A 226078-nucleotide genomic window follows, 5' to 3' on the forward strand; every position below is an offset into this window, starting at 1 on the left:
TCGCAGTTGGCGTCGGTCGAGTTGGAACTCACTCATGGGCAAGGCTCGCGCTGGCCCGGCCACCGTGCCGGGCGAACAAGGGTTGCAGCGCCGCGACCACCGCGGCGGCATGGCTGAAGAACGGCGCGTGGCCGGCCTGGGCGATCTCGTGGCTGTCGCCGCCGCACTGGCTCGCCGACCAGGTCATCGCTTGGGGTGGCACCAGCCGGTCGCGGCGCCCGGCGATCCAGGCGCTGGGTACCGCGAGGTCGGGCAGGGCGGCGCGGCGGTCGCTGTCGTGCAGGATGCGGATGCCCTCCTGCAGCACGCGCGCGTCCGGTTCGCCGCGGGCGAACACCAGCTCGCGCAGATGGCGCAGCTCGCCGCGCGGGTCGGCGCTGCCCATCGCCTCCAGCGCCAGGAAGCGCTCGATGGTGGCGTGGTAATCGGTTTCCAGGTCACTGGCCAGTTGCTGCACCAGCGCCGGATCGCTGCCGTGCGGCCAGCCGGCGTCGCGCACGAATTTCGGTGTGGCGCACAGCATCGCCAGGCCATGCGCCTGATGCGGCAGGTCCAGCGCCGCGGTCAGCGCGATCAGCCCGCCCAGCGACCAGCCGAGCCAGAGCGCCGGCGGCGTGGCGGCGGCGATCGCGGCGGCGCAGGCGTGCGGTTCCAGCGGCAGGCCGCAGTCGCGCGAACGGCCGTGGCCGGGCAGGTCGACCACGTACATCGTGCACTGCGCTTGCAGCGCCTCGACCAGCGGCGCCAGCACGCCGCCGTGCATTGCCCAGCCGTGCAGCAGCACCAGCGGCAGCGGGCCATGGCCGGCCTTTTCGATGAAAAGACTCATGCGCGGCCCCTGTCAGACATCGCGCTTGTTGCCTTCGCTCCTTCTCCCCCTCGGGCGACCCTTGGGGAGTCCCCTTGCGGGTGAGAAGGTTGGGATGAGGGGTGGGTGCTCGCGGATAAGTCGATCGAAGCGGTCTCCGAATCAGCTCCGTCGCCGGCGTGTCCCCTCACCCCAACCCTCTCCCCGCTGGGGAGAGGAGGCAAAGGTAAAAGCTGTTTGTCTACGGCGCCGCGTCCGTCGAACACGAAGCAGCCGCCCTGCCAGTGCGCGCCGTCGGTGAGTTCCAGGTATTTCAGGATGCCGCCTTCGAGCTGGTGCACGTGTTCGATGCCCAGTTCCTGCATGTAGATCGCGGCCTTCTCGCAGCGGATGCCGCCGGTGCAGTAGGGCACCACGGTCTTACCGGCGTAGCGCGCACGGTCGGCCGCGAGCGCGCCAGGGAAGTCGGTGAAGCGGGCGATGCGATAGTCCACCGCCTGAGCAAAAGCGCCCGCGTCGGTCTCGTAATCGTTGCGGGTGTCGAGCATCACCACTTCGCGGCCGGCGTCGTCACGGCCCTGGTCCAGCCAGCGCTTGAGCGTTTTCGCATCCACGCCGGGCGCGCGGCGTTCGACGGGGCGCAGCGCTGGCATGCGCAGGGTGATGATCTCGCGCTTGAGCCGCACGCGCAGGCGGCCGAAGGGCACGGTGTCGGACAACGATTGCTTCGCTTCCAGCGCGGCAAAGCGCGCGTCCTCGCGCAGCCAGGCCATGAAGGCGTCGGTGGCCGCGCGGGTGCCGGCGAGAAACAGGTTGATGCCCTCGTGTGCCAGCAGCACGGTGCCCTTGAGCGCCAGCGTCTCGGCGCGTTCGCGCACGCGCTCGCGCAGCGCGGACAGGTCGTCCAGCGCGACGAAGCGGTAGGCGGCGATATTGACGACGTTCATGGGGGAAAAGGCACAAGACAACGCGGCATTATACGGGGCCGCTCGCGCGCGGTTCCTGCGGCAGATCAGCCAGCGCGTCGAGCAGCCGGTCCACCTGGGCCTCTTCGTGCGCCGCGGACAAGGTGATGCGCAGCCGCGCCTGGCCAGCGGGCACGGTCGGCGGGCGGATCGCGACGACCAGCAGGCCGCGCCGTTCCAGCGCCTGCGCAGCCTGCACGGCCGCCCGGGCGTCGCCCAGCCGCAACGGCTGGATCGCGCTCGCCGAGTCCATCAGCGGCAGGCCGAGCTGCGCGGCGCCGGCGCGGAAACGGGCGATCAACGCGGCAAGCTTGTGGCGCCGCCAAGTTTCGCTCTGTGCCAGCCGCACTGCTTCCAGCGCGGCGGCGGCCAGCGCCGGCGGCATCGCGGTGGTGTAGATGTACGGCCGCGCGAACTGGATCAGCCCCTCGATCAGCGCCGCCGGGCCGGCCACGAAGGCGCCGCTGCAGCCGAGCGCCTTGCCCAGCGTGGCCATCAGCAGCGGCACCTCGTGCTGGCCCAGCTTCGCCGCGCTGAGGCTGCCGGCGCCGTCGTCGCCGAGCACGCCTAGGCCGTGCGCGTCGTCGACCATCAGGGTGGCGTGCTCGCGGGCGCACTGCTGCGCCAGCGCGCGCAGCGGTGCGACGTCGCCGTCCATGCTGAACACGCCGTCGGTGGCCAGCAGCGCGGCCGCCTCGGGGCTGGCCGCCAGCTGGCGCGCGGCGGCGGCCACGTCGGCATGCGGATAGCGCTTCAGTTCCGCGCCGCTGAGCTTCGCGCCATCGAGCAGGCAGGCATGGTTGAGCTTGTCCTGCACACACACGTCGCCGCGCGAGAGCAGCGCCTGCAGCACGCCGAGGTTGGCCATGTAGCCGGTGGAAAACAGCAGCGCGCGCTCGCGCCCGGTCCATGCGGCCAGCGCTTCTTCCAGTTGCGCGTGCGTGCGGCGGTGGCCGCAGATCAGATGTGCCGAGGTGCTGCCGACGCCTTGTTCGCCCGCCGCGCGGGCGAGCGCGGCAACCAGTGACGGGTGCTGCGCCAGGCCGAGGTAATCGTTGCTGCAGAACGAGAGCAGGCGCCGGCCGCCACTGTTCAGCCACGGGCCGTCGGCGTACTCGATCACGTGCAGGCGGCGGCGCAGATTGGCGCGTTCGCGTTCGGCCGTCTGGACGGCCAGTCGCTGGAGGAGGTCGGGGCGGGGCATGGCTCAGTGCACTGCGCAGGGCGAGGAGCACCCCCTCCCGACCTCGCCCTGCGATGCAGGGGGAGGAGGCAAACGTGTGCCGCACGCCTTGCTCCCTCCCCTGCTTGCCCCAAAGGGACTTCCTGCGGCCGCAGGGGAGGGCCGGGGTGGGGCGCTGCTATGCCGCCGCACTGCAGCCGCAGCCGTGCCCGCAGCTGGCGTTTTCGCCGATGTCCGCATGCACGGTCTCCGCATTCTCGACCACCTCCATCGGATGCAGGTCGAGCCGGCGGAACAGCGCGCGGTCGGCCTCCACGTCGGGGTTGCCGGTGGTCAGCAGTTTCTCGCCGTAGAAGATCGAGCCGGCGCCGGCGAAGAAGCACAGTGCCTGCACCGCATCGTCCATCTGCTGGCGGCCGGCGGACAGGCGCACGATCGACAGCGGCATCAGGATGCGCGCCACCGCGATCGTGCGCACGAACTCGAACGGGTCCAGCGGTTCGGCGTTGGCCAGCGGCGTGCCCGGCACCGGCACCAGCTGGTTGATCGGCACCGAGTGCGGGTGCTCGGGCAGGTTGGCCAGTGCCTGCAGCAGGCCGGCGCGCTGCTCGCGCGTCTCGCCCATGCCGACGATGCCGCCGCAGCAGGTTTTCAGGCCGGCGTCGCGTACCTGTTCCAGCGTGGTGAGGCGATCCTGGTATTCGCGGGTGTGGATGATCTCGCCGTAGAACTCCGGCGCGGTGTCGAGGTTGTGGTTGTAGTAGTCGAGGCCGGCGTCCTTGAGCTGCTGCGCGTGGCCGTCGCCGAGCAGGCCCAGGGTGGCGCAGGTTTCCAGGCCCAGGTCCTTCACCGCGCGCACGATCGCGGCGACCTTGGGGATGTCGCGGTCCTTCGGCCCGCGCCACGCCGCGCCCATGCAGAAGCGGCTGGCGCCGGCGTCGCGGGCGGCCCTGGCGCGCGCCAGCACCTCGTCGACCTCAAGCAGTTTTTGCGGCAGCACGCCGGTGTCGTAACGCTGCGCCTGCGGGCAGTACGCGCAGTCCTCGGGACAACCGCCGGTCTTGATCGACAGCAGGGTCGACACCTGCACCGCGTTCGGATCGTGGTGTTCGCGATGCACGCCGTGCGCGCGATGCAGCAGGTCGTTGAACGGCAGCGCGAACAGCGCGGCGACCTCGTCGCGGCTCCAGTCGTGGCGGATGGCAGCGGGCATGGCGGGCTCCTGGGTCAGAGGCCGCGCAGTGTGGGCGGCGTACGCCGCTTCGTCAACCTTGGTACCTGTGTTTCAGGTTGACGAAGCGGCGGGTGCCCGCGTTGCTACTTGCTGCCGTCGCGCACGGCCTTTACCTGCTCCGCGGTCACCGGCTTGGCCTGGTTGCCCCAGGAGGTGCGCTCGTGGTTGGCGATGTCGGCGATGTCCGCGTCGTTGAGGGTGGCGGCGAACGGCGGCATCGCGCTGGGGTAGCTGACGCCGTCGATGGCCACGCCCTGCAGGCCGTGCAGGATCACGTCCAGATGCTTGGTGGGGTCGGCATCCAGCACCGCCGGGTTGCCCTTGAGCGGCGGGAACGCACCGGGCAGGCCCAGCCCCGTGGGCTGGTGGCAGGCGGCGCAGTAGGTCGCGTAGAGCTGCGCGCCGTGCGCGGGATCGAACGTGTACGGGCCGGTGGCGGCCGGTGGCGGCGCGGCGTTCGCATCCACCGGTGCCTTGGTGATCTGCGGCTTGGCCAGCGCCTCGCCTGGCGTGGCGATCTCCAGGATGCCCTGCGCGCCGAGCACGGCGTGCGCCATCGAGTGATCCACGAACGGATAGTGGCCCGCCTCGTCCAGGGTGAGGTCGAACACCGCGCCCTCGCCCGGCCCCACCGAGTAGGTGGAGACACCGTCGATGGCCTGCGCCGGATTGCCGCCGGGATAGACCTTGTCGAAGATCGCGCCGATCACGTGGAACGCGCTCCACAGGTTCGGACCGGCGTTCACCACATACAGGCGAACCAGGTCGCCCGGTTTGGCGGTCAGTGGATGCTGTGCGTACTGGAACGCGGCGCCGTTGAACACGACTTCATCCGGGCGGATCTGCTGCATCTTCTCGTAGCTGCCCGCCATCAGCGTGCCGGAGACCTGCTGGGTGTACCACTCGCCCTGCACCAGCACGTAGCTCTCGGCCGCCGGCGGCAGCGGCTCGGCCGGGTCGACGATGATCGCGCCGTACATGCCGTTGCCGATGTGCAGCAGCACCGGCGGCGTGCCGCAGTGGTAGAGGAAGGCGCCGGGCACCTTGGCCACGAACGAGAACTTGATCGACTCGCCCGGCATGATCTCCACGTAGTGCAGGCTCGGCGGCGTGATCGCCGAGTGGAAGTCGATCGAGTGCTGCATGGTGCCGCGGTTGGTGAGGGTGACGTTCACCGTCTGCCCCTGGCGCACGTGGATCACCGGGCCGGGCACGGTCTTGCCGAAGGTCCAGGCCTGGTACTGCACGCCGCTGGCGATCTCCACGGTGTCGTCGCTGGAGGTGATGTTCACCTCCACGCTGTCGCCCGGTTGCAGCGGCGGCAGGCGCGCATCGCGGGCCTGCTTGATCGGCTGGTTAGAGGCCAGCGACAGCGGCGTCACCGCGGCGGCGGCGGCGGCGGGGCTGGCGCTGCGCACGTTCAATGCGCTGTGCAGGCCGGCCAGCAGCAGCGCTACCAGCAGCAGCACGCCGGCTAGAGCCGGCCCCTGCACGCGCCACGACACCGGCCGCACCTGTTCCAGCGGAACCCGCGTGTTCCATTCGGAGAACCGCCGCCAGCGCGGCCAGCGGCTCTCGATCAGGTAGTCCAGGCTGTACGGGCTGGGGCCGGCGCGCAGGTTGATCACGATCAACGCGGCAAAGATCAGCACGAAGCTGATCGCCGCGCCGATGTTGTTGGCGCCCACCGAATACGGCCCGCCGAAACCCTCGGCCGTGCTCCAGATCAGCAGGCTGAAAAGGATGCCGACGACGTAGGTGATCTTGCGCGCGAAGCCCAGCAGCAGGGCCAGCGCCAGCAGCGTCTCGGCGATCCGCGTGGCCCACACGAACAAGCCCGCGTGCGGCGTGACCACCGCGATCCACATGTCGAACCACCACGCCGACCACGCCGGCTGGCCGGTGGCGGCATTGTGCAAGTAGCCGACGTAGTGGTCGGCGAAGCCGTCGGTCCAGGTCAGCGCGGCGCTCACCGCCCAGATCACGCCGAAGGCCACCCGCAGCGCGGTGCCGGCGATCGCGGGCCAGGTCGATGGAGCAGGGTGGTCGTCGTGGATCGAGCTCATGCGAATCTCCAGGTCCCCGATGGGCGAAGTGCAGGCGTGGCAGGGCGCGCCACGGTTGGTGATCGAGTGTAGACCGCAGGTGCACTGCGCGCGACCCGCGGTTGCCGCTACCATCGGTCGAGGCGGGGACGGGGGAGACCATGCACAAGACCAGTCTGCTGCAATCCTGGCCAGCGCTGCAGCGATGGCTGCTGCCGCTGCGCTGTCTGTTGTGCGGCGCGCCGGGCCACGGCGGCATGGACCTGTGCGCGGATTGCGCCGCCGAGATGCCGCGCAACCGCAACTGCTGCGCACGCTGCGCCTTGCCGCTGGCGACCGCGGCGACGTTGTGCGGCGAATGCCAGCAGCACGCGCCGCCATGGGACGCGGCATGGGCGCCGTTCCGCTACGGCTGGCCGCTGGACCGGCTGGAATCGCGCTTCAAGTTCGGCCGCGACCTCGCCGCCGGCCGCGTGTTGTCCGGCCTGTGGCAGAACGAGCCACGGGTGATCGAGCGGCCTTCGCTGCTGATTACCGTACCGCTGCATCGCAGCCGGCTGCGCCAGCGCGGCTACAACCAGGCACTGGAGCTGGCCCGGCCGCTGGCGCGTGCGCTGGGGGTGCCGCTGCGCCACGACGTGCTGCAGCGCTCGCGGCGCACTGAGGCGCAAACCGAACTGGACGCGGTCGACCGTCGCCGCAACGTGCGCGACGCGTTCGCGCTGTGTCCCGGGCTGGCGCCGCCTGCGCACGTGGCGATCCTCGACGACGTGATGACCACCGGCGCCACGCTGGCCGAATGCGCCAGCGTGCTCAAGCGCGTCGGCGTGCCGCGGGTGGATGTCTGGGCGCTGGCGCGCGCGCCCCTGAGGCGGGAGTGAGTGGAGAGGAGTGAGAAGTGAGAGAAAGCATCGTCTCGCCACGCTCACTTCTCACTCCTCTCCACTCACTCCTCGCTATTTCACCGCCAGCGCCAACACGATGCCCACCCACAAGGTCAGGCCCAGCCAGTTGTTGTGGCGAAAGGCGGCCAGGCAGGCGTCGCGCCCGCGCTTGCGGATCAGCCACAGCTGGTAGCCGAACAGGCCGACGACGGCGAGCAGGGCCAGCCAGTACGGCCAGCCCAGGCCGGCACGCTGGCCGACGAACAGCAGGGCCAGCAGCAGGGTACCCATCAGCATGCCGAGGATCGGCACATCGGCATCGCCGAACAGGATCGCGGTGGATTTCACGCCGACCTTGAGGTCGTCGTCGCGGTCGACCATCGCGTACTCGGTGTCGTAGATCACCGACCACAGGATGTTGCCGAGGAACAGCAGCCAGCCCAGCGGCGGCACCGTGTGCGTCACTGCGGCGAACGCCATCGGGATCGACCAGCCGAACGCCGCGCCCAGCACCACCTGCGGCAGGTAGGTCCAGCGCTTGGTGAACGGGTAGATCGCCGCCAGCACGGCACCGGCGAAGGCCAGCTTGATCGTCAGCGCATTGGTGAACAGCACCAGCACGAAGGCGACTGCCAGCAGCACGGCGAACACCACCAGCGCCTCGCGCGGCGTCACCCGCCCGGCGGCGATCGGTCGCCCGGCCGTGCGCGCCACCTGCGGGTCGAGCTTGCGGTCGGCGTAGTCGTTGATCGCGCAGCCGGCCGCGCGCATCGCGAACACGCCCAGGGTGAAGATGATCAGCGGCTTCCACGGCGGGAAATCGCCGGCGGCCAGCCACAGCGCCCACCAGGTCGGCCACAGCAGCAGCAACGCGCCGATCGGCCGATCCATGCGGGTCAGCACCAGGTAGTCGCGTGCCTTTTCGCGGTGGCGTGCCGGCAGTTTCCGCAGCAGCCAGTCGAGCACGCGGGTGGCGCGGGTGGAGCTGTCCGCGGGGCGCGAGACGGCGGGCCTGGCGGCGGTCTTGGTCGCCGCGGGTCGCGCGCGCGGTCGCGCGACCGGCGCGGGTGCGCCGGTCTTGCGGGGCTTGCGTTTGCGCGGAGGCGTGGCCATCGCCCGGAAGTTTAGCGTGCGTCGCGCGGGCGCAGCGCCAAGCCCGTCACTTGGCGGACGGCTCCGGCGCGGGCGAGCGTTCGAAGCTGCCGGCGAAGCCGGGGAACACCACCGGGCTCTCGTAGCCGTCGGCCGAGACGGCCGACACCCCGAAGAACCAGTCGTCGATCACCACGTCGGCCAGCACGGCCTGGTCGACATCGCCGACCGCGCGCACGTACTGCCATTGCGACGCGGTGGTGTCGCGCCAGTGCACGCGGTAGCCGGCGGCACCGGGCACCTTGTGCCAGCTCACCGTGGTGTCGGTGGCCAGCGCGCCGCTGGTTTCGACCTGCGTCGGTGGCGCCGGTGCGCGGCTCAGGCTGGCCATGGTGATCGCGTTGAGCGCGGTGACCCGCGCCAGGTAGCGGAAGTCGATGCCGTCGATGGTGTCGCCGTAGTCGATGCCGCCTTCCTTGCGCAGGTCCTGGTGCTGGCGGGTGTAGTTCTCGTGCGCCTCGCTCACCCGCACGGCCGGATAGCCGGCCTGCAGGAACGGCACCTGGTCGCCGCCGCGGCCGAAGCGGTCGGTGCGGTAGATCATGCGCACGTCGAAGTCGGGCAGGTACTGCTCGGCGAGGCGGTCGATGTAGCGCGCCAGGTTGCGCGAGGGTGAATCCACTTCGCCGCCGTGGTAGCGGCGGTAGTCTGCCTGCGCCTGGCTTTCGTTGGTCTTGGTGCCCTCGGAGAATACGCGCACGGTGGTGTTGTCGATCACGCCATTCTGGCCGTGGCTGTTGCCGACGATGTCGTTGTTGAGCTCGGCCTCGACCTTCCAGCCGTGCGCCACCGCGTAGTCGGCCAGTACCTTGCCGCCGTACAGGCCCTGCTCCTCGCCGGACAGCGCGGCGAACACCAGGGTGGCGCGGTTGTCCTGTTTCGACAGCAGCCGCGCGGCCTCGATCAGCGCGGCCACGCCGGAGGCGTCGTCGTTGGCGCCGGGGGCATCGCTGGTGGTGTTCATCACGTCGGTGACGCGCGAGTCCAGGTGGCCGGTGATCACGATGACGCGATCCGGGTCGGTGCTGCCGCGCTTGATCGCCACCACGTCCATTACCTCGGTCGGCCTGGGCGCGCGCTTGCCGGTGAACATCTGCGAGGGCGTGACGACCTCGATGCAGCCGCCGCAGTCCTTCGAGATCGCCTCGAAGCGCGACTTCACCCAGCGTCGCGCGGCACCGATGCCGCGGGTGTCGGACTTGGTGTCGGACAGGGTGTGGCGGGTGCCGAAGCCGACCAGGCGGGTGATCGTCATGCGCAGTTCGACCTGGCTCGGGGCATCGGCCAGCGCGTGCAACGACGGCTGTTCGCGTGGTACCGCGGGCAGGCTGGTCGCTGCGACAGCGGGTACGCAGGCAAGCGCGAGCAGGGCACACGGCAGGATCAGGCGGCGCATCGGCGGGTTCCTCGGCGGGGAAAACTCCGACCATACAACCTCTGCGCCGATGCGCGCCGCAAAAAAAAGGCCCGTCCGTTGCCGGGCGGGCCCGAAGCGTCATCCGGTGCTTCCGTTGTGCGCTGCGCGTCCCTGCGCGACGGGTTGCCGTTGACCGCTTACGGCGTGTAGCTGCCGGTCAGCGTGACGCCGCTGTAGCTGCGGTAGGCGCGCACCATGATGTAGTAGGTGCCCGGGGTCGGTGCCGACGCAGTGCAGCTCTCGCTGTTGCCCGAAATGTAGGGGCGGCAGTCGTAGCTGCTGGTAGTCGGCGTGGAACCGAGCTTGACGTACAGGTCGGCGTCGCCGGTGCCGCCGGCGATCTTGATGTTGAGGTTGCTGGCCCCGCTCGGCACGACCATCGTGTAGTACACGGCGTTGCCCGTGCTCGCGCTGAGACCGGATACCGGCACGCCGTTCTGCAGCACGTTGCTGCCACCGCCACCGCCGCTGCTGGTGCTCCAGGTCGCCTTGACGCTGACGCCGGAGAACGCGGTGTAGCCGTTCAGCATGACGTAGTAGGTGCCGGCCTGCGGCGAGGCCACGGTGCAGCTCTCGTTGTTGCCGGTGATGTACGGACGGCAGTCGTAGCTGGACAGGGTCGGGGCGGAACCGAACTTCGTGTACAGGTCCGCGTCGCCGGTGCCGCCGGACTCGGAGATCACCAAGTTGCTGGCGCCGGCCGGGATCACCACGGTGTAGAACAGCTGCGCACCCTGGGCGCCGGACTGGCCGGTGAGCGCCACGCCGTTCTGCAACTGGTTGCCGCCACCGCCGCTGGAGCTGACCGTCACCGATTGCGTCTTGGTGTTGGTCGCGCCGTCGTTGTCGGTCACCGTCAGCGACACGCTGTAGGTGCCGGCCGCCGCATAGGTGTGGCCGGGATTGGTCGCGGTGGAGGTGGCGCCGTCGCCGAAGTTCCACGAGCGCGAGGCGATCGAGCCGTCGCTGTCGGTGGAGCTGTCGGTGAAGTTCACGGTCAGGCCGCTGATCGAATCGCTGAAGTTGGCGACCGGCGGCACGTTGGCCGGCGGCGAACTGCCGCCGATGTCGCTGGCCGCGCCGCTGATGATCAGTTCGCCGCGACCGGTGGCCAGGTCATAGCCGGCGCTCGCCGTCTCGCCGCCGTTGTTGCCCGAGGTGATGTCGTGGAAGTCGGACGCGGGCAGCTGGTACAGCAGCGGTGCGGCGAAGCCGACGCCGGAACCCTTGATCGCGATGATCCGCGCCCACGCGCCGGCAAACAGCGGTGCCGACAGGCTGGTGCCGCCGTACTGCTGGGTGGCGCCGCTGACGATGATCTTCGCGCCCGAGTTCGGGTCGGCATCGTAGGCGATGTCCGGCAGGCCGCGCGTGCTGCCCGGGGCCACGCCGTTCTGCCAGCTCGGCTGCGGCTCGAAGGTGCTGGAGCTGCCGCCGCCGCTGGTCCACACGGTGGCGCTGTTCCAGGTGGTGGTCGACGCATTCAGCGTGGTGCCGCCCACCGCCACCACGTATTGCGAGGCGGCCGGCCAGCTCGGCGTGACGCCGCCGTCGCCGCACTCGTCCGCGCCGGAGTCGCCGGTGGAGATCGAGAAGGTCTGCCCCTGCGCCACCGCCTGCTGGAAGATCTGGTCCTGCGCCGCGGCCGAGCCGTCGCCCTGCGCGCTGGTTTCGCATTCACCCAGCGAGACGTTGATGATCTTGGTCGCGTTGGCGTTGACGATGGTGTTGAAGTCCGCCGTCAGGTCGCTGTTGGACAGCGTGGGGATGTTGTAGAAGATCAGGCTGCCGACATGGCCGCCGGCCATGCCGACGATGTCCTGGCTGTCCAGGCTCCACTCGCCCAGGCCGCTGGTGTCGCTGCTGGTGCCGTTGGTGTTGACCGTCTGCGTGGTCACCGTCGGCAGGCCGTTCTGCGAGGTGAACGTGTTGAGGTCGGTAATCGTCTGGGTGATCTTGCCCTGGGTGACGATGCCCACCGGCACGCCGGCCGCCGTGGTCACGCCGCTGCCGCCGTAGATCGAGGCGAACTCGACCGGGTTGTGGCCGGTCACTGCCTGCGTGGTGTAACCCGATTGCATCGGCTTGGCGAAGGTGTGCGCCTGGTGCACGCTCTGCAGGCCGATCACCGACAGCACCACGTCCTGCAGCGAGGCAGGGATGTGCACGTCGTCGTTGTGCATGTACGCCATGCGGCCATCCTTGGTGCGCACCTGGGCAAACGTGGTCTTGAACGCGGCACCGGCGGTATCGGCGCGGCCATCGGCCGACACCAGCATCCGGTTTGGCGAGATCTGCACGTTGGTGAAGCCGGCTGCGCGCAGCCAGGCCGCCACCCTGTTCGCCTGCGTGGCGGTGGGCGAATAGCTGGTGACGAACTGCGGCGTCGTCATCGAGCGCTGCACCATCGACAGCGGCGAGCTCTTGGCGGTGGCGATGAAGCTGTGCAGCTGGGCCGGGTTGCGCAGTTTCAGCGCCACCTCGATGTGCATCGGCTGTGCGCTGGACAGCGCGCCGCTGACCACGTCGCCCTGACGCAGCACGGTGGCGTGCTGGTTCAGCGCGACGAAAGTGGTGCCGCTGGTGATGCTGGCTGGCGTGGCGCCCAGCGCACCGGCTGCCGCGAAACTGATCGCGGCGGCCAGCAACTTGAGACGATGATGACTTGGCATGGTGACTCCCGAAGTTTTTTGAGGCAAAGCGCTGCCCTGAGACTGCCCGCGCCTCATTGGTTGATTTGCCGCGCGTGCACGGCATCCGTGATTTTTTGAAGCGGACCGACGATCCCGTACCCGCTTCGGTCGGCCCTCCCCTGGTGAGTCCTTGAGGGCCAGCTGCGGGCATGTCGCATGCCATTGACTGCAGGCCATGCGTCATTGCATGGCTGCTTGACAGGATCATTCGCCAAACTCCCCGTTGGCGAACCGCACGACGGTATGGCGCTGCGATTAATCCGGTCAATAGGACTTTTTCCGGCTCGCAGTGATTTTCGTCACAACGGTTCGAGCGTCATCGGGCGGTCCCGGATGGCGTAATTATTTGCGGTATGTTGCGCTGCGTCCGCTTGCTCGGTAGCCCGGCTGAAACGGCGCCATGAAAGGCATGGGCGGCAGCGCTGGTGATGAAGGATTCCATCAGGCAAGGTCTCCCTTCCTGGATTATTCAGCGATTTCACGTGGCCCGCGAACATAATCGCATTGTCGAATGAAATTGCGTTTTCCGCAGCGCCGCGCGGCGAAAGAACTTGCCGAATGGAGTGTTGCCGGGAAGTGCGCCCTGCGCCCCCGAACAGCATGCCGCGGTCAGTTTCGATTCAGACTGCACCGACGCGCCGGCATGCGTCGTTTGGTGACGCGTGCGACCATGGCCGGATGTCTATCCCCGCAACGCCCCGACTCGCCGTCATCGGCGGTGGCCCCGCCGGCCTGATGGCGGCGGAGACCGCGCGCGCCGCGGGCGTCGAGGTGGACCTGTACGACGCGATGGGCTCGGTCGGGCGCAAGTTTCTCCTGGCCGGCAAGGGCGGCCTCAACCTCACCCACGGCGAGGCGCCGGATCGGTTCGTGGCCCGCTATGGCGCGCGCCAGGCGGAGGTCGGCCGCTGGCTGGCCGCGTTCGATGCGCCGGCATTGCGCGCGTGGGCGGCCGAGCTTGGCGTGGCGACCTTCGTCGGCAGTTCCGGTCGCGTGTTTCCGCAGGATCTGAAGGCGGCGCCGCTGCTGCGTCGCTGGGTTCGCCGCGTGCGCGACGCGGGCGTGGGTTTCCACATGCATCATCGCTGGCTCGACTGGCAGGCGGATGGCGCGCTGCGTTTCGCCACGCCGCAAGGTGAGCGGATGATCCACGCCGGCGCGACGATCCTCGCGCTCGGCGGCGCCAGCTGGCCGCAACTGGGCTCCGACGGCGGCTGGGTGGCGCCGCTGCAACGCGCCGGCATCGACATCGCGCCGCTGCAGAGCGCGAACTGCGGTTTCGAGCTCGACTGGAGCGACCACCTGCGCAGTCGCTTCGCCGGCGCTCCGCTGAAACCGGTGGTGGCGCACTGGGTGGACCGCGACGGCACGGCCCGTTCGCGTCAGGGCGAATTCGTGCTCAGCGAATACGGCATCGAGGGCAGCCTGGTCTACGCGATCGGCGCCGAGCTGCGCGAGCAGATCGCCGCGCGCGGCGAGGCCGGCTTGATGCTGGACCTGGTGCCGGGCTACGCGCAGGCGGTGCTGGCCGAACGCCTCGCCGCACCGCGCGGCAAGCACAGCATCGGCGACTGGTTGCGCCGCCGCGCCGGGCTGGACGCGGCGAAGTGCGCGCTGGTGTTCGAGCTTGCCGACAAGGCCACGCTGGCCGATCCGCTCGCGCTGGCCGCGCAGCTGAAGGCCTTGCCGTTGCGGTTGCGCGGGCCGCGGCCGATCGCCGAGGCGATCAGCACCGCCGGCGGCGTGCGGCTTGAAGCGCTCGATGCCGGCCTGATGCTGCGCGCCCGTCCGGGCACGTTCTGCGCCGGCGAAATGCTGGACTGGGAGGCACCCACCGGCAGCTATCTGCTCACCGCCTGCTTCGCCGGCGGCCTGCTCGCCGGCCGCGCTGCCGCGCGCTGGCTGGGCCGCTGAGATCCCGCCGGCTCAACGTGCGGGCTGTTTCACCAGCTCGATCTCGAACAGCTTCGGCCAGTGCTTGCCGGTGACGAACAGGCGCTTGCCGCGTGCGTCCCAGGCGATGCCGTTGAGTACGTCGTTCATCGGCACCGGCAAGCTGTTCACGTCGAACAGGCCGGTCAGGTCGATCCAGCCGACGACATGGCCGCTGGCCGGATCGATGCGCGCGATGCGGTTGGTCAGCCAGATGTTGGCGTAGATCTCGCCGTCCACCCATTCCAGCTCATTGAGGTTGGTCACCGGCGCGCCGTCGGCGGTGACGGTGATGCTGCCCACGCGGGCCAGCGTGGCCGGGTCGAGGATGCGCAGCACCGACGACCCGTCGCTCATGTAGATGCGGCGCTCGTCGCGGGTCAGCGCCCAGCCTTCGCCGGGATAGCTGAAGCTGCGGCGCAGCTTGAAGTCGTCCAGGCCGTAGACGAAACCGGTCCCGGCCTGCCAGGTAAGCTGGATCAGCTCGCCGTTCCACGCGACGATGCCTTCGCCGAAATACTGCGCGGGCAAGTCCAGTCGCTGCAGCACCTTGCCGGTTTCCAGCTGCACCTTGCGCACGCTTGAGGCACCTTTCTCGCCGGTGCTCTCGTACAGAAAGCCGTCCTGGTAGAACAGCCCCTCGGTGTAGGCCGAGGTGTCGTGCGGATAGGCACGCACCACGCGGTAGCCATAGGTCGGGATCGCCGCACCGCAGGCGGTAGTGGCAAGCAGCAGGGCAAGCAGGGTGAGCAGGCGTCGCATGCGGGCCTCCGTGGGGTCAGTTCAGCGCGCGCACGCGGAAGTTGCGGCCCTTGATCTTGCCGGCGCGCAGGCGCTCCAGCGCCTTGTTGGCCAGCGCGCGGCTGATCGCCACGTAGGCGCGGGTGGCGAACACGTCGATCTTGCCGATGTCCCCGGCGATGAGGCCCGCGTCGCCGGTGAGCGCGCCCAGGATGTCGCCGGGGCGCAGCTTGTCCTGGCGGCCGGCGTCGATCACCAGGGTCTTCATCGGCGCCAGGTGCAGGGCCTTGCCGCGTGGCGGCGCGATCTTCAGCGGGCGCCACGGCAGCGGCGTCCCGTTCAGCGCCTCGATGTTCGCCGCCTTCGGCCGCTCGCGCGGCGTGCACAAGGTGATCGCCAGGCCCGATTCGCCCGCGCGGCCGGTGCGACCGATGCGATGGGTATGGGTTTCCGGGTCGTGCGCGACGTCGTAGCTGACCACCAGCGGCAGCGCCACGATGTCCAGCCCGCGCGCGGCCACGTCGGTGGCCACCAGCACGGCGCAGCTGTGGTTGGCGAAGCGCACCAGCACCTCGTCGCGGTCGCGCTGTTCCATGTCGCCGTGCAGGGCCAGCGCGGAGTAGCCGCGGCGGTCGAGTTCCTGCGCCACCGCGTCGACGTCGCGGCGCATGTTGCAGAACACCAGTGCCTGCCCGCCCCGCTCGCCCGCCAGCAACTGCGCCAGCGCATCGGGCTTCTGCGCCGGCTCCACTTCGTGGAAGCGCTGCTCGATCGCGGGCCTCGCGTCGGCTGGCGCATCCACCGTCACTTCAACCGGATCGTTCTGCACGCGCTGGCTCACCGCGCGGATCTCGTCCGGGTACGTGGCCGAAAACAGCAGGGTCTGATGGTGCTTCGCGATGCGCGAGATGATGTCGTCGATCGCCTCGGCAAAACCCATGTCGAGCATGCGGTCGGCCTCGTCCAGCACCAGCACCTTGATGCCGCCGCCGTGCAGGCTCTGCCGCTTCAGGTGTTCCTGCACGCGGCCAGGCGTGCCCACCACGATGTGCGGGTCGTGCGTCAGCGAGGCGAGTTGCGGACCCAGCGGCATGCCGCCGCACAGGGTCAGCAGCTTCACGTTGGGGATGTTCGCGGCCAGCTTGCGGATCGCCTTGCTGACCTGGTCGGCCAGTTCGCGGGTGGGGCAGAGCACCAGCGCCTGCAGCCGGATCGTGTCCACGTCCAGTGCCTGCAGCAGGCTCAAGCCGAATGCCGCCGTCTTGCCGCTGCCGGTCTGCGCCTGCGCGATCACGTCGCGACCTTCGAGCATCGGCGGCAGGCTCTGCGCCTGCACCGGGGTCATGTCGGTGTAGCCAAGCGCGTCGACGCTGGCGAGCAGGGCGGGTTTGAGCGGGAGGGTGCTGAAGGCGGTCATGGGCGCATGATCGCATCTTGGGCGGGGGGTTCGCTGGGCGTGTGCCGTGGGGCACGCCGCCCGGGCTTGCATCCGCAAGCCGCGTACCCGACCCTGTACGGCCCCGCCACAGCAGTCACCGCCATGGATACCGTGTTCATCGAAGACCTGCGCATCGACGCCGTCATCGGCATCTACGACTGGGAGCGCCGCGTGCGGCAGACGCTGTCGTTCGACATCGAGATGGCTTTCGACAACACGGTGCCCGCGGCCAGCGACGACATTGCGCTGACGCTCAACTACAAGGACGTGTCCAAGCGGCTGATCGGTTACGTCGGCGCATCGAGCTTCGGCCTGGTCGAGACGCTGGCCGAGCGCTGCGCGGCGATCATTCGCGAGGAGTTCGGCGTGCGTTGGGTGCGCCTGAAACTGTCCAAGCCCGGTGCGGTGCGCGGCGCGAAGGCGGTGGGTGTGTGCATCGAGCGCGGCACGCGGTCGCCATAGCGCCTGCGTCGAAAGGCCCGCCGGGGTTGTTGCGGTGCCGCCTGGCCGCCATGCTTGTCAGGATTGGCCACGTGCCTTCCGCGGTCCATGCCGCCCCGTCCTGCCCGCTGACCATGGCGCGGGCTCCGAGCCGACAGGAACGAATTGATGCAGACCTTGCAGAACTTTCTCGACCTTCCCTGGATGCGCACCGCGCTGGGCGTCATCGCGCTGCTGGCGCTGGCCTGGCTTGCCGGTCAACTGGCGCAGCGACTGCTGCTGCGCGTGGTGCGCGGCATCGCCCGGCGCACGACATGGAAATGGGATGACGCCCTGTTCCGGCGCCACACCTTCCAGTGGCTGGCGCGGATGGTGCCGGCACTGGCGATCCAGTACGGCATCATGCTGGTGCCGGGCGTATCGCCTCGTATCGAGGTGCTGGTCGGCAACCTGATGACGGCGTTGCTGGTGTTCTTCGTGGTGATGGCGATCAGTGCCGCGCTGTCGGCGCTGGAGGATCTCTACCGGGAGACCCCGCGCGGGCAGCAGCGATCGATCAAGGGCCTGGTGCAACTGGTGAAGCTCGGCCTGTTCGTCGTCGCCGGATTGATCATCATCGCCGCGGTCACCGGCAAGCACATTGGCCTGCTGCTGTCCGGGCTGGGCGCGATGTCGGCGGTGCTGATGCTGATCTTCAAGGACACCATCCTGGGCTTCGTGGCCGGCGTGCAGTTGTCGTCGAACGACATGCTGCGGGTCGGCGACTGGATCGAGATGCCGCAGCTCAATGCCGATGGCGACGTGATCGACATCGCGCTGCACACGGTCAAGGTGCGCAACTGGGACAAGACCATCACCAGCATCCCCAGCTGGCGCCTGATCAGCGACTCGTACAAGAACTGGCGCGGCATGCAGGAGACGGGCGGGCGGCGGATCAAGCGTGCGCTGTATATCGATGCGGCCAGCGTGCGCTTTCTCGACGCGGACACGCTGGGGCGGCTGGCCGAGTTGCGCCTGCTGGCCGACTACCTGCCCTCCAGGCAGCAGGAAGTGGCGCGGTGGAACGCAGCACTCGGCGAGGCCGGCGAAGTGGCCGGCAATCGTCGCCGGCTCACCAATCTGGGCACCTTCCGCGCCTATGCGCAGGCCTACCTCGACACTCATCCGGAAATCCACCACGGGCTGTTCTGCCTGGTGCGCCAGCTCGCCAGCGGCCCGCAGGGCATTCCGCTGGAGCTGTATTGCTTCACCGCCAGCGTGGCCTGGGCGGACTACGAGAACACCCAGAGCGATATCTTCGACCACCTGTTTGCGCTCCTGCCCGAGTTCGGCCTGGCGCTGTACCAGCAGCCGTCGGGGCAGGACGTGCGCGCCGCGCTGGCGTACCGGCAGGAACAGTCGCTACGCCTGGCGGCGGGTGGTTGAGACGATGGCGCGTGTCTACCTGAGTCTGGGGTCCAACCTCGAACCGCGGAAACATCTCGTCGCGGCCATCGACGCCTTGCGCGAACGCTTCGGCGAAATCACGGTGTCGCCGGCGTACCGCAGCGCGTCGGTGGGTTTCGATGGTGCCGAGTTCGTGAACCTCGCGGTGGCGCTGGATACCGACCTGACCCCGCAGGCGCTGAACGACTGGCTGCACGCGCTGGAAGATCGCCACGGTCGGCGCCGCGACGTGCCGCGTTATTCGGACCGCACGCTGGACATCGACATCGTGTTCTACGACGCGCTGGTCATCGACGGCCCCGGCCATCTGCAGATTCCGCGCAACGAGTTGCGGCACGCCTTCGTGCTGCGTCCGATCGCCGATATCGCACCGGATTTTCGCCACCCGGTCAGCGGCTTGAGCATGGCCGAGTTGTGGGCGGCGTTTCCGCGACAGCGCGAACCCTTGCAGGTGGAATCGCTGGCGGATTGAACAGGTACACTGCCGGCGGAGTGCCGGAAGGTATCGCCGGCGCAGGGCGAGCACCCATCGGGTCCACGAATGAGGGGAGCAATCATGGCCGGAAAATTCGCGCGCAGCTGGGCGTTGATGAAGGCGAGCGCGGCGGTGCTGCGCTCGGACAAGTCGCTGCTGGTATTCCCGCTGCTGTCGGGGTTGTGCACGCTGCTGGTGGCGGCCAGTTTCCTGGTGCCGGTCGCGGTCATGGCGATCGGCGGCGAGCATGCGGGGCAGGAGATCCAGGAGCGCCTGTCGGTGGGTGCCTACCTGCTGATGTTCGCGTTCTACCTGGTGCAGTACTTCGTGATCATCTTCTTCCAGACCGCGCTGACCGGCGTGGCGCTGATGCACCTGCGCGGCGAGCCGACCAGCGTGGGAGCGGGCTTCGCGCTGGCGCGCGCCAGGTTGCCGCAGATCCTCGGCTATGCCTTGATCGCCGCCACCGTCGGCCTGCTCCTGCGCATGGTGCAGGAGCGCCTGGGCCTGATCGGCCGCTTCGTGGTCGGCCTGATCGGCCTGGCCTGGACCGTGGCCACCTTCCTGGTGGTGCCGGTGCTGGCGAGCAGGGACGTCGGCCCGATCGACGCGGTCAAGCACAGCGTGGAACTGCTCAAGCGCAGCTGGGGCGAGAACCTGATCGGCCAAGGCGGCATCGGCGTGGTGTTCGGCCTGCTGATGTTGGTGGCGGTGCTGGTCGGCGCGCTGCTGGTCGGCGGCGCCATCGCCATGCATTCGATCGTGGCGGTGGTGGCGGCAGTGGTGATTGTGGTGCTCGGCTTCATCCTGCTCGGGCTGATCCAGTCCGCGCTGCAGGGCATCTACGCGGCCGCGCTCTATCGCTATGCCGAGGCGGGCGAGGCCAGCGCGGGCTTCGACCAGGCCCTGTTGCAGCAGGCCTTCGCGCCGAAGAAGAAATGACGCTGCCGATTCACTCCGCCGGCACCCCGCAGGAGCCCGCTCGCGGGCGATGCTTTTGATCGGGATTCGGGATTCCAGGGTCGGAAAAGTATCGCCCGCGGTTCCTACACCGACAGCGTGCGCCCGCCGTCCACCCGGATGATCTGGCCGGTGATGAACGGCGCGTCGCGCAGCAGCCACAGCACGGTGCCGGCCACGTCGTCGGGCGTGCCGGCGCGCTGCAGGGGCGTGCGCGCGAGCATCGCCTGCTGGTCGGCGTAGGGCTTGCCGTCGCTGGGCCACATCACCGCGCCGGGGGCCACGCCGTTGACCCGCACCGCGGGCGCGAGGTCGAGCGCCAGCGAGCGGGTCATTGCCGCCAGTGCAGCCTTGGCCATGCAGTACAGCGGGTGGTCGGCGAGCGGGCGTTCGGCATAGATGTCGACCAGGTTGACGATGCTGCCGTGCGCGTCGCGCAGCGCCGGCAGCGCGGCCTGGCTCAGGAAGAACGGCGCCTGCGCATTGGAGGCGAACAGCGTGTTCCACTGCGCCGGCGTGACGCTGCCCATCGGCGTCGGAAAGAACGCGGAGGCGTTGTTGACCAGCGCGTCGAGTCGGCCGTAATGCGCCACGACGCTCTCGACGGGTGCCGGAAGCGCGGCCAGGTCGGCGAGGTCGGCCTGCACCAGCAGCACGCTGTCGGCGCGTGATGTCCGCAGCTCGTCGGCCAGCGCGTGTGCCTCGTCCGCCGAATGGCGATAGTGCAGCGCCAGGTCGTAGCCGGCCGTGTGCAGGGTGCGCGCGATCACCGCGCCGACGCGGCGCGCGGCGCCGGTGATCAGCGCGACGGGGCGATCAGGGCGTGGCGTCATCGCGGGCATCCGGCAGCAGGTTGGGGACCAGCTTGCCGCAAAGCGGCGCGGGCGTCATCCGCGCGGCGCTTTGCGCGACAGCGTGGCGGCATCGTTGCGCGGGTCTTCATCGTCGCGCGCATCCCCGTCGAGCTGCTCCATCACGATGTCGCATTCGAACAGCGCGATCGCGGTACCGGCCACCTGCCGGGTGTCGTAGTACGCGTAGGCGCCCACGCCGAGCGCGCCGATCGCCGGCAGCCAGCGCGAGGCGCCCTTGCCCAGCGTGCGCCGGGTCAGCTTGATGCCGATCTGCCGGGCGATGCGCTCGATCACGCCGTGCGACATGCGCCGGAACACCAGTCGATCGCCCATGCGCACCACCAGGTCGCGGAATGCCTGCGCCGCGGTGTGGCGGAACAGGCACCACAGCATCTGTTCGCGCCCCAGCGTGGCGTGGCGACCGTAGGCGGCGGCGATGTCGCTGACCATCTGCGCCTGGATCTTCCAGATCGCGATCAGTTCCGGCAGCAGGGTCAGCCAGCCCAGCGGCCCCGGCGGCAAGGCCAGCGAGCCGGCGGTGACTGCGGCGCGTCGGGCGGCGCGGTCGGCCAGCCGGCGGGCCTCGGCGGCTGGCTGCGGACTGTTGCCGACGGCGCTGTCGGGCACCTCGCTGACGAAATCCAGGATCGCGCCGGTGATCCGGCCGTGGGCGGTCGGCACGACGACGGCGGGTACCTGCTTGCCGGGTTGGGTCATGCGTGGCTCCGATGGCGGACGCCGGACGCGCCCCGCGCCTTCGCAGTCTAGAGGTCGCGCGTGAAGCGCGGGCCAACCGTGCTGTGACCGGCGTGACTTTCGGCCCGGGCGCCTCTTCTGCAGATACAGGAATGTTATAACATTACAAAAACTCCCCATCTCCGGTCTTCGATGAAAGCCTCCCCGATTGCCCTGGCCCTCGCCGCCGCCCTGCTGGCGAGCGGTATCCACGCCGCCGAGCCCACCCCGACCAGCACCGGCGCGCCGGTTACCGACGACGCCACCGTGGCCGCCGAAGGCAGCGGCGGCCAGCCCCCGCTGCCGGTGCGGGAACTGGGTGAAGTGTCGGTTTCCGCCGCGCTGGACCAGGCGCGCAACGCGCTGTCGCCGGATACCGGCTCCAGCCAGTACGTGATCGACCACAAGGCCATCGTGCAACTGCCGCTGGGCGCGTCCACGCCGATGAACCAGGTGCTGCTGCAGGCGCCGGGCGTGGTGCAGGATTCCTACGGCGGCCTGCACGTGCGCGGCGACCATGCGAACCTGCAGTACCGTATCAACGGCGTGATCATCCCCGAGTCGATCGGCGGCTTCGGCCAGAGCCTCGACGCGCACATGATCGACACCGTGACGCTGCTCGATGGCGCGCTGCCGGCGCAGTACGGACTGCGCACTGCGGCGGTGGTCGATATCACCACCCGCAACGGCCACGACCTGGGCAACGGCGGCAGCGTCGGCATCACCGGCGGCAGCAACGCCACGCTGAACCCGAACGCGTCGGTGTGGGGCAGCAAGGATCGCTGGAGCTGGTTCTTCACCGGCAACTACCTGGAGAGCGACGCCGGGATCGAGAACCCCACGTCGAGCAGGAAGCCGATCCACGACCACACCAATCAAGTGAAGGGCTTCGGCGACCTCAGCTATCTGATCGACAACGACACCCGCCTGAGCTTGCTGTTCGGCGTCGCCAACAACCGCTACCAGATTCCGAACAACCCCGGGCAGATACCGGCCTTCGGCTATCTCGACACGGTCGATTTCAATTCCGCCGACCTCGACCAGCGCCAGCGCGAGACCACCCGTTTCGGCGTGCTGGCACTGCAGGGCAAGCTGGGCGCGACCGACTACCAGCTGTCGCTGGGCCAGCGTTACAGCCGCCTCGCCTACACGCCGGACCGGATCGGCGAGCTGATGTTCAACGGCGTCGCCTCCAATGTCACCCGCAGCAACCGCGCCAGCACCTTGCAGGCGGATTTCTCCACGCCGCTGGGTGGGCGCCATACCCTGCGCTACGGCATCTGGGGCAGCTTCGAGCGTGCCGTCAGCGGCAACGACGCGTGGGTGTTCCCGGCCGATGCCGATGGCGAACAGGCCGGCACCACGCCGATCAACATCCTCGACGGCAGTCGCCTCGTCGCGAAAACCTGGTCGGCCTACGTGCAGGACGAATGGAGCCTCGCCGAGAACTGGACGCTGAACGTCGGCCTGCGCGGCGACCGCTACCAACTGGTGCGCAGCGAGAGCCAGCTGAGCCCGCGCCTGGGCCTGGTCTGGCAGGCCAGCGACGGCACCACCGTGCACGCCGGCTACTCGCGCTACTTCACCCCGCCGGCGACCGAGATGATCGCGAGCTTCAACATCGCGAAGTTCGACGGCACCACCAACGCGGTGGCGGACAGCGGCAACAACACGCCGCTGGCCGAGCGTTCGGACTATTTCGACGTGGGCGTCCAGCAACGCCTCGGCGATGCCTGGACGCTGGGCGTGGATGCGTATTACCGCAAGGTGCGGCGCCTGCAGGACGAGGGCCAGTTCGGCGCCGCGCTGGTCTACTCCACCTTCAACTACGCCGAAGGACGGGTGAAGGGCGTGGAGTTCACCGCCAACTACGAACAGGGGCCGCTGTCGGCATACTTCAATGCGTCGCTCGGCAAGGCCGTCGGCAAGCGCATCATCACCAGCCAGTACAACTTCGCGCCCGACGACCTCGCCTACGTCAATAACCACTGGATCTTCTTGGACCACGACCAGAAACTCACCTCGTCCGGCGGCGTCAGCTACGCGCTGGATGACGCCACCCGCCTCGGTGCCAACTACCTGTACGGCAGCGGCCTGCGCAAGGACGGCGCGGTGCCGAACGGCGCCTCGTTGCCGGCATACTTCCAGCTCAACCTCAACGTCGCGCATGATTTCGTGATCGACGACTTCGGCCCGTTGCACGTGCAGCTGGCGCTGATCAACGCGCTGGATCGCACCTACGAGCTGCGCGACGGCAGCGGCATCGGTGTCGGCGCACCGCAGTTCGGCCCGCGCCGCGGCGTGTACCTGAGCCTGCAGAAGGATTTCTGAGGGGCGGGGAACAGGGAATCGGGAACAGGGAATCGGAACGGCAAAAGCGGAGGCGGGCTGGCGGTTGCAGACCATCCGTTATGCTTGCCGCGTTTTCATCACCGGCAAGACCGATGCCTTCCCGCCTCCCCGAACCCGGCGCCGACGAACGCGCTCATTCCGACCGCCTGATGCAATTGCTGCGCGAGCAGATCGCCTCGCACGGGCCGATGCCGTTCTCGCAGTACATGGAGCGTTGCCTGTATGCGCCGGGGCTGGGCTATTACAGCGCCGGTCGCACCAAGTTCGGCGCGGCGGGAGACTTCGTCACGGCGCCGGAACTGGGCGAGCTGTTCGCACGTTGCGTGGTGAATGCGTTGCAGCCGGTGCTGGCGATGCTGGGCGGGGAGGCCGACTTCCTCGAACTCGGTGGCGGCAGCGGTGCGTTCGCCGAGGCGGCGTTGAAGACGCTGGCAGCGGGCGACACCTTGCCGCGGCGATACTTGATCCTGGAACCCAGCGCCGACCTGCGCGAGCGCCAGCGCGAACGCCTGCAGGCGAACCTGCCGGCTGAACTCAACGCGCGCGTGGCATGGCTGGATCGCCCGCCCGAGCAGGACTGGCGCGGCGTGCTGTTCGCCAACGAGGTGATCGACGCGCTGCCGGCCACCCGTTTCGCGATGCGCGATGGCGAGGTGTTCGAGGAATACGTGGCGCTGGACGGGGAGGGGCGATTGATGCGCGTCGATCGTCCGGCCGATGCGCTGGTCGCCGGCGCGGTGCGGCACGTCGAACGCGACCTCGGCGCCGAGTTCGCCGACGGCTACCGCTCCGAACTGCTGCCGCAGTTGCCGTACTGGATACAGGCCGTGGCCGGGGCGCTGGTCGCCGGCGTGATGCTGTTCGTCGATTACGGCTACGTGCGCCGCGAGTACTACCTGGCCGAGCGCGACGACGGCACCTTGATGGCGCACTACCGCCACCACGCGCACAACGATCCGCTGTACCTGCCCGGCTTGAACGACCTCACCGCATCGGTGGATTTCACCGCGCTGGCCGAGGCCGGCAACAATGCCGGTTTCGGCGTGGCCGCGTACATGCCGCAGGCGCAATTCCTGATTGGCGCGGGCTTGCAGCAGGTGTTCGAGCAGCTGCAGCCGGCGGACGAACGCGGCCGCCTCCAGCTGGCGCAGCAGGTGAAGAAGCTGATGCTGCCCGAACAGATGGGCGAGCGCTTCCAGGCGATGCTGCTCGCGCGCGGCATGGAGGCGCTGCCGCTGCCGGCCGAGCTGCTGGCCGCCGACCAGGGCGGCCGGCTGTGAGCTAGCCCGCGACGGGTCCGGCGGTCGGCGGCGCAACGGCCGCCGACGTGGCCGGTGCCGGTGCCGATGCAGCTGGCGCGGGAACGGACGCGGCCGGCGCCGGCAATGGCTCCACCTTCGTCGAATCCTCCGGCCGCCGCCGCATCGCGCCGCTGGCGAACTGCTCGCTGGCCACCTGGTAATACGCCACTGCGTCGTCGATCAGCGATTGCCGCAGTGGCTGCACCGGCGTGGCGTCGCCGGTGGCGTAGTCGGGCTTGAGCTGCTCCAGCCGGCGCCGCGGCTCCAGGATGGTGAGCACGTCGTCTTGCAGGTAGCCGAGCTTTTCGTAGGTGCCGGGGAAGGCGTGTTCGCGTTCCGGCGGCAGCGCGAACAGGTCGTGGCCGAAGAAGCGCGTGCGATAGCTGAAATTGAGCATGCCCAGCAGCGTCGGCGGGATATCCAGCTGGCCCATCAGCCGGTGCACGCGTTCGGGCTTGAAGTGCGCCGGCGCGTAGATCCACAGCGGGATGTGGTAGCGGTTGATCGGCAGGCTGGTCTTGCCCGCGCTGGAGGCGCAGTGGTCGGCGGTGATCACGAACACGGTGTTGTCGAAGTACGGCTTCGCCCGCGCGCGCCTGATGAAGTCGCCGATCGCCCAGTCGGTGTACGCCACCGCGCCGGCGCGCGATTGGTTGGGAAACTTCACCCGGTTGTCGGGGAAGGTGTACGGCCGGTGGTTGGAGGTGGTCATCACGTGCAGGAAGAACGGCTTGCCCTCGGCGTGGATCTGGTCCATCTGGCCCAGCGCCAGGGTGTACAGATCCTCGTCTGCCACGCCCCACACGTTCTGGCCGTGGATGGTGGCGCCCTTGGGGATGTCGCGCCGGTCCACGTCGCGATAGCCGTTGTGGCCGAAGAAGTAGTTCATGTTGTCGAACTGGCCGTAACCGCCGTAGACGAAGTCCGACTGGTAGCCGCGGTCATTGAAGATGCCCGCCAGCGAGAACAGGTCCTCGTTGTCGTGCTCGCGGATCAGCGAGTCGCCCGGTGTCGGCGGCACCGACAAGGCCAGTGCCTCCAGCCCGCGCACCGTGCGCGTGCCGTTGGCGTAGAGGTTGTCGAAGAACACGCTGTGATCGACCAGCGAATCGAGATACGGGGTGAGCTGCTGCTGGTTGCCGAACGTGGCCAGGTAGTCGCCGGACAGGCTCTCCACGCTGATCAGCACCACGTTGAGATGCTTCTCCGGGCCGACGTGGCGGATTGCGCGGGTGAGATCGCGCGGGTCGTCGCTGATGAAGGTGGCGTCCGGCGTCTGCAGCAGTTCGCGCAGTCGCGCATAGGCCTGGTCGTCGGGCAGGGTGCGGTAGAACTTGGCGTAGTCCAGGTGCGAGGAGCGGAACGCGGCGAAGAACTGGTAGATGCCGTTGCCGGCCAGCTCGTCGACATAGGTGTTGCCAGTGCGATCCTTCATGCCGCCGTTGACGGCGAACACCGAGACCACCGTCAGCACCAGCCACAGCAGCACCAGCTTGCCGCGCTGCCACAGCCGGCTGCCGCTGTCGCGCGCGCGCAGGCCGCGGCGGCCGATGAAGAAAATCACCAGCGCCAGCACCACCAGCAGCGCCAGCCAGCGCCAGATCGGGTAGGACTCCCGGATGTTGCCGATCACCTCGGTGGTGTAGACCAGATAATCCACCGCGATGAAGTTGAAGCGCACGCTGAATTCGTTCCAGAACACCAGTTCGGATGCAGCGATGAACAACAGGGCGTAGACCAGCAGCAGCCCGAAGCCGTACACCACCCACTGGCCGGCGCGCGAGGTGTAGGTGAACCCCGCCAGCGGCAGCACGAACAGGAACGGCAGGATCGCCGGCCAGGTCACCTTGAGGCTGGCGTGGTAGATCAGGTGCAAGGCGCCGACGCACAGCACGCCGGCCAGCGTCACCCCCACCGCGTACAACACCCAGCGCAGCAGCGGCGGCGTGCGGCCCGAGCGGGTCGGCACCAGCCACAGCAGCAGCACCATCGGCCAGGCCAGGTAGATGAAGGTCACCAGGTCGTAGCCCAGCCCCACGCCGAACGCGTAAAGCAGGTTCAGCGGGGTATGCGGCACGTTGCTGCCGGACATCACCAGCAGCGCCACGCGGGTGACGAAGCTGATCGCCAGGTAGGTGATGCCCAACCACCACAGCGGTCGGAAGCGCTGGCGCAGCGGCGAGGGCGCGGTGAACAGGTCGGACACGGACGACTCCAGCGGGTTGGCCGATCCCCCGATCGGCAATCCGCTCTTTATACCGCGGATCAGCTTTTCGGATGCTTTGTCTTCACCGCGGCGATCGCGTCGATGCGTGCCGCCGCCATCGCCTGGCCGATCGCCGGGCCGGTCAGGCCGGCGGCGACGAAGCCGGCCGCGTCGATCGCCGCGGCGGCATCGCGGCAGGCGCGCAGGTAGTCGGCCTGCGGATACGCATCCAGCGCATGTCCCGTGCGACCGCGCTTGTCCGCCATGCAGGCAGCCAGGAACTTGTCCAGCCGTGTCGGGCGCCGCAGGGCGTCGAGCGCGGTCAGCAACTTCAACACCGTCGCGGGCTTCAGCTCGAACGCCCGGTGGGCATTCAGGTGCTCGCGGCAAACCAGCTCGGCCAGCGCGGCATGTTCGGTGGGTACCTTCAGTCGTGCGGCCAGCGCGCGCAGCGGCTTCACGCCGTGCTGCTCGTGGCCGATGTGGCGCGGCAGTTCGTGCGCCGGGGTCAGCGCCTTGCCGAGGTCATGGGTCAGCGCGCAGAAGGCGACCAGGTCGTCGCCCGGCGCCAGTTGTGCCGACTGGTCCAGCACCAGTTCCAGGTGAACGCCGCTGTCGATCTCCGGGTGGAACTCGGCGCGCTGCGGCACGCCGTACAGCGCGTCGACCTCGGGAAACAGCACCGCCAGTGCGCCGCACTCGCGCAGCACGCGCAGGAACGCCGAGGGCTGCGCCTCGCCCAGTGCCTTGCGCGTCTCCGCCCAGACCCGCTCCGGCACCAGGTGATCGATCTCGCCATCGCGCACCATCTGCTGCATCAGCGTCATCGTCTCCGGCGCCACCGTGAAACCCAGCGGGGCGAAGCGCGCCGCGAAGCGTGCCGTGCGCAACACGCGCACCGGATCTTCGGCGAAGGCCGGCGACACATGCCGCAGCACCCGTACGGCGATGTCGCGCACGCCGCCGAACGGATCGGTCAGCACGCCTTGCGCATCCTCGGCGATCGCGTTGATGGTCAGGTCGCGCCGCGCCAGATCCTGCTCCAGCGTCACGTTCGCGTCGGCCTGGAACACGAAACCGTGATAGCCGCGCCCGCTCTTGCGCTCGGTGCGCGCCAGCGCGTACTCCTCGCCCGTCTCCGGGTGCAGGAACACCGGAAAATCCCTGCCCACCGGTCGATAGCCGCGCGCCAGCAGGTCCTCGGGCAGCGCGCCGACCACCACGTAGTCGCGGTCACCCGCCGCCCGCCCCAGCAACTTGTCGCGCACCGCGCCGCCGACCAGATAGGTTTGCATGCGGGCATGATGCCATGCGGGAAGCGTTACGCCGTGCGTTGACCGTCGCAGACGAGGGGTGGAACATGCGCTCGGCGACATGGTACGGACCGTGAGTCCTTCTTGTCCGCGCTTGACCGCGCCGCCGCCATGAATGGCCGCAACAAGGGGGGCATCATGCTGGGCAGCTTCATTTCCTCCCGTCATTACGCCGAACTGCTCGCCCGAGGTCGTCAAGCCGGGCCGCGCATGCTCGAGCTCGATCCCGCGCAACTGGCACGGCACTACAATCGGCAGCCGTTTGTGTTCGCCCATGCCTTGGCCGGCAACGAATACTTCGCGCTGCCTCGCCTGTTCGACCTGTGCCGGCGCATGGATTCCCGGAAGATCCGCTACCGGATCGGCGAGATTCCCGACGACGCACACTTCGACAGTTCGTTCGATCGGTACAAGGCGGGCCTGAGTCTCGAAGACGCGATCGATCGATTCGAAGAAGAGCGTGCCTACGTCGTCATCTACAACCCCGAGCTGGACCCGGAATACCGGGTGGTCATCGAAGGCGTGCTGGCCGAAATCGCCGCGGACATCGCGTCCCTCGATCCGGAAATGACCTGGTATTCGACCTACATCTTCATTTCCACGCGCGACGCCGTCACGCCCTATCACATGGACCGGGAGATGAACTTCCTGTGCCAGATCCGCGGTACCAAGCGCGTGCAGCTGTGGAATCCGGCCGACGAGGAGGTGATGACCGACGCGCAGAAGGATCTGCTGCTCGCTCACGTCGGCGAGCGGCCACCGTTCCGGGATGCGCTCAAGAGCAAAGCGAGCACGTTCGACCTCGGCCCGGGCATGGGCGTGCATCATCCGTTCATCGCCCCGCACCGCGTGTACACCGGACGGGACCTGTCGGTGTCCTTGGCCGTCACCTACCGCACGCGTCGTTCGGACGTCCGCACGGCTGCCCACGTCTTCAATGCGAAACTGCGTCGACTTGGCTGGCGACCTCTGCCGGTCGGCCGCTCCCGCGCGCTCGATCGCTGCAAGGCAGCGGGCTTGCGTCTGTTCCGGCGTGGACGCGGCCTGATCCGGGGCAGGGGCGACGGACGGGCGTGAACGCCGCGGCGCTCAGTACGCGAACTCGCGGAACACCGGGTCCACGCTGCCGCCCCACGCGCCGTGGAACAGTTCAAGTTTGCGCTCGGCCGGGGTCTGGTTGGTGGCGACGATCTCGAGCAGCGGTTCGAGGAAGATGCTTTCGTCGGCACCGTTCTTGTTGAGGCAGGCGCGGCGCTTGAGCCCGTGAGCGGCGATCTTCAGCGCCTCCTCGGCGAGGTCACGCACCGTGCCGCCACGGAACGGCAGTTTCAGCGCGTGCTTCGGCACGCCGTCGCGCAGGGCGTGGCGCTCGGCGGTGCTGAAATCCTTGACCAGGTCCCAGGCTGCGTCCAGCGCCTGCTGGTCGTACAGCAGGCCGACCCAGAACGCGGGCAGGGCGCACAACCGGTTCCACGGGCCGCCGTCGGCGCCGCGCATCTCCAGGTACTGCTTCAGGCGCACCTCGGGGAAAGCGGTGGTGAGGTGGTCGGCGAAGTCCTTCATGGTGGCGCGCACGCCCGGCAGCGGGGGCAGTTCGCCGGCCATGAACTTCCTGAAGTCCTGCCCCGCCAAGTCGAGGTACTGGCCGTTCTGCAGGCTGAAGTACATCGGCACGCCGAGGATGTAGTCGACGTAGCGCTCGTAGCCGAAGCCGTCGGCGAAGACGAAGTCGAGCATGCCGGTGCGATCCGCATCGGTATCGGTCCAGATGTGCGAGCGATACGACAGATAGCCGTTTGGACGTCCCTCGGTGAACGGCGAGTCGGCGAACAGCGCGGTGGCGATCGGCTGCAGCGCGAGGCTGGTGCGGAATTTCTTCACCATGTCCGCTTCGGACGAGAAGTCCAGGTTCACCTGCACGGTGCAGGTGCGCGTCATCATGTCCAGGCCGAGCGAGCCGACCTTGGGCATGTACTCGCGCATGATCTTGTAGCGGCCCTTGGGCATCCACGGCATCTCGTCGCGGCGCCACTTCGGCTGGAAGCCCATGCCGAGGAAACCCACGCCCATGCTCTCGGCGACCGAGCGCACGTCCTTCAGGTGCGAGTTCACCTCGGCGCAGGTCTGGTGGATGGTCTCCAGCATGGCGCCGGACAATTCCAGTTGCCCGGCCGGCTCCAGCGTGATGGAGGCACCGTTGCGCGACAGCGCCACCGGGTTCTCGCCTTCGCGGGCGACGTCCCAGCCATAGCGGGAGGCCAGGGTCTCCAGCAACACCTTGATGCCGCGCTCGCCCTCGAAGGTGGGCGGACGCAGCGTGTCGGTGAGGAAACCGAACTTCTCGTGCTCGGTGCCGATGCGCCAGGCCTCGCGTGGCTTCTCGCCAGCCGCCAGGTAATCGGCGAGCTGCTGGCGCCCCGCGATCGGGGTGCTCTTGACGGCGCTGGGTATGGACACGGGGGAAGCCTCGCTGGGAGTGCGCACCATGTTGGGGCTGCGGCGCGGGCACAAAAGGGGGTGACGGAAAATAATTGTACGCGACGGTACAGATGGATTCTGCGCGCGTGCCCGGAAACCGCGGCCTCGTGCGGAAGTGGTGCGGGCCGGAAACAAAAGGGCCGGCATGAAGCCGGCCCTTTGCGATGCTCTGGTTGTTCCCGGCGCCGGGGGAATGCGATTCCTGCCTTCGCAGGAATGACGGCGGGAGTCTTCCTTGGATCCGGACGTTTTACCGTTTCATCGAGTTGAAGAACTCGTCGTTGGACTTGGTGTTCTTCATCTTGTCGAGCATGAACTCCATCGCGGCCAGCTCGTCCATCGGGTGCAGCAGCTTGCGCAGGATCCAGATCTTGGCCAGCAGGTCCGGGTCGATCAGCAGGTCCTCGCGGCGGGTGCCGGAGCGGTTGATGTCGATGGCCGGGTAGACGCGCTTCTCGGAGATGCGCCGGCTCAGGTGCACTTCCATGTTGCCGGTGCCCTTGAACTCCTCGTAGATCACCTCGTCCATCTTGGAGCCGGTTTCGATCAGCGCGGTGGCGATGATGGTCAGCGAGCCGCCTTCCTCGACGTTGCGCGCGGCGCCGAAGAAGCGCTTCGGGCGCTGCAGCGCGTTGGCGTCCACGCCGCCGGTGAGCACCTTGCCGGAGCTGGGCACCACGGTGTTGTAGGCGCGGGCGAGGCGGGTGATCGAGTCGAGCAGGATCACCACATCCTTCTTGTGCTCGACCAGGCGCTTGGCGCGCTCGATCACCATCTCGGCGACCTGCACGTGGCGCACGGCCGGCTCGTCGAAGGTGGAGCTGATGACTTCGGCGCGCACGGTGCGGGCGATCTCGGTGACTTCCTCCGGCCGTTCGTCGACCAGCAGGATCATCACGTGCGCTTCGGGATGGTTGTAGGTGATCGCCTGGGCGACGTTCTGCAACATCATCGTCTTGCCGGACTTGGGCTGCGACACGATCAGGCCGCGCTGGCCCTTGCCGATCGGCGCGATCAGGTCGAGGATGCGGCCGGTGATGTCCTCGCTCGACCCGTTGCCGCGCTCCAGCTTGAACGCCTTGCGCGGGAACAGCGGGGTGAGGTTCTCGAACAACATCTTGTTCTTCGATGCTTCCGGCGGGTCGCCGTTGATCGTCTCCACCCGCAGCATGGCGAAGTAGCGCTCGCCTTCCTTCGGATGCCGCACGCGGCCGGTGATGTAGTCGCCGGTGCGCAGGTTGAAGCGGCGGATCTGGCTGGGGCTGACGTAGATGTCGTCGGGGCCGGCCAGGTAGGACTCGTCGGCGGAACGCATGAAGCCGAAGCCGTCCTGCAGGATTTCCAGCACGCCCTCGGCCCAGATGCCGCCGCCGGAGCGGGCGTGCGCCTTGAGCACGTTGAAGATCACGTCCTGCTTGCGCGCGCGGGCAATGCCTTCGTGCAGGCCCAGCGATTCGGCGAACTCCAGCAGCTGCGGCGCCTTCATGCGCTTGAGCTCGGTGAGGTTGATCAGGCGGGTGTCGCTGCCCGGATCGGCGTTGTCGTCGTCCATCGGCAGGCCGTTCGGGTTCGGGCGCGGGTGGCGCTCGCCCTGCGGTCGCTGCTGGTTGTTGCGCTCGCCGCGCTCGTTGCGGCGGCGCCGGCCGCGACCGTCGCGACCTTCACGGGGGCCGTTCTGGCCCTGGTTGGAACCTTGGCCCTGGTTCTGGTTCTGGCCCTGGTTCTGGTTGGCATGGGGGTTGGCGGCGCCGGATTCCGTGTTCGCCGGGGCGTTGTTGCCCGTTGCGGCCCCGGCTTCCGTGGCGGCCGGGGCCGGTGCCGGAGTTGGAGCCGGTGCGGCGGGCGCAGGCTGTTCGCTGGCGGGCGCCTTGTCGGCTGCGCCTGCCTTGGCGCTGGTGCCGCCGTCGTCGGTGGTCGCGGCGGATTTCGCGGCGACCCGGCGCGGCGCGCGGGCGCGGGGCTCGGGCTTGCCTTCGGTCACGGTGCTGGCATCGGCGCCCCGGGTTTCGGGCGGAGTCTGGTTATCGGTATCGGACACGGGCAATCCTCGCGGGGCGCCGTTGAGTTGCAGGAGGGAGGGTGTGCGTCGCGCGGAGGCGCAAGGGGACAGGACTGTCCCGACGGACGCAGATCAATCTAGCACCCGTCGTGGGGCGGCGTAAAGCGCCGCAGGCCTGCCGGACCATGCCGGACAGGCTGCGACGGACGGGTGGCTTGCGAGAAAGTCAGATGGCCTTGTCGATCATCTGGGTCAGCTGGCCCTTGCTGACGGCGCCGATCTGGGTCGCCTCGACCTTGCCGTTCTTGAACACCATCAGGGTCGGGATGCCGCGCACGCCATAGGCTCGCGGGGTCTGCTGGTTCTGGTCGATGTTGACCTTGACCACGCGCAGCTTGCCTTCGTACTGCTGGGCCAGCTCGTCCAGCATCGGCGCGATGGCCTTGCACGGGCCGCACCATTCGGCCCAGAAATCCAGCAGCACGGGGGTTTCGGATTTGAGCACCTGCTGTTCGAAGGCGTCGTCGTTCACATGGGTAATCAGGTCGCTCACCGGGGATCTCCGTGGCTTGGGGTACGCAAAAACTGCAGGCAGGGAACAATGGGGTGGCCAGCGCCACAATACAAGGAGTGGCGTCATCGGCTACACTCGGGCGCCCATGAAGCATGGGTTGAGCTGAGAGGGAGGCGGGCCGGCACGGCCAGCGTCCATTCCAGCGCAACCCCGGGCACGATTCAAGAGCGGCCCTTGCAGGCCGCTTTCGGGCCGCCGTCAAAACCGGCGTCGCACGCCGCGGCGCGACCTTGCCGACCCCCGGGATTGCACGCTTCACTGCGCCACGCGCACCCGTCCTGCACCGTTTCGCGCCGGTTTTCGGCCGCCAAAGCGGGTGCAGCGCATTACGCCGCCCCAAGGCAAGGTTCCCAGTTACCCATATGTCACAAACCGTACTCACCGATACCTTTTTCACCAACTTCGATCTTCATCCGCTGCTGCAGCAGGGCCTCGACGACAGCGGTTTCACCCGCTGCACGCCGATCCAGGAAATGACCCTGGCGCCGGCGCTGGCCGGCCGCGACGTCGCCGGCCAGGCGCAGACCGGCACCGGCAAGACCTGTGCCTTCCTGGTCGCGCTGATGAATCGGCTGCTCACCACGCCGGCCGTGGCCGACCGCAAGGATTCGGACCCGCGCGCGCTGATCATCGCGCCGACCCGCGAGCTGGCCATCCAGATCGACAAGGATGCCCAGGCGATCGGCCGCCACACCGGCCTGAAGACCGCGCTGATCTACGGCGGCGTCGACTACGACAAGCAGCGCCAGCAGCTGAAGGACGGCTGCGACATCATCATCGCCACGCCGGGCCGCATGCTCGACTACCACAAGCAGGGCGTGTTCAGCCTCAACAGCGTCGAGGTGATGGTGATCGACGAGGCCGACCGCATGTTCGACCTCGGCTTCATCAAGGACGTGCGTTTCATCTTCCGCCGGCTGCCGCCGCGCGAGCAGCGCCAGGTGCTGCTGTTCTCCGCCACCCTGAGCCATCGCGTGCTGGAGCTGGCCTACGAGCACATGCACGAGGCCGAGAAGCTGGTGGTCGAGAGCGACCACGTCACCGCCGACAAGGTGCGCCAGGTGGTCTACTTCCCGGCCAAGGAAGAGAAGATGCCGCTGCTGCTGAACCTGATCGACCAGCACAAGCCCACGCGCAGCATCATCTTCGTCAATACCAAGGCCGCCGCCGAGCGCGTCACCGAGCGCGTCAAGCGCCACGGCTGCCGCGTCGGCGCGATCTCCGGCGACGTGCCGCAGCTGAAGCGGCAGAAGCTGCTGCAGCGCTTCCAGGAGGGCCAGCTGGACATCCTGGTGGCCACCGACGTGGCTGCGCGCGGCCTGCACATCCCGCATGTCAGCCACGTGTTCAACTACGACCTGCCGCACGAGGCCGAGGATTACGTGCACCGCATCGGCCGCACCGCGCGGCTGGGCGCCGAGGGCGACGCGATCAGCTTCGCCTGCGACCTGTACGCGATGTCGCTGCCGGACATCGAGGCCTATATCGGCCAGAGCATCCCGGTGGCGTCGATCGACCCTGCCTGGCTGGTGATGCCCAAGCCGCATGCCGTGGACGCGGAGTTCGCCGCGAACGCGGCGGCCGACAGCGCGGCGTTCGGCGACGTGGTACCGCCGCGGCCGGGCGAGAAGCCGCGCCGTACCGGTGCGGGCGGCCGCGGTGGTCGTGACGGTGAGCGTGGCGCGTCGAGGCCGCGGCGCGAACACAAGCCGGTCGTGGCGGAAGCGCCTGCCGTGGCGGTCGCCGCGGCGGCGCCTGCCGCCGAGGCTGCACCGGCCAGCGACAACACCGAGGGCACGCGCAAGCCGCGTCGCCGTCGCGGCGGACGCAATCGCCGCCGCGACGGGGCGCCGGTGGCCGGCGCCGAGGTGACCACGCCGACGCAGGCAGCGCCTTCGGGCCACCACGGCGGTCGCGGCGAACGCCGTCCGCCGCGCGAGCGCACCGCGGGCGAAGCGTCCGCCGCCGTCCACCACGCCCGCCCGTCGCGTCAGGTGGCGGTGACCTCCGGCAAGGCGGTCGAGCATGCGCGTCCGGACAAGCCCGGCCTGTTCCGCCGACTGACCCGGCTGTTCACCGGCAAGTAGCCGCGCACGCTCCGCGCAGACGACACGCATTCGGCGATGCCGGCAGCCGCACCTGGTTGCTTCGCTTCCCTTATCCTTGGGGTCGGCATGACCACATCCAGGTGCGGGGAGCGGCGGTGATCCAGTTCGATCAAGTCAGCAAACGCTACGAAGGCGGCCACGAGGCGCTGTCGCAGCTGTCCTTCGAGGTGCCCGACGGCGAGATGGCGTTCGTCACCGGCCACTCCGGCGCCGGCAAGAGCACCTTGCTCAAGCTGCTCGGGCTGATCGAGCGCCCGTCGCACGGCTCGATCAGCATGGACGGCAAGAAGCTGTCGAAGATCCGCGCCAGCGGCGTGCCGAAATGGCGCCGGCGGGTCGGCATGGTGTTCCAGGACCATCGGCTGCTGATGGACCGCACGGTGTTCGCCAACGTGGAGCTGCCGCTGGTGATCGGCGCGGTGGCGCGTGCCGAGCGCGCCCGCCGCGTGCGCGCGGCGCTGGAAAAGGTCGGCCTGCTTGCCTACGAACGGCAGCTGCCGGCCACGCTGTCTGCCGGCGAGCAGCAGCGCGTGGGCATCGCCCGCGCGATCGTGGCCCGACCGGCGCTGCTGATCGCCGACGAGCCCACCGGCAATCTCGACCCGCAGCTGGCGCTGGAGATCATGGCGCTGTTTGCCGAGTTCCAGCAGGTCGGCACCACCGTGCTGGTGGCCAGCCACGACCTGCCGCTGATCAAGCGCATGAAGAAACGCGTGATCGTGCTCGATCACGGTCGGCTGGTGGCCGACCTCGCCGCGCAGGAGGTCTTGTGAACAAGGCACCCGAGCAGCGCGCCGCGCCCGCCGACGCACCGGCGCGCAACGAACACAGCCGCGGCCGGCGCTTCGCCAGCTGGCGCGAGCACCATGGCTGGAGCGCCGCGGCGAGCCTGCGCCGTCTCGCCGCGCGCCCGCTGGGCAGCGTGCTGACGATCGCCGTGATGGGCCTGGCGCTGGCCTTGCCGCTGGCGTTCTACCTGCTGCTGGGCAACGTGCAGCGGCTGGGCGATGCGCTGGGCCAGAACCCGGCGATCAGCGTGTTCATGAAGTCCGACCAGGGCGCGCAGCAGGCGCAACTGCTGGCCAGCGACCTGGGCGCCCGTGCCGAAGTGGCGTCGGTGGCGATCAAGACGCCGCAGCAGGGCATGGACGAGCTGGCGAAGATGCAGGGTTTCTCCGGTGCGCTGCAGACGCTCGGCGACAACCCGCTGCCCTACGTGCTGCAACTGCAGCCGCGCGACGGTGCCAGCGCCGCGGCGCTGGAACAGCTGGTGGCCGACGTGCGCGCGATGCGCAGCGTCGAGCTGGTGCAGGACAGCGGCCACTGGCGCCAGCGACTGGAGGCGTTGCTGGGCGTGGGCAATCGCATCGTGCTGATCGTCGCCTCGCTGCTCGCGCTGGCGGCGCTGCTGGTGGTGGGCAACACGGTGCGGGTGGATATCGCCAGTCGCAGCGAGGAGATCGGCGTGCTGCTGCTGGTCGGCGCCGGCAAGGCGTTCGTGCGCCGGCCTTATCTGTATGCGGGGATCTGGTACGGCCTGTTCAGCGGCATCCTCGCCGCCGCGCTGGCGGTGGCGATCGAGCTGGCGCTGGCGCGGCCGGTCGCACGACTGAGCGCGGCGTACGATGGCCAGTTGCAGGTGGGCGGGTTGCCGCCCTGGCTGCTGCTGGCCGTGCCCGTGGCGGCCGCGTTGCTGGGCTGGCTCGGCGCACGCCTGGTCAGCGCCTGGCAACTGCGCACGGTGGCGTGATGGCGCGGCGCGGCGGTGACGTGAATCGCAGCCTGCGACGCCCTGCTTCGGGCATCATCGACGGATCGGGGTGCGCTCTTCGGCACGGATCGCGGATCAGTCGGGTGAGTGAGGCATGAGTACAAACATCAGCGGTCGTCTGCTGACCGAGGCACCGCGCGTGCTGGTGGTCGACGGGTCGCGCGTGGTGCGCAAGTTGATCGGGCGCGTGCTGAACGAGGAGCTGCCGGGCGTGGAGGTGGTCGGTTGCGACACCGGCGCCGAGGCCCAGCAGGTGCTCGGCGAGGGCGCCTTCGACTTCGTCACCATCGCGCTGCGCCTGCCGGACATGGACGGGCTGGAACTGGCGAAGTTCGTGCGCGAATCCGGCGCGCAGGCCTACGTGCCGATCGTGGTGGTGTCCGGCGACGTGGACGCGCGCCTGCACCGCCGCTCGCTGGGCGAGCACGTCACCGACTATTTCGACAAGGCGCTGGGTTTCCAGGCACTGGCCGAATTCATCCGCGGCTACGTCAGCCCGCAGGTCAGCGCCGAGGGCAGCGTGTTGTACGTGGAAGACAGCCGGGTGGTGGCGCTGGCCACCCGCCGCATGCTGGAGAAGATCGGCCTGACCGTGCGCCACGTGGTCAGCGTGGAGGATGCGATCGCCCTGCTGGAAACCGACCGCGCGCTGGGCTGGATCGGCGCCGACGTGGTGCTGACCGATGTCAGCCTGAAGGGCGAGCTGACCGGCGGCGACTTGCTCGAACACATCCGCACCGTGTTCGGCTACGGCAAGGGCCGCCTGCCGGTGCTGGTGATGACCGGCGACGAGAACCCGGCCAACCAGACCGCGCTGATCCGCGCCGGCGCCAACGACCTGGTCGAGAAACCGGTCGAGGAAAAATTGCTGATCACCAAGTTGCTGTTCCAGCTGCGCGTGGCGCGCCACCTGCGCGAGCGCGAGCGGGCCGACAAGGACGCATGAGCGGGCATCCGGTCAGGCTGGAGCCGTCCTGGAAGGCGCGCATCGGCGATTACCTGCAGCGGCCGGACATGCAGGTGCTGGCTGCCTTCCTGCGCGAGGAGAAAGAGGCCGGCAAGCGCATCTATCCGCCCGGGCCGGAGATATTCGCCGCGTTCGCGCACACCCCGTTCGACGCCGTGCGCGTGGTGATCCTGGGCCAGGACCCGTACCACGGCCCCGGCCAGGCGCACGGCTTGTGTTTCTCGGTGCGCCCCGGCGTGCGGGTGCCGCCGTCGCTGGAAAACATCTTCAAGGAAATCCAGCGCGATCTCGGCATTGCGCGCCCTGACCATGGCTGCCTCACGCCGTGGGCCGACCGCGGCGTGTTGCTGCTCAACAGCGTGCTGACGGTGGAAGAAGGCCGCGCCGGCGCGCACGCCAATCGCGGCTGGGAAGGCTTCACCGATGCGGCAATCGACGCCTTGAACCGCGAGCGCGAAGGGATCGTGTTCCTGCTGTGGGGCAGCTACGCCCAGCGCAAGGGGCAGCTGATCGACGCCCGCAGGCATTGCGTGCTGAAGAGCGTGCATCCGTCGCCGCTGTCGGCGCATCGTGGCTTCCTCGGCTGCGGCCATTTCTCCGCGGCCAACCGCTATCTGGAAAGCCGCGGTCAAGCACCCATCGACTGGTCGCTGCCGCCGCGGGCTTCGTTTCCCGCCGGTTGAGATGAAGACGGTCGGTGCTGGCGACCGACCAGCACGGCTCGCACGTGGGCTTTCGCGCGACAGGCGGCGTCACCCAATGGATAACCCCGGGCGACGTTGGCCGCGATGCCGGCCGCGAGCATGCAACCGGTGCCGTGCAGGCGGCGGGTAGCCACCCACGGCGCGGCGAAGCGCTGCGTGCCTTCGCCGGTAACCAGCAGATCGACCGCTTCCGGCAGCGCGGCATGGCCGCCCTTCATCAGCACCGCGTGCGGCCCGAGGGCGAGCAGGGCGCGGCCCTGCGCCGCCATGTCCGACTCGCTGCCGGCGCAGGACGTGCCCAGCAGCGTGGCGGCTTCGGCCAGGTTCGGCGTGAGGCAGTCGACCTGCGGAAGCAGGCGCGCGCGCAGCAGCTCCAGCGCTTCGGCATCGAGCAGCCGGGTGCCCGAACTGGCGTGCAGCACCGGATCGAGCACCACGAACGACGAGCGCCGGCATTGCAGGTGCTCGGCCGCGACCGCGACGATCTCCGCGTTCGCCAGCATGCCGAGCTTGACGGCACGGATATCCATCGCCTCGAACACGGACTCCAGTTGCGCCCGCACCATCGCGGCGGACATCACCTGGATGGCGCGGATGCCGTTGGCGTTCTGTGCGGTGACTGCGGTCACCACGGTGGCGCCGTCGACGCCGAAGGCCGCGAACGTCTTCAGGTCGGCCTGGATGCCGGCGCCGCCGCAGGAGTCGGAGCCGGCGATCGAGAGCACGCTGACCGGCGGCGGCATGCGTCTGCGCGTCATGATGGCAGGCCGGCGAGAGTCACCAGTGCCAGCTGACGGTAGCCGCGGGATTGCAGCTGCCGCGCGGCACGCCATGCGCGCAGACCGCTCTGGCAGCACAGCACCACCCGGCGGTCGGTGGGCGGGTGTTCGGCAGTGAACGCGGCGAGGCGTTCGGGAGTGAAGCGCAAGGCGTTCGCCAACGGCGAGGTCGGCGCCTCGTCAAGACTGCGCAGATCGATCACGACGTCGCGGGGCGTGACCTCGTCGACGTCGATGAAGCGCAGCACCTCGCCTGCGGGTTCGCCGGCGTGGTGGAAGTCGAAGCCGCCGAACGCCAGTCGGCTGGCGTCGAAACTCGTCAGTCGACCCAGCGGCGACGGCTCGATGCCCAGCAGCCACTGCAGCACGAATTGCGCCTGCAGGCTGCCAAGCAGGCCGACGACGCTGCCGAGCACGCCGGCGCTGCTGCAACTGGGCGCGCGTGCGGGCATCTCGGGGAACACCGCGCGGTAGCTGGGTGCGCCGGCACAGAAGCCGCCGACGTAGCCGGCCAGGCCGACCGCCGACGCGCTGATCAGCGGCGTGTGCTGCTGCATGCAGGCGTCGCTCAAGACGTAAGTGGTGGCGAGGCTGTCCGCGGCATCGACGACGATGTCGGCCGTGGCGACCAGCGCCGCTGCGTTGCCTGGTGTCAGCCGCTGCGGCCATGCTTCCACGGCGATGGTCGGATTCAGGCGCAGCAGGGCCGCGCGCGCCGCTTCCACCTTGCGAGCGCCGATGTCGGCCATCGTGTAGAGCGGTTGCCGGTGCAGGTTGCTCTCTTCGACGCGGTCAGGGTCGACGACGATCAGCCGGCCGATGCCGGCGGCGGCCAGGTAGTGCAACACGGGACAGCCGAGACCGCCGGCGCCGATCACCAGCACGCGTGCGGCCGCGAGTCGGGCCTGGCCGGTCGGGCCGACGTCGGGCAGGGCGATCTGGCGCGCGTAGCGATCGGTCATGCGCGCGCACCGGCGAAATCGACCCAGTCCGTTACGCGGAGGGTCGGGTCCGGATGCCGGGTCACGTCGCTGACCATGGCGACGCTGTCCGCGCCGGCATCGAAACAGCCGGCGGCGCGTTCCAGCGTGATGCCGCCGATCGCCACCAGTGGCCGCGCGCCGATCCGCCGCTTCCACTCGCCAATGCGCGGCAAACCCTGCGGCGCCCACGGCATCGCCTTGAGCGTGGTCGGATAGATCGGGCCCAGCGCGACGTAGTCCGGGGCGAGCGCCAGCGCCCGCTCCAGCTCGGCGTGATCGTGCGTGCTGATGCCGAGCTTCACGCCGCGCGCGCGGATCGCCGGCAGGTCCGCCGCGAGCAGATCCTGCTGGCCGAGGTGGATGAAGTCGGCGCCTTCGTCCAGCGCGATCTGCCAATGGTCGTTGACCACCAGTTGCACGTGTCGCGCGCGGCAGATCGCCAGCGCCGCGCGCACTTCACGACGGATCAGCTCCGGCGGCTGTTCCTTGATGCGCAACTGCAGCAGCCGGACGCCGAGCGGGGCGAGTCGACCCACCCAGTCGGCGCTGTCCACGATCGGGTAGAACGCGGGGAACGCGTTCATGCCAGCCACGCCGTGCCCGCGACCGGCGTCGAGGGCACGGCGAGATCGCGCGGCTCCATCGGCTGCGCCTCGAAGCCGGCGCGACCCGCCTCGACCGCCCGGGCGAACGCCCCGGCCATCGCCACCGGATCGCCGGCCATCGCCACCGCGGTGTTGAGCAGCACGCCGTCGACGCCCAGTTCCATCGCCTGCACCGCATGGGACGGGCGGCCGATGCCGGCGTCCACGATCAGCGGCACGTCCGGGAAATGCGCGCGCAATGCACGCAGGCCGAACCCATTGTTGAGGCCGCGGCCGCTGCCGATCGGCGCACCCCACGGCATCAGCACGCGGCAGCCGGCCTGCAGCAGGCGATCAGCCACCACCAGGTCCTCGGTGGTATACGGAAACACCTCGAAGCCGTCGGCGGCCAGTTCGGCTGCGGCCTCGACCAGGCCGAACACGTCAGGCTGCAGCATGTCGGCATCGCCGATCACTTCCAGCTTGATCCATGCGGTGTGGAAGATGTCGCGCGCCATCTTCGCGGTGGTCACCGCCTCCTTCGCCGAGTGGCAGCCGGCGGTGTTCGGCAGCACGCGCACGCCGAGGTCGCGGATCAGCGACCAGAAGCCCTGGCCGCTGCGCTGCGTGCCGGCTTCGCGACGCAGCGAGACGGTGACCACCTCGGTACCCGAGGCGTGCACCGCGTCGGCGAGGATCGCCGGCGAGGGGTAGCGTGCGCTGCCCAGCAACAGGCGCGATGCCAGTTCGACGTCGTAGAGCTTCATCGCTCAGCCGCCCTGCATCGGGGCGAGGATTTCCAGCGCATCGCCATCGGCAAGAAGCAACTCTTCGCGTGCGCCTGCCGGCACGAACACGCCGTTCACGGCGGTGGCGACGGCGGCCTGCCGATAGCCGAGCACTTCGAGCGCCTGTGCCAGGCGGGCCACCTGCAGGTCGTGGCTGACGCCATTCACGCGGATATGCATGCGGGAGTTTCCGTGGTGTGGGGGAAAATCAGCCGTGCGGCCTGTTGCGCCATGGCGGGCGCCAGCAGGAAGCCATGGCGGTAGAGTCCGTTGAGGTACACGGTGCGGCCGCGCCTGAGCACGCGCGGCAGGTTGTCGGGGAAGGCCGGGCGCACGCCCACGCCCAGTTCCAGGATCTCGGCCTCGGCGAACGCCGGGTGCAGCGCATAGGCGGTGTTGAGCACGTCCATCGCCGAACGCACCGTCATCGGATCATGGCTGCTGCTTTCCAGCAGCGTGCCGCCAAGCATGAATACGCCGTCGCCGCGCGGCACCACATACAACCCGAAACGCGGATGCAACAGGCGCACCGGGCGCGACAACTGGATGTCAGGCGAGCGCACGACGATCATTTCGCCGCGCACGCCGCGCAGATCTTCCAGCGTGTCGCGCGCCGCAAGGCCGCGGCAATCGACTATCCGGTCCGCATCGATGCGCGCGGCATCGGCGTCCACGCCGTAGCGGATCGCCACGCTCGCGGCGGTCAGTTGCGCGGCCAGTGCGGGCAGCGCACGACGCGGATCGAGGTGGGCTTCGTCGGGGAAGAACAGACCCTGGCGGAAACGCCCGGCCAACTCCGGTTCCAGCGCGCCGATGCGCTCGGCATCGATCGGTTCGAAGCGTTCGGTACGCCGGCCGAACAAGGCCAGCTCGCCGGCGTCGCGGGTGGCCGCGACGACCAACGTGCCGCGCTGCATGGTCCCGTCGAAATGGCGCTGCCACCACGCGACGGCGGGCGCGCCCAGCACCGCCACCTGCGGTTCGGCGCTGGCCTGCTCGCACCACGGCGCCAGCATGCCGCCGGCGACCCACGCGCAAGCCTCGGCGTGGTCTGGCGCGCGCTCGATGATCTCCACCCGGGCGCCGCGCCCGGCCAGCTCCACCGCCGTGACCAGGCCGGCGATGCCTGCACCGAGAATGCCGATGCGCATGGCCCCTACTCCCCGGTCGGCACGTAGAGCGTGGCGCCGCGTTCGACGAACTCGCGCGACTTGCCGTCCATGCCGGCGCGCAGCGCGGTCTCCTCCATCGCGCGCACCTCGCGGCGCAGGTCCTGGGTGATCTGCATCGAGCAGAATTTCGGCCCGCACATCGAGCAGAAATGCGCGGTCTTGTGCGCCTCCTTCGGCAGGGTGGCGTCGTGGTAGGCGCGCGCCGTGTCGGGATCGAGCGACAGGTTGAACTGGTCTTCCCAGCGGAATTCGAAGCGCGCGCGCGACAGCGCGTCGTCGCGGCGCTGCGCGGCCGGGTGGCCCTTGGCGAGGTCGGCGGCGTGCGCCGCGATCTTGTAGGTGATGACGCCGGTCTTGACGTCGTCGCGATTCGGCAGGCCGAGATGTTCCTTCGGCGTGACGTAGCAGAGCATGGCGGTGCCGAACCAGCCGATCATCGCCGCGCCGATGCCCGAGGTGATGTGGTCGTAGCCCGGTGCGATGTCGGTGGTCAGCGGGCCCAGCGTGTAGAACGGCGCCTCGGCGCAGTGCTCCAACTGCTTGTCCATGTTGAGCTTGATCTTGTGCATCGGCACGTGGCCGGGCCCTTCGATCATCACCTGACAGCCGTGTTCCCACGCGATCCGGGTCAGCTCGCCCAGGGTTTCCAGCTCGGCGAACTGGGCCGCGTCGTTGGCGTCGGCGATCGAGCCGGGGCGCAGGCCGTCGCCCAGCGAGAAGGCCACGTCGTAGCGGCGCATGATCTGGCAGATCTCGGCGAAGTGCTCGTACAGGAAACTCTCGCGGTGGTGGCTGAGGCACCAGCGCGCCATGATCGAGCCGCCGCGCGAGACGATGCCGGTGACCCGCCGCGCGGTCAGCGGCACGTGGTGCAGGCGCACGCCGGCGTGGATGGTGAAATAGTCCACGCCCTGCTCGGCCTGCTCGATCAGGGTGTCGCGGAAGACCTCCCAGTTCAGCCGGGCCGGATCGCCGCCGACTTTTTCCAGCGCCTGGTAGATCGGCACGGTGCCGATCGGCACCGGCGAGTTGCGGATGATCCACGAGCGGATGTTGTGGATGTTGCGGCCGGTGGACAGATCCATGAGGGTGTCCGCGCCCCAGCGGATCGCCCACACCAGTTTCTCGACCTCCTCGGCCACGCCGGAGGACACCGCGGAGTTGCCGATGTTCGCGTTGACCTTCACCAGGAAGTTGCGCCCGATCACCATCGGCTCCAGCTCGCCGTGGTTGATGTTGGCCGGGATGATGGCGCGCCCCGACGCGATCTCGCTGCGCACGAATTCGGGCGTGACAAAGGCGGGCAGGGCTGCGCCGAACGCCTCGCCATCGGCCAGCCGGGCGGCGGCATCTTCATGCATCTGCGCGCGCCCCAGGTTCTCGCGCTGGGCGGCGTAGATCATTTCCTCGGTGATGATGCCGGCGCGGGCGAATTCCAGCTGGGTCACCGGCTGGCCGGCTTCGCCCATGCGCAGCGTACGTTGCGCGGGACACGGCGCCACCAGCCGTTCCGCGCCGACCCCGCCGTTGTCCTCCGGGCGGGTGGCGCGTCCTTCGATGGCCGGAAAGCCGCGCGCCTCGATCCACGCGTCGCGCACCGGCGGCAGGCCCGCGGCGAGATCGATCCGTGCGTCGTCGTCGGTGTAGGGTCCGGACGGATCGTAGACGTGCAGCGCCGGCGTCAGCGGGTCCTTCAGCGCGATCTCGCGCATCGGCACGCGCAGCGACGGATGCCCGGGCGGGCTGACGTAGACCTTGCGCGAGCCGCGGATCGGGCCGGCGGTAACCGTCGAGGGTGCGGTGGCAGCGGCGGGATGGTTCATGGATCTCCTCCTTGGATGGAGATCCGGGGCGTGACGCTGCAACGGCGCACGGGCGCGCCGATTGGGGCCGCCCGTGGTGATTCCCGTTCCTACGCCGGCATGACCCGGATCAGGTTCAAGGGTCAGCTCGCGCTATCTCAGCCCCTTGCGGGGCACCCCTCGGAATGCGGCGGAGGATGGCGGCGCGGGTTGGTGGCTGTCAAGCCGGCACGGCCGGATCGCGGACACGGCGCGGAGGGTTTGTGCGGCGGCTGACACGGTGCCATGACACGTTTTGAACGGCGTGCCGGGCAAGCTGGTCTTCACTCCCGGGACGGCTGGACAGTCGTCGCAAATATATGTACCATGCAGTTCATTAAAAGCCCGGAACCAAAGGCCGGGCTTAGCACTCCAATCACCCGAGTGCTAAACTTCGACGTCTTGCAGGAGGTTCCACCCATGTCCCAAGCCCTGGTGACCGCCAACTTCCCCTTGCCCAGCGTGGTTGGCAGCCTGGATGCCTACATTTCCGCAGTGCATCGCATCCCGGTGCTCAGCGTGGAAGAGGAACAGGCGCTGTCGCGTGATTATCTGCAGCAGGACAACCTGGACGCGGCCAAGAAGCTGGTGATGTCGCACCTGCGTTTCGTGGTGCACGTGGCGCGCGGCTACTCCGGCTACGGCCTGCAGCTTGCCGACCTGATCCAGGAAGGCAACATCGGCCTGATGAAGGCGGTCAAGCGTTTCGACCCGGACATGGGCGTGCGCCTGGTCAGCTTCGCGGTGCACTGGATTCGCGCCGAGATGCACGAGTTCATCCTGAAGAACTGGCGCATCGTGAAGGTCGCCACCACCAAGGCGCAGCGCAAGCTGTTCTTCAACCTGCGCAAGAGCAAGAAGCGCCTGGGCTGGATGAACGCCGCCGAGGTAAGCACGGTGGCGAAGGATCTCGGCGTGCCCGAGGCAACCGTGCGCGAGATGGAGTCGCGGCTGTCCGGTCGGGACGTGGGTTTCGAGGCGCCGGTGGATGCCGACGACGACGCCAAGCCGGCACCCGCCGCGTTCCTGATCGACCACGGCGCCGACCCATACGAGAACGTGGCCGACGAAGACCAGGCCGACAGTCAGTTGCAGACGCTGACCGATGCGCTGGGCCACCTGGACGCCCGCTCGCGCGACATCATCCAGCGTCGCTGGCTGGACGACGAGAACAAGGCCACGCTGCAGGATCTGGCCGACGAGTACGGCGTCTCGGCCGAGCGCATCCGCCAGGTCGAAGCCAACGCGATGAAGAAGATGCGCGCGTTGTTCGCGATGTAATGTGAGTCCCTCACAAGAGCCCGCACATCCATGTGCGGACTTCCGGAACGAGCGGCGATGTTGGCCTTGCTGCGCGGAGTTCCTGCAACGGCATCGACGGCCCGGGAAACCGGGCCGTTTTGCATGGGCTCATTCGTCGTGCGGCGGCGCCGTGCCGCTGACGATGCGGGCCTGGCGCTGGTGCGTCCAGTAGGCCCAGGCCCAGTCCAGCATCACCGCCAGGCGGTTGCGGAAGCCGATCAGAAAATAGATGTGCACCAGCAGCCAGACGATCCACGCCGGCAGCCCGGACATCTGCAGCTTGCCGAACTGCGCCACCGCCGCCATGCGGCCGATGGTGGCCAGCGAGCCGGCGTCGCGGTAGCGGAATGGCGGCCGCGGGCGGTCATCGCCGCGCAGTCGCCGCGCGATCGTGGCGGCCACGTACTTGCCCATCTGCTTGGCCGCCGGCGCCACGCCGAGGACCGGCGAGCCATCCGGCCGGAGCACGCTGGCGAGATCGCCGATGACGAACACCCCGGCGTGGCCGGGCACGCCGAGATCCTCGTCGACGCGCACGCGGCCAGCCTTGTCCAGCGGCACCCCGAGCATGGCGCCCACCGTCGAGGCAGCCACGCCCGCGGCCCACAGCACGGTGCGCGCGGGCAGGCGGCGCTCGCCGAGCTTCACGCCCGCGGCGTCGATCATCGTCACCGGCACACCGGTATGTACCTCCACGCCCAGGCGTTCGAGTTGGCGGCGTGCCTTGTCCGACAGCACCGGGTCGTAGCCGGCCAGCAGCCGCGGCCCGGCTTCCACCAGCCGCACGCTGGCATTGCGCGAATCGAAGTGGCGGAACTCCCCGCGCAGCGTATGCCTCGCCAGCTCGCCCAGCGTGCCGGCCAGTTCCACGCCGGTGGAACCGCCGCCGACCACGACGAAATTCAGCCACGCCTGGCGCCGCTCCGGATCGTCTTCGCGCTCGGCCTGTTCGAACGCGAGCAACACCCGGCGGCGAATCGACTGCGCGTCGTCGAGCGTCTTCAGCGCCGGCGCGAACGGCGCCCATTCGTCGTGGCCGAAGTAGGCGTGGGTGGCGCCGGTGGCGATCACCAGCCAGTCGTAGTCGAGCCAGCGCGAGCCGCAGCCCACCCGACGGGCGGCCAGGTCGACCGCGGTCACCTCTTCCATCAGCACGGTGAGGTTGCGTTGCCGCCGCAGGATGTGCCGCAGCGGTGCGGCGATCGAGGTGGCGGAAAGGCTGGCGGTGGCCACCTGGTAAAGCAGGGGCTGGAACAGATGGTGGTTGCGGCGATCGATGAGCGTTATCTGCGCGTCTGCGCCTGCCAGCCGTCGCGCCGCGCTCAACCCGCCGAAGCCTCCGCCGAGAATCAGGATGCGGGGCTTGCCCGCATCGGCAACACGTGGATCGCTCATTGCTGCAGCATGCGCGCCGTACCGTGCACGCCGCGTCGACCGCGCAGGCGCCGGCTCACGGCTGCCGCGTCGCCGGCATGCGCAGCGCCATGCCCTTGAGCACGTTCAGCGCCTGCGCCAGCGCGTAATCGCTGGTGGCCAGCCTGGCGTCGGCGGCGCTGCCGTCGTCGTCGATGTCGGTCGCCGTGGCTGCCTTCTCGTTGGCGAGATGGTTGGGCAGATCCGCCTCGGAGCTGATCAGCACCGGCGGGTGGTCGGCCTGGCTCACCGCGAGGTCGGCCAGCGCGATGTCCGGCTTGATTCCCTCGGCCTGGATGGAGGTGCCGTTGGGCGTGTAGTAGCGCGCCGTGGTGATCTTCACCGCATGGTCGGCATCCAGCGGCAGCACGGTCTGCACCACGCCCTTGCCGAAGCTGCGCTGGCCCATGGTCAGCGCGCGGTGATTGTCTTTCAGCGCGCCGGAGACGATCTCGGCGGCCGAGGCGGTGCCGTGGTTGGTCAGCACGATCATCGGCGCGCCGTCCAGCAGGTCGCCGGGGTGGGCGCTGAAGCTCATGTTGGCGTCGGGCAGCCGCCCGCGCGTGGTCACGATGACGCCGCTGTCGAGGAAGTCGTCGCCGACGGCCACCGCCGCGGTGAGCAGGCCGCCGGGGTTGTTGCGCAGGTCCAGCACGGCGCCCTTCTGCGGGCCGTTCCTGGTGACCAGCTCGCCCAGTTTCTTCTGCAGGTCGGCGGCGGTGTCATCCTGGAACTGGCTGATGCGGATGTAGGCGTAGCCGGGTTCCAGTTCGCGCACCTTGACGCTGCTGACCGAGATCAGTTCGCGCACCAGCGGCATGTCGACCAGCTTGTCGCTGCCCTCGTGCATGATGGTGAGGGTGATCTTGCTGCCCGGCTTGCCGCGCAGCCGCTGGAACATCTCGTTGACGTTCTGCGGGTCGACCAGCTTGCCGTCGATCTTGACGATGTTGTCGCCCGGCTTGATGCCGGCGCGCGCGGCGGGCGTGTCGTCGATCGGCGAGACGATCCTGAGCCCGCCATCCACCTGCAACACCTCGATGCCCAGGCCGCTGTACTGGCCGGAGGTGTCCTCGCTGAGCTGCTGCAGGCCCTCCTTGTCGAGGTACTCGCTGTGCGGGTCGAGTCCGGCCAGCATGCCGGTGATGGCCGCCTTCATCAGGGTCTTGTTGTCGACCTTCTCGACGTAGGCCTGGCGCACCATCTGGTAGACGCGACTGAAATTGCGGATGTCCTGCAGGTCCACCGGGTCGGCCGCGGCGGTGCTGCCGGCGCGGGCCGGTTCGCCCGCGCTGGCCGCGCTGGCGGGCGTGGTCTGCGCCTGACCGGCGCCGGCGGCCAGCAGCGACAGGAAGGCCATGCAGGTGGCCGCTCTACGGTGGGAACAAGGCATGCAGTTGACTCCGCTCGACGGAAAGACGGCGCGCCGCAGCGCCGCCGAAGTATGGCAGGAGGTGGGACCGCCGGATCGCGCAACAATTCACCACGCCGTGCGGCGGTGCCTCAGCCGTGCTTGCGCAGCCAGCTGGCCGGGTCCACCGGCTGGCCATTCTTGCGCAGCTCGAAATACACGCCGGTGTTGACGCCGGTGACCGCGCTGGCGGTGCCGATCGCCTCGCCGGCCTCGACCTCGTCGCCAACGCCGTGCAGCAGGCTTTCGTTGTTGCCGTACATGCTCATCCAGCCGTTGCCGTGGTTGAGGATGAGCAGCATGCCGTAACCGCGCAGGAAGCCGGCGTAGATCACCCGCCCGCGCGCCACCGCGTGCACCTCGCTGCCGGCGGCGGCCTTGATCAGCACGCCGTTGCCGAACGGGTTGACCGCACCGCTGGCCGGCCACGGCAGCTTGCCGCGGATGTCGGCCGAGCGCGACGGCGGCGGCTGGCCGCGTTGCGGCGCGGCGGCCTCGTCGATGGCCTTCTGCAATTTGTCGAGCAGCTGGTTGAGCGATTGCGCGTTCTGTTTCATCGCGGCCAGGCGCTGCGCCTGGTCCTTGTACTTCGCGTCGGTTTCCGCGGCCAGCTTCTGCCGCGCCGCACGCTGCCGGGCCAGTTGCTTCGCCTGCTCTTCGCGCTCGGCCCTGGTCGCCTGCAGCGCCTGCTGTTGCGCGGCGATCGAGCTCTCCAGCTCCTGCAGGCGGGCCAGGTCGCCCATCAGTTTCTCCACGCGCTGCACGCGGTCGCGCTGGAAATACTGCGAGTAGACCAGCGCGCGGGCGATCTGCGCCACGTCTTCGTCGCCGAGCAGCAGGCGCAGGTCCGAGCCGTGGCCCAGGGCGTAGGTGGCGCGCAGCAGGTCGGCGATCGCGGCGCGCTGGTGCTGCAGCTCGCGTTGCAGCGTGTCGCGTTGCTGCTGCAGCTCGTCGAGCTGCTTCTGTCCCGCCGCCAGCGCGGCATCGGTCTCGCGCACGGCCCTGGCCGCGGCGGCCAGGGCGTTGGCCTGCTTCGCCAGTTCCGCGTTGACGCTGTCGCGCCTGGCCGCGGTGTCGGCCTGTTCGGCGGCCAGCGCCTCCATCTTGCGGCGCAGGTCGGCCAGCTTCTGCTTCGCGGCAGCCTGCTCGGTGCGGCTGCCGTTCTGGCCGACGGGCGAGGCGGGCGCGGCATACGCCATGCCGAGGCAGGCGACGATGAGCAGCGCGCCGAGCACGCGGCGGATCGAACGGGATGGATTGCGCATCGGCCGATTATCACCGAGCCCGCCGCATCGGGCGAGCGCGCCGGCGGCGGTGCTATGTTGGCGCGATATCCGCGGCGCCACGGAGCGGCGCCGGCAAAACGTCGAGAGAGGATGTGGTTGCATGTGCGTGATCGCCTTTGCCTGGCAAGTCCACCCGCGCTGGCGCCTGTTGCTGGCCGGCAATCGGGATGAGTTCCACCCCCGCCCCAGCGCCGCGTTGACGCGCTGGGAAGATGCGCCGATCATCGCCGGCCGTGATCTGCAGGCCGGCGGCAGCTGGCTCGGCGTGTCCGATGCGGGGTGTTGCGCGGTGGTGACCAACGTGCGTGATCCGCGCGACCCGCAGCTCGGCGCCTCGCGCGGCCTGCTGATCCGCGACTACCTGACGGGCGCCGAGGATGCCACCGCGCATGCGGAGCACCTGCTGCGCGTGGCTGCGGACTATCGCCCGTTCAACCTGCTCACCTTCGATGCGCAGGCGGCGTTCTATCTCGGCAACCGGCCGCAGCCGGAGGCGCAGGCGGTCACGCCCGGCGTGCACGGCCTGTCCAACGCCGACTTCAATACGCCGTGGCCGAAGACGCGCGCGCTGATGCAACGCCTGCAGCGCTGGATCGACGATGGCGACGACACCGACTTCGCCGCGCTGTTCGCCGCGCTGGCCGACGAGCAACTCGCGCCGGACGAGCATTTGCCGGACACCGGCGTCGGCCTCGAGCAGGAGCGCCGGCTCTCCAGTGCCTTCATCCGCGGCGCCGATTACGGCACCCGTGCCAGTACCGTGGTGGCGATCGACCATGACGGCGCCGGCGTGATCGCGGAGCGTCGCTTCGGTCCGCACGCGCGCTACCTCGGCGAAACCTTGCTGCGTTTCGGTGGCCGATTGCCGGCCTGAGCGGACAGCGTTCACCTACGCAGCCCGGCGGCGCAGCCGGCTGGGTGGGCCGCCGGGCGGCGGGCAGGCTGGTTCCCTGGTCCGGGTCGAGGGGATGGGCATGCGCAAGGGATGGCTTCTGCTGGCGGCGATCGTGCCGCTCGCCCACGGCGTGCACGCGGGTTGCCCGGACTGGCCGCCCGCGCGGGCGCAACAGGAGTTGCTGGCGCTGCACGATCGCCTCGATGGCTGGAACCACGCCTATCGCGTCGAGGGCGCCGCGCCGGTGGACGATGCGGTGTACGACCAGGCGTTGCAGCGGTTCGAGCAATGGCGCCGCTGCTTCCCCGGGCAGGCGCCGGCGGCGCTGAACCACCTGGGTGATGCCGGTGGCCGGGTCACTTCGCCGGTGGCGCAGACCGGCCTGGCCAAGCTGCCCGATGCCGCGGCCCTGGCGCAGTGGATGCGCGCGCGCGGCGACCAGGATCTGTGGGTGCAACCGAAGGCGGACGGCGTCGCGGTCACGCTGCTCTACGTCGATGGACGCCTGCGCCAGGCCAGCAGTCGCGGCGACGGTTTGCACGGCTCGGACTGGACCGGACAGGCGCGGCGGATCGCCGCGATCCCCAGGTACCTGCCGCATGCGCCGGCGCGTGTGGTGCTGCAGGGCGAGCTGGTCTGGCGCCTGCCCGGCCACGTGCAGGCCACGGACGGCGGCCTCAACGCGCGTTCGGCGGTGGCCGCGGCGATGGCGCGCGATGAGCTCGGCGATGCGGCCGCGCACATCGGCCTGTTCGTGTGGGATTGGCCCAGCGGCCCGCCCGACATGCCGGCGCGGCTGGCAGGATTGCAGGCGATGGGGCTGGCCGACAGCGTGCGCTACACGCAACCGGTCGCCTCGCTGGCCGAGGTGGAGCGCTGGCGTGAGCAGTGGTATCACCACGCGATGCCGTTCGCGGCCGATGGCACCGTCGTGCGCCAGGGCCGGCGGCCAGCCGCCGCGAGCTGGCGTGCCGCGCCGCCGGAGTGGGCGGTGGCATGGAAGTATCCGGCTGCCTCCGCATTGGCCGAGGTGCGCGCGGTGGAATTCACCGTCGGTCGCAGCGGCCGCATCACGCCGGTGCTGCAGCTTGAACCGGTGCAACTGGACGACCATCGGGTGCAGCGCGTCAGCGTGGGCTCGCTCAAGCGCTGGCGCGAGCTCGACATCCGTCCCGGCGACCAGGTCGAGGTGGTGCTCGCGGGCTTGACCATTCCGCGCCTGCAGTCGGTCGCCTGGCGCGCGCTGCAGCGCGCGCCGGTGACGCCGCCGGACCCGCGCATGCACGGGCCGCTGACCTGCTGGCAGGCCACGCCGGGTTGCGAGCAGCAGTTTCTCGCCCGGCTGGCATGGCTCGGCGGCCACCACGGACTGCAGCTGGAAGGGTTGGGCGAGGGCACTTGGCGGGCGCTGGTCGACGCGGGCCTGGTACGTCATCTGCTGGACTGGATGAGTCTCACGCCGTCGCAGCTGGCCGCCGTGCCCGGCCTCGGCGCGAACCGCGCGGCCGCGTTGGCGCGGGTCTTCGCCAGTGCGCGCGAGCGTCCGTTCGCGCGCTGGCTGCAGGCGCTGGGCGTGCCGGCCGGACAGGCGCGCGGAGCGGCCGACTGGCCGACGCTGGAGGCGCGCGGAGCAGACGATTGGCAGGCGCAGGAGGGCGTCGGTGCCGGCCGCGCGAACCAGCTGGTGGCGTTCTTCGATTGCGCCGAAGTTCGCGAGCAGGCCGCGCGCCTGCATGCAGCCGGCGTGCCCGGCTTCTGAAGCTCAGCTCTTCAGTTCGCCGTCGTGGTAATACCAGCGGCCGTCTTCGCGCATGAAATGGCTGGTCTCGTGCTGCCGCTGCGCGCGACCGCCGCCGAGGCGATAGCGGGCGACGAATTCCACCGTGGCGTGGTCGGCATCGATCATCTGCTGGCGCCGCACCTCCAGCCCCAGCCAGGTCGGCGCAGGTTGCTGCGCGGCCAGCCGCAGCGAGGCGGGCCGGGTGTCGGCGTGCCAGCTGGCCAGCAGGTAATCCTCGCGCTTGAGCACGTAGGCGCTGTAGCGCGAGCGCATCAGCTGCTCGGCGCTGGCAGCGGGGGCGCCGTCGTGCAGCGGGCCGCAACAGGCGGTGTAGCCGGCGGGGTTGCCGCAGGGGCAGGGGGTCAGCGTGTCGATCGACTTCATGCGGCCTTTGTACCTGCTTCGGCCCCGACTTGCAGGTTCAGCCGTGCATGCGCTGCCATACGCGGCAGCGGTTGTGCGCCGGCATCGCGACGTCGAGCAGCAGGTGGAAGCCCGCGGCCTCGGCCAGCGCGTCCACCGCCTCGGCGTTGCGGATCGCCATGTGCGCGGCGCGCGTGCGCAGCCAGGCGTCGAACGCGGCGTTGCTGGCGCTGGTGTAGCGGCCATGCTGGTTGAACGGCCCGTAGATCGCCAGCACCGCATCGGCGGTGGTGACCGCGGGCAGCCGGGCGAACAGCCGCTGCACTTCCGCCCAGCTCATGATGTGCAGCGTGTTGGCACTGAACACCGCATCGAAGGGGCCGGCCGGCCAGTCGCCATTGACGTCCAGCTCCAGTGGCGGCGGCGTATTCGGCAATGCCGCCTCATCCAGCCAGGCGCAGATGCCCGGGAGATTCTCGGCGCGGTCGGAGCATTGCCAGCTCAGCCAGGGCATCGCCGCGGCGAAATGCACCGCGTGCTGGCCGGTGCCGCTGCCGATCTCCAGCAGGTGCCGGCATCCGGCGACGTGCCGGCGCAGCACGCCGAGGATGGATTCGCGGTTGCGTTCGCACGCAGGCGAGTGGGGTTTGTCCACGCCCGCGCCACGCTCAGGCGGGGCGACCGCGCAGCACGCGCGCCGGCAGCATCAGCAACGCGCCGAGGAAGGCGAACACCGCGCTCACGGTGATGCCGACCAGCCGCAGCGGCAGCAACACCAGCCACACGATCGGGTACAGCACCAGGGCGAGCAGGGCGATCGGCCAGCAGAACACCAGCAGCAACAGCCAGAGCAGGAAACCGACCATGCGTTGATCCTCCGCAGGGGTGGGGACGCCGGCACTGTAGCGCAGCGCGCGGCGCGCGCGCAGATGACTCCCGACACCCCCCGCCGCGATTCAGGCCATCGGGCTCACGCCGATCAGCCACAGGTGCAGCCACAGCACGAAGGCGAGCCAGAGCGCGCCGCCGATCACCACGGTGAGCACGTCGCCCTGCACCGTGCCGGCAGCGTAGACGGCGGCTTCGCGGCGATCGCGCCGGCGCGAGACGGCGAACAGCACGACCGCCCACAGCAGGAACGCGCCGAACAGCACCATGTCGTGCAGCATGCCGGTGGCCAGCAGGTGGCCGAATGCCCACACCTTCACCGCCAGCACCTGCGGGTGATGCAGCTTCGCCTTGAAATGGTTGCGCGGCACCCGCGCCGCGATGAACAACACGAACGCCACCAGGGTGAACAGCGCATTGAGATGACGCAGCCACAGCGGCGGCACATACAGCAACACCGGTTGCTGGCGCGCCAGTCCGAAGCCCCAGCAGAGCAGTACGAAACCGGCGATCGCCACCGCGGCATACAGCGCCTTCCAGCGCATCAGGCCCATCCGCGCGATCTGCCGCCCCCGCCAGTCGTCGGCGAAGATGCGCAGCGAGTGGATGCCGAGGAACAGCACGAGGCCGAGAATCAACACGAGCATGGCGGGATGACTCCGATGGCGGCGACGAAGGTCGAGGATAGGCCAGCGCGGCGCCGCGGCCCAGTGACATCCGTCAGGCGACGGGTTCGACGTGCACGACCAGCGCCACCGCGTTCGCGTGCAGCGTCATCGGCGCGGTGGCGGTGGACGAGGGTTGCCAGGCGTCGCCTGCCTGCAGCGTGCCGTCGACGCAGTCGATGGCGCCGCGGGCGCAGTACACCAGCACGGTGGCGGCGCCCGTCGCGTACGCTCCGGTATCCCGCCACACTTCGATGCCGCCGCGCGCGCGGCCGCGGCGCAGCATCAGGTTGAAGTCGCGGGTGGAACCACCGGCCAGTGCCACCTCGACCTTCGCCTCGCCGGGAAACGCGAACGGCACAAACGGAGCGGTCAGCGCGTGGCTGCGGCCGTCATCCAGCGTCATGGTGAAGCCGGCACCGTCGAGAAGCACGATCTGCCGGTCGATGCCGGGAAACGCGGAGAACGGCGCGGCGCTGTCGACCTCGGCGAGGCTGACGCGCCACAGGAAATCGTCCATGCCGGCGGCGGACGGCTGGACGGCTATTTCGCGGGTGCGGCCCAGGCCGTTCTTCCACGGCCGCAGCGGGCAGTCGGACAGGCGGACGATCATGCGGTTCTCTCGATGACGCGCTCGAACGGCGGCAATGCGCGCAGCATGCCACTGCCGTAGCGCTTGGTGACCACGCGGCGGTCCAGCAACACGATGCGGCCGTGGTCGGTTTCGCTGCGGATCAGGCGGCCGCAGTACTGGGTGAGCAGGCGGGTAGCCTCGGGCACGCTGACCTCGATGAACGGGTTGCGGCCGCGCGATTCCAGCCACTCGGCGTAGGTCGCGCCGACCGGGTCGGTGGGCACGGCGAACGGCAACTGGGTGATCACCACCGTCTCGCACAGCTTGCCGGGCAGATCGAGGCCTTCGCCGAACGAGGCGAGGCCGAACAGCGTGCTGCCCTTGCCGGCCTCGATGTCGGCGCAGTGCTCGGCGACCAGTTGCGACTTGCCCAGCGACCCTTGCGCGCGGACCTTGCGCACGTGCGCGATCGGCAATTTCTGCAGCACGCGGTCGAGTTTCGCGCGCGAGGTGAACAGCACCAGGTTGCCGGCGTCCCAGTCGAGGTGGTCCGCCAGCCAGGCGCTGATTTCCTCGGCGTGCGCCTCGCGCGCGTCGGGAAGCGTGTGCATCGCGGGCACTTCCAGGCGTGCCTGCGCGGCGAGGTCGAACGGCGAGGGCAGGCTCAGCGTCACCGCATCGTCGGGCAGGCCCACGGCATCGGCGAAGCCGCGGAAGTTGCCGCCGGCACTGAGCGTGGCCGAGGTCATCACCACGCCGCTGGCGTTGTTCCACAGCACGTTGCGCAGCAGGCCCGCGGCGGAGACGGCCGAGGCATGGCAGACCAGTTGCTGGTCCGCGCCCAGGGTGACCCAGCGCGCCAGCGGCGGGGCGTTGTCCGGATCGTCGCTGGACCACGCGCGCCAGCAGGCGGCCTGCCGGCCGATGCGCTCCAGCGCGATGCCGAGCTCGCGCGACAAGGCCTCCTGGGTCGGTCCGCCGTCGGTCATCTCCACCACGGCGCGCCGCACCGCGCTGAGCCAGCGCTGCACCTCGCCGGTGAGCAGGTCGAGCGCGCGCGCATGCTCCACCCACGGCTCCGGCAGCTGGCCCAGCGAGCCGCGGTACATCGGTTCGGTCTCGGCCGGGTCGGGCAGCCAGGCGAGGCGGATTTCCTTCTCCAGCTCCTCCAGCGTGTTGCTCAGCTCCTGCAGCTTCTCGTCGCCCTGGTCCAGCGCGAGCTTGCCCAGGCGTTCCTTGTCGGTCAGCGAATAGGCCGCATGCACCTGCCGGCCGAGCCGGCTCAACTGGCGCACGGTGGCGGTCATGAAGACTTCGGCCGCGCCGCGTTCGATCGCCTTGCCGGGCACGTGGTGGCCTTCGTCGAAGATGTACAGCGTCTCGTCCGGGCGCGGCAGGATCACGCCGCCCCAGCTGTCGTCCTCGCCCGGCATGGTGAGATCGGCCAGCACCAGATCCTGGTTGGCCACGATGATGTCGGCGTCGTCGACCGCGCGGCGCGCGGCGAAGAACGGGCAGTTCATGAACTGCCCGCACTTGCGCCCGGTGCAGCCGCCGGCGCTGGTGGTGATCATCGGCCGCAGCAGGTCGCTGACCGGCTCCGGCGCGCTGTCCATGTCGCCGTTCCATTCGCCGCGGTCGAACGCGTCGCGCAGCTTGGCCAGCGACTGCTTGTCGCGCGGTTGCGGCGGCTTGTTCCACAGCAGCAGGTCGGCCTCGAAACCGGCCAGGCCAAGCTGCGCGTCGTGGATGCTGTTGGCCGCCATCAGCAGGTTGCGCGGGCACAGGTAGCGGCCGCGGCCCTTGGCCAGCGCCACCTTCGCTTCGATGTCGTTGAGTTTCAGGTACAGCGGAATGTCGCGCTGCACGAGCTGTTCCTGCAGCGCCACGGTGGCGGTGGCGATCAGCAGCTTCTTCTTCTGAAAGCGCGCCACTTCATGGCCGGCGACCAGGTAGGCCATCGACTTGCCGGTGCCGGTGGGTGCCTCGATGACCGCCACGCCGCCGGCGCTGGCCAGCGCCTTGGCGACCTCGGCGATCATGCGCCCCTGCGAGGCGCGCGCGCGAAAGCCCGGCAGGCCCTCCTTGATGCGGGCGTAGGCGGCACGAATGGCGTCCTTGGTGGAGTCGGCGAGCATGCGGGGTGACAGGTCCGTGACACGGTGCGGGGCCGGGGCGCGCCGCGCGTGTGCGCTGCCCTGCCGGCCGGCTGCCCAGTCTATCGGACATGTCAACGCGGCCGCGGCTTGCCGATGCCCCGCGGAATGTCGCACAGTGGCAGGCGCGTATGCTGGGCCGGGCCGCGGCTCGAACCTGATCCGGCGACATCCCGGCGACATCCCGGCGACAGGAAAGGGGGCACGATGGAGTCGATGTCCATCGACGACTCGCTGCAATTGAATTGGCTGACCCATCTGGTCGGCGCCCGCTCGCCAGCGGAAGTGGCTGCGGCAATCGCCGCGCTGGCGCGAGACCGGCCCGGCTGCGAAGCCGCCAGCGTGTTGTGGCGGCTGCACGATCGGGCCGGCGTCTGCAGCATGCCGCCCATGCCGGTCGACGATGCCGATTGGCCGTGGATCGAACAGGCTGCCGGCACCGCCGGGGCACAGTGGCATGCGGACGGTCAGCGCGTGGCACTGCGCCTGTGCGAGCTGCCGCAGCCGGCCGTGCTGGTGCTGCGCCTGCAGCCTGCATGGGCGGGTCCCCGCTTTCTCGACGAGATGGCTGCGCTGCTGCGGCCGGCCCGCCTGCATCTGCAACGTGCGCTGGAATGGCTCGAACTGCAGCACTCGCACGAGCAACTGGAGCGCTCGGAGAACCTGCAGCGCGCCTTGTTCGCGATCTCCGACCTCGCCGGTTCCGAGCGCGACATGCCCACCGTGCTGCGCGGCATCCATGCCATCGTCAGCGGGCTGATGTACGCGGACAACTTCTTCATCGTGCTGCACGACGCCGCGCGCGACACGGTCCGTTTCCTGTACTACGTCGACGTGGAAGATCCCGTGGCGCCAGGCGGCGGCCTCGACATGCCGATCAGCGCGATCGAGCACACGCTGACCTGGTATGTGCTGCGCGACGGCAAGGCGCGCATGGGTGACGCCGAGGAGCTGCGCATCCAGGCGCAGGGCCCGGTGAAGGTGATCGGCACCGACAGCCGCGACTGGCTCGGCGTGCCGATGATGCGCGACGGCCGCCCCGGCGGGGCGCTGGTGGTGCAGAGCTACCGGCCCGAGATCGGCTACACCCCGGGCGACCTGGCGCTGCTGGAGTTCGTCGCCAGCCACATCCTGATCGCGCTGGAGCGCAAGCAGGGCAAGGAGGATCTGGAACAGCGCGTGCAGTTGCGTACCGCGCAACTGGCCGAAGCCAATCGCGGCCTGCAGCAGGAGATCGTCGAGCGGCAGCGCGCCGAGCACCTGCAGACCGCGCTGTTCCGCATCGCCGAACTGGCCACCGCGCACATCGACCATGGCGAGTTCTACCGCCGCGTGCACGGCGTGGTGGGCGAATTGCTCAACGCGCAGAACTTCTACATCGCGCTGCTCTCCGACGACCGCCAGCAGTTGCTGTTCCCCTACGCCGTCGACGCCAAGCTGCGTCCGCCGCCGAGCCGCCCGCTCGGCCGCGGGCTGAGCGAATACGTGCTGCGCCGGGGCACCGCATTGCGCGCCGACAACGCCGACATCGAGGAGCTGGAACGCAGCGGCGAGATCGTGGCCGGCCGTTCGGGCTCGCCTTCCACCTGCTGGCTCGGCGTGCCGTTGATCGTCGGCGACGAGGTCATCGGGCTGGTGACGGTGCAGAGCTACGACGCCGACGTCTCCTACGGCCCGTCCGAGCAGGAATTGCTGAGTTTCGTGGCCACCCAGGTCGCCAACAGCCTCACCCGCCGCCGTGCCGCCGAGGCCCTGCATCGCGCCTACGAGCAGCTGGAACACCGGGTGGAAGAGCGCACGCTGGCGCTGCGCAAGGAGATCATCGAGCGCGAACGCGTGCAGGATCAGCTCAAGCACCAGGTGATGCACGATCCGCTGACCGGCCTGCCCAATCGCAGCTATCTGCGCGACCGCATCGACCGCGTGCTGTCGACGCCGGCGTCAGGCACACGCCCGCGCTGCGCGCTGCTGTACATGGACGTGGACCGCTTCAAGATCATCAACGACAGCCTCGGCCACCTGGCCGGCGACGAGGTGCTGAGAGAGGTCGCCACGCGGTTGTCCGGCTGCGTGCGTCATCCGGACCTGGTGGCGCGGCTGTCGGGCGACGAGTTCGCCATCCTGCTGGAATCGGTGGAGCAGCCGGCCGACGCCAATGTCGTGGCGCAAAGGGTGATGGATGCGCTGGCCGAACCGATGCCCGCCGGCGGCAAGGAGTTGCAAGTGGCGGTCAGCGTCGGCATCGCCATCGGCGACGGCCGCTACCTGACCGCCGACGAGGTGCTGCGCGATGCCGACATCGCGCTGTATCGCGCCAAGGAACTCGGCCGCAAGCGCTACCAGCTGTTCGACGAGACGCTGGCGCGCAGCGTGGTCGACGTGCTGACGCTGGAAGGCGAGTTGCGCCAGGCATTGAAGCACGGCCAGTTCGAGCCGCATTTCCAGGCCATTTGCCGCCTGGAGGATCGCGCGGTGGTCGGCTACGAGGCGCTGATCCGCTGGAACCATCCGCAACGCGGCCTGCTGCTGCCGGGCGATTTCCTCAAGATCGCCGAGGACAGCGGGCTGATCGAGGCGATCGACTGGCACATGTTCGAGATCAGCTGCCAGCGCCTGCGCCGGCAGGAGCGCACCGACACCTTCATGACGCTCAACGTGTCGGCGATGCACCTGCGCCACGACAATTTCGACTCACGCCTGATCGAGCTGCTCGAACGCACCGGCCTGCCGCCCACGCGGGTGGTGGTGGAAGTCACCGAGGGCGCCCTGCTCGACGATCCGGAGCGCGTGCGCGCCACGCTGGAGCGCCTGCGCGCCGCCGGCGTCGGCGCGGCACTGGACGATTTCGGTACCGGCTATTCGTCGCTGAGCTATCTGCACTCGCTGCCGCTGCGCATCCTGAAGATCGACCGCGCGTTCGTGAACGAGCTGGACAAGGGCGCCAACACCAGCAGTACCACCGTGGTCGCAGCGGTGCTTGCGCTGGCCCGCGCGCTGGACATCGACGTGGTCGCCGAAGGCATCGAGACCGAGATCCAGTACGCCGCGCTGCACGCGATGGGCTGCGCCATGGGGCAGGGCTACTGGATCGGGCGGCCCGCGCCGTTCGAGTCCTGAATCGCGCGCCCTATCGCGCGGCGGCGATCTGCCGCAACGCCTGCTCGAACGCCTCCGGCGGCTGACCGCCGGAGATCAGGTGCTGGCCGTTGACGATGGTGGCCGGCACCGAGTGGATGCCGCGCGACATGAAAAACTGCTCCTGCGCGCGCACCTCGTCGGCAAATTCGTCGCTTTCGAGCAACTGCCGCGCCCGTTCGCCATCCAGCCCCGCTTCGACAGCCAGCCGCGCCAGCGTGTCGTGCGAACTCACGTCCTCGCCGTCGGTGAAATACGCGCGCAGCAGGATCTGCTTCAGCACCAGCTGCCGCCCTTCCAGCTCGGCCCAGTGCAGCAGCCGGTGCGCGTCGAAGGTGTTGTAGACGCGGCTGCGCCGGTCCATGTTGAAGGTGAAACCGAGTGCCGCGCCGCGCGCACGGATCGCCTCGCGATTGGCGTCGATCTGCTCGGCCGAACTGCCGTACTTGCGCCGCAGATGCTCGGTGGAATCCTCGCCTTCCGCCGCCATCTGCGGATTCAGCTCGAAGGGCTGGAAGTGGATTTCCGCGGACACCTCGCCATCGAGCTTCGCCAGCGCATGCTGCAATGACGCCAGGCCCACGGCGCACCAGGGACAGGACACGTCGGAGACGAAATCGATGCGCAGCGGAACGGGAATCGCTGACGTGGACATGGGATACCTCGCAAATCCGGGGGAGGCAGCGGCGCTGCGGACCCGACCCAAGATGCGGCCGGGGCGCGGCACAATCAATCGTCTGCGCGAACCCGGCTTTTCGCCATGTCCAGTGCCAGCGCCTCGGCCACCTTGATGCCGTCCACAGCGGCGGAAAGGATGCCGCCGGCGTAGCCGGCGCCTTCGCCGGCGGGATACAGGCCGCGGACGTTGAGGCTCTGCAGGCTGTCGTCGCGCGTGATGCGGACGGGCGAGGAGGTGCGCGTTTCCACGCCGGTGAGGATCGCGTCGTGCATCGCGTAGCCGCGGATCTGGCGCTCGAACGCGGGCAGCGCTTCGCGGATCGCGGCGATGGCGTAGTCGGGCAGCGCGCTGTCGAGGCTGCCCAGGGTGACGCCGGGCTTGTAGGAGGGCTGCACGTCGCCCCATTCGCGTGATGCGCGACCGGCGAGGAAGTCGCCGACCAGCTGCGCGGGCGCGTTGTAGTTCTCGCCGCCGAGGGTGAAGGCGTGGCTTTCCAGTGCACGCTGCAGCGCGATGCCGGCGAGCGGGCCTTCACCGTACGGCGCGAAGTCGGACGGCTCGATGCCGACCACCACCGCCGCGTTCGCGTTGCGCTCGTTGCGCGAGTACTGGCTCATGCCGTTGGTGACCACGCGCCCCGGCTCGCTGGTGGCGGCCACCACGGTGCCGCCGGGGCACATGCAGAAGCTGTACACCGAGCGGCCGCGTCCACCCTGACTTCCCTTGCCGTGATGCACCAGCTTGTAGTCGGCCGCGCCGAGGATCGGATGGCCGGCCTGCGGCCCGAAGCGGGCGCGGTCGATCACCGACTGCGGGTGCTCGATGCGGAAGCCGATCGAAAACGGCTTGGCCTCGAGATACACGCCGCGCGCATGCAGCATCTCGAACGTATCGCGCGCGCTGTGGCCGAGTGCCAGCACCACGTGATCGGATCGCAACTGCTCGCCGCTGGCCAGGGTGACGCCGCGAATCTGCTGTTGGCCGTCCGCGCGCGGTTCGAGCAGCAGATCGTCCACGCGCTGGCTGAAACGGATCTCGCCGCCCAGCGACTCGATCGTCGCGCGCATGTTCTCCACCATCGACACCAGCCGGAACGTGCCGATGTGCGGCTTGCTGACGTAGAGGATCTCCTCCGGCGCGCCGGCCTTCACGAACTCGGTGAGCACCTTGCGGCCATGGTGCTGCGGGTCGCGGATCTGGCTGTGCAGCTTGCCGTCGGAAAAGGTGCCGGCGCCGCCCTCGCCGAACTGCACGTTGGATTCCGGGTGCAGCTCGCGCTTGCGCCACAGGTCCCAGGTGTCCTTCGTGCGCTCGCGCACTTCCTTGCCGCGGTCGAGGATGACCGGGCGGAAACCCATCTGCGCCAGGATCAGGCCGGCGAACAGGCCGCAGGGGCCGAAGCCGATCACCAGCGGGCGGTGTTCGAACCGCGGCGGCGCCTCGGCCACGAAGTGGTAGCGGGTGTCCGGCGTGGGCTGCACGTGCGCGTCGTCGGCGAAGCGTTGCAGCAGTTCGGCTTCGCGCGGGGTGTCGATGTCCAGCGCGTAGATCAGCGTGATCGCGCCACGCTTGCGCGCGTCGTAGCCGCGGCGGGCGATGGTGTAGCCGGTCAGCTCGCCGGGTTCGAGCTCAAGCCGCCTGGCGATGGCAGCGGCAAGCGCGGCCTCGCCGTGGTCGAGCGGCAGCTTGAGGTCGGTGAGTCGCAGCATGCGTGGGGTCCGGTGCGCCGATGGCGCGCGCGATTCCCGGCGCCTTCGATGGGCCGGCCATTGTCGACGCCTTGCGTGCGGCCGACAAGGCGGCCGGCCAGCGGAAACTGACGCTGCGGGTCACTCAGGCCGCCAGCAGGGTCAGGAACTGCTCACCGGTTGCCCGCGGGTGCAGCAGGATGAAGCGAGTGTGCGCCGGGTCCGTGTGCTTGCGTGCCGCGGCGACGCAAACCTCGCCATCCTCCGCGATGATGGCGGGGGGCGTGGCACGCTGCTCATCCCAGGGCGCGCGGCACAGTTGGCCGTGTTGCGGGCCGCCGGCGATGATGCATTCAAAAATCCTGTTCATGGAAAGTCACTCGAAGGGGAAGAACCGTGGGGACGAGTGACAGCAAGCAGGGGACGCGCCAGCAGCGGGCAGGCAAAGGTGGTGTGCGTCACAGTTTGGGACATGCGCCGCCAGTCGCGGCTGATCGCCGTGGTTTCAACGAGTGGAGCGGCTGGGGCGACTGCTTGCGGTGGCGAGTCCGGCCTCCGCCCGGACTCGCTTCCGCAGGACGGAGTTCGCCCGCTCAGGCTTCGCCGATGAAGTCTTTCTTGCCGATGTCGGTGCCCGCTTCGCGCAGGATGTTGTAGGCGGTGGTGCAGTGGAAGAACAGGTTGGGGATGGTGAAGCCGAACAGGTACGCCTGACCCTCGAGCGTGACTTCGCCGGCGCGTGTCTTCATCACGACGGTGCGGGTCTCGCTGCCGTCGATCTGTTCGGCGCTGAAGCTCTTGACGTAATCGATCGCCCGCGCGATGCGGTCGTAGGCCTGGGGCAAGGTGGTCTCGTTGTCCTCGAAGGACTTCGGTTCGACGCCGGCGAGGCGCGCCGCGCCGCGCGTGGCCATGTCGCAGGCGATCTGGATCTGCTTGATCAGCGGCAGCATGTCCGGGATCAGGCGCACCTGCAGCAGCACTTCGCCGCTGACGTTCTTCGAAATCGCATGTTGCTCGCCCTTCTGCAGCACATGGGTGAGGTTGCCCAGCGCGCGGACGAAGACGGGGACGGAGGCCTGGTACATGGAAAGTGTCATGGTTTTTCTTCCTGTGGGTGGACCGCCTGCGGCGGATGGGTGGGTGTTGCCGGATGGATGGCGGACAGTGCCGGCGCGTCGCCGGGCAGCGATTCGGCCGTGACGTGGGCGGCGGGTTGCGGCAGGCGCCGGGTGGCCCGCGCGGCGATCACCAGGCCCGCCAGCATCAGGCCCGCCGACAGCACGAAGGCGGCGCCGGGCAGGTGCAGCGGCGAGCCCGGCGCGATCGACAGCGCAAACACCTGGGCGAACAGGTACGGCCCGAAGATGCCCGCGAAACTGCCCAGGCTGCCGATCGCGCCCTGCAGTCGACCCTGCTCGGAGGGATCGACCTGCTGCGTCATCAGGGACTGGATCGGCGGCATCGCCAGGCCCCACAGGGCCAGCAGGGGGATGCCGAACAGGAAGGCCCAGCCGACATCGGCCACGCCCATCACCAGGAACGCGCCCACGCCGAACAGCATGCCGGCCAGCAGCACGCGGCGTTCGCCGAAGCGCGGCGCCAGCTTGCCGGTGAGCACCGCCTGCACGAAGCCGTCGCAGGCGCCGACCAGCATCAGCACGTAGCCCACCGCCTGCGGGCCCCAGTGGTAGCGGTAATCCGCGTACAGCACGAACACCGTCTGCAACACGTAGTGGGCGAGGTAGACCAGGAACAGCACGATGGCCAGGTGGAACACCTGCCGCTGGCGGCGCAGCAGCTTCAGCGAGCCGAACGGATGCGCGCTGTGCAGCTCGATGCGCGCGGTGCGGCGTTCGGCCGGCAGCGACTCGGGCAGGATGAAGCAGCCGTACAGGAAGTTGCACAGCGCCAGCCCGGCCGCCACCCAGAACGGCAGCCGCAGCGCGATGCCGCCCAGGAAACCGCCCAGCCCCGGGCCGATGATGAAGCCCAGTCCGAACGCGCTGCCGAGGATGCCGAACGCGGCGGCGCGCTTCTCCTTCGGCACGATGTCCGCGATGTACGCGTTGGCGGTGCTGAAGCTGGCCGCCGTCATGCCCAGCAGCACGCGCGCGGCGAACAGCAGCCACAGCGTGGGCGCCAGCGCCAGGATCACGAAATCCACGGCCAGGCCGAGGTTGGAAACCAGGATCACCGGCCGCCGCCCGAAACGGTCCGACAGCGCACCCTGCACCGGCGAGAACACGAACTGCACGATCGCGAACACCGTGCTGAAGATGCCCACCCACCACGCTGCCCGGGCGATGCCGCCGCCGGCCAGCTGCTCGATCAGGTGCGGCAGCACCGGGATGATGATGCCGAACGCCAGCATGTCGAGCAGCACGGTGACGTAGATGAAGGCCAGCGCGGCGCGATGGCGCGGAGCGACAGGCATCGACGGCTGGTCCATGGACGTGGCGAAGCGAGGGGAAGGCGACGATAACCCACGCCTGCCGCGGCCGCATGTGCAACCGGTCAGGTATCCCCGTGCCGCCGGAGCGATACCATGCAACATTCTCTCGCCAGGACACGATCATGCTGCGACGCCTGCTTCCCGCCTGCCTGCTGCTCGCGCTGTCCGCCTGCTCCTCCCATCCCGACGCCGCGCAGCCGGTGTCGAAGGAAGAGCTGGCGCCCGCGCCGACGACCTCCGTGGTCGCGCCCGCTGCCATCGAGACGGCGGCACAGGTGCAGCGGCATCTGTCCGACTACGCCACGGTGAAACTCACGGCGGACCTGTCGGCGTTCGATGCCGGGCAGAAGCAGATGATCGCCCTGCTGGTGGAGGCCGCCGACAGCATGAACGCGCTGTACTGGAAGCAGAGCTGGGGCGACCGTGACGCGCTGCTGGCGAAGATCGGCGACCCGGCGGTGCGCGAATTCGCCGAGATCAACTACGGCCCGTGGGACCGGCTGGACAACGACAAGCCCTTCGTCGACGGCATCGGCCCGCGCCCGGCCGGCGCGCAGTTCTACCCGGCCGACATGACCAAGGAGCAGTTCGAGCAGTCGCCGCTCGCGGACAAGACCTCGCTGTACACCCTGCTGCGCCGCGATGCGCAGGGCCAGCTGGTCACCGTGCCCTACCACGAGGCGTACAAGGCCGAGCTGGAGAAGACCGCCGGCCTGCTGCGCGAAGCCGCGAAACTGGCAAAGGACGCCGGCTTCCGCAAGTACCTGACGATGCGCGCCGACGCGCTGCTCAGCGACGACTACCAGGCCAGCGACTTCGCCTGGATGGACATGAAGAGCAACCCGGTCGACATCGTGATCGGTCCGATCGAGACCTACGAGGACCAGCTCTACGGCTACAAGGCCAGCTACGAATCCTACGTGCTTATCAAGGACCAGGCGTGGAGCGCGAAGCTCGCGCGCTTCGCCAAATACCTGCCCGAACTGCAGCGCGGCTTGCCGGTGGCCGACAAGTACAAGGCCGAGAAGCCCGGCTCCGACGCCGACCTCAATGCCTACTTCGCGGTCTACTACGGCGGCGACGCCAACGTCGGCGCCAAGACCATCGCGATCAACCTGCCCAACGACGAGCAGGTGCAGCTGAAGAAAGGCACGCGCCGGCTGCAGCTGGAAAACGTGATGCAGGCGAAGTTCGACAAGATCATGCTGCCGATCGCCCATGAGCTGATCGCCGACGACCAGCAGAAGAACCTCACCTTCGACGCGTTCTTCCAGAACACCATGTTCCACGAAGTGGCGCACGGCCTGGGCATCAAGAACACGCTGGACGGCAAAGGCACCGTGCGCAAGGCGCTGAAGGACCAGGCCTCCAGCTTCGAGGAAGGCAAGGCCGACATCCTCGGCCTGTACATGGTCAGCAAGCTGGCCGACAAGGGCGAGCTGGACAAGTCGAAGCTGATGGACAACTACGTCACCTTCCTCGCCGGCATCCTGCGCTCGGTGCGCTTCGGCGCCAGCGACGCGCATGCCAAGGCGAACATGGTGCGCTTCAACTTCTTCAAGCAGCAGGGCGCGTTCAGCCGTGACGAGAACACTGGCCGCTACCGCGTCGACTTCGACAAGATGACCGCGGCGATGAACGCGCTGTCGGCCAAGCTGCTGACCATCCAGGGCGACGGCGACTACGAAGCGGCCAAGCGGCTCACCGACCAGATGGGCGCCGTCGACGCCGAGCTGGCCGGCGACCTGAAGCGGCTGGATCAGGCACACATCCCGGTCGACATCCGCTTCGAGCAGGGGTTGGACGTGCTGGGCCTGAAGAAGCTCTGACGAGTCTCGGACGCGGTAGGGCGGGCACTGCCCGCCGGCTTCTGCTCCTGCCTTGTGTCGTCATGCAGTGCGGCGGGCATTGCCCGCCCTACGGCAGCGGTGACGAGTTTTTGATCCAGTCGGTGACGGCTTGCGGGTGTTCGAGGTGCAGGTGGTGGCCGCCGTCCATGTGACTGACTGTGATGTGCGCCACGCAAGCGGCGCGGGTCTGCATCATCGCGTCGGGCAGGTAAGGCGTCGTCGGCTGCGCCAGCAACAGCGCGGTGGGTGCGGTGATGCCGCGCAGCAGCGCGTGCACTTGCGCCTCAGCCATCCGCACGGCGCTGGAACGGGTCAGCCGCGGGTCGCTGCGCCAGCGCCAGCCGCCGTCGGTTTCGAGCAGGCCGCGCTCGACGATCGGTCGTGCCTGTTCGGCGGGCAGGCCACTGGCGATGCTGCGTGCGCTGATCGCCTGGGCGACGTCGCGGAACACCCGCAGCGGCTTGCCGTTGCTCTCGCGTGGCGCCAGCGCGTCACGGAAGCGCTGCAGCGTGTGCGAACCGTCGTCGCCGAGCGGGCCGAGGCCTTCGATCAGCAGCAGGCGCTCGATCTGCTCGGGCCGCGCCGCAGCGACCAGGCTGGCGATGCCGGCACCCAGCGAGTGGCCGAGCAACGCGTAGCGATCCAGCTGCAGCGCGTCGACGGCTGACAGCACCGCCTGCACGTGGTCGACGTAGTGGTAGCTGGCGCCGGCGGGGAGATGGCCGGAATGGCCATGGCCCGGCAGGTCCAGCGCGATCACCCGCCAGTGCGCGGCCAATCGCGGCGCCAGGCGCGCGAAGCTTCCGGCGTTGTCGAGCCAGCCGTGCAGGGCCAGCAGCGGTGGCAACGTGGCCTCGCCCCAGACTTGCGCTGCCAGCGTCGACGCGGGCAGCGCGATGCGCCGCTCGACCGGTTCGGTCATGCGCCGCCTTCCGGCCAGCCACCGAGGTGTCGGTGTATCAGCGCGGCGAGGCCGGCCACCTGTTCGGCGCTGTCGTTCAGTGCGGGGATGTAGCGCAGCGTCTCGCCGCCGGCTTCGGTGAAGAAGTCGCGGTTCTGCATCGCGATCTCCTCCAGCGTCTCCAGGCAGTCCACCGCGAAGCCGGGGCAGGCCACGTCGAGCCTGCGCACGCCGTCGGCAGCGAGCCGGCGCACGGTGGCGTCGGTGTACGGCTGCAGCCAGCGCTCGCGCCCCACTCGCGACTGGAAACTGACGACCATGTCCGCTTCGCCCAGCTGCAACCGTTCGCGCAGCAGTTGCGCGGTGCGCCGGCATTGTTCCGCGTAGGGATCGCCGAGCCGCACGTAGCGCTCGGGAATGCCGTGGAACGACAGCAGCAGTTTCTCGCCGCGGCCGTTGGCCGCCCACCAGCGTTCGATGCTGGTGGCCAGCGCTTCGATGTGGCCGTCGTCGTCGTGGTAATCGTTGACCAGGCGCAGCTCCGGCGGCCAGCGCAGCGTCTTGAGCGCGTCGGCGACGGCGTCGATGACGGAACCGGTGGAGGTCGCCGAGTATTGCGGGTACAGCGGCAGCACCAGCAGCCGGCGCACGCCCTCGCGCTGCAGCTGTTCGACGGCGCGTACCACCGACGGCTCGCCATAGCGCATCGCCAGTGCCACCCGCAGCGTGCCGGGTTGCCGGCGATCGAACTCGGCCTGCAGCGCCGCGGCCAGCGCCTCGCTGAGGTAGCGCAAGGGTGAGCCGCGTTCGTCCCAGATCCGCGCATAGGCGTGCGCGGAACGTTTCGGCCGCACGCGCAGGATCACCCCGTGCAGGATCGGCCACCACCGCCAGCGCGGGTAATCGATCACCCGGCGGTCACCGAGGAACTCGGCCAGGTAGGGGCGCACGGCGGCGGCGGTCGGCGCGGTCGGCGTGCCCAGGTTGACCAGCAGCACGCCAGCCTGAACGGTGGCCGGTGCGGCCTCGTGGGAATGGCCGGCAACGCCGGTATAGTGATCGGGCAAGGGCATCGTGACAGTCGTGAAGCGGCGCGGTCGTACCGGCCACAAACCGCAGTCTGCCACAAGCACGCCGGCAGCCGACGCCCGACGAAATCATCTCAAGCCTATGGAGCTCCCATGTCCAAGACCATGCTGCCCCACGTGTTGCTGATCGGCCTTGCCCTGCTGCTGCCGCTGACCGCGGCGCACGCTGAGGACCCGCCGCTGGTGCGCGCGACCAATGCGGTGACGGTGCTCAACGAAATCATGCAGGCGCCCGACAAGGCGATTCCGCGCGACCTGCTGCGCGACGCCAGGGCGATCGCGGTGATTCCCGGCATGCTCAAGGTCGGTTTCGTCTTCGGCGGCCGCCGCGGCGAAGGCCTGGTCTCGGTCAAGGCCGCGGACGGCACCTGGTCCAACCCCAGCTTCATCACCATGACCGGCGGCAGCGTGGGTTTCCAGGCCGGCGTGTCGTCCACCGACGTGGTGCTGGTGTTCCGCACCCAGAAGGGCGTCGATTCGATCGTGAACGGCAAGTTCACCCTGGGCGCCGATGCCGCTGCCGCCGCCGGCCCGGTCGGGCGCACCGCGCACGCCTCGACCGATGCGCAACTGAAGGCGGAGATCTACTCCTACTCGCGCAGCCGCGGCCTGTTCGCCGGTGTCGCACTGGATGGCGCGGCGCTGCGCATCGACTATGATGCGAATGCCGCCGTGTATGGCGCGGGCATCACGCCGCGCCGCATTTTCGAAGGCGGCGTCAGCAACGTCCCTGCGCCGGTCGTGAAGTTCCGCGACCAGCTCGAGGAGTACACTTCACAGTAACTGACGGCGCGATTGGCGCCAGCTTTGTTCGGCTGGAATCGGCCTCGAGGTTGACCATGGGTTTTGACAGCGTCTGGCATTGGCTCATTTTCCTGGTGATCGTGCTGCTGCTCTTCGGCACCAAGAAAATCCGCAACCTGGGTCCGGACCTGGGCGAGGCCATCCGCGGCTTCAAGAAGGGTCTCAGCGGCGACGACGAGGCGAAGAAGAAGGACGACGAGGACGCCCGCCGCAAGGAGGCCGAGCAGTTGCGCGCCGATCCCAAGCCGGCCGATCCCGCCGCGACGCAGAGTCAGCGCGACTCCAGCGAAACCCGCTAGGCCGGCGGCGGCTGGTGCGCGACGATGATCGAGTTCAGCCTCGGCAAACTGGTCCTGCTCGCGTTGATCGCCCTGATCGTGCTCGGCCCGGAGAAGTTGCCCGGTGCGGCGCGCACCGCCGGCGCGCTGATGCGCCGCGTGCGCCGCGGCTGGGACGACGTGCGCGCCGAGGTGGAGCGCGAATTGCAGGTCGAGGAGATCCGCCGCGCCGCGCGCGAGGCGGCGGCGCAGGCCGAAGCCGCGCAGCAGCAGGTCAAGGACGGCGTGGGCCAGGTGCGCGAACCGCTGGCGCAGATCGTCGGTGAAGTCACCGCAGCCGGCGAATCGCTGAACGAGCCGGTCGCCGCTCCCGCGGAGGAGCCCGCCGAACCCGGCCCGCAGGCCGAATTGCCACTGGGCGAGCCGACCACCGACCGACCCGCGGCCCCGACCCGCCAGGTGACCCATGGCGACCGCTGACACGCCCGAATCCGGGCCTGAGGGCGACCTGCAGCAGGGGCTGTTCTCCCATCTGCTCGAACTGCGCACGCGCCTGCTCAAGTCGCTGGCCGCGCTGGTGCTGGTGCTGCTGGCGCTGGTGCCGTTCGCCAACCGGCTCTATTCGCAACTGGCTGCGCCGCTGGTGGCGCGCCTGCCCGAAGGCGCGCACCTGATCGCCACCGGCGTCACCAGCCCGTTCATCACGCCGTTGAAGCTGGCCTTCTACCTGGCGCTGTTCATCAGCATGCCGGTGATCCTGTACCAGTTGTGGGCGTTCGTCAGCCCCGGCCTGTACAAGCACGAGAAACGCCTGGCGCGGCCGCTGCTGGTGGCGGCGATGGCGCTGTTCTATCTCGGCTGCGCGTTTGCCTATTTCCTGGTGCTGCCGGCGGCGTTCCGCTTCCTGGTGGCGGTCACGCCCAATGGCGTGGAGATGATGACCGACATCAGCCAGTACCTGGATTTCGTGATGCTGATGTTCTTCGCCTTCGGCCTGTGTTTCGAGGTGCCGGTGGCGGTGGTGGTGCTGGCGGCGATCGGCGTGGTGGATCTGGACAAGCTGCGCAGCGGCCGCCGCTACGCGATCGTGGGCGCCTTCGGCGTGGCCGCGGTGATCACGCCGCCGGACATCACCTCGATGCTGATGCTGGGCATCCCGATGTGCCTGCTGTACGAGGTGGGCGTGCTGGCGGTGCGCTGGCTGATCCCGCCGCGTTCGCCGGCACCGGACGCCGACTGAAGTCCGTCAGTACAGGTCGATCGGGTCGACGTCCAGCGACCAGCGCACCTTGCGTGCGGTCGGCAGTGCGCCCAGCGCCAGTTGCCACGGCCGCAACACGTTGCGCAAGCCCGCGCGGCTGGCCGATTCGATCAGCAACTGGCCGCGCTGGCGCCCGGCGCGCAGCGCCATCGGCGCCGGCATCGGGCCCGCGATCTGCAGCGCCGCGCCGGCGGGCAGCGCGGCATGGGCGGCGGCAAGGAACGCATCGACCGCCTCGCGCGCGGTCGCCTCGGCACGCAGCAGCACCTGGTGGCTGAAGGGTGGCAGCCCGGTCAGCCGGCGCTCGGCCAGCAGCTCGCGCGCCGTGGCCGCGTAGCCGTGGGCGAGCAGGTTGCGCAGCAGCGGGTGGTCGGGCTGGTGCGTCTGCAGCAGCACCTGCCCGGGCTTGCGCGCGCGGCCGGCGCGGCCGGCGACCTGCACCACCAGTTGCGCCAGCCGTTCCTCGGCGCGGAAATCCACGCTGTGCAGGCCCTCGTCCACGCCGACGATCGCGACCAAGGTGAGGTTGGGCAGGTCGTGGCCCTTGGCCAGCATCTGGGTGCCGACCAGGATCGCCGGCTGGGCGTCGTCCAGCGTCGCCAGCATCGTCTCGAGGGCATCCTTGCGCCGGGTGGTTTCGCGATCCACGCGCAGCACCGGCACTCCGGGGAAGTGCGCCAGCAGCGCTTCTTCCAGTCGTTCGGTGCCGTGGCCCTGGGCGGTCAGTTCAACGGCGCCGCAGGCCGGGCACGCCGTGGGCATGCGCTGGCGGCGGTCGCAGTGATGGCAAATCAGCTGGCGCCGCCCCGCGTGCAGGGTCAGCGGGCGCTGGCAGCTCGGGCATTCGGCGTGCCAGCCGCAGGCGTGGCACAGCAGCACCGGCGCATAGCCGCGGCGGTTGCGGAATACCAGCGCCTGCTCGCCGCGCGCGATCGTCTCGGCCACCGCACTCAGCAGCGCCGGCGACAAGCCGTGCTGCAGCCGCTGGGCGCGGATGTCGATGATCTGCACCTGCGGCGCCCGCACCGCGCCGGGTCGCGCGCGCAGGTGCAGCTGGCGGTAGCGGCCGGCCTCGGCGTTGGCCAACGACTCCAGTGACGGCGTGCCCGAGCCCAGCAGCACCGGGACGCCCAGCGCGCGGGCGCGCACCACGGCCAGGTCGCGGGCGTGGTAGCGAAAGCCTTCCTGCTGCTTGTAGGAGGCGTCGTGCTCCTCGTCGACGATGATCAGGCCGGCCTGCGGCAGCGGCGTGAAGATTGCCGAACGCGTGCCCAGGATCACCCGCGCGGTGCCGGCACGGGCACGCAGCCAGGCGCGCGCGCGGTCGCCTTCGGCGAGATTGGAGTGCAGCACCTCCACCGCCACGCCCAGCCGCTCGCGCAGGCGGCGCATGGTCTGCGGCGCCAGGCCGATCTCCGGCACCAGCAGCAGCGCCTGGCGGCCTTGCGCCAGCACCTGCTCGATCAGCGCCAGGTAGACCTCGGTCTTGCCGCTGCCGGTGACGCCATCGAGCAGGAACGGCTGGTACTGGCCGAGGCTGGCCCCGACGGCGGCCACCGCTTGCTGCTGCTCGTCGCTGAGGACGGGAGCCGTCGATGGGGGGGCACGCGGTTCGGTCGGCGGTCGGTCGCGGCGCTCGACCAGGTTGGCAGCGGCGAGGCGCCGGGCGGCCTCGCGCCAGCCGCTCTGGCGCTCGTTGAGCTCCTGCGCGCCGAGCGCGCCGTCAGCCAGCAGAGCCAGCAGGGCGCGGCTGCCGCCACGGCGACTGCCGGCCGCGAGCGCTTCGCGGCCGGTCGCGGTGAGCGCCCAGTATTCCTCGTCGATTGCCGGCAGCGGCCGGGCTTCGCGCAGCGCCAGCGGCAGCGCATTGGTGCAGACCTCGCCCGGCGCGCCCAGCCAGTAGTCGGTGGCCCAGGCCAGCGTCTGCAGCAGTTCGGCGTCGAGCAGGGGGTCGTCGTCCAGCGCCCGCAGCACCGGTTTGAGCCGGGGGCCGTCCAGCGTCGATTCGACACCGCTCTCCACCACCACGCCGACCAGCTTGTCGCGGCCGAACGGCACCAGCACCCGGCTGCCCGGGCGCGGTACATCCCCGGCGGGCGGCAGGTAGTCGAACAGGGTGGGCAGCGGCAGCGGCAGGGCGACGCGAAGAACGGTCGGCATGGGGACCTCGATGGCGTCCGCCAGTGTAACCGAGGGTGCTTTTCGGCCCGCCCCGCCGGCACCCGCAGCGACCCGTCGAGTTGCGTGCACTTGCTGGCCGAAGGTCGAGAAGTTCCGGGTAAGTCGCTATGGCTACGGTGTTTTCATGCTTATCCACAATCGCTGTGGATAACTCTGTGGATGCGGCGGGGAGCGCAGCCCGCGAAGCCCGTCGTGGCGCCTTCCGTGACGGCTTGGCGAGCTTTTCGTCATGAATAAAACCGGATTTTATTCAACGACTTGCAAAACGGGTTCGGTCACCGTTCACAGAATCGACAAATGCCCGTCACATCCTTGCCGGGCGTTGCGGTGCTGTGCAAAACCTCCCCGGGCGCTCATTCCGCCAAGCCCATCGCGGCGGCGCCGAGGATGGCAAACGCCAACAGCCAGCAGTAGCACCAGCCGACCACCAGATACTTCAGCACCGTCATCGGCCAGCCCTGCCGGTAGACGCGCTTCTGCATCACCAGCAGGTAGATCGGCGCCCAGATCCAGAGTGCGTTGATCAGCCAGCCCAGCGGCGTGGAAAGCCAGGGCGCGTGTGGCTCCAGCGCCACCGCCAGCAACTGGAACAGCACCCCCAGCAGCAGGCACAGGAACAGGAAGGCGTGGCTGTGCAGGGCCACGATGAGATGCTCGACGTACAGGCGGCGGCGGAACAGGTACATCACCTTCAGCAGCAGGGCGAACGCCGGCAGCATGAAGAACATCGTCCCCGGCAGGGCGGCGAGCACCTGGCCCAGCAGGCGTGCCTTGACCGCCGAATGATCGCCCGGACCGCGCATGGCGGCGAGGTTGTCGTGCATGCGCTGCAACGACCGGTTCATCCGCGTGTTGAGGAAATCGGGCAGCCAGCTCACGTGGACCGGGTATTTCTGCGCGTCCCAGGCCATGTCCAGCGGATTGTGCCGGGCCGCTTCGGAGGGCGCGCGCGGGGCCGGCAGCGCGGGCAGGTCGGCAACCGTCTGCGGCACCACCGCGGTGGTGTCGCCCAGCGCGATGCGCCGCTGCATCGCCTCGCGGGTCAGTTGCAGGCGCGCCTTGTCCAGTTGCTGCGCGGCCAGCGAACCGACCACCGGGATCTGCTCGGTCGGCGCGAACTGCTTGAGCTGCTTCTTCAGCAGGCGATCCACCTCGGCCGGGGTTTTCGCATCCTGGAAGCTCGCGCCGGCCACGGTCACCTTCATCGGCGTGTCCGCGGCGCCGCCGGTGTCCAGCGCCATCGGCAGCAGGAAGAATGCGGCCAGGCACAACAGGAACATGGTGCGGAACGGCGCCAGGTAGCGCACGCGGCGGCCGGCGAAGTACTCCAGGGTGAGGAAGCCCGGCCGCAGCAGGAGCGGCGGCAAGGTGTGCACCACGCGGCCGTCCCAGTTGGCCACCAGGTCGAGTGTGTCCTCCAGCATGCCGTGCACCGGCCGCAGCACGCTGCGTACCGATTGTCCGCAGGCGTGGCAGAACTCGCCCTGCAGCACGGCGCCGCAATTGGCGCAGTGGCTTTCGGTGGGCAAGGTGAGGGCTTGCGGCATCGGGGTCCCCGGGCAACGGCGCCGCCGATCTTCGCACAGGCGGGCCGCGTCGTACCCATGACCGATGGCTCGGGTAAAATGCGCGGCCCTGGAGTCAGATCGTGTCATGAATCCGTTTCGTCCCGAGCGTGCGCGCCTGCGGCATGAGGTGCGCGCCACCGTGCGCCTGGCGCTGCCGTTGATCGCCGCGCAGCTGGCGGCGGTCGGCAGCAACGTGATCGACGCGGTGCTGGCCGGCCACGTCAGCGCGCACGTGCTGGGCGCGGTGGCGGTGGGCGCCAGCATCTGGTCGCTGGCGATCGTCTGCGGCATCGGCATGATGATGGCGGTGCCGCCGTCGGTGGCGCAGCTGGACGGTGCCGGTCGGCGCCATGAGGTCGGCGCGGTGTTCCACCAGGCGCTGTGGCTGGCGCTGGGCATGGGCGCGCTGCTGTGGTTCGCGGTGCGCCATGCGGAGCCGCTGATCGAGCTGATCGGGGTGACGGCGAGCCTGCGCCACGACGTGCAGCGCTTCCTGCTGGCGATCAGCTGGGGCGCGCCGGCGCTGACTTGCTATTTCGCCTTGCGCGGCCTGTCCGAAGGCCTGTCGATGACGCGGCCGTCGATGTACTTCAGCCTCGGCGGGCTGGTGCTGCTGGTGCCGCTGGGCTATGTATTGATGTTCGGCAAGCTGGGCATCCCGCCGCAGGGCGCGCACGGCTGCGGCGTGGCCACCGCGATCGTGTTGTGGCTGGAGTTGCTGGCGTTCGGCATCTACGTGATCTTCCGGCGCAACTACCGCGGGCTGGGCCTGTTCGAGCGCTTCGAGTGGCCGGACCTGCACCGGATCGGCCAACTGGTGCATATCGGGGCACCGATGGCGGTGACGCTGCTGGCTGAGGCCGGATTGTTCGTGGCCACCGCGCTGATCATCGCCACCCTGGGCGAGGACGTGATCGCCAGCCACCAGGTGGCCATCAACATCGCCTCGCTGTTCTTCATGATCCCGCTGGGCCTGGCGATGGCAATCACCGTGCGGGTGGGCAACGCGGTGGGTCGCGGCGACGAGCAGGGGGTGCGCTACGCCGGCTTCTGCGGCATCGGCCTGACGCTCGGGACGCAACTGCTGTCGGCGGCGCTGATGCTGAGCCTGCCGCACTTCATCGCGTCGCTGTATACGCACGACAACCGGGTGATCGCGCTGGCCGCGCAGCTGATCATGCTGGCCGGACTGTTCCAGTTCTCCGATGGCGTCCAGGTCGCCGCCAACGGCGCGCTGCGCGGATTGAAGGACACCCGCGTGCCGATGGCGATCACCTTGTTCTCGTACTGGGTGGTAGGCATGCCGGTGGGCTGGTGGCTGGCCTTCCGCCACGGCATGGGCGCGCGCGGCATGTGGGTCGGCCTGATCGCGGGCCTGTCGGTGGCGGCGGTGATGCTGTTCGTGCGGTTCTGGCGCAGCGCGTGGAAGCAGCGCTGGCGGGCGGCTGCCATGACCGCCGTGGCCCGACCGGTTACGCTTGACGCCTGATCCCCGGGACCCTTTCCATGACTCCACCCCTGCCGCCCCCGTCCCGCCGCCGCAGCGCGCTGCAGCAACTGGGGCACGGTCTCAACGTGGTGCGGCTGATCATCATCAACGTGGTGTTCTTCGCGTTCCTGGCGATCGTGCTCATTCTGGTGGTGGCCGTCACCGCCGCCGACGAGCATGGCGTACTGCCGGGCAGCGTGCTGGTGCTCAAGCCGCAGGGGCAACTGGTCGAGCAATACAGCGCCGCGCCGCTGCAGCGGGCGATGTCGCGGCTCTCCGGCGAAGACGTCAGTCAGGTGCAACTGCGCGATCTGGTCGGCGCGATCGACGCCGCGGCGAAGGATGCGCGGATCAGCCGCATCCTGCTCTTGCCAGGCGATCTGGACAGCAGCGGCTTCGCGGCGTTGCGCGAGGTGGGCGTGGCGCTGGACCGTTTCCGTGCCGCCGGCAAGCCGGTGATCGCCTGGGGCGTCAATCTCGACCAGGGCCAGTATTACCTCGCTGCCCACGCCGACCGGGTGCTGCTCGACCCGCAGGGCGGCGTGATGCTCACCGGGCTGGCCAACTACCGCCTGTTCTACAAGGATCTGCTCGACAAGCTCGGCGTCGACGTGCACCTGTTCCGCGTCGGCGAGTTCAAGAGCGCGGCCGAACCGTACATCCTCGACCACGCCTCGGCCGAGGCGAAGCAGGCCGACAGCTACTGGATGGACGGCTTGTGGGACGGCTACCTCGACGAGGTGGCCGGCCTGCGCAAGATCGACCCGGCCGCGCTGCGCGACGACGTCGACAACCTGCCGCAGCACATCGCCAGCACCCAGGGCGATCTGGCCAAACTGGCGCTGGACCAGCATCTGATCGATGGCACCGCCACCCGCGCCGAGCTGATCGCGATGCTGCGCGGGCAAGGCGTGCCGGCCGGGGAGAAGCAGCGGGGCTTCCGCCAGGTCGATCTGGCGCGCTACGTCGACCACCTGCCGCGCGAGGGCAAGCTGCTCGCGCCCGGCGTGACGGTCGTGGTGGCCGAAGGCGAGATCGTCGGCGGCAAGCGCGCGCCGGGCACGATCGGCGGCGAGTCCACCGCCGCGCTGATCCGCGCCGCGCGCGAGGACCACCGCACCAAGGCATTGGTGCTGCGCGTGAATTCGCCCGGCGGCGAGGTCTACGCCGCCGAGGAAATTCGCCGCGAAGTGGCGCAGACCCGCGCGGCCGGCATCCCGGTGGTGGTGTCGATGGGCAACGTGGCGGCCAGCGGCGGCTACTGGATCTCGATGAACGCCAATCGCATCCTGGCCGAGCCGAACACCATCACCGGCTCGATCGGCATCTTCGGCATGTATTACACGGTGCCCGGCACGCTGGCCAAGCTCGGCATCCACAGCGACGGCGTCGCAACCGGCCCGATGGCCGGAGCCTTCGACATCACCCGCCCGCTCGATCCGAAGGTCGGCACGGTGATCCAGGCCGTCATCGACAAGGGCTACCGCGATTTCGTCGGCAAGGTCGCCGCGGCCCGCGGCAAGACGTACCAGGCCATCGACGCGATCGCGCAGGGCCGCGTGTGGACCGGCCGTCAGGCACTCGAGCGCGGCCTCGTCGACCGGCTCGGCGGGCTGCGCGACGCCGTGATCGAGGCCGCGACGCTGGCCAAGCTCGGCAAGGATTATCCGGTGCGCTACGAGGAGGCCCCGCTGGGCGGTTTCGAGCGCTTCCTGGTCAACCTCAACCACGAGGCCGCCACGCGCGTGTTGCAATCGTGGGGCGTGCGCCTGCCGCGCTGGTTCGCGCAATTGCCCGAGCTGGCGCCGGAGCTTGAGCTGCTGCGCCACGCCAAGGCCGGCACGCCGAACATCTACGCCGACTGCCTGTGCAGTCCGCGCTGAGGCGCGGCGTTACTGCTGTTGCGCCTCGATCTGCTTGCGCTGCTCCTCGGCGTGCTTGTCGACCAGTTTCTGCACGTCCTTCGCCCGCTGCTCGTCCGCCTTCAGCGCATCGAAGGGCGTGCTGGCGGCAGCGGCGGGCTTGGCCTCCGGCTCGGGCGGCTTGTTCGAACAGGCGGCCAGGGCCAGCACGCAAAGCAGGATCGGCAGCGGCTTCATTGAGCGGTTCTCGGCGAGATGACGCTGCGAGTGTCCCGCCGCGCGACGCGGCAGGCAAGCTGTTGCCGGCAGCCGCGCGCGAGCACGGACACGTTGCTAAGCTGGCGTCATGAACAGCCTCCCGTACAACCGCGCGGACGCGTGGCAACTGCGCGGGCATACCGCCCTGGTGACCGGCGCGAGCAAGGGCATCGGCCTGGCCACGGCGCGCGAACTGGCCGGCCTCGGCGCCGACCTGCTGCTGGTGGCCCGCGACGAAGACTACCTGGAGCAGGTACGCGTCGAGCTGGCCGAGGACTTCCCCGCAGTGCAGGTGCTCGCCTGTGGCGCCGACCTGGCCGAGGCAGAGGAGCGCCTGGCGGTGTTCGACTGGATTGCCGACCTGGGCGTGCCGCTGTCGCTGCTGGTCAACAATGCCGGCGGCAACCAGAGCGCTGCCACCCTCGATTACAGCGACGAGGCCTGCCACGCGATCTTCGAGCAGAACCTGTTTTCCGCCTTCGCGATGTGCCGGCTGGCCCATCCGCACCTGGTCCAGCACGCCAATGCGGCGATCGTCAACGTCGGCTCGGTCTCGGCGGTCACCCATGTGCGCACCGGCTCGCCCTACGGCATGAGCAAGGCGGCGCTGCACCAGCTCACCCGCAACCTGGCGGCGGAGTGGGCGGTGGACGGCATCCGCGTCAACGCGGTCGCACCCTGGTACATCCGCACCCAGCGCTCGGAGCCCGCGCTGGCCGACCCGGATTACCTGGACGAGGTACTCGACCGCACGCCGCTGCGACGCATCGGCGAGCCCGAGGAGGTCGCCGCCGCGATCGCCTTCCTGTGCCTGCCGGCCGCCGGCTACGTCACCGGCCAGGTGCTGGCGGTGGATGGCGGATTCCTCTCGTACGGGTTCTGAGCCGCGGAGCGCGGCGGCGGCCTCAGAACTCCGGTTCGTGCTCCTCGGCCACCAGGCCCAGGGTGACCGCGCCTTCGCCGACATTCACCATGCCGGTGATGCTCATCGGGGCTTCCATCAGTTCGACGCCGCTTTCTTCACACGCCGCGCGCAGCTCGGCGTACCCGGGGAACTGGTCCAGCACGGCCAGGTCCCCGCCGTAGCTGACGCAGACCAACGGCACCAGCAGGCCGGCCCTGACCCGCTTGGCGGCGTAGCCGAACAGGGCTTCGGCGCCCTGCTCGAAGCCGCGCACCTTGCCCACCGGGCCGGTCTCGCCGCGGAAGCAGCGCAGGATCGGCTTGATGTCCAGTGCCGAACCCAGCATCGCGGTGAACAGGCTGACGCTGCGATCGTTCTTCTTCTTGGCACGCGCACGAATGTAATAAAGGTCGCGCGGCAGCATGTAGCCGTAGGTGTGGTTGGCGAGATCCAGCAACCGCTCGCGGATCGCCGCGGGTGCGGCGCCGGCGGCGATCATGCGGGTGGCCGCGTACACCACCGGCGCGGCGCCGGCGAAGATATTGCGGGTGTCGATCACGCGCATCATGAACGGTCCGGCAACCCCGGCCTGCTCGCGGACCTGGCGGTAGTTTTTCAGGATGGCGAAGCTCGCCTTGTTGACGTTGTCGTTGATCGGGCTGCGCGTGGCGGTGATGGTCAGGCAGAACACGCAGTCCTGTTCCAGCACCAGCTTGCCCAGGAACAACTGCTGCACGTCCTCCACCGGGCAGGGCTCGGTCTCTGCCGAATGGCTGCGGCTGCCCAGCCGGCGAGCGATGAATCGCTGCAATTCGCCGGGCTTGCGATCGTCCATGAACGTTTCGCCGTCGATCTTCACCGTGATCGGCATGACGGCGATGTTGTTCCGTTCCAGGAAGGGCTGCGACAGGTCGCAGGCCGCGTCGATTGCCAAGCCCATTCGCATCATGTCGCCCCCGCCATGAGTGACCATCAGAACATAGCACGTAGCCTGCCACACCAAGGCCGTCAGCGGAGCACGTGCGACCTTTTTGCGGTACGGCTGGCCGGGCGGTGGCGCGTCCTGCCCCTGCTTCTCGCGGCGGCCCGATGCTGTATTGCAGCATCGGGCCGCCGCGCCGCTTTTCACGGCCGAAATGCCGAAGCGGCCGCGCCAGACGGTTCAACAAAGGCTGAATGACGACGCTTCGCCAAGTGTATGATGTCGGTTCACATAGCGTTATTTGCCTGTTAGTATCGGCGCGGATCGGGAGCTCATGGGTCCGAAATCCATCGGTCTGAGAACAGGTCGGGTTGTACTTCTGGGCTGAGCGGTGCAGGCCCATGACAAAAATCAATTCGGAGGGTGTCGTAATGAAACTTGGGGTCAAGAAACTTTCTTCGGCAGTTCGCCTGGCGCTTTCGCTGGGTGCTGTCATTGCGGTCGGTGCTTCCGGCACGGCCTTCGCCCAGGACACGGGCAACCAGGATGCGGCCAACCAGCCCAGCACCCAGAAGGCACAGACGCTGCAGACGGTGGTGGTCACCGGTTCCAACATTCGCCGTGTCGACCTGGAAACCTCCAACCCGGTGGTTGTCATGGACGCGCAGGAGATCAAGGCCACTGGCGCGCTGACCGTGGGCGACCTGGTGCAGGAACTGCCCTCCGTCACCGGCGGCGTGGTCAACCCGCAGGTCAACAACGCCGGCGGCACCGGCGGCTCCTCGATCGGCCTGCGCGGCCTGGGTTCGCAGCGCACCTTGATCCTGGTTGATGGTCGCCGCGTGGTGAACACCGATCCGAACACGATCCCGGTCGACATGATCGAGCGCGTTGAAGTGCTGACCAGCGGCGCGTCCGCCGTCTACGGCTCCGACGCGATCGCGGGCGTGGTCAACTTCGTGCTCAAGAAGGACTACCAGGGCGCGCAGTTCTCGGCGACCTACGGCGAGTCCGATCGCAACGACGGCAAGTCCACCGGCTACTCCTTCACGTTCGGTCAGACCGGCGACAAGGGCAGCATCATGGGTGGCATCGACTACAACAAGACCGATGGCGTGGAGGCTTCGAACCGCGACTTCTCGAAGAACTCGGTCTCGATCACCGGCAGCCCGAACAGCGCGATCTACTCGTACATCGGCGGTTCCAGCTTCCCGGCCTACGGCAACATCCAGTTGCCGGCCGCGCTGCAGGCCCAGTACGGCTGCAAGAACGTGGCGCTGAATCCGGGTGCCAGCGGTCAGAACGTCAACACCGACTACCACTGCTTCGGCAACAGCGACAAGTACAACTACGCCACGGTCAACCTGATCCAGACCCCGCAGGAGCGCACCAGCGGCTTCATCAAGGGCACCTACAACCTGACGGATCATGTCGAGGCCTACCTGACCGCGTACCACAACAAGACGACCTCCGGCTTCCAGCTGGCCCCGTCGCTGTTCGGCGTCATCTACGGCGGTTACATCTCCAAGGACAGCTACTACAACCCGTTCGGCGTGGACTTCAACCCGGATGGCAATGACTTCCGCCTGCGCCTGGTGTCCGCCGGCAACCGTTCGGCCAACTTCGGTCTGACCACCGACCAGGTGGCGACGGGTCTGAAGGGCGACTTCGACATCTTCGACAAGAACTGGACCTGGGATGCCGGCTACAACTACGGCCATCTTTCCACGAACACCATCACCCGCGGCCTGCCCAACGTCGACCTGATGAACAAGGATCTCGGTCCGTCGTTCATGGACACCGACGGCGTCGTGAAGTGCGGCACCCCGGGCAACATCATTGCCGGCTGCACCCCGTTCAACCCGTTCAACCAGTTCGATCCGAACTCGGTCGCCGTGCTGCAGAAGATCGCCTCGCCGGCCATCAACAACCAGATCGACATCCAGAAGACCTACTCCGCCAACCTCACCGGCGGTCTGTTCGACCTGCCGGCCGGCACGGTGCAGCTCGCCCTGGGTGCGGAGTACCGCAAGGAGTACACCCACAGCACGATCGATCCGGTGCTGCTGCTCGACCCGGAAACCGGCAACTGCACCCTGGGCAGCCAGTGCAGCTCGCCCATCCAGGGTGGCTATAGCGTGAAGGAAGGCCACGCCGAGTTGTTCATCCCGGTCCTCAGCAATCTGCCGGGCATCCAGGCGCTGAACGTCACCATCGGTGACCGCTACTCCAAGTACAGCACCTTCGGCAGCACCAACAACTTCAAGTTTGCGCTGGAATACAAGCCGATCCAGGACCTGCTGCTGCGTGGCACGGTGGCCGACGTCTTCCGCGCACCGACCACGTCCGACGTGTTCGGCGCGCCGATCAGCGACGCACCGAAGCTCAGCAACGACCCCTGCGACGGCACCACCACCGCCGGCAACCCGGCCTGCGTGGGCGTGCCGACCGACGGCACCTTCGTCGACCGCGACGTGGCCCTGGGCCAGCAGAGCAAGGGCATCGCTGCCGGCTCGCAGTACTTCAACTTCCCGCTCGGTCCGGAGCAGGGTCGCTCGTTCGACTTCGGCGCGGTCTACTCGCCGAGCTGGGCTCCGGGCCTGTCGATGAGCGCGGACTACTGGCGCCTGTACCTGACCGACACGATCACCTCGATCGGTGCCCAGACGGTGCTTGACCAGTGCTATGCCGGCAACACCAAGTTCTGCCCGCTGATCACGCGCAAGCCGCTCAGCTCCAACGACCCGGGCCAGATCATCCAGATCGGCGAGCCGACCGGTAACCTGGGCCGTACCGACGCCAGCGGCGTGGACTTCTCGGTGCGCTACAAGCTGCCGCAGTTCAGCTTCGGCAACTTCGTGGTGGGCGTGGACGGCACCTACCTGACCCGTTACGACCAGCAGACGGCGCCGGGTTCGGACGCCAACGTCACCTATCATGACGCCGGTTACTTCGGCTTCTACGGTTCGCCGGAATCGGCTTCCTGCCCGAGCGGTGGCGGCGTCTGCCTGTTCCCGCGCTGGCGCGGCAAGGGCTTCGTGAACTGGAACCTGGGCAACTGGGATGCGTCCTGGCGCATGCGTTACATCGGTGGGTTCCAGATGGGCCGCGCAGTCCCGGGCTACGCCGCTTCGCCGATCCCGAGCTATCCCAACTACGTGATGAAGTTCGGTTCGACGATCTACAGCGACGTGTCGATCGGCTACAACATCGAGCCGCTCAACACCCGCGTGTCGTTCGGCGTGAACAACGTCGCCGACAAGCAGCCGCCGTTCCTGTATGCGAACAACACGCTCAACGCCAACACCGACCCCAGCGACTTCGACCTGCAGGGTCGCTACTTCTGGGGCCGCGTGGAAGTGAAGTTCTGATCGTTCGCGTCGGCTTCGGCTGACAACGTTGCAACGAGCCGCGCAGGGTTCCTGCGCGGCTCTTTTTTTGGTGCCATCGTGACCAACCAAGACATCATCGCTGCTCTGCAAACCGGCCGTCCGGACGTCGCCGAAGCGTTGTGCCGCCAGGCGCTGGCGCAAGGCGGAGACGACCCTGACACCTTGTTCCTGCTGGCTCTCGCGCTGTCGCATCAGAACAGGCGGGCCGACGCCCTGCCGGTCTACGCCCGGCTGGTGGAGCTGTGCCCCGGGGACGCGGTCCACTGGGGCAACTACGCCACCGTGCTGCGCCAGGACGGACAGCTGGCCGAGGCGGCGCGTGCCGTCGACATGGCGCTGCGGCTGGCGCCGGACAATGCGGAGCAATGGATCAACCGCGGTCTGCTGCAGTTCCACGACCGGGACTTCCTGGCGGCGCGGGACTCCCTGCTCAAGGCCACGGTGCTGGCGCCGGACTCGGTCGCGGCACGCATCCATGCCGCGCGCGCCTGCGCGGTCTGCCGCGATTACCGGGCCGACCAGCTCACCGAGCACTGGCGCGAGTGGATGCCCCTGGATGACGAGCTGCAGGCCCAACTGGCGGATCTCAAACTGGTCATGGGCGATGCCAACGCGTCGCGGGTGCTGCTGGAAGACCTTTGCGCCCGCTCCACGCCCTCACTGGGCGCGCGGTTGCTGCTGGCGGCGGTCTACGAGCGGGTCAACCAGCTCGACCGCTCGCGCGCCGTGATGCAGGAGATCAGCGCTCAGGCCGGGAAGCTCGACGACGCCCAGCGACGCGACCTTGCCCATCTGTCCGCCGCACTGGAGGCGCGCAGCGGCAATCATGCCGGCGCGCGCGAGCTGCTGGAGCAGACCGGTCCGCGCCACGACTACGATTTCGCGCACTATTTCGCGCTCGCCGAGGCTTGCGACAAGCTCGGTGACGTCGAGGCCACCCTGGCTGCGCTGGCCGAGGCGCATGCCCTTCAGGTAGAGGAGCTGAAGCAGGCGGTGCCGGCGCGATTCGAACCCGGCGCACCGCTTCTGCCGGCTGCCGTCGCCCGCGTGACGCGGGAGGATTACCAGCGCTGGCCACACCTGTCCGCCCCGGAGTCGAAGGACTCGCCCGTATTCATCGTCGGCTTCCCGCGCTCCGGCACCACCCTGCTCGAGCAGATGCTGGATGCCCATCCGACCTTGCAGTCGATGGACGAGCGGCCGTTCTTCAACCTGCTCGCCGACCAACTCGCGGACCATGGCCTGCACATGCCCGCCGATATCGCCCGGCTCGACCAGCATGCCTGCGACGAACTGCGCAAGGGCTACGTCTCCATGGTGTGCTCGAAGATCGCCCGGCGCTGGGACAGTCGCCTGGTCGACAAGAACCCGTTGAACATGCTGTGGCTGCCGATGATCCACCGCCTGTTCCCGCAAGCACGGTTCATCCTGGCCCTGCGCCATCCCTGCGACGTGCTGATCAGCAACTACATGCAGAACTATCGTGCCAGCGTGCTGGCGGCGGCCGGTGCCTCACTTGAGCGCCTGGCACAGGCCTACGTCGAGGCGATGCAGTCGTGGCTCCACCACGTCGAGGTTTTCCAGCCTTCGGTGCTGGTCTCGCGCTACGAGGACCTGGTGACCGATCCGGCGGCGCAGACGCAACGCATCGGTGATTTCCTTGGCCTGGACGATGCCTCGCCGCTGCTCGATTTCGACAGGCACGCGCGGCAGAAGGGCTACATCGCCACGCCCAGCTATACGCAGGTGATCCAGCCGGTCAACCGCAAGGGTCTGGGCCGCTGGCTGCGCTACGGCGAGGCGCTGGCGCCGGCCCAGGCGATCCTGCGGCCCATGCTCGACCACTGGGGCTACACGACGGAAGGCGGTCACTGAGCCGCATCCGCGGTCCGCGAAAAGAAGCACGCCCGTGGCTTTCGATCGCAGGTCCGGCGCGTGCACGCTCCTGCCCGCCCGAATCAGGCGCGCTGGCCTCGCGGCGGATGCCGTGCCGTTTCGGTGCAGGCTCAGTCCTCGGCGATCTGCATGAGCTCGGGCAGGAACGGCGCGTAACAGCGCCACCGATCGACCGAGTGCGTGTGGACCGGCTGGCGCGCCTGCCACAGGCTGGCGGTGCTGATCGCGTGATCGTCGTCGGTGCGTGCGACCCGGGATAGCGGCAAGCCGAGCCATTGCGTCAGCCCGTCCAGGCATGTCGTCGGGTCCGCCGTCAGCTCCTCGTAGCGGATCGTTCGCACGGCGTGCGGGTAGCGTGCCTGCCAGCCGGCCATCAATTGACGCGCGCCGCGGATGTAGGCCGCGATGTCGGCGAAGTCGCAGGAGAAATCCAGGCTGCGGTCGTGGAACGACTGCATCCACAGCGACAGCGCGATGTCGCGCGCGCGACGCTGGCACTGGATGATCCTCGCGTTCGGGAACAAGGACAGGATCAGGTCGACATGCAGGAAGTTGCGCGGCTGCTTGTCGATGAACCAGCGCGCCGCGGGCGCATCGTCCTGGCGCAGCTGTGCGGCGTATGTCGCTGCGGCGTCAGCCAGTCGTTGCCGATAATCCCCGCCCTCCGTGCCGTCGATCCGTTCGGCCAGCGCGGGCAGCCACGGCGATTCGCCGCGATGGCAGACCAGCGCATGCTCCGCCAGCTGTCGCGCCACCAGGGTGGTACCCGAACGCGGTACTCCGACGATGAACACGGGCGTCCAGCCCGGCTCGGGCTCAAGGGTGACCGCGGGCAGCCGACGCTTGCGCCGAACCTCGATGCTCCGCGCCCATCGCTTGCGCGACCAGTGCGCCTTGGCCGCGGCGCGGGAATTGGCGTCGCGCAGGAAGTGCGCTGCCTGGGCGTACTCGCCGATGTCGTCATGGGCCTTGCCCAGCGCAAACAGCAGCGACGTGCGGGCGTCGTCGTTCAACGGCGCGGCCAGGTAGCGGCGAAACAGGGCAAAGTCAGGATGACCGGCATCGGCATAGCGTTGCAGCCCCGCCAGCCCCTGCGGCACGTGCCAGTCGGGAGCCTGCGGGCTGTTGGCCGCCACGAAGGCATAGCGCTCGCGCGCCACGTCGAAGCGGCCCAGTTGCGCCTGCAGCATGCCGGCGTAGGCATGCAGCCGCGGATCGGCATTACCGGCCGCGATCTCCACCTCGGCAAGGTCCGCCGCATCGTGCTTGCGCCCGCAGTCGTCCAGCAACTCGATGGCCTGGATGCGCTGTTCGAGGTCGCCCCCGGACGCAGGGAACGCACCGCGCATCACGTCGGCGACCGCGCGCATGCGGCCCTGGCCCTTCAGCAGCCGCGCCAGCGCGAAACTGCTGGCCAACTGCGCCGAGGGTTCCGCCAGCAGCGCCCGCAGCAGCTCTTCGGCGGCGCGGGCGTCGCCACGCTGGAGCAGCAGGCCCGCCTGCGCCTGACGCAATGCAGTGGAGCGGGGATGGGCCTGCAGTGCATGCTGCAGCATGTTCCACGTGCAGCGGTCGCGTTCCAGCATCAGGCGCTGGATCAGCGCCAGCCACTCGGCGTCGGTGGCGTCAGTCCAGGCCTGGAGCAGCAGCTTGCCGTCGTCCGGCGTCGACGCGGCCCGCCGCAGATGTTCGGTCAAGGCCTGTTCGCGCCGGGCGGCGACTGAACCGGGCTTGTCGGTCGCGCTCATCCCGGCTCAGTGGACCGCGGACTTCCACGGCGCCAACCCGAGCGCCCGGCGCAGCGGATCGAGCAGCTCGGCGTAAGCCGCGGTGTGCGCGGTGTCGCGCCGCAGCGGCTGACGCACCTGGCTGGCGCTGGGCGAGCGCACCTCGCGGCTGCTTTCGTGGAAGCGTTCGCAAGCCTCCTCGTAGGGCAGGTCGCAGAAATCCAGCAGCGCGCGGATATGCTGCGGCGGATCGGCCTGCAGATCCTCGTGGCGGAACTCCAGCACGTGCTGCGGATGCAGCCGCTGCCAATGCGTGAGGCTGCGATCGAAATCGCCCCAGAAGCTGGCCAGATCGTCGAAGTCGCGGGTGTACTCGTTGTTCTCCAGGCGTTGCCGGTAGCACGAGAAGCAGGTCTCGAGCGGATCGCGCCGACAGCCGATGATGCGTGCCTGCGGCAGCATGGCGCGGATCGCGCCGGCATAGATCCAGTTGCTGGGGAGCTTGTCGGTGAACATCGGACGATGGCGCCGCCAGTGTGCGGTCCGCTCGAGGTAACGCTGGCCCAGTCGCTGCCAGTCGGCCGGCTGCATGGCTTTCACCCACTGCGGGAAAGGTTGTCCGCGCCGACGCGATTCCTCGGCCAGCACCTGCGGGAGGTCGGACAGCTCGCCGGCGCCCTCCACCCGGGAATGCGAGGCGAGGATCTGCTCGACCAGGGTGGAGCCGGAGCGCGGCAGGCCGACGATGAAGATCACCTCCCTTCCCAGCTCGCCGGGCGCGCCTTCGGGCGGCGGGTCGAACGCCTGGTTGAGCGCCGTCACGCTGGCGGAGAACGCGCCGCGATCCCAGTGCCGGCGGCGTCGCGCCAGGTTGTTGGCCTGCTCGATGGCCCGCAGGGCGGCTGCCGGGTGACCATGATCGTGCAGCGCGGCGGCCAGCGCGAAGCCGGTCGCGATCAGGTCGTCGTCGCTGTTGCGCCGGTCCTGCAGCGTCGCCTGCATGCTGGCGATGTCTTCCTCGCTGAACTGGCCGCTGCGCAGGTCGGCCAGGCCCCACCATGCCATGCCCGCGCCGGGGTTCTCGGCCAGCACGCGCCGATACTCGGCCGCGGCCTCGCCAGCACGACCCTGCATGCGCAGGATGTCGGCAAGCAGCGCACGTGCCTGCATGTGGCGCGGTTCCAGCTCTACGGCGCGTTGCAGCGCCGCGGTGGCCTCGTCGTTGCGCACCGAGCGCGTCAGCATCACGCCCAGGTTGTACCAGGCCATGCCCAGCGTCGGCTGCAGCTCGCAGCTGCGCCGCAGCGATTCGATTGCCGCGTCGTAATCGCCCGCCTGGCCTTGCAGGCTGCCCAGCGTGTTGTGGTAGACCGGGTCGTCGGGCCGCATGGCCATGGCGTCGCGCATGACGGCGATGGCGTCGCGGTGCTGACCGCGCATGCCGAGGATGCCGGCGTGCATGCGCAGGATTTCCGGATGGTGCGCCTCGTTGCGCTCGATGCCCGCCAATTGCCGCATCGCCTCTTCCACGCGTCCCGCGTCGAGCGACTCGCCCGCCGCGACGACGCGGCGGGCGGTGGTCGGGGTAAGTCCATCCAGCCGCGTTGCCATGCTTTCTCCACGATCCGGTTGGGGTGAGCCGTGGCCGAAGGCGCGTCCAGCGCAGTCCGGCTGCCACCATCGAGCGGCAATGAACGCGTATTATGCCCGTTTGGCTCCCGCCCCGTGCTGGCGCACGGCAGCACTCCAAGGCACTGTTCCATGGACATGACCCACCCGCTGACTCCCGAAGCCTGCCGCCGCGCCGCCCACGAGCGGTTGCAACGGCGTGACCCGGAAACGGCCGAGCAGTTCTTCCGTCACCTGCTGGAACTGCTGCCGCACGATGTCGAGGCGCTCAGTTTCCTGGCCAGCCGCCATTACGCGCGCGGCGAGCTGGTTCCGGCGAGGGATCTGTCATTGCACGCTGTCGCGCGGGAACCGGAGCGGGTCGACCTGTTGCAGCTGCTGGGGGCAGTGCAACTGGCCAATGGCGATTTCGGCGACGCCGCCGGCACGCTGCAGCGCAGCCTGCAACTGGCGCCGCAGGCATTTGTCGCGAGGCTGCAGCTGGGCGTGGCCCAGGAACAGCTCGGGCGCGCGCACGATGCGCTGGTGACCTGGTACACCGCCATCCGCACGGCGCAGAACCAGGGCCGCTGGACGAACGACCAGACCACCGCACCGGCCGTGCGCGAGCTGGTGAAGTACGCCATCAACTACGTGAACCGCGAACGTCGCCGCCTGTTCAGCGAGGTGCTGGAGCCGCTGCGCGATCGTTACGGCGCGTCGGAGCTGACCCGCGTCGAGCAAAGCCTTTCGATCTATCTTGGCGAGCAGCCGGCGAACATCCCCGACGCCCGCCAGCAGCCGAAATTCCTCTACTTCGCCGGCGTGCCGAGCCAGCCCTACTACGAGCGCTCGCGTTTCCCGTGGCTGGAAGCGCTCGAGCAGGCAACCGGCGATATTCGGGGCGAACTGGAAGAGCAACTGGGCGCAGCGCGCGATCTCGAACCCTTCCTGGGCACGTCCGCCGGCCCGGCGACCGGCGAGATGCTGAAGTCGTGGGGCAAGGACGATGCGGCGTGGGACGCGTACTTCTTCTACCGCCACGGCAAGCGCTACGACGACCATTGCGCGGCTTGCCCGATCACCGCCGGCATCCTCGACCGGTTGCCACTGGTGCGCATCCGCGACCACGCGCCGGAGACGCTGTTCTCGGTGCTGCGGCCTGGCACGCACATCCTGCCGCATCGCGGGGTCACCAACACCCGGCTGGTCACCCATCTGCCGCTGATCGTGCCGGACCATTGCGCCATCAACGTCGGTGGCCAGGAGCATGTCTGGCAGCCCGGCAAGTGCGTGACGTTCGACGACACCTTCCTCCACGAGGCTTGGAACCGCAGCGGCGAAACCCGCGTGGTGCTGATCCTGGACAGTTGGAACCCCGACCTGAGCGAGGCCGAGCGGGCCGCGGTGACCGACCTGGTCGAGGCGATCAGCGATTTCAACGACGCCACCGCCCCGCCTGCGCAAGCCTGATGGGGTCCGGCCGCCCGGGCCGGCGCAGAGCCGGCCGGGTGGGCGAAGGCGTGCTTACTTCGCGCCGGGGAAGGTCAGGCTGAGTCCCTCGCCCTGCACGGTGGAAACCCAGTCGATCACGATGCCGCGCGCGCGCTGGGCGCTGGCGGGGTCGAAATGCACTTCCAGTCCGTTGGACTGCGTCACCACGTCATGTTCGCCGGCCGGTGCCAGCTGAAAGCCGGCGCCGTGATCCGGGCCGATTTCCAGGTGCAGGACCATGCCTTGCGCATTGGCCGTGCCCTGGCGGATCGCCTCGGCGGCGGCATCGGTGATGGTGATTTCCGGCGGGGTGCGATCCGGTGCCGGCATGCCGAACACCGCATGCAGCTCGCCGCTGCGGTACATCTGGCTGATGATGTCGGCGCCGCCGATCAGCTCGCCCTCGACGTACAACTGCGGAATCGTCGGCCAGTCGCCGTAAAGCTTGATGCCCTCGCGGATGCCCGGGTCGTCCAGCACGTTGACCGTGTGGTAGTCCGGCAGCAGTTCGTTGAGCGTGTTGGTGGCGGAGGCGGAGAAACCGCACATCGGCTGGTGGCGGTCGCCTTTCATGAACAGCACCACGCGGTGCTCCTTGAGCAGGCTCTCGATGCGTTCGCGGGTGGTGCTGTCCAGTGACATGAGGGACTCCAAGCAAAGGGTAATGATACGCCGGGGAGATGACGCCGCGCAGCGAGGCTTTCAAGCTTGCCGCATCAGCGCCGCGCGGGCGGCCGGCGCGATCGCTTCCACCCACAGCGCGTATTGTTCCGCCGACGGATGCAGGCCGTCCGCGGCGACCAGCCCGGGGTGTCGGCGCGAGATCGGGGTGATGTCGACGAAGCGGGCGCCATGGCTCGTGGCCAGCTCGCGTGCGCGCGCGTTGAAATCGTCCAGTTCGCGGGCGATCCGCGCGGGATCGCGGCCTTGGTCGCGGGCGAAGGGGGTGACGCCCCAGTCCGGGATGGACACCACCAGCACCCGCCCGGCGCGCCCGTCGGCCAGCGCGATGGCGCGTTCGAGCAGGACGGCGAACTGCTCCGCGTACTCCTCGATGCTGCGGCCGCGATATTGGTTGTTGACGCCGATCTGCAGGGTGACCAGATCGTAGGGCGGCGCCAGCGCGGCCTGGTCCATGCCTCGTGCCAGCTCGTCGGTGGTCCAGCCGGTGACGGCCACGAGGCATGGCTCGTCGACCGCCACGCCGCCGCGGCGCAGCTGCTGCGCCAGCACCGCGGGCCAGCACGCGTTCGCGGCCACGGCTTCGCCGACGGTGTAGGAATCGCCGAGCGCGAGGTGACGCAGCGGCGAGCGGGATGCGGGCATCGACAAGCCTCAGGCCGCGACGACGGCGTTGTCCGCCTGTTCGCGCGCCATCCGCTGCAGCACCTGCTCGATCCGCACGAACACCTCGCGCAGCTGCGCGGGCGGCGGCAGCAGGGTCAGCCGGAAGTGGCGACTGCGCGACACGTTGAAGCTGCTGCCGGGCACCACCAGCACCGACTCCTCTTCGAGCAGGCGCAGGGCGAAGGATTCGTCGTCGAACTGCGGGATGCGTTCGGCGCGCACCGCGGGAAACGCATACAACGCGCCGGCCGGCGCCACCAGGTCGAGGTGTTCGCTGGCGGCGACTCCCTGCAGCACCGCCGCGCGCGCCTCGTGCAGGCGCCCGCCCGGCGCGGTCAGGGCGCCGATCGTCGGCGCGTCCTGCAAGGCGGGCGGCACCGCCCACTGCGCGGTCACGTTGGCGCACAGACGCAATGCGGCCAGCAGTTGCAGCGCGTCGCGATACACCGACGTTCCCGCGGGCGCGCCGGACAGGCTCATCCAGCCGACCCGATAGCCGCAGGCGCGATGCACCTTGCTGAGCCCGCCGAAGCTCAGGCAGGGCAATTCACCGGCGACTTCCGCCAGTGGCTGGAAGTGCGCGCCGTCGTAGAGGATCTCGTCGTAGATTTCATCGGCGAGCAGCAACAGGCCGTGCCGCGCTGCGACTTCGGCCAGCCGCTGCAGCAGCTCGCGCGGATAGACCGCGCCGGTCGGGTTGTTGGGGTTGATGAGTACCAGCGCGCGGGTGCGCGGGGTGACCAGCGCCTCCACCTCGTCCGGGTCGGGCAGGTGGCCGCGGCTGGCCGGGCAGCGGTAGTACTGCGGCCGTCCGCCGTTGAGGATGGTGGCCGCGCTCCACAGCGGGTAGTCCGGGCTCGGCAGCAGCACCTCGTCGCCGGGCTGCAGCAGAGCCCGCAAAGCCAGGTCGATCAGTTCGCTGACCCCATTGCCGATGAAGATGCGCTCGGGCTGCACGTGCCGCGCTCCGCGGCTGCGTTGCTGCGCGGCGATCGCCTCGCGCGCCGCTTCCAGTCCCTGCTCGTGGCCGTAGGCGTCGCTCTCGTGCAGGTGGCTGGCGATCGCCTCGCGCAGGTGCGCCGGCGCCTCGAAGCCGTAGCGGCCGGGGTTGCCGATATTCAGCTTGATGATGTCGCGTCCGGCGGATTCCAGCTCGCGGGCACGGCGGGTCAGCGCACCGCGGATCTCGTAGCGCACGTCTGCCAGGTGCGCACTGGGGATGATCGGAGCCAACGCCTGGGTTCCTTTGCGGGTGGGAAACGGCGCGAACGCCGGCGACGTGGATGCTAGCAGCGTGATGCAGTGCAGCGCGAGCCGATCGGCGGGCGCGACGCTGGCCATCGTCGGGCCGTGGCCGGGCAGGGCATAATCGCCCCACCATGCCAGGCAAGCCTCGCCATGAGTGATGTCGAAACGATCGAGCGGCTGCGGCATATCGGCTGGCGCGGCGACCGCCTGCCGGCCGGCGGCCTGCGCCTGGCGCGGGTGGTGGCGCAGCATCGCGCCGGTTATGAACTGCACGATGGCCACGCACTGTTCGGCGCGCAGCCGGACGGCCGCTTCCTCAAGCGCGGCATCGACCCCGCCGAGCGACCGGTGGTGGGCGATTTCGTGGAGGTGGCCGACGGCACGCCGCCGCACATCGTCAGCGTGGGAGCGCGCCGCAGCATGTTGTCGCGCGCCGCCGCGGGCGAGCGCTACGAGCGCCAGCTGATCGCCACCAATGTCGACTACGTGCTGGTGCTGACCGGGCTGGACGGCGACTTCAACCCCGCCCGCATCGAGCGCTACCTGTCGCTGACCGAAGGCTCCGGCGCGCAGCCGGTGGTGCTGCTGAGCAAGCTGGACAAGCACGAGGATGCGGCGGCGAAGGTCGCCGCGCTGCGCGCGCGCCTGCCGCAGGACACGCCGATCCATGCGCTCAACTGCAAGGACCCCGCCAGCGCGCAGGAGCTGGCGCGCTACCTGCAGCCGGGTGACAGCGCGGTGCTGGTGGGCTCCTCCGGCGCCGGCAAATCGACGTTGACGAATACCTTGTTCGGCACCGCGACCATGGCCACCGCCGCCGTGCGCAGCCACGACAGCCGCGGTCGCCACACCACCACCCACCGCGCGCTGCTGCAGTTGCCCTCGGGCGGTTGCCTGATCGACACCCCCGGCATGCGCGAGCTGAAACTGACCGGCGAGGAGCAGCTCGACCTGTTCGCCGACATCGAGGCGCTCGCCGAGCAGTGCCGCTTCGCCGATTGCGGCCACGGCAGCGAGCCCGGTTGCGCGGTGCAGGTGGCGCTGGACACCGGCGAGCTGAGCGCCGAGCGCTGGCGCAGTTATCTCAAGCTGCACGACGAGCGCGAGGAACAAGCCGCCACCCTCGAAGCGCGATTGCGCCGTCAGCGCGGCGGCCGCCCGCTGGAGCCGCCGCGCGGCCACCGCGTCAAGCGCGAGCGGGAGTAGTTCGATGGCGCGCGGGGGCGGCCCGGGAAGAATTCGCGCCGACGGTGCGCGGCGTGCCGGGGTCTCGCGATGAACGCGGCCATTGCACCGGAGCTGCAACGCTACGCGGCGCTGGACCAGCGCTTGCTGGCGGCGGTGCGCGGCATCCACATATTGCCCACGGTGGCGTGGCCCGCGTCGCTGGAAAACCGCATGATCGAGGCCTACGGCCAGGGCCGCTTCAGCCTGCCGGCGGTGTCCTACCAGGTGCCCGGACTGGCGGCGGCGCGCACCGAACTGGCGGCGATCGAGACGGCGGCGGTGGAGGTCGGCGCGGGCGATCCGCTGGGCGAGTACCTGCGCCGCACCGCCGAGTCCTGGCAGGTCGCCGCGCAGATGCTCGAAGCGGTGGGTACGGCCGGCGTGACCGCGCCGTCGATCGCGCTGTACGGCAAGCCGGACGACCGCATCCCCGGCAGCCAGCGCAGCAACCTGGATGCCGCGCGCTATTTCGTCGAGCTGTCCGACGAACTGGGCGCCGACCTGCTCGCCGACGACGGCGGCGACATCGACGCGGAGGTGCTGCGCGCGGCGCTGGCCGAGACGCTGGATGTCTTCTTCGGCGACGGCACGATCCGCGTCGAGGTCGATCCCGAGCTCACCGCCAAGGCCGCCGCCGGCGCCACCCGCATCCGCCTGCGCGGCGGCGCCAGCTTCAGCCAGTACGACCACCACCAGTTGCTGGCGCACGAGGCCTTCGTGCATTCGCTGACCGCGCTGAACGGCCGGCGCCAGCCGTTGCTGGCGTCGCTGGGGCGCACCTCGCCGCGGGTCACCGCCACCCAGGAAGGGCTGGCGGTATTCGCCGAGCTGATGTCGGGGGCGATCGACATCGCCCGGCTGAAACGCATCAGCCTGCGCATCGTGGCGATCGACATGGCACTGGGCGGCGCCGATTTCGTCGAGGTCTATCGCTACTTCCATGCGCGCGGGCAGAGCGTGGCCGACAGCTTCCACTCGGCGCAGCGGGTGTTCCGTGGCGTGCCGCCGGGCGGCGGCGCGGTGTTCGCCAAGGACAACGTCTACCTGTCCGGCCTGCTCACCGTGCACACGTTCTTCCGCTGGGCCCTGCGCCAGCGCCGGCTGGATCTGCTGCGCTATCTGTTCGCCGGCAAGCTGGCGCTGCACGACGTGATCAGCCTGCAGCCGCATTTCGCCTCCGGCGCGATCGTGCCGCCGCGCTGGCTGCCGCCATGGATGCAGCACGTGCACGGGCTGGCCGGAAAGCTGGCGTTCTCGGTGTTCATCAACGGCATCCACATGGATCGGGTGCGCGAGGACGACCTGCTGCCGGGCGCGTGAGGGCGCCGGGCGTGGGCCAGCGACGCAGGCCCAGGTGCTAACATTCTCGCCAGCCATCCGCGCTCGCGCGATGGCGCCCACTCACTGGAAAAAAGCCCCTCCCATGGCCCTCCCCGAAGAACTGCGCCTCGCCGCGCTGGAGTATCACCGTCATCCGCGGCCGGGCAAGATCAAGATCACCCCGACCACCGCCCTGCTGACCCAGCGCGACCTGTCGCTGGCGTATTCGCCGGGCGTGGCGGCGGCGTGCGACGCGATCGTCGAGGACCCCGCGACGGCGGCGGAGTACACCGTACGCTCCAACCTGGTGGCGGTGATCACCAACGGCACCGCGGTGCTTGGTCTGGGCGACATCGGGCCGCTGGCGGCCAAGCCGGTGATGGAAGGCAAGGGCATCCTGTTCCAGAAGTTCGCCGGCATCGACGTGTTCGACATCGAGATCGACGAGAACGACCCGGACAAGCTGGTCGAGATCATCGCCAGCCTGGAGCCCACCTTCGGCGGCATCAACCTGGAGGACATCAAGGCGCCGGAGTGCTTCATCGTCGAGCGCAAACTGCGCGAGCGGATGAAGATCCCGGTGTTCCACGACGACCAGCACGGCACCGCGATCATCGTCGGCGCCGCCCTGGTCAATGCGCTGGAGGTGGTCGGCAAGAACATCGCGGACATCAAGCTCGCCACCACCGGCGCCGGTGCAGCCGGCATCGCCTGCCTCGACATGCTGGTGGCGCTGGGCGTGCGGCCGGAGAACATCCTCGCGTTCGACCGCGAGGGCGTGATCCACACCGGCCGCAGCAACCTCGACCCGGACAAGGCGCGCTACGCGCGCGACACGCCCAAGCGCAGCCTGGCCGAGATCGTGGCGGGGGCGGACGTGTTCCTGGGCCTGTCCGCCGGCGGCATCCTCAAGCCGGAGATGGTCGCCACGATGGCCGAGCGCCCGGTGATTCTGGCGCTGGCCAACCCGAACCCCGAGATCACCCCGGAAGACGCCAAGGCGGTGCGGCCGGACTGCATCATCGCCACCGGCCGTTCGGATTATCCGAACCAGGTCAACAACGCGCTGTGCTTCCCCTACATCTTCCGCGGTGCGCTGGACGTGGGCGCCACCGTGATCAACGAGGCGATGAAGACCGCCTGCGTGCGCGCGATCGCCGCGCTGGCACGCATGGAGGCCTCCGACCTGGGCAGTGCCTACGGCGGCGAGATCCCCTGTTTCGGCCCGGAATACCTGATCCCGCGCCCGTTCGACCGGCGCCTGCTGGTGATGCTGGCGCCCGCGGTGGCGCAGGCGGCGATGGATTCGGGCGTGGCCACCCGGCCGATCGTGGACATGGACGCCTACAAGGAGAAACTCGGCCAGTTCATCTACCGCACCGGCCTGCTGATGAAGCCGGTGTACGAGCGCGCCCGCGCCGATCCCAAGCGGGTGGTGTACGCCGAGGGCGAGGAGGAGATCGTGCTGCGCGCGGTGCAGACGGTGATCGACGAGCGCATCGCGCGGCCGATCCTGATCGGCCGCCCGGACGTGATCGACACGCGCATCCAGCGGCTGGGCCTGCGCATGCGCGCCGGCGTGGATTTCGAGCTGACCAACATCCACGACGACCCGCGCTTCAACGACTACTGGCAGCAATACCACGCCATGACCGAACGGCGCGGGGTCAGCCCGGCGGCGGCGAAGAACCTGCTGCGATCGCGGCCGACCCTGATCGCCGCGATGATGGTCGAACGCGGCGAGGCGGACGCCATGATCTGCGGCATCGTGGGTCGCTACCACAAGAAACTCGGCTACCTGCGCAGCGTGTTCGGGCTCGACCCGGGCGTGTCGTGCACCTCGGCGATGAGCGGCGTGATCAACGACAAGGGCGCGTGGTTCTTCCTCGACACCCACGTGCAGGTCGATCCCACCGCCGAGCAGATCGCCGAGGCGACGCTGCAGGCCTGCTACCGGCTGAAGAACTTCGGCATCGAGCCCAAGGTGGCGCTGCTCTCGCACTCCAACTACGGCAGCCACGACAACCCCAGCGCGGCGAAGATGCGCAAGGCCTGGCAGATCCTCAAGGCGCGCGCGCCCAAGCTGGACATGGACGGCGAGATGCAGGCCGACACCGCCTGGGACGAGGCGCTGCGCCTGCGCATGTTCCCGCACACCACGCTCAGCGGCCGCGCCAACCTCTACGTGATGCCGAACCTGGACGCGGCCAACATCGCCTACAACATCGTACGGGTGATGACCGACGGCGTCTCGATCGGGCCGATCCTGATGGGCGTCAACCGCTCCGCGCACATCCTCACGCCAGCCTCCACCGTGCGCCGCATCGTCAACATGACCGCGGTGGCCGCGGTCGATGCACAGATCCGCGCCGCGCAGGGCAGCCGGCGCGGTTGATGGGCTGATCGTGTGGCGGTGATGTGCCGACTCTTCGCGCCGGGGCGGCGGCAGCCGCGCCGTCCCACTCATGTGGCCATGATGCAATGACACCTGTTCGCACGTTCATGTGGCAGGTTTCCACAGGAAACACGATGGCAAAATTTCACTTCGTTGAAGACTACGAACGTCTGGTCAGGCGATTGCGTTGGAAATATTCGCTGGACGAGGCGATGAGCCGTGCCGTAGGAGGTGGGGGTTACGAGCAAATCGGCCAGATCGAGGCGGACATTGTCGCCCATGCCGGTCTGCGCGATGGTCAATCTCTGGTGGACCTGGGCTGCGGCAGTGGTCGCCTTGCCGCGGCGCTTGGGCGAAAAATGTCCATCGAGTATTGCGGCATCGACGTCGTCAAAGCGTTGCTGAGATATGCAAAGAAGAAATCGCCGAAGAATTACCGTTTCATCCTGAACCGTTCACTTGCGGTACCTCTGCCGGACGCATCTTGCGACATGGCAACGGCATTCAGCGTGTTTACTCATCTGTTGCATCACGAAAGTTACATCTACCTGGAGGAACTGCACCGCGTGGTTCGCCCGGATGGAGTGGTGATATTTTCGTTCCTGGAGTTTTCCGAGCCGGATCACTGGGCGCAGTTCAAGGCCACGGTCGATGTGCAACGCTCGGCAACGCTGCCGCACCTCAACCAGTTTCTGGAACGTTCGCAGATCGAGTTGTGGGCGGACAAACTCGGTTATCACGGCCTGAGGTTTGTCGGCAGCACCGAGGCACCTTGGAGAACCTCTTCGGCGCTGGGTCAGAGCATAGCGATCCTGCAGAGATAGCCGGATGTTCGGCTTTCGTGGCTTGTGCCGGCGCTCATACGCTGACGCATGGACCATTATTTGGCTGGCACCCGCCCAGACCGCTAAACTAAGCCGTTGTCGCGCCGCGGCCCCGGCGGCGCGAACCTTTTGCAGGCACACCCCACGGTGCCGTGGAGAACCCCGATGGACCAGCTCGACGAAATCCTGGACCAGGATCTTGACCCCACCGAAACCCGCGAGTGGATCGATTCGCTCGATGCGGTGATCCAGCACGACGGTACCGAGCGCGCGCATTACCTGCTGGAGAAGATGGTCGACACCACCCGTCGCTCGGGTGGCTACCTGCCGTTCAACCCGACCACCGAATACGTCAACACGATCCCGCCCGGGATGGAGGCCAAGAGCCCCGGCGATGCGGCGATGGAGTGGCGCATCCGCTGCCTGATCCGCTGGAACGCGATGGCGATGGTGGTGCGCGCCAACCGCCGGCCCGGTTCGCTGGGCGGCCACATCGCCAGCTTCGCCTCCTCGGCCACGCTGTACGACGTGGGCTTCAACCATTTCTGGCGCGCCCCCAGCGCCGACCACCCCGGCGACCTGATCGGCTACCAGGGCCACATCAGCCCCGGCATCTATGCGCGCTCCTTCCTCGAAGGCCGCATCAGCGAGGAGCGGCTCGACCTGTTCCGCGCCGACGTGGTCGGCGGCGAGCAGTCGCTCACCTCCTATCCACACCCGTGGCTGATGCCGGACTACTGGCAGGTGCCCACCGTGTCGATGGGGCTGGGTCCGATCCAGGCGATCTACCAGGCGCAGTTCTTCCGCTACCTGGAGAACCGCGGCCTGATACCCAAGACCGACCGCAAGATATGGTGCTTCCTCGGCGACGGCGAAGTGGACGAGCCGGAATCGCTGGGCGCGATCTCGCTGGCCGGCCGCGAAGGCCTGGACAACCTGATCTTCGTGATCAACTGCAACCTGCAGCGGCTGGACGGCCCGGTGCGCGGCAACGGCAAGATCATCCAGGAGCTGGAGGGCGTGTTCCGCGGCGCCGGCTGGAACGCCATCAAGGTGATCTGGGGCAGCTACTGGGATGCGCTGCTGGCGCGTGACAAGGACGGCACGCTGCGCAAGCTGATGATGGAAACCGTGGACGGCGAATACCAGGCCTGCAAGGCCTTCGGCGGCGCCTACACGCGCGAGCATTTCTTCGGCAAGTACCCGCAGACCCGCGAGATGGTGGCCAACTTCAGCGATGACGACGTCTGGCGCCTGAATCGCGGCGGCCACGATCCGCACAAGGTCTACGCCGCCTACCACGCGGCGGTGAACACCAAGGGCATGCCCACGGTGATCCTGGCCAAGACGGTGAAGGGTTACGGCATGGGCATCGGCTCGGGCGAGGCGGAGAACCCCACCCATCAGCAGAAGAAGATGACCGGCGATGCCGTGCGCACGTTCCGCGATCGTTTCCAGATTCCGGTGCCCGACGACAAGCTGGACAGCGTGCCGTACTACCACCCCGGCCCGAACTCGCCGGAGGTGGAATACATGCTGGAACGCCGTCGCGCGCTGGGCGGCTTCCTGCCGCAGCGCCGCCGCCGCACCGACGTGCCGTGCAAGGCGCCGGAGTTGTCCGCGTTCGAGCAGATCACCAAGGGCAGCGGCGAGCGCGAGATCTCCAACACCATGGCGCTGGTGCGCGGCATGAACCTGTTGCTGCGCGACAAGCAGCTTGGCCCGCGCGTGGTGCCGATCGTGGCCGACGAGGCGCGCACCTTCGGCATGGAGGGCATGTTCCGGCAGATCGGCATCTACGCGCCGTTCGGCCAGAAGTATCGTCCGCAGGATGCCGACCAGCTGCTGTACTACCGCGAGGCGCAGGACGGCCAGGTGCTGCAGGAAGGCATCTCCGAGGCTGGCGGCGTGTCGGCGTGGATCGCGGCGGGCACCAGCTATTCGCTGTCCAACCAGCCGATGCTGCCGTTCTTCATCTACTACTCGTTCTTCGGCTTCCGGCGCATCGGCGACCTGATCTGGGCCGCTGGCGACCAGCGCGCGCGCGGCTTCCTGGTCGGCGCCACCGCCGGCGCCAGTTTCCCCGGCGAAGGCCTGCAGCATTCGGACTGTGCCTCGCACCTGATGGCCGGCACCTTCCCCAACTGCCGCGCCTACGACCCGACCTGGTCGTACGAGGTGGCGGTGTTGCTGCACCACGGCGTCAAGGAGATGTACGAAGAGCAGCAGGACGTCTTCTATTACATCACCACCACCAACGAGAACTATGTCCACCCGGACATGCCCGAGGGCTGCTACGACGGCATCGTCAAGGGCATGTATCTGTTCCGGGACTCGGGATTGGGGAATCGGGATTCAGGCAAGGGCAAGAGCAAGGGCAAGAACGGCGCGCCGTGCGTGCAGCTGATGGCGGCGGGCGGTTCGCTGATCGAGGCGATTGCGGCGGCCGAGCTGCTGGATGCCGACTTCGGCGTGAAGGCCGACATCTGGTCCTGCCCCAGCTTCAGCGAACTGTCGCGCGACGGCTTCGACTGCGAGCGCTGGAACCGCCTGCATCCGGAAGCGAAGCAGCGCGTGCCGCACGTCACCGCCAACCTGGCCGGGCGCGACGGCCCGGTGATCGCCGCCAGCGAATACGTGCGCGGCGTGGTCGACCAGGTGCGCGCTTTCGTGCCCGAGGGTCGCTCGTTCACCGCCCTGGGCGCCGACGGCTATGGTCGCTCCGATACCCGCGAGCACCTGCGCGAGTTCTTCGAGATCAGCCGCTACTGGATCGCCCACGCCGCGCTGGCCGCGCTGGCAAAGGAAGGCAAGGTCAACGCCAAGGACGTCAGCCGCGCGATCAAGGAGTACAAGCTCGATCCGGACAAGCCCAATCCGCTGACCGTGTGATCGCCCGCGATACGGGCCGGGGAAGCCGCCTTTCGGGGCGGCTTTTTCTTGCGCGCTATTTCGCCAGCGCCTGCTGGATCGCTTCCAGTGCGTGGCCGCGGGTCTCGATGCCGCGCCGGGCGAGCATCGCCGCGGCGACCGCCATCGGCAGCGCGATCAGCAGCGCCGACAGCGCGAAATGCTCGAACAACCCGGCCACGCCGACCACCGCGCCGAGGATGCCGCCGAACTTCGAGCCGCCGGCGATCAGCCCGGCACCGCTGCTGCGCAGGTGCGCGGGATAGATCTCCGCCGCGTACGGGATCAGCGTGGCGATCACCCCGCTGATACTCAGCAGCAACAGCACCGTGGCGGTGGTGGTCAGCGCCGGCGAGCGCAACTGCATGGCCCCAATCATGCAGAACAGCAGCAGCGCCGCGGCGGTCAGCGCGATGAACAGCACCAGCGTGCGGATGCTGCTCCAGCGCTGGTAGCCCCACACCACCAGGCCGATGCCGGGCAGGGCGAGGATCGCCGAGCGCGCCAGCAGCGCCGCGCTGGCCTGGGCGTCGACGCCCAGCGTGACCAGGTTCGCCGGCAGCCACAGCAGGAAGCCGAAGTTGGCCAGGCCCCAGGCGACGGCGCAGGTCAGCAGGCCCCAGGTGATCGCCGCGTGGCGGCCACGCAGCAACTGGCGCATGCCGACGCGCGCCGCGATCGTCGGCGCGACGACCACGTCGGCACTCAAGGCGTCGGTCGATGCCGCCTGGCCCGAGAAGCGGCGCAGCACCGCGCGCGCCTGGTCCTCCAGGCCACTCAGCGCGAGAAAGCGCGGCGACTCGGGAATGTAGCGGTTGAGCAGCACGATCAGCGCACCGGTGGGCAGGTTCAGCAGCCACAGCGAGCGCCAGCTGTAGGTCGGCTCGAACAGCGTCGCCGCGCCGGAAGCGAGCAGGTAGCCGGCCGAGGTGCCGACGCCGCCGAGCGCCACCAGCAACCAGCCGCGATGGCGGGTGGGGATGGTCTCGGCCATCAGGGTGAAGGTGATCGGCAACATGCCGCCGGCGGCGGCGCCCATCATGAAGCACATCACCAGGTTGCCGCCGAACGCCGGCATCGCGCCGCAGATGGCCGTGCCCATGAACATCAGCGCCGACAGCAGGATCGCCGCGCGGCGGCCGAACAGATCGCCCAGCCGGCCCCACACCACCGAGCCGACCACGGTGCCGGTCAGCGCCGACAAGGCCAGGAAGCCCGCGGTGGAACCGCTGATGCCGTACTCGGCCGCCATGCCCGGCATCGCGAAGCCGATCGTGGCCGGCTTCATCACGTCCACCGCCAGCGCGACGGTGAGCACACCGACCAGCTTCCAGTGCTCGCGGTTGAGCGGCACGTTGTCGGCGACGTGGAACGACACCGCGCCGCGATCCGGATGGGCGGTGCGGCGCATCTGCTCCATCCGCGGCATCAGCCCGTAGGCCGCCAGCAGCACGCCCAGCGGCACCAGCGCCATGCCGGCGAGCATCAGGCCGTCCATCGGCATGCCGGCGAGCCGGTAGTGCATCGGCGCGGCCATCGCCAGCATCGGCAGATGCGCCAGCACGCCGGCGATCACCGCGGCACAGCCAAGCCAGAATGCGACCGGGTGATGGAAAGTGAGATCGGTGCGAGCCATGCGACGACCGCCGGAAGGGCAAGTCGCAGCTTAGCAGCGACTCGGCGGCATGCCGCCACGACGCCGGCCATTACCGGTGCCGGGGCGGCTTGCGCGTGGTTCAGTGGTTCATTCGTCGTCGCTGCGGAATGCGCGACGCAACAGCAGGAACGCGCCGATGGTGCCGGCGATGATCGCGACCGTGGCCACCGGATGCCGCTGCACCTGGCGGCGTGCGCGGCGATAGCGGTAGTTCGCCTCGTCGGCGAGATCGCCGGCGACGCGCGTCAATTGCCGCCGGTAGTCGCTGCCGCGGTCGGAGAAGCGGTCGCGGATGCGCTGGCCGTGCCGGAACAGGCCACGCATCGCGCTGCCGGCGCCGTCGGCGTATTCGTGCGCACGGTCGCCGGCACGCTCGGCGGCGACCTCCGCGGCATCGCGAAGATGCTGCTCGATTTCCCGGTGATGCATGGCGGTCTCCTTCAGGTACAGCGGGAACGCCAATCTGCCTGTGGCGCCGTGACCACCGCGTAAAACCAGGTCGCCGTGACCGTCGCGCCGTTCAGCCGCCGAGCCGATACTCGCCGCCGCGCTGCAGCGCGCGCTGGTAGGCCGGCCGCGCATGGATGCGCTGCAGGAAGGCGGACAGCCGCGGATAACGTGCATCCAGCCCGCCGCGCGCAGCGAAGGCTTCCAGCGGAAAACTCAGCTGGATGTCCGCCACGCTGAAGCGGTCGCCGACGAACCAGTCGCGCTGGCCCAGCTCGCCTTCCATGTAGTCGAGATGGAGTTTCAGTTGCGGATCGACGAAACCGCGCTGCGCCGTACGCGCGATGCGCTTCGCCACCGGCCTGGCGTAGAACGGCATCGGCGCCGCCTCGACGCGCCGGAACACCAGCTTGAGCAGCAGCGGCGGCATCGCCGACCCTTCGGCGTAATGCAGCCAGTAGTTGCAGCGCAGCCGTTCGGGCGTGCCGTGCGCGGGAATCAGCGTGCCGGCGCCGTGGCGATCGGCCAGGTACTCGACGATCGCGCCGGATTCGGCCAGCGTGAGTTCGCCGTCCGTGATGACGGGCGACTTGCCCAGCGGGTGCACCGCGCGCAGCTCCGCCGGGGCCAGCATGGTCCCGGGATCGCGCAGGTAACGCTTGATCTCGTATGGCAGGCCGAGCTCTTCCAGCAGCCACAGGATGCGCTGCGAGCGCGAGTTGTCGAGATGATGGACGGTGATCACCCGTGCATCAGAACGTACCGCGCCGCCAGCTGCAAGCTCGGGGTTCCGGCACCGCGATCCGCGACAGCCCCGACACCCCGCGTTCGTCGGATGCCTCCACCGTCACCACGTACGTCGCGCCCTTGTTCAGTGCGTGCAGTTCCAGCCGCGTCGGCGGGCCCGCGAAGCGCTGATTCGTCTGGTGCTGGCGATCCGCGGAGATCTCCCGGCTCGCGATCAGTAGATCTCGCCCACGCAGCAGCGCAGGCTGCCGCCGGCCTTCTCGATCTCGCCCAGTTCCACTGCGCCGATGGTGAAGCCGTAACCGGCCAGCGCCGCGCGCTGTGCGCCGGTGAGCGAGGCGGCGGCGCGGGCGCTCATCCACACGCGCTCGTCGGAGAGCGTGATGGCGTTGCCGGCGAACGCCTGCTTCTGTGCCGGCGTCAGCCAGATCGCGCGATCGCCATACGCCGTGGCGATCGCCTGTGCCGCGGCCGGATCGCGGAAGCCATCGGCCGCGATGATCGCCGCGCGGCTGGCGAGCAGAGTCAGCAACACGTTGGTGTGGTATTCGGCGTCGGCCAGCTCGAAACAGTAGGTCAGGCGCAAGTCGAAAGCCTTGTGCATGGCTTGCGCGCCAGCCATGTCGCAGCGTTCGCTGAGGCCGCAGTAGCCGACGCCGCGGGCGCGGTCGATGACCAGCGAGCCGGTCAGTTCGGCGACCAGGCCCTCGCAGCCGGACAGGTCGATCTCGTCATAGCCCAGCACCTCGCCGAAGAAGGCGCGGATGTCGTGGCGTTCGGCCTCGCGCTGGCGCACCGGATGGCGCATGCGGCCGACGATCAGCCGCCCCGGCGCGGTGGCGAACACATTGTTGGGGAACACCGCGTCAGGCGTTGCCGGATCGCCGGGGAAGGTGATCACCGGCACATCCGCGCGCAGTGCCTGCGCCAGCGCTCCGTGCTGGGCCAGCGCCTTGAGCGGGTCGACCGCCAGGTTCATGTCCATGTAGCGGTTGTCGCGTGCCGATTCCGCCGTCAGGGCGAACTCTGCCGGGGCCACCAGATAGGCGGCGCGCGCCGTGGCGGCGGCGCCGTCCCGTGGCGCGAGTGTGGCGAAGGCGTGCAGGAATTCGCTGGGCGACGTGGTGATCAACGGGACGGCTCCATGGGTTCTCGCGGGCTGGCAGCATATCCGTTCCCGTCCCCGGGCGCGCTTCGTTGACGCGCCCTTGCCGCGGGCGCGGATAGGGTCGGGCCTCCACTGGTCAGTGAGGGCTGTCGCATGGGCCAAAACGCACCCAGCGTCCTCGTCCGCGAGGACGACATCGATCGACTGGAGGCACTGGTGCACCAGCTGCCTGCCAATGGCCACGTGGTGCTGTTGCTGAGCGATGGCAGCAGTTGCGACGGCGTGGTCAGCATGCGGCCCAGCGTGCAGGTGTTTCGCGACCCGCAGGGCCGCGAAGGCATCAACGCCGAGGTGCAGCTGGAGCGCCCGGATGTTCCGACGTGGCACCAGCGGGTATGGCTGGATCGGATCAGGCGGGTGGAGCACGTCGATTCGATCATGGCCAGCGAGAGCTGAAAGCATCCCGCGCGGTTGCACCGCGACCGCGGATCGTTCCAAGCTAGCCGCTGCCCTTCGCCTGGTATGCCGTCGATGAATCGCGTCCTGCTCCGTTGTGCCCCGCTGGCTTTCTGCGCCGTGCTGTTCGCCGGCTGTTCGCAAGGCCCGGGCACGCCCGAGCTCACCGCGCAACAGCAGAAAGCCGCGGCCGATGCCGCCACCGCGGCGCGCAACCTCGACACCTATCGCCAGTTGCTGAAACTGCACAACGACGAGATGGTGGTGACGATGGGCAAGGACATCGTGCAACGCTTCCCGCACAGCGATGCGGCGAAGGAAGTGATGCAGACGTTGCCCGCGATCGAGAAGCGCTACAAGGAAAACAGCGAAAAGAACCGGCTGGCCGCGCTGTGGACCTACCAGGTCGCGCCGATGGCCGGCGGCACGCAATCGACCGCCAGCATCTACAGCCAGGGCGACGACGGCGAGCCGGTGCGGCTGGTGCTGCGCCGGCATACCAGCTGGGGCCAGAGTGCCTTCCTCTATGGCAGCAAGCCAGGCTTCGTGTGCCGCGGCAACTGCACCATCACCGGCCAGGCCGACGGCAAGCCGGTGCGGATCAAGGCATTCGCCCCCGACGGCGGCGAACCGGCGCTGATGATCCGCGACGACAAGGCCTTCATCGCGCTGCTGGAGAAGACCCGCAAGCTGCAGCTGGACGTCACCCAGGTGGAGGGCACCAGGGATCGTCACCTGGTCTACGAAGTCGGCGGTTTCGACCCTGCCAGGTGGCAGCCGGTGCGCAAGGCGGGCAAGCGCTGAGCGTCGCGCGGTACACGTCACTGCGGGTTGGCGCGTTGTCCGTGATGTCTTTCCGTGGAGGATTCGCCATGTCCACTGTTCGTTCCTGCCTCGTTTTCGCGCTGGTTGCCGTGCTGGCCGCCTGCTCCAGCGTGCCCCTGGCGCAGCGCGAACGGCAGCGCGAGGCGGCATACGCCAGCGCGGCCGGTGCGCCGGTGCGCAGTTTCCATTTCTTCACCCTGTGGTCGTGGGAGCCGCTCGGCGACCACCAGGTGGTGGTCTACACCCGGCCGAGTCAGGCCTGGCTGCTCGACCTCGACGGCCCCTGCCAGAACCTGCCGTTCACGCAGGCGATCGGCCTTACCTCCAGTTCCGGCACCGTGTTCAGCCGCTTCGACAAGGTGCTGACCGGCGGGCCGTACGCGCCCTGCGTGATCTCGCAGATCCGGCCGATCGACGTCAGGCAACTGCACATCGCGCAGGAGACGCAGCGCAAGATCGACGCCAAACCGCGCGAGACGCCGGCGGCCGACCACTGAGAAAACCGCTGCCGTCAGCGCACGATCGTCACCGGCACGTGCGCGCGCGCCAGCACGTTGCCCGAAACCGAGCCCAGCAGCCAGCGCGCCAGTGCACCGCGTTCGGTGTGGCCGATCACGATGTGATCCACGCCGTGCTCGTCGACCTGGCTGAGCAGCACGTCGCCGGGGCTGCCGTGGGTCAGCTCGATGTCCACCAGCTGGGCCGAGTCCGGCACGATCGTGGCCAGTTCGGCCAGCAGTTCCTGCGCACGCTGGGTGCCGGAGTCGGCCATCATCAGCGCGCAGGCGTCGGCGCCGCCTTCGCTGACCTGCAGCACCCACACCACGCGCACGCGGCCGCCGGTGCAGCGGGCCAGCTCGACCGCGAACCGGAATGCCCGTTGCGACGCATCCGAGCCGTCGTAACCCACCAGGGAATACTTGATCATCTCGATCTCCTTGCGCTGCGAGGCCCACCCTACGGCGAGCGCACGCCGCGAGGCAACCGTCACGCCGCGGTGCGCCTGCAGATGAACGGTGGTTCATGACCCTGCACGCGATTGTCACGCCGCGATGCACACGATTCGCACGTCGTTGCCGCAGCGCAACGAGCGGGCGGCCGCCGTGGCCAGAGTTCGGTGCCGCCTTCCATCCCTGCATTACAAGGAGCAAAGTCCATGATCAAGTCCACCTTTGGAATGGCCGCCCTGGTGCTGGCCTGCGCCGGCGCGATGACCGTGCTGCCGGCCGGCAACGCCCATGCCGCCGACGCCAGCGTGAAATGCGACATGGTCTACAACCTGTCCGGCTGGTCGTTGCTGTACAAGCACGCCGAAGGCACCGGCAGCGTCACCTGTGACAACGGCCAGCACGCCAACGTCAAGATCACCGTGGTCGGCGGCGGTCTCACCGCGGGCAAGTACCGCATCAACAATGGCAAGGGCGAGATCAGCAACGTGCATGGCATCGCCGATGTCTTTGGCGACTACGCCCAGGCCGGCGCCGAGGCCGGCGTGGTGAAGAGCTCGCAGGCGCAGGTGCTGACCAAGGGCACCGTCTCGCTGGCGCTGGCCGGTACCGGCGAGGGCGTCAACCTGGGCGTCTCGGTGGGCAAGTTCACCATCAGTCGTCCCTGATCGTTTCCGCCAGGAAAGCCGCGAGGGCGCCCGTCGGGCGCCTTCGTCTTTTCAGCGGCGCTACACTGCGCAGGTCGCCCCGTTTTTCGTCGTGGAGAAACCGCCATGCGCCGCCTCGCCCGCCTCGTCATCCTGTCGCTGTTGTGCGCATTCGCGGCTCCGGTGTTTGCCGCCGGCCCGCAGGTCGGCCAGGCCGCCCCGGCGTTTCGCCTGCAGGACCAGGCCGGCCATTGGCGCAGCCCGGCCGACTACCACGGCCACTGGCTGGTGCTGTACTTCTATCCCAAGGATTTCACCCCCGGCTGCACCACCGAGGTATGCACTTTCCGCGACGACATCGCCAAGCTGCGCCAGGCCGGTGCCGACGTGGTCGGCGTGAGCCTGGATGACGTCAAGTCCCACGCCGAGTTCGCCGAGAAATACCACGTGCCATTCCCGCTGCTGTCCGACGCCGAGCGCACGGTCGCCACCGCCTACGGCGTGCTGACCTCGCGCATGGGCATGCACTACGCCAGGCGCACCACCTTCCTGATCGATCCGCAGGGCCACATCGCCAAGGTCTACACCGACGTCGACCCGGAGAAGAACTCCGCCCAGGTGCTGGCCGACCTGGCCACGCTGAAGGCGGCATCCTGATGCCGGTGGCGATGCGCGCGGAGCCGCTGTCGCGCGGTCGCCGGTTCATGCTGTGGCGTGTGCTGGTGTGGCTGTTGCTGCTGCTGGCGGCGTTCGGTTGCGTGCAGTATCTCAGCCACGCGCAACTGCTGTGGAGCCAGCGCCACGCCTACGCCGCCGGCAGCGCCGCCCTGCGCACGCTGCACCGGCTGCTGGCCTGGGATATCGCCTACCTGCTGGCCGCTTTCACGTTGATCGTGCTGTGCGCCGGCTGCATCCTGCGCCAGGCCTGGGCGCGCCCGGCGATGCGCGTGGCCGCCGCGGTACTGGCGCTGTGGATGCTGGCCAGCGGCGGCGCCATGCTGGCGCAATGGCCGCAGCTGCTGCAGGCCAGCCGCGACGCCCTGGGCCAACTGCACGACCAGGCCGCCCTGCAACAAGCCGTGCTGCACGCGCGCCGCAGCTACCTGCTGGCGTTGGTGCTGAAAGGCCTCGCCGTGCCGGTGCTGCTGTGGCTGAGCTGGCGGCTAGGCACGCCGGCGGTGCGCATGCAGTTTCACGCGCGGCGCTGAGAAGTCCGGCTGCGCAAAAGCCACGGAAGCATCTTCGGGCGAAACAGGCTGCCCGACAGCCAGGGGGAGAAACAATGAAGCGCTGCATGCTTGTCTTGTGCTGCATGATGTTGGCTGGCGTGGCCTTTGCGAACGGGCGCGACGACCTGCGCGACCGCGTGCAGGCGAGCATGCTGGTCACCGGCACGATCGAAGTCGCGCCGGACGGCAGTGTCGTGACATACACGGTCGATCACCCGGACAAGCTGCCACCGGTGGTGAAGGACTTGCTTGCCAAGGCCGTCCCGGCGTGGAGGTTCGAACCGGTGATGCGTGACGGCAAGGCGGTCGGAGCCAAGGCACCGATGGGGCTGCGCGTCGTGGCGAAGCCGGTGGGTCATGGCGGCTACGCCCTTGCCGTGGCCAGCAGCTGGTTCGGGCATTTGAACGACGAAGGCAGGCACGAGGCCGCGGCGGACGACTTCACGTACAAGCATCGGTTGTCGGTCGCGTACCCTTCCGATGCGGCGAGCGCCGGCGTATCCGGCACGGTGTATGCGCTGCTGAAAGTGGGCCGCGACGGCAAGGTCATCGACGCGGCGGCGGAGCAGGTGAATCTCCGCATTCGTGCCAGCGAGAGGGACATGGCGACATGGCGGAAAAAGCTGGCGGATGCTGCCTTGCGTGCCCTGCGACGCTACACATTCCATGTCCCCACGACGGGCCCGGATGCCGCCGAACCTTATTGGCTGGCCCGCGTCCCCGTGGATTTCGCTCTCCATGGATTCCATGCGCCGAAAGTTGCGCGGAAAGCGGATTACGGCCAATGGCAGCCCTACGTCCCGGGCCCGCTGCAGGAGCCGGACTGGGCCGACAAGCGCCGTCTCGCGGGGAGCCCGGATGCCACGCCCGAGGATGGGTCGCTGCTCGCCGACATGTCATTGCACCTGCTTGCACCGCTCGGTGGCAGCTGACCCGTTGCGCGGCGTGCGAGGCGTGCTGGCGAAGGCGCCTGAGCGGCGCGGTATTCCGTTCAGCACGGGTTGGCGGGTAGCTCGGTATCCATGCAGGTTGTCGTTTAAGGAAGATTGCCGATGCGCGTCCTGTTTTCAGCAGTGATCGCTGCCGCCGTGCTGGCGGCGATGCCCGTGCAGGCGCAGGACCTGGCGGCGACCTGCCACGCCAGCAGCAGCTATGACGTGACCCTGCAGCCGCAAGGCGTGCTGTTCGATCGCTCCACGCCGGCGCCGACGCGGGTGGAGCTGCACGACGGCAGCCTGCGCACGGATGGCGTGGCGGTGGTGTTGACGCCGCCGCAGCAGGATCGGCTGAGCGTGTTCCAGCGCGACCTGCAGGCGCTGGCGCCGCGGGTCCGCCAGGTGGCGCAGAGCGGCGTGGACATGGCGGCGCAGGCGTTGCGCGAGGAAGTGGCCGGGCTGGGCTTGGCGGCGGCGACCCGGGTCGAGTTCGACCGCCGGCTGGCCGCGCACGCGAGCGAACTGAAGCAGCGCATCGCGCGCAGCCAGAGCACGCACGACTGGCAAGGCGACCTGATCCAGCAGTATGCCAACCAGGTCAGCGCCGACCTGATGCCGCTGGTCGCCGGCGACCTCGGCCAGCAGGCGATCGACGCGGCGCTGGCCGGCGACCTGCAGAGTGCGGCAGACCTGCGCGATCGCGCCGGTTCATTGGTCACCACCTTGCAGCCGCGCCTGCAGCAACGCATGCAGGCGCTCCGTCCGCAGATCGAGGCGCTGTGTCCGTCGATCCAGCGCCTGGCGCGGTTGCAGCAAGGCTTGCACGACGCGCACGGCCAACCGTTGAACCTGCTGCATGTGGACGCGACCTCCGGCGCATCGGCGGCGGCGCCGGCGGATTGAATCGCCGCGCCGGCTTGCCCGTCGCGTGTCGCCACGTGAAGATGGACGTCCTTCATCGCAGGCTTCGGGCGAGGTGCGCATGGCCGTGCAACCGCGGGACGTTCTTGATTTCTGGTTCGACCTGGCGCATGCCGCGCACTGGTTTGCGAAGGATGCCGCGTTCGACGAGCAGATCCGTCGACGCTTTGCCGTAGCGGCCGACGACGCCGCGCAGGGGCGCCTCGATGCGTGGGCCAGCAACCCCGCTGACTGGCTGGCGCTGCTGATCCTGCTCGACCAGTTTCCGCGCAATCTCCATCGCGGCGATGCGCAGGCCTGGGCGGCCGACGTCAAGGCGCAGCGCATTGCCTTGTCGGGCCTGGCCGGCGGTTTCGATCAGGCACTGCCGCCGCTGCAGCGGGTGTTCGCCTACCTGCCACTGGAGCACGCCGAGGACATGGGCTTGCAGCAGCGCGCGGTGACCTTGTTCGAGGCGCTGCACGCGCAGGCGCCCGTTGCGGAGCGTGCCCGCTTTGCCGAATTCCTGGACTATGCTCGGCGCCATCGCGAGGTGATCGCGCGCTTCGGCCGCTTTCCGCATCGCAATGCCGTGCTGGGCCGCGACAGCACGGCCGCGGAACGGGAGTATCTGGCGCAACCGGGCGCAGGCTTCTGACCGACCTGCGCGAGCACAACCTCCATCACCGACCAGGGAGCAGGTCATGCGCAAGATTCTCATCGTTGTCCTCGGGTCCGCCCTCGGCACGGCCGCGCAGGCGTCCAGCACCTTGCGCGTCGGCAGCCAGGTGCTGGTGGCTGGCGACAGCCAGGAGCGGGTGGTCGAGCTGCTGGGCAAGCCCTCCTCGAAAGTGCATCCGCATCGCGCGCGACACTCGCGCCGGCGCGTGCAAGTGCTGGAGCGCACCGACGGCGGCGAGCGCTGGCGCTATCGGCGCGAGGGTCACATCACCGTGGTCACGATCGTGGATGGCCGCGTGGTCGACATCGACGACCGCAAACTCTGACGCGACGAGTCGCAAGCGTTTCCCTGATGGCCGATTTGCTAGGCTGTCGCGGCCTTGTCGCAACGAGTCGATGTCATGCACGATTTTCTGGAGCAACTGCTGGGCAGCACGCTTTCCGAGGGCGTCATCCAGGCCGGGCTGAACCTGCTGGTGGCACTGGTGATCCTGCTGGTCGGGATCTGGCTGGCGGCGCGGCTGGCCAATTTCAGCCAGCGCGCGCTGCAGCGCGCCGCGGTCGACGTCACGCTGGCCGGTTTCCTGCGCAACCTGATCTACGGCGTGCTGGTGGCGGTGCTGATCGTGATGGCGCTGACCAAGGCCGGCGTGCCCTCGGCACCGCTGGTGGCGGCGCTCGGCGCCGGCGGGCTGGCGATCGGCCTGGCCCTGCAGGGCTCGCTGAGCAACCTCGCGTGGGGCGTGCTGCTGGTGGTGTTCCGGCCGTTCCGCGTCGGTGACTACGTCAGTGCCGGTGGCACCGAAGGCACGGTGCAGAGCATCAACCTGATGCATACCCTTGTTCTGTTGCCGGACAACCGCGAGGCCACCTTGCCGAACGCGAAGATCGGCAGCGACGTCATCGTCAATTTCAACCGGCGCGGCACGCGGCGTTTCGAACTCAAGCTCGGCATCGGCCATCGCGACGATACCGACCAGGTGATGGCAGGGATCGTGCGCCTGCTCGAAGCGGACGCGCGCGTCCTGAAGGACCCCGCGCCGGGCGTGTGGATCGACAGCCTGGCCGGCCAGACGGTGAACCTGGTGGTGCGCGGCTGGACCTCGAGCGCCGACGGCTGGAACACGCAAACCGACCTGCTGCGTGCGATCAAGCGGCAGATCGACGCCGGCCAGATCAGCATCCCGACCGCGCCGCTGGATGTCCGGCTGATGGGCGATGCGGCGGCGTCCGCGCGGGACTGAGCGCGGACGCTACTGCAGCGTCACCGCACGCCGGTTGTCACTGGAGACCTTGTCGATCAGCTTGTTGTACGGGTCGATGCCGGCCACCGCGGGCTTGCCGTCGACGGTGACGGTGACGGTGCTGTCGCCGTCACCGACCATCCGTTTCTCCAGGTACAGCGGCTTGCCTTCGATGCCGGCGCCTGCGGGCGCGGCGAACACGCCGACCTCGATCGGGAAGTCGATCTTCCCGCGGGTTTCCTTGCCCTTGCCATCGACGTGGATCTTGCCGGCGTGCAGCTTCATGGTCACCTCGTACTTGCCGTCGGGCAGTTTCTTCGCGGTGGCGTCGGTCATGCGGTTGTCGAACAGGGTGATCTTCCAGAAGAAGTCGTCCAGCATCGGCTGCCACGTCGGGCCGAGGTACTTGCCCAGCGCGTCGACGAAGATCTTCGAGGTCACGTAGGGCGGCTGCTGGAAGCCGTAGTCGACGAGGAACTGCTTGAGGAAGGCGTCGAGCCTGTCCTCACCCACGTAGTCCTGCAGCGCGTAGAAGATCAGCGAGCCCTTGCGGTAGTGGATGTAGGGCTGGTTCTCCACCTTGGCCAGCGGCTCCTCGGCCACCTTCTCCGTGGCGCGTCCGGTGAGGTACATGTCCAGCTCGTACTTGAGGAACTTGCGCATGTGGTCGGCGCCGTACTTGTGCTTGAGCACCATCAGCGAGCTGTACTGCGACAGCGATTCGCTGAGCATGGTCGAGCCCTGCATGTCGGCGCCGATCACCCGGTGCGCCCACCACTGGTGCGCGATCTCGTGCGCGGTGACGTCATAGACGTAGTCGATGCGGCTCTTGTCGCGCAGGTCGGCGATGAATCCGATGGATTCGGAGAACGGAATGGTGTTGGCGAAACTCTGCGCGAACGCCATGTAGCCCGGGAACTCCAGGATGCGCAGCTGCTTGAACTGGTACGGCGTGTAGTGGCTGTCGTAGTAGGCAAGCGAATCGCGCGCGCTCTCCAGCATGCGGTCCACGTTGAAGGCATGCGCGGGGTCGTGATAGACCGACACCTTCACCCCGCCGACATCTTCGCTCTTCACGGCATAGCGCGCGGAAAGATAGGCGAAAAAGTTCAGCATCGGCTGCTGCATCACGTAATGGAAGTAGCGGCGATCGCCCTGCACCCACTCCTTCTGCAGCGTGCCCGGCGCCAGCGCGATCTGGTCGGCGGCCGTCGACACCGTGGTGTCGAAGCTGATCCAGTCGGCGTCGTGGCTGATGTAGGTGTTGGCGCGCGCGGCCTGGTCGCCCAGCGGCGGCATGCGCGGCACGTCGAGCCTGAGGCCGTACTTCCTGCGGTCATTGCGGTCGGTGAGCTGGAACCGACTCTGGTAGCCGAACTGGGGCAGCGTCTGGTTGTTGAAGAAGGTGCCGTTGTGCACCAGGAAGGTTTCGCCCGAGTCGTTGGTGAAGCCCCTGGGTGCGTAGTCGAGGGTGAAGTCGAAGGACATCGACGCGCCCGGCGCCAGCGGCGTCCTGAGCCGGTAGATGGTCACATTGAGGCGCTTGTCCTGCTTCACCGTGTCGTGCGGCGCGAAGTCCAGCGTCGTGGGCGCGAAGCCGTCGGCATGGTTCACGAACAGCTCGGTCACCGGCACCGCGAGCTTGTTGGTGAGGGTGTAGTGCCCGCGGATGAGCAGCTTGCGCTGGTAGGGGTAGATGTCCACGTCGGCCTTGACTGCCGTGATGCGCGGCTGCGGCATCGTGGCGTATTCCGCATAGCGCTTTTCGTAGTCGGCCTGTTCGCGTTTCTGCTCCGTGCTGCTGGTGTAGGTGTTGAGCACGTGGGTGTTGTAGTAGATGAAGCCGCCCAGCCCGGCGAAGCCGAGCAGCGACAACGTCAGCACCGCGGCCAGCGCCGGGTTCGCCCGCGCGCGCGCCTCGCGCAGGCGGCCGCGCCAGCCGGCACCGGTGCCGCGCACCCACAGCAGCGCGGCGAGCACCAGCAGGGCCAGCGCCAGGCAGCCCCAGTACGCGTTGAACCACAGCGCGCCGACGATGAAATGGCCGAAGCCGTTCATGTCCGAGTACGGCACGCTGGGCGCGCTGCCGTAGTTGTAGAGGTTATCTTCCCAATGCAGCAGGCTGAAAGCCAGTGAGCTGACCAGCCACAGGATGCTGAGCAGATACGCGGCGAACTTGTGGTTGCAGACCACCTGCAGGAACAGCGCCAGCGCCGCCACCAGCACGAACGGGATCGCGTACAACCCCAGCATGCGCAGATACAGCCACGGTTCGATATGCGTGTAGCCGTGGGCGAGTTGCCAGCCCATGCCGACCAGGGCGCCGGCAAGAAGCATCAAGACGATCACCGCAAGCAGCGCGCCGAGCTTCGCCAGCATCGCCACCCAGTCGGGCGCGGGGAAGGCGTCGCTCACTCCGGCCATGCCGTGCGTGCGTTCGCGCCACACCAGTTCGCCGGCGTAGAAGATCACCACGATCATCAGCGACAGGCTGAAACTGCCGTTGATGGTGGCGAGCACCTGGTGGGTGACCGGCCATACCGGCGTGCCGTAGACCAGGCCGGCCGTCGACAGCGAGACGAACATCACCGCCAGCGCCAGCAGCAGCAGCACCAGGAACGCGGCGCCGCGCAGCACGCCCAGCGTGTCGAACACGAACTGTGCACGCAGCTGCGCCAGTCGTGCGCGACGGTCGTTGCCGATGGAAACTTTCGGCAACGCGAGCGCGCTGCTGCCGGCCTGCGGGCGCAGCATCGGCGGCTCCGCGCGTTTCTTGCGCCGCGGCAGCTTCAGGCCTTCGCGGTCGGTGCGGAACAGCGCGAACGCAGCCACCAGCAGCAGCGCCGACACCGCCAGCCACAGCAGGCGGTTGAACAGCAGCACGCCATCCAGCGCGGGCAGCAGGTGGTTGGTCTGCTCGGCCGTCCAGTAGCGGGTGACCAGGCCAACGGTGCGCCCGCCGAAGGGATCGAGCATCGCCGCGAGCCAGCGGTTGTCGAGGTCGCGGCTGAGTGCGCCGACGATGCCTTGCAGCACGAAGTAGGCGATCACGCCGATGTAGCTGGCCAGCAGCGAGCGCGTGACCGTGGCCAGCAGGAACAGCAACGCGGCGATGAACAGCAGATTGGGCAGCACCAGCACGCCGAAGCCCCAGGCGTAGCCGCGCCAGTCGGGCGCGCCCATGCGCGCGGCGTCCACCCACGGCATCGCGCCGCCCAGCGCAATGGCCAGCGCGCAGGCGGCGAGGATCGCCACCAGCACCAGGTAGCCGGCCAGGAAGCGCCCGCCGAGGAAGGCCTTGCGGCTCATCGGCGTGGCGAACAGCAGCTCCGCCGTGTTCTGCTCGAAATCGCGCGTGGCGGCGGCGGCGATGAACACCACCACCAGCAGGATGCTGAACACCGTCATCACGTCGAGCAGGCGCGCGATCACCAGTGGCGCGTTGCGCGTCACGTTGCCGGTGGCGCCGGCCACCACGATGGCATCGGTGCTGGCCAGTGCGAAGGCGATGCCCACGGCGGCGGCGAGGATGACCCAGAACAGCGGCGCCCTGAGCTGCTGGCGCCATTCGAAGCGGAGGATTTCGAGCAACATGGCTTCCTTCCCGATGGGCGACGTCAGGCGGCGCGCGCGGTGGCCTGCGCGCGCAGGCGGCCGAAGTAGACGTCTTCCAGGTCCGGCGCCACCGGTTCGAAGCCCGCTTCGGGCCGCTCGTCGGCGAGCACGTGCAGCAGGGTGCGCCCCGCGGCGAGGCGCGTGGAGAGGATGTTCATGCGCGCGCGGTAGCCGTCCAGCTCGGCCTTGTCGATGCTGCGCCGCCAGACCCTGCCCTCCAGCGCACGGATCGCCTCGTACGGTTCGCCGGTCAGCAGCACCTGGCCCTGGCCGATGATCGCCATGCGCGAGCACAGGTCGGTGACGTCCTCCACGATGTGGGTGGACAGGATCACCACCATCCGCTCGCCCAGCTCGGCGAGCAGGTTGAGGAAGCGGTTGCGTTCTTCCGGATCGAGGCCCGCGGTGGGCTCGTCGACGATGATCAGGCGCGGTTCGCCGATCAGCGCCTGGGCAATGCCGAAGCGCTGGCGCATGCCGCCGGAGTAGGTGCCGAGCTTGCGCTTGCGCACGTCCCACAGATTGACCTGGCGCAGCAGCGCCTCGACCAGCTCGCGCCGCTCGCCCTTCACGGTGACGCCCTTGAGCACGGCGAAGTGCTCCAGCATGGCCTCGGCCGAGACTTTCGGATACACGCCGAACTCCTGCGGCAGATAGCCAAGCAGGCGGCGGGTGGCCTGCTTGTCGGCGAGCAGGTCCATGCCGTCCAGCGTGATGGTGCCTTCGTCCGGGTCCTGCAGCGTGGCGATGGTGCGCATCAGCGAGGACTTGCCCGCGCCGTTGGGACCGAGCAGGCCGAACATGCCGGCCGGGATGTCCAGCGACACGCCGCGCAGCGCCCGGACGCCATTGGCGTAGGTCTTGGAAAGGTCACGCAGGATCAGCATCGAGAAGGTTCCTGTGCCGCGTGCTGCGGCTTGTCATGGCATCAGGGTAGGGCACGAACGCGAACGCCGCGCCCGCTCAAGGTAATGCATACGCCTGCGAATGGAAGGTGCCGTTGGTATGGCCCGGAATGGCGCCGCCCGGGCGCACCGCGCGCGCCTTGGTTATGATTGACGTCTTGACTGGCGCCGCGCCATCCCCGAGCGCCGCACCAAAAGCCTTGCAGGAGTCATCATGGCCGACCTCAAAGAAGCCCGCGTCCCCGACATCGGCCACGACGGCGTGCCCGTCATCGAAGTACTGGTCAAGGCCGGCGACAGGGTCGAGAAGGACCAGAGCCTGGTCACGCTTGAATCGGACAAGGCCACGATGGAAGTGCCCGCGCCGTTCGCCGGCACCATCAAGGAGATGAAGCTCAAGGTGGGCGACGAGGTTTCCGAGGGTGCGGTGATCGCCCTCATCGAAGCCGACGGCGCAGCCGCCGAAGCGCCTGCCGCCAAGCCCGCCGCCGCAGCGCCGGCGCCGGCGGCGCCCGCGCCTGCCCCGGCCCCCGCCGAACCGAAGCCCGCCCCCGTCGCCGCCCCGGCCGCCCAGCCGGGCCACGCGCCCGAAGGCGACGTGTCGCCGCAGGCGCGCCCGCCGATGGATGCCAGCATCGTGATGCCCGGCGACGCGCCGTACGCCAGTCCCGCCGTGCGCGCCTTCGCGCGCGAGCTGGGCGTGGACATCCGCCAGGTCAAGGGCAGCGGCCGTGGTGGGCGCATCCAGCGCGACGATGTCAGCGGCTATGTCAAGCATGCGCTGGCCTCCGGCGCGCGGCCGTCGAGCGGGGCCAGCGCTGCGGTCGGCGGCCTCAGCCTGCTGCCGTGGCCGAAGGTCGACTTCGCCAAGTTCGGCGCGATCGAGGAGAAGCCGCTGTCGCGCATCCAGAAGATCTCCGGCGCGAACCTGGCGCGCAACTGGGCGATGATCCCGCACGTCACCCAGCACGAGGACGCCGACATCACCGAGATGGAGGCGTTCCGCAAGCAGCTCGGCGCCGAGAACAACGACCTCAAGATCAGCCCGCTGGTGTTCCAGATCAAGGCGGTGGTGGCCGCGCTGAAGGCGTTCCCGCAATTCAACGCCTCGCTCGACGACTCGGGCGAGAAGCTGATCCTGAAGAAGTATTTCCACATCGGCATCGCGGTGGACACGCCCGACGGCCTGGTGGTGCCGGTGATCCGCGATTGCGACAAGAAGGGCCTGCTCGACCTGGCCCGCGACCTGGCCGAGATCTCGAAGAAGGCGCGCGACAAGAAGCTCGGCCCGGCCGAGATGTCCGGCGGCTGCTTCTCGATAAGCTCGCTCGGCGGCATCGGCGGTACCTACTTCACGCCGATCGTCAACGCGCCGGAAGTGGCCATCCTCGGCGTCTCCAAGTCGGTGACCAAGCCGGTGTGGAACGGCAAGGAATTCGCGCCGCGGCTGATCCTGCCGCTGTCGCTGTCGTACGACCATCGGGTGATCGACGGCGCGCTCGCCGCGCGCTTCGCCAGCTTCCTCGCCAATCAGCTCGGCGACATCCGCCGGCTGCTGCTCTGACGGGGGCGATGACCATGGCGAACACGATCGAGATCAAGGTTCCCGACATCGGCGGCCACGACAGCGTGCCGGTGATCGAAGTGCTGGTGAAAGTCGGCGACACGGTGGCGACGGAACAGAGCCTGATCACGCTGGAGTCGGACAAGGCGACCATGGAGATTCCTTCCAGCGCCGCCGGCGTGATCAGGGAGCTGAAGCTCAAGGTGGGCGACGAGGTTTCCGAGGGTGCGGTGATCGCCGTATTGGAAACCGACGGCGCAGCCGTCTCGCCGTCCCCCTCTCCCGCTTCGGGAGAGGGCAGGGGTGAGGGTGCGGGGTCGCCGGGCAGCCCCAACGAAGAAGCGACCAAGAGCAGCCAGCCTCCTGCGAGCACCCGCCCCTCACCTCAATCTTCTCTCCAGGGGAGAGAGGAAGCGAAGGCGCCGCAGGCGGCAGCGGCATCGTCCAAGCCCGCCGACATCGAGTGTCAGCTGGTCGTGCTCGGCTCCGGCCCCGGCGGCTACTCGGCCGCGTTCCGCGCCGCCGACCTCGGCGTCGACACCGTGATGGTGGAGCGCTATGGCACGCTCGGCGGCGTCTGCCTCAACGTGGGCTGCATCCCGTCCAAGGCGCTGCTGCATGCCGCGGCGGTGATCGACGAGGCCGCGGCGATGGCCGCGCACGGCGTCAGCTTCGGCGCACCGAAAATCGACCTCGACAAGCTGCGCGGCTTCAAGAGCAAGGTGGTCGGCCAGCTCACCGGCGGCCTCGCCACGATGGCGAAGCAGCGCAAGGTGCGCACGCTCGTGGGCACCGGCATGTTCGTGTCGCCGCACGAGATGGAAGTCCAGACGGCCGAAGGCACGAAGCTGATCCGCTTCGAGCACGCGATCATCGCTGCCGGTTCGCAGTCGGTGAAGCTCCCGGCGTTCCCGTGGGACGACGAGCGCGTGGTGGATTCCACCGGCGCGCTGGAACTCAAGGACGTGCCGAAGAACCTGCTGGTCGTCGGCGGCGGCATCATCGGCCTGGAAATGGCCACGGTGTACTCGGCGCTGGGCAGCGCGGTGACCGTGGTTGAGTTCATGGACCAGCTGATCCCCGGCGCCGACGCCGACCTGATCAGGCCGCTGGCCAAGCGGCTGGGCAGCAGGCTCAAGGGCGTGCACCTGAAGACCAAAGTGGTCAGCGCCAAGGCGACGAAGAAGGGCATCGAGGTCGGCTACGAGGGCGACAGCATCCCCGAGACCACGCTGTTCGACCGCGTGCTGGTCGCGGTGGGCCGCTCGCCGAACGGCAACAAGATCGGCGCGGACAAGGCCGGCGTGGCGGTGAGCGAGCGCGGCTTCATCAACGTCGACACGCAGATGCGCACCAACGTGCCGCACATCTACGCCATCGGCGACCTGGTCGGCCAGCCGATGCTGGCGCACAAGGCCACCCACGAGGCGCACGTCGCGGCGCAGGCCGTGGCCGGGCAGAAGAGCCACTTCGACGCGCGGGTGATCCCGTCGGTCGCCTACACCGACCCGGAAATCGCCTGGGTCGGCGTGACCGAGCGCGAGGCGAAGGAGAAGGGCCTGAAGGTCGGCGTCGGCAAGTTCCCGTGGGGCGCCTCGGGCCGTGCCATCGGCATCGACCGCACCGAGGGTTTCACCAAGCTGATCTTCGACGAAGACACCCACCGCATCGTCGGCGCCGGCATCGTCGGCGTGCACGCCGGCGACCTGATCTCCGAGCTGGCGCTGGCGATCGAGATGGGTGCCGAGGCGGCCGACATCGCGCTCACCATCCACCCGCACCCGACCCTGGGCGAGTCGGTCGGCATGGCGGCGGAAGTCTACGAAGGCACCATCACCGACCTGTACCTGCCGAAGAAGAAGTAGGCAGGGCGGTGGCGGAAAGCGGAAGCCCGGGGTGATCCGGGTTTTTCCGCGGGCAGATCCGAAGGTAGCGCGAGCGCCGGGCGCTCAAGGCAGCGAGGCCGCCATGTCATTGAAGGTATGCGTCGCCGGCGCCACGGGATGGGCCGGCTCCGAACTCGCCCGTGGCATCGCCGCGGCCGGGGACCTGGCACTGCTGAGCGCGGTGTCGCGTCGCCATGCCGGGCAGCTGCTCGGTGACGTGCTGGGCGAACCGCGGCTGGCGGCGCCGGTGTTCGCCACGACCACCGAGGCACTGGCGCAACCCTGCGACGTGTTCGTCGAGTACACCCATCCGGACAGCGCCAAGGCGAACATCCTCGCTGCGCTGGAGCAGGGCGCGCACGTGGTGGTGGGCACCTCGGGCCTCACCGACGCGGATTACGCGCAGATCGACGCGCTGGCGCGCGAGCGGCGGCGCGGCGTGCTGGCCTGCGGCAACTTCGCGCTGACCGCGGTGCTGCTGATGAAGTTCGCCGAGATGGCGGCCAAGCTGATCCCGCAGTGGGAACTCATCGACTACGCCGGCGCCGGCAAGCCGGACGCGCCCAGCGGCACCGTGCGCGAGCTGGCCACGCGCATGGGCAAGGTGCGCCAGCCGCAGCTGGAGGTGCCGCTGGAGCGGACGGTCGGCCTGCGCGAGACGCGTGGCGGCACGCTGGCCGGCAGCCAGGTGCACGCGTTGCGCCTGCCCGGTTTCGTGCTCGGCGCCGAGGCGATCTTCGGCCTGCCGGACCAGACCCTGACGATCCGCCACAACGCCGGCAGCAGCGCCAAGCCCTACGTGGACGGCGCGCTGCTGGCGATCCGCAAGGTGCCCGGCCTGCTCGGCCTGCACCGCGGGCTGGACGCCGTGCTGGATCTGTAGGAGCCCGCTGGCGGGCGATGCTTTTACGTCACGCGACAAAGAGCATCGCCCGCCAGCAGGCTCCTGCAAGCCGGGTGGAAGGGCATCGTGGCCGGCTCAGTTTGGCCGCTTCCCTATCTGCCGCTGCCATAGTCCCAGCAGCCACGACGCGCCGAGGCAGCCGCCCAGCGCCAGCAGCCAGTGCGTGGCCGGGGCGTGCGGGGCCGGCAGCAGCGCCGCGAACGAGGGCAGCCAGGTGCCGCCGTAGATCGCCACCACCGCGCCCGCGGCCACGGCCAGGGCAATCGCCAGCGCCAGCGTCAGCAGGGATTCGACCGAGCGACCGGCGGGACCGGCCGCGACCCGCGCAGCCAGCTGTCGCGCGAAATCTGCCGGCAGCGCGTCCGGCAACGGTTCGCGCAGGGTGCGCGCGAGCAGGCGGTAGCGTCGGCTGCGCGCATCGTCGCCGGTGGAGTCGAGCTGCAGGCGCTCGCGCCGCATGGCGTTTTCCTGCGCCAGCCATTCGCGCTCCTGCGCGGCGTCGTCGAAGGGCGGGATGTGGTCGTCGATGTGCTGGATCATGCTGCAACTCCGGTCCGTGTTTCGAGCGCACCGCGCAGGCGCAGGCGCGAGCGGAACAGGTGGCTCTTGATGGTGCCGTTGGCCAGTCCTGTCATCCGGGCGATCTCCGGAATGGTGGCCTCTTCGAGGTAGTACAGGGTCAGCAGCGTGCGCTGCAGGGGCGGCAACTGCTCGATCGCGGCGTGCAGGTGCCGCGCCGTTTCCTCATCCGCGCAGGCCGCCTCCAGGTCGAAGCCGTCGCCGATGTTTTCCACCAGCGCGTAGTCGTCGCTGTCGTCGCTGGGCTCGACCAGCGCAATGCGCTTGTGCTGCAGGTGGCGCAGCGCGATGGTGTACGCGACGCGGCCGATCCAGGATTTCAGCGCGCTCTCGCCGCGGTACTGGTGCAGGCACTGGTGCACGCGCAGGAAAGTGTCCTGGCACAGCTCGCGCGCGTCCTCCGGGTTGCGCACCATGCGCTGGATGATGTGCCAGCACAGTCCCTGGTGTTCGCGCACGAGGCGTTCGAACGCGCCCGGCCGGTTGGCCAGCACGGCGTCGACCAGCTCGCGGTCGGGGCTGCTGCGGATGTCATCCATGGGCAATGGATACGTGCCGGCGGGAAACGGTTGCGGCGATCTTGCTGCAACCGTCCGGTGAAAGCCCGTATCCAAGGTCACGAAGGTCCACCATCCGCCACCGAGGAGTCACCCCATGAATTTCGAAGCCCTGATCCCGATCAGCCTGTTCGTCTGCATTGCCTATGCCATCAAGGTCGTGGTCGACGCGCGGGTGCGCCAGCGCATGGTCGCCGCCGGTGGTTCGGCGGATCTGGTCGACTCGGTGCTGCGCGACGAGGAGCTGCGCCGGCGCCATTCCTCGTTGCGCTGGGGCATCGTGCTGGTCGCGCTGGCGCTCGGCTTCGGCCTGATCCAGTGGTTCGGCTGGCAGGACGTCACCCCCGGCATGGTCGCCGTGCTGGCCGGCGCCACCGGCCTGGGCAACCTGGCGTTCTTCGCGATCTCGCGCAAGCTCGCCTGAAGCTGGTTCAATGGCGGGCATCGCCGCGCTGTCGGCATGCCCGCATGAGCCGGTCGCGTGAACGAACAACTGCTGTTCAACCTGGTGGACCTGGCCGGCACGTTCGCGTTCGCGATCAGCGGCGCGACCGCAGCCAGGCGCGGCAACCTCGATCTGTTCGGCATCCTGGCAATCGCCTTCATCACCGCGTGCGGCGGCGGCATCGTGCGCGACCTGTGCATCGGCGCGATCCCGCCGGCCGGCCTGTCGGACTGGCGCTACCTGTTCACCGCCGTGGTCGCCGCGCTGCTGACCATCGTGGCCTATCCGTGGGTGGAGCGGCTGACCTATCCGGTGCGGCTGTTCGATGCGATGGGGCTGGGCCTGTTCGCGGTGTATGGCGCGCACAAGGCGCTGGCGTACGGCAACAACGCCGAGGTCGCGATCCTGCTCGGCATCGTCACCGCGGTCGGCGGCGGCATGGCGCGCGACGTGCTGCTGACCCGCGTGTCGATCGTGCTGCAGCGGGAGATCTACGCTTCGGCGGCGCTGATCGGCGCCGCACTGACGGTGCTTGGCGAACATCTCCACTGGCCGGCGGTGTGGGCGACCTGGCTGCCGATCCTGGTGTGCTTCGGCCTGCGCTTCCTGTCGCTGCGCCTGCACTGGAACCTGCCGCGCTTCGGACGCAGCAAGCCGCACTGACGTGCCGCTCTTCCTCCCGTGCGCGACACGCACTGCCATTGGTCACCTTTGCCCGGTTGGCATCGCATGCTAGTTTTCCGGATTCGGGCGGGGAGCCCGTCATTCCAGGGAACTGCTACATGACTGCAGCGAGCGTGCGCATCGAGTCCGTCACCAAGCGTTTTTCCGGGCACACGGCGGTGAACCGCCTGTCCATGGAAATCCCCGGCGGCGGCATCTTCGGGCTGCTTGGCCCCAACGGCGCCGGCAAGTCCACCACGATCCGCCTGATCATGGGCATCCTGGAGCCGGACGAAGGCAGGATCGTGCTGTTCGACTCGCCGCACAACAGCCGCGCGCTGTCCCAGCGCATCGGCTATCTGCCGGAAGAGCGCGGGCTGTACAAGAAGATGAAGGTGCTCGACCACCTGATCTTCCTGGGCGAGACCAAGGGCATCGGCCGCGCCGACGCGCGCAAACGCGCGCAGGCCTGGCTGGAGCGGCTCGGCGTCAGCGACTGGGCGCAGAAGAAGGTCGAGGACCTGTCCAAGGGCATGCAGCAGAAGGTGCAGTTTGCCGGCGCGCTGCTGCACGAGCCCGAGCTGGTGATCCTCGACGAACCGTTCTCCGGCCTCGACCCGGTCAATGCGCAGGTGATGAAGGACATCGTGGTGGCGATCGCCGCCGAAGGCCGCACCGTGCTGTTCTCCACCCACGTGATGGAGCAGGCCGAGCGCATGTGCGACCGCATCGCGATCATCGCGCGCGGCGAGATGGTGGTGAACGGCACGGTGGCGCAGGTCAAGGAGGATTTCGGCGGGCGCCACGTGGCGCTGGGCTTCACCCACGACAAGGCGCGTGCCGCGAACATCCTGGCCGATCGCGCGCTGATCGCCCGCGTCGACGATTATGGTGCCTCCGCCGAGCTGCAGATGGCCGATGGCGCCGACCCCGAACAACTGCTCGCGGCGCTGGTGCGCGAAGGCGTCGGCCTGCGCCGGTTCGAGGTGGTCGAACCGTCGCTGCATGCCATTTTCATCGCCAAGGTCGGCGCCGAAGCCGCCACCGCCCACGCCGGAGTCGCCGCATGAAGAAGATCATTGCCGTTGTCCGCCGCGAGTTCGTCGAACGCGTGCGCACCAAGGCGTTCGTGATTTCCACCGTGCTGCTGCCGGTGTTCATGGTGGCGATGGTGCTGTTGCCCGCGCTGATGATGAGCGGCGGCGACCGCACCAGCCGCGTGGCGCTGGTGGATGCCTCCACCACGAATCTCGGCCAGCGCGTCAGCCAGGCACTCGGATCGGAAAAGATCGGCAAGGGAGCCGACGCCAAGTCGCGCTACACCGTGCAGGTGTTTCCGGCTACCGGCGATGATCTTGCCAAGGTGCGCGACGGGCTGATCGCCGAGACCGGTTTTTCCAGCAGCAAGAAGAAGGATGGCTGGAACGGCGTGCTGGTGCTCACCGACGAGACGCTGGCCACCGGCAAGCTTGCCTACTACGGCGGCAATGTCGGTTCGCTGGAAGCCATGAGCAAGTTGCAGCGCGTGGTGTCGAGTGCGCTGACCGGCGTGCGCCTGGCCAAGTCCGGCGTGGATACGGCCCTGCTCAAGGAGGCGATGAAGCCGGCCGACATGGACACCACCAAGGTCACCGACGGCAAGCAGACCGGCCAGAGCGGCACCGAGTCGTACCTGATCGCGTACTTCATGGGCTTCATCCTGTACATCGCGATCCTGATCTACGGCCAGCAGACGATGACCTCGGTGATCGAGGAAAAGACCTCGCGCATCATGGAGGTGCTGACCTCGTCGCTGACCCCGTTCCAGATGCTGCTGGGCAAGGTGCTCGGCGTGGGCCTGGCCGGGCTGGCGCAGATGGGGATCTGGGGCGGCACCGCGCTGGTGCTCAGCAGCCAGCGGTTGCCGCTGGCCGGCATGTTCGGCATGAGCGCCGATGCGGCGCAGAGCTTCCCGATCCCGAGCATGCCGCCGGGGTTGCTGGTGGTGTTCCTGCTGTATTTCGCGCTGGGTTTCATGCTCTACGGCGCGCTGTACGCGGCGATCGGCGCGATGTGCAACACGATCCAGGAGACCCAGCAGTACGCGATCTTCGTCACCGTGTTCATCATCGTGGGCTTCTTCGCGGTGTTCGCCCTGATCAAGGACCCGACCGGTCCGCTTGGCGTGACGATGTCCTACGTCCCGTTCTTCGCGCCGTTCACGATGCCCGTGCGCTGGTCGCTGACCTCGGTGCCGCCCATGGAACTGGTGTTGTCGCTGACGCTGATGGTGCTCGCCCTGCTGGCCTGCGTGTGGCTGGCCGCGCGGATCTACCGCACCGGCATCCTGATGTACGGCAAGAAGCCGTCGTGGGGCGAGCTGTGGCGCTGGATCAGGGCGTGATGCGGGTTCAGATGCGGTAGGCGACGGTCTTCATCAGCATCGAGCTCACGTGCATCAACTGCGGCAGGGGAAATGGCAGCTCGATGCCGCCACGCTGCTGCGCGGCTTCGGCGTGGCGGATCTCGTCGGCCTGCATGGTGGTCAGCACCGCGCGCGAGCGCGCATCCTGCGGCGGCAGCTTTTCCAGGTGTTCGGCCAGGTGGGTTTCCACCTGGCGTTCGGTTTCCACCACGAAACCGAGGCTGAGCGGGTCGCCGGCCAGTGCGGCGGCGGCACCGATGGCATAGCTGCCGGCGTACCACAGGGGATTGAGCAGGCTGGGGCCGCTGTGCAGTTGCTGCAGGCGTTCGGCGCACCAGGCCAGGTGGTCGGTCTCCTCGCTCGCGGCGTGCAGCAGGTGTTCGCGGTTGTCGGCGTCGCGCGCCAGCGCGGCCTGGCCCACGTAGAGCGCCTGGGCGCAGACCTCGCCGGTGTGGTTGACCCGCATCAGGCCGGCGGCGTGGCGGCGCTCGGTCTCGTCCAGGTCCGACTCGGCGATGCCGGCGGCGGGCGAGGGGCGTGTGGCGGGCGGCGTGCCCGCGATCGCTTCCAGGGCGCGTTCGCCGGCCATCAGCAGGCGATCGAGGCGGCTCAGGTGACGGATGCTCATGGTCTTCCAGGCGGCGGGCAGGGGCGGGACTTCTCAAGCCCGCCGGCGTTCATGCTATCATTGCCGACTCACAGCTCGCCGGCCGGTGGGCTTGCGCCCTGGATGACAGCTCCGCTATCATCTTGCGCCTTTGTTCCACCGAAGCATGCTTCCCATCATGGGTACCGCCTCCCGGCGGTCGACAGGTATTTGAAATGAAAACGTTCAGCGCCAATGCCGACAACGTCAAGCGCGACTGGTTCGTGGTCGATGCCACGGACAAGACGCTCGGTCGCCTGTCGACCGAGATCGCCCGTCGTCTGCGCGGCAAGCACAAGCCGGAATACACCCCGCATTGCGACACCGGCGATTATATCGTCGTGGTCAATGCCCAGAAGGTGCATGTCACCGGCGCCAAGCTGGACGACAAGATGTACCACCGCTTCACCGGCTACGTCGGCAACCTGAAGACCATGAGCCTGAAGGACCTGCTGGCGACCCACCCGGAGCGCGTGATCGAGATCGCCGTCAAGGGCATGCTGCCGAAGAACCCGCTGGGCCGCGAGATGTACCGCAAGCTCAAGGTGTACGGCGGCGCCGAACATCCGCATACCGCACAGCAGCCGCAGGCGCTGGAGATCTAAGGAAATGAGCATGACGACCCAGCAGAATTACGGCACTGGCCGCCGCAAGACCTCCGCCGCCCGCGTGTTCCTGCGCAAGGGCAGCGGTGCCATCGAAGTCAACGGCAAGTCGCTCGAGCAGTTCTTCGGTCGCGAGACCTCCTGCATGATCGTGCGCCAGCCGCTGGAACTGACCGAGAGCACCGGCAAGTTCGACATCAAGGTGACGGTCGCCGGTGGCGGCATCACCGGCCAGGCCGGCGCGATCCGCCTGGGCATCGCGCGCGCGCTGGTCGAGTACGACGAAAGCCTGAAGTCGCCGCTGCGCAAGGCCGGTTTCGTGACCCGCGACGCCCGCGAGGTCGAGCGCAAGAAGATCGGCCTGCACAAGGCCCGTCGTGCGACCCAGTTCTCCAAGCGCTAAACTGAAGCTCTACAGCCCCGTCGCCAAGCGGTAAGGCACCTGACTCTGACTCAGGCATTCGGTGGTTCGAATCCATCCGGGGCTGCCAAATCCGATCGAAAGCCCGCCTTCCGGCGGGCTTTTTCGTTGGCGCGGCCGGTTGTGGCAGCGATACGCAAATTCGCAGAAAATTACGTGATCTGGCGCGGCCTTACCCTTTTTTTCTGCATTGCAGCAGCGTAAAATTCCCGCTTTCCACGTTGTGAAACCTCGATGACGCCAGCCACTGACGATCCTGTCGGGCACGCCGACGTGCGCACGGTCGGCAGCACCGACGCGCTGCCGATCGCCCCCGCCCTGGGGCTGTCGCTGGATGCGGCGCGGATGCCGCGCAAGTCCACCCTGGTCAACCACCGCATCCTGCTGATCAGCGTGCTGGCGGTGATCCTGGGCGTGGCCTCGGCCTACGTGGCGCAGCTGCTGATGCTGCTGATCAACCTCATCACTGACCTGTGCTACTACGGCCGCATCTCCGACGTGATCGGGCCGAACGCGAGGCCAGGTTCGTTCGTGTTGTCGCCGGCCGGCACTGCCATCGGCGCCTGGGTGATCCTGATGCCGGCCATCGGCGGCCTGACTGCCGGCATCATGGCGCGCTGGGGCTCGCGCGCGATCCAGGGTCACGGCATCCCCGAGGCGATGGAGCAGATCCTCACCAACGAATCGAACATCCCCGCGCGGATGACCTGGCTCAAGCCGGTGTCCTCCGCCTTCGCCATCGGCACCGGCGGCCCGTTCGGTGCCGAGGGCCCGATCATCTCCACCGGCGGCGCGCTGGGTTCGCTGATCGGGCAGTTGCTGCGCGTCACCGCCAACGAGCGCAAGGTGCTGCTGGCAGCCGGCGCGGCGGCGGGCATGGCGGCGGTGTTCGGTGCGCCGGTGGCCTCGCTGGTGCTGGCCGTGGAGCTGCTGCTGTTCGAATTGCGCCCGCGTTCGCTGATCCCGGTGGCGCTGGCCACGGTGACCGCGGTGGGCGTGCGCTACGCCAGCTACGGCGCGGCGCCGGTATTCCCGATGCCCGACGTGCCCGAGCCCGGCAGCCTGGCGCTGGCGGGTTTCGTGCTGATCGGCGGGCTGGTCGGCTACGCCTCGATCTGGGTGACCCGCGCGGTGTACGGCGTCGAGGACCTGTTCGAGAAACTGCCGATCCATTGGATGTGGTGGCCCGTCATCGGAGCACTGGTCGCCGGTTTCGTGGGCTGGATCGACCCGCGCACCCTGGGCGTGGGCTACGACAACATCGACGCCCTGGTGCAGGGGCATTTCGGCCTTGCCGTGCTGCTCAGCTTCGGCGCGCTGAAATTCATCTCCTGGGTGATCTCGCTGGGCAGCGGCACCTCCGGCGGCACGCTGGCGCCGCTGTTCATGATCGGCGGTTCGCTCGGCGCGGCGCTGGCCATCGGCTTCAACTACGCGCTGCCGGCATTCCACATCGACCTGCGCATCGCGGCGCTGGTGGGCATGGCGGCGATCTTCGCCGGCTCCTCGCGCGCACTGCTCACCGCCGTGGTGTTCGCCTTCGAGACCACGCGCCAGCCGGCGGCGCTGTTGCCGCTGCTGGGCGGCTGCACGGCGGCCTACCTGATCTCGGCGTTGATCATGCGCAACACCATCATGACCGAGAAGATCGCCCGCCGCGGCGTGCGCGTGCCCTCGGAATACGCCGCCGACTACCTGGAGCAGGTCAGCGTGGGCACGGCCTGTTCGCGCGACGTGGCCACGCTCAAGACCACCCAGGCGCTGGCCGAGGTACGTCGCTGGCTGAACGACGAGGCGCCGCACTCGCATCACCAGGGTTTCCCCGTGGTGGACGAGCGCGGCCGCGTGCAGGGCGTGCTGACCCGACGCAGCCTGCTCGATCCGCAGTGGCATTACACGCTGACCCTGGGTGAGCTGATCACGCGCCCGCCGGTCGCGGTGAACGAGAACCACTCGCTGCGCGAAGCGGCCGACCACATGGTGGCCGAGAGCGTAGGCCGCGTGGTGGTGGTGAGCAAGGACGACCCGCACAAGCTGGTCGGCATCCTCACCCGCGGCGACATCCTGGCCGCGCACGGCAAGCGGCTGCGCGAGGCGCGCTACGCCGGACGCCACATCAAGCTCGGCAAATCGAACAAGCCAAGCCCCGCCGCGTAGGGCAGGCACGGTCCGCCGCCCTCCCGCGAGCACCGACGACAGCGGCGCGCCGTGGGTGCCGCTCCGACTTACATCTCGCGATCGCCGACCAGCACCACGTCGGCCGGCCGGCGCGCGAACAGGCCGACGGTGACGATGCCCGGGAGCTGGTTCAGCTGCTCCTCCAGTCCTACCGGGTCGGTGATCTGCCAGCCGTGCACGTCGATGATCCAGTTGCCGTTGTCGGTGACCACGCCATCGCGCCATACCGGATTGCCGCCCAGCTTGACGATCTCGCGGCCGATCAGGCTGCGCGCCATCGGGATCACCTCGATCGGCACCGGGAACTTGCCGAGCAGCTCGACCCGCTTGCTGGAATCGATGATGCAGACGAACTTGTCGCTGGCCGCGGCGACGATCTTCTCGCGCGTGAGCGCCGCGCCGCCGCCCTTGATCAGCCGCTTGTGCCCGTCGCACTCGTCGGCGCCGTCGATGTAGATCGACAGCGGGCCGGTCGCGTTGAGGTCGAGCACCGGGATGCCGAGCTTCTTCAAGTGCGCGGTGGATTGCTCCGAGCTGGACACCGCACCCTGGATGCGATCCTTCAGGTCGGCCAGTGCGTCGATGAAGAACGCCACGGTGGAACCGGTGCCCACGCCGACGATGGCGCCATCCTCGACATAGCGGATCGCGGCTTCGCCGGCCTGGCGTTTTTCGTTGGCGTTGCTCATGGGGGTGCGGTCCCGAAGAAAACCGCATTATGGCGGTCAGCAGTCCGCGCGGCGAGCACGGCTCTTGCGGCTCCCGATTCGGGGGGGGCGGGCAATGCCACCCTGCGAGCGGAGCCCGGTGGATGCGGGTCATCACTCGAGAGCGAGGATGTACTCCCAGTGCGCCGCCTCCACCGGCATCACCGACAGCCGGTTGCCCTTGCGCAGCAGGGCCATGCCCTCCAGCGCGGGATCGCCCTTGAGCTCGTCCAGGCTGATCGTGCGCTTGAGCTTCTTCACGAACTTCACGTCGACCAGCATCCAGCGCGGGTTGTCGCGCGAGCTGCCGGCGTCGAAGTACTTGCTCTTGGGATCGAACTGGCTGGGATCGGGGTAGGCGTCAGTGGCCACTTCGGCGATGCCGACAATGCCCGGTACGGCGCAGTTGGAGTGGTAGAAGAACACCTTGTCGCCGGGACGCATGCCGTCGCGCATGAAGTTGCGCGCCTGGTAGTTGCGCACGCCGTCCCAGGGCTCGCGCTTCTTGCGTTTCAGGTCATCGATCGAGAAGGCGTCCGGTTCGGACTTCATCAGCCAGTGGTTCATGCGGCGTGCTCCGGCGAGTCAGGATGGTCGGGACCGGTGCGGTTGCAGTCGATCAGTTCGCGTTCGGTGGCGACGAAATCCAGCGGCACGTCCCAGTCCTGCTCGTCGATCTCGGGCAGTTCCTGGAACGCATAGGCGATGCCGACCAGGAGTGGTTCGGTGGGGCGCACCTGTTCATTGAGGAAGGCGAAGCCGCGGTCGTAGTAGCCGCCGCCGTGGCCGAGCCGGTTGCCGCGGCGGTCGAAGCCGAGCAACGGGACCAGCACCAGGTCGAGCTGGAACGGTTCGAACAGTTCGCCCGGCTGCGCCGGTTCGGGAATGCCGTAGCGGTTGGCCTCCACCGCGTCGCCGGGCTTCCAGGCGGCAAAGCGCAGCTGCCGGCCCGGGCCGGTCACCGGCAACAGAAACTGCTGCCCGCGTGTGGCCAGCGGGGGGATCACCAGGTTCAGCGGCAGCTCGCCGTGGCTGGCCCAGTAGCCGGCGACCCGCTGGTCGGTGAAGTACTCGGGAAGTTGTTCCAGGCTGCGGCGCAGACCCTGCGCGGCCGTGATGCGTTCGGTGGGGGGCAGTGCGCGGCGCTGCTGGGCCAGGCGCTGGCGAAGCTCGCGGCGTTGGGCGGGGGCGTCCACGTGTCGCTCGGCTCCGTCATGGGTGCGCCCTGTTCGTCATCCGGCAATCCGGATGACGAACAGGGCGGGAATCAAGTGGCGTAAACCGCAATGCCGCTGCCCACCAAACGACCTTGATCCACGATGGATCAGGTGGGAGGGCAACATGGCCTCGAGGCTTTCCGCACGCGGCGGACATGCACAACAGCCGATGTAGAGCCGACCCGGGGCCGTATTTAGGAACAAGGCAAATGTAAGAGTGTGCTGGCGAACACCGCAGAAAACGCCGAGGTCAATTCTAGGCGCTTGCCCGGAAATGTCCACCGTTCGCCACGGCGTGGCGCGCGCCGTTCAGGACTTGGCCGGGTCGCCTTCGAGCGCCGCGCTGAGCTTGTTGCGCAGGCTGGCCAGCCCGTCGCTGAGGCGCTGGTTCTGCCCCTCGTGCTGCTTGCGCAGGATGATGAACTCGTGCGCGACGCTGATCGCCGCGAGTACGGCAAGGCGCTCGAAGCCCGGTGCCTTGGCGTGGGCGCGCAATTCGCGCATCTTGCGGTCGAGGTATCCGGCCGCCTCCAGCAGGCCTTCGCGTTCTTCCGGCGCGCAGGCGATCAGGAATTCGCGATCGATGAGTCGCAGCGCGACCGGTTCAGTGCTGGACATGGGTTCGGTCAACCGTTGCTCTCAAGCGATTTCAGCCGCTGGATCATCGCCTCGACCCGGCTGCGTGCCTGCTCGTTGCGTGCCAGCAGGCCGGCGCGTTCGCCGGAAAGCTGCTCCTGGCTCTGGCGCAGGCTGCGGTTCTCCTCGCTGAGCCGGCGCACGGTATCGAGCAGGCGATCCATCTGCTGGCCCAGGGCGGCCAACTCTTGCTGGACAGGGTCAACATGGTCTGGCGTGCTCATGCGCGAAACTATAGCAGGACGCCGGCGGATTTCCGCCTCGTGGCGCACGCTGCCGGCAGCGTGCGGCGGCTGCATTAAACTTGGCTCACTGACCGCAGGACAAGCGCCGTGACCGATACCGACGAGATGGACCACGAGGAGCTGCAGGCACTGGTCGTGCGGCTGCGCCTGGGCACCAGCGCCAGCGAATTGCATGGCTCGCTGACCGGCTACCTGGCCGGTGGCGGGGCGGTGGGCGGCGATGCGCTGCTCGGCGTGCTGGAACTGGATGGCGAGGCAGTCGAACCCACCACCGCGGACCGCGCCGATCTCGATGCACTGGCACGGCAGAGCCAGGCGGCGCTGGTCGATGCCGAGCTGGGCTTCGAGCCGCTGCTGCCGGCGGACGACCGCCCGCTGCACGAACGCGCCGACGCCGTGGTGGAATGGTGCCGCGGCTTTCTCGGCGGCTTCGGCCTGGCCGGCGCCGCCGTCCAGGCGTCGCTGTCGGGCGAGGCGCAGGAGGTACTGCGCGACCTGGGCACGATCGCCGGCTCCTCGTTCGATTTCGGCAACGAGAGCGAGGACGAGGACGCGCTGATCGAGGTGCACGAATTCGTGCGCATGGCGGCGATGCTGCTGTTCGCCGAGTGCGGCGCGCGCGATGGCGTTGGCGGGAACACCGTGCATTGAATGCTCCCACGGCCAGCCTGGCGGGGCTTGCGATTGCCGCCGAGGAGTTCGCGCGCCGCCGCCGCCAGCTGATGCAGATGGCCGGCCCCGACGCGGTGCTGCTGGTGGCCGCCGCGCCCGAGCGCATGCGCAACGCCGATGCGGCGTGGCCGTATCGGCAGAACTCCGACTTCCACTATCTGGCCGGCTTCCCCGAGCCCGATGCCGTGCTGGCGCTGCTGCCCGGACGCGCGCATGGCGAGGCGGTGCTGTTCTGTCGCGAGCGCGACATCGAGCACGAGCGCTGGCACGGCCCCAGCATCGGCACCGAGCAGGCGGTGGCGGCCTGGGGCATGGACGATGCGTTCCCGATCGACGATATCGACGACATCCTGCCCGGCATGATCGAGGGCCGCGCGCGGGTGTACTGCCACTTCGGCCACGAGCCCGCGTTCGACGCGCAATTGCTGGGCTGGATGCGCCGCCTGCGCCAGTTGCGCGGCGGCGGCGTGGTGCCCAAGGAGTTCGTCGCGCTGGGCCACCTGCTGCACGATCTGCGCCTGTTCAAGTCGCGCGCCGAACTCAAGCTGATGCGCGCTTCTGCAGCGATCGCGGTGGAGGCGCAACTGGCCGCGCTGCGGCTGGCGCGGCCGGGTCGTCACGAGTACGAGGTCGAAGCCGAACTGCTGGGCACGATCCGCCGCCACGGCGCGGTGCCCGCGTTTGCGCCCACCGTGGCCGGCGGCGCGAATGCCTGCGTGATGCACTACCAGGGCAATCGCGCACCGCTGCGCGAGGGCGAGCTGCTGTTGATCGACGCGGGCGCGGAACTCGATTGCTACGCCTCGGACATCAGCCGCACGTTTCCGCCCAACGGTCGCTACAGCCGCGAGCAGCGCGCGCTGTACGAGGTGGTGCTGGCCGCGCAGCTGGCGGCGATCGAGCAGGTGCGGCCCGGCCTGCCGTTCAACGCCGCGCACGGTGCGGCGGTGCGCGTGCTGAGCGAAGGCCTGTGCGCGCTCGGCCTGCTCGACGGCGATGCGGACGCGGCGGTCGCCAGCGGCAGCTACCGGCGGTTCTTCGCCGCCAAGACCGGCCACTGGCTGGGCCTTGACGTGCACGACGTGGGCGACTACCGCATCGACGGCGAATCGCGCCTGCTCGAACCGGGCATGGTGCTGACGGTGGAACCGGGGCTGTACGTGGCGCCGGACGATCGCTCGGTGGCCGAGCGCTGGCGCGGCATCGGCATCCGCATCGAGGACGACGTGGCGGTGACCCGCGACGGCCACGAGGTGCTGACGGCGGCGATGCCGAAGGACCCGGTCGAGATCGAGGCGCTGCTCGCGGGGCGCTGATCCCCACGCGGCGAAACGCCACGCGGCGTACCGCCGCGCACCACGAGGCGTGCACGTTTGCCGGCTTATAGTCGGGCGATCCAAGCCGCAGGCGATGACGATGACGGCCGAGTTCCTGTCGCGGATCCAGTTCGGTTTCGTGATGTCGTTCCACATCCTGTTTCCCGCGTTCACCATCGGCCTGGCCAGCTGGCTGGTGTTCCTGGAGGCGCTGTGGCTGCGCCGGCGCAGCGAGATGTTGCGCGACCTGTACTTCTTCTGGCTCAAGGTGTTCGCCGGCTCGTTCGGGCTGGGCGTGGTTTCCGGCATCGTGATGAGCTTCCAGTTCGGCACCAACTGGGCCGGCCTCTCCACCGTGGCCGGCAACGTGCTCGGGCCGCTGCTCAACTACGAGGTGATGACGGCGTTCTTCCTGGAGGCCACCTTCCTCGGCGTGATGCTGTTCGGCTGGAATCGCGTGGGCCACCGCACGCATTTCTTCGCCACCTGCATGGTCGCGCTGGGCACGCTGATCTCCAGCTTCTGGATACTGGCGGCGAACAGCTGGATGCAAACGCCGCAGGGCTACGCGGTCGTCGACGGGGTGATCCATGCCACCGACTGGTGGGCGGCGATCTTCAACCCGTCGTTCCCGACCCGGCTGGTGCACATGGTGCTGGCGTGCTTCCTGAGCACGGCACTGGTGATCGGCGGCGTGGCGGCGTGGTATCTGCTGCGCGGCATCTGGCAGGACAAGGCGCGGCTGATGCTGCGCTGCGCGCTGGCGCTGGTGGCGTTGGTGATCCCGTTGCAGATCTTCGTGGGCGATCTCTCCGGCCTGGTGGTGCGCGAGTACCAGCCGACCAAGCTGGCGGCGATCGAGGCACGCTGGACCACCGGGAAAAGCGTGCCGCTGACCCTGTTCGCGTGGCCGGACGAGAAGGCCGAGCGCAACGATTACGCGCTCGACGTGCCGCACCTGGGCAGCCTGATCCTCACCCACAGCTGGAGAGGCGAAGTGCGGGGGCTGAAGGATTTTCCCGTGCACGACCGCCCGCCGGTCGCCGCGCCGTTCTTCAGTTTCCGCATCATGGTCGGCCTCGGCGTGCTGATGTTGCTGCTGGCACTGACGGGCGTGCTGCTGTGGTGGCGCCGACGCCTGTTCGAGCACCGCTGGTACCTGCGCTGCTGGATCGCGATGATGCCGGCCGGTTTCATTGCCCTGCTCACCGGCTGGTACACCGCCGAGATCGGCCGCCAGCCGTGGGTGGTCTACGGCGTGATGCGCACCGTCGACGCCGCCAGTCCGGTGGCAGCCTCCAGCGTGCTCACCTCGCTGGTCGTGTATTTCGTGACCTACATGATCCTGTTCGGCTTCGGCAGCTGGTACCTGTTCAAGGTGCTGCGCCACGGTCCGGAGGCGGCACCGCCGCGATTCGGCGCCGAGGCCACCGCGGCGCGGCCGCTGGCCGTGGTCGACGATGGCGGGGAGGACTGAGCATGGAACTTTCCACGACGCTGCCGGTGGTGTGGTTCCTGATCATCGGCTTCGCGATCATGATGTACGTGCTGCTGGACGGTTTCGTGCTCGGTATCGGCATCCTCACCCCGTTCGCCGATGACGAGGCGCAGCAGGAGCTGATGATGAACACCGCCGCGCCGATCTGGGACGGCAACGAGACCTGGCTGGTGATGGGCGGCGCCGGGCTGATGGCGGCGTTCCCGCGCGCCTATGCGGTGATCCTGTCCAGCCTGTACCTGCCGGTGCTGGCGATGCTGATCGCGCTGATCTTCCGCGGCGTGGCGTTCGAGTTCCGCTTTCGGGCGCATACCTCGCGACGCATCTGGGGCGTGGGGTTCCACCTGGGCTCGGTGGTTGCGGCGTTTGCGCAAGGCCTGATGCTGGGCGCCATCGTCGAAGGCATGCCGGCCGAAGGCGGCAAGTACCTGCACGGCGCGTTCGCCTGGTTCAGCCCGTTCGCGGTGATGACGGGCATGGCGCTGGTGTTCGGCTACGGCCTGCTCGGCGCGACCTGGCTGGTGCTCAAGACCGAAGGCCGGCTGCAGCGCATCGCGCGCGACCTGACCCGCCCGCTGATGCTGGCGGTGATCGCGTTCATGGTGATGGTGAGCGCGTGGCTGCCGTTCCTCGATTCGCGGTTGATGGATCGCTGGTTCGCCTGGCCGAACTTGCTGTATCTGTCGCCGCTGCCGATCCTCACCGTGGCAGTCGCCGCCTGGTTGTGGCGCGCGGTGCTGGCCAATCGCGAGGTGGCGCCGTTCGTGCTTGCGCTGAGCTTCTTCGCGCTGGGCTTCCTCGGCCTGGTGGCCGGCATGTGGCCGAACATCGTGCCGCCCGACATGAGCATCTGGGACGCTGCCTCGCCACCCTCCAGCCAGGGTTTCGTGCTGGTCGGCGCGGCCGTCATGATCCCGGTGGTGTTGTTCTATACCGCGTACTCGTACCGCGTGTTCCGCGGCAAGGTGCGCGCCGGGGAGGGGTATCACTGACTCGCGGGTGAGGTCACGCGGCGGCGAACGCGTTGCGGGTGAGATTCTCCGGCTCGCCCTCGGTGCACACCACGTCGTCCTCGATGCGGATGCCGCCGTACTGCTTGAACGCCTCGACCTTGTGCCAGTCGATGTCCTTCGCCAGCGGCTTGTCGCGCAACTCGGCCAGCAGCATCTCGATGAAGTACAGGCCGGGCTCGATCGTCACCACCATGCCGGGCTCCAGCGTGCGGGTCATGCGCAGGTACGGGTGGCCGTCCGGCCGCGGTACGGTATCGCCGCGGTCGTTCCTGGCGAAGCCGCCCACGTCGTGCACCTGCAGGCCGATCGAATGGCCCAGGCCGTGCGGGAAGAAGGCGCGGGTGACGCCGCTTTCGAGTGCCGATTCGGCCTCCATGCGGATGAAGCCGTGGTCCTTCAGCAGCGCGGCCAGTTGCCGGTGCGCATGCAGATGCAACTCGGCGTAGGGGCGACCGCTGCGCACCATCGCGGCCTGGCTCTGCTGGTTGGCGTCCATCGCGTCGATCAATGCCTGGAACTCGGCCGCTTCGGCGGCGGCGTGGGTGCGTGTGATGTCGCTGGCGTAGCCCGACGCGCTGGCGCCGGCGTCGATCAGCAGCGAGCGCGGGCGCGCCGGTGGCTGCCGGGTGAAATCCATGTAGTGCAGCACGGCGCCGTGCTCGTTCAGCGCCACGATGCTGGAGTAGGGCAGTTCGGCGTCGATCTGGCCGGCCGCCGCCAGGTAGGCCTGGTGGATACCCAGCTCGCTGGCGCCGGCACGGAATGCCTGTTCGGCCGCGCGATGCGCGCGCGTGCCGATGCGGCTGGCCGCGCGCATCAGTTCCAGCTCGTACGGCGTCTTGTACGCGCGGTGGTAGTGCAGGTAATCCAGCACCGCGGGAGGGTTGTTGAACGCGATGCCGGCGACGGCGGCGTTCGCTTCGCCGATGCTGGCGCAGCGGCCTTGCGGCAGCTCGGCCACCGCTTCCTCGGCGGTGCGCACCACGACGATCTCGAAGCCGTCCACCCAGTAGCCGGCGGGCGCATCCGGCACCACGTGCCAGTAGTCGCGCGGCTGCAGGAAGATCAGCTTCGGCTTGCGGCCCGGGGTGTACGCGATCCAGCTGCCCGGCGCGTCGGTCAACGGCAACCAGTGCTTGAATGGCGGGCTGACGGCGTACGGGTAGTGATTGTCGTCGAGGAACTTGACGCCGGGCATGCCGGCGGCGATCAGCAGGTGGTCGAAGCCGCCGCGGGCGAGCGCCTGCTCGGCATGGTGCTGCACCGTGGCCAGGTGCGCGGGATAAAGCGTGGCGAGTCGATCATGCATGGAGAACTCCCGGCAGGCGCACGGGAAAGGCCCGGCGAATCAGCAAAGACGAATCGCCATGATGACGCCCGCAGGTCGGCAGTTCCAGTGGAGGTGATGCGGCCAGTCGCGCCTACGCCTGCGCCAGCCAGCTTTCCAGGCGCGCTGCGTCGATGTCGGTGATGGCGATGATCCGGTAGCCGGCCCAGATCTGGCCGGAGCTGGCGGCGTGCTCGTGCCATTGCTCCTGGATACCCACCTCGATCGGCTGCGACTGCACCAGCGCGCGGCCGGTGGCGGGCAGGTCGATGCGTACCTGGTACAGCGCCTCGCTGCGCGGTGCCTGCGAGGTGATCAGCAGCAGGCCGGTGCTGGACAGGTTGCCCAGGTGGCCGATCGGCTCGCCGCGGATCACGTCGGTGACGATGGCGTTGCCGGGCGCCCGCTTGCGCGGCGCACGACGCTGGTTGGCGGGGCTGTTGGGCGGATTCATCGGTGGCGGAACTCCGCGGGTTTGCCGCTGCGCCCGCTTGCGGCGGCCTGGCGCAGGCTGCCGGTGAGGCCGCGCCACGCGCGGTCGAGCAGGCTTTCCGGCTCGGCCGGCACTTCGCAGACGCGGCCGCGGGCAACTTCGTGGGCGAGCTGGGCCATGGTCATCTCCTCGCCGCGCTGGCCGCGCCGGCTGACCAGCAGGCAGCGTCCCGACATCGGCGAATACCAGGCCAGCTTGCGTCGCGCGATCTGCCCGCTGGCGGGGTCGATGAACTCGAACCAGCTGCCGAACGGCAACTTGCGCAGATGCTGCTCGATGCGCGCCTCGCGCGGATCGACCGCCGGCGGTCGGGTCGATGTCGCCGTTGTCGTTGCGGGCCGCGGCGGCGTCGGCTTGACGATCGGGCTGGCGATCGCGGCTTCGTGGCTGGCCTGCTGTTCACCCAGGCGCTGGTGCTGCTTCAGTCGCAGCGCGAGATCGGTGGCGCTGGGCAGCTCGCTGGCCGGATCGGGCGTACCGACGCCGAGCAGGCGTTGCGCCACCTGCACCGATTCCTCCGCGTGCATGCCGATCTGCTGCAGGCCGCTTTCCACTTCCTGCTGCAGCTGCCGCGGGTCGGGCACCGGCAGGCGGCCGAGCAACTGGTCGGTGATCGCCAGCTGCGCCTTGAACGCGGGGCTGTCCTCGCCATGACGCAGCAGGGTCAGCGCGAGCACGTCGGACCAGGCGCGGTCCAGCAGGGCGCGCAGCAGTCCGCGCGGCGGCGATTGCGCGAAGCGGTCCGCCATCAGTTCGCCGGCGCGATGGCGCGCCTGGTCCAGCCGTTCGCGGCCCTGCGCCGCTTCGACGTGGCGCCGTTCGGCGGCCTGCGCCTTGCGCGTCAGCAGCGCCAGATGGTGTTCGATATCCGCCAGCAGCGTGGTGTAGAGACCGGCGCTGGGCGGCTCCTGGTTGGCGCGGCTGACCAGTTGCTCCAGCTTGCTGGCCAGCGGACGGTTGCTCTCGTCGTCGCTGCCGTCGAGCCAGTCGTTGGCGGCGGCGGCGACGGTGTCGAGCAGCTTGCGCGCGGGATGGTCGCGCTGCTCGAAGAAGTCGTGGTCGGCCACCGCCACGCGCAGCACCGGCAGCTGCAGGTTGCCGAGCAGGCCGCGGGCGTTGCTGCCCTGCTGCAGTTGCTGGCCCAGTTGCTCGAACAGTTCGGCGACCAGCTCCACCGTGTCGCCCTGTTCGCTGGTGAGCTGGGTGCGCGGCGCGCCGGCAGGCTTGCCGAGGTTGAGCTGGGTCAGCAGCTCCTCGCGCAGGCGCGCGGCACTGCGCAGTTCGCGGCTGGCGTGGTCGGTGACCTTGGCCAGATGTTGTTGCAGCGCACCCAGCGCCGATTGCAGTTCTTCCTCGCTGGCGGCCGGCCCGGCGGCTTCGCCGCTGCCCGTGCCCTGGCCGGCGCGCCGCTGCGACAGCAGGTCGCGCAGCGATTCCAGCACGTGGATGGAATCTTCCGGGGCGCCGCCGGTCGCCGGCTTGGCGGCAGCTTCTGCCGGCGCGGCGGGGGTTTCGCTGGCGGCGCCGATCTCGCCCGTGCCCTGGCGCGGGCGCTTGTTGACGTGGCGCGGTGCCGGCACGCTGCGCAGCTGCGGCAGGATGCCGTCGGACTGCCAGCGCAGGTTGATGGTGCCGTAGAGCTCGCTCAGCGCAGGGAGCACGCACTGGTCGAAGTGCTGCAGCAACAACAACTGGTGCTTGAGTGGCAGCTCCAGCGCGGCGCTGGCCTGGTGGAATGCCTTGGCCAGCGCATGCGGGCCAAGTGGCAGCGATGCGCCTTCCAGCGGCGGCGCGCCGATCAGCACCGCCAGGCGATGGCCCAGTTCGTACAGCGCGCGACCATGGCGTGCGTCGCCGCGGGCGCCGAGCTGGTCCAGCGCCATCGTCATCTCCTGCACGCCGGGGTCGAGCAGTTCCAGCGTCTGCCACGGACTGGCGGTGGCCGCGGTTTCCGCATCGGCGGGCCGGTGCGCATGGCGGTCAAGCTCATTGAGCGCCTTGCCCAGTTCTTCCATGAACGCCTGCACCAGCGCGTTCTGCCCCTGCAGCACGCGTTGGCGGCTGGCGAAGCACTCGTGCTGCTCGTCGGATCGGTGCGCGTGGTCGGCCAGCGCGAAGAGCTGCTTCTCGAATTCGCCGATGCAGCGGCGCACGGGTTCGTGGAGACCTTCCACGCACAGGGTGTAGGCGGTCTCGATCAATTGCTGGGCACGCGCCGGCCACCGCCCCTGGTTGAACTGGGCCGTGCCGCGCGATGCCGACATGCGTCGCCGGTCTTGTCCGACGTCCATGCAAAACCTGTGATTTCCCCGGGTTGACCAAGTCTATGCTGCTTGCCGGGGCTATGCCATCGCCGCGAGCGCGTCAGTCGAGGAAGCTTGCGATCACGTCGTTCAGGAAGCGCTGGCCCAGCGCGGTGGTCTGCAGGCGTTGCGCGTCGCCATGCAGCCAGCCGCGGTCGCGGGCGGCGGCCAGCGCCGCGGCGATCGTCTCCGGCGCCAGCCCCGTGCGCGCGGGGAAATCGGCCATCGGCACGCCGTCGATCAGGCGCAGCGCGTTGAGCATGTACTCGAACGGCAGCTCGGCGGGGGCGACCACGTGGTCGCCCCCGATCCGGCCCGCGCCGCCGGGTTCGCCCATGTAGGCGCGCGGGCCGCGCGTTTTCCAGCGCCGGTGGATCTGGTTGCTGCCGGCGTCGCTGAGCTTGCCGTGGGCCCCGGCGCCGATGCCGAGGTAGTCGCCGAACCGCCAGTAGTTGAGATTGTGTGCACAGCGCCGGCCGGGCTGCGCGTAGGCGGAGATTTCGTACTGGCCGTAGCCGGCTTCGGCCAGGCGCGTCTCGCAGGCTTCCTGCATTGCCCAGGCGTGGTCGTCGTCGGGCAGCGGTGGCGGGTTGGCGGCGAACACCGTATTCGGCTCCAGCGTGAGCTGGTAGTGCGAGATATGCGTGGGCCCGAGCGCGATGGCGCGCTCGACGTCGGCCAGTGCGCCGTCCAGTTCCTGCTTCGGCAGCGCGTACATCAGGTCGAGGTTGATGTTGGCGTAGCCGGCGTCCTGCGCGGATTTCACCGCGGCTTCGGCTTCGCCGGCCGAGTGGATGCGGCCGAGCCGCTTCAGCTTGTCGTCGTCGAAGCTCTGCACGCCGAACGAGATGCGGTTCACGCCGGCGGCGAGATAGCCGTCGAAACGGCCATGCTCGACCGTGCCGGGATTGGTTTCCAGGGTGACCTCGGCGTCGTCGGCCAGCGGCAGGCGCTCGCGCACGCCGTCGAGCAGGCGCGCGATCAGCTCCGGCGCGAACAGGCTGGGCGTGCCGCCACCGAAGAACACGCTGATGACCGCGCGGCCCTCCAGCGCCGCGGCGAAGTCGGCGCGGTCGGCGTCGAGATCGGCCAGCAGGTGGTCGATGTAATCGGCGTACGGCGGCGGCTCGCTGCGCAGGCCGTGCGAGTTGAAGTCGCAGTACGGGCACTTCTTCACGCACCACGGCATGTGCACGTACAGCGACAGCGGCGGCGCGACGAGGCTCATGGGCGAAGTTCGCGCAGGCGGTCGTGCAGTTTCGCCAGCGCCTGGCCGCGGTGGCTGAGGCGGTTCTTCAGCGCCGGCTCGAGTTCGGCGGCGCCGAGGGTCTGCCCGTGTGGCAGGAACAGCGGGTCGTAGCCGAAACCTTGCGTGCCGCGCGGGGCGTCGAGCACGCGACCGTGCCAGCGGCCTTCTGCGATCAGCGGCGCGGGGTCGTCGGCGTGCTGCAGCAGCGCCAGGACGCAGATGAAGAACGCGCCGCGTCGTTCCGTCGGCACGCCGTCCAGTTCGCGCAGCAGCTTCGCGTTGTTGGCGGCGTTGTCGCCGTGGTTGCCGGCATAGCGCGCCGAGTACAGGCCGGGCGCGCCGCGCAAATGGTCCACGCACAGACCGGAGTCGTCGGCCAGCGCGGGCAAGCCGCTGGCGCGGGCGGCGTGGCGTGCCTTGAGCACGGCGTTCTCCACGAAGGTGAGGCCGGTTTCCTCGATGTCGTCCACGCCGAGGCTGGCCTGCGGCACCACCTCGAAGCCGGCGTTGGCGAGCAGGGCATGGAACTCGGCGAGCTTGCCGCGGTTGCTGCTGGCGAGGACGATGCGCCGCATGTCAGAGTGCGAGCGCCGCGCGCTGCGCGGCGACCAGTTCGCCGATGCCTTTTTTGGCCAGCGCCAGCATCTGGTCCATCTCGTCGCGGCGGAAGGCGTGGCCTTCGGCGGTGCCCTGCACTTCGATGAAGCCGCCGCCGTCGTTCATCACCACGTTCATGTCGGTGTCGCAGTCCGAATCCTCGGCGTAGTCGAGGTCGAGCACCGGCACGCCCTGGTAGATGCCGACCGAGACCGCGGCGACCGCGCCCACGATCGGGTTGCGCTTGAGGTTCTCGCGCTTCATCAGCAGGTTCACCGCATCGACCAGGGCCACATAGGCCCCGGTGATCGCCGCCGTGCGGGTGCCGCCGTCGGCCTGCAGCACGTCGCAGTCCAGCGTGATCACCCGCTCGCCCAGCGCCTGGCGGTTGACGCAGGCGCGCAGGCTGCGGCCGATCAGCCGCTGGATTTCCATGGTGCGGCCGCCCTGGCCGCCGCGGGCGGCCTCGCGCTGGGTGCGGGTGTTGGTGGCGCGCGGCAACATGCCGTATTCGGCGGTGATCCAGCCCTCGCCTTTGCCGCGCAGCCAGGCCGGCGCGCGATCCTCGATGCTGGCGGTGCACAGCACGCGGGTGTCGCCGAAGCTGACCAGCACCGAGCCTTCGGCGTGGCGGGTGTAATGACGTTCGAGGCTGACGGTGCGCAGCTGGTCGCTGGCGCGGCCACTGGGGCGGCTGGGATTCATGAAGGGTGGCCGGATTGGGCAAGGGGGACCGGAGAGTTTACCATTGCGTCCTTTCCCCGATGTCCGGAAGGCGCCGATGATCCGCAGCATGACGGCCTACGCCAGTGCCGAAACCACCGGCCCCGCGGGCACGCTCAGCTGCGAGCTGCGCACGGTCAACCATCGCTACCTGGAGCTGAGCCCGCGCTTGCCGGACGACCTGCGCGCGTTCGAATCGCAGTTGCGCGAGCGGGTGGCGGCGAAGCTGTCGCGCGGCAAGCTGGACCTCACCGTGCGTCGCGCGGGCGAGGGGCGCGGCGAGGCGTTGCAGGTGAACGGCGCACTGCTCGCGCGGCTGTCCGAGCTGAACCTGGACATGGCCGCGCTGTTCCCCGGCCTGCAGGTGCAGTTCACCGAGCTGCTGCGCTTTCCGGGCGTGATGCAGCAGGCCGAGGTCGATCCCGAAGCGCAGCAAACCGCGCTGTTCGACGTGCTCGACCGCGCGCTGGATGCGCTGGCGGCCACCCGCGAACGCGAGGGCGAGAAGCTGGGCGCGATCCTGCACGAGCGGCTCGACGCGATCGAGCGCGTGGTCGCCGAGGTGCGCGGCTGGATGCCGGAGATCCGCACCGCGCTGCGCACCCGGCTGGAAACCCGGCTGGCCGACCTCAAGCAGCCGGTCGAGCCGGGCCGGCTGGAACAGGAGCTGGTGCTGCAGATCACCCGCAGCGACGTGGACGAGGAGCTGGACCGGCTCGCCACCCACATCGCCGAGACGCGCCGCGTGCTGGGCCTGGCCGAACCGGTCGGCCGCCGGCTGGATTTCCTGATGCAGGAGTTCAACCGTGAGGCCAACACGCTCGGCTCCAAGTCGGTCGACGCGCGCAGCACCAACGCGGCGGTCGAGCTCAAGGTGCTGATCGAGCAGATGCGCGAACAAGTGCAGAACATCGAATGACTGAAGCAGGCACCCTGTTCGTGGTCGCCGCGCCATCGGGCGCCGGCAAGTCCACCCTGGTCAACGCGCTGCTGGAGCGCGAGCCGGGGATCGCGTTGTCGATCTCGCACACCACGCGGCCGCCGCGGCCGGGCGAGACGTACGGGCGGCATTACTACTTCGTCGAGCGCGCCGCGTTCGAGCGGCAGATCGCCGAAGGCATCTTCCTGGAGCATGCCGAGGTGCACGGCAACCTCTACGGCACCTCGCGCACCATCGTGCAAGAGCTGCTGGCGCAGGGTCGCGACGTGCTGCTGGAGATCGACTGGCAGGGAGCCCAGCAGATTCGCGCGAGCAAGCCCGATTGCGTCAGCGTGTTCATCCTGCCGCCGTCGCGGGCAGAACTTGAACGGCGCCTGCGCGGCCGTGGTTCGGACAGCGCCGAGGTGATCGAGCGCCGGCTGCACAATTCGCGCGGGGAGATCGCGCATGCCCACGAGTTCGATTTCATCCTGGTCAACGATGCCCTGGACCAGGCGTTGGCCGACCTGCAGGCGATCGTGCGCACCGTGCGCCTGCGCAGCACCTTGCAATGGCGGCGGCACGAGGCCTTGATCGCCGAACTGCTGGCCCCGTAGGTGCCCGCTCGCGGGCGATGCTTTTGCTATTGCGAATCCGGAATCCGAATCCCGAACCTCGACAAAGGCATCGCCCGCGAGCGGGCTCCTGCGCGGGCAGGGCGGGTTTGCGTGGCGTTGCCGGCGTGGTTCCATTACCTTGTTCTTTTCCGTGGTCGCCGCCTTCATGACTCCATCCGTCCGCCCGCCATCCGATGACGCCACCCTGGTGCGCATCCGCGGCTTGACCACGGTGCTCAACGGCAAGACCATCTTCGATACGCTGGATCTTGACATCCCGCGCGGCAAGATCACCTCGATCATGGGCCCCAGCGGCACCGGCAAGACCACCCTGCTCAAGCACATCACCGGGCAGATGCGCGCCGATGCCGGCAGTGTCCACGTCGATGGCCACAATGTCGCCGAGCTGTCGCGCGAGGAGCTGTACAAGCTGCGCGAGGGCGTGGGCTACCTGTTCCAGAACTCCGCACTGCTGACCGATTTCGACGTGTTCGAGAACGTGGCGTTCCCGCTGCGCCAGCACACGAAACTGCCGGAGGTGCTGATCCGCAACCTGGTGCTGATGAAGCTGCAGGCGGTGGGTTTGCGCGGCGCGGCGCGGCTGATGCCGAACGAGCTGTCCGGCGGCATGGCGCGGCGAGTGGCGCTGGCGCGGGCGATCGTGTTCGACCCGCAGCTGATCCTGTACGACGAGCCGTTCGTGGGGCTGGACCCGGTGGCGCTGAACCAGGTGCTGAAGCTGATCCAGACGCTGAACCAGACCCTCGGCATCACCAGCGTGCTGGTCTCGCACGAACTGCCCGCGGTGCAGCGCATCGCCCACCACGTGGCCCTGCTGTCCAACGGCAAGGTGGTGGCACAGGGCAACCCGGCGACGATCGCCGACGACGGCTCGCCGTGGACGCGGCAGTTCTTCGGCGGCGAGGCGGACGGCCCGATCCCGTTCCGCTACCCGGCCGGTGACTACGCCGCCGCGCTGGGCTTTGCCGAGGCAACGAAATGAACGCGCACGCCCCGCAACCCCGCAACGTGTTGACCCAGTCGCTGGCGCAGATCGGCGGCTGCGGCCTGTTTCTGCTGACCCTGCTGGCGGCGATCCCGCGCAGCTTCCGCTACCTGCGCGAAACCGTCCGTCAGCTGTGGTTTGTCGGCGCCATGAGCCTGACCATCATCATGGTCTGCGGCCTGTTCGTCGGCATGGTGCTGATGCTGCAGCTGTACCACGTGCTGTCGATCTTCGGCGGCACCTCGGCCAGCGGCATGGTGGTGGCGCTGTCGGTGTACCGCGAGCTGGGGCCGGTGGTCACCGCGCTGCTGTTCGCCGGGCGCGCCGGCACCGCGATCACCGCCGAGATCGGCCTGATGCGCGCCACCGACCAGATTTCCGCGATGGAAATGATGGCGGTCGACCCGATCGCCTACGTCGCCACGCCGCGCTTCCTGGCCGGGCTGATCGCGATGCCGCTGCTGTGCTGCGTGTTCTGCGCCATGGCCATCTTCGGCGGCCACCTGGTCGGCGTGACCTGGCTCGGCATCGACAACGGCACGTTCTGGTCGAACATGACCGCCCAGGTTGACGTGCACACCGACATCGTCAACGGCGTGCTGCTGAAGAGCCTGGCGTTCGGCGCGGTGGTCTCGCTGATCGCGGTGTTCCAGGGTTTCACCACGCCGCCGACCAGCGAGGGCGTGGCCTACGCCACCACCCGCACCGTGGTCGCCTCGTCGATCGCCATCCTGGCGCTCGACTTCGTCCTTACCGCCTTCCTGATGTGACTGCCATGACCTGTCGTTTTCCGAGGATCCTGCCGTGAGCCAACCGAGAAGTTCCTACGCCGTCGGCACCGGCCTGTTCATCGTGCTGGGCTTCGCCGCGCTGGCCTACCTGGCGACGCAGACCAGCTCGGTGGCCAACAACGTGCGCCAGGGCGACAGCTACGACGTCACCGCGCAGTTCACCAACATCGGCCAGCTGAAGGAGCGCGCGCCGGTGAAGATCGCCGGCGTGCGCGTGGGCCAGGTGCAGGCGATCACGCTGGCGCCGGGGCGCGACGCGGCCGAGGTGAAGCTGTCCATCGACAAGCGCTACGACCACATCCCGCAGGATTCGGTGGCGACGATCTTCACCAGCGGCCTGCTCGGCGACCAGTACGTGGGCATCGACTACGGCAGCGCGAAACAGATGGTGGCCGCCGGCGGCACGCTGGCGCGGACCAAGTCGTCGCAGCCGCTGGAGGAGATGCTGGGCAAGTTCTTCGGCGCCGGCGGCGTGGTCGACAACATCGGCGGCAGCTACACGGTCAAGGCCGATTTCACCAACGTGGGCACCTTGTCGGCGGGCGCGCCGGTGAAGATGGCCGGCGTGGTGATCGGCAGCGTGCAATCGGTGCGCGCCGACCCGACCAAGCTCAACGCCGAGGTCATCCTGGCGATCGACAAGCGCTACGACCAGATTCCCGACGATTCGGCCGCCGCGGTGTTCACCAGCGGTTTGATCGGCAGCCAGTATGTTGCGATCCAGCCGGGCGGCTCGCCCGACGTGCTCAAGAACGGCGACGAGATGATCCTGACCCAGTCCGCGATGCAGCTGGAGGATCTGATCGGCAAGTTCCTGGTCAACGGTTCGCCCGGCGACAAGAAGGACGCCGGCAGCGGCAAGCAGTAGAACCCCATCGAATCCCCGTCGGCGGCGCCTGCCGCCGGCCATGCCCCAAGGAGTAACCCCATGCTGCGCAGACTGGCCCTTGCCACCGCCCTTGCGTTCGCCACTGTTGTGGTCGGTGCCCCGGCGTTCGCCCAGGATGCGGCCACGGCCGCCGCGCCGGCGGCCGTCCAGCAGACCCCGGTGCAGATCGTGCAGGGCATCGCCGACCAGCTGGCCACCGCGATCGAGGGTCACCGCGACGAGCTCAAGCGCGACAAGGAAAAACTGATCGCCATCATCGACGACGTGTTCCTGCCGCACTTCGACATCGACTACGCCTCGATCCTGGTGCTCGGCCGGCATGCGCGCGAGGCCACCCCGGCACAGCGCGACCGCTTCGCCAAGGCGTTCTACAACTCGATCACCCATCGCTACGCCGAGGGTCTGCTCAACTACACCCGCGGCAAGGTCAAGGTGCTGCCGTTCAACGGCGACCTCAACGACAAGCGCACCGTGGTGCGCACCCAGGTGGTGCTGGACGACGGCAAGCTGGTGTCGATCGACTACGCGTTCCGCAAGAGCCGCAGCGGCGACTGGAAGGCGTACGACGTGATCATCGAAGGCATCTCCTACGTCACCAATTACCGCAACCAGGTGGACGCGGAGATCCGCAAGGTCGGCATCGAGCAGCTGATCACCAACCTGGAAACCCAGGGCGAGAAGGCACTCGACACGCTCGACAAGGACAGCAAGGACAGCCAGTGAACGCGCCCACGGGTTTCCGCCTGGACATCGTGGCGCCGACTGTCCTGGCGGTGAACGGCGTGCTTGATTTCGGCACCGCCGCGGCTGCGCTCGCAGCCATGCGTGCGGCGCTGGATGGCGAGGTGGCGCAACTGGACCTGGCGGGCGTCAGTCATTGCGACAGCGCCGGCCTGGCCTGCGTGCTGGCTGCCGCCGCGGAAGCGAACCGGCGAGGTCGTCCGTTGCGGGTGGTCGGGATGCCGGCCAGCATGCAGGCGCTGGCCCAGGTCTGCGAGGTCGATACGCTGCTGGCGTGAGTCGTGCCCGCAGGACTCAGTGCTGGTCGTCCTGCTTGGGGTGACCCTTTTCCCAATCGTGCTGCTGTTCCAGCAGCTCGTCCGGGTCGAAGCCGGGCGTATCCAGTCCCTGCATCCGTTCGATCAGCGCCGCCGGCGGGTTGCCGTCGTAAAGCTTGTACAGGCGCTGTTGCCGGTAGGCGTCGCGGATGAACACGTACGGGTCGTAGGCCGATTGCAGGAAACTCTCCGCGTCGATCGCGCGCGAGCGCAGCGTGATCAGATACATCGCCTGCGGCGCGTACTGCAGGCCGTTGTAGTGGTGGTTGGCGGCGTACAGGCTCAGCGGGTCGAAGAAATAGCTGTCCACCGGCATCCGCCACATGTCGCGTGCGGTGCTGGGGCCGAACAGCGGCAGCATCAGGAAATCGCCTTCCGGCGCACCCCAGCGTGCCAGCGTGATGCCGAAGTCGTTGTCCTCGATCGGCAGTCCCAGTTGGCTGGCCGGGTCGAAGAAACCGCCGATGCCCAGGGTGAGGTTGACCAGGAAACGGGCAGTGCTCTGCAGGGCCTGCTTGGGCCGCGCCTGCAGCAGGTCGTTGGCGACCGTGACCGGGGTGCGGATATTGGTGAAAAAGTCGCTGAACGAACGCCGCACCGGCGGGTTGGTGACCTTGCGGTAGACCAGCGCCACCGGCCGTATGGCCACTTTGTCCACTGCAGTATTGAACTGGTACGCCTCGCGGTTGTACTTCTCCAGCGGGTCGTCGGTGCGCGGCTTGGCAATGGCGCAGCCCGCCAGCAAGGCGATCGCGAGCACCGCCAACCAGCGGCTCATGGAATGGGGGCGAGGCAATGAGGGCATCGTGCGGTGGGGATTCGCGTCGGGGACAGTATAAGTGTACTGTCTGGTTTTATATCTTGCACGGCTTTCGGGCCGCTTTCGTGAATGCAGCCGTATTCGCGGCCAGCCCACCATGATACGCGTCGCCCGCATTGCCAGCAAAGCACCTGCTGGCTACACTGGTCGACCGTATAAGTCACTATTCTCCGAAGGATTTCACATGGCACGCATTACCGTGGAGGACTGCCTCGAGGTGGTCGACAACCGATTCGAGCTGGTCCTGATGGCCACCAAGCGCGCACGACAGCTCGAGAAGGGTGCCGAACCGGCGGTCAACCCCGACCACGACAAGCCCACGGTGCTGGCGCTGCGCGAGATCGCGGCCCGTCGCATCGACCAGGCCACGATCGACCAGATCGACAAGGCCGAGCGCGAGCGCGCCGAGCGCGAAGCGCTGGAGTGGGCCGCCGCGGAAGTCGACGACGACCTTTCCAAGGGCGGCGACGACTGATGGGCGATGACTGCCGGCGCTGCCGCGATCATGCCTTGCAGGGCATGAGCAAGCGCGCGCGCCCGACAGTCTCCGGACACCTCGCTTCCGGGGTGGGCGCCTGAGCCGGCGCCAGGCACCGATGCCCGCGACCGCTCCACCGGCTCCGGTCGATCCGGCCGCCTGGCCACCCTACGTGCTGGCGCTGAAAGAGCGCATCGCTTATCTGCCCCCCGCACAAGTCACCCTGGTGTTGCGTGCGTACGCCGTCGGCGCACAGGCGCATGCGGGGCAGGAGCGCAAGAGCGGGGAGCCGTACATTACCCACCCGGTGGCAGTGGCCAGCATCCTGGCCGAGCTGGGGCTGGATGCCGAAACAATCATCGCGGCCATCCTGCATGACACGCTGGAAGACACCGAACTGAGCCGCGAAGCGCTGGCCGGCGAGTTTGGCGAGGTGGTGGCCGAGCTGGTGGACGGCGTCACCAAGCTGGACAAGATGCGCTTCGGCACGCGCCAGGAAGCCGATGCGGAAAGCTTCCGCAAGATGCTGCTGGCGATGGCGCGCGACATCCGCGTGATCCTCATCAAGCTGGCCGATCGCCTGCACAACATGCGCACGCTGGGCGCCAAGGACCAGGGTTCGCGCCGCCGCATCGCGCGCGAGACGCTGGAGATCTTCGCGCCGATCGCGCAGCGCCTGGGCATGAACAAGTTCAAGGCCGAGCTGCAGGATCTAGGTTTCCGCGCGCTGTATCCGGACCGCTACCGGGTCATCAGCGAGCGCATCCGCGCCGCGCTGGGCAATCGCCGCGAGGTGATGAGCAAGATCGAGACCGCGCTCACCACGCAGTTGGCGTCCGAGCATCTGAGCGCCCACGTGGTCGGCCGGATCAAGTCGCCGTGGAGCATCTACTCGAAGATGCGCAACGAGCACAAGACGTTCGCGCAGCTGATGGACGTGTACGGTTTCCGCGTGGTGGTCGACAGCGCCACCAGCTGCTACGTGGCGCTTGGTGCGGTGCACGCGCTGTACAAGCCGGTGGACCGGCGCTTCAAGGATTTCATCGCGATCCCCAAGGCGAACGGCTACCAGTCGCTGCACACGGTGCTGCTCGGGCCGTTCGGCGCGCCGATCGAGGTGCAGATCCGCACCGCCGAAATGGATTCCGTGGCCGAACGCGGCGTGGCGGCGCACTGGGCCTACAAGACCGATTCGGGCCCGGCCAACAGTGCCCAGGTGCGCGCGCGCGAATGGCTGGCGTCGATGGTGGACAGTTCGGCGAACACGGTGTCCTCCTCGGAGTTCATCGAGAACGTCAAGATCGACCTGTTCCCCGACGAGGTCTATTTGTTTACCCCCCGCGGCGACATCCTCTCGCTGCCGCGCCATGCCACTGCGCTGGATTTCGCCTACGCGGTGCACACCGACGTGGGCGACCACGCGGTGGCCGCGCGCGTGGACAAGAAACTCACCCCGCTGCGCAGCCGGCTCGAATCGGGCCAGCTGGTGGAAATCATCACCGCGCCCTCGGCCGTGCCCAACCCCGCGTGGCTGGAGGTGGTGGTCACCGGCAAGGCGCGCACCGCGATCCGCCAGTACCTGAAACATCTGCAGCACGAGGACGCGGTCGATTTCGGCCACCGGATGCTGGATCGCGCGCTGGATGCGCTCGGCAGCAGCCTCGACGCGATCGCGCCGACGACGCTCGACCGCTTCCTGAAGACCTCCAAGTTCAAGCGGTTGGAGGAGCTGCTCTCCGACATCGCGCTGGGCAACCGCATGCCTGACGTGGTCGCGCGCCAGTTGCTGGGCTCGCGCTGGAAGAAGGCCGCCGGCTCCAAGGCAGGCGTGGCGCTGGCGCAGGAGAAGATCCGCATCAGCGGCGGCGAGCGCGGCGTGCTCAGCTTCGCCAACTGCTGCCACCCACTGCCCGGCGACGACATCGTCGGCTACCTGTCCTCCGGCAAGGGCATCGTGGTGCATCGCGTGGAGTGCCCGAACGTGGTCGAGTTGCGCCGCTCGCCGGAACGGCTGGTGGCGATCGAGTGGGATCGCGACGTCAAGGGCGACTACCGCGCGCAGTTGCACATCGAGGTGATCAACCGCCCGGGCGTGCTCGCCACCGTGGCGGCGGCGATTGCGGCGGCCGATTCCAACATCGAGAACGTCGAGTACGTCGAGCGCGATGCCTCGGCGGCCACGCTGCTGTTCTCGATGGAAGTGAAGAGCCGCAAGCACCTGGCCGACGTGATCCGCCGCGTGCGCCGCACCGGCGTGGTCAGCGCGGTGCGGCGGTATCCGCTGTAACCCGGGAATCGGTGATCGGGAACGGTTCGGGCGTTCCGGGGTGTTTGCTTTCCTCCGGTGCGGCGATAGTCTTCCCGAATCCCGAATCCCGAATCCCGAATCCCGAATCCCGAGACCGCCCATGTCCCGCAGCATCATTTCCACTGGCCAGGCACCGGCCGCCATCGGTCCGTATTCGCAGGCCGTGCGTGCCGGCAACACCGTCTATTTTTCCGGCCAGATCCCGCTGGACCCGACCACCGGCAGCCTGGTCGACGGCGACATCGGCGTGCAGACGCGACGGGTGTTCGACAATCTCGCCGCGGTGGCGCAGGCTGCCGGCGGCTCGCTGGCGCAGATCGTGCGCGTGGGCATCTATGTCACCGACCTCGCCAACTTCGCCGCCGTCAACGCGGTGATGGCCGAATACTTCCAGCAGCCGTATCCGGCGCGCTCGACCATCGAGGTTTCCGCGTTGCCGAAGGCGGCGCAGGTAGAGGTCGATGCGATCATGGTGCTGGACTGATCCACGTCGCGGCTGTCGCCGACAGCCCGCAGCGGCGGCATCCTTACGACTGACGGGGATGCTCGGTTAGGCTTGGGTTTCATGGCCACGCGCAACGCCCGTCCCGTTTCTCCCGCCATTGCCGACCCCGGCATCGCGCCGCTCGCCACGTTGCCCGGCGTGGGCCCGTCGCTGGGCAAGCTCGGCCTGACGCGGGTGCAGGATCTGTGGTTCCACCTGCCGTTGCGCTACGAGGACAAGACGCGCATCACCGCGATCGCGGACTTGCGCGCCGGGGAACGCGCGCAGGTCGAGGGCGTGGTCGAGGCCGTCGAGCGCGGATTCCGCCATCGCCCGCAACTCAAGGTGGCGATCGGCGACGCCAGCGCGCAGACCCTGCTGCTGCGCTTCTTCCATTTCAATCGTGCGCAGGCCGAACAACTGGTGCCGGGCACGCGGCTGCTCTGCTACGGCGAGGTGCGCCACGCCGCGCAGGGGCTGGAGATGGTGCACCCGAGCTACCAGCGCCTGGGTGGCAGCGAAGCCTCGGTGGTCGACGAGCAGCTCAGTCCGGTGTATCCCACTACCGAGGGCCTGGGCCAGAAGCGCCTGGTCGCGGTGATCGGCAAGGCACTGGCCCTGCTGCCGCCGGCCGGGCAACTGGAGCTGATTCCGCCGGCGCTGTGCCGCACGCACGGCCTGACCTCGCTGCGCGATGCGCTGCTCTACGTGCACCGGCCACCGCCGGACGCGCACCTGGGCCAGTTGCTGCTCGGTCGCCACCCGGCCCAGCAGCGGCTCGCCTTCGAGGAGTTGCTGACCCAGCACCTTAGCCTCAAGCGCCTGCGCGCCGTGGTGCGGCAACGCCGTGCGCCGGTGCTGGGCGCACCGCGGCAGCTGCATCGGCAATTGCTGCGCGCATTGCCGTTCCGCCTCACCGCGGCGCAGCAGCGCGTGAGCGAGGAGGTCGCGCGCGACCTGGCGCAGGCCCAGCCGATGCTGCGCCTGGTGCAGGGCGACGTCGGCAGCGGCAAGACCGTGGTGGCCGCGCTGGCCGCGCTGGCCGCGGTGCACGCGGGCTACCAGACCGCCCTGATGGCACCGACCGAATTGCTGGCCGAGCAGCATCTGCGCAACTTCCGGCAGTGGTTGCAGCCGCTGGGCATCGAGGTGGAATGGCTGGCCGGCAAGGTCACCGGCAAGACACGCCGGCAGGCGCTGGCCCGCGTGGCCGACGGCGCGGCGGTCGTGATCGGCACGCACGCCTTGATGCAGGAGGGCGTGGCATTTGCGCGGCTGGGCCTGGTGATCGTCGACGAGCAGCACCGCTTCGGCGTGCAGCAGCGGCTGGCATTGCACGAGAAGGGCCGCCAGGACCGACTGGTGCCGCATCAACTGGTGCTCACCGCCACGCCGATTCCGCGCACGCTGGCGATGAGCGCGTATGCCGATCTCGACGTCTCGTCGATCGACGAATTGCCGCCCGGACGCACGCCGGTGCAGACCATCGCGGTATCCAATGCGCGCCGCGCCGAAGTGATCGAGCGCATCCATGCCGCCTGCGCCGAGGGGCGGCAGGTGTACTGGGTGTGCACCCTGATCGAGGAATCCGAGCAGCTGCGCGCGCAGGCGGCCGAAGTCGCCCACGCCGAGTTGTGCGCGGCGCTGGAGGGCTTTGCCGTGGGTCTGATCCACGGCCGCATGAAGGCAAAGGACAAGCAGGCGGTGATGGACGCGTTCAAGGCCGGCGAGCTGGCCGTGCTGGTGGCCACCACGGTGATCGAGGTCGGCGTCGACGTGCCCAATGCCAGCCTGATGGTGATCGAGAACAGCGAGCGGCTTGGCCTGGCACAGCTGCACCAGTTGCGTGGTCGCGTCGGCCGCGGCGCGGTGGCCTCCAACTGCGTGCTGCTGTATCAACCGCCGCTGGGCCAGCTCGCGCGCGAGCGCCTGCAGGTCATGCGCGAAACCAGCGACGGCTTCCGCATCGCCGAGAAGGATCTGGAACTGCGTGGCCCCGGTGAAGTGCTCGGCACCCGCCAGACCGGCCAGCTCGCCTTCCGCATCGCCGACCTGTCGCGCGACGCGCACCTGCTGCCCGCGGTGCAGGCGGTGGGCGAACGCATGCTGGCCGAGTTCCCCGACCAGACCAGCCGGTTGATCGAGCGCTGGATCGGCGGCGCCGCGCGGTTCGCAGATGCGTGAGCGGTCATCGGCAGTCGCCCCCCGCCGTTTCATCCCATAAACTGGACGGCTGGACAGGAACCCGATGCACATGACCAAGCCGCAACTCCTGATCGACACCGATCCCGGCGTCGACGACGCCCTCGCCATCCTGATGGCCGCCGCGCATGCCGACATCGCCGGCCTCGGCATTGCCGCCGGCAACGTCGGCCTGGAGCACACCCTGCGCAACGCACGCACGCTGGTCGACCTGCTTGGCCTGGCCACGCCGGTGTTCGCCGGTTGCGCCATGCCGCTGGTGCGTGCGCCGGAGGAAGATGCCGCGTTCGTGCATGGGCGTGACGGTTTCGGCGACGTCGGCTTCGCCGAACCCGCCGCCGCGGTCGCGGCCGAGTCCGCTGCGCTGGCGCTGCTGCGCCTGACCCTCGAGCGTCCCGGCGAGCTGACCCTGGTGGCACTGGCGCCACTGACCAACCTGGCGCTGGCGTTGCGGCTCGACCCCGGCCTGCCGCAGCGGGTGAAGCGGCTGGTGGTGATGGGCGGCGCGGTGACCGGCCACGGCAATACCGGCAAGGTGCCGGCCGAGTTCAACATCGGTTTCGACCCCGAGGCTGCGCACGTCGTGTTCGAGGCGTTCCCGTCGTTCGACCTGGTGGACTGGGAGGCAACCCTGCGCCACGCCTTCGACGACGCGGAGTTCGACCGCTGGCTCGCTGCCGGTGACCGGCGCGCGGCGTTCTTCGGCAAGATCGCGGCGACCGCGCGGGGCTACAACGCCAAACACGACCGCCACGGGCTGGTGGCGGCCGATGCGCTGGCGATGGCGGTCGCGCTCGACCCGACCATCGTCACCCGCAGCGAACGCCGCGCGGTCGCGGTAGAGCTGGACGGCCGCCTGACCCGCGGCGCCACCGTGGTCGACTGGAAAGGGCGCCTGGGCCGGCCGGCGCAGGCCAACATCGTGCTGGAGGTCGACCACACCCGCTTTGCCGCGATGGTGCAGCGCGCGCTGGGGGTGCCCGGCTGAACCCCCGTGCTTGCGCGTTCCCGGCGTTGCCCGCTACAATGCCGCTCTTTTCACCGCCGCATTCAGAGTCTGTCATGAAAGCCGATACCCATCCGAACTACGCCCCGGTGGTGTTCCAGGATCTGTCGTCCGATTTCTCGTTCCTCACCCGGTCGACCATGTCCAGCAAGGAAACCGTCAAGTGGGAAGACGGCAATGAGTACCCGCTGATCAAGGTGGATATCTCCAGCCATTCGCACCCGTTCTACACGGGCAAGCAGAAGACCCTGGACGTGGGTGGCCGCGTGGACAAGTTCCGCCGCCGCTACGCCGGTTCGGTCAAGGAATAAACCCTTTTACCTCCGCTCCCTCCGGGTTGCGGGCGGTTCGAGACACGGGGCAGGCGCAGGCTTGCCCCGTGTCTTTTTCGTGCCCGGCGTACGACCATTCGCCATCGAATGCGCGACCGCCGTTGTGCGATAATGGGCAGTGGCCCGATGCCTGCAGCAGAGTGGCGCAAGTCTTCGCGGAGCTTGTTCCAGCCGGTTTCCGGCATCGGTTGCGTCGCGTGCTTTCCCCGGCTGCCGACACCCACCCTTTCCCTTGCCGTGCGATGACGTCCCCACCGTCGTCGCCGGCGACGAACCACATGCGAGGAGGTTTCCGTGTCCGACCCCAAGACCGTCAAGCTGGTCGATGAATCGAGCCACAAGAGCAGCGAACTGCCGCTGGTTTCCGGCACGCTCGGTGCCGCGTGTATCGACATCGGCACGCTGTACAAGGACACCGGCCATTTCACCTATGACCCGGGCTTCGGCAGCACTGCCAGCACCAAGAGTGCCATCACCTACATCGACGGCGACAAGGGCGTGCTGCTGTATCGCGGTTACCCGATCGAGCAGCTGGCCGAGAAGTCCAGCTTCCTCGAAGTGGCCTATCTGTTGCTCAACGGCGAGTTGCCCAATGCTGCCGAGTTCGACACGTTCGAACATGACATCACGCATCACACGATGATGCACGAGGCGCAGAAGAACTTCTTCCAGGGCTTCCACCACGACGCGCACCCGATGGCGATGCTCGCCGCGGCAGTGGCGTCGCTGTCGGCGTTCTACCACGACAAGCTGGACGTGGAAGACCCGGCCGACCGCAAGATGGCGGCGATCCGCCTGATCGCCAAGATGCCGACCATCGCGGCAGCCTGCTACCGCTACACGATCGGCTGGCCGGTGCGCTACCCGCGCAACAACCTCGAGTACGTCACCCGCTTCCTGCACATGATGTTCGAGGTGCCGAGCGAGCCGCTGCAGATGAACCCGGTGGCGGCCAAGGCGCTGGACCTGCTGTTCATCCTGCATGCCGACCACGAGCAGAACGCGTCCACCTCCACCGTGCGCCTGGTCGGTTCCACCGGCGCCAACCCGTATGCCTCGATCGCCGCCGGCATCACCGCGCTGTGGGGCCCCGCCCATGGCGGCGCCAACGAGGCGGTGCTCAAGCAGCTGGAGGAGATCGGCAAGCCGGACAACGTCGAGTCGGCGATCCTGCGCGCCAAGGACAAGAACGACAGCTTCCGCCTGATGGGCTTCGGCCACCGCGTCTACAAGAACTTCGACCCGCGCGCCAAGATCATTCGCGAGATGTGCCACAAGGTGCTGGACGAGCTGGGCGTCAACGATCCGATGCTGGACGTGGCGATGAAGCTGGAAGAGGCGGCGCTGAAGGACGACTACTTCGTCGAGCGCAAGCTGTATCCGAACGTCGATTTCTACTCCGGCATCATCTACAAGGCGCTGGGCATCCCCACCGAGATGTTCACCGTGATGTTCGCCATCGCGCGCACCGCCGGCTGGATCGCGCACTGGATCGAGCAGCACGAAACCCCCGGATCGCGCATCGGCCGTCCGCGCCAGGTCTACACTGGCGCCGACGTGCGTGATTACGTGCCGGCCGGCAAGCGCTGATTCACCGCTTGGGCTGATCCTCGGTTTCGCGCAGAACGCCCCGGCCCGGCCGGGGCGTTCTGCATCTGGCGCTCGGCGCGGTCAGCGCAACGCGGCGCGCAGGCGCTGTTCGAAGCCCTCGTCGGCATCGTCCTCGGCCAGCAGCATCTCCACCTGGGCCAGCGCGGCGCGGCGCATCGGCCGGTCGTCGGTGCGATCCAGCGGCGCCTGGCGCAGCGCGTTGCGCGGCAGCACGGTGAGGTCGAACGGCACGGCGTCGGCGGCGAACAGCAGCACCGGGTACTCGGGCTGCTCGGTGCGGCTGTAGCGCAGGCGGCGCACCTGCATTTCCAGCGGCACGCCGTGCTCGCGCAGGAAACGCACCACCGCTTCGGCATCGTCGCTGTACACGTGCAGGCACACCGCCGAATGCATGTCGGCGGTGCCGTCGAGCACGGCGCCGACCAGGCGCGGTTCGAACGGGGCGAGGAAGGTCATCGCCTCGACCGCCGCCTCGCGCCGCTGGCGCAGCAGCTGGGGTTGGCTGTCGCCGAGGAACAGGCGCTGGTGTTCGCGCAGCGCCTGTTCGATCTCGAGGTTGCGCGGCAGCGCCTGGCTGTCGAGTATGCCCAGCCGTTCGGCGGCCTTGAGCTTGGCATGGTGGAAATTGCGGATGCCGTGCTCGCTCATCAGCCGGGCCGCTTCCTGGGCCACGCGCAGGCGATTGCGTTGCAGCCGGTCATGGGCGTGGATGCGGTGGTGTTCGCCTCGGGACATGACGCACTCCTCGACATTGGATGGCGGCGTCCGGGAGCGGCGTCGCCTGCCCCCGGGTCAGAAGATCTCGTAGGCGTGCTGCTTGTCCTGCTCCTTCTGCTGGGCGGCCTGGCTGCGCAGGCGGTCGACGTCTTCCACCTTGAACATCTCGTTCATGCCGTTGGGGTCGTCCGCACCGGTCGGCAGGCCGCTTTCGCGGTTGATCCATACCGTACTGATTCCGGGCGGCATCGGCAACGTGCTGGGCGGCAGCCCCTTCAGCGCCGCGCCCATGTACTGCATCCACACCGGCAAGGCCGCCTTGGCGCCGAATTCGCCGCGGCCGAGCGAGCTGTAGTCGTCGAAACCCACCCAGACCGCGGTGGACAACTCGCCGTCGAAGCCGACGAACCAGGCATCGCGATGGTCATTGGTGGAGCCGGTCTTGCCGGCCAGGTCGGGGCGCTCCAGCGCGCGCGCGGCCGAACCGGTGCCGCGCAGGATCACGTCCTTCATCAGCGAGGTGATCAGGTAGTCGTTGCGCGGACCGATCACCCGCGGGGCGAGCACCGGCGCATGCCGGGCGCCGTCGTGGATGTCGGCCGGCAGCACCGCATCGCCGACACCGTCGACGCTCTCCGACTCGGCGGGCGCGTCCGTGCTGCCGGCGGTCGCCAGGCGATTGGCCGGCGGCCGGGCCATGTCCGGCGGCGGCGGGCCGGGCGGGCGCGTGTCGAGCAGGCGTTCCTGGCAGTTGCGGCAGGCGCGGGCGGGATTGGCCAGGTACACCGGCTTGCCGTCGCGGTCGTCGATCTCGTGAATGAAATACGGCGTGACCAGGTAGCCGCCGTTGGCGAACACGGCGTAGCCGCGCGCCATGCCCATCGGCGAGACCGAGGCGGTGCCCAGGGCCATCGACAGGTTGGCCGGGATCGCGTCCTGCGAGAACCCGAAGCGGGTGGCGTATTCGCGCATGTAGCTCACCCCGATGGCATCCAGCAGTCGCACCGAGACCAGGTTCTTCGATTGCACCAGCGCCTCGCGCAGGCGCATCGGGCCGGCGAACTTGCCGTCGTCGTTGGACGGCGTCCAGATGCCGTTGGGGCGCGAGGGGTCGGGCAGCGCCAGCGGTGCGTCGTTGACGATCGAGGCCGGGGTGAAGCCGCGATCGAAAGCGGCGGAATAGAGGTACGGCTTGAAACTCGAACCCGGCTGGCGCGCGGCCATCACGGCGCGGTTGAACTTGCTGCGGTTGAAGTTGAAGCCGCCCACCAGGGCCTCGATCGCGCCATCTTCCGGATTGAGCGAGACCAGCCCGCCCTGCACGGCGGGTATCTGCGCCAGCTGCCAGTTGCCCTTCTCGTCGCGGGCCAGGCGGATGACGTCGCCGCGCTTGAGCACGGCATCGACCCGCGTGGGCGCGGCGCCGACGCGGCTGTCGCTGATGTGCGGCCGAGCCCATTTCACCGCGTCGAGGTCGAGCCGGGCGCTCTCGTGACTGGACAGGTACACGCTGGCATGGTCGGCGTCGCTGCTGATGACCAGTCCCGGCTGCATACCCGAGACGCTGCCGTAACTGGCCAGCACCTGGTCGAAATCCGCCTCGCCGGCGCCCTCGGCCAGCTCCTTGTGCGCCTCCGGCCCACGCCAGCCATGGCGGTGGTCGTAGGCGACCAGGCCGTCGCGCAGGGCGTCCACCGCCTCCTGCTGGCGCATGCTCTGCACCGTGGTGCGGACCACGTAGCCTTCGGTCAGGGCGTCATTGCCGAGGCGGTCGAGCACCTGCCGGCGCACCATCTCGGCGAGGTAGGGCGCGTCGACCTCGATCGGCTGCTCGTGGGCAAAGGCGCGATTCGGCTCGGCCACCGCCTGTTCGTACACTGCCTGGGTGATGTAGTTGTGCCGCAGCATCTCGCCGAGCACCCAGTTGCGCCGTGCCATCTCGCGCTTGGGGCTGTTGATCGGATTGACCGCCGAGGGCAGCTGGAAAGTGGAGGCGATCGCCGCGCACTCGGCCACGGTGAGCTGGTCCAGCGTCTTGCCGTAGTAGTACTCGGCCGCCGCCGCCACGCCATAGGAACGATGGCCGAGGAACATCTTGTTGAGGTAGAGCTCCAGGATCTGGTCCTTGGTCAGCTCGTGCTCGATGCGCAGCGCGATGAAGATCTCGGTAAGTTTGCGCGAGTACAGCTTTTCCGGGCTCAGGAAGAAGTTGCGCGCCACCTGCTGGGTGATGGTGGAGCCGCCGGGTCCCTTGTCGCCGCCGGTGATGATCACGTGCCAGCCGGCCCGGGCGATGCCGCGCCAGTCCACGCCGGGGTGGTGGTAGAAGTCGGCGTCCTCCGCCGACAGCACCGCGTGCTTGAGCCGGTCGGGCACCTCGGCGATGTCCACCGGGATGCGCCGGGTTTCGCCGAAAGTCGCGATGAGCTTGCCATCGGCGCTCAGCACGCGCAGCGGCACCTGCATGTGATAGTCCTTGAGCACCGCCACCGAGGGCAGCCGGGGAGCTATCAACCAGTACGCCACGCCTGTCGCGAGCACTGCCAGAAGCAAACCGGAAAAGGCCAGGAGCAGTGCCCAGCGCAACAAACGCTTGAAAATTCGCATGGTGTGGATAGCGAGACCTGAGTCAAAGCATGACAGAGTATAGATGTAGCAACATGCTCGTCAGGCAACCGAGGACGGCTCCGCAAAGCAAGAGGCGCGCCAGCCGGGCAAGCTCTGCAAATGTGGTGGACATCACGCCAATTACTTGAGAAAGTTCCTGTAGACCGTTGCCATTGCGTTAATTTTTAGATTTAATGCCACTGCGCATCCCGCCAGAACTCTGGTCAGGGCGTCAGCGGCAAGGGGGACACACCGTGGGGCTCTTTACACCGAAGAAGCCGGCGCTGATCGGCGTCGACATCAGTTCGACCGCCGTCAAGCTGCTGCAGCTGAGTCAGGCGGGCGGGCGCTATCGCGTGGAGCACTACGCGGTGGAACCGCTCCCGCCCAATGCGGTGGTCGAGAAGAACATCGTCGAGGTCGAGGCGGTGGGCGACGCGATCCGCCGCGCCCTGGCCCGCTCGGGTTCCAAGCTCAAGCACGCCGCCGCCGCGGTGGCCGGGTCGGCGGTGATCACGCGGATCATCCCGATGACCAGCGAGCTATCCGACGATGACCTCGAGGGCCAGATCCAGGTCGAGGCCAATCAGTACATCCCGTATCCGATCGACGAGGTCAGCCTCGATTTCGAGGTGATCGGCCCGGTACGCGACAACCCGGACATGAACAACGTGCTGCTGGCGGCCTCGCGCACCGAGAACGTCGACATGCGCGTGGCGGCGTTGGATCTGGGCGGCCTCACTGCCGGCGTCATCGACGTGGAGGCCTTCGCGATGGAGAAAGCCTTCGCGATGGTCGCCGACCAGCTCAACGTCGGCCGCGACGCCCTGGTGGCGGTGGTCGACATCGGCGCGACCATGACCACGCTTTCCGTGCTGCGCAACCAGCGCACCATCTATTCGCGCGAACAGGTGTTCGGCGGCAAGCAGCTCACCGACGAGATCATGCGCCGCTTCGGGCTCTCCTACGAGGAGGCTGGCCGCGCCAAGCGCAAGGGCGGCCTGCCGGAGTCCTACGAGACCGAGGCGCTGGAGCCGTTCAAGGAGTCGCTGATCCAGCAGATCAGCCGCCTGCTGCAGTTCTTCTTCGCCGGCAGCGAATACAGCAAGGTCGACCAGGTGGTGCTGGCCGGCGGCTGCGCCTCGATCGAGGGACTGGGCCCGATGCTGGAAGAGCAGCTCGGCGTGCCTTGCGTGGTCGCCAACCCGCTGGCCCGCATGTCGTTGTCGCCGCGGGTGCAGGCCCAGGCGCTGGCGCAGGATGCCCCGGCCCTGATGATCGCGGTCGGCCTCGCCCTGAGGAGCTTCGACTGATGGCACACGTCAACCTACTTCCGTGGCGCGCGGAGCGGCGCAAGCAGCGCGAACGCGAGTTCTACATGCAGCTGGCCGCCGCTTTCGTGGCCGCCGTGCTGCTGCTGCTGCTGTGGATCTTCTGGATGGACCAGCGCATCGACAACCAGAACGACCGCAACGCCTACCTGCAGACCGAAATCAAGCAGCTGGACGTGCGCATCGCCAAGATCAAGGATCTGGAAAAAGTGCGCGAGCACCTGCTGGCGCGCAAGCAGATCATCGAGCAGTTGCAGGCCGATCGCTCGCAGATGGTGCACCTGTTCGACGAACTGGTGAAAACCATCCCGACCAGTGCGCGGCTGACCGCGCTCAAGCAGAGCGGCCAGTCGATGTCGCTCGACGGCGTGGCGCAGTCCAACGCCAGCGTCGCCGAGTACATGCGCAACATCGAGTCCTCGCCGTGGATGGGCCATGCGGACCTGCGCAAGACCGAAAACACCCATGATGCGACCCGCATGCCCTACCAGTTCGGCCTCAACGTGACGCTGAGCCGGCCCAAGACCGACGAGGTCGACCCGACCAAGGCGCAGGTGGAACCGACTACCTCCACGGCCACGCCGGCCGTACCTGCAGCGCTCAACGCGCCGCCGGCCAGCGCGACCTCCGCCACGGCCAGGTCAACGCCGGAAGTCACGCCCACCCCTGCCGCCGCTGCCAAGGGAGGTGCCGGATCATGAGTTTCTTCAGCGATCTGCAAAACCTCGACAAGAACAACGTCGGCGGCTGGCCGCAGTCGGTCAAGATCTTCTTCACCGTGCTGGTCCTCGCGGTGGTGCTGCTGGTGGGCTGGTACTTCATCGTCAGCGACCAGCAGGACAGTCTCGACACGCTGGCCACCAAGGAGAACAGCCTCAAGCAGGAGTTCTCCACCAAGCAGGCCAAGTCGGTCAATCTCGAGGCGCTGGAGCAGCAGCTCAACGAGATGCAGGACATGCTGCGCCAGTTGCTGCGCCAGCTGCCCAGCAAGACCGAGATGCCCGAGTTGCTGATCGACATCTCGCAGACCGCGCAGGCCGCGGGGCTGGAGAGTGACCTGTTCGTGCCAGGCGCGGAAACGCCCAAGGACTTCTACGCGGAGAGACCGATCGCCTTGAAGTTCACCGGCACCTACCATCAGTTCGGCACCTTCATCAGCGGCGTGGCTTCGCTGCCGCGAGTGGTCATCCTCACCATGCACGACGTCTCGCTGACGCCGAAGGCGCCGACCAAGGCGGGCACGGCTGGCACCGGACAACTGGTGCTGGAGGGCACGGTCAAGACCTACCGTTATCTCGATGACGACGAAAGCGCTGCCGCGGCAACCAAGGCGGGGGCGAAGAAATGATGAACAAGTCGATTGCCCGCAAGTCCGCCGGCGTGACGCGGCTGCTGCTGATCCTGCTGGCTGTGCTGGTTCTGGCCGGTTGCACCCGCGGCATGTCCGACCTGCGCACCTGGGTCGCGCAGGAGAAGGCCAAGAAGGGTGCGCCGATTCCGCCGCTGCCCGTGATCAAGACCTTCGAGACGTTCAAGTACGAAGACCAGGACAAGCGTGATCCGTTCAGCCCCAGCACGGCCGAACTGCAGAACGACAACGCGACCAGCGGACCGCGGCCGGACGCCAACCGGGCCAAGGAGCCGCTGGAGATGTTCGCCCTCGACAGCCTCAAGATGGTCGGTACGGTTGGTGTCGGTCCGAAGATGGAGGTCCTGATCAAGGACCCGGGTGGTGTCATCCATCGCGTCCATGTGGGGGAATACATGGGACAGAACTACGGACACATCACCGCCATCAGCGAAGACCATGTCGATCTGGTCGAGTTGGTATCCAACGGCAATGGTGGCTGGATGGAACGTCCCGCCAGCGTCGCACTCGGCGAGCAATAGGTACACAGGGGCAGATGCAATGACCAACCAATTCCAATCCGTGCGGGGCCGAGTCATGCGCCATGCGAGCCGTTACTTCCTGATGGGCCTGCTGATCGTCGGTGCCACCTGGGCCAGTGCCGCCATCGCGGCCACCACCACGCTGAAGAACATCAGCTACGACGCCTTGCCAGGCGGCAGCGTCCAGCTGCACCTGAACTTCGGCGACGGCCCGGTGCCGGAGCCGAAGATCTTCACCACGGACAATCCGCCGCGCATCGCGGTCGACCTGCCCGATACGACCAATGCCGCCGGGCGGCACATGGACATCGGCAAGGGTTCGACCTCCGGCGTCTCGGCAGTGTCTGCCGGTGGGCGCACCCGAGTGGTGGTCGAGCTGATGCGCGCGTCGAGCTACCGCGCCAGCGTCGATGGCAACAGCCTGGTGCTGACGATCAACAACGGCACCGCCGACCAGGCGGTCACCACCGCCTCCACGATCGACCCGACCAAGCGGCTGCCGTCGTCCTCCGATGGCCCGGCGATCTCCAACATCGACTTCCGTCGCGGCCCGAACGGCGAGGGCCGCGTGCTGGTCAGCTTCAGCGGCAGCGGCGCGCAGCCGGAAATGACCCGTCAGGGCGACAAGGTGGTGGTCACCATCGATCACGCCAACCTGCCGGCCAACCTCGCGCAGCGCCTGGATACGCTGGACTTCGCTACCCCGGTGCAGTCGATCACCAGCCGCGTCGGCAACGGTGGCGGCGCGCGCATCGAGATCGACACCAAGGGGACGGTCGAGACCTCGGCCTACCAGACCCCCGACCAGTACGTGGTCGAGGTGGCACCGAAGAAGGCCGCCGCCAAGGATGAGCGCCTGGCCAAGCTGGACGCGCAGCCCAATTACAACGGCAAGCGCGTCACCTTCAACTTCCAGGACATCCCAGTGCGCTCGGCGTTGCAGCTGATCGCCGATATCTCCGGGCTCAACCTGGTCGCCTCCGACAGCGTCGGCGGCAGCGTCACCCTGCGCCTGGTCAACGTGCCGTGGGATCAGGCGCTGGACGTGATCCTGCGCGCCAAGAGCCTGGACAAGCGCCGCAACGGCAACGTCATCTGGGTCGCGCCGCAGGCTGAGTTGGCCAAGTACGAACAGGATCTGGCCGACGCCAAGCTGAAGGCGCAGGACACCGCCGAGCTGGTCACCGACTACGTGCCGATCAGCTACGGCAAGGCCTCCGACATCGCCAAGCTGCTGACCACCGGCAGCATGCAGGGTGGCGGTGGCGGCGGCGGCGCCAACGCCCAGCGCGGCTTCCTCTCGCCGCGCGGCAGCGTCTCGTTCGACCAGCGCACCAACACCCTGCTGCTCAACGACACGCCGGAGAAGATCAAGCAGTTGCGTGAGCTGATCGCCGTGCTGGACAAGCCGGTGCAGCAGGTGCTGATCGAATCGCGCATCGTGGTGGCCACCGACGACTTCACCCGCGAGCTGGGCGTGAAGTGGGGCGTGTCGGGCAACCAGACCAACAACAACAACATCATCACCACCGCACCGACCGGCGATGGCGCGCTGAAGTACGGCACCGGCGTGCACAACAACATCGTCAACTACAACAACGCAGTCACCGACTGGGTGGCCAACGGCAGCCAGGGTGCTCCGCCGCATCCGGGTGCGGTGACCTTGCCCGGCGGCTTCAACGTGAACATGCCGGTGAACGGCGGCAGCACGCTGGGCTTCGCCATTCTCGGCGCCAACTACGCGATCGACCTGGAGCTCTCCGCAGCGCAATCCGAAGGCCGTGGCGAGGTGATCTCCAGCCCGCGCGTGATCACCGCCAACCAGCAGGAGGCCGTGATCCGCCAGGGCCAGGAAGTCGGTTACGTCACCTACCAGAACCAGGGCTCCGGCACCGGTGGCGCACCGACCGCCTCGGTGCAGTTCAAGGACGCCGTGCTGGAGCTGAAGGTGACCCCGACGATCACCGCCGACAACCGCGTCTACCTGGCGATCAACGTGAAGAAGGATGCGCTGGCCGGCTTCCTCAACACGCCGAACGGCCAGGTGCCGCAGATCGACACGCGCGAGGTGAACACCTCGGCGCTGGTCGACAACGGCCAGACCGTGGTGCTCGGCGGCATCTACGAGGTCAACAAGAGCAACACCGTCTCCAAGGTGCCCGGGCTGGGCGACATCCCCGGTCTCGGCGCGCTGTTCCGCAACACCAAGCGCAGCACCACCAAGGCGGAGCTGCTGATCTTCGTGACGCCGCGCATCCTCAGCGACACCTTGCAGTAAGCCGCCACGCAGCGGCGAAGAAAAGGGGCGGCTTCGGCCGCCCTTTTTCGTGCGCGCCGGCCGCCGGCGCACGTCACATTAAACTTCCCGTGCCGATGATGGTCTGAAGCACGCCGACGCGTCCGCTCTCCAAGGATGCCGCAGGCCTTGCCCCGTAACTGGAACTGCCCATGGACATGCCCGAAAACCCGCCTCTCGGCGCGCTGCAGCAATCGTTCGCCCGCCTGCGCGAGGAGCTGGTGGATTGCATCATCGGCCAGCCGAAGCTCATCGATTGCCTGCTGGTGGCGCTGCTGGCCGACGGCCACCTGCTGGTCGAAGGCGCGCCCGGCCTGGCCAAAACCACCGCGGTGAAGGCGCTGGCGGCGCGGATCGAGGCGGATTTCCACCGCGTGCAATTCACCCCCGACCTGCTGCCGGCCGACCTCACCGGCACCGACGTGTTCCGGCCGCAGTCGGGCAGTTTCGAGTTCGAGCGCGGGCCGCTGTTCCACAACATCATCCTGGCCGACGAGATCAACCGCGCGCCGGCCAAGGTGCAGTCGGCCCTGCTCGAGGCGATGGCCGAGCAGCAGATCACCGTGGGCCGCAGCACCTGGAAACTGCCCGAGCTGTTCATGGTGATGGCCACGCAGAACCCCATCGAGCAGGAGGGCACCTTCAGTCTGCCGGAGGCCCAGCTCGACCGGTTCCTGATGCACGTGACGATCGGCTATCCCGATGCCGCGGCGGAGCTGGCGATCCTCAAGCTGGCGCGCGAGCAGGCCAGTCGGCGCGCCCACCCGGCCGCGCCGCCACGCGCGCTGCTCAGCCAGCACGAGGTGTTTGCCGCGCGCGATGCGGCGATGGCCGTGCACATGGCGCCGGCGCTGGAGGAGTACCTCGCGCAGCTGGTGCTGGCGACGCGCGACGCCGGCCGTTATGGCGCGGAATTGAAGCGCTGGATCGCCTGGGGCGGGAGCCCGCGCGCCACCATCGCGCTGGATCGCTGTTCGCGGGCGCAGGCCTGGCTGGCCGGCCGCGCCTACGTGTTGCCCGAGGACGTGCATGCAATCGTCCATGAGGTGCTGCGCCATCGGGTGCTGCTCAGCTACGAAGCGCAGGCCGAAGGCATCACCCCCGACCAGGTGGTGGCGCGCCTGCTGGATCTCGTGCCGCTGCCGTGAGTGTCCTGGCGCCACAAGTCGCGGATGGCAATGGCGCAAGCGAGGTGTCGCTGGCCGAGCTGATCGCGTTGCGTGCGCGCGTCGGCTCCGTGCGCATGGCGCCCCTGAGCACGCGCGCCGCCCGCCACGGCCAGCAGTCCAGCCGTCTGTACGGCCGCGGCATGGATTACGCCGAGTCGCGCGTCTACCAGGCCGGCGACGATGTGCGCCGACTCGACTGGCGACTCACCGCGCGCAGCGGCAAGCTGCACACGAAGCTGTTCCAGGAGGATCGAGAAGGCTGTCTGCTGATCCTGCTCGATACCCATGCCAGCATGCATTTCGGCACACGGGTGCGTTTCAAGTCGGTGCAGGCGGCTCGCGCGGCGGCACTGGCCGCGTGGTTTGCCACCCGTGCCGGCGAGCGCGTGGCGATGCTGGGCTTCGGCGGCGTCGACCAGTGGTTGGCGCCGCAAGCCGGCGCGCATGGTGCACTCGCCGTATGCGGTGCGCTGGCGCGATGGCACGCGGCGGATCGCGCCGATCAACAACAGCCGCTCTCCGATGCGCTGACACGCGCGGCACACGTGGCGCGGAGTGCGAGCCGCGTCCTGCTGCTCAGCGACGGCTTCAGTTGCGACGCCGCCGCGCGCCAGCGACTGATTGAACTGACCCGGCACGCGGGCGTGGCCGTGCTGGTCACGGCGGATGCGCTGGAGCTGGAGCTCGCGCCGCCGGGGCGCTATCCGCTGGAGCATGCAGGCGAGCGTCGCGAGGTGCGGCTGCAATCGGCGCATCAGCGTGCAGATTTTCGCCAGGCATTGGGTGCAGGCGCCCGACGGCTGAGTGAGTTGGCCGGCTCGCTGGGTCTGCGCCACGCCACCATCGATACCGCGGCCGATCCGCTCGATGCCGTGGCGGGCCTGATCGGTCGCAAGAGGTCGCCGCGATGATCGCGGCGGCGACGCCGCCGACGGCCGCTGCGCCGGGGCCGGTACTGCGCGACATCCACCTGCCGGCCGAACCCTCGTGGTGGCCGCCCGCACCCGGCTGGTGGCTGCTTGCCGTGCTCGCGCTGCTGGTGTTTGCGGGCCTCGCGTGGGTTTGGCAACGCCGTTGCCGCGTGCGGCAACGGCAGCGGCGCATTCTCGGCGAGCTGGAGAACCTTGTCCGGCGGCACCGCGAGGACGGCGATCGCGCGGCCCTGCTCGGCGGCCTGCATCAACTCTTGCGGCGCGTCGCCCGCGAACAGGACGCCGCCGCGGTGCATCTGCGTGGCGATGCCTGGCGGCACGTCCTGGCGCGGGTGCCGGTGGACGCGGCCACGCAGGACAGCCTGCATCGGCTGGAGCAGCTCATCTACCAGCCACCCCGCAGCGGCGACGAGAACGATCTCGTCGAGGCCGCACGGCGGTGGCTGCGTTTGGCCGTAAAGCCGTCCACATGGAAGCGGAAGAAGCCCTCCTCGGAGCCAGCCGATGCCTGAATTCGCCTGGCCCTGGGTCGTACTGCTGTTGCCGTTGCCGTGGTTGCTGCGCTGGTGGTGGCGTGCGGCCGCCCCGGGCGTCGCGCTGCATCTGCCACAGCCGGGTGTGAAGCTGGATTCGGTGGCTGATCGGCGCAACCACGGTGCCGCGCCGTGGCTGCTCGGGCTGGCCTGGTTGTGCCTGCTCGCCGCCGCGGCGCGGCCGCAGTGGCTGGGTCCGCCGCAGGCGCAGCAGCGCAGCGGGCGGGCGATGATGATGGCGGTGGATCTCTCCGGCAGCATGCGCACGCCGGACATGCAGCTGGCCGGCCAACCGGTCAGCCGCTTCGGCGCGGTGGAGGCGATCGCCAGCGACTTCATCAGCCGGCGCCGCGGCGACGAAATGGGCCTGATCCTGTTCGGCAGCCAGGCCTATCTGGTCACGCCGCTGACCTACGACCTCTCGGCCGTGCGCGCGCAGCTGCAGACCGCGGCGGTGGGCTTGGCGGGCGACCAGACTGCGATCGGCGACGCCATCGCCGTGGCGGTGAAGCGATTGGCGGGCCTGCCGGAGGCAGCGCGCGTCCTGGTGTTGCTCACCGACGGCGTCAACAACGCCGGCGGCATCGCTCCGCGCGAGGCGGCGCGTGCCGCCAAGGCCGCGGGCGTGCGGATCTACGCCATCGGCATCGGCGCCACCGCGATGCAGGTGCCGGGATTCTTCGGCCTGCAGATGGTCAACCCCTCGGCCGACCTCGACGCCGACATGCTCAAGGCGATCACCGCCGAAACCGGCGGGCGCTTCTTCCGCGCCACCGACAGCAGCGAGCTGGCCGACGCCTACCGCACCATCAACGCGCTGGAGCCGATGCCGCGGCAGGGGCCGGCGTTGCGGCCGCGCCACGAACTGTTCCGCTGGCCGCTGCTGGCTGCGCTGGTGTTGCTGCTGCTGGCGATCGTGCCCACCCGGCTGCGTGTGCGGGAGCAGGCGGCATGAGCGAGCTGCTGCAACAGTTCCATTTCCTGCACCCCTGGTGGTTGCTGGCACTCCTCGGCCTGCCGCTGCTGGCGCTTCCGTGCTGGCGGCGCGACAGCGGCCAGCTGATCCTGTCGCGACTGGTCGACCCGGCTTTGCTGCCACGGATGCTGCGCGGACAGCCGCGCCAGCGCCAGTTGCCGCTGTGGCTGTTCGCGCTGGCCTGGCTGCTGGCCACGCTGGCGCTGGCCGGGCCGACCTGGAACCGCGTCGAGCAGGCGCTGTACGCCAACCGTCCGGCGCAGGTGCTGGCGATCTCGCTGTCGCGGCACATGCTGGCGCGCGACGTGGCGCCGAGCCGGCTCGATCGCGCACGGCTCAAGGCGCACGAGCTGCTGGCGGCCAACCGTGCCGGCCTGAACGCGCTGATCGGCTACGCTGGCGAGGCCTTCGTCGTCGCGCCGCTGACCTCCGATGCCCACAGCCTCGACGATCTGCTCGACGCGATGGCGCCCGACACCATGCCGGTGGACGGCAACGACGCGGCCGCGGCGATCGACCGCGGCGTGCGCCTGGTCCAGCAGGCGAATGCCGACGGCGGCACGCTGGTGCTGATCACCGACCAGGCGGATGCCGCCGCCGACGCGGCCGCGCGCAAGGCGCTCGCCGCCGGCGTGCGCGTCTCGGTGCTCGGCGTGGGCAGCGTCCACGGCGGCCCGGTCCCGCTGCCCGAGGGCGGCTTCCTGCACGACGCGCAGGACCGCATGGTGCTGGCCGCACGCGACGACGCCGCGCTTGACGCGCTGGCGCGCGCAGGCGGCGGCGTCTACGTGGCGATGAGCGCCGACCACGGCGACATCGACGCCCTGCACGCGCAACTGCGCAGCAGCGGCGCCGCCCAGGCCAGCGGCCAGCACGGTGCGCAGTGGCAGGATCGCGGGCCGTGGCTGTTGCTGTCGCTGCTGCTGGTGGCCGCCACGGCGTTTCGCCGCGGCTGGATCATGCTCGTGCTGCTGGTCAGCCTGCCGCTGCTGCCGCGCACGGCGCAGGCCGGCACCTGGCAGGACCTGTGGCAACGCCCCGACCAGCAGGCCGTGCAGGCGCTGCGCGACGGCCATGCCGTGCAGGCGCAGCAACTCGCCCGCGATCCCGCCTGGCGCGGCGTGGCGGCTTACCGCGCCGGCGACTATGCCGCGGCGGCGGACGCGCTGCAGCACGCTCCCGGCAGCGATGCCGCCTACAACCGCGGCAATGCGCTGGCGAAAGCGCAGCAGTATCGACAGGCGATCGAGGCCTACGACCAGGCGCTGCAAATCGATCCGGCCAATGCCGACGCCAAGGCCAACCGCCAAGCCGTGGAAGAGTGGCTGAAACGGCAGTCGAAGCAGCAAAAATCCTCGCCGGACAGCACGGGCCAGAACAAGTCCGAGCAGGACAAGTCGGGCGACGACAAGTCGGGCCAGGAGAAATCAGGCCAGGAAAAATCGGGTGGGAACAAATCGGAGCAGGACAAGTCGGGGCAGGGCAAATCCGACAAGAGCCAGTCGCCTTCCGGTGCGGGCGAACAGGACAAGCCGTCGAACGGTTCGCAGCAACCCGGCGACGCCGGCACCCACGATCAGCCCGCACCGCGCAGTGCGCGGGAGCGCGCCGAGCAGAAGGCGCAGGCCGAGCAGGCGCAGCGCGCCTTGAAGCAGCAGATGGACCAGGCGCTGGCCGCCGGCCAGCCAGCGGACGCGAAGTCGCCGGCCACGCACCAGCTCGGCACGCTGGACCGGGATGATCCGCAGTCGAAGCTGCCGGCCGACCTGCGCCACGCGCTGCAGCGCGTGCAGGACGACCCCGGCGGCCTGCTGCGGCGCAAGTTCGAACTGGAATATCGCGAGCGCCACGGTGGTGGCGCGCAGGAGGACGACCAGCCATGAGTCACGCACGCATCATCGTCTTGTGCCTGTTCGCGCTGATGCTGGTGCCGGTCGCGCACGCGGCGCAGGTGAGCGCGACGCTGGATCGCGATCACGTGCAACTGGGCGACACGGTCACGCTCAATATCCGCGTCGAGGGCGCCGCCGCGTCCGCCGCGATGCCCGACCTGCAGGCGCTGCAACAGGATTTCAGCATCCTCGGCACCTCGCAGAACAGCAGCCTGTCGGTCGAGAACGGCAAGGCGACGTCCAGCCTCACCTTCGGCATCGCGCTGCGGCCTCTTCGCGCCGGCAGCTTGCAGATCCCGTCGCTGCAGGTCGCCGACGAACGCACGGCGCCGCTGTCGCTGCAGGTCGACGCGCAGGGGCCCGTGGCGGGTGCCGCGCCGAATCGCGACGTGTTCATGGAGGCGACGGTGGAGCCACAGCGCGGCTATGTCGGCGAGCAGTTCAGCTATGTGGTGAAGCTGTTCTACGCGGGCAACCTCAGCGGCGGCTCGATCGACATGCCCGATGTCCACGGGGCGACGCTGCAGCCGCTGGGCAAGGACATCGGCTACGACACGCAACGCGGCGGCCGCAGCTACCACGTGCTGGAACGGCGCTATGCGCTGATCCCGCAGCAGGCCGGCCGGCTGGAAATCCCTGCAGCGAGTTTCCAGGGCAGTGCGGTTGACCCGTACGACCCGGGCAGCTTCTTCGGCGCCACCAACAACGTCTCGGCCAGCGCCGCGCCGGTGGCGATCGATGTGCAGGCGGCGCCTGCGGATTGGGGCAACAAGGCGTGGTTGCCGGCGCGGGCGTTGAGCCTGACGATCGACGGCTGGCCGGACGCGCAGCAGCCGGTGCGCGTGGGGCAGCCGCTCAACCTCACCATGACGTTGCGCGCCACCGGCTTGTCCGACGACGCGCTGCCGAGCCTGAGCCTGCCGCCGCTGGACGGCGCCACGGTCTATCCCGACAAGCCGGTCAGCCGCAACCACGTCGCCGGGCAGTGGACCGTGGGCGAGCGCGAGCAGGCGTTCGCCATCGTGCCCGAGCGCTCCGGCCCGCTGACGATCCCGGCGACCACGGTGACCTGGTGGAACGTGCTCACCGACCGCCAGGAGGTGGCACAGATCCCCGCGCGCAGCATCGAGGTGCTGCCGGCGATCGGCGGCAGCACGGCATCACCTGCAGGCGCGGTGCCGGCGGCGACGACTGCGCCCGCCACGACCGCACCCGTGCCCATGCCCGCGCCCGCCGGTGCCATGCCATGGCGCTGGATCGCGCTGGCCAGTCTCGCGCTGTGGTTGCTCAGCGTGCTGGCCTGGTGGTGGCAGCGTCGGCGGCGCGCCATGCCCAAAGCTTCCCCGGCGCCCGCGGTTGTGCCGGACAGCGCGCGCCGGGCGCGACAAGAGTTCATCAGCGCCGCGCGCGGCACCGACGCCGCACGACAACTGCACTGCCTGATGGCCTGGGCGCGCGCCGAGCGACCGCACGTCCAGCATCCGGGCGAGTTGTCCGCTGCCCTGGACGATGCGGCACAGCGCGCGGTGATCGACGACTTGCAGCGTCGTCGCTACGCCGCCGGTACGGCGGCGGGCGACGTCGGCGGCACGGCACCGGCGGAGGCGTTCAAGCGGGGTTTCGCCTGGCGCCAGACTGGCACGGGCGATCACTCGGACGACGCGTTGCCGCCGCTGTATCCGTTCAAGCTGCGTTGAAGGGTGTGCCGTCGTCCGGCGTGGCGTCGCGCACACGCCGGAAGATGTCGGCCACGCTGTTGCTGAAGCAGCATACGGTGATGCTGACGCGATCGTCGCGGGCGAGTTCGTCGCGCAGGCTGGCCAGCGCCACCGCGGCTGCCTGCGCCACCGGATAGCCGTACACGCCACAGCTGATTGCCGGGAACGCGATCGTGCGCAAACCGTGCTCGCGCAGCAGCAGCATCGCGTTGGCGTGGCAACTTGCCAGCAGTCGCGCCTCACCCTGCGTGCCGCCCTGCCACACCGGGCCGACGGTGTGGATCACGTGTGCCGCCGGCAACGCGAAGCCCGGCGTGATGCGCGCCTCGCCAGTCGGACAGCGCACGCCCGGACGCACCGACGGAAGCTGCCGGCAGGCCTGCAGCAGCGCGGGACCGGCGGCGCGGTGGATCGCGCCGTCGACGCCACCGCCGCCGAGCAGGCTGGCATTGGCGGCGTTGACGATGGCATCCACGTGCAGCGTGGTGATGTCGGCAATGACGATGTCCAGGGGCATGGCTTTGCAGGAGGCGGGCGGCTTATGCTGGCCTCAGGTTTCGGGCGGCCGGGGGCAGCGCATCATGGCGAAAACGGAAGACCTATCCTTCGGGTATCTGCTCAACGACGTGACCTTGCTGTTTCGCAAGCATTTCGATCGGCGCGCGGTGAGATTCGGGCTGACCCGCGTGCAGTGGCGCGCCACCAAGATGTTGTACCACCGCGAGGGCCTGCGCCAGACCGAACTGGCCGAATCGCTGGAGATGGAGCCGATCGCGGTGGGCCGGGTGATCGACCGGCTGCAGGCCGCGGGCTTCGTCGAGCGCCGCGCCGATCCGCGCGATCGCCGCGCGTGGCGACTCTACGTCACCGACCGCGCACGCGTCGTCATCGGCGACATGGAGCTGATCGCGCGCGACCTGCGCAAGGATGCCACCGCGGGCATCGAGTACGCCGAACTCGAACACGCGCTGGGCGTGCTCAACCGGATCAAGGAAAACCTGCAGGCGCTGGATGCGGGCGAGAACCCGGGCGCCTCCGACTGATCCGCGCGATGTCATGTGCCATCGGTCCTGCACGGGTTGCCGGCGCGCGGGCGCAGAATGGAGCGTCGCCGGTACCGGGTGGGCCCTGGCCCCCACGGCCGGGCAAAAGCATTGAATGTCGTGGTCAAGCCGCGTGTCGCCCACGCGCCGGTTGACCCGGCGTGGCCGGAGCGAGCATGCCGCAGAACAAATCCGGGAAACTGCTGCTGATGGCAGCTGCGCTGCTGCTCGCCGGTTTCGGGGCGCAGCAGTTCTGGCGCGGACGCGATGGCGCGGCGAGCGCGCAGGCGACCCCACCCGCCCAGGCCGTGCCGGTCAGGGTCGCCACGGCGCAGCGCGGCGACATCGATCTCTCGTTGAAGGTGATCGGCAGCGCGCAGGCGTGGTCCACGGTGACCGTGCAGTCGCGCGTCAGCGGCCAGTTGCAGGCGCTGTCGTTCAAGCCCGGCGGCCATGTCGCCAAGGGCGACACCATCATCCGCCTCGACCCCAGCCTGCTGCAGTCGCAGCTGGACGAGGCGAAGGGCAACCTGGCCCGCGACCAGGCGCAGTACGCCAACGCACAGGCCCTGCTGAAACGCTACGGCCCGCTGCTCAAGGACGGCTACGTGGCCAAATCGGCATACGACGAGGCCAAGGCCAACGCCGGCCTGTATGCCGCCGCGATGAAGGCCGACCAGGCGGCGGTGGAACTGGCACGCACGCAACTGGGCTATGCCACGATCCGCGCGCCGTTCGACGGCATCGCCGGTGCGCCGCTGGTGTATCCCGGCGCGCAGGTCAGCGCCAACAGCACCGATCTGGTGGTGCTCAACCAGGTGCAGCCGATCCACATCCGTTTCGCCGTGCCCGAAGCCGAACTGGCCGGGCTCAAGGCCGCGCATGCCCGTGGTGCGGTGCCGGTGATCGTGCGCTTGCCGGGCAAGGCCGCGTCGATGCAGGCCACGCTGGACTTCATCGACAACGCGGTGGACGCCAGCACCGGCACGATCCAGCTCAAGGCCCGCTATGCGAATGAGGACGATGAGCTCACGCCCGGCCAGTTCGTCGAGATCACCCTGCCCACCACGCGGCTGACCCACGTGGTGACGGTACCCGCGGTGGCGCTGCAGAACTCGCCGCGCGGCAGCTTCGTGTTCGTGGTCGATGCGGGCGGCGTGGTGCACCAGCGGATGGTCACGATCGGCAGTGGCGCGGCCGACCGCGTGGTGGTCAGCAAGGGTCTGGACGGCGGCGAGCGGGTGGTCACCGATGGCCAGTTGCTGCTGGTCGACGGCGCGCGCGTGCGCGTGCTGAGCGGCGGTTGAGCGGGCCATGAACCTGCCTGCGCTGTGCATCCGCCGGCCGGTGATGACCGTGCTGCTGATGGTTGCCCTGGTGGTGTTCGGCGTGGTGGCTTATCCGAAGCTACCGGTGAACGAGTTGCCGAACGTGGATTTCCCCACCATCTCGGTCAGCGCCAAGCTGCCCGGCGCCTCGCCGGAGACGATGGCCACCGCGGTGGCCACGCCGCTGGAGAACGAGTTCTCCACCATCGCCGGCATCTCCACGATGACGTCGACCAGCGCCTTGGGCTCGACCTCGATCACGCTGACCTTCGGCCTGGACCGCAACATCGACGCCGCCGCGCAGGACGTGCAGGCGGCGATCTCGGCGGCGCAACGGCAATTGCCCACGACCATGCCGACCCCGCCCACCTTCCGCAAGGTCAACCCGGCGGACAAGGCGATCCTGTATCTCACCCTGAGCTCGGACACCTTGCCGCTGTCGACGGTGAACGAGTACGGCGAGACCCAGCTGGCGCAGCGGCTGTCGATGGTCGACGGCGTGGCCCAGGTGAACGTGTTCGGCTCGCAGAAGTACGCGGTGCGCATCAGCGTGGATCCGAACAAGCTGGCCGCCAACGGCATCGGCATCGACACGCTGCAGCAGGCCATCGCCGACGCCAACGTCAACCTCGCCACCGGCTCGCTCAACGGCAGTCGGCAGTTGCTGCAGGTCAGTTCGGACGGCCAGCTGCAGCGCGCCGCGCCGTACAACGACATCGTGGTGGCCTATCGCAACGGCGCGCCGATCCGGCTGTCCGCGCTGGGCCACGCCAGCGACGGCGTGCAGAACGACCAGGTCGCCAGCTGGTTCGACGGCAAGCGCGCGATCGTGCTGGCGATCGACCGCCAGCCCGGCTCCAACACGGTGGCCACCGTGGACCGCATCCGCGAGGTGCTGCCGCAGTTCCAGGCCAGCCTGCCGCCGTCGGTCAAGCTCGGCGTGCTGTACGACCGCTCGGAATCGATCCGCCATTCGGTCGACGACGTGCAGTACACCCTGCTGCTGGCCGGCGTGCTGGTGATCCTGGTGATCTACCTGTTCCTCGGCAACGCCTCGGCCACGCTGATCCCGGCGCTGGCGCTGCCGGTCTCGGTGATCGGCACCTTCGGCGTGATGTACGCGCTGGGCTACAGCCTGGACAACCTCTCGCTGCTGGCGCTGACCCTGGTGGTCGGCTTCGTGGTGGACGACGCGATCGTGATGCTGGAGAACATCGTGCGCCACGTCGAGCAGGGCATGGAGCCGTACGAGGCGTCGCTGAAAGGTGCCGCGGAGATCGGCTTCACGATCTTCTCGATGACGATCTCGCTGGTGGCGGTGTTCCTGCCGGTGATGTTCATGGGCGGCATCGTGGGCCGGCTGTTCCACGAGTTCGCGGTGACCATCAGCACCGCGATCCTGATCTCCGGTTTCGTCTCGATCACCTTGACGCCGATGCTGTGCAGCCGCTTCATCAAGCATGGCGGGCACGCGGAGAAATCACGCGTGGTGCGCTGGTTCGACCAGGGCTTCAACCGCGTGCGCGACGGCTACAACCGCTCGCTGGCGTGGTCGGTGCAGCGCCCGCGCGTGGTGCTGGGGGTGTTCTTCGCCAGCCTGCTGGCCACCGCGGCGCTGTTCGTGCTGGTCGACAAGGATTTCATCCCGGCCGGCGACACCGGCCAGCTGATCGTCAACGTCGAAGGGCCCGACGACATCTCGATCACCGCGATGAAGGCGCGCCAGCAGGAACTGGCTGCGATCGTGGCGCAGGACCCGAACATCGACAGCTTCATGTCGTCGGTGGGCAGCGGCGGCTCGCGCGCGACCACCAACAACGGCACCATGTTCCTGCGCCTGAAACCCGCCTCCGAGCGTGCGCTCGATCCGGCGCAGATCATCCAGGAGCTGCGGCAGAAGTTCGCCCGCATCCCCGGCATCCGCGCCTACATCCAGAACCCGCCGGCAATCCAGGTCGGCGGCCGGCAGTCCAAGGCGCAATACCAGTACACCTTGCAGTCGGTCGACCTGGATGCGCTGTACGCGGCGTCCGGCAAGGTGGAGCGCGCATTCGGCGCCTTGCCCGGTTTCCAGGACGTCACCAGCGACCTGGACCTCAACGGCCCGGCGATCGCGGTGCAGGTCGATCGCGCCCGGCTGGCGCCGCTGGGCCTCACCATGCGCCAGGTGCAGAAGGCGCTGGGTGCGGCGTTCGGCGCCAACCAGGTCTCCACCATCTACGGCTCGGCCACGCAGTACTGGGTGATCCTGCAGGTCGCCTACGCGCTGCAGGATGATCCGGCGGTGTTGTCGCAGCTGTACGTCACCTCCGGCAGCGGCGCGCTGGTGCCGCTCAGCGCGGTGGCCAGCTTCCAGCGCACGGCGCGCCCGCTCACGGTCAACCACCAGGGCCAGCTGCCCGCGGTGACGATCTCCTTCAACCTGGCGCCCGGGGTCAGCCTGAGCCAGGCGGTGAGCCGCATCGACGGCGCGATGGCGCAGTTGCACCTGCCGGCGACGATCACCGGCAGCGTGCAGGGCACCGCGCAGGCGTTCCAGGATTCGATGCAGGGCATGGGCCTGCTGCTGGTGCTGGCGGTGTTCGTGATCTACCTGGTGCTGGGCATCTTGTACGAGAGCTTCATCCACCCGCTGACGATCCTGTCCGGCCTGCCGGCCGCCGGCGTCGGTGCGCTGCTCACGCTGATGATCTTCCGCGCGCCGCTGGACCTGTTCTCCTTCGTCGGCATCGTGATGCTGATCGGCATCGTCAAGAAGAACGCGATCATGCTGATCGACTTCGCGCTGGAGCGGCAGCGCGTCGAGGGCATGGCGCCGATGCAGGCGATCGTCGAGGCCTGCCACGTGCGATTCCGCCCGATCATGATGACCACCATGGCGGCATTCGCCGGCACCTTGCCGATCGCGCTGGGCATCGGCGCCGGCGCCTCGGCACGCCGACCGCTGGGCCTGGCCGTGGTCGGCGGCCTGCTGGTGTCGCAGGTGCTCACGCTGTACCTGACGCCGGTGATCTACCTGTACATGGATCGGCTGCAGCAGCGCTTCGGGCGAAAGCGCGCCCAGGTCACCACGCTTCCGGTCGGCGAGCCCTGAGACATTCTTGTCGCATAATCCGGGGGTTGATGACATCCGGACGGAGCTCCGCTTGACCACCCCAGCCACGCCGCCGCTGTTCGCGGTGCTGCCCCCCAGCCTGTTCGCTCCGCTGGCCGCCGCCAATCGCGAGCGCTACTGGGAATTGCTGTGCCGGCTGTTCGAGCAGTTCTTCGGCCCGGACGCGCCGCTGCCGCCGAGCATCGGCTTCCAGCGCCGCGAGATCACCGCCGCTCTTGAGAACTATCTGCTCACTGACGATCCCTGGGAAAGCGAGGAAGGCGACGTACCCGGCGCCTCGCTCACCGATCGCGCCAACGCCATTCACGAACGCTTCCGCTCCACCGGCTGGCTGCGCCAGGAACGCGTCGGCGCGCGCGAGATGGTCTCGATGACGCCGGCGGTGTCGCAGTTCCTCTCCACCCTGGTGGAGTTTGCCGAGCACGGGCCGACCTTCGTCTCGGCCAAGGTGCGTTCGATTGAGCTGCAGCTGCAGCAGGTGGTCGAGGGCAAGGCCTTCGGCGACGCGCTGGATGAGGCAGCCGACCAGGCGCGCCGGCTGCTGGTGTCGCTGTCGTCGATGAGTCTGAAAGTGCGTGACCTGATGCCGGAGCTGAGCCGTGCGGAAAGCACCGCACAGTTCGCGCGGCAGTGGTTCGAGCGTTACGTCTCCAGCTTCTTCGTTGGCGACTACGCCGACCTGCACAAGGCCGATCATCCACTGGCGCGGCGCAGCGCGATCCTCTCGATGACGCAGCAGGTCGAGGGCACCGCGCTGCGCGAGACGATGCTTGGCTGGTATCGCGAACACCTCGCGGGCGGCGATACCGAACGTGCCGAGGCGCGCCTGCAACGCAGTTTGCGCCGGCTCTACGAACTGGAACGTATCGACGAATACCTGGGCCGCCTTGACGAGGACATCCGCCAGGCCAACCGTCGGGCGCTGGCCTTCCTCGACTACCGCCTGCGCGCGCCGGACAAGCTCGACGTGCTGCTGCGCCGCGCCTGCCGCGGCGTGCTGCAGGCGCCGGAAGACGCGCTGCGCCTGCCCGTGGCGCCCGGCGCGTTGATGGACGACGCGCAACTGCGCCCGCCGCGGCGCAAGCCGCAGCCGATCCCGCGCAGTGCCAACGCCGTGCAGCAACCCACCCCCGAACAACTGGCGCGGCTGAGCCTGCTGCGGCGGATGAAGCGCGCGCGGCTGGTAAACGCCGAGGACATGGCGCGCTACGTCGGCCGCCACCTGCCGCCCGACGGCAGCGTCGATTCCGCGCAGCTGGCGATCACCTCCATCGAGGACCTGCGCGCCTACCAGACCCTGCTTACCCTGGCCCTGCGCAGCCACCGTACAGGCGGCCTGCGCCGCGACGATCCGCTGGCGCGGTTGCTGCGCGGCTTCCGCGTCGAGCTGCTGGACGTCGGCGAAGCGGGCGACAACGACTATCTGCGCGCGCCGCGCTTCATCATCAGCCGGCTGAGGAAAACCGCATGAAACGCAGCTGGAACACCCTGAGCCAGATGTCCAACGGCGTCTACGCCGTGTCGGATTTCGAGCGCGCCGCCTATCGCCTGGTCACCGAGCAGGTGCTGTACGCCAGCGACCGCGGCGCGCGCGTGGCCTATCACCTGATCGAGGACCACTTCGACGACTACCTCGCCGCGCTGGCGCCGCTGGGCATCCGGCTGGAGCGCAACGCGCACTACCGCTACGTGGTGGCAATGCCCGCGTACGGCGAAGGCACGCCGGTGACGCTGGAAGAGACGCTGTTGCTGCTGGTGCTGCGCCAGCGCTACGACGAGGCCGCGCGGCAGGGACAGATCGAGGACCAGGGCGAGGTAGTGATGGAACTGCCCGAGCTGCAGGAGGCCTACCAGGCGCTGGTCGGACGGGCGATGCCCGACGTCGGCACGCTGCGCGCGCTGGCCCGCACGCTCAAGCGCTGGGGCGTGTGCCGGCTGGTCGAGTCCGAGCGCGACGACCCGCAGCCGTTCCACCTGCGCGCGCGCCCGGCCATCGTCGAGGTGGTTGGCGAGCAATGGCTGCAGCGGCTGGACCAGCACAGCCGCGACGACGATGCACCCGGTGACGACGCCGACGAAGCCACGGAGGACGACGATGCAACTGCTTGAGCGCGTGCACCTGGTGCAGTTCTTCCTGTTCGAGGCGCAGACGCTGATGCTGGATGCGACCAGCGCGATCATCGCGCCCAACGGCGCCGGCAAGAGCGCGCTGCTGGATGCCCTGCAGATCGTGCTGCTGGGCGGCGACCGCAGCCGTATCCGCTTCAACGCGCAGGCCGGCGGTAGCGCCCGCGCACGCAGCATCCGCGACTACTGCCTGGGCGTCTACCGCAGCGGCGAGGATGGCCGCAAGCGGCGCACCGCCACCACCTACATCACGCTGGTGTTCCGCGACCAGGACAGCGGCGTGCCGCTCACGTGCGGCATCGCACTGGGCGCCTCGAAAGACGAGCCGGACCACCGCATCTACGGCCAGTACATGCTGCCCGGCGTGGCGCTGGAACTGGACGATCATCTGGAGCGCAGCCAGGGCAGGGAACTGCCGCTGGAATGGACCGCGTTCCGCGAACTGGCCCTGCGCCGTTGCCGCGATGCCGGCAGCAGGCCCGAGCTGCACCCGACCAGCGAGCGTTTCGTCAAGGATCTGCTGTTCCGCCTGCGTGCCGCGCCCACCGCCCATCCGGACGTCAGCGCCTACCGCAAGGCGTTCCAGAATGCGCTGAACCTGCAGCGGGTCGAGGACGTCGACCTGTTCGTGCGCACCCTGGTCGCCGAGGATCGTCCCACCGACATCGCCCGCTTCCGCGCGCTGCTGGACACGTTCCGCCAGCTCAAGGAAAAGATCGAGCAGGTGGTGCAGCGCATCGGCGCCGCCGAAGGCGTCGAGCAGCAGTACGGCAGGATCGCCGCGCAGGCGATGCGCGCCGCGTCGTATCGCGCACTGGCCGCCGAATACGCGCGCGACCTGCTGGCCGAGCAATCGGACCAGGCCGAACAGGCCTGCGAGCACGCCGGCGACAAACTCGCGGCCACCCAACGCGCCTTGCTGGAAGCGAACCTCGAACAGCAAGCGGCCGAAGAAGCGCACACGCAGGCCAACGCGCGCCTGCAAGGCAGCCAGGGCTACGGCGAGCAGTCGCAATTCGACGAACTGGCCGCGCGCGACCGCGACCGCCTGGCGCAGGTGAAGAAGGAATTGCTGCGCGAGATCGGCTTCGTCCGCGACCAGTTTGCGGACATCCGCAAGCTGGGCCTGCCCACCGTGGATGCCGGCGTGCTGGCCAACGCACAGACCGGATGGAACGACTGGTACACCACGCTCGCGGCATTGCCTGCCGACGCCGGGCTTCCATGGGAAGCCGAACCGATGCACGCGCAGGCGCGCCACGCACTGCTGGCGGCCAAGCCGCTGATCGACGCCGTGGACGGCCATGCCCGTGCGCGCCATGCCGCTTTCGACGAAGCGCAGGCCCGGCTCGATGCCGCGCGCCAGAACCAGAAGCGCCTCGCCGCCGGCCAGGCCGAACTGCACCCGGACGCGGTGCGCCTGATGAGCTACCTGCGCGACGAAGGCATCGACGCGCAACCGGTTTGCGACCTGGTGCGGGTGAAGGACCCGGCCTGGCAGCCGGTGATCGAGGCCTACCTGCGCAGCAACGTCGAGGCGCTGCTGGTTCCGGCGGCCGACGAGGAACGTGCCACGAAACTGTATCGCTCGCTGCAGGGCGGCCGCTCGGTCTACGGCGTCAAGCTGGCGCTCTCCAGCCAGGCGCGCAGTGGCCGCGGCGCCGAACGGCCGGCCAGCGACAGCGTGGCCGCCCTGCTGGACGGCGACAACGCCGACGCGCTGGCTTTCCTGCGGCGCCAACTGGGCGAGCTGCGCTGCATGGATACCGAGGCCGAGCTGATCCGCAGCCGCCAGGGTATGACCCGCGACGGCCTGCTCGCCAAGGGCGGCAGCATCGAACGCCTGCGCCTGCCGGCCACCGGCGACATGAAGATCGGCGCCACCGACAACCGCGTGCGCCTGCGCGTGCTGCGCGAGGAGATCGAAACCGCCGAGCGTGACGTGCGCCAGCTGAAGCCGGAACTGGACCGCGCCGAAGCCTGCCAGCGCGGCCTGGCGCGGCTGGCCAATCCCGACGAGGCGGCGCAGTCGCTGCACGACCGCGTGCTGGAACATCGCCAGGTCGAACACCGCTACCGCGCGGCGATGAACAACCGCCAGGCCACGCTCGATCCGGACCTGCTGCGCCTGGGCGAGCAGGTGCGCGAACTGCACGAGCGCATGCTCGAATGGCGCAAGCAGGCCAACCGCCTGATCGGCGAGGAGGCGCTGGCCGCGCGCGCCTTGGACGACGCGAAGAAACTGCTCGACGGTCTGCGCGCCCAGGAAGACATCGTCGCCCGCCGCGCGGTCGAAGCGTTTGCCGCCCCGGACGTGGACAACAACCGCGTCGAGCGCCAGCGCGAGGAACTGGATGCGAAATTTCCCACCCTGGAAGAACGCGGCCGCCGCTGCGGCGAGCGCGCCGCCGAAAGCGACACCCGGCTGCGCAGCCTGCTGCCCGAAGCCTGGAGCGCACTGTCGCAATACGCCAGGGACCACGGCGTCACCACGGACTTCGCGCCCGACCAATGGCGCCCGGCGCGCGCGCTGCTGCAGAAAGAGCTGGCCTACCTGCGTGACACCGAGCTGGCCAACTATCAGGGCGAGGCCGAGCAGGCTTATGCCACCGCGGTTGAAACCTTCCGCGCCAACGTCGCTTCTGCGCTGTACGACAATTTCAGCAAGCTCAAGTACCAGATCAACACGCTCAACCGCACGCTGCGCAGCAGCCCCTCGTTCTCCAACAACGAGCGCTACCAGTTTCACTACGAGGTCGCGCCGGAGTACCGCGAGCTGCACCGCTTCATCCAGCGGGTGGCCGACGTCGGCGGCGAGGACAATCTCTTCGGCAGCGCCGGCGAGGTACCACCGGCGTTCCGCGAGCTGATCGAGGACAACGCCGCCACCCGCGCCGCAGCCTCGCCGCTGGATGACTACCGCCGCTTCTTCCGCTTCGAGGTGCAGATCCGCCAGGACGAGCACGTTATCGGCACGCTCAGCGAACGCATGCGCTCGGGCTCCGGTGGTGAGCATCGCGCCCCGCTTTACGTGATCGCCGGCGCCGCGCTGGCCGCGGCCTACGGCAAGAGCGAGGCGCATCCGGGCGGCATCGGCCTGATCCTGCTCGATGAATTCGGCGACAAGATCGACGCGCAGAATGCCCGCGCCACCGTCGACTACCTGCGCTCGCTCGGCCTGCAACTGATCCTGGCCGCGCCGGATACCGCGCAGGGCACCTTGAGCGGCGTGCTGGAAAGCTACATCGAGCTGTTCCGCGACGGCGACTTGCTGCAGGCCGAACGTACCGAGGTGAAGAAAGCCGCGCGCGAGCTGCTGCTCAGCGACCAGTTCGACCTGCATCCCGAGCTGCTGGTCGAGGAGGCGGCTCGCATCGCCCGCGGGCAGGCTTCCACGTGAGCGCGGCGCGGCAGGTACTGGAACGCCTGCTGCGCCGCGCCGAAAGCGCGCGCCTGCGCGGCGCCGACGAGCACGTCTCGTTGCCGATGACGAGCGCCGCCGAGTATGCGGCGCTGCGCTCATTGGACGAGCTGGAGCGTTTCCACGCCGAGGTCGCCCTGGCCGAACGCGCAGGCGCAGTGATTGCGCAGCGCGAAGGCCGCAGCGGCGACGGCTCGCGGCTGTTGCGGCTGGGCGTGGCCGATCTTGCCGCGCTGGCGCGGCACCTCGGCGTGCCGTTGCTGGACGAACAGGTGGCCGCGGCCATGCAGACGCTCGACGCGTGGACCGTGCGCTTCCCCGTCATCGTCGACGTGATCGAGGCCTGGCGCCAGGGCCGCAAGGTGCGCAGCTGCGGCGCCGAAGCTGCCGCCGAGCTCGCGCGTGCCGCGAAAGCGGTCGCCGCCCGCGCGGACGACCCTGGCCACGAGCGCATCCTGCGCCGCGAAAGCGTGCGCCTGTTCGGCGACAGCAAGCAGCTGGAGAAGCTCACGCCGTGGCTGGAGATCCTGGCCACCGGTGAGCTGGCCGCCAGCGGCCTGTCGAAGGACGAAGTGTGGTCGGCCATCGGCCTGCGCCGCGAACCGCAGCCGATGCTGCTGGCCGGCAGCGGCTCGGTGGAACTGGCCGACGCCACGCTGCCGCTGGTGCGCCCCTACCTGGGCCTGCCGGTCGAATCGGTGCGCGCGGTGACGACGCCGGCGCGTTATCTGCTCACGGTCGAGAACCTTGCCAGTTTCCATGACGCCACGCGTGTGCCGGGCGCGGCCGGTGGATTGCTGATCTACACCGGCGGCATGCCTTCGCCAGCGTGGCGGGCGGCTTACGCGTGCATCCTCGGCGGGCTTCCCGCTGCGTGGCCGGTCTATCACTGGGGCGACATCGACGAGGGCGGCTTCCGCATCGCGGCCGTGCTGGCCGGCGTCGCGCGTGATACGGGGCAGGTGTTGCGTCCATGGCTGATGTCGCCGACCGTGCTGGATGCCTCCATCCTGAGTGCCGCCGACGTGCCGGCGCCATCGGTGCTGACCGCCATGCGGCATTGGGCGACGCGAGCGGGCTGGGCACCGGTGGCGGAGGCGCTGGCGCGGCAACCGGTCCGGTTGGAACAGGAACGCCTCGATCCCTTGATGCCCGATCCGGATTCATCCGGCGCGCAGTGAATCCCCCAGATCCAGCCGATCGTCGAAGTCGAGGATCAGCTGGCGGGGAACACGCTCCGCACGCTGCCGTCGCCATGGTCCCGAGCGCAGCGAAATGTCCGCGGGAATCGATTCCAGCGGAATGGGATGCTGATGGGCCGCGATCCAGCGGGCCTTGGCGCAACAGTGGTATGCGTGGGAAACGGAGATCAGCAATCGGGTGGCGACGGTGCGCATGCGCTGGTCGTGTCGACGCAGCAGCATCGCCCAGGCGAGGGCCAGCGAGAATGGCAGCAGATCCTCGTCCGGCTCGTCCACCGCTGCCTCGGCGTCCAGCAGTGCGGACAGCGGATCGCGTCCGTCGTCGCTGACCAGACGAAGAGCCAGTGCGTGGCAGTGTTCCTCGCCGCTGCGGCCGTGATCGAGTCGCGTAGCGAAGCGGAACTTGCGATCGGCATGGATCAGCTTGCGGCACAGGCGCCGGATCACCTGCTCTTGGAAGGCGGGATCGAGGAAGGTGTCAGGTGCCCAGCCCCGTTCGCCGGCGAGCTCTCGAGCCTCCAGCCAGGCCTGTTGGCGGACATCCTCGTAACGATGCTGGCCTCGAGTCGCTCCCGCGATGCCACGCAAGGTGTCCTCACGCTGCACGAGAAACTGCATGAGTGCGTCCATCGCGCCTCGCCGGGCGGCCTCGATGGTTCGCGTTTTTACACCGGAAGGCCCGCCGGGGCCAGTGATGGTCCGGCGGTGGCCCTGCCGGTTGCCTCACCGGCGCAAGGGAACTGCGGCAGAACGCTTCGTCACTCGCCGGTGCCGTCCTTTGCGAACGCGCCAGGCGCCGAGCCGAAATTGCCGTCGGCCTGGGCGGCCATGTAGACCCACGCCGCGTAGACCGCCACGTTCTGCGCCAGGTCGGCCGGGTCGATCTTGTCCAGCGTGTCGTTGGCGGTGTGGTGCCAGTCGAAGTAGTGCGTGCCGTCCTGGGTCAGGCTCAGCGCGGCCATGCCGCGGGCGTGCATCTGCGACAGGTCCGAGCCGCCGCCGCCGGGGCGGCTGGCGTCGTAGGCCACGCCCAGCGGCGCCAGCACGCTGGCGATCTGTGCGATCGCGCCGCGCGCCTCGGGTTTCACGCTGGCGCTCATGCGCCAGATCCGGCCAGCGCCGAAATCCGAATCGGTACCGAGCTGGAACTTCGCCACCTCGCCGGCATGCTTCTGCGCATAGGCGCGCGAGCCCCACAGGCCCATTTCCTCGTTGGCGAAGGCGATCACGCGGATGGTGCGGTCGGGGCGCTGCGGCAGGTCGCGGATCAGCTTGGCCGCGGCCATGGTGATCGCGATGCCGGCGCCGTCGTCGATCGCGCCGGTGCCCGGGTCCCACGAATCGAGATGGCCGCCGATGGCCACTACCTGGTCCGGATGCTTGCGACCGGTGATCTCGCCGATCACGTTGGCGCCGGTGTATTCGCCGACGATGCCGCAATCCAGATCCATCCGCACCGTCACCGGCTTGCCGTAGGCGAGCACGCGATCGAGCTGGTCGGCATCGGGGTTGGACAGCGCGGCGGCGGGAATCGCCCGGGCTTTCGGGTCGCGGAAGCCGGTGACGCCGGTGTGTGCGATGCGCTGGTGCTCATCCGTACCGGCCGAGCGCAGCAGGTAGCCGGCGGCGCCCTTGGCCGCGGCGATCACCGCGCCAGTGGTGCGCACGGCCGAGCCCATGCCGTAGTCGTGGCCATCCTTCTGGCGATGCATGCGGTAGTCGACGTAGACGATGCGGTCCTTCACGCTGGCCGGGTCGGCCGCCTTGAGCGCGTCGAGGCTGTCGAACTTCACCACCTGCGCGGTGAGTCCGCCCGCAGGCGTGGCAGGCGAATAGCCCAGTGCGGTGAGCACCAGCGGCTGCGGAAACGGGGCCACGATGGCACCGCTCTCGCTGCGGCGCTGCCACAGCGGAAACGTCACCGGCTCGCTGTAGACCTTGTCGAAGCCCAGCTCCCTGAACTTCGCCAGCGCCCATTGGCGCGCGCGCAAGTCGGCTCCGCTGCCGGCCAGGCGCGGCCCCACCTCGGTGGTGAGCGAGGTCACCACGGCCATGGCGGTGCCGTCGTGCAGCGCCTGGTCGCGCAACTGTTCGGCCGTCTTTACGGCCGTGGCGGGAATCGTGGTGGCGGCGCTGGCGATGCCGCCGGCCAGCAGCAGGCCGGCAGCGAGCAAAGTGAGGGGGAGACGGCGCATCGGGGCACTCCGCGGAGGAAACCCCGATTATGGCGTGGCGGCCGGGTCGTGCTTAGGCCAGAAGTCATGGGCGGCGGCAGCGACCAGGGCCGCTACCGCCGGCGGGTCACGGCTGTCTGTTCTTCAGCAGGTCGCGAATCTCGGCGAGCAGGGCGACGTCGGCCGGCGGCGCGGCGGGCGCCTCCTCCTGCTTCCTCTGCATGCGGTTCATCGCCTTGATCACCATGAAGATCGCGAACGCGATGATGATGAAGGTGATGATGGTGTTGATGAAGCTGCCGTAGCTGATCGCCACCTCGGCAATCTTGTGTGCCGGATCGCTGTCGTCGGCCGGCTTGATCACCCACTTCAGTTTGGAGAAGTCGATGCCGCCGGTGATCCAGCCGATCGGCGGCATGATCACGTCGCTGACCAGCGAGCTGACGATCTTGCCGAACGCACCGCCGATGACGATACCGACGGCCATGTCCATCACGTTGCCGCGCATCGCGAACGCCTTGAATTCCTGCAGCATGCTCATGCGTTTCTCCCCGGGTTTTGCCAGATGGCAGGGGGGACTTTAGCGCAGCGTGAGGGCGCAGGACAGGCGGCGAAACGCGGTTTCAGACGATCTGTCCGGCCAGTTCGGCCACGCCGACCAGCTCGGCGTGAAAGCGGTCGCCGCGCTGGAGCGCCGCCACCCCGGCGGGCGTGCCGGTGAATACCAGGTCGCCGGGTTTCAGTTCGAACAACCGCGACAGCGCGGCGAGGATGTGCGGCACGTCGTGGATCATCTCGCCCAGGCGCGCCTGCTGGCGCAGCTCGTCGTTGACGTGCAGGCGCAGCACGGTATCCGCGTCGACGCTCGCCTGCGCCGCCGGGCGCAGCGCGGAGACCGGCGCGGAATGGTCGAATGCCTTGGCTACGTCCCACGGATGACCTTTCGCCTTGGCCTGCGCCTGCAGGTCGCGCCGGGTCAGGTCCAGCCCCACGCCGTAGCCCCACACCAGCGCGGCCGCGGCAGCCGGTTCAAGCTCGCGTCCGCCCGCGCCCAGCGCCACCACCATCTCCACTTCGTGGTGCAGGTCGGCGGTCGCCGTGGGGTAGGGCACGTCGGCGCCGTCGGCAACCACCGCATCGGCCGGCTTGCAGAAGAACATCGGCGCGGCCTTGTCCACCGTGGCACCCATTTCGCGCGCATGCTCGGCGTAGTTGCGGCCGATGCAGAACACCCGGCGGACCGGAAAGCGCTGGTCGCTGCCGATGACCGGCAGGCTGGGGATGGCGGGTGCGGCAAGGATGTAGTTCATGTCGGCAAGCGTAGCAAAGCCGGGCGGCGCAATGGCGGGGGAACCGCAGCAGGGCCGCTGCGACAGTCCTGCAGGGTGTCGATTCCACCCGACCTCGTTCGTCAATGCTTGATGGCGCCGGTCTCGGCACGGTGGCAGGTGACAGCTGTCACCAACGATGATTGATGCTGTGCCATGGCAGGGCGCAGCCACGTCGTCCATGCTGGAAGTCGTCACTGGGCAGCCGTAAAAAACGGGGATGGATGTGGATAACGATGAACTGTTGAAAGAACTGCGCATCGAACGCCACCAGCGCGAGGACCATGGTGATGGTCGTGGCCGCTGGCCATGGATCGCCGGAGGGCTGATTGCGGTGCTGGTGCTGCTCGGTGGCGCGGGCTGGATGCTGCTCGGGCATCGTGCGGTGGCCGTGCAGACGGCCACTGCGGTCGCGCCCACGGCCAACAGCGAAGCCGGCGCGGTGCTGCAGGCCACCGGCTACGTCACCGCGCGGCGGCAGGCCACGGTGTCGGCGCAGATCACCGGCACGCTGACCGCCGTATTGATCGAGGAAGGCGATCACGTGACGCAAGGCCAGGTGCTGGCCCGGCTGGACGACAGCGGCTACAAGGCCAACCTGGCGGCCGCGCGGGCGCAGGCGGACGCGGCCCATGCACTGGTCGCGCAGAACCGGGCGCAGCTGGCGCAGAGCGTGCACGATGCGGCGCGGCTGCAGTCGCTGGCCGCCCGCGGCCTGGTGTCGAAACAGAGTGCCGAACAGGCACAGACCCAGGTCGACAGCCTGCGTGCCCAGCTGGATTCGCAGCGGCAGCAGGCCAGGTCCGCCGACGCGCAGGCCCATGTGGCGAAGGTGAACTTCGACTACACCGTGGTACGCGCGCCGTTCAGCGGCGTGGTCACCACCAAGGACGCGCAGGTGGGCGAGATCATCTCGCCGCTTTCCGCCGGCGGCGGCTTCACCCGCACCGGCGTGGGCACCATCGTCGACATGGGTTCGCTGGAGGTCGACGTCGACGTCAACGAGGCGCACATCGGCCGCGTGAAGCCGGGCATGTCGGCCGAAGCGGTGCTGGATGCGTATCCGGACTGGCGCATTCCTGCCCACGTGGTCGCCATCGTGCCCACCGCGGATCGTGGCAAGGCCACCATAAAGGTGCGCGTGGCGCTGGAAAGGAAGGATGCGCGCGTGGTGCCGGACATGGGCGCGCGGGTGTCATTCCTGGAAGAAAAACAAGGCGCCAGCGCGCCGCTGCCGCAGGGCGTGCTGGTGCCGGCCACTGCAGTCGCACAGCGCGATGGCCGCAGCGTGGTGTTCGTGGTCGACGGCGAGGCGGTGCGCCAGCGCACGGTGAGCCCGGTGGCGCAGGCCTATGGCGAGTTCCGCCTGTTGCCGGCCGCGGTGAAGCCGGGCGACAGCGTGGTGGTTTCGCCGCCGGCCGAACTGCACGATGGCTCGGCCGTCCAGACGAAGAAGCCGTAATTCGATTCACAACTCCTGCAAGCATGTTCACTGGAGATCCACCATGGGCGCATTGATCGAGATCCACGACCTTGCCAAGACCTACACGCGCGGCAAACAGAAAGTCGAAGTGCTGCACCACGTCAACCTGGACATCGCCGAAGGCGATTTCCTGGCGCTGATGGGGCCATCGGGCTCCGGCAAGACCACCTTGCTCAACCTGATCGGCGGGCTCGACACGCCCAGCGCCGGCAGCATCCGCGTGGGCGGCCAGCGCATCGACCAGCTCGGCGGCGGCGCGCTGGCGAAATGGCGCGCCTCGAACGTGGGCTTCATCTTCCAGTTCTACAACCTGATGCCGATGCTCTCGGCCCAGCGCAACGTCGAGTTGCCGCTGCTGCTGACGAAGCTTTCGGCCGCACAGCGCAAGAAGAACGCGGCCATCGCGCTGCAGCTGGTCGGCCTCTCCGACCGCGCCAGCCACAAGCCGAGCGAATTGTCCGGTGGCCAGCAGCAGCGCGTGGCGATCGCACGCGCGATCGTTTCCGACCCGGCCCTGCTGGTCTGCGACGAGCCGACCGGCGATCTCGACCGCCAGTCCGCCGAGGATGTGCTGGGGCTGCTTCAGCAACTCAACCGCGACCACGGCAAGACCATCGTGATGGTCACGCACGATCCGAAGGCCGCCGAATACGCCAGCCACACGCTGCATCTGGACAAGGGCACCCTGGTCGAACAGGCCACGGCGTGAGGAGACGGCGATGAAATACTTTCATCTGATCTGGGCTGCGCTGTTCCGGCGCAAGACCCGCACGATACTCACCCTGGTGTCGATCATTGCCGCGTTCCTGCTGTTCGGCATGCTTGACGCCGTGCGCACCGGGTTCGACCAGGCCGGCAACAGCGCCAACGGCGCCGAGCGGCTGCAGACCGGCTCGCGGCTGTCCTTCATCCAGACCCTGCCGCAGTCGCTGGAGGCGCGGATCGCCCAGGTGCCCGGCGTGAAGATGGTCACCTATGCGAACTGGTTCGGCGGCGCCTACCAGGACCCGCACAACCAGGTCTTCAGCTTCGCGGTGGAACCTAACTACCTCGACCTCTATCCGGAGATGGAAGTGAGTCCGGCCGAGCGCAAGGCGTTCGAAACCACCCGCACCGGCGCGCTGGTCGGCGAAAAACTGGCCCAGCGGTTCCACTGGAAGGTGGGCGACAAGATCCCGATGCAGTCGACCATCTTTCCCAACCATGAAGGCAGCAAGAACTGGACCTTCGACATCGTCGGCATCCTGCATTCGAAGGACAAGAAGTCCGGCGGCTTCTACGACCAGATGTTCCTGCTGAACTGGAAGTATTTCGACGAGACCACGCCATACAACCGCGGCCAGGTTGGCTGGTACGTCACGCGCGTCACCGATGTGAACCAGGCTGATCGCGTGGCCAAGGCGATCGATGCCATCTCGGCCAACTCCGATCACGAGACGCGCACGCAGACCGAAGCCGCCGCCACCGCATCGTGGATGAAGCAGCTGGCCGATATCGGCCTGATCGTCACCTCGATCATGGGCGCGGTGTTCTTCACCCTGCTGCTGCTGTCGGGCAACACCATGATGCAGGCCGTGCGCGAACGGACGTCCGAACTGGCGGTGCTGAAGACGATCGGCTTCTCCAGCCGCAGCGTGCTGGCGATGGTGCTGGCCGAGTCGGTGCTGCTGTTGCTGCTCGGCGGCGTGCTGGGTCTGGCGCTGGCGATGCTGGTGGTCGGTGGCGTGCATGCGGCGATGGGCGGCGCGATTCCGATGGCGCCGGTGGATGCCGGCATCTGGCTGCGCGGCTTGTTGTTGATGATCGCCGCCGGCCTGCTGGTCGGTGCCTTGCCCGCGATGCGCGCGATGCGCCTGAACATCGTCGACGCATTGGCTGGCCGCTGAGGAGAACGACCATGTTCCTGCATTCCCTGATGTTGTTTTTCTCCGCACTCACCGTGTTTTCGGTCGTGTTGCTCGCCGTGTGGATGCTGTTCGCCCGCCAGGGCAGGCAGGCCATCTCGGTCACCGCGGTCGGCATCGGCACGCTGCGCCAGCGGCTTGGCATGTCGTCGGTGATCGTGATCGGCATCGCCGGCGTGGTGGCGGTGCTGGTGGCGCTGCTGGCGATGAGCGATGGCTATCGCGAGACGCTGAGCAAGACCGGCAGCACGGATACGGCCATCGTGATGCGCGGCGCATCCGCCTCCGAGGTGATGTCGGTGCTCGACCATGACAGCGTGACGCTGATCCCGCAGACCGCCGGCATCGCCAAGGACGCCAAGGGCCAGCCGATCGCCTCGCCCGAGCTGGTGGTGGCCGCGAACCTGCCGATCAAGGGTGGCCAGCCGGACGAAGAGGGCAGCGTGCAACTGCGCGGCGTCAGCGACCAGGCCTGGGCGGTGCGGCCGAACCTGAAGATCGTCGAGGGCCGCAAGTTCACCCCAGGCATGCGCGAGCTCATCGTCGGCAAGGGCGCCGCGCGGCAATTCGCCGGGCTGGAGCCAGGCCATCAGGTCCGTCTCGGCAGCCAGCTGTGGACCGTGGTCGGCGTGTTTGCTTCCGGCGACTCGATGGATTCGGAAGTGTGGGGCGATGCCGGCGTCGTGGCCGATACCTACCGCCGTGGCAGCAGCCGCGCATCGGTCACCGTGAAGCTGGCCGATCCTGGCGCATTCGATGCCTTCAAGGCCACGCTGGAAGCGAATCCGCAATTGAAGGTGGACGTCAGCACCACGCTCGACTATTTCAGCAAGCAGTCCGAAGGCATGAGCAGCTTCCTGACCATCATCGGCATCGTGGTCGGCTCGATCATGGCGATCGGCGCGATCTTCGGTGCGCTCAACTGCATGTTCGCCGCGGTCGCGGCACGGGCGCGCGAGATCGCCACGCTGCGGGCGATCGGCTTCCGCGGGCTGCCGGTGGTGGTGGCGGTGATGCTCGAAACCATGTTGCTTGCGCTGCTCGGCGGCCTGATCGGCGGCTTGCTGGCGTGGCTGGTGTTCAACGGCTACAGCGCGTCCACACTCGCGGCCGGTTCGGTCGGCAAGCTCAGTTTCGAGCTCAAGGTCTCCGCCGAACTGCTGTGGGTCGGGCTGTTGTGGGCGCTTACCATCGGCTTCATCGGCGGATTGTTCCCCGCGGTCCGCGCGGCGCGATTGCCGGTGACCACGGCGTTGCGCGAGCTATAGCGTCGATGGCGGGAGCGCATGGCGCGCTCCCGCCCTGCCGGCTACGGCATCACCGGCGGCACGTAGTCCAGCGTCATGCCCAGCAGCCACAGCATGCCCAGCACCAGCGGCACGTGCACCACCAGTTGCACGAAGGTGTAGCCGACCACGTCGCGCGCTTTCAGCCCCAGCACGCCGAGCAGCGGCAGCATCCAGAACGGGTTTATCAGGTTGGGCAGCGCCTCGGCCGCGTTGTATACCTGCACCGCCCAGCCCAGGTGCACGTGCAGGTCGTTCGCCGCCTGCATCACGTACGGCGCCTCGACCAGCCACTTGCCGCCACCGGAGGGCACGAAGAAGCCGAGGATCGCCGAGTACGCGCCCATCACCGCGGGGAAGCTTTCCTGCCCGGCAATGTGCACGAACAGGTTCGACAACCGGTGCGCCAGGGTGGAGCCGTCGGCGCCGGGCACGTGGGTGAGCAGGGCGGCGATGCCGCCGTACAGCGGGAACTGGATCAGCACGCCGGCGGTGCTCGGCACGGCGCGATGCACCGCGTCGAGGAAGCTGCGCGGGCGCCAGTGCAGCAGGAGCCCTGCGGTCAGGAACAGGAAGTTGTAGGTATTGAGGTTGGCGATCGCGGTCACCGCCGGCTTGGTCGCGAACTCGTGGCCCAGCCAGCCCAGCCCCAGCAGGCCGATCGCCAGCGCCAGCAGCGGGCTGTATTCCAGCCATTCGCCCGGGCGCGTGCGCGGCGGCAACGCGGGCGTCGAGCTTTCGCCGATGTCGAAATCCTTCGAGGTGCGGGCGTTCGCATCCGACGGCGCGGTGAACCAGCACACCAGCAGCGACACCACGATCAGCACCGCGGTCAGCACGATCGACTGCCACAGGAAGATGGTCTGGCTGAAGGGCAGCACGCCGGTGATCGCGAGCAGGCCCGGCGGCATGCTGGCCGGGTTCGCCTGCAACTGCGCCGCCGACGAGGACAACCCCATCGCCCAGATCGCGCCCAGGCCGAGATACGCGGCCGCACCCGCCGCGCGGTAATCCATGTGCAGCTCGTCGCGCCGCGCCAGCGCGCGCACCAGCAGCCCGCCGAACACCAGCGAGAAACCCCAGGAAAGCAGCGACGCGAGCATGCTTACAAACGCGACGTACACGATCGCGCCGCGTCCGGTGCGCGGCGCGCGCGCCAGCACGTCGATGAAGCGCGCCACCACCGGCGCAGTGGCCAGCACGTAGCCGCCGATCACCACGAAGGCCATCTGCATGGTGAACGGGATCAGGCTCCAGAAGCCGTCGCCGAAGGCGTTGACCGTGGCCACGGGCGCGGCGCCGAATGCGAACGCGGCCAGCGCCACCAGCACCACGCCCAGCGCCGCGAACACCCAGGCATCAGGGAACCAGCGCTCCGCCCACGCCGCGCTGCGCAGGGCAGCGCGCGCCATCCAGCCGTCTTGCGATGCGTTCATGCCGTTCTCCGCCGTGGTCGGGTCATCGTCGCGCCGCGGCAGCCGTGCCGGCAAGCCGACCATGGTCGAGCGCACCATCAGAGGTAGGGGCCCGCTTGCGGGCGATGCTCTTGGGGCAGGGATTCGGGATTCGCCAGAGCAGGAGCATCGCCCGCGAGCGGGCTTCTACGGTTTCGCCACGCGCCGTGTCCTGGCGAGCGTGATCACCGCCACGCCGGCCAGGATGATCGCCATGCCGGCCAGGTCGAACGGTCCCACGTGCTCGCCGGCCAGCAGCACGCCGAACAGCACGGCCACCGGCGGGTTGACGTAGGCGTAGCTGGTGGCCAGCGCCGGGCGCGCGTGCTTGAGCACGTACAGGTAGGCGCTGAACGCGATGATCGAACCGAACACCGACAGGTAGACCAGTGCCAGCGTGGCGCGGGTGCTCGGGTGTGCGGGCAGGTGTTCGCCACTGGCGAAGCCCACGACGAGCAGGGCGAGGCTGGCGCACAGCATCTGCGCGGCGGTGTTCATCGGGCCGGGCGGCATCGTCTGGCGTCGGCTCCACACCGAGCCGAACGCCCATGCCGCCGCGGCCAGCAGCAGGGCGGCCGCGCCCAGCGACGAGCCGGCCAGACTGCTGCCCAGGTTGAGCACGATCACGCCGGCGAAGCCGATCGCCAGGCCGATCGACTCGCGCCGGTGCGGCCACTCGCCGTACATGCCGGAAAACAGCGCCGCGAACAGCGGCATGCTGGCCACCGCCACCGCGGCGATGCCCGAGCTCACCCGTTCTTCGGCGAAGCACACCAGTCCGTTGCCCATGCCGAGCAGCAGCAGGCCGGTGATTGCCGCGTTGCGCCACTGCAGCGGTGTCGGCGGCGCCATCCCGCGCCAGCGCAGGAAGCCGTACAGCGCGATGCCGGCGCCGAGGAAGCGCACGCCGGCGAGCAGGAACGGCGGGTAGCTTTCCAGCGCGAAACGGATGCCCAGATAGGTCGAACCCCAGATCACGTACAGCGCGAACAACCCCAGCGGGATCAGGACGCGGGGATCGGTCAGGCGGCGCGGCGCGTCGGCCGCGAGGGAGGCGGGGATCTCGGACATGGGGAAGGATCGGGTGGGGGAGCCGCATTATCCCCGTGCCGCGGGTAAGCGCGCACGTGCGCCTCAATGCGTGACGGGACGCCCCTGGCGGATCACCCGGAACTCGCCTTCCAGCACCGCCGGCTGGGGTTTCGCCGAGCCCTGGGTCGGCACGCCGGCGGGTGCCTGCGCCTGCTTCCACTGGCGAATCGCCAGCACGATCACGCCGCCGATCAGCAGCACGCCGGCCACCACCAGGCCGAACACCAGCAGCACGCCGATCACGGCCAGACCCAGCAGCAGCGACAGGAAGCGCGCCAGCGGATGGCGTGGGCGACGCATGGAATGCAGGTAGAGGCGCATGTGTTAAAAACTCGTGTGGTAAAATCAACGACTTACGCTACCACGATGGGGCCTCGCGAACCGCGAGGCAAGTGCCGATGGATACAGTGAACGAGACCGGATCGTCGCAGGCGCATGCCGTATGCGCACTGGAGCAGGTACCCGATGGCGGCGCCACCGCGGTGGACGCGATGCTGGCCGATGGCGAGGAGAGCCTGATCCTGCTGCGCCGGGGCGAGCAGGTCAACGGCTATCTCAACATCTGTCCGCATGCCGGCAACCGGCTCGACTACGCGCCGGGCAAGTTCCTGCTGAAGAACGCCAGCCTGATCTGCGCGGTGCACGGCGCGGTGTTCAACCAGGCCGACGGCCTTTGCACCGGTGGTCCCTGCCGCGGCCAGTCGCTGCGCGCCGTGCCGCTGCGGGTGGTCGACGGCTTCATCTGCCTCGATCCCGCCGCGCTGCCCTGAAGTTCGCCGACTCCCGAATCCCGGCTGCTCAGCGGAACATCAGGTTCACCATCAGCAGCGTCGCCACCAGCATCAGAACCGTCAGCGGCGCGCCGACGCGCAGGAAATCCTTGCCCTTGTAGCCACCGGGGCCGGTGACCATCATCAGCGCGGGGTGGCCGGCGCTGATCAGGAAGGTGTTGGAGGAGGACACCGCCACGATCAGCGCATAGGCCGCCGGATTGGCGCCGGTGGCTACCGCCACGCTGATCGCCACCGGCACCATCATCACGGTGGCGCCCACGTTGGACATCACCTGGGCAAAGAGCAGGGTGAGCAACGCCACGCACAGTTGCAGCACCCACGGGGCGACGCCGCCAAGATGCGTCAACACCAGCTGCGCAAGCCAGGCGGCGGTGCCGGTGGCGTCCATCGACCAGCCCAGCGGGATCAGGCAGGCGACCACGAAGATCGTCTTCCAGTTGATCGCCTTGTACGCCTCGTCCATGTTCAGCACGCCGGTCAGCAGCATCGCGATCGCACCGGCCATCATCGACAGCGACAGGTCGAGCGGAGTGAACAGCGCCAACCCCTGCGCCATCAGGAAGAAACCCACCGCCTGCCAGATCTTGCCGGGGCGCTGCTCCTCCTTGGGGATGTCGGTGACCACGACCAGGTCCTTGTCCTCGGCGGCCAGCGCCAGGTCGCGCCAGTTGCTGTGCAGCACCACCGTGTCGCCGGCGCGCAGGCTGACCCCGCGCACGTCGTCGCGGAACACCTGGTCGCCGCGGGTGATCGCCAGCACCGAGATGCCGAAGCGCTTGCGCAGGCGCAGGTCGGCCACGGTCTGCTTGATGAAGCGCGACACCGGCGGAATCACCACTTCGGAAATGCCCGCGCGGGTGGGGTTGAACAATTCGCCCAACTGACGCATGCGGGTGGACAGCCGGCACAGCTGGTTGTTGGCGAACCGGTTCAACTGCTCGCGCGGGCCGAGCACGCCGAGTACCGAGCCGACCCAGATCACGTGATCGGCCGGCGGCGCCATGCGTGACTCGTTGCCGCTCTTGATCGCCAGGATCAATGGCGCCTGGTGCAGCGCTTCGGCCTCGCCGATGCTCATGCCCACCAGCGGGCTTTCCGCGGTGACGGTGAGCTCGGCGGTCTCGCCGCCGATGCCGTAGGTCTCGGCGAAGTAGCTTTCGGTGCGCCCGGGGGTCACCTTCAGGCGTTCGTCCTCGTGCCCGGGCAACAGCTTGTGTCCGAAGAAATAGAAATAGGCCACGCCCACCGCGGCCAGCACCAGGCCTATCGGCGTGACACTGAACAGGCCGAACTTGGGGATCGTGTGCGCGCCCGGCGGCAGGTTGAGGTTGGCGCTGGCGATCAGGTCGTTGAGGATGATCAGCGGCGAGTTCGCGATCAACGTGGTGTTGGTGGCGGTGAAAATGCAGAACGCCATCGGCAGCAGCAGCCGCGAGATGGGTACGCCGGTGCGCGCGGCGAGTCGGCTGCTGATGGGGATCATCAGGGCCGCCAGCGCCTGGCTGGGGATCACCGCGCTGAACAGGCTGGCCACCACGTTGATGACCAGGCTCAGGCGCGATTCCACGCCGTTGGCCATGCGCATCATGACGCGCGCGGTATAGGTGAGCACGCCGGCGCGATCCAGGCCTTCGCCCATGATCATGATGGCGATGATCGAGATCACCGCGTTGCCGGCGAAGCCGTCGAACACCTTGTCCGCGGGAATCAGCCCGATCAGGCCGATGGCCACCACCACCAGCAGCGCCACCATGTCGGCGCGGATCCAGTCCAGCACCAGCATCAGCATGGTGAAGCCCGCCAGGCCCAGCACCAGGATCATTTCCGGGGTGAGCGACAGGCCCATCAGCGCAGGTCTCGCGGGGGCGACGCGCGCAAGTGGTCAGGCGATGGCAGTGGAAGCTTCACGCTGCGACGATTCGTCCCTGGATGGATCGCTTGAGTATAAGCGGGCCCGCGCGCGAGCTGGTGAATCGGAGGGCAAGAGCGGCACAGGGAGGATGCGGCGCGGCGGCATGGGCGTACCGATTCTGGCTCCTCCCCCTGCTGGCAGAGGGAGGCTGGGAACACCGACGCCGGGTGCCGCCTTGGGTACTTCCTGCGCCGCCGCCACCTGGCCGGCCACGAGTTCCGCTGACAACAAATATCCGCTGGCCGGCCACAGCGCGGATCTCGTCTGCATCCCGGCGCGCCTGTTGCACTTCCTCCCTCGCGAAGCAGGGGAGGGTTGGGGTGGGGTCAAGCCTTTCGGTACAGCAGATCCCGCACCCCGTGCCCCAGCTTCAAGCCACGCCGTTCGAAGTGTGTCTCGATGCGCCACTCGGGTTTGTCGGCGTATGCGCCGGGGGCGATGGCGTTGCGCCAGCCGGGCGCGGCTTCCATCACCTCCAGCATGTGCTCGGCATAGGGCTGCCAGTCGGTGGCCAGGTGCAGCAGGCCATCGGAGGCCATGCGCGAGGCGAGCAGGGCGACGAATCCGGGTTGGATCAGGCGGCGCTTGTGATGGCGCTTCTTGTGCCAGGGGTCGGGGAACCAGATGCGCGCCTCGGCCAGCGTCGCGGGGGCGATTTCGTGCTCCAGCACCTCGACCGCGTCGTGCTTGTAGATGCGCACGTTGTCGGCGTCGCGCGCGGCCAGTGCGTTCATCAGGCGGCCGACGCCGGGCCCGTGCACTTCCACGCCGAGATAGTCGCGCGCCGGGTCGTGCTCGCTGGCCCAGGCCAGCGCCTCGCCGTTGCCGAAGCCGATTTCCAGCACGCGTGGCGCATGGCGGCCGAAGCTGGCGTCCAGGTCCCGCGGGGTGCCGGCGTAGTCCAGGCCATAGCGCGACCACAAGGTGTCGAAGGCGCGCTGCTGCGCCGGGGTCATGCGCCCCTCGCGCAGCACGAAGCTGCGGATGCGGCGCAGGTGCGCCGGCAGGTTGTCGGTGTCGCCAGCGGTCATGCGAGGGTCCAGGGGCCAGCAGGTGGCCGGCGCCACGAGGTCGCCGGCAGGAGCGGGCGAAGGCGCGCGCCCGCCGCGGGCGGCAGACTTTAGCAGGTCGGCGCGGGCGGGCTTTCCATCGCCCGTCGTGGCCGTCATCGGGTCAGCTCAGCGCTGGTGATCCTTGCGGGGGTCGGCTTGCCGCAAGCGTTGCGCGTCGGCGCGCGCCGGCGGCGGCGCCTCGCGCCGCGGCGGCGGCGTGTAGCGCGGTGTCGGCGCGGGCGGCGGCGCTTGTCGCTGCATCGGCTGCGGCCGTGGTTGCTCGCGCGTGAACGTGGGGCGGGCGATCTCGCGCGGTTGCTCGCGATTGAAGGTCGGGCGGGCGATCTCGCGCGGTTGTTCGCGATTGAAGGTCGGGCGGGCGACTTCGCGCGGTTGCTCACGCTCGAAGTTGGGGCGGCTCATCTGCGCACGCTCGATGCGCGGCTCGGGGCGCGCGCGCGGCGGGTTGTCCACCGACTCCGGCATGCGGGCGCGGCGTTCCGGCATGGCCTGCCCGTCGGCATCGGCGCGGCGGATCGGCGCCACCCGCGGCAGCGAGGGTTCGCTGCGCGCGGCCGGGCTGATGTAGCTGACCCCGGGTCGCGGCATCGCCGCCGATTCATCGCGCCGACGCTCCTGCGGGTGGGCGTAGCGTGCCGAGCGCAGTTCCTCGCGCGGCATCGGCGTGGCGCGGTTCACGCGCTCGGGTACCGGCAGCGTGGCGGCGTCGTCCGCGCGGCGCGCCGGCAGCCGGGGCCGATCGGCAACCGCCGTCGCGGACATCTCGGCGCGGCGGGGATTCAGCACGCGCACATTCGATACCGGTCGCGGCTGCACTCGCCCGTCGCCTGGCCGGTGGGCGAGCTCGGCGGCCACCATGGGCGGCGCGCGGCGGGCGACCACCTCGCGCTGGAAGCCGCCGGTGGGCAGCTGGCGCACGTGCCCGCTGCGCTGGTCGATCGCGTTGCGCGGCAGCGGACGGATCATGTCGACGCCACGCGGTGCCACCCGGGTCGACGCCAGCCGGGCCGGATCGAGCTTGACCTGGTGGCGCTGCACGCCGGCACCGGCGGCAAACTCGCGTGCCGACATCGCGGTAATGCCTCGCGGCGCGTAGCGGTTGGCGTAGTGCTCGTCGAATGGCCGGTTGTTGCGGTAGCGGTCGTAATGGCTGGCGACGCGATCGTCGACGATCACGCGGGTGATGTGTCGGGTCACGCGGATGTTGTTGACGTTGACCCGGCGGTAATAGTCGCGATCGCAGCGGTACCACGGGTTGTAGACCTCGCCCGGGCCGAGCGGGAACCAGCCGACCGGACCACTGCCGATGCCCACCGAGAAACCGCCGCCGCCGATGAAGGCGACCAGTGCCGGTGCGTAGATCGGCCGCGCGTAACGCGGCCCGGGGATCCAGCCCCAGCCGCGATGGGTGTGCGCCCAGCGGCCGTAGTGGTACGGCGCGTAGCCCCAGGGCATGGCGTCGATCCAGGTCCAGCCCCACGGCGCGATGTAGGCCCAGTGGCCGTCACGGTACGGTGCCCAGCCCACGGCGACGTTGCTCGGATACCACACGGCGCCGTAGTCGCTGTCGTCCTGCCATTCGCCGTACTGGTCCAGGTCCTGGTAGCCGACCACCTCGGGCGAGACGTACTGGCCGCTGCGCGACTGCGCATAGCGCTGGTCGCGCTGGTCCACCCAGGCGTCGAAATCGTCGCCGCCGTCGATGTCGCTGATCGCGATGGCGGCCAGGTCGGAGTCGACGAAGCGGTAGCTGCGCCCGGCGAACACGTCGCGCTTCGTGTTGTTCTCGCCGTACACGGTGGCCTTGCCGTCGAACACGGTGACGCGCGTGGCGCCGCGGTCGATATCCACGCGTACGCGGCCGGGCTGGTCGATCACCAGCGCCACCGTCGGCGTGTCGATCTCGTAGCTCTGGCCCTGCTCGAGCTGGCGCACACTGAGGCTCAGCGTGCCTTGGGTCAGTTCGATCTGCGCCAGTTGCTCGTCCAGGTCGAGCAGGCCCATGTCGGTGCGCTGGTCGAGCCGCAGCGTGGCGCCGCCCAGTTCCAGCTCGGCGCGCGCGTCGTCGCCGCTGGAGAGCTTGTCGCCGGTGGTCAGCGGGCGGTTGACGCTGGCGTCGCTCCAGTCGCGGGCACCGGCCGGCAGCAGGCCGAGGTCGCCGCTGGACCATGACAGCCGCGCCACCCGGCTCGGCGGCGCGTAGCCGTCGTCGCCAGCGGCCGTCTGCGCATGGGCGGCGCCGATGCCGGCGAGCAGCAGGCCGAGCGCGAGCAACACGGCATGTCGCGAAGGTGAAGCGAACAGTCTGGCCAAGATCCGCATGACGGTCTCCCCTGTGAACGGTGGGCGCCGGTGCCCGATGCGGGGGCGCATCGGCGGTCGCGTGTGGATTATGTGCATGGACAACGTTAGGCCAACCTTAGGCGCAGACGCGGCGACCACTGCCGGTTCAGCCGCCGGCCATTCGCGGTTAAGCCGCCATTGGGCCGCGCCGGCAGTTCCAAAGCACGCGGCGCACGGGTTACCATGCGCCGACCCACCGGCGGGTGTAGCTCAATGGTAGAGCTGTAGCTTCCCAAGCTACTGACGAGGGTTCGATTCCCTTCACCCGCTCCACTCCCCGATCCCGCGATTTGCGAACTGTCTCGAACCATGGCGGATCCGATCGCTGCACGGCTGGTGATCCTGGGTTGGCGCGAGCGACTCGCCCTGCCGGCGTTGGGCATCGCGCGGCTCAAGGCCAAGCTCGATACCGGGGCGCGCAGCAGCTCGTTGCATGTCGACACGCTGGAACCGTTCCGGCGCGACGGCGAGGTGTGGCTGCGCTTCTCGCTGCATCCCGGGCGACGCACGCCGGTGGTGCACGCCGAGGCCCGCGCCGTGGACCGGCGCATGGTCACCGACACCGGCGGGCGCCGCTCCGAGCGCTGGTTCATCCGCAGTGAGGTGGAGCTGGCGGGGATGCGCTTCATTGTTGACATCAACCTCACCGATCGCCGCCATATGCTGTTTCCGCTGCTGCTCGGGCGCACCGCGCTGGCCGGGCGTTTCGTCGTCGACCCCTCGCTTTCCTATACCCAACCCTCGCCGTGGCCGACCCCCGCCACGGACGTCGCGAGCCCCGCATGAAGATCGCCATCCTGTCGCGCAACACCCGGCTGTATTCGACCAAGCGCCTGGTCGAGGCGGCCCGCGAGCGCGGCCACGTGGTGCGCGTGCTCGATCCGCTGCGCTGCTACGTGCGCATCGCGCCCGGCGCGGTGGCGATCCGCTACAACGGCAAGCCGCTGCGCGACATTGACGCGGTGATTCCGCGCATCGGCACCTCCACCACGTTCTACGGCACCGCGGTGCTGCGCCAGCTGGAGATGATGGGCGTGTACACGCCCAACCCGTCCGATGCGGTGCTGCGCGCGCGCGACAAGCTGCGCTGCCTGCAGATCCTCGCCGCGCAGGGTATCGACATGCCGGTCACCGTGTTCGGCGACAACCCGGACGACACCGCCGACGTGCTGGCCCTGCTCGGCGAGCCGCCGCACGTGATCAAGCTCAACGAAGGCAGCCAGGGCACCGGCGTGGTGCTGGCGGAGAAGCGCAGCGGCTCGCAGAGCGTGATCGAGGCGTTCCGTGGCCTGTACGCGAATTTCCTGGTGCAGGAGTTCATCGCCGAGGCGAACGGGAGCGACATCCGCTGCTTCGTGGTCGGCAGGAAAGTGGTTGCAGCGATGCAGCGCGAGGCCAGCCCGGGCGATTTCCGCGCCAACCTGCACCGCGGCGGCAGCGCGGTGGCGGCGAACCTGAGCGCGGAGGAGAAGCGCCTCGCGATCAAGGCCGCCGCCGCGCTGGGCCTGGGCATCGCCGGCGTCGACCTGCTGCGCTCCCGGCGCGGCCCGCTGCTGCTGGAGGTCAACGCCTCGCCCGGCTTGGAAGGGATCGAGGCCGCTACCGGCGTGGATGTGGCGGGATTGATCGTGGAACTGCTTCAGTCACGCGTCCGTCATCTGGCGGGAGTAGCGCCGCCCGGGTGAGACAGCCGCAAAGGACGTTAGTACGAAACTTTTCGTTGACAGTTCCGAATAGGCCTTTCTATGATCCCGGACAGGGCGATCTCGCGACGGGCAACCCACCATGGGATGCGGCTTGATTGGGGAGAGAAAGACATGAAGCTGAACGGTTGGATGATCGGCATCATCGTTGCTGTTGCGCTTATGCAGGTTGGTATCGTGCAAGCCTCCAAGACAAAGGTGATCGTGAAGGCGGAAACCAGGGATGACTTCGTGGCGGTGGTTGCCGCGATACATCAACAGATGCAGCCAGGCGGCCAATATGAGCATGTCAGCGCGAGTGAGCGTGCCAGCATCGATCAGCACTTCAACGATATGCAGGGGATATTCGACAAATACGGCACGGTCGCCCAGATGGACGAGAAGGCGAAGGTCCGGCTGTTCAACGATCAGGAGTTCGTGAATGCAACGCTTACGAAGCGCGACAACAAGCGCTTGGTGTGCGAGCACGTTGCGCCGGTGGGATCAAACATCCCCCGGACCAGCTGCCGCACTTACGGCGACATCATGCGGTCGCAACGGGACACGAACCGAATGTTGAACGATATGAGGCGAGTTCAGGAAACGAGAGGCGGCGGCGGCTGAGGCATCCGTCAACGGCCGGTCCCCGAGACCAGTTTCGACGGAGATGTCAGCTGGCCTCCCACGCGGATCAGCGGCTGCCTGTCTCACCACGACCCCGTGTGGAGCATGCATTCAGATGAAAAAAATTGCCGAGGACATGCGGAAGCCGACCAAGGCCGAGATGGAAATCCTGAACGTCTTGTGGGCGCGCGATGCCTGCACGGTTCGTGAGGTTCATGACGTATTGCGCCTGGGCGATCGTACCGGTTACACGACGGTGCTGAAGCTGCTTCAGCTCATGCACGCCAAGGGGCTGGTGGAGCGGGACGACTCGCAGCGCGCCCACATATACCGTGCAGTGGCCAGCAAGAAGCGCACACAGAAATACCTCTTGATGGATTTGGTGCAACGGGTATTCGACGGCTCGTCCTCGCAGCTGGTATTGCAGGCCCTGGGCAGCCAGCCAACCAGCCGCGAGGAACTGGATGCGATCCGCAAGCTGCTGAACCAGCTCGACAGGGAATCGCCGTGATGGCCACGCACATGATCTGGTTCACGCTGATCCGGGTGATTGGATGGACTCTGGTGCATTTCCTGTGGCAAGGCACCTTGCTTGGCCTGGTGTATTTTTCCGTGAGATCGATCCTTCCGCGTGGCACGGCACGCTATCGCTTCGGGATGGGGATTCTGTTCGCGCTGGCCGCGTGTCCATTGGTCACGATGTGGCAATTGCTGGACACCGTGTCCTTGACGTCCGCGGCGGGTCAAGCGCCCGCCATGTCGTTGGTCGTCGGTGAACCGGTCGCTGGCGGCGCCGGGCATGCGGTTTCGGGATTCGATGTCTTGCTGCCGTGGCTGGTGCTGGCCTGGTCGATCGGAGTGCTGCTGCATTCGGTCCGCGCCTGCATGCAGTGGCGTGCGTTGAAGATGCTGGTGCGCGAGGCCGAGCAGTTGCCGCAATGGCAGCAACGGATTGCCGACATGGCCGGGCGTTTCGCCCTGCATCGGCGCATCACGGTACTGGGCAGCCGCATCATCAGTTCGCCGGTGCTGATCGGCTGGATTCGCCCGGTGATCCTCCTGCCCATGGCCGTCGTGTGCGGCTTTCCCGCGTCCCAGGTCGAGTTGATCCTGGCTCACGAACTGGCCCATTTGCGCCGTTGGGATCCGCTGGCCAACCTGTTCCAGGTCGTGCTGGAAACTGTGCATTTCTATCATCCTGTGGTGCGGTGGATATCGCGGGACGTCAACAACGAGCGCGAGATCTGTTGCGACCGGTTGGCTCTGGCCCTGGGCGGTGGCAGTCGTCGGGAGTTTGTTGCGGTGCTGGCCGAACTCGGTGACCTGCGTATGCGGCAGAAGAGCCTGGTGCTGGCGGCCAATGGGGGCGTGTTGCTGGATCGCGTGCAACTGATGGTGTTGCCGCAGCAGCAGGTTGGCCGCTTGCGCAAGGGCGGATATACGGTGGCGCTGGTGCTCTGTGCGGCGATGGCCATGCTGACCGTGCGCTTGCAATGGATCCAGGCTCAAATGAACGGCGGCATGAATGTCGCGATCAGGCAGTTGCACGAACTGGTGATGCCTGCCGCCCTGCCTCTGATGAGTCCCCCTTCGACGTGGCAGGTGCCCAATCTTCTGCAGATCCCGTCAGGGGCGATCCGGCTGGTCGAGGCAAAGGTCACCGCTGATGCTCCCGGTGCCATGGCGTTCGCCAGGCCTGTCGATTTGGGCCGGCCGGCAGCGGTTTCGCTGGTCAATCTCAGGTCGGACGCGTTTGACGTGCTGGCGATGAGGCCGATGGAGGCCATCGCCGACCCAGCGGCCACCGTGGTTACGCCGACCCCGGTGCGGGTCCGTCAGCCGGTCTATCCCCGGCGCGCGCTCAGCGATGGCATCGAGGGCCGGGTCGTGGTGGAGTTCGCCTTGGGCAGGGACGGCGGCGTGCGCGATTTGCGCCTGGTCAGCTCGGTCCCGGTTGGGGTATTCGACCAGGCTGCCCTGGACGCCATGCGCTCCTGGAAATATGCCGTGCCGGCGGGGGTGGCGTCGACCCGCTATCGACAGATTCTCTCGTTTACGCTCAAGAGCGCGAGCGCCGGCCGCCAAGACGGGCAGGCGGCTGCCACGGAGAATATCCAGGCCAAGTCGGTGTGCCAGATTCCCACGGGCACGCATATTTGCCGTTGGCCGGACAATGAAACCACGCCCGACAAAGTCGCTCCCGGCGCCGTCTCCCGATAGCCTGGTCGGTCCCCGTCATGTGGCGCCCGCGTGCCCCGAAGGATTTCGCCCGCCCTTCCGGTCTGCCACGAGGGAAGCGCGGCGGCGCCCCCTGTTCTCGTCATCGGCAGAGCGCTGAAACCGGGTAACGGAGTGACGCGTGGCCTGCCGGCCAGGTGGTTAACCGGCATCTAACCTGAGTCTCGCTATAAGTTCCGCGTTGTCTGTCGGCGGGTGAGCCCGTGATGGATGGCAGGTGATGGTAGCGGGGCAGTTGTTTGGGTCCAGGTGGGCGACGGCGAGTCGTGCATCTGGGCCTTTTTCTTGGAGACCCCGGGAAGAAGGCCACTTCCCGTGGCTTTCTTCTGTCGCAAGCCCGGTACGAGCCCGGACTTGCTCACGCGAACCAGGCACGGGTGTGCCCGATCCGCGTGCGGCCATCGGGCCACTGCTCCGGCATTGCCTCAACTCGGGCATCGGGCAATTGCTCCATGCATTGCCTCAACTCGGGCGTCGGGCAATTGCGCCATGCATTGCCTCAACTCGGGCATCCATGCCCTCGCCATGCCCTCGCCATGCTCTGGCCGTGTCCTCGCCATGGCCGAGAGATTGAAAATCGCCATCTTTCAGCGCCGCGTTCACGCAAGCTTGTTAAGCTGGCAATCCCACCGGCCCGGCGCCGGTTGTGCAGGAGTGGCACATGCGCGTATTGGTGATAGAAGACAACAGCGACATCGCCACCAACATCGGCGATTACCTGGAGGACCGCGGCAACGTGGTCGATTTCGCCGGCGACGGCGTGACCGGGCTGCACCTGGCGGTGGTGCACGATTTCGACGTGATCGTGCTGGATCTGACCCTGCCCGGCATGGATGGCCTGGAGGTGGCGCGCAAGCTGCGCCACGAGGCGCACAAGCAGACCCCGATCCTGATGCTCACCGCGCGCGATGCGCTGGAACAGAAGCTCACCGGCTTCGAGTCCGGCGCCGACGACTACATGACCAAGCCGTTCGCGCTGCAGGAGCTGGCTGCGCGGCTGGAGGTGCTGGCGCGCCGCGGCAAGGGCCCGCAGAGCCGCGTGCTGAAGGTGGCCGACCTTACCTTCAACCTCGACACGCTCACCGTGAATCGCGAGGGCAAGTCGATCCAGTTGAACCCGATCGGCCTGAAGCTGTTGCAGGCGCTGATGGAAGCGAGCCCGTCGGTGGTCACCCGGCAGGACCTGGAGCAGCGCGTGTGGGGCGAGGAGTTGCCCGATTCCGACTCCCTGCGCGTGCACATCCACGGCCTGCGCGCGGCGATCGACAAGCCGTTCGGCAAGCCGCTGATCCACACGCGGCACGGCATTGGCTACCGCATGGTCGAGCCGGATGCAGTCCAGGCGTAAGCTTCGTTACCGCTTGATCGTCTCCTTCGCGCTGTTCGGCTTCGGCCTCAGCGCGTTGTTTGCCGTGGCCTCGCTGTACGTGCGCGCCAAGGTGGAGGATCAACTGGTGGTGTCGGCGCTGCAGCACGACGTGGACCAGGCGGTCGACAAGGTGATCGCGCACCCCGACCAGCAGGCCAGCTCCGAACTGATCGACGCCTGGTTGTGGAGTGACCGCACCATCTACAAGGCACCGCTGGATTGGCAGGGGCTTTCCACCGGTGTCTACGACATGAACGACGTGGACGAACAGGGTCGCCCCCGGCACTACAAGCTGGCGGTGCGGCGCAAGGACGGCATCATAGGTTTCGTGCGCTACGACGTGAGTCGCGAGGAACTGGGCAAGCGTCAACTCATCACCGCGCTGGTGCTCGTGGTGTTCCTGTTCAGCGTGCTCTCGCTGGCGATCGGCGTGTGGCTGTCGCGCAAGGTGCTCAAGCCGGTCAGCGAACTGGCCAATCGCCTGCGCGATTTCCGCAGGGCCGGCAAGGCCGAGCCGCTGGCGCCGCATTTCGCCGACGACGAGGTGGGCGAGCTGGCGCATGCGCTGGACGAGTATTCGGCGCGGCTCACCGCGATGGTCGAGCGCGACCGCGAGTTCAACTCCGACGTCAGCCATGAACTGCGCACGCCGCTGGCGGTGATCGCCAGCACCACCGAGCTGCTGCAGGGTTCGCCCGACCTCACGCCCAAGCTGGCCGAACGGCTCAAGCGGATCGAGCGCGCCTCGCGCCAGGCCACCGAGCTGATCGAGGCGCTGCTGCTGCTGTCGCGCGCCGAGCGGCGCGGCCCCACCCGCGGCGAGACCACCGACGTCGGCAAGGTCGCCGCCGACGTGATCGAGAGCCAGCGCCCGCAGATGCGCGGCAAGCCGCTGACGATCGAGCTGGACGTGCGCGGCGCGGTCAGCGTCAACGCGCCGGCCTCGGTGCTGGCGGTGGCGCTGACCAACCTGATCGGCAACGCGATCAAGTACACGCTGGAGGGCAGCGTGCAGGTGGTGGTCGGCGATGGCGGCGTCGAGGTGATCGACACCGGCCCGGGGATCAAGCCGGAGGAAGCCGAGCGCTTGTTCCAGCGCGGCGTGCGCGGCGAGGGCGCCGGCGGCAGCGGCGCCGGCCTGGGCCTGGCGATCGTGCGCCGCCTGTGCGAACTGTATGGCTGGGATGTCGCGATGCGCCCGCGTACCGACGCCAACGGCGCGATCGCCAGCATCGCGTTCTCCTAGGCGCAACCCCCGCGATCCCGTTAACCGCTCCCGCGTGCGGGTGAGGACGTGGCGGTGTCGAACAGGTCCGTCTGTGCCTGGTAGCTGTCGCGGTCGACGAAACCGGCGAGCCCCACGCCGACCAGCCGATAGCGCGTGGTCGTCGGGCGTTCCACGCGCTCGCGCAACGTGCAGGCGATCTCGCCCAGCTCGCGTGCCGAACGTGGCCGCTGCGGCGGTGTGAGGCTGCGGGTCAGGGTGTGGAAGTCGGCCGTTTTCAGTTTCAGCACGACGGTGCGGGCGACCCGTTCGCGTTCGCGCTGATAGCCGCTCCACGCCTTGTCGGCCAGGCGGCGAATGTGCGGCTCCAGCTCGTCCAGCGGCAAGTCGTGCTCGAAGGTGTCCTCGGCGGAGATCTGCAGCGTGGGTCGCTCCGGCTGCACGGGATGCTCGTCGATGCCGTGGGCCAACTCGTGCAGGCGCCGGCCCCAACGCCCGAAACGCAACTCGAGCGTGGCGACGGCGAGCGCGCGCAACTCCCCCACGGTGGCGATGCCCAGCGCGGCGAGCTTGCCCTCCATCACCTTGCCCACGCCGGGCAGGCGACCCACCGGCAGCGGCGTGAGGAAGTCCAGCACCTGGCGCGGGCGGATCACGCACAGGCCGTCGGGCTTGTTCCAGTCCGAGGCGATCTTGGCCAGGAACTTGTTCGGCGCCACGCCGGCGGAGGCGGTCAGTGCGGTCTCTGCACGGATCGCCGTGCGGATCGCCTCGGCGGTGGCGGTGGCCGAGGGCAGCGCGGTTTTCGTGGTGGTGACGTCGAGGTAGGCCTCGTCCAGCGACAGCGGCTCGATCAGGTCGGTGTGGCGGGCGAAGATCTCGCGGATCTGTCGCGACACCGCCTTGTAGCGCACGAAGTCCGGCGGCACGAACACCAGCTGCGGACACAGGCGTTCGGCGCTGATCGCCGGCATCGCCGAGCGCACACCGAACACGCGCGCCTCGTAGCTGGCCGCGCACACCACCGAGCGCGCGCCGCGCCAGGCCACCGCCACCGGCTTGCCGCGCAACGCGGGATCATCGCGCTGCTCCACCGAGGCGTAGAACGCATCCATGTCGATGTGCAGGATTTTCCGCGGGGCGGACATCTGAGGAGCGCGGCCTGGCGTGCTGGGGGCCTTGGCATTGTACGCAGCCTCGCCCGGGCGTTCAGCGCCAGAACGGGATCACGTACTCGTCGATCGGGTCGCGTTCCGGCTTGCGGCCGGGCGCGGGTGGCGCGTTGGCCACCCGCAGTTCGTGGCGGCCGGGCGCGAGCGGGCGCACGTCGATCATCGCCACCAGCGCCGGCCGTCGTGCCCGCGCGTCGCTGCCGGTTTCGTAGCGCAGGCCGGCCACGGGCTTGCCGTCCAGGGTCACCGCGTGCAGCTTGCCCAGGCAGTCGAGCGTGTGTTCGGCGCGGGCCTGCGCTTCTGTCATGTCGAGCGCCGCCGCGCACTGCCGCCGCAGGGCCGCAGCGTCGCGGCCGGGCTGGTAGGGCACGACCAGCCGGAGATACGGCGAGTCGATGACGGCGCTCTGGATGTAGGGCACGGCGGGGTCGCGGATCAGGTCGCGCTGGTCGTCGTAGTAGGCGGCATTGATCGCATGGCTGCCGTTGGCAAGGTACGGGAAGGCCGCGTACTCGCCCAATCGGTAGGGAGAGCCCGAAGGCAGCAGGGTCAGCGCCCCGAAGATCGCCGTGGGCGCGACGATCAGCCAGACGAGCAGCACGAAGCGGACTTCGCCGATGCGGCTGGAGACCAGCAACCAGACGTACTGGGTGCGGCCGACGCCGATTCGCGCGTAGAACCGCAAGGTCGCCCCCAGAACGCGCCGCAGCCGGCCTGTCGGCGCCAGCCGGCTGCCGAACCGGCGATCGATCAGGTGCGCCACCAGGAACGGAAGCATCACTGCGGCAAAGACGGGGAGCACGAAGTCGAACAGGTCGACGCGGAGGTCGAACACCCGCTGCAGCGTTCCGGTGACGCCGAACACGACGCTGGCGACGAGACAGATCACCAGCAGCAGGATGCCCAGCATCACGCCCAGCGCGAATACCACGGTGGCGCGATTGTCCGCGCGCTCGATGCCGATGCCGGCCGGCGCCAGGCGCTGCTGTTCCAGGGCGCGTCGCACCGGGCCCATGCGCAGGCGTTCCCAATGCACGCCTTCGGGGAACACCGAGTGCAGACCGACCAGGGCGATCCACTGCGCGCGCAGGATCAGGTGCAGGGTGAAGGTGATCGCCAGAATCAGCGCCGCCGATTTCAGGTAGACGAACACGGTGATGAGCGCCGCCACCGTGGCTTCGTTGAAGCGCGGAACCAGCGCATACATGCGATCGTCCAGCCAGCCCGGCAGCTGCAGCATGGCGAATACCGCCACGCCGGAGATCAGCAGTTCGACCTCCCAGGTCGGCGTGGTGTGGCGAGGCAGCGCATCGGCTTCCTGCACGGACTCGGTGGACGGATCGTTGACGGTCATGCAGCAAGGTTTCCGGTGGTTGGCCTCAATGGCTGGGCGAAGATAGCGCGGCACGCCGAAGCGCAGGATGGTTGGCCAGCAGGTGCGCGAAGCGCTCGGCCGCCTGCGGTTGCCCGGCGAGGAACAGCGACGGTTCGATCAGCTCCAGTTCCATCAGCACGAAACGCCCGCCGCTGACCACGCCATCCACCCGCGCATACGCCGGCACGTCGTGGCCCGCGACAGCGAGCGCGGCCAGGGCGCGCCCGGCCGCGGCGCGCGTCGCGGCATCGGGCACTGCCGGTTCGCTGCGGCCGCCGTGTTCGTCCTGCACGCGGTAGTCGCCCGCGGCGGGGCGCTTGATGACGGCGTGGCTGTACTCGCCGCCGAAATACAGCAGCGACCACTCGCCGGCGCCGGCGATTTCGGAAAGGTACGGCTGCACCAGGTAATCCAGTGCCGTCGGCAACTGCGCCACGGCCGCGGCGAACGCATCGTCGCCGACCTCGCCACGCAGGGTCTGCCACGCGCCGCCGCTGATCGTCGGCTTGACCACCACCGACGCGCCGGGCATCGACGCCAGCACGCGCGCCAGTTCGCCGCCGTGCGCCAGCCGGGTCGGGATGGTCGCCACGCCCAGGCGCGCGAGTTCGAACAGGTAGCGCTTGTCGCTGTTCCAGCGCAGCAGGCGGCTGTCGTTCAACGTGGCGACGCCGAGCCGGTCGAGGCGATCCAGCCATTGCCCGAACGCCGCGGGGTGCTTGTGGTAGTCCCAGATCGTGCGGATCAGCACCAGGTCGAATGCCGACCAGTCGACCTGCGCGTCGTTCCACACGCACACCGTCGGCGGTATGCCGAGTTGCGCCAGCGTGGCGGCGAGGTGCGCGTCGTCCGGGTCGATCCAGGGGCGCGCGGCACAGGTGGCGAGGGCGAGTCGGGCGGGGTGATCGGGCAACGGCATCGGCGCAATCTAGCAGCGCTGGCCGGCGTTGCGCGCGGTCCCGTGCCAGACGGGACTGGTGAAAGCGTCCCCGACAATGGCAAGGTAGCCGGCGTGCTGACCGAACCCGCCAATGCCTACGCCCGCCGCCTGAACACCTGGGACGCCGCGATGATCGTCATCGGCGGCGTCATCGGTGCGGGCATTTTCCTCACCCCGTCGACGGTGGCGCGGCATACGTCATCGGGCGTCGAACTGCTGATCCTGTGGGCGATCGGCGGCGGACTGACCCTGGCCGGCGTGCTGTGCTACGCCGAACTGGGTGCGCGGCGGCCGCAGGCGGGCGGCATCTACGTCTACCTGCGCGAGGCGTTCGGCCTGATGCCGGCGTTCCTGTTCGGCTGGACGATGGCGCTGATCAACTATCCCGGCAGCGTGGCGGCAGTGGCGACGATGTTCGCCGAATACCTGTGCAGCGCGCTGGGGCTTGGCGGGCAGGGTTACGTGAAGCCGGTGGCGGTGGGCGCGATCGTGTTCATCGTGGGCATCAACCTGTTCGGCATTCGCGCCGGCGCCTGGCTGCAGAACGTGTTCACCGTGCTCAAGCTGCTGGCGATCGCGCTGCTGGTGATCACCGGCCTGGTGCTGGCGCACGAACACCTGGGCGTGGCGCTGATCGGCCAGCCGGCCACGCCAGCCTCGCCGTGGGCGTTCGCCGGTGCGCTGCTGCCGGTGCTGTTTTCCTATGGCGGATTCCACTACCTCAACGACCTGGCCGGGGAGGTGCGCAATCCGCAGCGCACTCTGCCGCGCGCGTTGGGCATGGGCATGACCGGCGTGGTGATCTGCTACCTGCTGGCCAACTGCGCCTATCTCTCCGGCCTGGGGCATGCCGGCCTCGCCGCCAGCGACGCGCCGGCGGCGGACCTGCTGCGCCGCCTGTTCGGCGAGCGCGGCGCCACCGTGATCGCGGTCGGCATCGCCTGCTCCACCTTCGGTTATTGCGCGATCGCGGTGGCCGGTGGTGCGCGCGTGCTGCAGACGATGGGTGCCGACGGGGTGTTCTTCCATGCCGCGGGGCGGGTCGACCCGCGCACCCGTGCACCGCAGGTGGCGCTGGCCGTGCTCGGGGCGTGGGCGGTGGTGCTGGCGCTGTCCGGCACCTTCGGCCAGCTGCTCAACTACACCACGGTCGGCGAGTGGCTGGGCCACGTGTTCGGCATCGGCACGCTGTTCTGGTACCGCAAGCATTTCATCGACGAGCCGGCGCCGTACCGGGTGCCGTTCTACCCGTTGCTGCCGCTGATCTTCGTCGTCACCGTGTTCGGCGTGATCGTCGCCAGCGCGATCCACGCGCCGCGCGATGCCGGCATGAGCCTGATCATCATCGCGCTGGGCGTGCCGGTGTACTACGGCTGGCAGCGCTGGGTGCGCCGGCATCCGCTGGCGTAGGCTGGCGGCGGGTTGCTGCCGGCGGGGACGCCGATGAACGTGCGTGTGTGGATGGCTTGCTTCGGCCTGGCCCTGCTGGGCGCCGGCCATGCCGCGGGCATGGATGCGGCGCGCCGCGAGGTCGTCGGCACCCTCCAGCTGGAGCAGGTGCGACGGGTAGGCGGTGTCGAGCATGCCGCCGACGGCGTGGCCCAGCGCCGCTACACCTTCGCACCGGCGGCGCAGCCGTCGATCGTGCTCGTGCCGCGCAGCGGGACGTGGGACTGGTCGGACCAGGGCGAGCTGCACCTGCGCGTGCAGAACGCGATGCCGTGGGCGGTCACGCTCGATGTGGAGATCGACAGCGCCGGCCGGCGCCTGCAGGCGCGCGTGGGCTTGCCGCCGGGACCGGCGCAGACGCTGGTGGTGCCGCTGCGCGCCGGCTCGCCGCGCGCGCAGGGCATGCAGGTCGGCCCGCCAATGCCGTTCGATGATGGTGGTCACAAGGTGTTGCTGGCGACCACCGTGCGTGGCGCGCTGGACCGGCGCCGCGTGCAAGCCATCCGCCTCGGCATCCCCTCGCCGCAAGCGGAACAGACACTGCTGCTCGGCGGCGTCAGCACGCGGCCGGGTGAGCCGACCGTGCACGCGGCCTACGCCGGCATCGTCGATCGTTACGGGCAATCCACCCGCGCGCAGTGGCCGGAGAAGATCGGCTCCGATGCCGCCTTGCGCGCGGCGGTGCACGCGGATGCGGGCAGCGCGGCCCCGGCCGCCGATGCCTACGGTGGACAGCCAGGCCAGGCGCTGGATCGCACGGGCTGGTTCCACGTGCAAAAGCGGGGCGGTCGCTGGTGGCTGGTGACGCCCGACGGCCACGCGTTCTTCTCGCTGGGCGTCAATGCGGTCAACGCCGGCGGCGGGCGCAGCTACGTGGAGAGTCGCGAGTTCATGTTCGACGACCTGCCGCCCGATCGCGGCGAATGGGCGGCCTTTTACGGACGCGGCGACAGCCGGCGCCCGGGCGAGGGCGCCAGCCAGGGCATCGCGTACAACCACGGCCGCTGGTTCGATTTCTACGCAGCCAATCTCCACCGGATCGACGGCAGCGACTGGCTGGCCGCCTGGCGCAAGCGCACGCTGGATCGGTTGCAGGCCTGGGGCTTCAACACCCTCGGCAACTGGAGCGATGCCGCGCTGGGTGCCGCGCATCGCCTGCCGTATACGCGTTCGATCAACATCGCCGGCGACTATGCCGACGTCGCCAGCGGCTACGACTACTGGGGCCGCATGCCCGATCCGTTCGATCCGCGCTTTGCCGCCGCCACCGAGGCGGCGGTGACGAAGGCCAGCGCGGGGGTGACCGACGATCCCTGGCTGCTCGGCTACTTCGCCGACAACGAACTGGCGTGGGCCGGCGAAGGGCCGCAAGGGCGTTGGGGATTGGCGCGGGGCACGCTCGCCGGCGACGCGCGCAGCCCGGCCAAGCAGGCTTTCGTCGCGATGCTGCGCCAGCAGTACGCCACGCCGCAGGCGCTGGGTGAAGCCTGGGGCATCGAGCTGCGTTCATGGGATGCGCTGCAGGCCACCGGCTATGCGGCGCCGGCGCCGAACGAGGCGCATCCGGCACTCGCCCGCGACTACAGCCACTGGCTGCGCCGCTACGCCGACGCCTATTTCCGCATCGTGGCCGCGGCGCTCCGCCGCCACGATCCGCATCACCTGTTTCTGGGCGGACGCTTCGCGGTGTACACGCCCGAGGCCGTCGCCGCCTGCGCGCGGTATTGCGACGTGGTCAGCTTCAACGCCTATGCCGACCTGCCGCAGCATCACGTCGACATGGCGTTGATGCGGACGCTGGATCGGCCGGTGCTGCTCGGCGAATTCCATTTCGGATCGAACGAGCGCGGCCCGTTCGGTGCGGGCGTGGTGCCGGTGGCCGACGAGGCCGCACGCGGCGCGGCCTACGCGCGCTATCTAGCCGCCGCCACGACGAACCCGCTGGTGGTCGGCGCGCACTGGTTCGAGTACGCCGATCAGCCGCTCGCCGGTCGTCTGCTCGACGGCGAGAACAGCCACATCGGCCTGGTCGGCATCACCGACATTCCGTTCGGCGGCTTCGTGCGGGCGGTGCGTGCAGCCAACCGGAGCGTGGCGGCGCCGCCGCGGGGTGCCCCGAACGGGCGCTGAATCGCGACGCGCGCGCGATCGGCTATGCTGGGGAACCACGCAGCCGGCATGTGGTCGGCTGAACTCGTGACCTCAATTCATCCGGAACCGCCACCATGAACCTGCCTCGTCTCACGCTCGCTGCCGCGCTCGCCCTCGCCACCGGTTTGTCCGTCGTTCCCGTCCAGGGGGCGCACGCCCAGAGCGCGCAAGCCGCCGACGAGCTCGGCGGCAACGCGGTGGCCGGCGTGTGCATGCTCTCGCGCGAGGCCGTGTTCGCGCAGTCCAAGGTCGGCAAGGCCGCCAGCGAGCGGCTGGGCCAGTTGGCCGAGCAGGCGAACAGCCAGTTGTCGAACCAGCGCAAGCCGCTGGATGCGGACATCCAGGCCTTCCAGCAAAAGGCCGCCTCGCTCACCGAGGACCAGCGCAAGCAGCAGAGCGCGGCGCTGCAGCAGCGCATGCAGACCTTCCAGTCGCAGGCCGGCGAGCAGAACGAGCGCATCCAGCTCACCCGCGCCAAGGTGATGCAGCGGATCGGCCAGGAAGCGCAGCCGGTGGTTGCCGCCAGCTACAAGAAGCACCAGTGCGGCCTGTTGCTCAACCGCGACGCGGTGCTCGGCGGCAACACCAGCAACGACCTGACCAGCGACGTCGTGCAGGGTCTGGACGCCAAGCTCACCACGATCAGCTTCAACCTCGAACCGCTGCCGGCCAAGGGTGCCGCGAACGGCGGCGCGAAGTAAGCGTCCCCAGGCCATCGGGACCGGCGGCGCGGCCGCCGGCTTCCCGTCGCCCACGCACGGAACCACGATGAACCAGTCCAGCTTCTATCCTGTCGGCACGGCGCTCCAGTCCTGGGGCGAGGCCGAACGCGAGGCATGGCGCTCGCGCCAGCGCGTGCAGCGCAGCTACGCGGATGACGTGTTGCGCCGGATCGACGCGCTGCGCGCGCACTGGGCGGTGGCACCGTACGGTGAGCTGGCCTATCCCGACGCACGCCATCCGCTGTACGCCCTGCGCAGTGCATCCTGGCGCGACGAACTGCCGGTAATGCTGGTCACCGGCGGCGTCCACGGCTACGAAACCAGTGGCGTGCACGGTGCGCTGCAATTCGCCGAGCAGCATGCGGCAGACCTCGCCGGCCGGGCCAACCTGCTGGTGGTGCCGTGCGTGAGCCCGTGGGGCTACGAACGCATCCAGCGCTGGAATGCTGCTGCGCTCGATCCCAACCGCTCGTTCCATGCGCACAGCCCGGCACAGGAATCGGCTGCGCTGATGGCGCTGGTGGCGCCGCTGCGCGAGCGCGTGCTGATGCACATCGATCTGCACGAAACCACCGACAGCGACGAGGCCGAGTTCCGCCCGGCCCTGGCGGCCCGCGACGGCAAGCCGTTCGAACCCGGCACGATTCCCGATGGCTTCTACCTGTGCGCCGACAGCGCGCAGCCGCAGCCCGCGTTCCAGCAGGCGATCATTGCCGCGGTGGCCAAGGTCACCCATATCGCGCCGGCCGACCCCGACGGCACCATCATCGGCTCGCCGGTGGTGGCGCATGGCGTGATCGAATACGACTACGGCCGGCTCGGCCTGTGCGCCGGCATCACCGCCGCGCCGTTCAAGACCACCACCGAGGTCTACCCCGACAGCCCGCGCGCCACGCCCGCGCAATGCAACGACGCCCAGGTGGCGGCGGTGGTGGCAGCGATCGACTTTGCGCTGGCGCATCCGGCCGGCTGACGCCGACCGCCCGGCGTGGTCACGCGCCGAGGCTGTGCTAGCATCGACCACTGAAGGGGAGTAGCTCCCGATCGCTGTCGCCGTCATGACGGGCCTTGCGCCCCGGTGCAGCAGCAAATGGCACAGCCATTTGCGAGCAAGACCTTCGCCGTCCCACGGCGAAGGTGCGTCCTGCAAAGATGCCTTTCCGCCGTGGCCCCAAAGCCTCACCGGAGCATCAATCCGCCCTTTGGCGTCCAGAACCCATCGTGAAGCGCGCTTGCGCGCCTTCGCCGTTTCCGCGGGCCAGGATGCTTTCCGGCCGGCGCCCCTTCGATAGAGACCACCCATGGAACAACTGGCCAACCCCGAAATCTGGATCGCCCTCGCCACGCTGACCGCGCTCGAGCTGGTGCTGGGCATCGACAACATCATTTTCATCTCGATCCTGGCCGGCAAGCTGCCGCCGGAACGACGCGACAAGGCGCGGCGCCTGGGCATCATGCTGGCGGCCGTGTCGCGGCTGGGCCTGTTGCTGGCGATTGCCTGGATCGTCGGACTCACCGCGCCGCTGTTCGAGCTGTTCGGCCACGCTTTCTCGTGGCGCGACCTGATCCTGATCGGCGGCGGCCTGTTCCTGATCGGCAAGGCGACCCACGAGATCCACCAGAAGCTGGAGGGCGCCACCGAGCACGTCAGCACCGGTGGCGCGGCCGCGGCGACGGCCACCTTCGGCGGCGTGATCGTGCAGATCATGCTGCTGGACATCGTGTTCTCGCTGGACTCGATCATCACCGCGGTGGGCATGGTCGATCAGCGCTGGGTGATGGTCACCGCGATCCTGGCCTCGATCGTGTTCATGCTGATGTTCGCCAGGCCGCTGGGCGAGTTCGTCGAGCGCCACCCCACGGTCAAGGTGCTGGCGTTGAGCTTCCTGATCATGATCGGCCTGGTGCTGATGGCGGACGGCTTCGGCCAGCACATCCCGAAGGGCTACGTGTACGCGGCGATGGCGTTCTCGGTGTTCGTGGAGCTGATCAACCTGGCGATCCGCCGGCGCACGCAGCGCCCGGTGGCGCCGGTGGCGCTGCACGAAAAGTACGCATCGGGCGAGTAGCGGCACAGGCACGAAAAAAAACCCGCAGAGGGGAGTCTGCGGGTTGGGGGTCCATCTGTGTCGGGTGCGGAGGAGGAGGGGGAGCCTCGCCGCACGGTGGGAAGCGTGTCTCACGACATGGGGATAATGTACTAAGCGGTATGTTAATGGAGTGTGACTGGCCGGTGCCCCCGTGTGCAACCTCGCGGACGCAGCGGGCTGAACCGTTGTCCGGCCGCACGGGCGACGCTGTCCGCGGACAGCCGCCCGCAGCGGCAATCGACATCAAACATAAAGTAAATCAAAAGCTTGGAACAAATTTTCGGGTTGGCACGGCGATTGCTCCATGGACAGCACAGGGACTTTCTGTTCAATCGGAGAACGCGTCATGAAATTCGAATCCATCTTTCTGACCATGCTGTTCGTTGCCTGCTCCAGCGTCTGCGTGCTGGTGATGGGGGCAATGCTGGCCGCCAGCCCGTCGTCGTCGCAGCAGGCCAGCGCGCGCCGTGCCGCACCCGCGGTCGCCGTGCAGGCCGATTGCGCCAAGCCGGTTGCGATGGATGTGTGCGGCGCGGACGAGGTCTGAGGCGCCCCGCCCAGGGATGACATCGACCAGGCCGGCGCCTAGGCTGCAAGGCAGGTATTCACGGGCCGCCACGATGTTCGATCCGACTGCATCACCCGCGCCGCGGAAGGCGCGCCTGCTCGCCAGCATCCTCGCCGGGGTGATCGGCCTCGCCGCCTTCGCGGCTCACGCCGCCGCCCCGCTGCCTCCGCCTCGCGTGTCACTGGCCGATGGCAGGATCGAAGGCAAGCTTGCGACGGCGAACGGCATGGCGCTGGAAGAGTTCCAGGGTATTCCGTACGCCGCGCCGCCGATCGGTGCGCTGCGCTGGAAACCGCCGCAACCCGCTCCGGCCTGGAGCGGCGTGCGCCAGGCGACGCGCTTCGGCCCGCGCTGCATGCAGCTGCCGCTGTTCGGCGACATGCGGTTCCGCTCCGCCGGGATGGGCGAGGACTGTCTCTACCTCAACGTGTGGAAGCCTGCAGGCGCGACCGCCAGGCTGCCGGTGCTGGTGTATTTCTTCGGCGGCGGGTTCGTTGCCGGCGACGGCTCGGAGCCGCGCTACGACGGCGCCAGCCTGGCCAGCCGCGGCATCGTCACGGTGACGGTGAACTATCGCCTGGGCGTATTCGGCTTCTTCGCCACGCCGGCCCTCGCTGCCGAATCGCCGCAGCACGCGGCGGGCAACTACGGCTTGCTCGACCAGGTCGCCGCGCTGCGCTGGGTGCGCGACAACATCGCCGCTTTCGGCGGCGACCCGGCGCAGGTGACGATCGCCGGCGAGTCGGCCGGTTCGATCGCGGTGAGCGCGCTGATGACCTCGCCGCTGTCGCGCGGGCTGTTTGCCCGCGCGATCGGCGAAAGCGGCGCCCTGATCGCGCCGATCGCGCCGGTGCCGCTGGCGACGATGGAGCGCCGCGGCGAGGCGTTCGCGCAGCGTCTCGGCGCCGACTCGCTGACCGCGCTGCGTGCATTGCCGGCCGATCGCCTGCTGCAGGCCACGCGCGAGCAGCACGGCGACGCCGACGCGAATCTCGATGGCTGGTTCCTGCGCGAGCCGCCCGCGGCCACCATGGCCCGCGGCGGGCAGGCGCCGGTGCCGCTGCTGCTGGGGAGCAATTCGCAGGAGGACCATTACACCGCGATCCTGAAAGATCAGCCGCCGACCCCGGCCAATTACCGCGCAGCGCTGAAGCGGCTGTTCGGCACGCAGGCGGCACACGCACTGGCGCTGTACCCCGGCGACGACGCGACGCAGGTGAAATCCTCCGCCACCGCGCTGGCCGGCGACATGTTCATCGCGCACACCACCTGGCGCTGGATGGACCTGCAGCGCCGCCACGGCGGCGCGCCGGTGTATTTCTATTATTTCGACCAGCCGCGCCCGGCCAAGCTGGCGCCGGCGCCGGGTGAAACGCCCGATCCCGGCGCCGTGCACAGCGGCGAGATCGAGTACGCGCTGGGCAACCTGGCGGGCAATCCGGTCTACGCGTGGACGGCTGCCGACCGCGCCGCGGCCGCCACGATGGAAGGCTACTTTGCACAGTTCATCAAGACCGGCGATCCCAACGGCGCGGACCTGCCGCCCTGGCCCGCGGTGCGCGAATCCGCTGGCGGACTGCTGCGCCAGGTGATTGCGGCGCATTGCCGTACCGAGGTCGACCACGGGGCGGCGCGGCAAGCGTTCCTGCAGGCTTTCTTCGCCACGCATGCGGACCCGTTGTAGCGGATCTCGCGGTGTTCACCCATGGCTTCAGTCATGGGTGCGTGGCGCAGGCTTTGGGTAGGATCGGGGTTCCCCCACGTCGAGCGAACCTTGATGAAGCCCACCCTTTCCCTGGCGATGACGATCGCGCTGACCAGCTCCATGGCGGCCTATGCCGACACCGCGGCGGACAAGCAGCACGCAGGCGCACACGCCTCCCACGCGGCGGCTGCCGACGTCCGCGCCAATCCGTTCTTCGCCGAAAGCACGCTGCCGCTGCACTACCCCGCGTTCGACAGGATCAAGGACAGCGACTACGCGCCCGCGTTCGACCGCGGCATGGCCGAGCAGCTGCGTGAAGTGGCGGCGATCAGCGCCAACCCCGCTGCGCCGACCTTCGACAACACCATCATCGCGCTGGAGAAATCCGGCGACGTGCTGCAGCGCACCTCGACCGTGTTCTTCAGCCTGTCCGGGGTCGAGAACAACGATGCGCTGAAGAAGCTGCAGGCCGAGTACGCGCCGAAGCTGGCCGCGCACCGCGACGCGATCACGCTGGACCCGGCGCTCTTCGCGCGCATCCAGAAGCTGTACGACGCGCGCGCCAGCCTGGGCCTGGATGCGCAGGGCGTGCGCCTGATCGAGCGCTACCACACCGATTTCGTGCGGGCCGGCGCCAGGCTGTCCGACGCCGACAAGGCGCACCTGAAGCAGATCAACGGCGAGCTGGCCAGGCTCGGCACCAAGTTCACCCAGAACGTGCTGGCCGAGGTCAACGACTCGGCGCTGGTGGTGGACAGCCGCGCCGAACTGGCCGGCCTCACCGACGCCCAGATCGACGCCGCGGCCGCCGCCGCCAAGGCGAAGGGGCTCGATGGCAAGTACGTGATCGCCCTGCTCAACACCACCGGCCAGCCGCCGCTGGCGCAGTTGGAGAACCGCGCGCTGCGCGAGCGCCTGTACAAGGCCTCGATTACCCGCGGCAGCCGCGGCAACGCGTGCGACAACACCGCGATCGTGTCGCAGGTGATGAAGCTGCGTGCGGAGAAGGCGGGCATGCTCGGCTACCCGACCTGGGCTGCCTACGTGCTGGCCGACCAGACCGCGAAAACGCCGGAAGCGGTCAACGCCATGCTCGGCAAGCTGGCGCCGGCGGCAGTCGCCAACGCCAGGCGCGAAGGCGTCGCGTTG

General features: G+C 68.7%; 197 protein-coding genes, 2 tRNA genes, 1 other RNA gene, 2 pseudogenes and 1 riboswitch (2 of these 203 only partly in view). Of the genes and pseudogenes, 113 read left to right on the plus strand and 89 right to left on the minus strand.

Annotation, left to right across the window (positions count from 1 at the left end; all coding sequences use genetic code 11):
* From bioC to ACVCMB_RS13405, 6 genes are all read right to left on the minus strand, one after another.
* Positions 1-36, minus strand: partial view of a malonyl-ACP O-methyltransferase BioC gene (gene bioC, locus ACVCMB_RS13380; protein WP_447097513.1) — the 5' portion only. Its footprint begins 855 nt before the window's first position; the window shows 36 of its 891 coding nt (coding positions 1-36); it begins with the start codon at positions 34-36; the stop codon falls past the left edge of the window.
* Positions 29-829 carry a pimeloyl-ACP methyl ester esterase BioH gene (gene bioH / locus ACVCMB_RS13385; protein ID WP_395121013.1) on the minus strand — a complete coding sequence of 267 codons (801 nt, stop codon included), beginning with the start codon at positions 827-829 and terminating at the stop codon, positions 29-31. The genes bioC and bioH overlap by 8 nt, the downstream gene beginning before the upstream one ends.
* Positions 826-1755, minus strand: coding sequence for a sulfurtransferase (locus tag ACVCMB_RS13390; RefSeq protein ID WP_447105370.1), 930 nt, complete (start codon positions 1753-1755; stop codon positions 826-828). Before ACVCMB_RS13390 ends, bioH begins: the two co-directional genes overlap by 4 nt.
* Positions 1756-1783: 28 nt before the next feature.
* Entirely contained in the window at positions 1784-2977 is a 1194-nt protein-coding gene (gene bioF, locus ACVCMB_RS13395) for an 8-amino-7-oxononanoate synthase (RefSeq protein WP_447105371.1), read from the minus strand.
* A gap of 157 nt (positions 2978-3134) precedes the next feature.
* Positions 3135-4169, minus strand: a complete 1035-nt coding sequence (gene bioB / locus ACVCMB_RS13400) for a biotin synthase BioB (RefSeq protein ID WP_447097510.1) — start codon at positions 4167-4169, stop codon at positions 3135-3137.
* Between the two features lie 104 nt (positions 4170-4273).
* Positions 4274-6256, minus strand: coding sequence for a multicopper oxidase domain-containing protein (locus ACVCMB_RS13405; RefSeq protein WP_395121017.1), 1983 nt, complete (start codon positions 6254-6256; stop codon positions 4274-4276).
* Positions 6257-6396: 140 nt separating this feature from the next.
* On the opposite strand from ACVCMB_RS13405, the gene ACVCMB_RS13410 reads away from it, so the two are divergent.
* Complete coding sequence (locus ACVCMB_RS13410; protein WP_395121018.1) at positions 6397-7116, plus strand: ComF family protein; 720 nt, start codon at positions 6397-6399, stop codon at positions 7114-7116.
* 75 nt (positions 7117-7191) lie between these two features.
* Here ACVCMB_RS13410 and ubiA read toward each other — a convergent pair whose 3' ends face one another.
* The 3 genes from ubiA to ACVCMB_RS13425 all read right to left on the minus strand — a co-directional run bounded on the left by ubiA (position 7192) and on the right by ACVCMB_RS13425 (position 12360).
* Positions 7192-8085 carry a 4-hydroxybenzoate octaprenyltransferase gene (ubiA, locus tag ACVCMB_RS13415; RefSeq protein WP_447101517.1) on the minus strand — a complete coding sequence of 298 codons (894 nt, stop codon included), beginning with the start codon at positions 8083-8085 and terminating at the stop codon, positions 7192-7194.
* A gap of 193 nt (positions 8086-8278) precedes the next feature.
* Positions 8279-9667 carry a M20/M25/M40 family metallo-hydrolase gene (locus ACVCMB_RS13420; RefSeq protein ID WP_447105372.1) on the minus strand — a complete coding sequence of 463 codons (1389 nt, stop codon included), beginning with the start codon at positions 9665-9667 and terminating at the stop codon, positions 8279-8281.
* Between the two features lie 158 nt (positions 9668-9825).
* Entirely contained in the window at positions 9826-12360 is a 2535-nt protein-coding gene (locus ACVCMB_RS13425) for a pre-peptidase C-terminal domain-containing protein (protein WP_447105373.1), read from the minus strand.
* Between the two features lie 699 nt (positions 12361-13059).
* Between ACVCMB_RS13425 and ACVCMB_RS13430 the strand changes: the two genes are divergently transcribed.
* Positions 13060-14295 carry a TIGR03862 family flavoprotein gene (locus ACVCMB_RS13430; RefSeq protein ID WP_447110568.1) on the plus strand — a complete coding sequence of 412 codons (1236 nt, stop codon included), beginning with the start codon at positions 13060-13062 and terminating at the stop codon, positions 14293-14295.
* Positions 14296-14307: 12 nt separating this feature from the next.
* Here ACVCMB_RS13430 and ACVCMB_RS13435 read toward each other — a convergent pair whose 3' ends face one another.
* Positions 14308-15075, minus strand: coding sequence for a glutaminyl-peptide cyclotransferase (locus ACVCMB_RS13435; protein ID WP_447105374.1), 768 nt, complete (start codon positions 15073-15075; stop codon positions 14308-14310).
* A 16-nt stretch (positions 15076-15091) separates the two neighbouring features.
* The gene (gene dbpA / locus ACVCMB_RS13440; protein WP_447105375.1) at positions 15092-16471 is read right to left on the minus strand and encodes an ATP-dependent RNA helicase DbpA; all 1380 of its coding nucleotides are present in this window, start codon (positions 16469-16471) and stop codon (positions 15092-15094) included.
* Between the two features lie 123 nt (positions 16472-16594).
* Here dbpA and folB point away from each other — a divergent pair, with 123 nt between their 5' ends.
* From folB to ACVCMB_RS13460, 4 genes are all read left to right on the plus strand, one after another.
* Positions 16595-16954, plus strand: coding sequence for a dihydroneopterin aldolase (gene folB, locus ACVCMB_RS13445; protein ID WP_395121318.1), 360 nt, complete (start codon positions 16595-16597; stop codon positions 16952-16954).
* A gap of 147 nt (positions 16955-17101) precedes the next feature.
* Positions 17102-18358: a mechanosensitive ion channel family protein gene (locus ACVCMB_RS13450; RefSeq protein ID WP_447099587.1), complete on the plus strand. Its 1257-nt coding sequence runs from the start codon at positions 17102-17104 to the stop codon at positions 18356-18358.
* 4 nt (positions 18359-18362) lie between these two features.
* On the plus strand, positions 18363-18851 hold the full coding sequence (gene folK / locus ACVCMB_RS13455) for a 2-amino-4-hydroxy-6-hydroxymethyldihydropteridine diphosphokinase (RefSeq protein ID WP_447101137.1): 489 nt from the start codon (positions 18363-18365) through the stop codon (positions 18849-18851).
* Positions 18852-18935: 84 nt separating this feature from the next.
* Positions 18936-19796 (plus strand): DUF6159 family protein, encoded by an 861-nt coding sequence (locus ACVCMB_RS13460; RefSeq protein WP_447105376.1) that lies wholly within the window; start codon positions 18936-18938, stop codon positions 19794-19796.
* A gap of 104 nt (positions 19797-19900) precedes the next feature.
* On the opposite strand, the gene ACVCMB_RS13465 is transcribed toward ACVCMB_RS13460, so the two are convergent.
* Both ACVCMB_RS13465 and ACVCMB_RS13470 read right to left on the minus strand, forming a co-directional pair.
* The gene (locus tag ACVCMB_RS13465; protein WP_447105377.1) at positions 19901-20647 is read right to left on the minus strand and encodes a pteridine reductase; all 747 of its coding nucleotides are present in this window, start codon (positions 20645-20647) and stop codon (positions 19901-19903) included.
* A 54-nt stretch (positions 20648-20701) separates the two neighbouring features.
* Positions 20702-21385, minus strand: a complete 684-nt coding sequence (locus ACVCMB_RS13470; RefSeq protein WP_447105378.1) for a hypothetical protein — start codon at positions 21383-21385, stop codon at positions 20702-20704.
* A gap of 171 nt (positions 21386-21556) precedes the next feature.
* On the opposite strand from ACVCMB_RS13470, the gene ACVCMB_RS13475 reads away from it, so the two are divergent.
* Together ACVCMB_RS13475 and ACVCMB_RS13480 are read left to right on the plus strand one after the other, a co-directional pair.
* On the plus strand, positions 21557-23734 hold the full coding sequence (locus ACVCMB_RS13475) for a TonB-dependent receptor (protein WP_447105379.1): 2178 nt from the start codon (positions 21557-21559) through the stop codon (positions 23732-23734).
* 113 nt (positions 23735-23847) lie between these two features.
* Positions 23848-25035: a class I SAM-dependent methyltransferase gene (locus tag ACVCMB_RS13480; RefSeq protein ID WP_447105380.1), complete on the plus strand. Its 1188-nt coding sequence runs from the start codon at positions 23848-23850 to the stop codon at positions 25033-25035.
* Position 25036: 1 nt separating this feature from the next.
* Here the strand turns inward: ACVCMB_RS13480 and ACVCMB_RS13485 are convergent, their stop codons facing one another.
* On the minus strand, positions 25037-27262 hold the full coding sequence (locus ACVCMB_RS13485) for an LTA synthase family protein (protein WP_447105381.1): 2226 nt from the start codon (positions 27260-27262) through the stop codon (positions 25037-25039).
* Between the two features lie 59 nt (positions 27263-27321).
* On the minus strand, positions 27322-28557 hold the full coding sequence (locus tag ACVCMB_RS13490; protein ID WP_447101134.1) for a multifunctional CCA addition/repair protein: 1236 nt from the start codon (positions 28555-28557) through the stop codon (positions 27322-27324).
* Positions 28558-28659: 102 nt separating this feature from the next.
* On the opposite strand from ACVCMB_RS13490, the gene ACVCMB_RS13495 reads away from it, so the two are divergent.
* Positions 28660-29652: a cupin-like domain-containing protein gene (locus ACVCMB_RS13495; RefSeq protein WP_447105382.1), complete on the plus strand. Its 993-nt coding sequence runs from the start codon at positions 28660-28662 to the stop codon at positions 29650-29652.
* A 12-nt stretch (positions 29653-29664) separates the two neighbouring features.
* Here the strand turns inward: ACVCMB_RS13495 and ACVCMB_RS13500 are convergent, their stop codons facing one another.
* From ACVCMB_RS13500 to trxA, 3 genes are all read right to left on the minus strand, one after another.
* Positions 29665-31032, minus strand: coding sequence for a glutamate--cysteine ligase (locus tag ACVCMB_RS13500; RefSeq protein WP_447105383.1), 1368 nt, complete (start codon positions 31030-31032; stop codon positions 29665-29667).
* Positions 31033-31303: 271 nt separating this feature from the next.
* Positions 31304-33034: a transcription termination factor Rho gene (rho, locus tag ACVCMB_RS13505; RefSeq protein WP_447107177.1), complete on the minus strand. Its 1731-nt coding sequence runs from the start codon at positions 33032-33034 to the stop codon at positions 31304-31306.
* Positions 33035-33278: 244 nt separating this feature from the next.
* Positions 33279-33605 carry a thioredoxin TrxA gene (trxA, locus tag ACVCMB_RS13510; RefSeq protein ID WP_008438536.1) on the minus strand — a complete coding sequence of 109 codons (327 nt, stop codon included), beginning with the start codon at positions 33603-33605 and terminating at the stop codon, positions 33279-33281.
* 383 nt (positions 33606-33988) lie between these two features.
* Here trxA and ACVCMB_RS13515 point away from each other — a divergent pair.
* The 5 genes and pseudogenes from ACVCMB_RS13515 to ung all read left to right on the plus strand — a co-directional run bounded on the left by ACVCMB_RS13515 (position 33989) and on the right by ung (position 39155).
* Positions 33989-35630, plus strand: a pseudogene (locus ACVCMB_RS13515) (DEAD/DEAH box helicase).
* Positions 35631-35829: 199 nt separating this feature from the next.
* On the plus strand, positions 35830-36507 hold the full coding sequence (ftsE, locus tag ACVCMB_RS13520) for a cell division ATP-binding protein FtsE (protein WP_136258070.1): 678 nt from the start codon (positions 35830-35832) through the stop codon (positions 36505-36507).
* A complete protein-coding gene (ftsX, locus tag ACVCMB_RS13525) occupies positions 36504-37484 on the plus strand; it encodes a permease-like cell division protein FtsX (protein ID WP_447105384.1) in 981 nt (326 codons plus the stop codon). The genes ftsE and ftsX overlap by 4 nt, the downstream gene beginning before the upstream one ends.
* Positions 37485-37599: 115 nt before the next feature.
* Complete coding sequence (locus tag ACVCMB_RS13530) at positions 37600-38451, plus strand: response regulator (RefSeq protein ID WP_395121039.1); 852 nt, start codon at positions 37600-37602, stop codon at positions 38449-38451.
* A complete protein-coding gene (ung, locus tag ACVCMB_RS13535) occupies positions 38448-39155 on the plus strand; it encodes a uracil-DNA glycosylase (RefSeq protein ID WP_447105385.1) in 708 nt (235 codons plus the stop codon). The genes ACVCMB_RS13530 and ung overlap by 4 nt, the downstream gene beginning before the upstream one ends.
* Here the strand turns inward: ung and thiD are convergent.
* Genes thiD through thiC form a run of 7 tightly spaced genes read right to left on the minus strand, consistent with a single transcriptional unit; the run spans position 39101 to position 45305 of the window.
* Complete coding sequence (gene thiD / locus ACVCMB_RS13540; RefSeq protein ID WP_447105386.1) at positions 39101-39934, minus strand: bifunctional hydroxymethylpyrimidine kinase/phosphomethylpyrimidine kinase; 834 nt, start codon at positions 39932-39934, stop codon at positions 39101-39103. The two genes, ung and thiD, sit on opposite strands and share 55 nt — an antisense overlap.
* On the minus strand, positions 39931-40917 hold the full coding sequence (locus ACVCMB_RS13545) for a ThiF family adenylyltransferase (protein ID WP_447105387.1): 987 nt from the start codon (positions 40915-40917) through the stop codon (positions 39931-39933). Before ACVCMB_RS13545 ends, thiD begins: the two co-directional genes overlap by 4 nt.
* Complete coding sequence (locus tag ACVCMB_RS13550; RefSeq protein WP_395121043.1) at positions 40914-41522, minus strand: thiamine phosphate synthase; 609 nt, start codon at positions 41520-41522, stop codon at positions 40914-40916. Before ACVCMB_RS13550 ends, ACVCMB_RS13545 begins: the two co-directional genes overlap by 4 nt.
* Positions 41519-42289 (minus strand): thiazole synthase, encoded by a 771-nt coding sequence (locus tag ACVCMB_RS13555; RefSeq protein WP_447105388.1) that lies wholly within the window; start codon positions 42287-42289, stop codon positions 41519-41521. Before ACVCMB_RS13555 ends, ACVCMB_RS13550 begins: the two co-directional genes overlap by 4 nt.
* A 3-nt stretch (positions 42290-42292) precedes the next feature.
* Entirely contained in the window at positions 42293-42490 is a 198-nt protein-coding gene (thiS, locus tag ACVCMB_RS13560) for a sulfur carrier protein ThiS (RefSeq protein ID WP_447097490.1), read from the minus strand.
* Positions 42475-43461 carry an FAD-dependent oxidoreductase gene (locus tag ACVCMB_RS13565; protein ID WP_447105389.1) on the minus strand — a complete coding sequence of 329 codons (987 nt, stop codon included), beginning with the start codon at positions 43459-43461 and terminating at the stop codon, positions 42475-42477. The genes thiS and ACVCMB_RS13565 overlap by 16 nt, the downstream gene beginning before the upstream one ends.
* A 5-nt stretch (positions 43462-43466) precedes the next feature.
* The gene (gene thiC / locus ACVCMB_RS13570) at positions 43467-45305 is read right to left on the minus strand and encodes a phosphomethylpyrimidine synthase ThiC (protein WP_447105390.1); all 1839 of its coding nucleotides are present in this window, start codon (positions 45303-45305) and stop codon (positions 43467-43469) included.
* A gap of 69 nt (positions 45306-45374) precedes the next feature.
* Positions 45375-45475: riboswitch (TPP riboswitch) on the minus strand.
* A 268-nt stretch (positions 45476-45743) separates the two neighbouring features.
* On the opposite strand from thiC, the gene rpoH reads away from it, so the two are divergent.
* Positions 45744-46604, plus strand: coding sequence for an RNA polymerase sigma factor RpoH (gene rpoH, locus ACVCMB_RS13575; protein WP_447097487.1), 861 nt, complete (start codon positions 45744-45746; stop codon positions 46602-46604).
* Between the two features lie 129 nt (positions 46605-46733).
* On the opposite strand, the gene ACVCMB_RS13580 is transcribed toward rpoH, so the two are convergent.
* The 3 genes from ACVCMB_RS13580 to ACVCMB_RS13590 form a co-directional block, all read right to left on the minus strand.
* The gene (locus ACVCMB_RS13580) at positions 46734-48020 is read right to left on the minus strand and encodes an NAD(P)/FAD-dependent oxidoreductase (protein ID WP_447105391.1); all 1287 of its coding nucleotides are present in this window, start codon (positions 48018-48020) and stop codon (positions 46734-46736) included.
* 55 nt (positions 48021-48075) lie between these two features.
* Positions 48076-49398, minus strand: a complete 1323-nt coding sequence (locus ACVCMB_RS13585) for a S41 family peptidase (RefSeq protein ID WP_447105392.1) — start codon at positions 49396-49398, stop codon at positions 48076-48078.
* A gap of 143 nt (positions 49399-49541) precedes the next feature.
* On the minus strand, positions 49542-50714 hold the full coding sequence (locus tag ACVCMB_RS13590; protein WP_447105393.1) for a murein hydrolase activator EnvC family protein: 1173 nt from the start codon (positions 50712-50714) through the stop codon (positions 49542-49544).
* A gap of 121 nt (positions 50715-50835) precedes the next feature.
* Here ACVCMB_RS13590 and ACVCMB_RS13595 point away from each other — a divergent pair, with 121 nt between their 5' ends.
* Complete coding sequence (locus ACVCMB_RS13595) at positions 50836-51609, plus strand: NRDE family protein (RefSeq protein WP_447105394.1); 774 nt, start codon at positions 50836-50838, stop codon at positions 51607-51609.
* Positions 51610-51709: 100 nt separating this feature from the next.
* Complete coding sequence (gene ligB, locus ACVCMB_RS13600; RefSeq protein ID WP_447105395.1) at positions 51710-53389, plus strand: NAD-dependent DNA ligase LigB; 1680 nt, start codon at positions 51710-51712, stop codon at positions 53387-53389.
* Between the two features lie 3 nt (positions 53390-53392).
* Here the strand turns inward: ligB and ACVCMB_RS13605 are convergent, their stop codons facing one another.
* From ACVCMB_RS13605 to dinG, 6 genes are all read right to left on the minus strand, one after another.
* A complete protein-coding gene (locus ACVCMB_RS13605) occupies positions 53393-53794 on the minus strand; it encodes a YchJ family protein (protein ID WP_447105396.1) in 402 nt (133 codons plus the stop codon).
* Positions 53795-53831: 37 nt separating this feature from the next.
* Positions 53832-54428, minus strand: a complete 597-nt coding sequence (locus ACVCMB_RS13610) for a DUF938 domain-containing protein (RefSeq protein WP_447105397.1) — start codon at positions 54426-54428, stop codon at positions 53832-53834.
* 13 nt (positions 54429-54441) lie between these two features.
* Entirely contained in the window at positions 54442-54639 is a 198-nt protein-coding gene (locus ACVCMB_RS13615) for a hypothetical protein (RefSeq protein ID WP_395121056.1), read from the minus strand.
* Between the two features lie 90 nt (positions 54640-54729).
* Positions 54730-55308, minus strand: coding sequence for an NnrU family protein (locus ACVCMB_RS13620; protein WP_447105398.1), 579 nt, complete (start codon positions 55306-55308; stop codon positions 54730-54732).
* A gap of 73 nt (positions 55309-55381) precedes the next feature.
* A complete protein-coding gene (locus tag ACVCMB_RS13625) occupies positions 55382-55939 on the minus strand; it encodes a HutD/Ves family protein (protein ID WP_447105399.1) in 558 nt (185 codons plus the stop codon).
* The gene (gene dinG, locus ACVCMB_RS13630) at positions 55936-58038 is read right to left on the minus strand and encodes an ATP-dependent DNA helicase DinG (RefSeq protein WP_447105400.1); all 2103 of its coding nucleotides are present in this window, start codon (positions 58036-58038) and stop codon (positions 55936-55938) included. Before dinG ends, ACVCMB_RS13625 begins: the two co-directional genes overlap by 4 nt.
* A gap of 234 nt (positions 58039-58272) precedes the next feature.
* On the opposite strand from dinG, the gene ACVCMB_RS13635 reads away from it, so the two are divergent.
* Positions 58273-61173 (plus strand): bifunctional diguanylate cyclase/phosphodiesterase, encoded by a 2901-nt coding sequence (locus tag ACVCMB_RS13635; RefSeq protein WP_395121060.1) that lies wholly within the window; start codon positions 58273-58275, stop codon positions 61171-61173.
* 10 nt (positions 61174-61183) lie between these two features.
* On the opposite strand, the gene ACVCMB_RS13640 is transcribed toward ACVCMB_RS13635, so the two are convergent.
* From ACVCMB_RS13640 to ACVCMB_RS13660, 5 genes are all read right to left on the minus strand, one after another.
* Positions 61184-61846: a DsbA family oxidoreductase gene (locus tag ACVCMB_RS13640; RefSeq protein ID WP_395121061.1), complete on the minus strand. Its 663-nt coding sequence runs from the start codon at positions 61844-61846 to the stop codon at positions 61184-61186.
* Between the two features lie 74 nt (positions 61847-61920).
* Positions 61921-63579, minus strand: coding sequence for an NAD(P)/FAD-dependent oxidoreductase (locus tag ACVCMB_RS13645; protein WP_447105401.1), 1659 nt, complete (start codon positions 63577-63579; stop codon positions 61921-61923).
* A gap of 124 nt (positions 63580-63703) precedes the next feature.
* Positions 63704-63928, minus strand: a complete 225-nt coding sequence (locus tag ACVCMB_RS13650) for a hypothetical protein (RefSeq protein ID WP_395121063.1) — start codon at positions 63926-63928, stop codon at positions 63704-63706.
* Between the two features lie 223 nt (positions 63929-64151).
* Positions 64152-64658, minus strand: coding sequence for a DUF1993 domain-containing protein (locus ACVCMB_RS13655; RefSeq protein WP_395121064.1), 507 nt, complete (start codon positions 64656-64658; stop codon positions 64152-64154).
* Positions 64655-66010 carry a TCR/Tet family MFS transporter gene (locus tag ACVCMB_RS13660; RefSeq protein ID WP_447105402.1) on the minus strand — a complete coding sequence of 452 codons (1356 nt, stop codon included), beginning with the start codon at positions 66008-66010 and terminating at the stop codon, positions 64655-64657. The genes ACVCMB_RS13655 and ACVCMB_RS13660 overlap by 4 nt, the downstream gene beginning before the upstream one ends.
* Before the next feature lie 125 nt (positions 66011-66135).
* Here ACVCMB_RS13660 and ACVCMB_RS13665 point away from each other — a divergent pair, with 125 nt between their 5' ends.
* Positions 66136-67842 (plus strand): dipeptidyl-peptidase 3 family protein, encoded by a 1707-nt coding sequence (locus ACVCMB_RS13665; RefSeq protein WP_447105403.1) that lies wholly within the window; start codon positions 66136-66138, stop codon positions 67840-67842.
* Between the two features lie 88 nt (positions 67843-67930).
* Here ACVCMB_RS13665 and ACVCMB_RS13670 read toward each other — a convergent pair whose 3' ends face one another.
* Positions 67931-68785, minus strand: coding sequence for an alpha/beta fold hydrolase (locus ACVCMB_RS13670; protein WP_447105404.1), 855 nt, complete (start codon positions 68783-68785; stop codon positions 67931-67933).
* The gene (gene hemH / locus ACVCMB_RS13675; RefSeq protein ID WP_447101111.1) at positions 68782-69837 is read right to left on the minus strand and encodes a ferrochelatase; all 1056 of its coding nucleotides are present in this window, start codon (positions 69835-69837) and stop codon (positions 68782-68784) included. The genes ACVCMB_RS13670 and hemH overlap by 4 nt, the downstream gene beginning before the upstream one ends.
* A 108-nt stretch (positions 69838-69945) precedes the next feature.
* On the opposite strand from hemH, the gene ACVCMB_RS13680 reads away from it, so the two are divergent.
* Genes ACVCMB_RS13680 through tatC form a run of 4 tightly spaced genes read left to right on the plus strand, consistent with a single transcriptional unit; the run spans position 69946 to position 72174 of the window.
* Positions 69946-70635, plus strand: a complete 690-nt coding sequence (locus ACVCMB_RS13680) for a lipid-binding SYLF domain-containing protein (RefSeq protein ID WP_395121069.1) — start codon at positions 69946-69948, stop codon at positions 70633-70635.
* 56 nt (positions 70636-70691) lie between these two features.
* Entirely contained in the window at positions 70692-70955 is a 264-nt protein-coding gene (gene tatA / locus ACVCMB_RS13685; protein ID WP_395121070.1) for a Sec-independent protein translocase subunit TatA, read from the plus strand.
* Between the two features lie 24 nt (positions 70956-70979).
* Complete coding sequence (gene tatB / locus ACVCMB_RS13690) at positions 70980-71414, plus strand: Sec-independent protein translocase protein TatB (RefSeq protein ID WP_447101110.1); 435 nt, start codon at positions 70980-70982, stop codon at positions 71412-71414.
* The gene (gene tatC / locus ACVCMB_RS13695) at positions 71401-72174 is read left to right on the plus strand and encodes a twin-arginine translocase subunit TatC (RefSeq protein WP_395121072.1); all 774 of its coding nucleotides are present in this window, start codon (positions 71401-71403) and stop codon (positions 72172-72174) included. The genes tatB and tatC overlap by 14 nt, the downstream gene beginning before the upstream one ends.
* A 6-nt stretch (positions 72175-72180) precedes the next feature.
* Here the strand turns inward: tatC and ACVCMB_RS13700 are convergent, their stop codons facing one another.
* Together ACVCMB_RS13700 and ACVCMB_RS13705 are read right to left on the minus strand one after the other, a co-directional pair.
* Positions 72181-74355, minus strand: a complete 2175-nt coding sequence (locus tag ACVCMB_RS13700) for a primosomal protein N' (protein ID WP_447105405.1) — start codon at positions 74353-74355, stop codon at positions 72181-72183.
* A 374-nt stretch (positions 74356-74729) separates the two neighbouring features.
* Positions 74730-75923 (minus strand): DUF3667 domain-containing protein, encoded by a 1194-nt coding sequence (locus ACVCMB_RS13705; RefSeq protein ID WP_395121074.1) that lies wholly within the window; start codon positions 75921-75923, stop codon positions 74730-74732.
* A gap of 106 nt (positions 75924-76029) precedes the next feature.
* On the opposite strand from ACVCMB_RS13705, the gene ACVCMB_RS13710 reads away from it, so the two are divergent.
* Positions 76030-77433 (plus strand): MATE family efflux transporter, encoded by a 1404-nt coding sequence (locus tag ACVCMB_RS13710; protein WP_447105406.1) that lies wholly within the window; start codon positions 76030-76032, stop codon positions 77431-77433.
* Positions 77434-77450: 17 nt separating this feature from the next.
* A complete protein-coding gene (gene sppA / locus ACVCMB_RS13715; protein ID WP_447105407.1) occupies positions 77451-79316 on the plus strand; it encodes a signal peptide peptidase SppA in 1866 nt (621 codons plus the stop codon).
* Positions 79317-79325: 9 nt separating this feature from the next.
* Here the strand turns inward: sppA and ACVCMB_RS13720 are convergent, their stop codons facing one another.
* Positions 79326-79532, minus strand: a complete 207-nt coding sequence (locus ACVCMB_RS13720) for a hypothetical protein (RefSeq protein WP_395121077.1) — start codon at positions 79530-79532, stop codon at positions 79326-79328.
* 109 nt (positions 79533-79641) lie between these two features.
* Between ACVCMB_RS13720 and ACVCMB_RS13725 the strand changes: the two genes are divergently transcribed.
* Positions 79642-80436 carry an SDR family oxidoreductase gene (locus ACVCMB_RS13725; protein WP_447105408.1) on the plus strand — a complete coding sequence of 265 codons (795 nt, stop codon included), beginning with the start codon at positions 79642-79644 and terminating at the stop codon, positions 80434-80436.
* Between the two features lie 22 nt (positions 80437-80458).
* Here ACVCMB_RS13725 and ACVCMB_RS13730 read toward each other — a convergent pair whose 3' ends face one another.
* Positions 80459-81403, minus strand: a complete 945-nt coding sequence (locus ACVCMB_RS13730) for a DegV family protein (RefSeq protein WP_447107178.1) — start codon at positions 81401-81403, stop codon at positions 80459-80461.
* A gap of 407 nt (positions 81404-81810) precedes the next feature.
* Here ACVCMB_RS13730 and ACVCMB_RS13735 point away from each other — a divergent pair, with 407 nt between their 5' ends.
* Both ACVCMB_RS13735 and ACVCMB_RS13740 read left to right on the plus strand, forming a co-directional pair.
* Positions 81811-84750, plus strand: coding sequence for a TonB-dependent receptor plug domain-containing protein (locus ACVCMB_RS13735; protein ID WP_447105409.1), 2940 nt, complete (start codon positions 81811-81813; stop codon positions 84748-84750).
* 78 nt (positions 84751-84828) lie between these two features.
* Positions 84829-86646: a sulfotransferase gene (locus tag ACVCMB_RS13740; protein ID WP_395121079.1), complete on the plus strand. Its 1818-nt coding sequence runs from the start codon at positions 84829-84831 to the stop codon at positions 86644-86646.
* A gap of 131 nt (positions 86647-86777) precedes the next feature.
* Here the strand turns inward: ACVCMB_RS13740 and ACVCMB_RS13745 are convergent, their stop codons facing one another.
* A complete protein-coding gene (locus ACVCMB_RS13745; protein ID WP_447105410.1) occupies positions 86778-88415 on the minus strand; it encodes a tetratricopeptide repeat-containing sulfotransferase family protein in 1638 nt (545 codons plus the stop codon).
* Between the two features lie 6 nt (positions 88416-88421).
* Positions 88422-90005, minus strand: a complete 1584-nt coding sequence (locus ACVCMB_RS13750) for a tetratricopeptide repeat-containing sulfotransferase family protein (protein WP_447105411.1) — start codon at positions 90003-90005, stop codon at positions 88422-88424.
* Between the two features lie 150 nt (positions 90006-90155).
* On the opposite strand from ACVCMB_RS13750, the gene ACVCMB_RS13755 reads away from it, so the two are divergent.
* Positions 90156-91475: an aspartyl/asparaginyl beta-hydroxylase domain-containing protein gene (locus ACVCMB_RS13755; RefSeq protein WP_447105412.1), complete on the plus strand. Its 1320-nt coding sequence runs from the start codon at positions 90156-90158 to the stop codon at positions 91473-91475.
* Positions 91476-91535: 60 nt separating this feature from the next.
* On the opposite strand, the pseudogene grxD reads toward ACVCMB_RS13755, so the two are convergent.
* The 3 genes and pseudogenes from grxD to ACVCMB_RS13770 all read right to left on the minus strand — a co-directional run.
* Positions 91536-92138: pseudogene (grxD, locus tag ACVCMB_RS13760) on the minus strand (Grx4 family monothiol glutaredoxin); the annotation flags it as partial.
* Positions 92139-92198: 60 nt separating this feature from the next.
* Complete coding sequence (locus tag ACVCMB_RS13765) at positions 92199-92822, minus strand: SGNH/GDSL hydrolase family protein (RefSeq protein ID WP_447105413.1); 624 nt, start codon at positions 92820-92822, stop codon at positions 92199-92201.
* Between the two features lie 9 nt (positions 92823-92831).
* Complete coding sequence (locus ACVCMB_RS13770) at positions 92832-94076, minus strand: aminotransferase class I/II-fold pyridoxal phosphate-dependent enzyme (RefSeq protein WP_447105414.1); 1245 nt, start codon at positions 94074-94076, stop codon at positions 92832-92834.
* A 165-nt stretch (positions 94077-94241) separates the two neighbouring features.
* Between ACVCMB_RS13770 and rsgA the strand changes: the two genes are divergently transcribed.
* From rsgA to aceE, 5 genes are all read left to right on the plus strand, one after another.
* A complete protein-coding gene (gene rsgA / locus ACVCMB_RS13775) occupies positions 94242-95297 on the plus strand; it encodes a ribosome small subunit-dependent GTPase A (protein ID WP_447097456.1) in 1056 nt (351 codons plus the stop codon).
* 69 nt (positions 95298-95366) lie between these two features.
* Complete coding sequence (locus tag ACVCMB_RS13780; protein WP_447097455.1) at positions 95367-96638, plus strand: flavohemoglobin expression-modulating QEGLA motif protein; 1272 nt, start codon at positions 95367-95369, stop codon at positions 96636-96638.
* Between the two features lie 103 nt (positions 96639-96741).
* A complete protein-coding gene (locus tag ACVCMB_RS13785; protein WP_447105415.1) occupies positions 96742-99033 on the plus strand; it encodes an NADP-dependent malic enzyme in 2292 nt (763 codons plus the stop codon).
* 134 nt (positions 99034-99167) lie between these two features.
* Positions 99168-99857: a class I SAM-dependent methyltransferase gene (locus ACVCMB_RS13790; RefSeq protein WP_447101099.1), complete on the plus strand. Its 690-nt coding sequence runs from the start codon at positions 99168-99170 to the stop codon at positions 99855-99857.
* Between the two features lie 165 nt (positions 99858-100022).
* The gene (gene aceE / locus ACVCMB_RS13795; protein ID WP_447101098.1) at positions 100023-102749 is read left to right on the plus strand and encodes a pyruvate dehydrogenase (acetyl-transferring), homodimeric type; all 2727 of its coding nucleotides are present in this window, start codon (positions 100023-100025) and stop codon (positions 102747-102749) included.
* A gap of 55 nt (positions 102750-102804) precedes the next feature.
* On the opposite strand, the gene ACVCMB_RS13800 is transcribed toward aceE, so the two are convergent.
* The 4 genes from ACVCMB_RS13800 to ACVCMB_RS13815 form a co-directional block, all read right to left on the minus strand.
* Positions 102805-104403, minus strand: coding sequence for an MFS transporter (locus ACVCMB_RS13800; RefSeq protein WP_447105416.1), 1599 nt, complete (start codon positions 104401-104403; stop codon positions 102805-102807).
* Positions 104404-104511: 108 nt separating this feature from the next.
* Positions 104512-104853: a hypothetical protein gene (locus ACVCMB_RS13805; RefSeq protein ID WP_395121091.1), complete on the minus strand. Its 342-nt coding sequence runs from the start codon at positions 104851-104853 to the stop codon at positions 104512-104514.
* Between the two features lie 91 nt (positions 104854-104944).
* Complete coding sequence (locus ACVCMB_RS13810) at positions 104945-105616, minus strand: glutathione S-transferase family protein (RefSeq protein ID WP_447105417.1); 672 nt, start codon at positions 105614-105616, stop codon at positions 104945-104947.
* Between the two features lie 216 nt (positions 105617-105832).
* Positions 105833-106750 (minus strand): arginine deiminase-related protein, encoded by a 918-nt coding sequence (locus ACVCMB_RS13815; RefSeq protein WP_447105418.1) that lies wholly within the window; start codon positions 106748-106750, stop codon positions 105833-105835.
* A gap of 129 nt (positions 106751-106879) precedes the next feature.
* On the opposite strand from ACVCMB_RS13815, the gene ACVCMB_RS13820 reads away from it, so the two are divergent.
* From ACVCMB_RS13820 to ACVCMB_RS13830, 3 genes are all read left to right on the plus strand, one after another.
* Entirely contained in the window at positions 106880-107182 is a 303-nt protein-coding gene (locus tag ACVCMB_RS13820) for a DUF3247 family protein (RefSeq protein WP_395121096.1), read from the plus strand.
* Positions 107183-107257: 75 nt separating this feature from the next.
* Positions 107258-107986 carry a hypothetical protein gene (locus ACVCMB_RS13825; protein ID WP_447105419.1) on the plus strand — a complete coding sequence of 243 codons (729 nt, stop codon included), beginning with the start codon at positions 107258-107260 and terminating at the stop codon, positions 107984-107986.
* A 68-nt stretch (positions 107987-108054) separates the two neighbouring features.
* On the plus strand, positions 108055-108504 hold the full coding sequence (locus tag ACVCMB_RS13830; protein ID WP_447105420.1) for a DUF6491 family protein: 450 nt from the start codon (positions 108055-108057) through the stop codon (positions 108502-108504).
* Positions 108505-108518: 14 nt separating this feature from the next.
* Here ACVCMB_RS13830 and ACVCMB_RS13835 read toward each other — a convergent pair whose 3' ends face one another.
* Positions 108519-108935 carry a universal stress protein gene (locus ACVCMB_RS13835; RefSeq protein ID WP_395121100.1) on the minus strand — a complete coding sequence of 139 codons (417 nt, stop codon included), beginning with the start codon at positions 108933-108935 and terminating at the stop codon, positions 108519-108521.
* Positions 108936-109163: 228 nt separating this feature from the next.
* Here ACVCMB_RS13835 and ACVCMB_RS13840 point away from each other — a divergent pair, with 228 nt between their 5' ends.
* The 8 genes from ACVCMB_RS13840 to ACVCMB_RS13875 all read left to right on the plus strand — a co-directional run bounded on the left by ACVCMB_RS13840 (position 109164) and on the right by ACVCMB_RS13875 (position 114590).
* Positions 109164-109622 (plus strand): hypothetical protein, encoded by a 459-nt coding sequence (locus tag ACVCMB_RS13840; RefSeq protein WP_395121102.1) that lies wholly within the window; start codon positions 109164-109166, stop codon positions 109620-109622.
* Between the two features lie 105 nt (positions 109623-109727).
* Positions 109728-110258 (plus strand): peroxiredoxin, encoded by a 531-nt coding sequence (locus tag ACVCMB_RS13845; protein WP_395121104.1) that lies wholly within the window; start codon positions 109728-109730, stop codon positions 110256-110258.
* Positions 110258-110809 carry a hypothetical protein gene (locus ACVCMB_RS13850; protein ID WP_447105421.1) on the plus strand — a complete coding sequence of 184 codons (552 nt, stop codon included), beginning with the start codon at positions 110258-110260 and terminating at the stop codon, positions 110807-110809. The genes ACVCMB_RS13845 and ACVCMB_RS13850 overlap by 1 nt, the downstream gene beginning before the upstream one ends.
* Before the next feature lie 74 nt (positions 110810-110883).
* Positions 110884-111762, plus strand: coding sequence for an energy transducer TonB (locus tag ACVCMB_RS13855; RefSeq protein ID WP_447105422.1), 879 nt, complete (start codon positions 110884-110886; stop codon positions 111760-111762).
* A 120-nt stretch (positions 111763-111882) separates the two neighbouring features.
* Entirely contained in the window at positions 111883-112668 is a 786-nt protein-coding gene (locus tag ACVCMB_RS13860) for a DUF2884 family protein (RefSeq protein WP_447105423.1), read from the plus strand.
* 79 nt (positions 112669-112747) lie between these two features.
* The gene (locus ACVCMB_RS13865) at positions 112748-113323 is read left to right on the plus strand and encodes a DUF924 family protein (RefSeq protein WP_447105424.1); all 576 of its coding nucleotides are present in this window, start codon (positions 112748-112750) and stop codon (positions 113321-113323) included.
* Between the two features lie 46 nt (positions 113324-113369).
* A complete protein-coding gene (locus ACVCMB_RS13870) occupies positions 113370-113672 on the plus strand; it encodes a DUF2845 domain-containing protein (protein WP_447105425.1) in 303 nt (100 codons plus the stop codon).
* Positions 113673-113747: 75 nt separating this feature from the next.
* Positions 113748-114590, plus strand: coding sequence for a mechanosensitive ion channel family protein (locus ACVCMB_RS13875; protein ID WP_395121114.1), 843 nt, complete (start codon positions 113748-113750; stop codon positions 114588-114590).
* A 9-nt stretch (positions 114591-114599) separates the two neighbouring features.
* Here the strand turns inward: ACVCMB_RS13875 and ACVCMB_RS13880 are convergent, their stop codons facing one another.
* A complete protein-coding gene (locus ACVCMB_RS13880) occupies positions 114600-118184 on the minus strand; it encodes an ABC transporter permease/M1 family aminopeptidase (RefSeq protein WP_447105426.1) in 3585 nt (1194 codons plus the stop codon).
* 23 nt (positions 118185-118207) lie between these two features.
* The gene (locus ACVCMB_RS13885; RefSeq protein ID WP_395121118.1) at positions 118208-119092 is read right to left on the minus strand and encodes an ABC transporter ATP-binding protein; all 885 of its coding nucleotides are present in this window, start codon (positions 119090-119092) and stop codon (positions 118208-118210) included.
* A gap of 232 nt (positions 119093-119324) precedes the next feature.
* Here ACVCMB_RS13885 and aceF point away from each other — a divergent pair, with 232 nt between their 5' ends.
* The 3 genes from aceF to dapB all read left to right on the plus strand — a co-directional run bounded on the left by aceF (position 119325) and on the right by dapB (position 123443).
* The gene (aceF, locus tag ACVCMB_RS13890) at positions 119325-120674 is read left to right on the plus strand and encodes a dihydrolipoyllysine-residue acetyltransferase (protein ID WP_447105427.1); all 1350 of its coding nucleotides are present in this window, start codon (positions 119325-119327) and stop codon (positions 120672-120674) included.
* 14 nt (positions 120675-120688) lie between these two features.
* Positions 120689-122539, plus strand: coding sequence for a dihydrolipoyl dehydrogenase (lpdA, locus tag ACVCMB_RS13895; protein WP_447105428.1), 1851 nt, complete (start codon positions 120689-120691; stop codon positions 122537-122539).
* A 103-nt stretch (positions 122540-122642) separates the two neighbouring features.
* Positions 122643-123443, plus strand: coding sequence for a 4-hydroxy-tetrahydrodipicolinate reductase (gene dapB / locus ACVCMB_RS13900; RefSeq protein ID WP_447105429.1), 801 nt, complete (start codon positions 122643-122645; stop codon positions 123441-123443).
* A gap of 96 nt (positions 123444-123539) precedes the next feature.
* Here the strand turns inward: dapB and ACVCMB_RS13905 are convergent, their stop codons facing one another.
* Both ACVCMB_RS13905 and ACVCMB_RS13910 read right to left on the minus strand, forming a co-directional pair.
* Complete coding sequence (locus ACVCMB_RS13905) at positions 123540-124004, minus strand: hypothetical protein (RefSeq protein ID WP_395121125.1); 465 nt, start codon at positions 124002-124004, stop codon at positions 123540-123542.
* Positions 124001-124582, minus strand: a complete 582-nt coding sequence (locus ACVCMB_RS13910; RefSeq protein WP_395121126.1) for an RNA polymerase sigma factor — start codon at positions 124580-124582, stop codon at positions 124001-124003. The genes ACVCMB_RS13905 and ACVCMB_RS13910 overlap by 4 nt, the downstream gene beginning before the upstream one ends.
* Before the next feature lie 115 nt (positions 124583-124697).
* Here ACVCMB_RS13910 and ACVCMB_RS13915 point away from each other — a divergent pair, with 115 nt between their 5' ends.
* The 4 genes from ACVCMB_RS13915 to ACVCMB_RS13930 all read left to right on the plus strand — a co-directional run bounded on the left by ACVCMB_RS13915 (position 124698) and on the right by ACVCMB_RS13930 (position 128091).
* Positions 124698-125024, plus strand: a complete 327-nt coding sequence (locus ACVCMB_RS13915) for a hypothetical protein (RefSeq protein WP_395121128.1) — start codon at positions 124698-124700, stop codon at positions 125022-125024.
* A gap of 57 nt (positions 125025-125081) precedes the next feature.
* Positions 125082-125708: a trimeric intracellular cation channel family protein gene (locus ACVCMB_RS13920; protein WP_395121129.1), complete on the plus strand. Its 627-nt coding sequence runs from the start codon at positions 125082-125084 to the stop codon at positions 125706-125708.
* Positions 125709-125827: 119 nt separating this feature from the next.
* Positions 125828-126778, plus strand: coding sequence for an ABC transporter ATP-binding protein (locus ACVCMB_RS13925; protein ID WP_395121131.1), 951 nt, complete (start codon positions 125828-125830; stop codon positions 126776-126778).
* A complete protein-coding gene (locus ACVCMB_RS13930) occupies positions 126775-128091 on the plus strand; it encodes an ABC transporter permease (RefSeq protein WP_136257288.1) in 1317 nt (438 codons plus the stop codon). Before ACVCMB_RS13925 ends, ACVCMB_RS13930 begins: the two co-directional genes overlap by 4 nt.
* Before the next feature lie 7 nt (positions 128092-128098).
* On the opposite strand, the gene coq7 is transcribed toward ACVCMB_RS13930, so the two are convergent.
* Positions 128099-128740: a 2-polyprenyl-3-methyl-6-methoxy-1,4-benzoquinone monooxygenase gene (gene coq7, locus ACVCMB_RS13935; RefSeq protein WP_447105430.1), complete on the minus strand. Its 642-nt coding sequence runs from the start codon at positions 128738-128740 to the stop codon at positions 128099-128101.
* Positions 128741-128934: 194 nt separating this feature from the next.
* Between coq7 and rplM the strand changes: the two genes are divergently transcribed.
* The 4 genes from rplM to ACVCMB_RS13955 all read left to right on the plus strand — a co-directional run bounded on the left by rplM (position 128935) and on the right by ACVCMB_RS13955 (position 131941).
* Positions 128935-129363 (plus strand): 50S ribosomal protein L13, encoded by a 429-nt coding sequence (rplM, locus tag ACVCMB_RS13940; protein WP_136258848.1) that lies wholly within the window; start codon positions 128935-128937, stop codon positions 129361-129363.
* A 10-nt stretch (positions 129364-129373) separates the two neighbouring features.
* Complete coding sequence (gene rpsI / locus ACVCMB_RS13945) at positions 129374-129766, plus strand: 30S ribosomal protein S9 (protein WP_136258847.1); 393 nt, start codon at positions 129374-129376, stop codon at positions 129764-129766.
* 13 nt (positions 129767-129779) lie between these two features.
* Positions 129780-129854: transfer RNA gene (locus ACVCMB_RS13950), tRNA-Gln, on the plus strand.
* Between the two features lie 164 nt (positions 129855-130018).
* Entirely contained in the window at positions 130019-131941 is a 1923-nt protein-coding gene (locus ACVCMB_RS13955) for a chloride channel protein (RefSeq protein WP_395121135.1), read from the plus strand.
* Positions 131942-132009: 68 nt separating this feature from the next.
* Here the strand turns inward: ACVCMB_RS13955 and rpiA are convergent, their stop codons facing one another.
* The 6 genes from rpiA to ACVCMB_RS13985 all read right to left on the minus strand — a co-directional run bounded on the left by rpiA (position 132010) and on the right by ACVCMB_RS13985 (position 134746).
* Positions 132010-132651, minus strand: coding sequence for a ribose-5-phosphate isomerase RpiA (rpiA, locus tag ACVCMB_RS13960; protein WP_395121137.1), 642 nt, complete (start codon positions 132649-132651; stop codon positions 132010-132012).
* Positions 132652-132783: 132 nt separating this feature from the next.
* Positions 132784-133236, minus strand: coding sequence for an EVE domain-containing protein (locus ACVCMB_RS13965; protein WP_395121139.1), 453 nt, complete (start codon positions 133234-133236; stop codon positions 132784-132786).
* Positions 133233-133865 carry a 5-formyltetrahydrofolate cyclo-ligase gene (locus ACVCMB_RS13970; protein WP_447101081.1) on the minus strand — a complete coding sequence of 211 codons (633 nt, stop codon included), beginning with the start codon at positions 133863-133865 and terminating at the stop codon, positions 133233-133235. Before ACVCMB_RS13970 ends, ACVCMB_RS13965 begins: the two co-directional genes overlap by 4 nt.
* Positions 133866-133943: 78 nt before the next feature.
* A non-coding RNA gene (ssrS, locus tag ACVCMB_RS13975) (6S RNA) lies at positions 133944-134130 on the minus strand.
* Positions 134131-134195: 65 nt separating this feature from the next.
* Positions 134196-134504, minus strand: a complete 309-nt coding sequence (locus ACVCMB_RS13980; RefSeq protein ID WP_447105431.1) for a cell division protein ZapA — start codon at positions 134502-134504, stop codon at positions 134196-134198.
* 8 nt (positions 134505-134512) lie between these two features.
* Positions 134513-134746: a TIGR02449 family protein gene (locus ACVCMB_RS13985; RefSeq protein WP_136258838.1), complete on the minus strand. Its 234-nt coding sequence runs from the start codon at positions 134744-134746 to the stop codon at positions 134513-134515.
* Between the two features lie 108 nt (positions 134747-134854).
* Between ACVCMB_RS13985 and ACVCMB_RS13990 the strand changes: the two genes are divergently transcribed.
* From ACVCMB_RS13990 to cydB, 4 genes are all read left to right on the plus strand, one after another.
* Complete coding sequence (locus tag ACVCMB_RS13990) at positions 134855-135418, plus strand: UPF0149 family protein (protein ID WP_447105432.1); 564 nt, start codon at positions 134855-134857, stop codon at positions 135416-135418.
* Entirely contained in the window at positions 135415-136755 is a 1341-nt protein-coding gene (locus ACVCMB_RS13995; RefSeq protein WP_395121146.1) for an aminopeptidase P N-terminal domain-containing protein, read from the plus strand. Before ACVCMB_RS13990 ends, ACVCMB_RS13995 begins: the two co-directional genes overlap by 4 nt.
* A gap of 100 nt (positions 136756-136855) precedes the next feature.
* On the plus strand, positions 136856-138232 hold the full coding sequence (locus tag ACVCMB_RS14000; protein WP_447105433.1) for a cytochrome ubiquinol oxidase subunit I: 1377 nt from the start codon (positions 136856-136858) through the stop codon (positions 138230-138232).
* A 2-nt stretch (positions 138233-138234) separates the two neighbouring features.
* Positions 138235-139245 (plus strand): cytochrome d ubiquinol oxidase subunit II, encoded by a 1011-nt coding sequence (gene cydB, locus ACVCMB_RS14005; RefSeq protein ID WP_395121149.1) that lies wholly within the window; start codon positions 138235-138237, stop codon positions 139243-139245.
* 13 nt (positions 139246-139258) lie between these two features.
* On the opposite strand, the gene pepQ is transcribed toward cydB, so the two are convergent.
* The 6 genes from pepQ to rph form a co-directional block, all read right to left on the minus strand.
* The gene (gene pepQ / locus ACVCMB_RS14010; protein ID WP_447105434.1) at positions 139259-140575 is read right to left on the minus strand and encodes a Xaa-Pro dipeptidase; all 1317 of its coding nucleotides are present in this window, start codon (positions 140573-140575) and stop codon (positions 139259-139261) included.
* A gap of 112 nt (positions 140576-140687) precedes the next feature.
* Positions 140688-141047 (minus strand): PilZ domain-containing protein, encoded by a 360-nt coding sequence (locus ACVCMB_RS14015; RefSeq protein WP_395121153.1) that lies wholly within the window; start codon positions 141045-141047, stop codon positions 140688-140690.
* The gene (locus tag ACVCMB_RS14020; protein ID WP_395121155.1) at positions 141044-143377 is read right to left on the minus strand and encodes a DUF1631 family protein; all 2334 of its coding nucleotides are present in this window, start codon (positions 143375-143377) and stop codon (positions 141044-141046) included. Before ACVCMB_RS14020 ends, ACVCMB_RS14015 begins: the two co-directional genes overlap by 4 nt.
* A 73-nt stretch (positions 143378-143450) precedes the next feature.
* Positions 143451-144617 (minus strand): radical SAM family heme chaperone HemW, encoded by a 1167-nt coding sequence (gene hemW / locus ACVCMB_RS14025; protein WP_447105435.1) that lies wholly within the window; start codon positions 144615-144617, stop codon positions 143451-143453.
* On the minus strand, positions 144614-145213 hold the full coding sequence (gene rdgB / locus ACVCMB_RS14030; RefSeq protein WP_447097429.1) for an RdgB/HAM1 family non-canonical purine NTP pyrophosphatase: 600 nt from the start codon (positions 145211-145213) through the stop codon (positions 144614-144616). The genes hemW and rdgB overlap by 4 nt, the downstream gene beginning before the upstream one ends.
* Position 145214: 1 nt before the next feature.
* A complete protein-coding gene (rph, locus tag ACVCMB_RS14035) occupies positions 145215-145940 on the minus strand; it encodes a ribonuclease PH (protein ID WP_447105436.1) in 726 nt (241 codons plus the stop codon).
* A 76-nt stretch (positions 145941-146016) separates the two neighbouring features.
* Here rph and ACVCMB_RS14040 point away from each other — a divergent pair, with 76 nt between their 5' ends.
* From ACVCMB_RS14040 to ACVCMB_RS14070, 7 genes are all read left to right on the plus strand, one after another.
* Complete coding sequence (locus ACVCMB_RS14040; RefSeq protein ID WP_395121161.1) at positions 146017-146877, plus strand: YicC/YloC family endoribonuclease; 861 nt, start codon at positions 146017-146019, stop codon at positions 146875-146877.
* Positions 146874-147494: a guanylate kinase gene (gene gmk / locus ACVCMB_RS14045; RefSeq protein ID WP_395121163.1), complete on the plus strand. Its 621-nt coding sequence runs from the start codon at positions 146874-146876 to the stop codon at positions 147492-147494. Before ACVCMB_RS14040 ends, gmk begins: the two co-directional genes overlap by 4 nt.
* 166 nt (positions 147495-147660) lie before the next feature.
* Positions 147661-148497, plus strand: coding sequence for an ABC transporter ATP-binding protein (locus ACVCMB_RS14050; RefSeq protein WP_447105437.1), 837 nt, complete (start codon positions 147661-147663; stop codon positions 148495-148497).
* The gene (gene mlaE, locus ACVCMB_RS14055; protein ID WP_395121167.1) at positions 148494-149270 is read left to right on the plus strand and encodes a lipid asymmetry maintenance ABC transporter permease subunit MlaE; all 777 of its coding nucleotides are present in this window, start codon (positions 148494-148496) and stop codon (positions 149268-149270) included. The genes ACVCMB_RS14050 and mlaE overlap by 4 nt, the downstream gene beginning before the upstream one ends.
* 34 nt (positions 149271-149304) lie before the next feature.
* On the plus strand, positions 149305-150159 hold the full coding sequence (gene mlaD, locus ACVCMB_RS14060) for an outer membrane lipid asymmetry maintenance protein MlaD (protein ID WP_395121169.1): 855 nt from the start codon (positions 149305-149307) through the stop codon (positions 150157-150159).
* A gap of 60 nt (positions 150160-150219) precedes the next feature.
* Positions 150220-150903, plus strand: coding sequence for an MlaC/ttg2D family ABC transporter substrate-binding protein (locus ACVCMB_RS14065; RefSeq protein ID WP_395121170.1), 684 nt, complete (start codon positions 150220-150222; stop codon positions 150901-150903).
* The gene (locus ACVCMB_RS14070) at positions 150900-151199 is read left to right on the plus strand and encodes an STAS domain-containing protein (protein WP_395121172.1); all 300 of its coding nucleotides are present in this window, start codon (positions 150900-150902) and stop codon (positions 151197-151199) included. Before ACVCMB_RS14065 ends, ACVCMB_RS14070 begins: the two co-directional genes overlap by 4 nt.
* A 16-nt stretch (positions 151200-151215) precedes the next feature.
* Here ACVCMB_RS14070 and ACVCMB_RS14075 read toward each other — a convergent pair whose 3' ends face one another.
* Positions 151216-152016, minus strand: coding sequence for an MlaA family lipoprotein (locus tag ACVCMB_RS14075; RefSeq protein ID WP_395121174.1), 801 nt, complete (start codon positions 152014-152016; stop codon positions 151216-151218).
* 226 nt (positions 152017-152242) lie between these two features.
* On the opposite strand from ACVCMB_RS14075, the gene rpoZ reads away from it, so the two are divergent.
* The 7 genes from rpoZ to ACVCMB_RS14110 all read left to right on the plus strand — a co-directional run bounded on the left by rpoZ (position 152243) and on the right by ACVCMB_RS14110 (position 160458).
* Positions 152243-152533, plus strand: coding sequence for a DNA-directed RNA polymerase subunit omega (rpoZ, locus tag ACVCMB_RS14080; RefSeq protein WP_007509529.1), 291 nt, complete (start codon positions 152243-152245; stop codon positions 152531-152533).
* Positions 152534-152654: 121 nt separating this feature from the next.
* Positions 152655-154823, plus strand: a complete 2169-nt coding sequence (locus tag ACVCMB_RS14085) for a RelA/SpoT family protein (RefSeq protein WP_395121176.1) — start codon at positions 152655-152657, stop codon at positions 154821-154823.
* Between the two features lie 121 nt (positions 154824-154944).
* Positions 154945-155328, plus strand: a complete 384-nt coding sequence (locus ACVCMB_RS14090; protein WP_395121177.1) for a RidA family protein — start codon at positions 154945-154947, stop codon at positions 155326-155328.
* Between the two features lie 81 nt (positions 155329-155409).
* Positions 155410-157512 (plus strand): ATP-dependent DNA helicase RecG, encoded by a 2103-nt coding sequence (gene recG / locus ACVCMB_RS14095; RefSeq protein WP_447105438.1) that lies wholly within the window; start codon positions 155410-155412, stop codon positions 157510-157512.
* 70 nt (positions 157513-157582) lie between these two features.
* Positions 157583-158518 (plus strand): nucleoside hydrolase, encoded by a 936-nt coding sequence (locus ACVCMB_RS14100; protein WP_395121181.1) that lies wholly within the window; start codon positions 157583-157585, stop codon positions 158516-158518.
* A 74-nt stretch (positions 158519-158592) separates the two neighbouring features.
* Entirely contained in the window at positions 158593-158847 is a 255-nt protein-coding gene (locus ACVCMB_RS14105; protein ID WP_395121183.1) for a type B 50S ribosomal protein L31, read from the plus strand.
* Positions 158848-159162: 315 nt separating this feature from the next.
* Entirely contained in the window at positions 159163-160458 is a 1296-nt protein-coding gene (locus ACVCMB_RS14110) for a citrate synthase (protein WP_395121185.1), read from the plus strand.
* 81 nt (positions 160459-160539) lie between these two features.
* Here the strand turns inward: ACVCMB_RS14110 and ACVCMB_RS14115 are convergent, their stop codons facing one another.
* Entirely contained in the window at positions 160540-161214 is a 675-nt protein-coding gene (locus ACVCMB_RS14115) for a hypothetical protein (protein WP_395121187.1), read from the minus strand.
* A 57-nt stretch (positions 161215-161271) separates the two neighbouring features.
* Positions 161272-163803 (minus strand): penicillin-binding protein 1A, encoded by a 2532-nt coding sequence (locus ACVCMB_RS14120; RefSeq protein WP_447105439.1) that lies wholly within the window; start codon positions 163801-163803, stop codon positions 161272-161274.
* 254 nt (positions 163804-164057) lie between these two features.
* Here ACVCMB_RS14120 and ACVCMB_RS14125 point away from each other — a divergent pair, with 254 nt between their 5' ends.
* The 11 genes from ACVCMB_RS14125 (at position 164058) to ACVCMB_RS14175 (ending at position 176519) form a co-directional block, all read left to right on the plus strand.
* On the plus strand, positions 164058-165116 hold the full coding sequence (locus ACVCMB_RS14125) for a pilus assembly protein PilM (RefSeq protein ID WP_447110569.1): 1059 nt from the start codon (positions 164058-164060) through the stop codon (positions 165114-165116).
* Entirely contained in the window at positions 165116-165835 is a 720-nt protein-coding gene (locus ACVCMB_RS14130; protein WP_395121193.1) for a PilN domain-containing protein, read from the plus strand. The genes ACVCMB_RS14125 and ACVCMB_RS14130 overlap by 1 nt, the downstream gene beginning before the upstream one ends.
* Positions 165832-166482, plus strand: a complete 651-nt coding sequence (gene pilO, locus ACVCMB_RS14135) for a type IV pilus inner membrane component PilO (RefSeq protein ID WP_395121195.1) — start codon at positions 165832-165834, stop codon at positions 166480-166482. Before ACVCMB_RS14130 ends, pilO begins: the two co-directional genes overlap by 4 nt.
* Positions 166482-167024 (plus strand): pilus assembly protein PilP, encoded by a 543-nt coding sequence (locus ACVCMB_RS14140; protein ID WP_395121197.1) that lies wholly within the window; start codon positions 166482-166484, stop codon positions 167022-167024. The genes pilO and ACVCMB_RS14140 overlap by 1 nt, the downstream gene beginning before the upstream one ends.
* 55 nt (positions 167025-167079) lie before the next feature.
* Positions 167080-169302, plus strand: a complete 2223-nt coding sequence (pilQ, locus tag ACVCMB_RS14145) for a type IV pilus secretin PilQ (RefSeq protein ID WP_395121199.1) — start codon at positions 167080-167082, stop codon at positions 169300-169302.
* Between the two features lie 170 nt (positions 169303-169472).
* The gene (locus tag ACVCMB_RS14150) at positions 169473-170468 is read left to right on the plus strand and encodes an AAA family ATPase (RefSeq protein WP_395121201.1); all 996 of its coding nucleotides are present in this window, start codon (positions 169473-169475) and stop codon (positions 170466-170468) included.
* Complete coding sequence (locus tag ACVCMB_RS14155; RefSeq protein WP_447105440.1) at positions 170465-171400, plus strand: DUF58 domain-containing protein; 936 nt, start codon at positions 170465-170467, stop codon at positions 171398-171400. Before ACVCMB_RS14150 ends, ACVCMB_RS14155 begins: the two co-directional genes overlap by 4 nt.
* On the plus strand, positions 171397-171933 hold the full coding sequence (locus tag ACVCMB_RS14160) for a DUF4381 domain-containing protein (RefSeq protein WP_395121205.1): 537 nt from the start codon (positions 171397-171399) through the stop codon (positions 171931-171933). The genes ACVCMB_RS14155 and ACVCMB_RS14160 overlap by 4 nt, the downstream gene beginning before the upstream one ends.
* On the plus strand, positions 171926-172909 hold the full coding sequence (locus tag ACVCMB_RS14165; RefSeq protein WP_395121207.1) for a VWA domain-containing protein: 984 nt from the start codon (positions 171926-171928) through the stop codon (positions 172907-172909). Before ACVCMB_RS14160 ends, ACVCMB_RS14165 begins: the two co-directional genes overlap by 8 nt.
* On the plus strand, positions 172906-174813 hold the full coding sequence (locus ACVCMB_RS14170) for a tetratricopeptide repeat protein (protein ID WP_447105441.1): 1908 nt from the start codon (positions 172906-172908) through the stop codon (positions 174811-174813). Before ACVCMB_RS14165 ends, ACVCMB_RS14170 begins: the two co-directional genes overlap by 4 nt.
* Positions 174810-176519 (plus strand): BatD family protein, encoded by a 1710-nt coding sequence (locus ACVCMB_RS14175; protein ID WP_447105442.1) that lies wholly within the window; start codon positions 174810-174812, stop codon positions 176517-176519. The genes ACVCMB_RS14170 and ACVCMB_RS14175 overlap by 4 nt, the downstream gene beginning before the upstream one ends.
* Here ACVCMB_RS14175 and ACVCMB_RS14180 read toward each other — a convergent pair.
* Positions 176506-177057 (minus strand): O-acetyl-ADP-ribose deacetylase, encoded by a 552-nt coding sequence (locus tag ACVCMB_RS14180; protein WP_447105443.1) that lies wholly within the window; start codon positions 177055-177057, stop codon positions 176506-176508. The genes ACVCMB_RS14175 and ACVCMB_RS14180 overlap by 14 nt on opposite strands.
* A 64-nt stretch (positions 177058-177121) precedes the next feature.
* Here ACVCMB_RS14180 and ACVCMB_RS14185 point away from each other — a divergent pair, with 64 nt between their 5' ends.
* The 7 genes from ACVCMB_RS14185 (at position 177122) to ACVCMB_RS14215 (ending at position 188755) form a co-directional block, all read left to right on the plus strand.
* On the plus strand, positions 177122-177583 hold the full coding sequence (locus ACVCMB_RS14185) for a MarR family winged helix-turn-helix transcriptional regulator (protein WP_395116007.1): 462 nt from the start codon (positions 177122-177124) through the stop codon (positions 177581-177583).
* Between the two features lie 176 nt (positions 177584-177759).
* On the plus strand, positions 177760-178890 hold the full coding sequence (locus tag ACVCMB_RS14190) for an efflux RND transporter periplasmic adaptor subunit (RefSeq protein WP_395116009.1): 1131 nt from the start codon (positions 177760-177762) through the stop codon (positions 178888-178890).
* 7 nt (positions 178891-178897) lie between these two features.
* Positions 178898-182005 carry an efflux RND transporter permease subunit gene (locus tag ACVCMB_RS14195; RefSeq protein ID WP_447105444.1) on the plus strand — a complete coding sequence of 1036 codons (3108 nt, stop codon included), beginning with the start codon at positions 178898-178900 and terminating at the stop codon, positions 182003-182005.
* A 52-nt stretch (positions 182006-182057) separates the two neighbouring features.
* Positions 182058-183497, plus strand: a complete 1440-nt coding sequence (locus ACVCMB_RS14200; protein WP_447105445.1) for a Wadjet anti-phage system protein JetA family protein — start codon at positions 182058-182060, stop codon at positions 183495-183497.
* Positions 183494-184135: a DUF4194 domain-containing protein gene (locus ACVCMB_RS14205; protein ID WP_447105446.1), complete on the plus strand. Its 642-nt coding sequence runs from the start codon at positions 183494-183496 to the stop codon at positions 184133-184135. The genes ACVCMB_RS14200 and ACVCMB_RS14205 overlap by 4 nt, the downstream gene beginning before the upstream one ends.
* Complete coding sequence (locus ACVCMB_RS14210) at positions 184122-187553, plus strand: SbcC/MukB-like Walker B domain-containing protein (RefSeq protein WP_447105447.1); 3432 nt, start codon at positions 184122-184124, stop codon at positions 187551-187553. The genes ACVCMB_RS14205 and ACVCMB_RS14210 overlap by 14 nt, the downstream gene beginning before the upstream one ends.
* Positions 187550-188755, plus strand: a complete 1206-nt coding sequence (locus tag ACVCMB_RS14215; protein ID WP_447105448.1) for a Wadjet anti-phage system protein JetD domain-containing protein — start codon at positions 187550-187552, stop codon at positions 188753-188755. Before ACVCMB_RS14210 ends, ACVCMB_RS14215 begins: the two co-directional genes overlap by 4 nt.
* On the opposite strand, the gene ACVCMB_RS14220 is transcribed toward ACVCMB_RS14215, so the two are convergent.
* The 4 genes from ACVCMB_RS14220 to ACVCMB_RS14235 all read right to left on the minus strand — a co-directional run bounded on the left by ACVCMB_RS14220 (position 188738) and on the right by ACVCMB_RS14235 (position 192260).
* Positions 188738-189394, minus strand: a complete 657-nt coding sequence (locus tag ACVCMB_RS14220; protein WP_447110570.1) for a hypothetical protein — start codon at positions 189392-189394, stop codon at positions 188738-188740. The genes ACVCMB_RS14215 and ACVCMB_RS14220 overlap by 18 nt on opposite strands.
* A gap of 140 nt (positions 189395-189534) precedes the next feature.
* The gene (locus tag ACVCMB_RS14225) at positions 189535-190971 is read right to left on the minus strand and encodes a M20/M25/M40 family metallo-hydrolase (protein WP_447105450.1); all 1437 of its coding nucleotides are present in this window, start codon (positions 190969-190971) and stop codon (positions 189535-189537) included.
* 106 nt (positions 190972-191077) lie between these two features.
* Positions 191078-191491 (minus strand): large-conductance mechanosensitive channel protein MscL, encoded by a 414-nt coding sequence (gene mscL, locus ACVCMB_RS14230; RefSeq protein ID WP_447105451.1) that lies wholly within the window; start codon positions 191489-191491, stop codon positions 191078-191080.
* An 82-nt stretch (positions 191492-191573) separates the two neighbouring features.
* Positions 191574-192260 carry a fumarylacetoacetate hydrolase family protein gene (locus tag ACVCMB_RS14235; RefSeq protein ID WP_395116017.1) on the minus strand — a complete coding sequence of 229 codons (687 nt, stop codon included), beginning with the start codon at positions 192258-192260 and terminating at the stop codon, positions 191574-191576.
* 238 nt (positions 192261-192498) lie between these two features.
* Between ACVCMB_RS14235 and ACVCMB_RS14240 the strand changes: the two genes are divergently transcribed.
* The 4 genes from ACVCMB_RS14240 to ACVCMB_RS14255 are packed head-to-tail and all read left to right on the plus strand — an operon-like array spanning position 192499 to position 196933.
* Positions 192499-193740: an efflux RND transporter periplasmic adaptor subunit gene (locus ACVCMB_RS14240; RefSeq protein WP_447105452.1), complete on the plus strand. Its 1242-nt coding sequence runs from the start codon at positions 192499-192501 to the stop codon at positions 193738-193740.
* 43 nt (positions 193741-193783) lie between these two features.
* Positions 193784-194470: an ABC transporter ATP-binding protein gene (locus tag ACVCMB_RS14245; RefSeq protein WP_447105453.1), complete on the plus strand. Its 687-nt coding sequence runs from the start codon at positions 193784-193786 to the stop codon at positions 194468-194470.
* 10 nt (positions 194471-194480) lie between these two features.
* A complete protein-coding gene (locus ACVCMB_RS14250; RefSeq protein WP_395116023.1) occupies positions 194481-195647 on the plus strand; it encodes an ABC transporter permease in 1167 nt (388 codons plus the stop codon).
* A gap of 11 nt (positions 195648-195658) precedes the next feature.
* On the plus strand, positions 195659-196933 hold the full coding sequence (locus ACVCMB_RS14255) for an ABC transporter permease (protein WP_395116025.1): 1275 nt from the start codon (positions 195659-195661) through the stop codon (positions 196931-196933).
* 41 nt (positions 196934-196974) lie between these two features.
* Here the strand turns inward: ACVCMB_RS14255 and ACVCMB_RS14260 are convergent, their stop codons facing one another.
* The 3 genes from ACVCMB_RS14260 to ACVCMB_RS14270 all read right to left on the minus strand — a co-directional run bounded on the left by ACVCMB_RS14260 (position 196975) and on the right by ACVCMB_RS14270 (position 199818).
* Complete coding sequence (locus tag ACVCMB_RS14260; protein ID WP_447107179.1) at positions 196975-198363, minus strand: short-chain fatty acid transporter; 1389 nt, start codon at positions 198361-198363, stop codon at positions 196975-196977.
* Positions 198364-198552: 189 nt separating this feature from the next.
* Positions 198553-199476, minus strand: coding sequence for a drug/metabolite exporter YedA (gene yedA / locus ACVCMB_RS14265; RefSeq protein ID WP_447105454.1), 924 nt, complete (start codon positions 199474-199476; stop codon positions 198553-198555).
* Between the two features lie 63 nt (positions 199477-199539).
* On the minus strand, positions 199540-199818 hold the full coding sequence (locus ACVCMB_RS14270; RefSeq protein WP_395116029.1) for a hypothetical protein: 279 nt from the start codon (positions 199816-199818) through the stop codon (positions 199540-199542).
* A 77-nt stretch (positions 199819-199895) separates the two neighbouring features.
* On the opposite strand from ACVCMB_RS14270, the gene ACVCMB_RS14275 reads away from it, so the two are divergent.
* A complete protein-coding gene (locus ACVCMB_RS14275) occupies positions 199896-200267 on the plus strand; it encodes a Rieske (2Fe-2S) protein (protein WP_395116031.1) in 372 nt (123 codons plus the stop codon).
* 28 nt (positions 200268-200295) lie between these two features.
* Here ACVCMB_RS14275 and ACVCMB_RS14280 read toward each other — a convergent pair whose 3' ends face one another.
* The 3 genes from ACVCMB_RS14280 to ACVCMB_RS14290 form a co-directional block, all read right to left on the minus strand.
* Positions 200296-202137, minus strand: a complete 1842-nt coding sequence (locus tag ACVCMB_RS14280; protein WP_395116033.1) for an SLC13 family permease — start codon at positions 202135-202137, stop codon at positions 200296-200298.
* Positions 202138-202529: 392 nt separating this feature from the next.
* Positions 202530-203234: a tRNA (guanosine(46)-N7)-methyltransferase TrmB gene (gene trmB, locus ACVCMB_RS14285; protein ID WP_447097403.1), complete on the minus strand. Its 705-nt coding sequence runs from the start codon at positions 203232-203234 to the stop codon at positions 202530-202532.
* A 147-nt stretch (positions 203235-203381) separates the two neighbouring features.
* Positions 203382-205553: a DUF6600 domain-containing protein gene (locus ACVCMB_RS14290; protein ID WP_447105455.1), complete on the minus strand. Its 2172-nt coding sequence runs from the start codon at positions 205551-205553 to the stop codon at positions 203382-203384.
* A 265-nt stretch (positions 205554-205818) separates the two neighbouring features.
* Between ACVCMB_RS14290 and ACVCMB_RS14295 the strand changes: the two genes are divergently transcribed.
* The 8 genes from ACVCMB_RS14295 to ACVCMB_RS14330 all read left to right on the plus strand — a co-directional run bounded on the left by ACVCMB_RS14295 (position 205819) and on the right by ACVCMB_RS14330 (position 212778).
* A tRNA-Gly gene (locus ACVCMB_RS14295) sits at positions 205819-205892 on the plus strand.
* 36 nt (positions 205893-205928) lie between these two features.
* The gene (locus ACVCMB_RS14300) at positions 205929-206405 is read left to right on the plus strand and encodes an ATP-dependent zinc protease family protein (RefSeq protein WP_395116057.1); all 477 of its coding nucleotides are present in this window, start codon (positions 205929-205931) and stop codon (positions 206403-206405) included.
* Complete coding sequence (rimK, locus tag ACVCMB_RS14305; protein ID WP_447105456.1) at positions 206402-207304, plus strand: 30S ribosomal protein S6--L-glutamate ligase; 903 nt, start codon at positions 206402-206404, stop codon at positions 207302-207304. Before ACVCMB_RS14300 ends, rimK begins: the two co-directional genes overlap by 4 nt.
* 132 nt (positions 207305-207436) lie before the next feature.
* Positions 207437-207925, plus strand: a complete 489-nt coding sequence (locus ACVCMB_RS14310) for a hypothetical protein (protein WP_447105457.1) — start codon at positions 207437-207439, stop codon at positions 207923-207925.
* Positions 207926-208040: 115 nt separating this feature from the next.
* Entirely contained in the window at positions 208041-208436 is a 396-nt protein-coding gene (locus ACVCMB_RS14315; RefSeq protein ID WP_447105458.1) for a BlaI/MecI/CopY family transcriptional regulator, read from the plus strand.
* Positions 208436-210145, plus strand: coding sequence for a TonB family protein (locus ACVCMB_RS14320; RefSeq protein ID WP_447105459.1), 1710 nt, complete (start codon positions 208436-208438; stop codon positions 210143-210145). Before ACVCMB_RS14315 ends, ACVCMB_RS14320 begins: the two co-directional genes overlap by 1 nt.
* 679 nt (positions 210146-210824) lie before the next feature.
* Positions 210825-211511: a response regulator transcription factor gene (locus ACVCMB_RS14325; protein ID WP_395116067.1), complete on the plus strand. Its 687-nt coding sequence runs from the start codon at positions 210825-210827 to the stop codon at positions 211509-211511.
* Positions 211495-212778, plus strand: coding sequence for a sensor histidine kinase (locus tag ACVCMB_RS14330; protein ID WP_395116069.1), 1284 nt, complete (start codon positions 211495-211497; stop codon positions 212776-212778). The genes ACVCMB_RS14325 and ACVCMB_RS14330 overlap by 17 nt, the downstream gene beginning before the upstream one ends.
* Before the next feature lie 20 nt (positions 212779-212798).
* On the opposite strand, the gene dinB is transcribed toward ACVCMB_RS14330, so the two are convergent.
* From dinB to ACVCMB_RS14345, 3 genes are all read right to left on the minus strand, one after another.
* On the minus strand, positions 212799-213905 hold the full coding sequence (dinB, locus tag ACVCMB_RS14335; RefSeq protein ID WP_447105460.1) for a DNA polymerase IV: 1107 nt from the start codon (positions 213903-213905) through the stop codon (positions 212799-212801).
* A 61-nt stretch (positions 213906-213966) separates the two neighbouring features.
* On the minus strand, positions 213967-215283 hold the full coding sequence (locus ACVCMB_RS14340; RefSeq protein WP_447105461.1) for a hypothetical protein: 1317 nt from the start codon (positions 215281-215283) through the stop codon (positions 213967-213969).
* A 25-nt stretch (positions 215284-215308) separates the two neighbouring features.
* Complete coding sequence (locus ACVCMB_RS14345) at positions 215309-216223, minus strand: ATP-grasp domain-containing protein (protein ID WP_447105462.1); 915 nt, start codon at positions 216221-216223, stop codon at positions 215309-215311.
* 93 nt (positions 216224-216316) lie between these two features.
* Between ACVCMB_RS14345 and ACVCMB_RS14350 the strand changes: the two genes are divergently transcribed.
* The 8 genes from ACVCMB_RS14350 to ACVCMB_RS14385 all read left to right on the plus strand — a co-directional run.
* Complete coding sequence (locus ACVCMB_RS14350) at positions 216317-217654, plus strand: APC family permease (protein ID WP_447105463.1); 1338 nt, start codon at positions 216317-216319, stop codon at positions 217652-217654.
* A gap of 33 nt (positions 217655-217687) precedes the next feature.
* On the plus strand, positions 217688-219823 hold the full coding sequence (locus ACVCMB_RS14355) for a beta-galactosidase (RefSeq protein WP_447105464.1): 2136 nt from the start codon (positions 217688-217690) through the stop codon (positions 219821-219823).
* A 95-nt stretch (positions 219824-219918) separates the two neighbouring features.
* Positions 219919-220545: an OmpH family outer membrane protein gene (locus ACVCMB_RS14360; RefSeq protein ID WP_447105465.1), complete on the plus strand. Its 627-nt coding sequence runs from the start codon at positions 219919-219921 to the stop codon at positions 220543-220545.
* A 67-nt stretch (positions 220546-220612) separates the two neighbouring features.
* Positions 220613-221539, plus strand: coding sequence for a M14 family metallopeptidase (locus ACVCMB_RS14365; protein ID WP_447105466.1), 927 nt, complete (start codon positions 220613-220615; stop codon positions 221537-221539).
* Positions 221540-221867: 328 nt separating this feature from the next.
* The gene (locus ACVCMB_RS14370; protein WP_447105467.1) at positions 221868-222635 is read left to right on the plus strand and encodes a TerC family protein; all 768 of its coding nucleotides are present in this window, start codon (positions 221868-221870) and stop codon (positions 222633-222635) included.
* Positions 222636-223002: 367 nt separating this feature from the next.
* On the plus strand, positions 223003-223203 hold the full coding sequence (locus ACVCMB_RS14375) for a hypothetical protein (protein ID WP_395116088.1): 201 nt from the start codon (positions 223003-223005) through the stop codon (positions 223201-223203).
* Between the two features lie 73 nt (positions 223204-223276).
* Complete coding sequence (locus ACVCMB_RS14380; RefSeq protein WP_447105468.1) at positions 223277-224908, plus strand: carboxylesterase/lipase family protein; 1632 nt, start codon at positions 223277-223279, stop codon at positions 224906-224908.
* A 93-nt stretch (positions 224909-225001) separates the two neighbouring features.
* Positions 225002-226078, plus strand: partial view of a M3 family metallopeptidase gene (locus ACVCMB_RS14385; protein ID WP_447105469.1) — the 5' end (the start) only. The gene runs 1113 nt beyond the window's last position; only the first 1077 of its 2190 coding nucleotides appear in the window; the start codon lies at positions 225002-225004; the stop codon falls past the right edge of the window.

Source organism: Rhodanobacter sp. UC4443_H10, assembly GCF_052978325.1.

Excerpts from the sequence above, each read along its gene's own strand:
- ACVCMB_RS13615 (WP_395121056.1), bottom strand. The coding sequence starts at position 54,639 with ATGGTCGGTTTCCTGCTCTGGCTGTTGCTGCTGGTGTTCTGCTGGCCG.
- ACVCMB_RS14065 (WP_395121170.1), top strand. The coding sequence starts at position 150,220 with ATGCTGCGCAGACTGGCCCTTGCCACCGCCCTTGCGTTCGCCACTGTT.
- ACVCMB_RS13650 (WP_395121063.1), bottom strand. The coding sequence starts at position 63,928 with ATGAACAGGATTTTTGAATGCATCATCGCCGGCGGCCCGCAACACGGC.
- ACVCMB_RS13925 (WP_395121131.1), top strand. The coding sequence starts at position 125,828 with ATGACTGCAGCGAGCGTGCGCATCGAGTCCGTCACCAAGCGTTTTTCC.
- ACVCMB_RS13910 (WP_395121126.1), bottom strand. The coding sequence starts at position 124,582 with ATGGATGACATCCGCAGCAGCCCCGACCGCGAGCTGGTCGACGCCGTG.
- ACVCMB_RS13765 (WP_447105413.1), bottom strand. The coding sequence starts at position 92,822 with ATGCCCGCATCCCGCTCGCCGCTGCGTCACCTCGCGCTCGGCGATTCC.
- ACVCMB_RS14075 (WP_395121174.1), bottom strand. The coding sequence starts at position 152,016 with ATGAGCCGCTGGTTGGCGGTGCTCGCGATCGCCTTGCTGGCGGGCTGC.
- ACVCMB_RS13855 (WP_447105422.1), top strand. The coding sequence starts at position 110,884 with ATGAAGCGCTGCATGCTTGTCTTGTGCTGCATGATGTTGGCTGGCGTG.
- ACVCMB_RS13710 (WP_447105406.1), top strand. The coding sequence starts at position 76,030 with ATGAATCCGTTTCGTCCCGAGCGTGCGCGCCTGCGGCATGAGGTGCGC.
- folB (WP_395121318.1), top strand. The coding sequence starts at position 16,595 with ATGGATACCGTGTTCATCGAAGACCTGCGCATCGACGCCGTCATCGGC.
- ACVCMB_RS13885 (WP_395121118.1), bottom strand. The coding sequence starts at position 119,092 with ATGCTGATCCTGCGTGACCTTTCCAAGACCTACGCCAATGGCGTCCGG.
- ACVCMB_RS13905 (WP_395121125.1), bottom strand. The coding sequence starts at position 124,004 with ATGATCCAGCACATCGACGACCACATCCCGCCCTTCGACGACGCCGCG.
- ACVCMB_RS14050 (WP_447105437.1), top strand. The coding sequence starts at position 147,661 with ATGACTCCATCCGTCCGCCCGCCATCCGATGACGCCACCCTGGTGCGC.
- rimK (WP_447105456.1), top strand. The coding sequence starts at position 206,402 with ATGAAGATCGCCATCCTGTCGCGCAACACCCGGCTGTATTCGACCAAG.
- ACVCMB_RS14300 (WP_395116057.1), top strand. The coding sequence starts at position 205,929 with ATGGCGGATCCGATCGCTGCACGGCTGGTGATCCTGGGTTGGCGCGAG.
- ACVCMB_RS14310 (WP_447105457.1), top strand. The coding sequence starts at position 207,437 with ATGAAGCTGAACGGTTGGATGATCGGCATCATCGTTGCTGTTGCGCTT.
- ACVCMB_RS13705 (WP_395121074.1), bottom strand. The coding sequence starts at position 75,923 with ATGCCGCAAGCCCTCACCTTGCCCACCGAAAGCCACTGCGCCAATTGC.
- ACVCMB_RS13700 (WP_447105405.1), bottom strand. The coding sequence starts at position 74,355 with ATGCCGACCGTTCTTCGCGTCGCCCTGCCGCTGCCGCTGCCCACCCTG.
- ACVCMB_RS14185 (WP_395116007.1), top strand. The coding sequence starts at position 177,122 with ATGGCGAAAACGGAAGACCTATCCTTCGGGTATCTGCTCAACGACGTG.
- ACVCMB_RS13405 (WP_395121017.1), bottom strand. The coding sequence starts at position 6,256 with ATGAGCTCGATCCACGACGACCACCCTGCTCCATCGACCTGGCCCGCG.
- ACVCMB_RS13605 (WP_447105396.1), bottom strand. The coding sequence starts at position 53,794 with ATGAAGTCGATCGACACGCTGACCCCCTGCCCCTGCGGCAACCCCGCC.
- ACVCMB_RS13820 (WP_395121096.1), top strand. The coding sequence starts at position 106,880 with ATGGGCCAAAACGCACCCAGCGTCCTCGTCCGCGAGGACGACATCGAT.
- ACVCMB_RS14260 (WP_447107179.1), bottom strand. The coding sequence starts at position 198,363 with ATGGCGCGCGCTGCCCTGCGCAGCGCGGCGTGGGCGGAGCGCTGGTTC.
- ACVCMB_RS13595 (WP_447105394.1), top strand. The coding sequence starts at position 50,836 with ATGTGCGTGATCGCCTTTGCCTGGCAAGTCCACCCGCGCTGGCGCCTG.
- ACVCMB_RS13665 (WP_447105403.1), top strand. The coding sequence starts at position 66,136 with ATGCTGCGACGCCTGCTTCCCGCCTGCCTGCTGCTCGCGCTGTCCGCC.
- ACVCMB_RS13565 (WP_447105389.1), bottom strand. The coding sequence starts at position 43,461 with ATGCGCATCGGCATTCTCGGTGCAGGCATCGCCGGCCTGGTCACGGCG.
- ACVCMB_RS14090 (WP_395121177.1), top strand. The coding sequence starts at position 154,945 with ATGTCCCGCAGCATCATTTCCACTGGCCAGGCACCGGCCGCCATCGGT.
- ACVCMB_RS14380 (WP_447105468.1), top strand. The coding sequence starts at position 223,277 with ATGTTCGATCCGACTGCATCACCCGCGCCGCGGAAGGCGCGCCTGCTC.
- bioH (WP_395121013.1), bottom strand. The coding sequence starts at position 829 with ATGAGTCTTTTCATCGAAAAGGCCGGCCATGGCCCGCTGCCGCTGGTG.
- ACVCMB_RS14170 (WP_447105441.1), top strand. The coding sequence starts at position 172,906 with ATGAGCGAGCTGCTGCAACAGTTCCATTTCCTGCACCCCTGGTGGTTG.
- ACVCMB_RS13735 (WP_447105409.1), top strand. The coding sequence starts at position 81,811 with ATGAAACTTGGGGTCAAGAAACTTTCTTCGGCAGTTCGCCTGGCGCTT.
- ACVCMB_RS14325 (WP_395116067.1), top strand. The coding sequence starts at position 210,825 with ATGCGCGTATTGGTGATAGAAGACAACAGCGACATCGCCACCAACATC.
- ACVCMB_RS13850 (WP_447105421.1), top strand. The coding sequence starts at position 110,258 with ATGCCGGTGGCGATGCGCGCGGAGCCGCTGTCGCGCGGTCGCCGGTTC.
- ACVCMB_RS14345 (WP_447105462.1), bottom strand. The coding sequence starts at position 216,223 with ATGCCGTTGCCCGATCACCCCGCCCGACTCGCCCTCGCCACCTGTGCC.
- ACVCMB_RS13555 (WP_447105388.1), bottom strand. The coding sequence starts at position 42,289 with ATGAAGCTCTACGACGTCGAACTGGCATCGCGCCTGTTGCTGGGCAGC.
- ACVCMB_RS14160 (WP_395121205.1), top strand. The coding sequence starts at position 171,397 with ATGATCGCGGCGGCGACGCCGCCGACGGCCGCTGCGCCGGGGCCGGTA.
- ACVCMB_RS14340 (WP_447105461.1), bottom strand. The coding sequence starts at position 215,283 with ATGACCGTCAACGATCCGTCCACCGAGTCCGTGCAGGAAGCCGATGCG.
- recG (WP_447105438.1), top strand. The coding sequence starts at position 155,410 with ATGGCCACGCGCAACGCCCGTCCCGTTTCTCCCGCCATTGCCGACCCC.
- bioB (WP_447097510.1), bottom strand. The coding sequence starts at position 4,169 with ATGCCCGCTGCCATCCGCCACGACTGGAGCCGCGACGAGGTCGCCGCG.
- ACVCMB_RS13640 (WP_395121061.1), bottom strand. The coding sequence starts at position 61,846 with ATGTCCACGTCAGCGATTCCCGTTCCGCTGCGCATCGATTTCGTCTCC.
- gmk (WP_395121163.1), top strand. The coding sequence starts at position 146,874 with ATGACTGAAGCAGGCACCCTGTTCGTGGTCGCCGCGCCATCGGGCGCC.
- ACVCMB_RS13915 (WP_395121128.1), top strand. The coding sequence starts at position 124,698 with ATGAATTTCGAAGCCCTGATCCCGATCAGCCTGTTCGTCTGCATTGCC.
- ACVCMB_RS14105 (WP_395121183.1), top strand. The coding sequence starts at position 158,593 with ATGAAAGCCGATACCCATCCGAACTACGCCCCGGTGGTGTTCCAGGAT.
- ACVCMB_RS13425 (WP_447105373.1), bottom strand. The coding sequence starts at position 12,360 with ATGCCAAGTCATCATCGTCTCAAGTTGCTGGCCGCCGCGATCAGTTTC.
- ACVCMB_RS14210 (WP_447105447.1), top strand. The coding sequence starts at position 184,122 with ATGCAACTGCTTGAGCGCGTGCACCTGGTGCAGTTCTTCCTGTTCGAG.
- pilO (WP_395121195.1), top strand. The coding sequence starts at position 165,832 with ATGAGTTTCTTCAGCGATCTGCAAAACCTCGACAAGAACAACGTCGGC.
- rpiA (WP_395121137.1), bottom strand. The coding sequence starts at position 132,651 with ATGAGCAACGCCAACGAAAAACGCCAGGCCGGCGAAGCCGCGATCCGC.
- dinB (WP_447105460.1), bottom strand. The coding sequence starts at position 213,905 with ATGTCCGCCCCGCGGAAAATCCTGCACATCGACATGGATGCGTTCTAC.
- ACVCMB_RS14255 (WP_395116025.1), top strand. The coding sequence starts at position 195,659 with ATGTTCCTGCATTCCCTGATGTTGTTTTTCTCCGCACTCACCGTGTTT.
- ACVCMB_RS13585 (WP_447105392.1), bottom strand. The coding sequence starts at position 49,398 with ATGGCCTTCCTGTCGCTGCTGGCCGCCGGCGCCGGTCAGGCGCAGACC.
- ACVCMB_RS13985 (WP_136258838.1), bottom strand. The coding sequence starts at position 134,746 with ATGAGCACGCCAGACCATGTTGACCCTGTCCAGCAAGAGTTGGCCGCC.
- dinG (WP_447105400.1), bottom strand. The coding sequence starts at position 58,038 with ATGCTCGCCGACTCCACCAAGGACGCCATTCGTGCCGCCTACGCCCGC.
- ACVCMB_RS14250 (WP_395116023.1), top strand. The coding sequence starts at position 194,481 with ATGAAATACTTTCATCTGATCTGGGCTGCGCTGTTCCGGCGCAAGACC.
- aceE (WP_447101098.1), top strand. The coding sequence starts at position 100,023 with ATGGACCAGCTCGACGAAATCCTGGACCAGGATCTTGACCCCACCGAA.
- yedA (WP_447105454.1), bottom strand. The coding sequence starts at position 199,476 with ATGTCCGAGATCCCCGCCTCCCTCGCGGCCGACGCGCCGCGCCGCCTG.
- rdgB (WP_447097429.1), bottom strand. The coding sequence starts at position 145,213 with ATGCGGCGCATCGTCCTCGCCAGCAGCAACCGCGGCAAGCTCGCCGAG.
- rplM (WP_136258848.1), top strand. The coding sequence starts at position 128,935 with ATGAAAACGTTCAGCGCCAATGCCGACAACGTCAAGCGCGACTGGTTC.
- thiC (WP_447105390.1), bottom strand. The coding sequence starts at position 45,305 with ATGAACCATCCCGCCGCTGCCACCGCACCCTCGACGGTTACCGCCGGC.
- ACVCMB_RS14375 (WP_395116088.1), top strand. The coding sequence starts at position 223,003 with ATGAAATTCGAATCCATCTTTCTGACCATGCTGTTCGTTGCCTGCTCC.
- ACVCMB_RS13680 (WP_395121069.1), top strand. The coding sequence starts at position 69,946 with ATGTCCAAGACCATGCTGCCCCACGTGTTGCTGATCGGCCTTGCCCTG.
- ACVCMB_RS13580 (WP_447105391.1), bottom strand. The coding sequence starts at position 48,020 with ATGAGCGATCCACGTGTTGCCGATGCGGGCAAGCCCCGCATCCTGATT.
- ung (WP_447105385.1), top strand. The coding sequence starts at position 38,448 with ATGAGCGGGCATCCGGTCAGGCTGGAGCCGTCCTGGAAGGCGCGCATC.
- pilQ (WP_395121199.1), top strand. The coding sequence starts at position 167,080 with ATGCGCCATGCGAGCCGTTACTTCCTGATGGGCCTGCTGATCGTCGGT.
- ACVCMB_RS13390 (WP_447105370.1), bottom strand. The coding sequence starts at position 1,755 with ATGAACGTCGTCAATATCGCCGCCTACCGCTTCGTCGCGCTGGACGAC.
- ACVCMB_RS14320 (WP_447105459.1), top strand. The coding sequence starts at position 208,436 with ATGGCCACGCACATGATCTGGTTCACGCTGATCCGGGTGATTGGATGG.
- ACVCMB_RS13435 (WP_447105374.1), bottom strand. The coding sequence starts at position 15,075 with ATGCGACGCCTGCTCACCCTGCTTGCCCTGCTGCTTGCCACTACCGCC.
- ACVCMB_RS14040 (WP_395121161.1), top strand. The coding sequence starts at position 146,017 with ATGATCCGCAGCATGACGGCCTACGCCAGTGCCGAAACCACCGGCCCC.
- ACVCMB_RS14370 (WP_447105467.1), top strand. The coding sequence starts at position 221,868 with ATGGAACAACTGGCCAACCCCGAAATCTGGATCGCCCTCGCCACGCTG.
- tatA (WP_395121070.1), top strand. The coding sequence starts at position 70,692 with ATGGGTTTTGACAGCGTCTGGCATTGGCTCATTTTCCTGGTGATCGTG.
- ACVCMB_RS14195 (WP_447105444.1), top strand. The coding sequence starts at position 178,898 with ATGAACCTGCCTGCGCTGTGCATCCGCCGGCCGGTGATGACCGTGCTG.
- dapB (WP_447105429.1), top strand. The coding sequence starts at position 122,643 with ATGTCATTGAAGGTATGCGTCGCCGGCGCCACGGGATGGGCCGGCTCC.
- ACVCMB_RS13980 (WP_447105431.1), bottom strand. The coding sequence starts at position 134,504 with ATGTCCAGCACTGAACCGGTCGCGCTGCGACTCATCGATCGCGAATTC.
- ACVCMB_RS13530 (WP_395121039.1), top strand. The coding sequence starts at position 37,600 with ATGAGTACAAACATCAGCGGTCGTCTGCTGACCGAGGCACCGCGCGTG.
- ACVCMB_RS14355 (WP_447105464.1), top strand. The coding sequence starts at position 217,688 with ATGAACGTGCGTGTGTGGATGGCTTGCTTCGGCCTGGCCCTGCTGGGC.
- ACVCMB_RS14020 (WP_395121155.1), bottom strand. The coding sequence starts at position 143,377 with ATGGACGTCGGACAAGACCGGCGACGCATGTCGGCATCGCGCGGCACG.
- ACVCMB_RS13805 (WP_395121091.1), bottom strand. The coding sequence starts at position 104,853 with ATGCATCACCGGGAAATCGAGCAGCATCTTCGCGATGCCGCGGAGGTC.
- ACVCMB_RS14360 (WP_447105465.1), top strand. The coding sequence starts at position 219,919 with ATGAACCTGCCTCGTCTCACGCTCGCTGCCGCGCTCGCCCTCGCCACC.
- ACVCMB_RS14175 (WP_447105442.1), top strand. The coding sequence starts at position 174,810 with ATGAGTCACGCACGCATCATCGTCTTGTGCCTGTTCGCGCTGATGCTG.
- ACVCMB_RS13670 (WP_447105404.1), bottom strand. The coding sequence starts at position 68,785 with ATGACCGAACCGGTCGAGCGGCGCATCGCGCTGCCCGCGTCGACGCTG.
- ACVCMB_RS14240 (WP_447105452.1), top strand. The coding sequence starts at position 192,499 with ATGGATGTGGATAACGATGAACTGTTGAAAGAACTGCGCATCGAACGC.
- ACVCMB_RS13465 (WP_447105377.1), bottom strand. The coding sequence starts at position 20,647 with ATGACGCCACGCCCTGATCGCCCCGTCGCGCTGATCACCGGCGCCGCG.
- cydB (WP_395121149.1), top strand. The coding sequence starts at position 138,235 with ATGGAACTTTCCACGACGCTGCCGGTGGTGTGGTTCCTGATCATCGGC.
- ACVCMB_RS13430 (WP_447110568.1), top strand. The coding sequence starts at position 13,060 with ATGTCTATCCCCGCAACGCCCCGACTCGCCGTCATCGGCGGTGGCCCC.
- ACVCMB_RS14280 (WP_395116033.1), bottom strand. The coding sequence starts at position 202,137 with ATGGGCCTGTCGCTCACCCCGGAAATGATCCTGGTGCTGGGCCTGGCG.
- ACVCMB_RS13635 (WP_395121060.1), top strand. The coding sequence starts at position 58,273 with ATGTCCATCGACGACTCGCTGCAATTGAATTGGCTGACCCATCTGGTC.
- ACVCMB_RS14100 (WP_395121181.1), top strand. The coding sequence starts at position 157,583 with ATGACCAAGCCGCAACTCCTGATCGACACCGATCCCGGCGTCGACGAC.
- ACVCMB_RS13830 (WP_447105420.1), top strand. The coding sequence starts at position 108,055 with ATGTCCACTGTTCGTTCCTGCCTCGTTTTCGCGCTGGTTGCCGTGCTG.
- trmB (WP_447097403.1), bottom strand. The coding sequence starts at position 203,234 with ATGACCGCTGGCGACACCGACAACCTGCCGGCGCACCTGCGCCGCATC.
- tatB (WP_447101110.1), top strand. The coding sequence starts at position 70,980 with ATGATCGAGTTCAGCCTCGGCAAACTGGTCCTGCTCGCGTTGATCGCC.
- ACVCMB_RS13840 (WP_395121102.1), top strand. The coding sequence starts at position 109,164 with ATGATCAAGTCCACCTTTGGAATGGCCGCCCTGGTGCTGGCCTGCGCC.
- ACVCMB_RS13590 (WP_447105393.1), bottom strand. The coding sequence starts at position 50,714 with ATGCGCAATCCATCCCGTTCGATCCGCCGCGTGCTCGGCGCGCTGCTC.
- ACVCMB_RS13645 (WP_447105401.1), bottom strand. The coding sequence starts at position 63,579 with ATGCTGCGACTCACCGACCTCAAGCTGCCGCTCGACCACGGCGAGGCC.
- thiD (WP_447105386.1), bottom strand. The coding sequence starts at position 39,934 with ATGACGCGCAGACGCATGCCGCCGCCGGTCAGCGTGCTCTCGATCGCC.
- ACVCMB_RS13745 (WP_447105410.1), bottom strand. The coding sequence starts at position 88,415 with ATGAGCGCGACCGACAAGCCCGGTTCAGTCGCCGCCCGGCGCGAACAG.
- ACVCMB_RS14225 (WP_447105450.1), bottom strand. The coding sequence starts at position 190,971 with ATGCGCCGTCTCCCCCTCACTTTGCTCGCTGCCGGCCTGCTGCTGGCC.
- ACVCMB_RS13730 (WP_447107178.1), bottom strand. The coding sequence starts at position 81,403 with ATGCGAATGGGCTTGGCAATCGACGCGGCCTGCGACCTGTCGCAGCCC.
- ACVCMB_RS13420 (WP_447105372.1), bottom strand. The coding sequence starts at position 9,667 with ATGCGCCGCCTGATCCTGCCGTGTGCCCTGCTCGCGCTTGCCTGCGTA.
- ACVCMB_RS13860 (WP_447105423.1), top strand. The coding sequence starts at position 111,883 with ATGCGCGTCCTGTTTTCAGCAGTGATCGCTGCCGCCGTGCTGGCGGCG.
- ACVCMB_RS14235 (WP_395116017.1), bottom strand. The coding sequence starts at position 192,260 with ATGAACTACATCCTTGCCGCACCCGCCATCCCCAGCCTGCCGGTCATC.
- rpoZ (WP_007509529.1), top strand. The coding sequence starts at position 152,243 with ATGGCACGCATTACCGTGGAGGACTGCCTCGAGGTGGTCGACAACCGA.
- ACVCMB_RS14000 (WP_447105433.1), top strand. The coding sequence starts at position 136,856 with ATGACGGCCGAGTTCCTGTCGCGGATCCAGTTCGGTTTCGTGATGTCG.
- sppA (WP_447105407.1), top strand. The coding sequence starts at position 77,451 with ATGACTCCACCCCTGCCGCCCCCGTCCCGCCGCCGCAGCGCGCTGCAG.
- ACVCMB_RS13965 (WP_395121139.1), bottom strand. The coding sequence starts at position 133,236 with ATGAACCACTGGCTGATGAAGTCCGAACCGGACGCCTTCTCGATCGAT.
- ACVCMB_RS13450 (WP_447099587.1), top strand. The coding sequence starts at position 17,102 with ATGCAGACCTTGCAGAACTTTCTCGACCTTCCCTGGATGCGCACCGCG.
- hemW (WP_447105435.1), bottom strand. The coding sequence starts at position 144,617 with ATGAGCCTCGTCGCGCCGCCGCTGTCGCTGTACGTGCACATGCCGTGG.
- ACVCMB_RS13660 (WP_447105402.1), bottom strand. The coding sequence starts at position 66,010 with ATGGACCAGCCGTCGATGCCTGTCGCTCCGCGCCATCGCGCCGCGCTG.
- ACVCMB_RS13460 (WP_447105376.1), top strand. The coding sequence starts at position 18,936 with ATGGCCGGAAAATTCGCGCGCAGCTGGGCGTTGATGAAGGCGAGCGCG.
- ACVCMB_RS14180 (WP_447105443.1), bottom strand. The coding sequence starts at position 177,057 with ATGCCCCTGGACATCGTCATTGCCGACATCACCACGCTGCACGTGGAT.
- ACVCMB_RS13470 (WP_447105378.1), bottom strand. The coding sequence starts at position 21,385 with ATGACCCAACCCGGCAAGCAGGTACCCGCCGTCGTCGTGCCGACCGCC.
- ACVCMB_RS14275 (WP_395116031.1), top strand. The coding sequence starts at position 199,896 with ATGGATACAGTGAACGAGACCGGATCGTCGCAGGCGCATGCCGTATGC.
- ACVCMB_RS14330 (WP_395116069.1), top strand. The coding sequence starts at position 211,495 with ATGCAGTCCAGGCGTAAGCTTCGTTACCGCTTGATCGTCTCCTTCGCG.
- ACVCMB_RS13780 (WP_447097455.1), top strand. The coding sequence starts at position 95,367 with ATGAACGCGGCCATTGCACCGGAGCTGCAACGCTACGCGGCGCTGGAC.
- ACVCMB_RS14365 (WP_447105466.1), top strand. The coding sequence starts at position 220,613 with ATGAACCAGTCCAGCTTCTATCCTGTCGGCACGGCGCTCCAGTCCTGG.
- ACVCMB_RS14130 (WP_395121193.1), top strand. The coding sequence starts at position 165,116 with ATGGCACACGTCAACCTACTTCCGTGGCGCGCGGAGCGGCGCAAGCAG.
- ACVCMB_RS14190 (WP_395116009.1), top strand. The coding sequence starts at position 177,760 with ATGCCGCAGAACAAATCCGGGAAACTGCTGCTGATGGCAGCTGCGCTG.
- ACVCMB_RS13725 (WP_447105408.1), top strand. The coding sequence starts at position 79,642 with ATGAACAGCCTCCCGTACAACCGCGCGGACGCGTGGCAACTGCGCGGG.
- ACVCMB_RS14015 (WP_395121153.1), bottom strand. The coding sequence starts at position 141,047 with ATGAATCCGCCCAACAGCCCCGCCAACCAGCGTCGTGCGCCGCGCAAG.
- dbpA (WP_447105375.1), bottom strand. The coding sequence starts at position 16,471 with ATGACCGCCTTCAGCACCCTCCCGCTCAAACCCGCCCTGCTCGCCAGC.
- ACVCMB_RS14150 (WP_395121201.1), top strand. The coding sequence starts at position 169,473 with ATGGACATGCCCGAAAACCCGCCTCTCGGCGCGCTGCAGCAATCGTTC.
- rsgA (WP_447097456.1), top strand. The coding sequence starts at position 94,242 with ATGAGTGATGTCGAAACGATCGAGCGGCTGCGGCATATCGGCTGGCGC.
- ACVCMB_RS13870 (WP_447105425.1), top strand. The coding sequence starts at position 113,370 with ATGCGCAAGATTCTCATCGTTGTCCTCGGGTCCGCCCTCGGCACGGCC.
- ACVCMB_RS14115 (WP_395121187.1), bottom strand. The coding sequence starts at position 161,214 with ATGTCCCGAGGCGAACACCACCGCATCCACGCCCATGACCGGCTGCAA.
- ACVCMB_RS13875 (WP_395121114.1), top strand. The coding sequence starts at position 113,748 with ATGCACGATTTTCTGGAGCAACTGCTGGGCAGCACGCTTTCCGAGGGC.
- ACVCMB_RS13475 (WP_447105379.1), top strand. The coding sequence starts at position 21,557 with ATGAAAGCCTCCCCGATTGCCCTGGCCCTCGCCGCCGCCCTGCTGGCG.
- ACVCMB_RS13620 (WP_447105398.1), bottom strand. The coding sequence starts at position 55,308 with ATGCTCGTGTTGATTCTCGGCCTCGTGCTGTTCCTCGGCATCCACTCG.
- ACVCMB_RS13625 (WP_447105399.1), bottom strand. The coding sequence starts at position 55,939 with ATGATCGTCCGCCTGTCCGACTGCCCGCTGCGGCCGTGGAAGAACGGC.
- ACVCMB_RS14120 (WP_447105439.1), bottom strand. The coding sequence starts at position 163,803 with ATGCGAATTTTCAAGCGTTTGTTGCGCTGGGCACTGCTCCTGGCCTTT.
- ACVCMB_RS14205 (WP_447105446.1), top strand. The coding sequence starts at position 183,494 with ATGAAACGCAGCTGGAACACCCTGAGCCAGATGTCCAACGGCGTCTAC.
- mlaE (WP_395121167.1), top strand. The coding sequence starts at position 148,494 with ATGAACGCGCACGCCCCGCAACCCCGCAACGTGTTGACCCAGTCGCTG.
- ACVCMB_RS13845 (WP_395121104.1), top strand. The coding sequence starts at position 109,728 with ATGCGCCGCCTCGCCCGCCTCGTCATCCTGTCGCTGTTGTGCGCATTC.
- ACVCMB_RS13785 (WP_447105415.1), top strand. The coding sequence starts at position 96,742 with ATGGCCCTCCCCGAAGAACTGCGCCTCGCCGCGCTGGAGTATCACCGT.
- ACVCMB_RS14220 (WP_447110570.1), bottom strand. The coding sequence starts at position 189,394 with ATGCAGTTTCTCGTGCAGCGTGAGGACACCTTGCGTGGCATCGCGGGA.
- ACVCMB_RS13800 (WP_447105416.1), bottom strand. The coding sequence starts at position 104,403 with ATGGCTCGCACCGATCTCACTTTCCATCACCCGGTCGCATTCTGGCTT.
- folK (WP_447101137.1), top strand. The coding sequence starts at position 18,363 with ATGGCGCGTGTCTACCTGAGTCTGGGGTCCAACCTCGAACCGCGGAAA.
- ligB (WP_447105395.1), top strand. The coding sequence starts at position 51,710 with ATGCGCAAGGGATGGCTTCTGCTGGCGGCGATCGTGCCGCTCGCCCAC.
- ACVCMB_RS13550 (WP_395121043.1), bottom strand. The coding sequence starts at position 41,522 with ATGAACGCGTTCCCCGCGTTCTACCCGATCGTGGACAGCGCCGACTGG.
- hemH (WP_447101111.1), bottom strand. The coding sequence starts at position 69,837 with ATGCCCTTGCCCGATCACTATACCGGCGTTGCCGGCCATTCCCACGAG.
- aceF (WP_447105427.1), top strand. The coding sequence starts at position 119,325 with ATGGCCGACCTCAAAGAAGCCCGCGTCCCCGACATCGGCCACGACGGC.
- ACVCMB_RS14315 (WP_447105458.1), top strand. The coding sequence starts at position 208,041 with ATGAAAAAAATTGCCGAGGACATGCGGAAGCCGACCAAGGCCGAGATG.
- ACVCMB_RS13755 (WP_447105412.1), top strand. The coding sequence starts at position 90,156 with ATGGACATGACCCACCCGCTGACTCCCGAAGCCTGCCGCCGCGCCGCC.
- rph (WP_447105436.1), bottom strand. The coding sequence starts at position 145,940 with ATGAATCCCAGCCGCCCCAGTGGCCGCGCCAGCGACCAGCTGCGCACC.
- ACVCMB_RS13490 (WP_447101134.1), bottom strand. The coding sequence starts at position 28,557 with ATGCAAACCTATCTGGTCGGCGGCGCGGTGCGCGACAAGTTGCTGGGG.
- ACVCMB_RS13720 (WP_395121077.1), bottom strand. The coding sequence starts at position 79,532 with ATGAAGCCGCTGCCGATCCTGCTTTGCGTGCTGGCCCTGGCCGCCTGT.
- ACVCMB_RS13410 (WP_395121018.1), top strand. The coding sequence starts at position 6,397 with ATGCACAAGACCAGTCTGCTGCAATCCTGGCCAGCGCTGCAGCGATGG.
- thiS (WP_447097490.1), bottom strand. The coding sequence starts at position 42,490 with ATGCATATCCGCGTGAATGGCGTCAGCCACGACCTGCAGGTGGCCCGC.
- bioF (WP_447105371.1), bottom strand. The coding sequence starts at position 2,977 with ATGCCCCGCCCCGACCTCCTCCAGCGACTGGCCGTCCAGACGGCCGAA.
- ACVCMB_RS14270 (WP_395116029.1), bottom strand. The coding sequence starts at position 199,818 with ATGCGCCTCTACCTGCATTCCATGCGTCGCCCACGCCATCCGCTGGCG.
- ACVCMB_RS13955 (WP_395121135.1), top strand. The coding sequence starts at position 130,019 with ATGACGCCAGCCACTGACGATCCTGTCGGGCACGCCGACGTGCGCACG.
- ACVCMB_RS13835 (WP_395121100.1), bottom strand. The coding sequence starts at position 108,935 with ATGATCAAGTATTCCCTGGTGGGTTACGACGGCTCGGATGCGTCGCAA.
- ACVCMB_RS13480 (WP_447105380.1), top strand. The coding sequence starts at position 23,848 with ATGCCTTCCCGCCTCCCCGAACCCGGCGCCGACGAACGCGCTCATTCC.
- ACVCMB_RS13825 (WP_447105419.1), top strand. The coding sequence starts at position 107,258 with ATGAATCGCGTCCTGCTCCGTTGTGCCCCGCTGGCTTTCTGCGCCGTG.
- coq7 (WP_447105430.1), bottom strand. The coding sequence starts at position 128,740 with ATGAGCATCCGTCACCTGAGCCGCCTCGATCGCCTGCTGATGGCCGGC.
- ACVCMB_RS13790 (WP_447101099.1), top strand. The coding sequence starts at position 99,168 with ATGGCAAAATTTCACTTCGTTGAAGACTACGAACGTCTGGTCAGGCGA.
- ACVCMB_RS13930 (WP_136257288.1), top strand. The coding sequence starts at position 126,775 with ATGAAGAAGATCATTGCCGTTGTCCGCCGCGAGTTCGTCGAACGCGTG.
- tatC (WP_395121072.1), top strand. The coding sequence starts at position 71,401 with ATGGCGACCGCTGACACGCCCGAATCCGGGCCTGAGGGCGACCTGCAG.
- lpdA (WP_447105428.1), top strand. The coding sequence starts at position 120,689 with ATGGCGAACACGATCGAGATCAAGGTTCCCGACATCGGCGGCCACGAC.
- pepQ (WP_447105434.1), bottom strand. The coding sequence starts at position 140,575 with ATGCATGATCGACTCGCCACGCTTTATCCCGCGCACCTGGCCACGGTG.
- rpoH (WP_447097487.1), top strand. The coding sequence starts at position 45,744 with ATGTCCCAAGCCCTGGTGACCGCCAACTTCCCCTTGCCCAGCGTGGTT.
- ACVCMB_RS14140 (WP_395121197.1), top strand. The coding sequence starts at position 166,482 with ATGAACAAGTCGATTGCCCGCAAGTCCGCCGGCGTGACGCGGCTGCTG.
- ACVCMB_RS14245 (WP_447105453.1), top strand. The coding sequence starts at position 193,784 with ATGGGCGCATTGATCGAGATCCACGACCTTGCCAAGACCTACACGCGC.
- ACVCMB_RS13865 (WP_447105424.1), top strand. The coding sequence starts at position 112,748 with ATGGCCGTGCAACCGCGGGACGTTCTTGATTTCTGGTTCGACCTGGCG.
- ACVCMB_RS14085 (WP_395121176.1), top strand. The coding sequence starts at position 152,655 with ATGCCCGCGACCGCTCCACCGGCTCCGGTCGATCCGGCCGCCTGGCCA.
- ACVCMB_RS14165 (WP_395121207.1), top strand. The coding sequence starts at position 171,926 with ATGCCTGAATTCGCCTGGCCCTGGGTCGTACTGCTGTTGCCGTTGCCG.
- ACVCMB_RS13750 (WP_447105411.1), bottom strand. The coding sequence starts at position 90,005 with ATGGCAACGCGGCTGGATGGACTTACCCCGACCACCGCCCGCCGCGTC.
- mscL (WP_447105451.1), bottom strand. The coding sequence starts at position 191,491 with ATGAGCATGCTGCAGGAATTCAAGGCGTTCGCGATGCGCGGCAACGTG.
- ACVCMB_RS13545 (WP_447105387.1), bottom strand. The coding sequence starts at position 40,917 with ATGACCGATCGCTACGCGCGCCAGATCGCCCTGCCCGACGTCGGCCCG.
- ACVCMB_RS13655 (WP_395121064.1), bottom strand. The coding sequence starts at position 64,658 with ATGACACTTTCCATGTACCAGGCCTCCGTCCCCGTCTTCGTCCGCGCG.
- rpsI (WP_136258847.1), top strand. The coding sequence starts at position 129,374 with ATGACGACCCAGCAGAATTACGGCACTGGCCGCCGCAAGACCTCCGCC.
- ACVCMB_RS13880 (WP_447105426.1), bottom strand. The coding sequence starts at position 118,184 with ATGTTGCTCGAAATCCTCCGCTTCGAATGGCGCCAGCAGCTCAGGGCG.